A 193971-nucleotide genomic window follows, 5' to 3' on the forward strand; every position below is an offset into this window, starting at 1 on the left:
ACTCCAAAAAAAGAGTTTTTCTTAAAATAAATTTGCAATTGTGGTAAACCTAGAATACGACCGTAGTGAAGAGATCTTTGAAAATTCATTTATTAGATCTCTCCATTACGTTGCACTTCAGTCGAGATGACGATCACGCTAGGCTTTACCCAATAAAACAATCAGATAAAATAAATAGAAAATACAGATGAAAAAATTACTATTACTTGCCGCTACACTTACCACTACATTTTTCGCGAAAGCACAGGATGAACCAAAAATTAAAGTAACAGGTTATCTTGAGGCTTATTATGGATACGATTTCAACAAACCGGCCGACCATAACCGCCCAGGGTTTATTTATTCACATAACCGTGCAAACGAAGTTAACCTGAACCTTGGATTTATTAAAGCCGTGTACGATACAGGGAATATCCGTGCAAACTTAGCGGTAATGGCTGGAACTTATGCCAATGCCAATCTTGCTGCCGAACCTGGGGTATTAAAAAATATCTTCGAGGCCAATGCAGGCGTAAAATTATCGAAATCAGAGAACCTTTGGATCGACGCCGGAATATTTTCTTCGCATATTGGTTTTGAAGGTGCGGTTTCGAAAGACTGTTGGGTACTCACCAGGAATATTTCTTCAGAGAATACCCCTTATTACGAGTCGGGTGCGAAAGTTACTTATGGTACTAAGGATGGCAAATTTACAGCAACAGCACTTTACCTTAACGGATGGCAGCGCATTAGCCGCCAAAACGGGAATGATAAACCTGCCGGTGGACTGCAACTCACCTGGAAACCGACTGATAAAATCACGGTAAACTACAGCAATTATCTTGGAACAGAAGGTGCTGATTCGGTTAGGGTAAATAGATTTTACCACAACATTTATGGCATCTTTCAACTTACCGATAAATTTGGCGTAACCCTTGGATTCGACTATGGAACCCAGCAGAAACAAAAAGGAAGTGATGATAAAAACGAGGTGATCTCACCCGTAGCAATACTACAATATAAATTTGCACCAAAATGGGCAGTTGCCGGAAGATTCGAATACTATGAAGATAAAAACGGAATTTTTATTGCAACCGGAACGCCAGAAGGTTTTAAAACCAAGGGTTATTCGCTAAATCTTGATTATTCGCCCATAGCAAATGCAGTAATCAGATTGGAAGGAAAAGCCTACGATAGTAAAGATAAAATATTTGCAAGAGAAGGCTCCGCGGTAAATGCGAACGCAGCCCTTACAGCGAGTATAGCGGTTTCGTTTTAGGAAGATTCAGGTCGTCATTCCCAACTTGATTGGGAATCTTAATGCTAATGTATGGTGTGTTAGATTAGCTTCGCTGAGCACTTGGTGGTTCCCGCCTGTGCGGGAATGACGATTACGCTTTAGTTTTGTCATCCTGAGCCTGTCGAAGGACTAACCGAAATGTATGGTAAAGCGTTTCGACAGGCTCAACATGACAGATTAATGATTTTTAATATTAAAAACAATGCATCCTTACATAGAAATATTGTTCAGTCTGTTTTTAGCATTCTTTGGAATGTTAATGATGAGAAAATTAAGCTCATTAAAAAGGAAAAAAACATCTGCCATCAAAAAAAGTTATGCTACGGAAAAATACTTTAAACTGCTTTCCAGAAAGATTTCGCTTAAATTTACGATGGTATTATTTACCCTTGTTATGATTGTTGCCATCACCATATTGATAGAAAAAGGAATAATGACTGTTACCTGGTAAAACATCATGGAAGAAGAACAAAAAGAAGAGTCGGTCAGGCATTTTTTGGATCTGGTTAAAAAATCCAGGCGCGGAAAGCTCAAGATCTATATCGGCATGAGTGCCGGTGTGGGCAAAAGTTACCGGATGCTCCAGGAATCTCATGCGCTGCTGCGGAATGGAGTAGACATTTGTATCGGCTATATTGAAACCCATAAAAGGGCAGAAACAGAAGCCCTTGTTGCAGGTCTTCCAATTATTCCACGAAGGAAAATTTTTTATCGGGGTAAGGAAATCGAAGAGATGGATTTGAAAGGAATTATGAACCGCCATCCTGAGATTGTTATTGTTGATGAACTTGCCCATACCAATGCCGAGGGCAGCAAAAATACCAAACGCTGGCAAGATGTTTTCGACCTGCTCGAAGCAGGGATCAGCGTGATCTCGGCCGTAAATATTCAGCACCTGGAAAGCATCAATGAAGAAATTGAGCAGATTACAGGTATTGCTGTTACCGAACGTATCCCGGATAAGATATTGGAGATAGCCGATGAAATCGTGAACATCGACCTTACCGCTGACGAATTGGTTACCCGCCTTAAAGAAGGCAAAATTTACGATCAATCGAAAATCGAAAGGGCACTTGGCAATTTTTTTCAGTCCGATAAAATTCTTCAGCTGCGCGAACTGGCCTTAAAAGAGGTGGTGCACCAGGTAGAACGGAAAATTCAGACCGAAATCCCAAAATCAATCAAACTTCGGCCCGAACGTTTTTTAGCCTGTATTTCTTCTAATGCCGAGACTGCAGGGGTAGTGATCAGGAAAACAGCAAGATTGGCTTCTTATTACCGATCGCCATGGATTGTGTTGTATGTGCAGAGTGATAGTGAAAGCATGGAGCGTATTAAACTAGACAAACAACGCCATTTGATTAATCATTTTAAACTGGCTACCGAGCTTGGGGCCGAGGTGATCAAAGTAAAGAGTAATGCGATTACCAGAACCATCATCGATATTGCCAATGAGAAAGAAGTTACCACCATTTGCATCGGGAAACCCCATCTTAATATTTTTCAGGTCATTCTGCGTACGGCGGTTTTTAATGGTTTATTGAAAAACCTGGCAATGAAAGACATCGATCTGGTAATTCTCTCTTAAATAACAATGGCTGTCTACATCATTCTCAAATAATCAAAACCATATCCTTTTAAATTGGGTTGAAATAATAGAACCTACTGAAAGCGATATGGAAAAAAACGATACTAAAACACATTTGATTAACGAGATCACCACTACAGGATTACAAACTGCAGCTAAGAAATTGGGCGCTTCGGCAAGTAAGGCACAGATTAGAAAAGGTGTTTCTAAAAACATCAGTTTAATTGATAAATTATTGCGCATTGTGCTGGTTAAAAGTAAAGATTCATCGAAAAGGGTACAAAGCGATATAGAATTTGTTGGCCTGGGGGTTATTGCAGCACATACCTTTTACCGCGGCTTTAAAAAGAAAAAACGATTGTTGATTTTTGAAGGCATTTTTCTCACCGCTGCTCTTGGAGGCGTATTATTGGCCACCCAACTTAAAGCATTAAAACGGCAAATTGCATGATATTTTGGAGTTGCAGAAAGTCGTCATCTCGATCCTAGAGCTATTGGATTAAAAGTAATGAAATGGGAGATCTCAGTAGATTTAGCTTCGCTAAGCACTAACTGGTTTCTAGACTGCGTTACAAGCCGATCGAAATGACGATTTCTTCATTGTGGCTTACACCAATACCGAACCACCATCTACCACAATTACTTGCCCTGTGCCGTATTGTTGTTTCATGGTGTATAAAAATGCCTGCGCAATATCTTCGGCTTCTCCAACGCGCTTTACAGGTAAACGTTCACCTACACCAGCATAGAGGTTATTTCTATCCTCATTGCTCATGCTATTCCACAAATTGGTTTTAACCACACCCGGCGATACCGAATTTATACGTACTGGGGCTAGTTCTACAGCCATTGCACGGGTAAAGCCTTCCATGGCGCCACAAATACTGGCCGCTACGCCCCAGCCGGTACTTGGTCTTGGGCTGGCAATACCTCCTGTTAAATTAATAGAACCGCCTGCCTTAATTTTCTTTGCTGCATATTTAACTGCAGCAAAAGCACCCCAATACCTTAATGTAAAAAACTGACGGGCATCATCGAGGTCAGTTTCATTAATCGTATTCAATACCAGATTTTCGCCTGCGGTATATACCAGGTGATCGAAAGGTTCGACTGAATTAAAAAACTGTTTGATGTTTTCTTCTTTACTCAGATCTACAGCAAAGCCTTTGCAGGTTTCGGGTAAGGATTTTAACGCCTCATTAATCCTGTTTTCATTACCGGAAACAATTATCACTTTTGCACCATCGTGCGCTGCGGCCTGTGCGGTTGCAAAACCTAAGCCTGAGCTTCCACCTAGTATGATCACTGTTTTTCCTTTCAGTGTAAATTCATTTGCTTTTATTTTCATGATGTTGTAAATTGAAGTGCAAATTTTGAGATATCAACGACCAATTCACTTACCAATTGGTAAAAACGGTCTGAGCTTGTATTTTTGTTCAACTCAATTCTGTACCATATATAAATCCCAATGCCGAACAAACTTATCAGCTACCTGAAACTTTACCATCAAATTTCGGCAGCAGAAGAACAGTATATCTTGGAAGCCTTTAATCCCAAAATGTTTAAAGAAGGAGAAGCGCTCTCACAGCCAGGCAGTATTAGTAAAGAACTTTTTTTTATTGTCGATGGCGTACTCCGGATCGTTATCCGAAATGAAAAGGGGAATGAAGTGACCCATTACTTTTTAAAAGAAAATCAATTTTGTACGATATTGAATAGTTTCCAGAAGCAGATACCAGCAGAAGAGTGTATACAAGCTGCCTGCAATTGTGAGGTTTTAGGTATTAACAGAACAACACTTTTGAAACTTTACGAACAGGTACCATATCTTAAAACACTTATTGATCAGATTACACAACAAGCTTTAATAGACAAGATCAATATCCGAAATGCCTATTTGGGGCAGGATTCTGCCAATAGATATAGGTTGTTTGTTGCCCGTCAGGCCGACATTGCCCTACGCGTATCATTAACGGATGTAGCTTCTTATTTGGGCATCACACCACAATCTTTATCCAGGATCAGAAGGCAGATCAATAGTTAGTTATTATCTTCACTTAAACGTTAATCAACTCACAGATCAGGGATACGTTTACGGATAAGAAAATATGTTTATGGGAAGTTGATAAGGGAGGCTATTTTGGCATATCTTGTTTTAAACTGTCCCTGTTCAAAGCAATACCCGAGTCTTGTAGTCTTGCCATTCATTTTAGCATATTACTATGACACTTTTTACCCAAAAAATTGTTCAGTTTGCATAACCCTAGGGCAATAATTATTTATGATAAACATTATTTAAAAAGAAAAAATGGATTTACAGTTAAAGCATAAAACGGCTTTTATAAGCGGCTCTACCGCTGGGATCGGATTCGCAATTGCCGAAAGTTTGTTAAAAGAAGGTGTAAAAGTAATTATCAATGGCCGGTCGCAAAGCAGTGTAGATGAAGCAGTAAAATCGTTGCAAGGTATTGCCGGGAACGAATTTATTTCAGGAATAGCTGCTGATTTTTCGAAAGCCGATGAGGTAAATAACCTGATCGATAAACTTCCAGAGATAGATATACTGATCAATAATGCAGGCATTTTTGAACCTAAAGCTTTTGAAAAGATCAGTGATGAAGATTGGTTTAGGTTTTTCGAAGTTAACGTAATGAGCGGAATCAGATTATCGCGGCAGCTATTCCCTAAAATGTTAAAGAAAAATTGGGGCAGGATTATTTTTATCTCCAGCGAATCGGCAGTGTTTATCCCCGATGAAATGATCCACTATGGCATGACTAAAACTGCACAGCTGGCGGTTAGCCGTGGTTTGGCAGAATTAACCCAAGGTACCGGGGTAACTGTCAATTCAATTTTGCCCGGCCCTACCAAATCAAAAGGGGTAGGTGTTTTTATCGAAGATTTAGCCAAAAATGGAAACATCACTATTGCTGAGGTAGAAGCTGATTTCTTTAAGAATATGCGGCCCACTTCCTTACTGCAACGCTTTCTTGATGTGAGTGAAATTGCAAACGCAGTTACTTTTTATGCAAGTCCGTTAGCTTCAGGAACCAATGGGGCTGCCATTAGGGTAGAAGGCGGTTTGGTGAGATCGATATTGTAGTATGTTATAGCTGATTTGGGCATTTATAAGCATACTAGTGAACTTTTAATTTATCATTTTCAAATGGTAAAAAAAGATTTCTAATAATATTGTCGTGCACAGAAATATTTTTTTACTGCACGTAGGGGTAAGTGTTGTATTTGTTGTCTCATTTTAAAATTAGACAGAAATGAATACAACTTCGACAAAAATTAAAAACGGTTATGCAACAAACATCAACTTCAAAAAAGCATCTGGTGTTAAAGCATTGGGTTTAGCGATATTATTAAGCACAGGTTTAAATGGTTTTGCACAAGAAAGCAAAAAAGGTAAAGTAAATATTGGTTTTGTATACCCGGTAAGCACAAACGGAACGCATGCAACATTAGATACAAATGTATTTTCTTTAAACGCTTTGGTTGGCGTTTCGGCAGCAGAAAAAGGACTCTCATTCGCAGGTCTTTCCAATATCGTGCGTAAAAATGCAAGCGGTACACAGTTTGCCGGTTTTTCTAACCATATCGGTGGCAAAGCAAGTGGGGTACAGTTTGCAGGTTTTATCAATACTTATGGCGGAGGGAATGGGGCTGCAATTGCTGGTTTCGCCAATATCTCAAAAGAAAACAGTGGTGCACAGGTAGCTGGTTTTATGAACTGGACTTCGAAAAATGTTTCTGCCGTGCAGGTTGCAGGTTTTATGAATAAAGCAGGCAATGTAAAAGGATCGCAAATTGCAGGTTTTATCAATGTGGCAAAGAAAGTTAAAGGCGTTCAGTTTGCTGGTTTTATTAACGTGGCCGATAGCAGTGATTATCCAATCGGGATTATCAATATTGTTAAAAACGGCGAAAAAAGCATTGCTTTAACTACCAACCAGAATTTAACGACCATGGCCACATTCAGATCGGGCGGAAAAGTATTATACGGTATTATCGGCGCTGGTTATAACTTTAAAAATAAAGATGAAGTTTATGCTTTCGAAGCTGGTTTAGGTGCTCACTTTTTTCAATCAGAACACTTTAGGTTAAATGCAGAGCTTACCGGGAGTTCATTGCAAAACTTTAAACGGGGCAATTATTTCAAATCTACCTTTCAGTTACTGCCATCGCTTAGGATAGGCCAAAATTTAGAACTTTTTGCAGGCCCATCGTTCAATTTTGTATCAACCAATACCGAAGAGGGAAAAACCCTACAGAAACACGATGTAAAAAGCTGGGATAGGAAAGATAATACCTTACATGCCCTATTTTTAGGCTATACAGGTGGTTTGGCCATTAGTTTTTAAGATAAATGATTGAATGAGTGAGTTTTGAATGATTGAATTTGTGCACCAGCTAACATTCGGTCATTCTATCATTCCATTCTTCAGTCATTCCCTTATTCAAAATTCAATAATTAATAAACATATATATATTTGACTACAATTAAACCAGTGGAATTAACAGTAGCAGCTTCCGAAATTATCCATCAATACCATGATGATGCCGCCTTTGAACATTTGTTCAAAACGCATTACAACGCGCTGCACGCGTATGCTCAGGTGATTTTAAAGGATGAAGATGTTGCTGAGGAAATTGTACAGGGAATGTTCTTAAAGTTTTGGGAAAAAAGAGAAGGCCTTAAAATACAATCTATAAAAGCATACCTCTATAAATGTGTTTACAACGATAGTTTAAACTATATTAAACAGGAAAAAACCAAAAGCAAATACCAGGAATTTACGGTACACACCATGAATACAGAACATGAACCTGCCGCTGCAAAAGTAGAGTTTACAGAACTACAGCAGCATTTAAGAGATGCCCTGAACCATTTACCAGCGCAATGCCGCACCATTTTCCAAATGAGCAGGTTCGAAGAATTGAAATACCGCGAAATTGCCGATCATTTAGGTCTATCAATCAAAACGGTAGAAAACCAGATGGGGAAGGCTTTAAGGATTTTAAGACTAAAACTGGCTGATTTCCTGGTGTTTATTTTACTCGGATTATGGTATTACAACGATTTTTTTAATTAGAAGAAAGCGCATGACTGATGAATTATTGATAAAGGTTCTTCTAAAAGAAAGTTCTATAGAAGAAAATGAAAAGGTAGAAAAGTGGCTAGACGCTGCTGAAGCCAATAAAAAGCATTTTACGCAGTTAGAAACCATCTGGCAGGTAAGCAACACCCTAAAAAATGAAAATAAAAGGAATGAAGAGCAGGCATGGGCAAGTTTTAAGGCGAGAAGAGCAGATTTAAAACCACATGGCAGCAACATTAAGCGGTTAAATGTGGCTAAAGTTTGGCTAAGGATAGCTGCGGTATTGTTTATTGCCGTTGGCGGATGGATGGCATATAGTTTATACGGCCCAGGAAAATATACCGAACTCACCGCTACTTACCAGGTGCGTACCGAAACCTTGCCTGATGGATCGGCGCTGACCTTAAACAAGAATACCAAAATAAGCTATGCCGCTAACTTTAAAAACAACCGAAAACTGAAATTGGAACAAGGTGACGTGTTTTTTGATGTAGCCAAAGATAAAACACACCCTTTTGTAATCGATATCGAACAGATAAGTGTAGAAGTAGTGGGTACCTCCTTCAATATTAAGCATATAAAAAAGGATACTGAAATTAACGTAGAAACCGGAATTGTGAAGGTTCGCATGGCCAATGATGAAATTAAGCTTTATAAGGGCGAAAAAGTCCACATTGACGGCAGTACCCGTAAACTGGTAAAAGAACAAAGCACCGATCAGCTTTATAACTATTATCGTAGCAATCTGTTTCAGGCGAATAACATTGCTTTATCCAAATTCGTGATGACCCTGAATGAGGCTTACGGAAGCAACATCACTTTGGATGAAAAGATTAAAGGTTTAACCATCAATACCACTTTAAAAATGGGGTCGATAAACCAGAACCTTGAAATTATCTGCCAAACCTTAAATTTACAGTTATCCCGTAACGGCAACACCATTTTGTTGTCTGCTAAAAAATAATGAAGACCAGACTAATTATCTTATTGTTCTTTATTTCGGGCTATTGTACTGCACAGGTTACCACAGTCGATTATAGAAGGAATTTATCCAAAGGAGTAAGCTTAAATGTTAAGCAGGAAAAGGTTGGCAATGTTTTGCAGATGATCAGCAAAGCTGGCGGATTCTATTTTTCTTATAATGGTGTGCTGTTCAGGCAGGATAGCCTGGTGTGCCTGAATGTGAAAAATGTTCCGCTGCGCGAGGTTTTAGATCAGCTATTTGATGGTAAGGTAGATTATAAAGAAAATGCCGAATACATTATTCTTCGCTATGCTGTAAATCATTTAACAATAGAAGCAGAGCACATTGCCAATGGCGACAATGAATATGCGATAAGCGGTTACGTGGTTGATACCAGAACAGGCAATAAAGTTAAACAGGCCAGTGTTTATGAAAAAAAACTGCTTCAGGCTACGCTTACAGATAACAATGGTTATTTTACATTGCGTTTTAGAGGCGAGCACAGTGCTGTAATTTTAACAGCAAGTAAAGAAACCTACCGCGATACAGCCCTGGTTTTTCTGGCTGATATCAATATAAAACCTGAGAAATACGAAGATCCGGATAAAGAGAAAGGCGCATTTTTCACCAACACTTTTGGAGGGCGCGGAATATGGCGTTTTTTGCTCTCCTCAAAGCAACGCATCCAAAACCTTAACATACCTGATTTTTTAGCGCAGACACCTTTTCAGGCATCGTTTACCCCTGGCTTAAGTTCGCATGGCAGTATGAGTTCTAGTGTAGTAAACAAGGCATCTTTAAATATACTTGGTGGTTATACTGCCGGAACAAATGGCTTTGAAATAGCGGGTGCGTTTAATTTAACCAAAGGCGATATTAAAAAGATTCAGGTAGCGGGCTTGTTCAATGTAGTGGGCGGATCAGTAAAAGGCACCCAATTTTCGGGCGCCTACAACGATGTAAATATGAATGTAGATGGTTTGCAGGTGGCCGGTTTATTAAATAGGGTAGAAAGTAAGGTTAGAGGAGTACAATTGGCCGGGGTGGGCAATTTTGCGGGCAAAGATGTTAAAGGAGCGCAGGTAGCCGGACTGATTAATGTGAGCAAAAATACCACAGGGGTTCAGCTGGCAGGTGTATTGAATAAAACCTCAGGCCGTTTAAAAGGTATGCAGCTTGCCGGATTGGTAAACCATGCTAAAAACATGGATGGTTTTCAACTGGGCGTGGTAAATCTGGCCGATTCATCATCGGGCATCAGTATCGGGTTGATCAACCTATTCAATAATGGCTACCGTAAGATAACAGTATATAACAACGAGGTAATTAATACCAATATCGCTTTTAAGACCGGAAATGCCAAATTATACACCTTATTAATTGCGGGTAAAAATTTTTCAGATACTGCCCGGGCATTTACTTTTGGATTAGGCCTTGGTCATGATTTTATTTTAAACAAACGTTTTGCTATCGCTGCCGAAGGAACAATCCAATCCATATATCTCGGTAATGTTGAAGAAGCAAACAACCTCTACAGGCTACAGGCATACCTGCAGTTTAACGCTTTATCGAGGCTTGCCATTTTTGCTGGGCCTGCCTATTCATATTACGTGAAGGGAGAAGCCATTTCTGGCGAAAATTATAAAAAGGAATTGGCACCAGCCTGGAGCCATCATTTTAAAAACGGTGCACAAGGTTGGTTAGGTTGGAACTTTGGCCTTACTGTTTCGTTGTAAGCGCAGTGTTTTACTGGGCTTCGTTGTTTGAATTGCGGGGCATTTTCAGTAATATTGATTAAGTTCATTTTGCTTATGCCTTTGAAAATTTATCGTATTTATTTGTTGGTGGGTGTTTTCCTGCTTATCTGTTTTGCCGTTAAGGCTCAAAAACAAGATAGTACGCCACTTGGTGCATTAACAGATAGCACCAAAAAAGGCTTCGTAGCCAAAATGCAGGAATTTGGCCGTAGGTCTGCTATAAAGAGCAAAGGAGAATTCGAAGCCGATAAAGCTATACTGGCGCAGACCAAAATCTTCGATGAAATCAGAACGGTGATGCAAAAAGCAAAAATGTATCTGAAAACAAGTGTGGATACTGTAGGAACAAAAGCCGAATTGGATCAGATAAAGCAAGATTTTATGCTTGCCAAAGATGGTGTTTTTACCAATAAAGGAACAGCTCAAACTTTTAGAAACCTTACTGCTACATCAAAGATTATAAATGAACTGCTTAATAAAGCCAAAGTAAGGAAAACAGGCCTTGATTTGCGGCAACAGGAGCTCAATAATTTTCGTTATCGTTTAGATTCTCTTTCGAGTATGCCCGCACTGTTTAAGTTTCCATCAGATTCTTTAGAATTGATGGGCTACCTAAAAAAAATTGCGGTTGTTGCCTACGAAATAGCACCTATTGATACTGCTCTTAAACGGGCCAGTGGAAATATCCAAACACTTCTCAATCACATCAATTTAGAAGTGTCAAGCCTTCAGATAGGTCTTGATGAAATTGAGGTTTATCAACGTAAAATGGCTTATAATGCTTTTGCACGTGATTTCGGCAATATTTGGGAGCCGGCAGGTTTTTATAGGCCATTTGGCGAAATTTTAAACTTCTCTAAAATAAAAGGCCTGCTTACGCTTGGTTTTTATTCGGAAAACAATTCGGGCAAACTGTTCATATTGTTTGTGTTAATGGTCATTTCGTATATATACCTTCGCTCGCTAAAGCGGATATACACTTCAAGGGAACTTTTAAAAGCGGATTTTGAGGGTCAGCTTGTATTACGTTACCCGCTGGCATCAGCAATATTATTAGTGCTCAGCCTCTTTCAGTTTATCTTTTTATCACCTCCATTTATTCTCAATGTGGTGCTGTGGCTAATCTCGTGTGTTTGCCTCACCATCATTTTTAAAGGATATATTTCAAAATATTGGCTTCGCGTATGGGGCATTATGGTGTTGTTTTTTATTTTGGCTGCTGCTGATAATTTGATTTTGCAAGCTTCCAGAACAGAACGTTGGTTTATATTAATTGCAGCAGTTATAGGTGTAATATCAGGCCTTGTTATCCTGACACAGAAAAAACAGCAGGAGCTCCGGGAGAAATGGATTATGTACGCTATAGGTTTTATGGTTCTGCTCGAGTTATTTGCTGTTTTTGCCAATATATTTGGCCGTTATAACCTTGCAAAAACACTTTTTATTGGTGGCTATCTGAATGTGGTTATCGCTATTCTTTTTTTATGGGTAGTGAGGTTTATAAATGAAGGTTTGTTATTGGCATTTGATGTATATACTGTTCAGGATAAGAAACTTTTCTATCTCAATTTTGAGCGTGTAGGAAAAAAAGCGCCACTTCTACTTTATGTATTGCTGGTATTTGGCTGGTTAATTTTAATGGGCCGTAACTTTCCTGCTTTCGAATACCTTGCAAAACCCCTCGGTAATTTCTTTAGTCAGGATAGAACGATTGGTAATTATACCTTTAGCATTAATGGTTTAGTATTGTTTGTGGCCATAATGGCTATTTCGGTACTGGTATCTAAAATTGTTTCATTCTTCGCCTCTGATGAGCATTTGGCAGTTGATAAAGATAAACATCAGAAACGGGGACTTGGCAGCTGGATTTTATTGGTCAGAATTTTTATCCTGGGCATTGGCTTGTTTTTAGCAATTGCAGCTGCGGGCATTCCAATGGATAGAATTACTATCGTACTTGGAGCACTTGGTGTGGGTATTGGTTTCGGTTTGCAAACACTGGTAAATAACCTGGTAAGCGGGCTGATTATTGCTTTTGAAAAGCCGGTAAATGTTGGCGATATCGTTGATGTTGATGGCCAGGGAGGCACGATGAAATCTATCGGTTTTAGAAGTAGTGTGATTTCTACCTGGGATGGTGCCGATGTGGTAATGCCCAATGGAGATCTTTTAAATTCGCACCTGGTTAATTGGTCGCTGGCCGGTAACCGTAAAAGAGTGGCCATAGTGCTCGGCATTGCCTACGATGCCGATTTAGAGAAATGCAGAAGGGTAATCGGCGAGGTTTTAGACGCAGAACAACGGATAAATAAAAACCCGGGACCATTGGTCCAGTACGAGCAGTTTGGCGCAAGTACCATCGATTTAAAGATTTTTTTCTGGGCGAAACACATTCGCGAGGCCCATGCGATTAGAAGCGATCTGATTGTAGCCATTTCGGAAGCATTTAAAGCCAATAATATTTCCATTCCTTTTCCACGTCAGGATGTACACCTGTATTATCCAGATAAAGAAGGAGAGTTGCCTCAAGCTGAATGAAAATTGTTTTAATTAAGGTAATGGTTTCTTTAAATCTGATTTAAAATTTTAAAAATAAATATTAATGGCGCAACAATTAGAAGTTTGGCAAAGAGGGCCACTGCCTGAAATTATTCCGATGTTACAGCCGGTAGCACATGCCTTATTACAAGCAAGAGAAGAGATCAATGAGTATATGGTCGAATTCCCAATCGAACTGCTTTGGCAACGCCCCGCCGGAATGGCATCTACAGGTTTTCATCTTCAGCATTTAAGTGGAGTGCTTGATCGGGTATTTACTTATGCCAGGGCAGAAGGTCTTTCTGAATTTCAGTTTGCCCAGTTGGCTGAAGAGGGTAAAGATTCGGCAGCGGGATATACCGTGGCAGACCTTGTTAACCGTTTCAACAAACAGGTAGATTTTGCATTAGCGCAGATCAAAAGTACAGATGCAAGCACATTGCCCGATTATAGAGGCGTAGGTCGCGCCGGACTCCCTTCAACTGTTATCGGCTTGTTGTTCCATGCAGCAGAGCATACCATGCGCCATGTAGGGCAATTGATGGTTACTGTAGCCGTAGTGAAGAATTCTAAAGAAGTTTAAAATCACCACTGCCATAGGGTTGTCACTCTACCTGCTAAATTTGCTGCATAGTTTAAATAATTGATGTACAATCTGTTCAGGAAAATTATTTTATGGATTGCGAAATAGCGGAAAACAAAGTAAAGGATATAGAAACTTTTCGTCCAGGCAGCATTGAAGAATGGCGGAACTGGCTGATGGAGCATCACGATTCTAAATCGTCGGTTTGGCTTGTTTATAGCAAGAAGGGATCAGGTTTGCCCAGCATTACCTGGAGCGAAGCTGTAGATGAGGCCCTTTGTTTCGGTTGGATAGACAGTTTAAAAAAGTCGATAGATAGCGACACGTTTATGCAGTTTTTCTGTAAACGGAAAGCCAATAGCGTTTGGTCGAAAATCAACAAGGAAAAAGTAAAGCGCCTGCTGGCACAAAAACTTATCGCAAAAGCAGGTTTGGATACCATTAAAAAAGCCAAACAAAATGGGTCATGGACAGCGTTAGATGCGGTAGAAACACTTAAAATACCTAAAGATTTAGCCTTAGAATTTAAAAACAGTAAAGACGCAAAGATTTTTTTTCTTGGCCTAAGTAAATCTGCTAAGAAAGCCATTCTACAATGGATCGTAATGGCAAAAAAAGCAGAAACCCGGCAAAACAGAATTCTTGAACTTGTAAAATCCTCATCAGAAAACGTATTGCCAAAGCAATTTCTCCGCTAGGGGGCAAACCATCTAAATTAGCTGTTTAATTAAATTACCTACATTTTTAAAATGGATATTACCAAAAGATTTGACCGGATACTACAGATATTTTTTCTATTGCAATCTAAATCCGTAGTCACTACAGATGAATTACAAAAGCGGTTCGAAATCAGTTTAAGAACGATTTACAGGGATTTAAAAGCCCTGGAGATTGCCGGTATTCCGATCGTAAATGAATTAGGATCTGGCTATTCGATTATGGAAGGGTTTAGGCTGCAGCCATCGAGGTTTAGTCAAGAAGAGATTCTCAGTTTAATGGTTGCCGAAAAAGTGATGCAGAAACACGAAACCCAATTTGTTAAAAAACATTTTGAGGCAGCACTTATCAAAATAAAAAGCTCTTTTCAGGTGAATCAAAAAAGAGATTTCCTGCATTTAGAAGATACCATACATCTTAAAAACGACTTAAAATCTAAGGATTATCTGCCCAACATTATCGATGTTTTACTCAACAGCACCTTAAGGAAAAAGATAACCCATATCGATTACCTCAAAAGTGGTGATATTCATACGGTTGGCAGATCTGTTGAACCAATCGGTGTATTCTACGAACACAGTCTTTGGTATCTTTTAGCCTATTGCCATTTAAGAAAAGATTACCGCAATTTTAGATTAGACAGGATTAAAAAAGTTTTAATGCTCGAAGAAAGCTTCACCATTGCACACCCTCCAATTAACGAATTCAGGGATAAAAGTCTATCTGAAAATAGGATGAAAGTCGAAATTAGGGTAGACCGGAAGTATGCCCATTTTCTATATTGGGAACGACAGATTTTCGGATTTACAGGCGAAGAAATTTCGGATGATTTTGTGGTCATGTATTTCGACTGTTCTCTTTCTGAAGTTTCTTTTGTGCGCTGGTTTGTTAAATTTGTTGATGTGGCGGAAATTATAGAACCAGCCCATTTGAATAATGAACTGGTTGAGATAATGGAATCTGGTTTGAAGAGATTAAAAAACAAAGCGGCCATATCATAAATATAGAATTGTCATTCTAAAGGATAATTTATTTTATAAAAATTAATATAAATGACAGGAAATGTTAATGGAGATAAATTGTCTCAAAATATCGTCATTGCGAGAAGGCTTTTTCAGCCGACGAAGCAATCTTTCTAGCAAGGATGGCTAGCAGGAAAGATTGCTTCGTCGTTCCTGCTCGCAATGACGACCACTCTACTGGACGCTGTCAATGGTAGCCTGTCGAAGGATTTATTTAAATACCTCGTAAGGTGTTTCGATAAGCGCTCCGTAGGAGTCTTTTGGACAACATGACAGCATCTGAGGTGAAATAGCCTTGATACAGTCTCTTGCTTTTTTTAGTAACGGTCCCAGAAAAATGGAGGCTCAATACCTAAGGCCCTTAAATACACAAAGCCCTGCCCACGGTGGTGTATTTCGTTATCAATGAAATACAAGAGGTGACTAATGATCGAAAACTCGTATTGCCCGAATAATTTAATGGTTTCGTGCAGCTGATCTTCAGCGATCTGGTTAAAGTATTCCACAATTTTGGGGGTATCTTCATCCCATTTTGTTAGTAGATCTTCCTTGGTATTCAGTGGAAGATCATGACTAAAAGGTGCTGTTTCTCTGGTAACCATTTCTTTTAAACCAGGGACATTAATCGATAACAACTCTTTAATTAATGAAGAAAAAGGCCTCATTCCGCCGATAGAAAATTCGAACAAATCTTTTTCGGGAAATTTTTCAATGGTTTTTCTGGTTAGTTTTCTGTGGCCTAACCAATGCTGTAGTAATTCGCTTTTAGTAATCATAGTTGCTGACATCTTGTTATATTAATTTAATAGAACAAAAATAAGACTGGCCTATGACAGCTGTTTGTCAGTCGAAAAACAGGGTGTTGTTTTTTATTAAAATTTCTGTTTATTTTTTTGAATATGGTAAGCAGACTAACCTTTAAAAGTCATAAAATTTGCAGTTTTAAAGAGACCACAAGTTTCATTTACTTGTCTTGTAATACGGTAGCAGATAAATCTTGTGTTTGGTTGATGTGTTCGCGGTACATATTGCCCCAGTCAGACATCGCATCCAGCATTGGTTTCATGGTACGGCCTAAATCGGTAAGGCGGTATTCTACTCTTGGCGGTACTTCCGGAAAAACAACGCGGGTAATAATCTGATCTTTCTCCAGCTCTCTTAATTGCGCCACCAACATCCGTTCTGATATGCCAATAATGTCTTTTTTAAGCTCGCCATAACGCATGGTACCATAAGAAAGGCGACACAATATAGCGGGTTTCCACCTTCCGCCGATTACCGCCAGCGATGAGGACATGCCACAGCTGTCGATCATCATTTTTTCGTTCAAAGCATTGGTTGATGTTTCTTTTCTCATTTCTTACTTTTTTGTTAGTACCTAACAATTTGCTGCTTACCTGCAAATGTAAAGTATCTCTTTTACTTTAGCAGAAAAATTAAAAATACACATGAAAAAATTAACAGATAAAATTGCGTTGGTAACTGGAGGAAGCCGGGGCATAGGTGCAGCGATTGTAAAAAGATTAGCTGCCGAAGGTGCAAAAGTGGTATTTACATATGCAAATTCACCAGAAAAAGCTTCGGCCGTAGTGACTGAGGTTGAAGCTGCCGGTGGGCTTGCCGTGGCATTAAAAGCAAGCAGTACAATACCAGCTGAAGTAACTGGCGCAGTGGCTAAAACAATTGCCGATTTTGGCCACATAGATATCCTGATCAATAATGCCGGTATTTACATTGGCAAAGCCTTTGAAGAACATACTCTTGAAGATTATAATGAAATTATGGCCGTTAATGTGCAAGCAGTTTTTGTGGCGGCTTTGGCTGCGGTAAAAGGCATGCCCGAAGGTGGTCGGATCATTACCATCGGCAGCAACATGGGCGATAATGCTGTTGGTCCTGAAACCACTCTGTATACCATGAGCAAATCGGCACTTCAGGGTTTTACACGCGGTTTAGCACGCGATCTTGGTGCCCGAAAAATTACGGTAAACCTGATTCAGCCCGGACCAATCAATACTGATATGAATCCCGCAGATGCACCATTGGCTGATTTCTTGAGAACCCGCATGGCTTTGCCAGATTATGGTACGGTAGAAGATATTGCATCATTTGTAAGTTTTATTGCAAGCGAAGAAGCCCGATACATCACTGGCTCGTTTTTAACAATCGACGGTGGGTTGAACGCTTAAAGCGATCGCCAATAAAGCCAGGTTTTGGTCGGGAGGGCAATTCCCGATCAAAATATTGTAAAAAATGGATGAGACTAAATCATCTTACTATTAACTGCACGCGAAAGTGCTTCAACCATATTACTCACGTCCAATCGTTCAAAAATCCGTCGCCTATAATACTTTACAGTGTCAGGAGCGACAAATATTTTTTCGGCAATTTGGTTAATGGTTAAACCTTGAGCGTGCAATTGCAATATTTCGATTTCCCTCTTGCTGAGTTTTGGTTTCTCTGATTTCTGCCAGATTTTATTTTCGATATTTAACGCCCACAGATCATCGGTACCTTGTTTGTAAATACAGATATTACCGGCCTGCTGATGCTGTGAAATGGAGACAATACACATCGCTTTCCACATCTTTCCTTCGCCAGTTAAAAATAAGGGAGTAAGTTTATGGTTAATCAACGTGGGTTTACCTTCCCGGTTAATCAGATGAAAATCGTAAGTAATGCTATAGTGTTTTTTTTCTTCGTCAGGTAGTTTTTCAAAAAAATCGAATCCCGCCTCGTTAATCAGACTCAATAATGCAAGATCTTTTTCAGGTACATTTTTAAAATAAAATTCATAGCCTAAATCCAAAACTTCGCTAGGCAAATAACCACATAAAAATAAAGGATTTTCTGAAACATACTCAAACGCCATTTTTTCGTAATCGATCACATACACACTTTCATAGGTTAAGCGCGCAAAAGCTTTTATAGCTTCCATGTAATCTTGCTGCTGAAGATCTGCTGCTGATATTTTTTCAACTTTATTTTTAGTCAGCAGGGAGGAGGTAATGGTATCTTTCATTTAAGAGATGGCTTAATAGCAAATTTACACTAAAGTGTAGCCTTTGAAAATATTTTTGTATCCACCTTTATAGAAAAGATTTTGAATGATGAAAAAATGGTCTGAATTAAGCCTGGCAGAATTGAATAAAACCAGGTCGAAGTTAAAGGGTGCCTTAATTGGATTTATCATATTTGGAGCGCTTATTTCCTTAACCTTGTTTTTTCTTAAGGCGAAACTAGTGTTATTCGTGCCAGCAATGGTGTTGCCCATTACCTGGTTGCCGATCTACAGCTCTTTAAAATCGGTAAATGACGAGATCAGATTACGCAATGCACCAAATGTTAATCAATAAGTTGTATGCATCCTGATCTAATAAGTTGCAGAAACTGCAGCCATGTTGTAAATGATAACTTTTGCAGTCATTGCGGTCAGCCGGTACATGTTAAAAGGGTAGATGCGCACTACATCTTACATGAAATACAACATATTCTACATTTCGAAAAAGGAATATTGTTTACCGTAAAAGAACTGCTCATCAGGCCCGGCCAAAATATCAGAACATTCATTACCGAGAACCGGAGTAGATTGGTAAAACCAGTTATATTTATCATCGTTAGCTCGTTAATCTATACAATAATTAGTCATTTCTTCCATATTGAAGAAGGTTATGTTGAATTTAAGGAAGTAAAAAAAACAAGCATTGGTTTAATTTTCGATTGGGTACAGGGGCATTATGGTTATGCCAATATTTTAATGGGTGTTTGCATTTCCTTGTGGTTAAAGCTGTTTTTTAAAAAATACAGCTACAACTTCTTCGAAATATTGATTCTACTGTGCTTTGTTATGGGGATTGGCATGTTAATCATTTCTGCTTTTGCGATTGCCGAAGGACTTAGTAAAATCAGTTTCATGAAAGTTTCGGGCGTTATAGTGGCAGTTTATAGCACATGGGCTATAGCTCAGTTTTTTAACGGGAAAAAAGTGGCGAGTTACTTAAAAGCAATTATTGCTTATAGCTTAGGGATGTTAACATTTGGCTTTGTGTTGGTATTTTTGGGCGTTTCAATCGATTTATTGATGAAACATTAAACGTTCCTTTGTATTATGCAGGCATAAGCCGTAATGTGATTGTAACCGATGAAACAGGAAAGAAAACAAGCCATGTGGTAGATGCATCAAGTAAATTCAACTTAAAATCAAGGCAGAAGGGTATACCTGGCTTAAGATGGAATAAACTGTTGAAATATTGCCAAAGAAAAAGGCTGTACTATAAATATAATTGTCATCCTGAGCCTGTCGAAGGACTTGCGTAAATGTTTTACAAGGCGTTTCGCTTCCAAAGTGAAAAATGATCTCTGCGTAACTATCAGGTACAACTTCAAAACTTGATAGTTCTGCTCCAGATACTCTTCTGTTGTACCAAAAACACTTTATCGTATCCTGCAGCTCTTCTGGAGGTTCGAATTCTTGATGATGCATTTTTAATGGCAACATATTCGAGGGTATAACATGCATGTATAGTGCTTATTACACTTATTTTCAATTGGCTAAAACTTCGTAAGGATTTTCGCTTTCTGATTTCTTGAAAGGATGGCTAATGATTATATTCGCCTATCAGAAAAAAATCTGACGCCTCTCATGGATGAATTTGAAAAAAAGGGCAGGAACGATATTCTTCGCTCATTGGCAAGTATGCTTTTGTTCAGCATATATGTATTGGTAACTTATCACGTGGCCTTGGGGCACATAGATAAGTCTAAACTTGTAGTACAAATTATTAGGTTAATGCTAACAGTACTGATGCTCTACCTGGTTTTTAAAGGCTATAGTTGGGCTCGAAATCTTTTTACTGTACTTACTGCTTTAAGTATGTTGATCCTGATACCAGCGATATTTAGTGATAATGCAATTGAGCGCAAGATTCCCCTGTTTACCGGTTTAATTATCTATTCTTTAGCTTTATACAGGGTGAATTTTTTAGCAAGTGCAAAAGCTTATTTTGAATATATCAAGGAAAATCGATGAGGATTTGGACAATAGTTTTTCTTGCCATCTGTGTCATGGTCACCATTGCAGTAGAAGTCTACATCAAACGTAACAAATGATATTTTTAATCTAATACTTCGAAAATCACTTTGAAGTTTGTTCCTTCTCCCAGTATTGAATTCACCTGAACCTTTAAGTTAAGGTAGTTCGCTATGCTTTTTACAATGGCAAGTCCTAAGCCATAGCCCGCATTTTCGGCATGACCTGTTTTTTTAAAACGATCAAATACATGTGGTATATCTTCTGCTTTAATGCCTTGGCCACTATCGCTAACCTGAATGGAATAATAACCTTTTTCAAGGTGATCAGAAATCTGTATACGCCCATTTTCTTTGTTAAACTTAATGGCATTGTTAATTAAGTTATAAAAGAGCTGAAACAAAAGATCATGATTGATATGGCGTAAACGCTTATTATGGCTAAGCTTGATGTCGATCTGAATGTTTTTTTCTTCGAGCCTATGGCCTATTTCTTCCACTATTTCATTAAAGAGTATTTGCGGTTCTATCTCATCCTGTTTGGAGAATTGCTCATTTTCTATTCTTGAAATGAGTAGGAGCGAACGCGATATTTTCTTTAACCGCTCCAGTGTTTTCATCATATCCACAATGTGTTCCTGTACTGCTTCGGATGCCGATTCTTCAGTAAGCAGGTTTTCCATCTTGTTTTGTAATATACTAATGGGCGTCATAAACTCATGCGAGGCATTGGCCGTAAATTCCCGCTCCTTTTCAAAAGCTTCGTTAATCTGGTCCATTAAAGAAATGAGCGAATGATCGAGGTATTTAAAGTCTTGAGTACTGGTGTTAATATGGCCGTGTTTCTTTTTAAAGGGAAACCTACTGTTGGTCAGCCTTAATTTGATAATCTGACCAAGTGGTTTAATTAACTGCCGGGTAAAAATCAAGTCTATAATAATACTTAGGGCAATAAGAATGATGAGCACGTATAAAGCAAAGCGTTGGAGCGCATCATTATAAAGGTTAATGCTGGCAGTGGTTTTACCGATTTCTAAGAGGTAGTTTTTTTGGTTTTTTTGAAAGGTAAAACTCAGTACCCGATAGGCGATGGTATCTTGTTCTACAATACGTTTGGTATCGCGTATGGTATCTAATTTCAGTGTTTGTGCTACGGTTTCGAGTGCAATGTATTCATCTTTCAGCATGGTGTAGCTACCATAACTGTTATCTCCTTCGAAGTAATAATCTATTCCCTTTTTGTTGATGTTTTGGAGTACTTTTTTCTGCTGGTTTCTAAGCGAAAAGTTGGTGTAGTTAGAAGCAACCTGCCCGATCAGAAAAGGGAGCAATAAAATAAACAGACCTACAATGGCGAGTTTAGATCCGGTAATAAATAAAGTAAGTTTAGTAGATAGTTTCAAATTACTTCTTAATTCTATAACCAACGCCTCTAACGGTTTCCAGCCATTCGGTAGGGGCGTAAACATTTAATTTCTTCCTGATATTTTTAATGTGTGCATCAATGTAGTTCGAGTCGTAATCATCATCAACAAAGTTGCCCCAAATATGTTCGCTCAATTGCATCCGGGTAAGCACCCTGTTTTTATGCAGTAGAAGGTAGCTTAAAAGATCAAATTCTTTGCGCGAAAGTTCAATCTGCTCCTCCTCAAAAAATACCAAGCGTTTTTGCAGATCGATGTTAAAGTTTCCGAGCGGAATTAACGCTTCGTCAACTTTAAATTTTCGCCTGGCAATGGCCTGCATCCGCGACTGGAGTTCGGGTAAAAAGAAAGGCTTCGCTAAATAATCGTCTGCACCCATATCTAAACCCGCTACGCGGTCTTCTAATTTTCCTCTGGCCGTAAGAATAATATAGGCCGCATCCGGATTGCTTTTTTTCGCCTTGCTGAGCAGTTCAAAGCCATCGCCATCTGGCAAACCTAAATCAATCAGCACATAATCATATTGGTTTAGCTCTAGCTTATTAGAACCTTGTTTAAAACTATGGGCCAGATCGCACAAGAAGAATGCCTTTTTAAGAAACTTTTCCATTTCAAAGGCAAGCGTTTTTTCATCTTCTATGATCAATACCTTCATACGGATTAAAATTGATAGTAAACTGCTAAACCAAAGAAAGACTGCTGGTGTTTTACATTTTCTTCTTTTCTGTTTCCAAGTATGGAGAATTGATAACTGGCTTCGGCAAGGAAATTCCCATTACTCCAGTTTAAAGGTAACTTAAAATTGTAAGACAAGAGCTTAAACTGATTGACTGTGTTTTCAACTACCTCGGTGGTACTCCCGTTAACGATTCCGGGAGCGGTGTCACTTTTTCCCTTTCCATTCCCATTCGAGTTCTGCCTTTTGTTTTTTTCGATGATATAGGTTTCGTAAAAATGAGTGGTACCTGCTGTAATCTCTACGGCTGGCGTAATTGAAATAAGATTCTTTTCGTTGAACACTGTTCCCAGTTCGATGTCTTTTGAATTGCTAAAACTGATAAATCCATCAGTTTGCTTTCCGAAGGCCAAATCGAGACTAAGATCGGTTTTAAACCAGGGCCATTGGTAGGCGGCCGATGCGTTGATGTTATTGTTATTGGATGCCTGGAGCAAAGGAGAATTAGCCGGAAAAAAAGAATGGGTATAGGCAAGTCCAGCGGTAAATTTTTCATTAAAATCATAATCGTAACCTACGCCCAAATCTGTTTCCGAAATGGTTGAGCCATAGTTTAAGAGCTTATAACCACCGCCCGACAAATATAAACCGCTTGGAAACCGTAAGGTAGCATTAAAGAGTACATACGGGTATTTTTCAGGAGTAACCTGTCCGTAATAATTAATGTTGCTATTGTACATGGCCGCAAGTGTAAGCGTAGCTTTTGTAGAATCCTGCTGTGCCTTTACATTCGATATGACCAAAAATGAGAAGAAAATTAAGAGACGGATGCGCATATAGTTATGGCCTTTTAATCTTAGGTTTAATAATCTTGATGGGTTTTACCTTTACATTAGGCTTCACGGCCATGGGTTTTACCTGTCTTTTGGCTTTTGGTACTTCTTTAATCTGTAGTGGCTCTGGTTTTTGATTTTCAGGCTGTTTGTCTTTTTTTTCTCTATCCTGTTTTTTAATCACTTGTTCTTCCTGCGGGTTTGAAACAGCTAAAGTGGTAGAATCTTGTTGCACGGCAAAAACACCCGATAAGGGGGCAAAAGCCAGGCAAAAAATAACGGCGAATCGGATCATTTTATAAATATAAAAAAAGTTTACCCCCTAAGAGGTAAACCCTACCTAAAAACCACCATACATGGTGCGCTCACATTTCAAAAGTAGATTGGCAACATGAAATTAAGATGAAAAAAATAAATTTTAAATTTCATGTTGCTTTCATCTTCGGCCATCAACTTTGAAGCGTAAAACTTTAAATAAAATCTACAGTTATGAAAACAAATTTTGTAAATACCATTTTAGCCGTCTTCGTCGTAATCGGGATGACTGCCTTTTATGGATGTAAAAAAAATGAATCAAGCCAGGGAACAACTAAAGTTCAGATTAAAATGACCGATGCCCCGGGCAACTTCGATAAGATTAATTTAAGTGTAAAAGAGATTGTACTGGTATCGGGCGATAAACCTTATGTATTTGCAGCAAGTACCGGTATATTCGATATTCTTGATTTTAGGATCGGCACCAGTAATCCTGATATTTTGGTTGCTTCGGGCGAAATGCCATCAGGAGAAATTACCGAAATCAGACTGGTACTTAACGAAACCGGAAATACAATCGTAGTAAATGGTGTTCAGCAGGAACTTAAAACGCCGAGCGCGCAAACATCTGGCTGGAAGGTGAAATTAACCGCTAATCCAGAATTGGTTGAAGGCGCTGCTTACACATTACTATTAGACTTTGATGCGGCGAAATCTATCGTAAGCACCGGAAACGGAAAATACTTATTAAAACCAGTGGTACGCGGAATTGCAGCAGCAACTACCGGATTAATTTCGGGAACTGTTTTGCCTTTAGCAAGCCATCCTGAAGTATTGGTTATTGCTGGTACAGATACTGTAGGTACCGTGGCCGACCCTTTAACCGGTAAATTTACTGTAGGTGGCTTATCTTCAGGTACCTACTCGGTTAAATTTGCACCGGTTGTTGGTTATAGAGATAGTACCATTACTGCTGTTAAAGTGGCTTTAGGGCAAAACACATTGTTGGGCACGGTTACTTTAAGACAGTAAAACCCCATTATTCATATCTAAATTTAAAACGATGAAAAAGCTATTCTTGCTGTTGTTACTTGTAGTAAGCAGCAGCCTTACTTTTAACGCTCAGGCCCAGGTAAGTGTAAATATAAACATAGGTGCACAGCCTGCATGGGGTCCAACTGGCTACGATTATGTAGATTATTACTACCTGCCCGATATTGAGAGCTATTATTATGTGCCTAAAAAACAGTTTATTTATATGGGTGCAGGAGGCTGGGTTTTTACCACATCCCTTCCACCGAGATATAGGGGCTATGATTTATATAATGGCTACAAGGTTGTAATTAACTCGCCTCAACCTTACCGTTATTTCGAAACCCACAAAGTAAAATATGCCAAATTTAAAGGCAACCATGGCCAAGCGGCGATCGGAAAAAGCAAAGGCCAGAAATATTCATCGGCTAAGGGTAATGCCAAAGTTTATAAAGGCAATAAAGGAAAACCCTCACCGCATTTTAATAAAGGAAACGGAAATGGCAAAGGCCATGGAAACGGTAAGGGAAAACATTAGTTGTTTGTGTAATAAAGAAAGAAACCCTCCAAATTTGGAGGGTTTTCTTTTTTAATTTCTTTTTTGTTGCCCCGGAGCAAAAGGTCTGGCAGATTTTGAACCTGTTCCTTTTTTGGCTTGCCCTGGAGGAACTTTTCCGCTATTACCAGCAGTTCTGGTACTATAACAAGCACTGGTAAGCAGCATTACCGATAACGCTACAATAAGATATATCTGTTTCATAATCATGACTAAGCGATAACTGTGCCAATTGCTGACCGCTCATCATGAAAAGAGATCTCCTGGCCACTGTCCTTCATTTCAATCCTCTTTCTTTTAAAAGGTTTTCTAATTCTTTGTTATCATATTTCGAATTATTTGCCAATTTATAGATGAAAAATAAAGGGATGAGCGTCAAAAAACCCAAACTGTTTTTCAACACGCTGAAAAATACAACACCGATCAGAAATCCAATTAATATTGCATTGGTTATGGCTGCCGATTTCCTTTTTTTTGCTTCTTGCAGCAACTCCTCATCTGTTAATTCCGTTAATTCTTTTGGTGTCATTTTGCCTGGTTTTTGAACGTAATCACTCGTAGCTAATGCTCAAATATACACGATAGCTGCAACTACTAAAAGCGGTAGATCAGGTTCAATAAAAAAAGCTCATCGAAAAATGAGTCTAATCAAAAGGTTATTTAACTAAATCCTTCGACAAGCTATATTGACAGATTCCAAAAGAAAGGTCGTCATTCCTGCGCAGGCGGGATTCTTAAAGCTTATTGCATTACGATTATTCATAAGTTTTCCTTTTTTCAGAGGCATTAATGAGCACTCCGTGGTTCCCAATCAAGTTGGGAATGACGATTCCTCACAGCCTATCGCTGCAATATAAATACGCTGTCATCTATATTGATTTTTATACGATAAATTATCTCTTAGGATGCCAATACACCATTAGCTGGGGCATTTGCAAATTTCTAAGCATATTGGCATTAACCCTCATATCTACAATGTCGCAATTCGCCACCGAAGTTGTCGTTTTTACGTCGCGTTAAAGCGCTGAATGAACTGCATATTTGTATGGTTAATATTGTTCAAACTAAATTTAAATAGCGTTATGAAAAATCTAATCCAAACAGGTAATATGCTTAAATCAGTACTGTTTCTCGCCATCATCATGTTTGTAGCACCTCAATTAAAAGGGCAGCAACTTAAACCTGCCGAGAGTGGTTATGCACCAGTTAACGGCCTTAAAGTTTATTACGAAGTATACGGTGAGGGTAAACCACTGGTGTTACTGCATGGTGCTTTTATGACCATCGAAACAAACTGGGGTGAATTAATACCTGAACTGTCGAAAACCAGAAAAGTAATTGCCATCGAGTTGCAGGGACATGGGCACACACCTTTTTCAGACCGGAAATTAGACCAGGCTGTGCTGGCCGATGATGTGGAAGGTGTAATGAAACATTTAAAAGTAGACAGTGCCGATGTTGTAGGGTACGGTATGGGTGGCTCTATAGCTTATAAGTTGACCATACAAAGTCCTAAACGCGTAAAAAAATTAGTAATCATTTCTTCAACTTATAAAAGTACTGGCTGGAGACCTGAAATAGCAGGTGCATTTAAAAATATGAAACCTGAAATGTTTGCAAATACACCGATGAAAACGGCATATGATGCCGTAGCGCCCGACAAAACAAAATGGACAAAATTAATAGAACAGATGATTGTTTTTGCCGGAACAACATTCGATATGGGCGACGCCAATATCGCGAAAATTACTTCACCCGTATTAATCATCGCAGGAGATAATGATGGCCTGGATAAAGTAGAGTTGAGTAAAACCTACCAATTACTGGGCGGCGACAAATTTGCCGATATGGGGGCGATGCCAAAATCGCATTTGGCCATTGTTCCTGGTCAGGGGCATGTGAGCTTAATGATGCAGACGAAAACAATATCGGCTTACCTAAATGATTTTTTAAAGTAATATAAGCCAAAAGAAGAGCCTGTGTCACAAGTTGTGATTTTCCTTTCGAATTTGTCACGTTGAATCGAGACAAGTGGTCGAAACGCTTGTGGAACAGGCCCTTCGATAGACTATTATTGATGTTATTTCTTAATTAATTGGATATGAGTGTTTTATGTCGGATGCTATTTCCGCCCAACTAGGCCGTAGCGCCGTATCCCCGTTCTACTTAAATCCGGACTAACAAATTTTTCAGGCTCCACCAACATAGCCACGGGGTTTTAATTATTCAAACCACTCTTTTCGGTTTTCTAAACGCTCTAAAAAATCGGTAAAGGAAATTCCTATTTCAATATGTGCTTCTTCCTCGATTAGGAAGGGAGATAATACAATTCTTAAACTATTATCATTTAATTGTTCTATTGCAATGTACTCTCCACCACCATTTCCTCCAATTGCTAATGTGTTCGGTAAATGCTCGAAAATTTGATAGTCGGTATTCATTTCAATTACTTCGTCGAAGTCCCAAAGTCTAACATATTGCTCCCCAATAAAACCTTCAAGTCCCGAATAATTTAAAGCAAAAGTTTTATAATCGTTAGGAAGTTTGAAGTTTATTGTTTTTTCAGATTCCTCAAAAGTGGTCTTTGGTTTGTTGGTCCGTTTGGTGAAATTATATTTTGTTAGTATTTCTTCAAATCTTTCCATACGGATTGAGCATGATTGTTAATTTAGTTCCACAAGATATTAATTTTCATCGGGAATGGTCATCAATTAGTAAATTGACAGATGGTTTTTTTACCACTAAAACAAAACAGGAATTAGAATAAAACGGGCTTATGAATTAAAAACATTAATCATTACATTTGCCCTTGGTGAAAAACTTTGTATTCCTTTTTTCCATTTATCTGATCCTTCTGGGCCTAATGCCCTGCCAGGATAAGGAAGATATGGTTTCCAAGTCTCACACGGAAAGTACTGTGCATAGCGATGATGCAAAAGCTGAGCATATGCATGGAGAATCCTGTCCGCCATTCTGCAGCTGTGCCTGCTGCTCGGTGGGTCAACACTTTCCAACCGAAAAGTTAACAGATCTGATTGTTCCGGTATTCCGGAAACCATACCCGGTTTTCCAGTGCTCTGCATTGAAAAAACAACCGCTTGATATTTGGCAACCGCCTAAACTCGTTTAATCAATTTTTTATCTCATGGAGCTCTCCATGAAAAGCATGCTTTTTTACAAGCACAATTTTGCACCGTGAGGTGCAATAATACCTGCTATTTATTGATTTTTGATTTAAACGACAATGCTGAACAGAATAATACAATTCTCCATCAGGCAGAAACTGCTGGTGGGAATTATGATACTGGCGCTGATTGCCTGGGGCATATACTCCATTAGGCAGCTGCCCATAGATGCCCTTCCCGATATTACCAATAACCAGGTTCAGATTATTACCTCCTCGCCAAGTAACGGCGCGGAAGATATTGAGCGCTTTGTAACCTACCCGGTAGAACAAACTATGGCCACTATTCCCGGGATTGAAGAAATCCGTTCCTTTAGCAGGTTCGGCCTTTCAGTTGTGACAGTGGTATTTAAGGAAAATGTAGAGATTTACTGGGCCCGCCAACAGGTGAGCGAAAGGCTTGCCGAGGTAGAAAGAGCCATTCCGAAAGGGATCGGCACACCCGAGGTTGCACCGTTAACAACCGGACTGGGAGAGATTTACCAGTATGTAATCCATCCCAAAAAAGGATATGAAAAAAAGTATGATGCCACCGAGCTCCGCACCATTCAAGACTGGATTGTTCGCCGTCAGCTCCTGGGCGTAGAGGGCATAGCAGATGTGAGCAGCTTTGGGGGATACCTCAAACAGTATGAGATTGCCCTCAATCCTGATAAGCTCAGAAGCATGGATATCTCCATCAGCGACATTTTTAAGGCACTTGAAAAAAACAACCAGAACACTGGCGGATCTTATATCGATAAGAAGCCCAATGCCTATTTTATCAGGAGCGAAGGACTTATCAATAGTATCGAGGATATTGAGAACATCGTTGTACGGACCAATGAGAACAGCATTCCCGTGCTGATCCGAAATGTAGCAGAAGTGCGGATCGGTGCGGCCACCAGGTATGGTGCCATGACCAGAAACGATCAGGGCGAGGTAGTGGGGGCAGTAGTAATGATGCTAAAGGGTGCCAATTCTTCAAAGGTTATTGCAAACGTAAAAACCCGGATGGATCAGATTGCAAAGAATCTTCCAGAGGGCGTGGTTATCGAACCATTCCTCGATCGCACAAAACTGGTAGACAGTGCCATTGGTACGGTGGCTAAAAACCTGGCAGAAGGCGCATTGATTGTGATCTTTGTACTGGTACTGCTTTTGGGGAATTTCCGTGCCGGACTGATTGTAGCCTCGGTGATTCCACTTGCCATGCTTTTTGCCATATGCCTGATGAATCTTTTTGGCGTCAGCGGAAACCTGATGAGCCTTGGCGCTATAGACTTTGGGCTAATTGTAGATGGAGCGGTAATCATTGTAGAGGCATCTCTCCACCATCTGGGTATCCGAAAAAACAAAAACAGGTTAAGCCAGCAAGAGATGGACACAGAGATTTTTGAATCTGCTTCCAAGATCCGTAACAGCGCTGCTTTCGGCGAAATCATTATCCTCATCGTTTACCTGCCTATTCTGGCACTGGTTGGTATAGAAGGCAAGATGTTTAGGCCAATGGCCCAAACGGTGGCATTTGCTATCCTTGGCGCTTTTATCTTGTCGTTAACTTATGTGCCGATGATGAGTGCGCTGTTTCTAAACAAAACCATCAGCACCAAACGAAATATCTCAGACCGGATTATGTCCTTTTTTCAAAGGGTGTATACCCCAATGCTCAATTTTGCACTTCGGGCAAGGGTGGCCGTTGTGGGCATTGCCATAGGGTTATTTGCCATTTGCCTTATTATTTTCAATTACCTGGGCGCCGAATTTATTCCTACGCTAGAGGAGGGCGACTTTGCCGTAGAAACCCGGGTGCTTACCGGAAGCAGTCTTTCTCAAACCATTGAGGCCGCTACACGTGCTGCGAAGGTATTAAAAGCAAATTTTCCTGAAGTAAAAGAGGTAATCGGAAAGATTGGCTCCAGCGAGATTCCTACCGACCCCATGCCGGTAGAAGCCTGTGACCTGATTATTATCTTAAAGGATAAAGGCGACTGGACAAATGCTTCGACGAGAGACGAGCTTGCAGGCAAAATGCAGGCCAAGCTCGAACAGTATATTCCTGGGGTTACTTTCGGATTTCAGCAGCCCATCCAGATGCGCTTTAATGAACTCATGACTGGCGCCAGGCAAGATGTGGTCATCAAGATCTATGGAGAGGATTTTTCGAAGCTAAGTGCCTATGCAGCTAAAATTGGAGCGATAGCCAGAAAAATAGATGGTGCCGAGGATGTGTATGTGGAACAGGCCTCGGGACTTCCACAGGTCATCATCAAATTTCATAGAGAAAAGATTGCGCAGTTCGGACTGAACATCGAGGATGTGAATACGGCTATCCGATCGGGCTTTGCCAGTGAAGTGGCTGGTCTTGTATTCGAGGGCGAAAAACGATTTGATATGGTTGTCCGCCTGGAAAAAGAAAACAGGCAATCGCTTGAGGATGTGAAGAACCTCTTTGTAACTGCACCCAATGGAAACCAGATCCCGCTTGAACAGCTGGCTGATATCCAGTATAGGGAAGGACCAAACCAGATCCAGCGTGATGATGCAAAGCGACGGATTACCGTTGGCTTTAATGTGAGGGGAAGGGATGTGGAAAGTATTGTAAAGGAAATCCAGCAGAAGATTGATACCGAGGTTAAGTTTTTACCAGGATATTATCCAACCTTTGGCGGCACTTTTGAGAACCTGCAGGCAGCCACCAAAAGATTGGGTATTGCCGTACCATTGGCACTACTGCTTATTTTACTGCTGCTTTACCTTACTTTTTCATCGATTAAACATGCGCTTTTAATTTTTACCGCAATTCCATTGTCGGCGATTGGTGGCGTATTCGCCCTATGGGCACGGGGCATGCCCTTTAGTATCTCCGCAGGTATCGGTTTTATTGCGCTTTTTGGCGTGGCGGTACTGAATGGTATCGTACTGATCAGTGAATTTAACAGGTTAAAAAAAGAAGGAATGAACGATATTCTCGAAATTATCAGAACAGGAACTTCGGTTAGGCTTCGCCCGGTTATTATGACGGCCCTTGTGGCCTCTTTGGGTTTTCTTCCAATGGCTATCTCGGGTGGCAGCGGTGCTGAAGTGCAGCGTCCATTGGCAACGGTTGTTATCGGTGGATTAATCTCCGCCACGTTGCTGACCCTTTTGGTACTCCCGGTGCTTTATATCTGGGTAGAAAAAATGGGCGTGAAAAAAGTAAGAATTGCTCCGGTAGCAGGTATAATCATTATGTTTATTGCCTTGTTTGGATTTCAACCCGCTAAGGCCCAAACTGCGTTAACCCTCGAACAGGCGGTATCTTCGGCGCTGGAAAACAACAGGGCGATTAGCGGGGCTAACCTTGGTGTAGGGCTGCAACAGGCACTCCGGAAAAGTGCCTTCGAAATGCCCAAAACCGAATTGTCTATGCTTTACGGACAGTATAACAGCCTGGTTAAAAACGACAACAACTTTACCGTTTCGCAAAGCATTCCCTTCCCAACACTTTTTGCTGCAAATGCGGCATTAGGAGATGAACGTATCAAAGCAGGCCAGCTTCAGGTGGCTTCAAGTAAAAACGAACTCATTTTTCAGGTGAAGACGGTTTACACCAATCTCCAGTACCTCTATTCGAAGGAAAAACTGCTGCTCGAGCAAGACAGCATTTATAAGGGTTTTGTGAAATCAGCTTCGCTAAAGTATAAAACAGGCGAGGGCAACCTGCTTGAAAAGGTAGCCGCTGAGACACAGCTTAAGGATGTACAGAACCTGCTCGATCAAGACCGGTCTGATATCGAAATTTATAAAGCACAGCTTGCTACGCTTCTTGGCAGGGGTGGGTTACCCCTAATTGCCGAGAAGTTTTTAAGGGAAACACCCGAGATTTCGATCGGAGATACGGCGCTTCTAAATGAAAATCCAGCCATTGCCTATTTCAGGCAACAGATTGTGATTGCCGAAAAGCAGCGCAAAGTAGAATTGGCCAAAGCACTTCCCGATTTTACGCTAGGCTATTTTAACCAGTCGCTAACCGGTTTTCAAAACGTTAATGGCAATGATGTTTTCTTTGGCCGCGACAAACGTTTTCAGGGCTTTCAGGTGGGGCTTTCCATTCCACTATTTTACCGGGCCTATTCGGCGAAGGCAAAGGCTGCATCCATTAACAGGGATATTGCTTCTAACGACCTGGAACTCCAGCAGCGAAAACTAACAGGCCAGTACCAGCAGGCCCTGGGCGAATACCTGAAAAACAGGAAACGTTACGACTATTTTATTACTTCGGCCCTGGCCAATGCAGCACTGATCTTAAAAAACAGCCGTATTGCCTATCAGAACGGCGAAATAGGCTATTCGGAATACCTGTTGAACCTTAAACAGGCGAATGGTATTTACGAAGGGCGGCTGATGGTCCTGCTCCAGTTAAGCCAGAGCATCAATCAGATAGAATTTTTAACCGGTAACAACAAATCATTTTAAGTACAAATCTCATGAGATCCATATATAAATATTTTATCCTGCTATCCTTTCCTTTTTATCTGGCTGGCTGTAGCAGTCCCAATTCGGAGAAGGCGCCCGAAAAAGAGCCCGTTCACGAAGAGCGCGATATCGTAACCCTTACCCCAGAGCAGCACAAGCTATCAGAAATTACGTTGGGAGCCATTGAGCTGAAAGAATTAAGCGGAACAACGAAAGTAAACGGTATGCTCGACCTTCCCCCGCAAAGCCTGGTATCTATTTCCACACCGCTGGAAGGGATTGTAAAAAGTACCGATATGTTGCAGGGAAAACGGGTAGCCAAAGGGGCGCTCGTAGCCGTAATGCAAAATCCCGAATTTATTCAGATGCAACAAGATTATCTTGACTATAAAAGCCAGCTGCAATTTTTAAAGCAGGAGTTAGACCGCCAGGAAGAATTGGCAAAGGAAAACGTAAATTCCAAAAAAGCATTGCAGAAAGCAAGGAGCGAATACCAGAGTGTGAGCGCAAGATTGCTGGGGCAGCGTTCAAAACTTTCCATTATGAACATCAGTTTTTCAGCACTGGAAAAAGGACAGATCCAGAAAACCTTCAACCTCTATACACCAATGGCGGGTTATGTTACGCAGGTTAATACCAATATAGGTGCCTTTGCCAGCACTACTGATGTATTGTTCAAAATTGCCGATACCGAGCATTTACATGCAGAGCTTACGGTATTTGAAAAAGATGTGCCCAAGCTTAAGCTTGGGCAGAAAGTCCGCTTTGTACTGGCCAATGAAGAAAAGGAACGCATGGCTACGGTTTATCTCATCGGCCGGGAAATTAGTAAAGAGCGTACCGTGCAAATTCACTGCCACCTGGATAAGGAGGATACACAACTGCTTCCGGGTATGTACCTTAAGGCTTATGTAGAAAGCGGAATGAACAAGGTTGAAGCACTACCTGATGCGGCAATTGTTGAATTTGAAGGCAAAAAGTTCGTGTTTATAGATCAGCCTGCTGCTAAGGGCAGTAACACTTACCGGTACAGGATGATGGAAGTAAAAACAGGAGTTGCCGAAAATGGTTACACCCAGGTTTCTTTCGCCGGGCAGATCAGTGATGTAAAGGTGGTGACAAAAGGCGCCTACGATCTGTTGAGCAAGGTTAAGAATGCCGAAGAAGAAGGTGAGGAGCATTAAGTGTTAAGCTTTATAGCTGGTGGAAATTGATGCCATGGATAACAGTTTATTTTTAAAAGATCCGTTTACACGTTTGGTACCCGGTAGTTCTATTTGCAATTGATGATAAATTCATGATTGATATGTGGTCTTCTCTTTAGGCCGCATATCAATTTATACCGCTGTATGGGAAGGATCTGCGCACTTTCCGCGGAAACAACACAATATGTCTTAAATCAATACGGTATTATCGCATTAACCATACAACAGTAATATGCGGATATCAGACCGCTTTCCCGTTCTGTTTTGATCAGAAAAATCGTAACTTGCAGTAGACCAAATATACTAGCATGCAGTTGTTATTGCCCTACGCTGACCCAACGAAATATCTACAGGAACTGACCACGAAGTACGGTTTTTCCTCAAGAGATACCTGGTCGTCCAAGAGCATTATGCTTCCAGAGCATATGGGGACTGGATTTGTTCAGGTTTTTATCAAAAACGACATCCATTTTTTTCGCGGCATCTGGGATTTTAATGAACCTACACAATTTTATTCTCCCGACCCGGTCGGACAGCGAGGGTTGATCGATTTTCGGATCAGCAATGAAGACCAGCTCTTACATTCCGCTGCGTTGGAAGGCGCTAAGAAATTTGGCTGGGAAATTACCCGTGTTGATGGAATACGGTTTTTTATTCCGGAGGCATACTTTACAGGAGGTATAACGGAGTTAAGCAGACGGTTTCAAAGCTGTGCACATCATCCTCAAGTTAAACAGCTCATCAAGCAGCTCTTTGAAATTTCCGCCCGTGACTTTTCCAATGCCATGCTTCTGGACGCCAAGTTGACGGAATTTATATATTACCTGATCCGCCATTTAAGTCAGAAGGAAATAGAACCTGCTGATAGCGATGGCCTTACCCAAAGACGTCTGGACAGTATAAGGGAAGCACATACCCGGATCATGTCTAACATGGACACAGAAATAAGCGTTTTGCAGCTGAGCCGTTGGGTTGGACTGAATGAGTGTGATCTTAAAAGGGATTTTAAAAAAGTATACGGACTCCCGATCCGTCAATATATTATTCAACAAAAAATCCAGATGGCAAACCTATTGGTTGCCGAAAACCATGTTGATCTTGCCGAAGCTGCAAGGAGTTTGGGCTATACCAATATCAGGTATTTCGAAATGCTTTTTAAGCGTTATTACGGTAAAATATAGAAATTCCCGTTTCGACTGAATTAATTCCCGTTTCGATTTTTATAATGCATGCATAATAATTAGTTTCATATCAGCAAGCAAAACTTGCCGCTAACCAACTATTTTTATGCTGAATTTATCTGTGCTTTTGGAGGATAGTGCCTCAAGATTCGGAACCCGTCTGGCCTTCAGCTCCGGCAGCACTGATTTTACTTTTCACCAGGTAAATGTTATGGCCAACCAGCTAGCCAACGCACTTAAAAAATTAGGCATCCGCGAAGGTGAAAAGGTGGCCATGACTTGCCCAAACTGCATCTGGTTTCCCGTTATTTATTATGCAGTGCTAAAAACAGGTGCTGTAATGGTTCCATTGAATATCCTCCTTAAGTCTGATGAAATAAAATACCACCTTCAAGACTCCCAGGCAGCGTTTTATTTTTGTTTTGAAGGAACTCCAGAAATGCCAGTTGGGAAATTAGGCTGGAATGCTTTCGATGAGGTACCTGGATGCAGGGATTTTGTTTTGATCGGTGCTGACAAGCCTGCCGGGGAAAGAAGTTATACGTTAGCTGAGCTGATGGCCGGAGAAGATGAAGCCTTTGATAGCTGCGTTACTGATGCAGAAGATACGGCTGTGATTATTTATACATCAGGAACTACAGGAAGGCCAAAAGGCGCAGAACTTACCCATATCAATCTTTATTGCAATGCCGTTCTCTCGGCTGAATTGTTTTCCCTTTCCCAAACAGACGTCCAATTGATTGTTCTTCCGTTATTCCATGTATTCGGTATGACGGTGTTGATGAATGCGGGCCTTTACAGGGCAGCTCATGGTATCCTTTTGCCTCGGTTTGATGCGAAAGATGTTATCGAAAACATCAATAAACATCAGGTAAGCATCTTTGCAGGCGTGCCCACAATGTACTGGGTAATGGCCAGCTATATCCATCCCGAAATCACTGACCAGCAGGTGGGGAATGCTTTGCGGATCTGCATTTCTGGCGGAGCTTCTCTGCCACTGGCTGTACTTGAGGGTTTTGAGCAAAGGTTCAGTGTTCAGGTGCAGGAAGGATATGGGATGAGCGAAGGCTCCCCGGTAGTCACCTTCAACGATCCAAAGATCGGGCGCAAACCCGGATCTATCGGAACCCCGGTTTGGGGTGTCTGCGTAAAAATAATCGATCAGGAAGGTCAAGAGGTTGCAAACGGTGAAAAAGGAGAGCTAATCTACAAAGGGCATAATGTGATGAAAGGCTATTTCCGCAGGCCGGATGAAACCCGGGAAGTACTGCGCAACGGCTGGCTGCACTCTGGTGATATTGCCATAAAAGATGGCGATGGCTTCTATTTCATTGTTGACAGACTAAAAGATATGATCATCAGAGGTGGTATGAATATTTATCCAAGAGAAGTAGAAGAGGTGATGATGAAGCATCCGGCAGTATCGCTTGCCGCTGTTGTGGGCGTGCCGGATGATAAACTTGGTGAAGAGGTAAAAGCATTTATTGTATTAAAAGAAAACCAGCAGGTTGCTGAAAGAGAGATTATCGACTGGTGCAGGGCGATGCTGGCCTCTTATAAGTGTCCCCGCTATGTGGAATTCAGAGCGGTATTGCCTTTAACTGCTACCGGAAAACTGCTTAAAAAAGAACTGAAAAATAATTTATAATGATGAAAAAGACCATTCTGATAAAAGTGCTTATTTTCTTTCTGTTGGGATCAATGGATGCCATGGCACAGCGAGATACCGTAAAGCTCAAGGATGTAAAATATGGAAGTTTTGAACGTAACCTCATGGATGTTTACCTTCCACCGGGCCGGGCACCCAAAACTCCTTTTGTGATCCTGATCCATGGCGGTGCATGGGTGCAGGCCGGCAAGGAATATGTCAGGGATTTTCAGCAGTACCTGCTTAGCCAAGGTATTGCTTCAGTTAATATTAACCATAGGTATGCCAATGATTCTACTGTTCATTATAAACAGATAATGGAGGATGTAGATAGTGCGGTAAAGTATTGTGCAGACCATGCCGGTCAATGGAATACCCGTGCGGATGGTTTTAGTACTGCAGGTTTTAGCTCGGGGGCACATCTGGCACTTTTGTATGGGTATACCACACAAAGAAAAATAAATGCCATAGTAGATTTCAGTGGTCCCAATAACTTTACTGATACCGCTACACTGAATTATTGTGTAAAGGCAGGACTGATAGGATTGGTAGAAAAAATTACTGGCGACCGCTTTACAGGTGTTAGCCATGTGCCAGCAAGTTTTTCGTTGGCAAGTCCTTATACCCATGTTAAAAACATCCCTACTTTCATTGCGCATGGAACCATCGATCCGGTTGTAAAGGTTATCCAGTCGCAGCAGCTGGCCCAAAAACTTCAGCGTATGCATGTTCCTGTGAAATTTATTGAAGTGCAAGGCCTGGCACATGATCTGGATAAAAAACCGCAGGAAAAGCTAAAATTATACCAGGCTGCTGCTGCATGGCTCAAAAAATACGGACAAAAAAGATAAAATATGAACAGATTAAGCACATTGTCCCTGGTCATGCTAATGGCATGTACAGCCGTTTTCGCACAGCAGACAAAAAAACAGAAAAACACAGTGAGGCCCCTTACTGCAGCAGAGGTGAGTACCCGCTTATCGCCGGAAATCAAATTACTCGCCTTCGGGCCGGTTTCAAAACTTGATAGTACCTTTATTGCCAATGCAAGAAAAGCGGATAAGGTACGTCCAACGCCTAAGCTTAAAAACGCAGATAGTGTAGAAATTTCCGACCTGAATATACCAGGGCTGGAAAAAGGCGATCCGCTGGTGCCCATACGGGTTTACCGGCCAAAGTACGCCAACGGGAATGTTCCATTACTGGTTTGGTTTCATGGCGGTGGTTTTATAGCGGGAAATCTTACCAGTGACCATCAGGCCTGCGCTACGATGAGTATCCGCTCCCAGGTAGTGGTAATATCGGTCGATTACAGGCTTGCCCCCGAATATGTATTTCCGGCTGGGGTGAACGATGGTTATTCAACCCTGCTCTGGGGTATTTCCAATGCAAAAACTTATGGGATAGACACCGCTAAAGTTGGTGTGGGCGGCGGAAGTGCCGGAGCAGCAATTGCAGGAAGCATCGTACTTAAGGCCAGGGCAGAAAAAGGCCCGAAAATAAAAGCCCAACTGCTGGTTTTTCCTCCTGCAGATATGGATACAACCCATGTGTCGGTAGTGGAGTTATGGAATATTCCCGGTGTTAAGGGAGCCGACATGCCCCGCTACCTAAAATATTATCTTGGCGAAAAACAGTATAAAAATGTTCCTGAACATGCACTGCCCGGGCTGACCCAAAATTTAAAGGGCCTGCCGCCAACCTATATTTTAACCTGTGGCGTCGATCCTTTGAGGGATGGTGCACTTTTATATGCGCAAAGACTTATTGATGCGGGAATATTTACAGAGCTGCACAATTACGCCGGGTACCCTCATGGCTTTGTTCCAGAGCGGGCAAATACAGAACTCTACTACATGGCAAAAAAACTACTGAACCAATAATATAAACTATCGGTTATGAAAAGAAAATTACACAACAATCTAAACTACGGTAAGCTTTTTATGCTTTTGGCCATGTTGCTGTTTGCTGGTATATGCAAGGCTCAAACCAACACTTTTTCAGGTAAAGTTACCGACGAGCAGGGAAATGCTATTCCCGGTGCAAGTATTAAACTGAAAATAACCGGACGAAGCACGACTACCGACCAGAACGGTGAATTTGTTTTTGCCAATATCAGTGCCCAAAAGGAAACTGCAACCGTTTCTTTTTTGGGTTTTGTAACCCGGGAAATAGCTTTGTTAGCCAACGCTAAAGCGGTGATCAGGATGACAACAGCGGTGAATACCATGGATGAAGTGGTGGTTACCGGAATGTTCGATAAGCGAAAACGTATTGATGCTTCCGTAGCCATTACCACCTTAAACAGTGCACAGATTGAACGTACTGTACCGGCAAGTGCTGCCGACCTTTTAAAAAATGCACCAGGCGTATTTGTAAATTCATCAAATGGTGAGATCAGGAACAGTGTTGCCTCACGCGGCATCACCGCAGGTTCGCAAGACGGTAGTTTTGGGTATGAATATGTTTCGATGCAGGAAGATGGAATCCCGGTAACCAATATTACCTATTTCAGTTATGGACCCGATTTTTTCCTCAGGCCAGATGCAACCCTGGCCCGTTTGGAAGCCGTACGGGGCGGAACGGCATCTGTTACAGCGGCTAATGCGCCCGGGGGAATCTTTAATTATGTTTCTAAAACCGGAGGCAATACCTTTGAGGGCGAACTCAGAACCAAATATGGCTTTCAGGGAAGTGATGGCGGTAATCCGCTCGCACGCGTTGATCTGGATCTGGGCGGTCCGATCAAAGATAACTGGTTCTACAATATCGGTGGTTTTTACCGCTATGATCAAACTGGCCGCTACCCGGGCTATCCCATTAATAAGGGTGGACAGATCAAGGCAAACCTTTTAAAGAAATATAAAACCGGTTCCCTAAAAATAATCGGTAAATACCTTCATGATAAAAACGGATATGCCCAGTTACTGCCTACCAACAGTTTCTCAGACCCAAAACCAAGTGAAGGATTCGATATATTTTCAACGATCCTGATGCCTAAATTTGATTTTACCTCCCCACGGTATATCGGAGGGGGCGATATCTCTTTAAATCCGGCTAATGTGGTAGAAAGCAAATATAAATCGATAGGAGCCTTGTGGGAACAGCAGTTGGGCAAAGGCTGGTCGCTCAGCAATGCTTTCCGCTACTCCCGGAATGATATCAATTACAATACTACAAATGGCTCAATTATGAGTGGTACCGATTTTAGCAGTTATTTTCTGCTTTCAGGGATGACCGGACTCGGATTTGGAAACTATTCGTTCAAGGATGCCAGAACCGGAGCTGAGCTGATGAGCATCAATGCAGCACCCGGACCGGGCGGTCTGCCGGCATACACGATCGTTAAAGATGTATTGCCAGGACAGGGCGTAAGCCCGCATTCCCTTTATTTTTCTGTATTGGGCAGTTATGAGAACCAGGTGAATGAGGTTATCAACCAGTTTGCCGTTAATAAAAAGCTTAAAAATATGAGCTTTAACGCAGGGATGTACTATGGAAGATCGAAAGCCCACCGCTTCTCCGGAATTAATGGAGTTGCTTTGGGTACCATCGAAAACCGGCCAAAACTCGTAAACCTTACCTTTACGGGCAGCACCCTGGGTGGCACTACCGGGGTTCATCAGGTAACTAATGCTGAAGGTATTGCACAGGCTAACGGCGACACAGGCGGCTTTCTTGATTTTAACGTAACGCAGGCACAATACGCCTTTTTCTTCAGCCAAACCTGGAGCCTGACCAATAAACTGACCTTTGATTGGGGAGGAAGGTACGAAACGGCCAAAGTAGAGGCGCATAACCAGCGTACTTACTTTAAAACCGGTTTACAGGGCGGAACAGATAATGATCCGAAAACCTTCTTCAATAACAATACGCTCGATCGTATCAGCTCGGTAGAATTTGAAAAAAGATTAAATACTTTCTCTTTTTCAGGTGCACTCAATTATAAGTTCGATGACAATACAGCGGTATACACCCGTTACTCAAGAGGTAAAAAATCGCCGGATATGGATGTATATTTTGCGGCCAACAGGCCGGAAACAGTGGCCTTGCTAAATCCTGAAGTACGTACCACCGAACAGGTAGAACTTGGCCTGAAAGCCCGGAGGAAAGATCTTGACTTATTTATTACCCCTTTTTACAGCATGTTGAGCGGAGTGCCAAACGGTTCGATTTTTACCAACGCAGACGCAACACTTTATACCACGCCCTCCCTGTATAGCAAGTACCGCACGTTTGGGGTAGAGATAGAAGGCGATTATAACCTAACCAAAACCTTAAGCCTGAGGGCTGTTGCAACCTTTCAGCGCTCCAAAATTGTGGAGGCAGAATATTGGGTAGCCAATGGTCCTGGAATGGCAGACGACACTAAAATATCTTATTCCGGTAACGAAACAGATAACAATGCTAGGATTATATCACGCATTACACCCACTTATCACAATGATAAACTCTATCTTTTTCTCACCTGGTCTTATCTTGGCAAAAGACAGGCCAATGCTCCTAACGTTTTTTACCTGCCTTCCTTCTCCAATTTTGATATCGGCGCAGGGTACAACCTCACACGTAAAATAACTTTAAGCGCAAACATCAATAACCTGTTCAATAATTATCAGGTAATGAGCTGGGCCAGGCCCGGAAACCTGTTAACACAGTTAAGTGGGGCAGGAAGCTTTAATAAGGCACAGTTTGATGCTGCGGTGGCCAATAATACACCTTATTTTACCATTTCCAACCCACCAAGGGCTTATTACTTAACGGCTTCGTACAAGTTTTAATTAGTTAGCTATATTTGATATTAACAATATCGGTCTTATGAAACGTATACTCCTGTTCCTCTCCATTACCACCATGTGTTTATCGCTGCACGCACAGCAGGCGGTCCATTCCGGTGCCTTTCATCCTGAGCGTTTAGCCCGGATAGACCGTGTGGTTCAAAGTTACATCGATAGCAACTGGATTGTGGGGGCAGTATGCCTGGTAATGAAGGATGGGAAGCCAGCCTATTTTAAAGCATTTGGTATGGACGATAAAGAAAAAGGCAGGCCGATGCATAAAGATGCTATATTTCGTATTGCATCCCAAACCAAAGCCATTACCAGTACAGCGGTGATGATGTTGTGGGAGGAGGGAAAGTTCCTGCTTGATGATCCGGTCTCTAAATATATTCCCTCATTTGCCAGGCCCAAAGTGCTCGATAAGTTTAACGAAAAGGACAGCAGTTATACCACCCTGCCCGCTAAACGCGAAATTACCATCAGGGATCTGCTTACGCACACTTCCGGATTAGGTTATGCACAGATCGGTTCGGCCAAAATGCAGGCCATTTATGCCAAAGCTGGCATACAGGCCGGATTTTCGGACCATCAGCAGCTTTTGGCTGATGCTGTTAATAAACTGGGCACTTTGCCACTTGAATATAACCCTGGCGAACGTTTTAACTATAGTTTAAGTATTGATGTTCTGGGAAGGCTGGTGGAGGTGGCTTCCGGCATGACCTTAGACAGGTTCTTTACCGAAAGAATATTTGCACCCCTGGGAATGAACGATACCTATTTTCATCTGCCTGATACCAAAAGGGGCAGATTGGTAACTGCATATACCGAAGATGCGAAGACCCGTAAGCCTGTTAAATGGGTTGATGGTACATTTCCGGGTAGTTCGATAAATTATCCGGTAAATAACAATGGTTATTTCGCAGGTGGGGCCGGTTTGGTATCTACCATAACTGATTACGCTGCTTTCCTGCAATTGTTTATCAATAAAGGGAATTATCAAGGTAAGCAACTGCTGGCAAGGCATACCGTTGATTTGATGACCATGAACCAGATCGGGGATATTTCATTGGGTGATGATAAGTTCGGAATTGGTTTTCAGCTTACAACAGCTAAGGGAAGTGGCAAATTAGGCTTATCTGAAGGAAGCATTTCCTGGGGAGGTTTTTTCGCAACGTCGTATTGGGCCGATCCAAAAGAAAAACTTTCAGGCCTTTTATTCCTCCAGCAGTGGCCCTTTAAACATAGTGAACTCAGCGACAAATATAAAGTGCTGGTTTATCAGGCACTAAATTAATAATCTGCCAGAGGAAACCGTTTGTCGATGCTGCGATAAGCGCGATTAAACCTATTATTAATGGTCTGAAGTGCAGCTTTGTTATTGCTGGTCATTGTTATGCAGTGATTGATTTAAATGTTGCCTGTTCAACAAGGTAATAAATTTTTTCAACTGTGGCGCTTTCGCTATGCCTGTCTGGTCTGCACCGTTCTGCATATTTGATCTCCCTAAAGATTCATATCCTTCTTGCAATTTTGGAAGATGTAACAGGCCAGATCCTCTTTTATTTTATGGATCAGATCTGTTCAAAGGTTACTAAACAACTAATTTCGTATTAATAGGTAACCAACCTCAGGAAGCATGTATGACCGTTTAAAAAATCTCTTGTCGCCGCTTTTTATCTTTTGCCTTGTGCTCTTGATCCTCAACGACTTCCTGCTGAAAGCTACTTTTCATAATGCGCTTACCGGTAAACTTTCCGATTTCTGTGGACTATTTATTTTTCCGATTTTTTGGTCGGCCGTCTTCCCTAAATTTAAATCGTGGGTCTTTATTATCAGTGGCATATTGTTCGTTTTCTGGAAAAGTGAATATGCTTCCGGACTGATTGAATTAATGAATACCATCTTTCCCATCGAGCGGACGGTTGATCCTACCGATTTGTTTGCCTTACCTGTGCTGTTTTGGGGCTGGTTGCATCTCAAAGGTAGAACGCAGCTCGTGATAAATAATTCGATATTGGCTCGCCTGGGCACTGCGTTTATTGCACTTGTTGCCATTTTCTCTTTCTGCGCCACCAGTATGCAGAAGTATATCCAGTCTTTTGATCATCCTCAATATGTGCTTTTGCGGTCTGCTGTAACACCAGATGTTAAGCTTTATGATGAATTTGAATTTTACAGGAAGGATTCGTTGCTCGTTGTCAAGGTTAACCATCAGTATATCAGCAAGCCTGTTATAGATGATGATTACAATAAGAACCGTTCGCTCGCAGATCTTGACGGGAACACCTTAGCAAGAATAGGAGATAGCACAAGCCTGATGCCTCCGGGAGAAATTACTGCTTTGGCCGTTGAGACCCCACAGGGCCAAGATTCTTTAAGGTTTAAGGGCGGAAGGCTGGATGGCAGATTCACCAGGACAAAAAACGGCAAGTTGATTATTGAAGGCTTCTACAAAATGGGTATTGAAGACTCTATTTGGACCATTAAGGATAGTATAAGTAATACGGTAATTAAACAAACCATTGTAAAGGGAGAACGAACCCGGGTTGAGCAATTACGCGATGGTAAGTTGGTTTCCTCGACCAGTATCAACACCCGGGCAGACAGCATTAGGAATACCTACATCAAGATTGGAATGCTGGCACTGTGCATGGTTGGCATTATCTTCGTGTTACGCAGAAACTATCGCAAGACCTTTCCTCACCAGCTTGCGCTCAAATTGCATTGGAAATGGCTATTATGCCTGGTCTCGCCAATTTTTGTATGGCTAACATACCTTGGTGTGACCATATTACTCATGGATTATAGCCCGGATATCTTTGACACCCTGGCAGCAATTGTTTTCATTTTTATGGCAACTTGCCCGCTCATGCTTGTTGCCGTTTTTGGGGTCAAGTTGAGAAAGGAAGTCGACATTGTGTTGTACTGCTTGTTGCTTGGGCTTGCATGCAGCATCTGGACAATCGCTGGTATCCTTATTGAACTTACTAATTAGCATATCGTGAAAACTAAATGTAACTGACAGGTGTTAGGTATCATGAAGTAAATCAGTTAATTAAGCGGTAAAAATGGGTAATTGCATATATTGCTTAAATTTTTGCTGTATAGGTACCTAGCCACAGGATAAATATGAATACCAGAAGAGATTTTCTACAAAAAATGGGTGCATCAGCATTGATGCTGCAATTGGGATCGATATCGGCATTTGCAAACGCTTTTGACCAGATCGAACAGCCTTACCAGGGTAGGGTACTCCGGGTAGCCATCATGGGTTTAGGCGGATATGGTACCCGTGTAGCAGAGGCGATGAAGGCCTGTACCAAGGCGAAACTTGTAGGTGTAATTAGCGGTACACCGTCAAAAATTAAAGAATGGCAAACGAAGTACAACATCCCGGAAAAGAATTGTTATAACTACGACAACTTCGATCAGGTAAAAAATAATCCGGATATAGATGCGATTTATGTGATTACGCCAAATGCACTGCACCATAGTCAGGTTATCCGGGTAGCAAAAGCAGGGAAACATGCCATATGCGAGAAACCGATGGCATTGAATGCCAAAGAAGGACAAGAAATGCTTGATGCTTGTAAAAAAGCAAATGTGAAGTTATTGGTTGGCTACAGGCTGCATTTTGAACCCCGCACACTCGAGGTAATCCGAATGAGAAATGCTGGCGAATTCGGCAAAATCAGGTTTTTCCAGGGACAATGTGGTTTTAAAGCAGGCGATCCCGCACAATGGCGATTAAACAAAGCGCTCGCAGGCGGGGGATCTATGATGGATATTGGAATCTATGCAATTAACGGAGCCAGGTATATGATAGGCGAAGAACCGATCTGGGTAACTGCTCAGGAAACCAAGACCGACCCTGTAAAGTTTAAAGAAGGTGTAGATGAAACCATACAATTTCAATTGGGTTTCCCGAGTGGTGCCGTAGCCTCCTGCTTGTCTAGTTATAACATCAATCACCTGGATAGATTTTTTATGAGCGGCGACAAAGGATTTGCAGAAATGCAACCTTCTACGGGTTATGGTCCAATTAAAGGTAGAACACATCAGGGTGAACTCACGCAGCCCATAACTACGCATCAAACTGTACAGATGGATGAAATGGCAACTATTATTTTTGAAGATAATAAGCCGGTAGTGCCTGTAAACGGTGAAGAAGGTTTGAAAGATCTTAAAATTATTGATGCCATCTACCAGGCCGTAAAAACAGGAAAACAGGTCAAACTAACTGCTTAGAAAGGGGCTAAAGCAGATTTATGGTGTAATAGGTGCCTTTTGCCCTGCAAGGTCCCGGCGAAATAGCTTCAAGGCCTTTTTTAGTGCCATCATGCATTAGTCTTCAAGTAAAAAGAAAACTTTTAAAAAAAAAAGGTTATTTGAAGATCAGGTGATTATAAACTTCAGGCAAATAATTGTTAGCATTCATAGATAATGAACAGGTATTCTGGTTATTAGCAATTAACTTTGCAAGCATACCCATATCTGTCCAAACATGAAGTGGATTACAAGAGAAAGACCGAAAATTGACCGTATTGCCTGCCCATGGCTGATCAGAAGGTTTATAGACCCTGAGGCAGAGATTATCTATGTGCCGTTTGAAAAAGTAATCATTACCGCAAGTGAGCTTGGAGCTATTCCCTTTGATCTGCCGGGTGTAGAATACAGCCACTATGATGACCAATGTACCTTTGATTATTTTTTGAAAAAGCACGGGTTAAAAGATGTAGCCCTCGACCGTATGGCCGCAATTATTCGTGGAGCAGATACCGACAGGCTTGATTTTGCGCCGCAGGCGGCCGGTCTTTCTGCTATTTTTCTCGGTCTTTCCAGTAACATCACCGATGATCAGGAGCTGCTCGAACTTGGGATAAAGGTATACGATGGCCTTTACACCTGGGCAAAACACCTGCATGATCAAAAGCATACCCAATCGCCGGTAGAGCATCTTTTACTTGATGTATACAACCGTTACCTGAAATCCAGTTCCAAAAAAGCACCCGAATGGACCAGAGCACTCAAAGAGATGATCCAGGACCAGATGGATACCAATATGAGCATGAGCCTGCAGCAGGTGTCAGATGAATTGGAAATCAATCCGGCCTATCTCTCCAGGGAATTTTCCCGGTATTTTGACAACCTTTCTTTTGGCGACTACATCCGTAAAATGCGCATCGAAAAAGCAGTTGCCTTAATGCAGACGCCTTCTTATACGCTTACCGAAATTGCCTACCTGACCGGATTTTCCGATCAGAGCCACTTTAACAGGATTTTCAAGAAGCAGACTGGGGAAAATCCATCCGCGTTCCGAAAAAACCTGCTCAAAGGTAAAAAGGATACAAAATAGTCAAATCCGTACAATTTTTGGGGTTTCTCGTTGTCTAATATTGTACTGTCAAGTACATATACAACCATGGAAAATCATAATATATCCCGCAGACAGCTGATTCAGGATGGAGCATTACTGTGAACAGCGATGGTCTTACTAATTGAAAAGCGAGCGCTATTCCCTTGCCCGTAAATGCAGGGTTATCTTACAATTTTAATCATGATTATGAAATGCCTGTACAGGGAATGGTGCGCTATGCCCTGTGCAGCTGGGCGAAATAGGTACAATCAGAAAAACATACATGGAAAAGCACCCCATAATAAAGGAAAGACCAGCTTACAGTCTGGCAGAGATTACAAAATATTTTCTCAAACTCGGCGCCTGGGGATTTGGGGGACCGGTGGCATTGGTTGGTTATATGCAACGGGACCTGGTAGAGGAAAAAAAATGGCTGAGTGAAGAAGAGTATAAAGAGGGGCTTGCGCTTGCCCAACTGGCCCCTGGGCCTTTGGCGGCACAACTGGGTATCTACATTGGTTTTGTGCATTATGGATTGTTAGGAGCTACCCTTACCGGGCTGGCCTTTGTACTCCCTTCTTTTATTATGGTGGTGTTATTGGGTATGGCTTACCAGTTATACGGAGGCTTAACCTGGATGCAGGCCGTTTTTTACGGGGTTGGTGCTGCGGTAATCGGTATTATAGCCATGAGCGCCTATAAACTGACCATAAAATCCATTAGCAAGTTTGAGCTTACGGCCATGAAAACCAAATGGCTGTTATGGCTTTTTTATGTCATTGGGATCATAATTACGGTAATTACCGAAAGGGAAGAGGTATTGCTTTTTCTCGGTTGTGGCATACTGTATATGCTGATCAAAGCCCCGCCGCAATGGATCAAAAAACCGACAACGCTCCCTGCCGGCATTCTGATCAGTACAGGCTTCTGGAACTATGACAGCAAAACACTGCAGGAAATCGGTTGGTTTTTTGCCAAAGCGGGTGCTTTTGTTTTCGGCAGCGGACTCGCTATTGTGCCTTTCCTGCATGGCGGAGTGGTTAAGGAATTCGGTTGGCTAACCGAACACCAGTTTGTGGATTCAGTGGCGGTGGCCATGATTACCCCCGGACCGGTAGTTATTACAGTCGGCTTTATCGGCTACCTGGTAGCAGGTTTTCCAGGCGCATGCGTGGCTGCCCTTGCAACTTTTCTTCCCTGTTATATTTTTACGGTCGCCCTTGCCCCATCGTTTAAGAAGATTGCCAGGAATACCAGCATCAAAGCATTTGTTGATGGGATTACCGCAGCAGTTATAGGTGCGCTAGTGGGATCTGTAATTGTTATCGGATTACGTTCGATAAAAGATATACCAACGGCGCTGATTGCAATGGCAGCAGTACTCGCCCTTATTTACATCAAAAAACTTCAGGAACCGTACATTATTGGCGCTGCCGCAATTATCGGTTTACTCATCAAATTTATATAAATCATTTAAAATGTTAACAAGAAACCCCTTTTCAATTATCAGAACCCTTATACTAACGATTTGCTTCATGGCAGCAGGAATATTTTCCGCAAGTGCCCAACAGCCTCCATCTTACCCAAAAGTAACAGGCTATTTTGCGATACTAAACCCTATAGGCAGTTGGAACAAGAACGGTTTTACCGATAATTTCTCAAGTGTATATACCCTAGGTTTTCCTTTCGGGATCAACATCCTGAAAAATGACCGTTTTGGGGTCAGCTTTGAGCTGGTACCTTCAATCAGGACGGAGCATGGCATTTCGAAGGTAAATGCTGTTCTTTTTCATCCTGGCGCTATGTTCCGTTTCAAACATGGCTTCACCTTTATCGGCAGGGCGGCATTTGAAACCAGTGGCAGGTTTGGTTTTACACCTGTTTTAAATCAGGTACTTTTGAAAGGCAAAAGTGTCAGTTTCTATGCAGCAGTTCCAATTCCGGTGAGGTTTGGAAACGCTCAGCCAGCTTCTCTTGGAGCGGGGATCCAGGTTGGAGTGGGCTTTTAATCTATTAGGCTTTTATTGATCAACCTAAACATCTTGAAACAAAGTATAAAGATTATTCTGGTGATTTTTGAATCTAAACTGGTCGGTATTTGAGTTAGGCCATACAAACTTCGAGTCAAAAAAAGGAAACACATACCATCTTTCATGCTGAATACAGAGGAGAATCCTTAGCCGATGAAATGCCAAATCCCAAACTATTATATTTAAAATGATTCATAAAAACAGGTAGAAGACAGCTTTTTTTCATCCGCTAGCCATCTACCTTTATGCTTTTTAGTTGTAGTTTAAAACTTACAGTTGTGAGCCGAGGACTCCCGGGGTCTATTTTCTAGAATTATAGCCTTTTCTACCACTGCATAGAAAGTGGTTTGCGTACATTTTCTGCTTTTAAGTGCTCAATTCGGCATTATTTATCCGGTGTTTGAGTATGGTGTATTTCTTTGATAACGATTACTGATCGCATTCGCATTGTTTAATTATCGATTGAAATGTATTAACTTTGCGAGAGACATCCAATAACTTTAAATATGAGGGTATTAATTGCTGAAGACGATGAGTTAATGCTCAGAACAGTCGAATTCCGTTTAAAAAAAGACGGCCATGAGGTGATCCTGGCGCGTGACGGGCGAGATGCGTTGCGGAAAATAGATGAATACCAACCTGACCTGATTATTTCAGATGTGATGATGCCTTACCTTTCGGGCCTGGAAATCGTGGCTGCGGTAAAAGAAAATAGCCAAACACCTATTATCATCCTTTCTGGAATGGGACAGGAGGATATCGTACTTGAAGCTTTTCGTTTAGGTGCGGACGATTACTTAACGAAGCCCTTTAGCCCTAACGAACTTTCTGTGCGAATAAAGCGGTTTGCAGTAGTTAATCAGAGATGATTTTTTTTGAAGTACTGCTGTCGTTTTTCTTCGCGCTGGCGATCTGCCTGATCACATTTCTTTCTTTTTATTTATTTGTCAGGAAAATCTGGAGAAGGGAATATGTTAAGTGGGACAGGATGATAGATCTGTTACTTCGTAAAGCTATATTTTTTCATGAGGAGAAGGCCGGGCAACTGGCTTTAATTCCTGTAACTTCACGGTTAAAAGCCAACTTAAAGAACAAGAGATTCTGTAAGCAATTTGTGAAAAAAATTATTGCAGCAAAACGTAATATGTCTGGCCGGTATGGTGAAAACCTGCGTCATTTATACATTCAGCTTGGCTTAGATAAAAAGGCACTCCGGTTACTGGAAAGCCGAAAATGGCATGTGCAGGCTTATGCCATTCAGCAGATTGGAACAATGGGCCTTAAAGAGCATCTTACCAGGATATACCGTTATACCAATAATAAAAATGACCTGGTTCGGATTGAGGCACAGATTGCCGTACTGAATCTTTTTGGGTTCGAAGGGCTTCGTTTTCTTGATATCATCTCCTACCAGATCACAGAGTGGCAGCAGATCAGGCTTTTAAAAGAATTGTCTGCAGTGCCACTGGCCGAGTTAACGGGGATTGACAAATGGTTAAACTCCAACAACCCGAGTGTTGTTATTTTTGCCCTTAAATTGGTCCGGAATTATCATCGGTATGAGCTTTATGAGCACATTGTAAGTTGCCTCGATCATGGTGATGCCAGTGTGCGGAAACAGGCGATCTCAACATTAACCGAAATATATACAGAAAGTACATCAGAAGAGCTGCTGAGCAGGTTCGAGGCAGAAACCTACAAAAATCAGATCGCTATCATGAATGCGATCGCAGTGATTGGAGATGTACAAAATGTTTCAACGCTGCTGGGTTACCTGGAAGCCGAGCAGCACGAAATGAAATTTGCGGTTGCACGCGCGCTTGTTAACGGCAATGCTAATGGCCTGGAGTGTCTGCTTAACGATCCCAGATCGAAAACTTACCCCTTAAACGACATGATTCCTCAACTAAAAAGCGAGATTAAATGGTGAGCTGGCAATCGTTTTTAATAGATTTTTTTACTTATGGGTTATTAACCTATTCGTTGGTACTGCTGTCCTGCTACATATTTATTGCGGCATTTTCGATCGGAGAGATCCGTAACTATTTGCGTAAAAATAGTTTTACAGATTATGGTGTACTGGCAGGTTCCAGGCAGGCGCCAAGTATCAGTATATTAGCACCAGCGTATAATGAGGGGGCAAACATTATCGAGAATGTGCGGTCTTTGTTGTCTATTAATTATACCAACCTGGAAGTAATTATTATTAACGATGGAAGTAAAGATGATTCGTTATCAAAGCTGATTGAAGTTTATGATCTTTATAAGGCCGACTTTTTTGTTAACGGCCAGATTGAAACCAAGGAAGTAAGAGGCGTTTACAGAAGCAGAAAAGTAGTTTACAGAAAGTTAATCGTTGTTGATAAGCAGAATGGCGGGAAGGCAGATGCCTTAAATGTTGGTATAAATGTTTCAAGCAACGATTATATTGTTTGCATCGATGTTGATTGTATTTTAGAGCAGGACGCTATTCTGAAACTGGCCAAGCCATTTTTGGAAAGCACGAAAAAGCGGGTGATTGCTACGGGGGGAGTGATTCGTATTGCCAATAGCTGCATTGTGGAAAACGGGCGTTTGCTCAAAGTTAAGCTTCCCAGCCAGTTCCTGCCACGTGTTCAAACGCTGGAATATATTCGGGCCTTTTTGCTGGGTCGGATGGCCTGGAGCCGCTTAAATGGCTTGCTGCTCATATCGGGTGCTTTCGGCGCATTCGATAAAGAGATCGTGGTCAAGTGCGGTGGATATAATCACAAAACAGTAGGTGAGGATATGGAGTTGGTCGTAAGAATGAGACGATACATGGAAGAAAAGGGGATTGCGCACAAAGTGAGCTTTATCCCTGATCCGCTTTGCTGGACAGAGGCACCATCGACCTTTAAAATACTGGGCAGACAGCGAAATCGCTGGACCCGGGGCACAATTGAGACCCTGCAGATGCATAAAGTGATGTTCTTTAATCCCAAATTCGGGCTTTTAGGTATGATTAGCTATCCATATTGGTTTTTCTTTGAATTTTTAGCCCCTCTTGTAGAATTTTTAGGATTTATTGCCTTTATTGTTTTTGCCAGCTTGGGATTGATCCAGTGGTCTTTCTTTCTGGGCTTATTGCTTTTTATATTCAGCTTCGGATTTTTATACTCAGTTTTTGCAATATTGACGGAGGTGCTCACTTATAACCAATACAAAACGAACAGAAATCTTCTGCTTTTAATTCTTACTGCATTTCTGGAGCCATTAATCTTCCATCCGTTTGTGGTATGGTCGGCTATCAAAGGCAATATCGATCTGTTGAGGAAAAAGAATTCATGGGGAGAAATGACCAGGAAAGGATTTACAAAAGAAAAAGTTTAATAATGATCAGCCGTTTTAAATCAGCAAGCATAGTTTTTCTGCAAATCGCCCTTGTTTGGCTTATTGCTTTAATTGTAATCAGAGTTGTAGAAGTTGTGGTTAATGGATTAATTCATCAATTCCCGGCTAAGCTATTTAGTTTTATGCTGTGGTCATGGCTGGCAGACCTGAGCTTTTGGCTAAAATGGCTGATTTTTGAATTTATTCTATTTGTTCCGCTGTTTTTTGTACATCCTAAACTGGCTAAAGTTAGTTTTAAAGTATTTGTTGCCATTACCATCTTCATTCAGCTGGTGCTCTGCCAGTATTTTGCTACCGCCCTGGTGCCTTTGGGAGCAGATTTTTATGGTTACTCTTTTGCGGATATCAAGCAAACTGTTGGCGCATCCGGTACCGTAAGCATACCTTTAATTTTAAGTTTTTTATTCGTAATTGCACTCCTGGTCGTTACACTTAAGCGATTGCCAAACCGTATCAAGGTTCCGTTATGGCTGGCCTGGTCTTTACCTATACTGTCTGTTTTTTATCTAATGACCAGTGGCGAAGCGCATCTTTTCAAAAAAAACTTTGAAAATCTTTTTGTCAATAACCTCGCGCTGAATAAGGCCGATTACTTTTTTAGCAGTTCTTATACTCACTTTTATCCCGGGGATGAGGATGTGGATATTTATGCTGATGCCTACATTGGAGATTATGGCGACGGTAGTATTGCGCCCCCAACTTTCAGCTACCTGGGTGGCTCGGAATACCCATTTTATAGGAAAGCGAACGATCGTGATGTTCTGACACCATTTTTCAATAAAGCCACCGGTAAACCAAATCTTGTGATCATAATCGTTGAAGGCTTGGGCCGGGCGTTTACCAATGAAGGTGCCTATCTGGGAAATTTCACTCCTTTTATCGATTCATTAGCTAATAAAGGCCTTTACTGGAAAAACTTTTTAAGTGCTGGTGGGCGTACGTTTGCAGTACTCCCGTCTTTAATGGGATCTTTGCCTTTCGGTAAAAACGGTTTTCTTGAGCAGGGGCAGCAAATGCCAGATCATCTTTCTTTGTTCAGTTTGTTGAAATTTAATGGCTATAAAACATCATTCTATTATGGAGGAGACGCAAGCTTCGATAACATGAGCCTATTTCTTCAAAAGAACAGTGTCGATGAAATCAGAGACCTCAAGTCCTTTTCGGCAGGTTACCCTAAGCTGCCGGAAGAAAATGGATTTTCATGGGGATATGGAGATCAGGAGCTATATCGGTATTATCTGGCAAGCAGGCCTTCAAAAGCCACCAAACCTGCAGAGCTGAACGTAATTTTAACGGTCACCACGCACAATCCTTTCCTGATTAATGAACAGGAAAAATACAATTCCAGGTTTGAAAAGCGGATGACGGACCTGGGGTTCGACGAAGCTAAGAAAGATAATTATCGCAATTACAAAAATCAGTATGGCACTATTTTATATGCCGACGATGCTTTGAAGAGCTTTTTTAACAATTATAAGAAAAGAGAAGACTACGCCAACACCATTTTTTTAATTACCGGCGATCACCGGATGCCTGAAATCCCGATGAGTAATAAGATAGACCGCTATCATGTACCTTTAATTATTTATTCGCCGCTGTTAAAGCGTAGTGCGCAATTCGCATCCATATCTACACATTTTGATGTAACGCCTAGTTTGCTCGCCTATCTTCAGTCGGGCTATGGTATAGACTTACCCGGTGCTGTAAGCTGGCTCGGATCGGGACTTGATACTGCACGCTCATTCAGAAATGTGCACAGTTACCCGCTGATACAGACCAAAACCGAGATGGTCGATTTTATCCAGGGCTCCTATCACCTCAACGGCACATCGCTTTATCAAATAGGCGACAATATGCAAGAGGAGTTAGTAAAAGATGAGGTGAGTTACGAACGCATAAAAAATGCCTTCGAAAGTTTTAAGCGGAAAAATGCAGGTTTGGGTTCAAAGGCCAGGGTGCTGCCGCCATCGGTAATTTTAAAATATCGGCCGGCGAAGAAATAGCTATTTTTTATTGTACTCGCGTTCCTGATCAAGGATGGTGGTCATCATCGGGCGATAGAAATTCCAAAAGAAGCTAGATCGTTCCATCGGGTTACTGGTATCGTAGAATAACCATTTGAATGCACCAATCCCTTTGAAATAAGAGGAAGACAGGCTTACCGGGTTGTCGCAGAAATCTCCGGAGAAGTAATAGAAGCGATAATCGGTTTCTTTGTGCATCAACACGGCAGGGAAAACAGCACTTAGCCCATTTGCCTTCAAAAGCGCCTCCCCCTTTTGGTTAACATCCATCCTAAAGCTGGCAACCTGTGTATTAATCGCCCTGTTCGGCTGAATAACGTCAAACCAGAATGCATATTTAATCTCTTCAGGCAAACCCAGTACTTTTTGTCCGTATTCGCCACTGATAATATGTGGCATCGGGTCTTTTAAGTCGCGGCCATCCTCCAGAATGATAACCCTGTCCTGATCGCTAACCAAAGCAATGCCCGACTTTTTAAACGGCCAGTTGTTGTTATTTGCCCGTTTATAATTATTAATGAGCCATCGCGGCAGTTCCTTATTTCTTGTCGTATCAAGGCTTTCAAAAAAGCGGCCTGTCCAGCCGGTCCAGTGCATCGCGAACATATCCTCAAACTGCTTTCTGGTTTCTCGGCTTGTAGGGCTTCCTATGCTATTAAATTCTGTGATAATGAGCTTCTTTTTCTGCTTCATCTGCTTTAATAACTCAATATCCTGGCTACTCATCCCACCATAAACCATTCCGGAGCGTTCGTTGTTATTCTTTTGGGTATACCATTCGTTTCGATAAATGCCGTAGGTATCAGTAAAATAAACCAGGTTAATATCATCACTTAATTGCTGTAGCTGATCATTGTTAAAACGCTCCAATCCCTTCAGGCGAAATTTTTCTCCCTCCAAGGGGAAAAAACCAAAATAATCGTGGTCAATTTTATAAAACTTACTTGCTGTTTTTGTTAGTTTCTCATGATTTAATATCCATAAGAAGGAGATGTGTTCCTGGCCTGCGGGTGTAAGAACTGTTTTATCGATTATGGCAGCAACCATTTTGGTTTTTGGGCTTAAATACCAGCAGAGCCACATCGTTAATGGAATGCCTGCAGCAGCAGCCAGTACAATCCATAGTTTTTTTACCTTCCTTTTCATTAGAAACGTCTGATGTAGCCAATCCCAAGATCAAGTTGATTGCCTTTGGTGTCGGGCCTGTATTCCTGGTTCTCTAACCCGAGGTTAACGATGAGGATATTAAGCGATTTAAACGCTTTCCGGTAACCGAGCGTGATGTTATTTGATCGCAGCTTGTAAGCCGTGTTTCCAATTAAAACATTATTCTGGGGATCATCTGGCGATAAACCAGTGCCCAGGCGAAGGCTAAAATAATCATCGGCACCACCAAAATAGTACCGGGTGGTTAAGGCGAAAGATTGAGAAACCTGATCGTTGGACGGGGTTAAAAAAGTCCGTAAATTAAACCAAAAGCTTTTGTAGTATTTCCCTACTGATGCGGTATAGCTCCAGGTTGATTCGCCAAAGGTTAAATAGCGAAATCCAGCTTCTGCTTCGAAACTTGCCGGTAGGTTTGCATACAATGAAAAGCCTGCACGGTAGTGAGGGAACACGCCTACGTCGTTAGAATACCCGCCACTGATATAGGCCTGGAAGGTGTTTGATATACGCGGATATGCGTCTACCTCGAACTGAAGGCCGTTGCGGTTAAAACGGTTCGCATAGTTTACCCTTCCGGTAACCGAGCCCAATTTGGTTTGCCTGCTATAGTCTATACTCACAATGTGCCATGGATCATCGAATTGTTTGTCGAAGTATACAAAGTCGTAATTGAGTCCTATCTTGTTTTTGGAAGAATTTTCCCTTACTCTTGCGGCAAGTGTACGCGCTTCGGTGAGGTTGGGCGATCGTTTTAGCACCCCTTCAATAACTGCGTTTGCTTCGGTCCATTTTTTTAAGCTGTTGAGTATTTTAGCTTTCAACAGCAGGAGGTCATCGTCTGTAGGATGGAAAGTAAGGCCTTTATTTACCTCGAGCAGGGCCTTTTCATTATTGTCTTCCCAAAATTCGAGGGTAGAATTAGCCAGATGTGCATCTTTGTTATCCGGCTGTTTCGCTAAAACCATGGCGAAAGCTTGCCTGGCACTATCAGGTTGCTTGCTCCAGGTATAAACCCTGCCTAAAAAGATCCTGATATCTGCATAGTCCGGACTTTTAGCCAAAGCCTTTTTACTGAGGGCAATGGCCTTAGGATAGTCTTTTGAATCGAAAGCTGCAGTTCTTGCCTGGGTAAACAGCTCGTCTGCACTGCCTTCCTGCGCTTGCGAGAATTTGGAGAATACCAGGGCTGATAATAGCAATAAATAAAATTTGGGCTTCATGATAGCAAAAACTAGATTTTTATCAGACAGAAAATTACGAATGGCGTTGAGGAAGTTCAATGCGAAAGACTGTTCCCTGTCCTATTTCAGAGGTAATGAACATTTCACCATTTAGTTTATCGATGAGGTGTTTTACCAGCGATAAGCCAAATCCGTAACCTGTTTCACCTCCGGTGCCTTGTTTTGTGCCAATACCTCCTGTTAAGATTTGTTCAATTTCGTCTTCCGTGATTCCGACGCCGTTGTCGGCAACCACGATCCGTAAAATATTTGCTCCCGGTTTCACCACTACATCAAGGTCTACGTTTATCGTACCCCCGCTCGGGGTAAATTTTACCGCATTGGAAATCAGGTTCCCATTAATCTGCAGCAGCTTGTTTTTCGAAAAAACAATATTTTTTTTGTCTGGGTTAATATTGATATTCAGATTGATCTTTTTACAGGTTGCCTGCGGTTCGTAAAGCTCCTGAAGCTTGGCGCGGAAACTGCTGAGGTCAAATTCATTAACACCTGGACCTTTCACTTCATCATTACCAGAAAGTATTTCGTCGGCAAGATCTAAAAGTGATTTACTTCCGCTATGAATGAGTTTGATAAACTCAATTACCTGATCCAAATTGGCGCTTTTCCCTTGCTCAGTAATAATTTCTGACAGACCTATTATCCCTGCAATTGGTCCGCGAATATCATGAGCAACTTTTTTGGTCGATTCCTTAACATCTTTTAAATTGTTATGCAGCAACTCCATGGTCTGATAGGTTTTTATCCTGTTCATGATCTCTGCAGCAATGATCTTCAATAGCTCGATTTTCTCCGGGCCTAATGTTTTCAATCCGGTATCCAGCACACAAAGGGCACCGATGTTTAATCCGTCGTTATCCTTTAATGGTACGCCAAAATAATAACGAAGGGACAGCGGAGCACCGACATAGAAATTTTTGTTAAAGCGGTCATCTGCCGAAAGATCCACTACCTCGAACTGATCGTTTTGTGTAATCGTGTATTGGCACACAGACTCTTCCCGGGTCATCTGCTGTAAATCAAGGCCATGTCTGCCTACCGTCCACTGGGTATAGGCGTCGATGAGGTTAACCAATGAGATTTCTGTACCGGCTACTTTCGCGGCCAGATGGGTAAGGTCTTTAAAACTTTCAGACAGGCTTCCATAATCAATATCGAGATCGGATAACCTTAAAAGCCTTTCAGCTTCGTTATATGGTACAGGATAATTTATTTCAGACATGGGCTTATGTTGCTAATGTGGAATAATCATTTGCTTATCTATAGGGCTAGTATTGTCCTATCAAAAACATGCCGAAGATAAGGTTTTGACGGCAAAAATTCAGGAACACAACCTATATGTTTCTTAATTATTCTGGTTAGCAGCAATGGCAGAATATTGAACAGGGATATTTTATGGGGCCTGGGCTATGCTTCTGAAAATAAATCTCCTTTCAACTATCACTATTGCTGCGGGCCGCAGTTCGAAGACACCAAATGATTCTTTGCAATTGAATAAGCGATCTTGACAGGCGGTCGGCTGAAAAACCTTCGCAATGACGCGTATTTAGCCTCGCTAAACAGGCCGTTTTTAACGCCACAAACCCAGTTGAAAATGGCAAACTGAATAATTTGAGTTGATCGTTTCACTAACTAAGGATGCCCTGGCCCTACATGACTAATTTGCTAGAGCTGAGCCGTACAGACAAAATATTTGAGCCGTAGAAGAAAGCCTTGGGTGTTCCGAATGTTGATCTTTGTTTCATGAACAACATCACAAAAATTCAATTGGGTCAAAATGGCCCATTCGTATCTAAACTTGGTTTGGGCTGTATGCGTATGTCTTCTGTATGGGGTGGTGCTACACCCAGCGAAACAGAAAGTATTGCCACCATTCAGGAAGCATTAGATAATGGCATTAACTTTTTAAACACAGGCGATTTTTACGGCGCCGGTCATAACGAAATGTTAATTGGCAAAGCGATTAAAGGCCGGCGCGACGATGCTTTTATCAGCGTAAAATTCGGTGCCATCTTTCATAACGGCCAGTGGCTGGGATTAGACCTGCGCCCCATGGCGATCAAAAATTTTATCAATTATTCGCTAACGCGTTTGGGGATCGAAACCATCGACCTCTACCAGCCTTGCCGAATGGATGGCAGCGTGCCGGTAGCAGACATCATCGGAACGGTTGCCGACCTGATTAAAGAAGGTAAAGTGCGTCACATTGGCGTGTCTGAAATTACAGCTGAGCAGCTTCATCAGGCAAATGAAACTCACGCCATCAGTGCGCTTGAAATCGGCTATTCGCTGGCCGACCGTCAGATCGAAAACGAACTGTTGCCTGCAGCAAAAGAATTGGGCATTGCCGTAGTGGCCTTCGCCAATACCGCTGAAGGTTTATTAACCGGCGACATGAAAGCGCCACTTGCAGAAAATGATTACCATAACCATTTCTCCCGTTTTCAGGGCGAAAACCTGGTTCATAACCTCGAAAAAGTAGAAGTATTGAAACAATTAGCGCACAACAAAGGCTGTACACCTACACAGCTTGCTATTGCCTGGGTAAAGGAGCAGGGCGACCATATGATGCCTCTAGTAAGCATGAGCCGCAGATCGCGCCTGCCCGAAAATATTAAAGCGCTTGATATTGTATTTACACCGCAAGAAATGAATACTTTAAATACTACTTTTGCAGTAGGTGCCATACGTGGCGGTACTTATTTACAGCGTTAAATGACCAATCCAAAAGAAATCCTCCCAGGCCTGATCTTTTATTCTTACCTCTCTGCCCAGCGGAAAGAGAAAGTGTGTTTCTGGAACCACCATACCCTGGTACTGCAGGTGTCGGGGCAGTTCACCTTAGAAACCGCCGGGCAAAGTATTTCGATGAGCGGAGGAGAACTGTTGTTGATTGGCAAAAACCAGCTGGGTACGCTCACCAAAACACCACTGCCGGGAGGAAACTATGAAACCATCGTCATATCCCTGCAGGAAGAACTTTTGCGCAAAATCGTATTGGAAGAAAAGTTAACGGCAGACCATAAATACATTGGTCCGCCAAATATCCTGATTCCATCAAACGAATTCCTGGAAGGATATTTCCAGTCTATTGTTCCCTATGCCCGAAGCTCGGGTGCCACCATGACCAATGAAATGGGTATTTTGAAAGTGAAAGAAGGCATTAAACTACTATTGCTTGCCCTACCGGCACTGCGGAACTTTTTGTTCGACTTTTCAGAACCGCATAAAATAGACCTGGAAAAGTTTATGCTGAGCAATTTTCATTTTAATGTACCTATCGAAAAATTCGCGCAGCTTACCGGTCGCAGCCTGGCCGGTTTTAAACGCGATTTCCTGAAAACATTCGGTGCGCCGCCCCGCCATTGGCTGCAGGATAAACGGCTAAGGGAAGCCAAACACCTCATCGAAAGCAAACATCAAAAACCATCAGCCATTTATCTCGAGCTTGGTTTTGAAAGCCTGTCGCACTTCTCACATGCTTTTAAAAAGAAGTTTGGTATGGCACCTACGGCGATAAATGCGTAGGGTATGGATTTAAAGAAAGGATATTGGGGTTGTTGTTTTTAGGCTGGGGCACTAAACTTGCTTTAGATAAGGGGAATTTGCACACGCGGCACGCGTGCGCTAGCAAGGTATTCCTATGAAATTATTAAGGAGCTATGTATTGCAGAAGAATTATTTGCAATTGATAATATAATCGATATTTTTGAGCCATTTAAATCTAAATCATGTCTTTTATACGCACTCCTCATCATGCTTTCGCAGTAATTCTACCTGTTTTATTACTTTTGTTCGGTTGCAAAAAAAATCCTCTTCCAGATCCGGCCATCATTGTTTCTGTACAAGACATTAGCAGCGGCTTCCGCTTTAGTACCTCCATTACCAATGTTAATATCGAAGATATACTGGAATCAGGCGTGGTTTGGAGCGAGAACGAAAACCTCGTTAAGGGTGCTGCTTTTAGCTATTTTAGCCCTACTCCACTTACGAACTTTTCTTATGATGTGGTTGCTGGTTTTACGAGAGGTAAAAGGTATTTTGCCAGGGCATATTTCATTGATAAGGATCATCAGCTTCGATACAGTGAAGTGGTAGCTTTTGAGGGGAAGAATACTTTTGGTCTGGGTATTTCACTGCCACAACAGAGTTATACCTGGGGAGATGAGGTAGAGGTTAAAGTTACCAATGCCAATGACGCTGATTTGGCCTCAGTCACTATCGTGATTAATGGCAAGATACGTTTGAAGCCTTCAAAAACTACTCAGGGCAGCGTTTTCTTTAAAGTTCCCTCTGAACTTTATACTTATCAGAATTCGGTTTCCCTTGAACTGTACAATCAAGCCGGTTTAAACACTTATTTTAGCCTACAGCAACCACAGTTGCCAGCTGATTTTTTGATTGTGGATAAAGTTGGGGGCACCGTGAAAGTTACAGGAAATTATTTTAACCCTAACATTGATAGCAATATTGTGATGATTGGGGCGACGAAACTGGAAGTGATAAAGGCAGAACGGACAGCGCTGGAATTGAAATTGCCCTTAGCCGAATTTGCCTATAGTGGTAATTTTTCTGTACAGACAGGAAAGGACCTGATCACGACTTCGAAAGCTGTTTCGAAGGTTTACAGGTTTTTAACGCAGGTAAGTGAGCTGCCAGGTGTAGCTAGATATAAGGGGATTATGGGAAGTATTAACGGCAAGATTTATTGTGGTCTTGGTGCTGATATAGATACACGAGGGCTTAACGATTTTTATGAATACAATCCGGGCGCTTCAACCTGGCGAAAACTGGCAGATTTTCCGGCCACACTATATGGTGCTGGCGTGAGCTTTACCGCAAAAAATAGGCTGGTTTTTATTCCCAACGCCATTGGCACTGCCTTCACGAGTGATGTATATCAGTTCGATATAGAAAATAATGCATGGAAAAAGAGTAATTCTTATCCAGGTACAATGCTGAGTAGTTATACGCTTTTTGCCAGTGATAATTATGGTTATATGCTGGGTGGTGGGTATTCTAGTTCTACTAATTATGTTTTTACCGTGAAATCTTTTAAAAGATATGATCCAGCTGCCGATACCTGGAAGGTGATGCCCGATTTTCCAGGCACTTCAAGAAGGGACTTCAAATCTTTTAAAGTGGGTAATAAAGTGATCGTTTTTGGTGGCCAGTCGATGTGGGGAACCAGCCAGAGTTTATATCCTACTGATTCCTGGTCGTTTGATCTTATTTCAGAAACCTGGAAACAAATCAAAGATGTTCCATCATATATTTATGCAGTCAACTGTTTTAGTTTTGAAGCTAACGGAAAGGCTTACATCGGCGGTGGAATGAGTTCCGCTGGTGTAATCAGTTCATCTATTTATGAGTACGATCCCATTGCGGATACATTTGTAAAAAAGGACAATATTATCGATAAATCGATGTTAGTAATGAGTGCTGCTACATCAGTGGGTGGACATGGCTATATCATGTTTGGTAAACCTTCTTACGACTATCACCTACAGCCTTTAAAAGGAGTTTTTCGTTTTGATCCATAATTTGGCGGAGCTATTTTGTACGATATTAAGAAAGAATAGACATCCCATTGAAAAGGTTTTTAAACTGTCAGCCCCATTTAGTCTTAGCGTCTCGCTAAGATCAAAGCCAAATTAATTATAGATATACCTTTAACAAAAAAAGCCCCTGACCAGCACAAGTCTTAGCACATAGAACAATGGGCTGGATGACTTGTGTATTCACTTGTTAATTTAACGAAAACACAAATCTCACCAATGTTTCTGGGCCGGGACACTAGACTTGCGGTAGATAGGCTAATTTTTTAAATATATATAAATTTCTAAGTAGCTGTTGCAATTTTTGTTAACATAAGTTGCTTGTAAGTTTAGTAAACGGTTTTTTAAACCATGTGTAATATCAATGATCCCTTTACACTTCCTCTAACACCTGTTACTTAATTCTAATGAAAGTATATTCCTAACGAGGTATGCTTATCTTAGACAATCTTCAGTACTAATAAAATATGGGCTATACCGATCAAGAATTAATTGCTTTGTTATTAGATAAGAATGGGATACATCGACTTCCAAGACTGGAGTTTGCTGAGTTGATGAAAAAGAAGCCATATGATAAAGTTGTAGGCAAAAGAACAATCTTCATCGACTTAAAATATTGGGTTAGTTTCCGAATGGCATTAGAAGATGATATAACAATGAAACTAGAACAAAAGATCCTATATAAAAGTATCCATAAAAATCTATTGCAATTAGTAAACAATAATATAGCTGTTTGTGTCACTTCTGACTCAATCTTAACCGAAGTAGAAAAAATGCCACTGGATAGGAAATTGGAGACAGCGAGAATAATGGATAGTTTGCAGGTAGTAGTTGTATTAAACGGCCTTAACGCATGTACATTCGAATATATTAACATTGATCTAATTGCGGCTGGTAAGGAACCTATTGATCAATACCATTTGAGTTCAGTGTTTGAAGCAAACAGATTTCTCTCAGCAGTTACATTAAAAAAAATGGAGAATGAGCCTGATTTGTTATATAATATTATGTATGACTCCATGTCCGAAATGATGGTTCGGGAATATCTGGAAGAAACTAACGGAGATTTTTATGATTCTTCTGGAAAGTTCGCTGAACTATTTAATGATATCAAATCGAAAGATACAGCTAAACACAGTTATGAGGAACTTCTTGTCCAAGGACTGGCTTCTCAATCTGAATCATTGAGCAAACTTATTAATTATAAACCAATAAGTAAAGTAAATCCTTTAGACAACCTATCTCTTTATATAGAGTCTGCACCTTTTCTCTACCTTAATTCAGCCATTCTCGCTGCCATCAATATCGAAAAGGCTAGAAAGGTTCAAAAGAATGACTTTTACGATCTTTCGCATTCCTGCATAGGCGTAGGTTATGCTGACTATTTTTTTACGGAGAAAAAATTTCATCATCTTTTAAAAACAAAACCAATCGATTGTACAGCACATTACAAATGCAAATTATATTCAGACCCTTTTGAAATTTTGAATGTGGTAATAAATCTTAATAGCCACATTTAGTTCATAATACTAAATTTAAAGTTACGATTATAAGATTGATGATCTACGAAAAGTGGTGTCACTGATTTATATTTTGGCTAACATCATATTTCAATGAAATCAAATAAACATGCTCATTTCGGATGTGAGCAGTATTCAAATTAGAATCAAGGAACTTTAACTATTTTTTAATTGGGAATAAAGACACCTCGCTTGCGCACGCGTACCGCGTGTGCATGTTTGCAAGAGCAGAAAATTGAGGTTAGTTAAAAATCCCTATTAAAAAAAAAGCCCATCTTTCGATGCGCTTTTAATCTTAGCGGAGAGCTGGAGTGTCGAAATTTTGGAAGCCTCAGCAACCGTTATTTTTACTAAAGTCATGTTTAAAAAGTACCTTATTATTTTGCTCAATATAATCGCCCGATACAATCAAATAGGGATGATTGGGCGAATAGCCGGCGCTGTGGCTTTTTACCATTATTTTGTCGTTAACTTTCAGGCCATTTAACTGCTGAAAATCCTTAAGCGTGAATTGCATCATATATTCTTCGCCATCAATCCTAACGATAAGCCATTTTGGTCCTGATTTCGCGTTTGCGCGCTGAAAAGTAACCGAGGTGACCACGGCTTCCATGTAACTGAAATCCTTTATATACTTCTTTATTTTATCATGACTGGCATGCACTTTTTTACCTTCAGGAGAAAGCTCCCATTTTTTGTACCTGATCCCGTCAGGAGAGGCTTCCCATTTTTTCTTGTCCTCCACCATGCGGGCTTTCCGCTCAGCGGTAGACAAGGGTTTTGGGGATGGCTTAATTTCACGATTGGCAAATACTAATCCGCTCACCACAACCAGTGGTAAGATCAGCACATAGATGGTTTTTTTCATATGTTTCATATCCTTTCAAAATTGATTAAGCGAATCTAGTTTGATATTTTTTGGATGGAGTGATTTGGATTGTAAATAAAAATGTAAATTTTGTAAATAAATCGTAAATCGTATTAGAAGGCTGATTATAGCCTCGCTGGGACACGCGCAATGTCATTAAGTTAGCCCATTCGACACAAGCAAAAATAATTTAACCACAGATAGAAAGGATGCACACAGATATGAAAATCCGTGTTTATCTGTGTGCATCTGTGGTTAAAGCCATTCTGATCGTAGCGTCACGCTATGACCCAGGCAGCAAAAATAATTTAACCACAGATAGAAAGGATGCACACAGATATGAAAACCGTGTTTATCTGTGTGCATCTGTGGTTAAAGCCATTCTGATCGTAGCGTCTCGCTATGACCCAGGCAGCAAAAATAATTTAACCACAGACAGAAAGGATGCACACAGATATGAAAATCTGTGTTTATCTGTGTGCATCTGTGGTTAAAGCCATTCTGATTGTAGCGTCACGCTATGACCCCAAGCAGCAAAAATAATTTAACCACAGATAGAAAGGATGCACACAGATATGAAAATCCGTGTTTACCTGTGTGCATCTGTGGTTAAAATTTACTGCGTGCGTTTCTTTTCCTCCTCACTGGCCGAAGTTCTTTTTCTGGCCGCGGTTGGATTACCGCCCAACCGGTACGAAAAGCTTAAAGTAGCACTGCGTGTATCGTTCTTCTCATAAAAACCATTATGTTGATTTTCGTAATCAACATCAATGCGGTAGGCATTTCCATAAAACATATCGTTTACAGCCAACCTTAAAGTGCCTTTGCCCTTAAACAAACTCTTGCTCACACCTGCGCTCACATCATAAAGCTGTGCAAGTTTATAAATGCCCTGTATGGTAGGAGAAGAATACCATGCGCTGATTTCTGCTTTCAATCCCTGTGTTTTGTTCAATGTAAAAGCATGATTAGTGCTTAGGTAAATACCCCAAACATGGTAATCATAACGGGCCTGTAAATATCCCGACTTTTCCTGGCGGTAAGAGCCCTGTGCATAATTATTAATTTCCCACCAGGAAGCTGGCTTAATGGGAAAGGATGCCGAGAAACCCATTTCCTGACTCAAATCGAGGTTTCTTTGGGTATCATAAAAGAGTTTTGAGTTGTTATCCTGTACCGAGATATTACTAAAATAATCAACCACCCGCCGTAGGTAAAATGAAATGTTATATTGCTGTTTATAGGTATAGCCCAGTTCGCCATTGTAAATAAAAGCAGGTTGTAATGCAGGGTTTCCTTCCAGGTAAGTGTAAGGGCTGGTATAAGATTTAAAAGGGTTTAACCTCCAGTATTCAGGTCTGTTGATCCTCGAATTATAAACGAGGTTTATTTCGTTGTCTTTATTCATTTTATACGCTACAAAAAGCGTTGGGAAAAGCTTAAAATAGTGGTTCTGGTTATTGGTATTTAATACCAGCGATTTTCCGTTTGTTCGGGTATATTCACCCCGTAAACCACCCTCAAAGCTCCATTGGCCAGCATCTCCGCTAATACTGGCATAAATAGCCGATATGTTTTCTGCATATTCAAAGCGGTCGCTGCGGTTAGGTACCAACTCAGGACCGGTTGTCGGATTATTATAAAAATCAAAACTGTTGCGTGTGCGGATACTGCTATATTTTACGCCCGATTCAAACGTCCATTTATTCCAGAACTTATCTGTATAATCCAGCTTTCCCGAATAGATATCGATATTCTGGTCAGACGGGGTAAAGATGTGGTAATTGTCGGGAAGCAGATTCCCATTACCCAATGTGCCATAAGTATCTACCTGTTGGCTGTTTTTGTTCTGGTAAGGCACATAATCTAAATCCACATTAATATTCCGCCCGTTGGTATCTAATTTGATCTTGTAGTTAAAATTGAAACTATATTGATAGGCTTTTCCGTTAGAAACATTTTGGGTATGAAGAATGGAATCTGGTAGTGCCGAGTGGTTGTTAACAATAGTCGTTAATGTACTATTTGGCCTGCTGTTCGCACCATTGTAGCCATTTACCAAAATACCGATTACCTGTTTGTCGGTCAGGTTGTAATCTGCGCCGATTTTATAACTATTGGCCTTTCCCGAACGTATTCCCGATTTATCATTCTTCCAGTCTGCATAGTTTCCCGGCGAATCGAAAATGATGTACTCACTTTCTGTATGGTCCTTTTTACGTCTGCTGTAGCCATAACTGCCATATACATTCAATTTGTCTTTCCGATAGTTGAACACCATACTGGGGTTATAGCTGCTATAGGTTGATTGGGTATAACCGCCGGAAAGCACCAGGTTAAAGCCGTCGCCTTTTGGTTTTTTAGAAATAATATTGATTACTGCACCGCCCTGGGCATCATACCTCGCCGTTGGATTGGCAATAATTTCTATTTTGGCAATATTGTCCGAAGGAAGGCTCCGGAGATATGCGGCCAGATCTTCTCCCGATAACCTGATGGGCTTATCATCCATGTAAATCACCACACCTTTATTGTTCGCCGTTACGCCGCCGTCAAAACGGGTCTGTACGCCCGGTGCTTTGCCCAATGCATCCCAAACCGTTGCACCACTTGCTACGATGCTATTTTCGACATTGAATATCACCCTGTCGATTTTTCTCACAATAAGTGGTTTTGAAGCTGATACCGTTACCTGCTCCAGGGTTCTATCGTCACTGATCATCACGATCACAACCGAATCCATCGGAAGATTCAATGTTTGAACCGTATTTTTATATCCAACAGCATTAGCCTTTAAAATGTAACTGCCTTTAAAAGGCTGTGGGAAACTGAACAACCCGTTTTTTGAAATCTGGATGGTTAGGGTCGAGTCTCCACGCTGCAAGCTGATGGTTGCCCCATCAATTGGTTCACCGGTTTTGTCGGTTACCAAACCTTTATGTAATTGCGCTAAAGTGACCAAAGGGAAGCAGAAAATAAGGAGTAGGGTTAACTTTTTCATGTTTCAAAACTAAATGCTTTACATGTTAAGCAAAGTTAATCTCGGTTAAATATGGTTAAATCTTCGGCCCAGACTTCTATAGATAAAATGAATTGTTGAATTTAGGGGAATGAAATGGCTTCGCTCCAGATATGTTCTTCCGCTGGCGGTTATTACGCTGATCATTAGCCTGTGCCTGCAATGTGCATGGATAAGGCAGTTGTATCTGGCGCAAAAGAAATCGGTTACTACAGTACTCGAATCTATTGTTAGCGATGCTTCGAGTCAGATAAGCTATCAGAGCATTGTGAAGGGGCATGAAAAAAGCACCCGTTTTCAGCAGTTTTTCCTCTCACCGGAATGGCTGGTGCTCAGGCATGCTTTTGATGATTTAAAAGTGGATAACCTGCGCAGCCGGTTCCATTATGGCATTACCAATGATAGCTCGGTGGTAGAAATGAAAATGTCGTTCCCGAACAATCCCAAAAAGCAAACCGATCATAAATCAACTTCCGTTATCGATGGCAAATCGCAACGGGAAGTTTCGCTGGAAGATCAGCGCGACCTGAAGGTGATGGATAGTTTGGTGAACCATCGGCTCAATGGCCTGGGTGTAGCTATCGATAGGCACTATGTCCTTTACGACTATTCCAGTGGGAAGTTGGTGAAAGGGAAAGCAGTTGCTAAAGATGCATCTGCTTTCGCCAGTGGGAAATATACCTATAACCTAAAGTTTCAGAACCAGTATCAGCTGGTGGTGCCCAGTATTACCTGGCTGATCATTTATCAGATGAGGTATTACCTCATTTCGTCGTTCCTGATGCTGGCGCTTACAGCAGCCGCGTTCTACCTGCTCATCAGGCTGATGAAAAATCAACAGCTTTATGCCCAGGCGAGAATGAGCTTTACCAGTAACATGACGCATGAACTCCAAACGCCAATCTCGACGATTGCTGTGGCTCTTGAATCGATCAGTAAATATCATTTGATTGATGAGCCCGAAAAGTTGCAGAATTACATCAATATAAGCCGTCATGAATTGCAGCGTTTACAAGCGATGATCGAAAAGGTGCTTAAGCAGGAACAAATGGACCTTGGGAAAACAAAATTGCAATTTACCCTCTTCGAAATTCAATCCGTACTTAAACAGGTGATTTTTTCGATGGATATTCAGGTACGCGAGAAGAATTCGCAGCTTATACTTGTGCCTTCTGATGAGCCTTATTTTATCAAAGGTGATGCGATGCATCTTGCTAACGTATGTTATAACCTGATTGATAATGCATTGAAATATTCGCCGGCCCAATCCAAAATTGAGGTCTCCTGCAGCATTGCCGATGGCGAGTTAACCATCAGCTTTAAGGATGATGGTCCGGGGATTAAAGAAATTTATCAGCAACAGGTTTTTGAGCGCTTTTTCAGGATTTTTAGCCAGGATAATATCCACAATGTGAAAGGATCCGGCCTGGGGCTTCATTATGTTAAACAGGTGGTAGAACTCCACGGCGGGCGTGTTGCGCTGCAGAGCAAAATAGGGAAAGGAAGTAATTTTATGGTCATTTTGCCCTTATATGAAGAAAATTAAGGTTTTATATGCAGAAGATGAGCCTTTTTTGGCGCGCATTGTGCTCGATGGCTTAACCAGCAGTGGTTACGAGGTAAAGCTGGCTTTAGATGGAGCGCTTGCCTGGGCGCAATTTGAAGCAGAAAAGCCTGATATCTGTGTACTCGACATCATGATGCCCCAAAAGGATGGTTATACCTTGGCGGCCGAAATCAGAAAATCTGATCCCAATATTCCGATCATCTTTTTGAGCGCAAAAGCCCTTACCGAAGATGTGGTGATGGGATTTAAAAGCGGTGGAAACGACTATCTTAAAAAACCTTTTAGTATTGATGAGCTGCTGGTGCGGATGGAATCACTTTTAAAGCGGTTTGGCCCTGCGAACAACGGGGAAAACGATACCGATAGAAAATATTGGTTCAGAAACTGTGAACTCGATCCTGTAGCCCAAAAACTAAAAACTTCTGTAGGTGAATATTCACTTTCTTATAAAGAAGCTATCCTGCTAGAATTATTACTGAAAAACCGAAATAACATTTTGGAACGTGAGGATGCGCTGATCAAAATATGGGGAGAAGACAGTTTTTATAATGGCCGGAGTATGGATGTTTTTATGGCACATCTGCGAAAGCTCTTAAAAAGCGAACCTGAAATACAGATCATCAGTTTGCGTGGAGTAGGATATAAACTCATTTGTTGATGATGTGTTATTATTGAAATTATAGCATGGCCCCCGATTTAGTTGCATGATTAAAACTGCATTAAAATTTATGATTGGCGGCTCGGGTAAATTATAATACAATTAAGACCTGATCGGACGTAAAAATGAAAAGGGCCCTCCCCAATGTCATCAAGTTAAAAGATAAATCTCAAAAAGATGTCACCCTGAGCCTAGTCGAAGGGCTTTTATTTGCGATTTATCATCTCAAGAAGTCTTCGACTACGCTCTCCACAGGAGTCCTTCGGACAGACTGACAACCGCGGTAATTAACTTAATGACATTGGTTCCTCGCGGCCTGATTGGATATATTTTGGTCAATCTTTAAGATGCCTTGAATACTGCATGGCAAATAGTTGAGGCTACAGTTTGGATTGGAATCAGCTGAACTTTAGCCGAAAAGCCATTTTTAGACATTATATTATTGATTTATAGGATGTTGATGTGGTTGAAAAGTGATGACTATCAGTTTTCAATCTGGTGCGCCTCATAAAATTTGGCGCAGAACAGGGTAGGTTTGAGCAACAGTTTAATCCAATAACCCTGCTATGAAAACATTTAACATATTCCAGAAAAAAATCAGACCTATCATCTTATTGTTTATGCTCTCACCGCTGGTAACAGTGGCGCAAACAACATATCAGCTTTCGCAAACAGCCGGCAATTCAGTTAAGGTATCGGGCACATCCAATGTCCACGATTGGTCGATGACATCCAAACAGTTCGAAAGCACAGGTACATTTAATTTCAATGCCCGTGGTGAAATGACAGATGTAACAGCCCTAAAATTTACCCTGGCGGCAAAGAGCCTCAAAAGCGGTAAATCTGCTATGGATGGCCGAACCTATAAAACACTTAACGCAACTGAGTTTCCTAAGATAAGCTATCAGCTCACTTTTGCAACAGTTACCATGGTACAGGCAAAAAGGTATTCGATTCAGACCACCGGAATCTTGACCATTGCCGGAAAAACACAAAGCCTTTCAATGAAGGTAATGGCTTTGGTAAATGCAGATGGTTCCATCAGTTGCCATGGCAGCGAAAAATTAATGCTCACCGACTATGGTATTGAACCACCAAGTTTTATGCTTGGCGCAATGAAAGTGGGTAATAACTTGGTTGTCCACTTCGAGTTCGACTATGTTAAGGCATCAGTAGCAAAATAACAGTTCATCACTAAGATAAAATCATGAAAAATAAATTTACATTAGCTGCTGTCCTTATAGCAATTATAAGTTCGTATAGTTTTGGCGTACAGGCACAGGTTTCCAATCTTAGGCCTTATGATAAATCCGGTATTAATGTTTTTGAAGCACCCAAAGATAGCAATGCCGTGTTTGATAAAATAAAAGTCCGTTTTGGTGCGGGATTTACCCAGTCTTTTCAAGGGCTGAAACATGAAAACACATCGGGCGGGCTATATAAAATAACCCCGGGTTTTAATACTGCCAATGCCAATCTGTTCATGGATGTACAGCTTTCAGATGGGATCAGGCTGAACCTCACGAGCTATCTTTCTTCCCGCCACCACAACGAAACCTGGGTAAAGGGTGGATATATCCAGTTTGATAAGCTGCCGTTTAAGGGCAAACTGTGGGAAGATATTATGGCGGTAACAACCATCAAAATCGGACACATGGAAATCAACTATGGCGATCAGCATTTCCGCAGGTCGGATGGCGGGCAAACGATTTATAACCCGTTTATTGAAAATTACATCATGGATGGCTTTACAACCGAAATCGGCGGCGAAGTTTTGGTGAGAAAAAATGCACTGTTTGGTTTAATCGGTGTTTCCAATGGAATGATCAAAGGTAATATTGATAGCCTGATCGCGACTCCCCAGGATGCAAATGTGCACAAATCACCAGCCGTTTATATAAAAGGCGGCTTTGATAAACAATTGAACAGCGATTTGAGGGTGCGTTTTGCAGCTTCTTTTTATAGCAATAACAGTTCTGGCGGACAGACCTTATATGGCGGCGACCGTACCGGCTCGAATTATTTTATGGTGCTGGAAAAAGTCGGCGCAGTAAATACGACCAATGCTTTCTCCGGACGGTTTAATCCTGGTTTTACCAAAAAAGTTAATGCCCTTCAACTAAACGCATTTATAAAATTTCAGGGGCTAGAACTGTTTGCAACTTATGAAAATGCAAAGGGGAGATCAAAAACAGAGACAAGCAGCCGCGGAGCTGAGCAAATGGCGATAGATGGTGTATACAGGTTCGGAAAAACGGAAAACTTCTTTGTTGGGGCAAAATACAATGTGGTTACCGCTGCAATGCCTAATGTGGCAGCTGCCGGAACTACACCTGCAATAACTTATAATAATGATGTAAAAATAGACCGCATTGCTATTGCTGCAGGATGGTTTATGACCAGAAACATATTGTTAAAAGGCGAGTATGTGAGCCAGAAATATAAAGATTTCCCGACTGCAGATTTCCGCAGCGGAGGAAAATTCAAAGGTTATGTAATCCAGGCTGTTGTAGGATTTTAGCCAATAGACCATTTGGCTGGAGCGGTTTTGTTCCAGCCTTTAAAAATTATGATGAAGCCACTGTTAATCTTCCTTTTTTTGCTGTTGGCCGGCTTGAGGCCTGCAGGGAAAACCAAAAGTACCTCAAAGTGGGTAGTGAGTGAAAACAGTATGCTCACTGTTAATGGATCTACCAATATAAACCGCTTTTCCTGTGTAATCCTGCGGTATCCCAAAACCGATACCGTTCTGGTTTCGAAGGATAAAACAGACCATATTGCGCTTTCAGGAATCTTAAATCTGGAGGTGAAAAATTTTGATTGTAACAGTGCGATGATGACTAAACAGCTACTAAATACCCTGCAGGAGAACAGGTTTCCAGTGCTAAGGATCAAATTCCTGTCCTTAAAAGAAATCCCTTCCGAAAGTCAGAATAGTTTTGTTAAGGGTGATGTGGAGATCACGCTATCAGGGGTATTAAAAAGATTCGAAATCTGTTATCTGATAAACGTTAAACGAGGTTCTATCGAACTGATAGGGCAACAAGCCATTAATTTTTCTGATTTTCATCTGATTCCTCCACAAAAAATAGGCAGGATCATCCGGGCTAAAGATCAACTGGTTGTGGCTTTCTTTTTAAAAATGGAACGGGCAGGGTAATTCAGTTTGCTTAAATCCTACTACCGTAGTGTGGTTCTAATTAACTGTTTTTATTAACAAAAATTAACATAATCTTCGGTTAAACTTCAGAATGTCTTCAGATTTCGCCCATATTTTTGTTACAAAGGATTCAGGTCCTAACTCTGATGCTCTATTGGAGTATAAGAGTTATAAGGATTAAGAAAGCTAAGAACTTTTTATAGATAGAAATTTACAAATATTTTTCTGCCGTTGCTTGTCGTTACCTAACGGTTATCTGTCGAGACATTGGTTAAGTATTTTAACGTATTGCTCATATTCACTATAAAAAGACCATGGATAGCAAAAAGAAATTGAAAAGCTTTGGGATTACTGCTATTCCCTTTGCACTGATTAACTGCCTTAAGCATGGAATACCTTTATCTAAAAACATAAGGTTATTGGATAAACCAGCTTTCCGCTCATTAGACCTTTGCGCTACCCAGCTAACAGGTACAACTTTAAAAATTTATTCTTTTTATGAAATTACTTTTTGTTGCCCTTTTTGGGCTGTTCGCCGGTCCAACATTGTGGATGGGGGATTTTTCAGAAGCGCAGAAACAGGCTAAAGCTATGCATAAACAGATCCTGATCAATTTTTCTGGCTCTGATTGGTGCGGTCCATGTATCCGCCTACGTAAAGAGATTTTAGAATCTGAAAGTTTTGAACAATATGCCTCTACCAATCTTTTATTGGTCAGGGCGGATTTTCCAAGGCAGAAGAAAAATCAGCTTTCAAAAGAACAGATCAAACTCAACGAATCATTAGCAGAAGTATATAACAAGGATGGCAAGTTTCCATACACGGTTCTGGTAGATGAAAATGGAAAAGTACTCAAAAGCTGGGACGGATTTCCTAACGAGAGTGCACAGGCTTTCGTTTCTGAAATCGATAAACTTAAAAAATAACTTCAGGATGGCTAAACCAGTTTCTGTAAACCGGATACTCAAGCTCATGGGCAACCGCTTTGAGTTTACTGTCATCGCTGAAAACGGGCAGGCAGGTAATGAGGCGATAGATGCTGCAATAGCAGAGGTGAGGCGAATAGAAGATCTGCTAACCACTTTCAGCGATCTTAGTCAGACCAGTCTGATCAATGAAAACGCCGGGTTAAAGCCTGTAAATGTGGATGACGAAGTTATGGGGCTTATTGAACGGTCGATCAGGATATCAGAAATTACCGATGGTGCTTTTGATATTACCTATGGATCGATAGATAAGCGGCTTTGGAATTTCGATCAAAACATGACCAGCTTGCCTGATGACGCAACTGCGTTGGCATCTGTTGGGCTCATCGATTACAGAAATGTGATCCTGAATAAGGAAAAATCGACAGTGTTTCTGAAAAATAAGGGTATGCGTATCGGTTTCGGCGGAATTGGCAAAGGCTATGCAGCCGATAAAGCTAAACTCATCCTACAGCAAATGGGGATAAGCAGTGGAATTGTAAATGCTGCGGGCGATCTGGTTACCTGGGGTACACAGCTTAGTGGCCACTCGTGGACAGTAGGTATCGCCGATCCGGACCAGACCGATAGGCCATTTTCTTCGCTTAAGATCAGTAACATGGCGATTGCCACTTCTGGCAATTATGAAAAATATGTTACTATAGGTGGAAAGCGCTACTCGCATACGATCGACCCCAAGACTGGGCTCCCGGTAAGCGGTGTGAAAAGCGTGAGTATTATCTGTCCCAGTGCCGAACTGGCAGATGCCCTGGCCACGCCAGTTGTGGTAATGGGCGTAAAAGTAGGACTCGAACTAATCAACCAGATTAAACAAGTGGCCTGTATTGTAATTGATGATCATGACCAGATATATACCTCAAACAATATTAATGTGATATAAATATGAAAAGTTCCAGAACATTTTTCCTTTCAATGGTTACCGCAGTTTCGCTGGGCAGCCTGCTTAGTGCCTGTAGCAGCGTAAAGCCTTATCAAAAAAGTAAACTTAATGATGCAGATATGATTCTTTCGGCCCGCAAAGCCCAAAAATTTGAACAAAGTTTTCAGCTTTACCGCGAGGGTGCCTCGGGTGCCAACGGAGGCAAAAGCGGTGGTGGCTGTGGCTGTAATTAACATGGCGATTAGAAAATGAGAAAAATATATCTTCATGTGCTTTTCATGTACTTCGGTATCTTGAGCACCTATGCACAAACCAGGCCCGAGCCTGCAAAAGCAGATAGCAGTAAATATCAGTCACGGAAGTTAAAAGTTGATGAGATCAACCTGGTTTCGGCCTATTACCACCAGAATGGTAATAATTCTGCTGTTACAGGTGGTATCGGAACTGAGAAACTGAGCGATTTTGCCAACACCATAGATCTTCAAATGTCCAAGTTTAATAAAAGAGGTAAAAAAAATACCTTTCTTTTCGAACTCGGTGTAGATCATTATACTTCGGCTTCTTCTGATAAGATCGATCCTAGTACCATTTCTTCAGCTTCTTCGGCCGATACCCGTATTTATCCCTCACTCAACTGGACCCACTCTAATGAAGAAACCGGGAATTCATTCGGTTTTACAGGGTCTTATTCAACAGAGTTCGATTACCAATCGATGGGTGCTGCTTTTAATTTAACCCGTTTATCAAAAAACAAAAACACGCAGTTTGACTTTAAACTTCAGGCCTTTTTAGATCAATGGACGGTAATCTTACCGATAGAACTGCGAACGGGAAATACCGGAAGAGGCGGTGAGCAATATGATACTGCGCCGAGGAATTCCTTCAGTGCATCCTTTTCCCTCTCGCAGGTCATCAACCAAAAATTTCAGGCTTCGCTGATTTTAGAGCCATCTTATCAAAAAGGATTGCTGGCTACCAAGTATCAACGGGACTATTTTACAGATGGTTCGATGCGTGCTGAAACCCTGCCCGATAAGCGTTATAAGTTACCAATAGGATTGCGGATGAACTACTTTTTGGATGACCGTTTTGTGATCCGCACATTTTACCGATATTATATGGATAACTGGGGTATAAGGGCACACACGGCAGAGCTTGAAATTCCTGTTAAGATCAATTCGTTCTTTTCTATAAGCCCATTTTATCGTTATAATAACCAGGTGGGAACCAAATACTTTGCACCTTATGGCCAGCATTCGCCATCGGATCAGTACTTTACCAGTGATTATGACCTATCCACGCTGACCAGTGATTTTTATGGTGCAGGTATCAGGTTTGCTCCACCTAAAGGCGTTTTCGGTTGGCAGAGATTGAATATGCTTGAATTGAGATATGGTCACTATTCCCGGTCAACAAGCCTGGTTTCCAATATCGTATCGTTAAATCTAAAGTTTAAGTAAGCCCGGTTTATCTAAACTGCCCTTTTTCCAACAGTGAAATCGTGCTGAGCTGAATCTTGTTTAACCTTTCCTGGAGTTCGAGGGCTTTGTTTTTTTCATTGAGCAAAGCCTTCAAACGGTCTACTTCTGCCGTAAGTCTTTGTTTCTCCTGTAACTCCATCTTCGAGAAAACCTTTCCACTTTCGTAATAGCTGAAAAAATTATAGTTCAGGATTTCACTCAAGCGGACCAAAGTAAGAATATCGATAGTTGCGGTATTCAGTATCTCCTGCGTTTTTGTTTTGCTGATCTCAAGGGCGGCGGCAATGTCTGAAACAGAGATATCTTTCTGCTTCATTTCCTTCCAGATCATTAAGCCTATATGGACACTCATCTTGTATAATGGATAATTTTAAAACATTGAAATTACGGAAAGCATGCTGATTTAATCATTTTTTGTGGTAATGATAATTAGTCTAAATATTTCTTTAGCATATTATAATAATGATTGGGCACTTAAATGGTAACACCGGGAGAATCATTTTAATAACTGATGTGGCTCATATTTTTAACATAGGCTTTTTATAAACTTTATACCTATCAAAAAAGACCCATTATGAAAAAAATCCTGGTACCCGTTGATTTCTCTGCAACTGCAGAGAACGCAGCCGATTATGCAACTGATCTGGCCCATGGTATTGGTGCCAGGGTAGAACTGTTAAATGTTTTTCAGGTTCCTGAGTTTTCTCCTGCTGCCGCATCTCTGGTATGGCCGCTTGAAGAATATAAGCTGATAGAAGATGATGCTAAAAAGGCCTTGGGCAAACTGGTCGAGAAGGTTGAAGAAAAGTATAAAAAAGCGCATCATGAGCTTGGTTTTAAAGCAGAAGTATTTGGGAGATCTGTTCGTGGCCAAGTTGAACAAGAGGTTAGCAAGTATTTTGCCGAGTGTAAAATGAACCTCGTTGTGGCCGGGTTAAACCGTGCAGATAAGTTAACCAAAACGCTTATGGGCAGTGTTGCCAGAAAAATTATCGAGCAGGAAATACCTGTTTTGCTAATACCTTCGGGATACAGGTTTAAGAAACCTAAAAAAATCGCTTTTGCGACAGATTTTAGCCATAGTGATATCCCCGTTTTATGTACACTTGCCGAATTTGCAAAACCATTTAATGCCGATATACTCATTACACATACCGGTAATTCAAAATCAGAACCAGAAGGTTATAAGCATGCAACCGAAGATTTTTTAAACCGGGTTGCCGATCGGGTTAACTATAGAAATATCTACCATAGGCACATAAACAGTGAGCGGATTAAGGACGGTTTAGACTGGATCGTAGAAAACGGACAGATCGATATCCTGACCATGGTGCACCGAAAACATAGTTTTTTTCATCAGTTGCTTAAAGGTAGCTATACCCTGAGCATGTCAGATCATATTCAGATCCCGCTTTTGGTTTTACCGCCGTCACATAACATTCCGATGTAATGGATTGATAATGAATAAATTCTATTCTTAAATCTATCATAAACAAAAAACGATGTACCCAAAAACAATGAAAGCTGCAGTTATCCATGAATATGGAGGACCACTGGCCATAGAAGAACTTCCGGTTAGACCGCTCAATCAATATGAGATTTTGGTTAAGGTAATTTCATGTGGTGTTTGCCACACCGATCTGCATGCCTGTAATGGCGACTGGCCGGTAAAATCAAAAATGCCATTGGTGCCAGGCCACGAAGCCATTGGGTTGGTAGCTGCAATGGGTCACGATGTTAAAAGTGTTAAAGAAGGTGATGTAGTTGGTGTACCATGGTTGTACAGTGCCTGTGGCTGTTGCGAATTTTGTTTAACAGGTTGGGAAACGTTATGCTATGAGCAGCAGAATGGAGGCTATAGTGTAAACGGAGGTTTTGCAGAGTATGTAATTGCCGATTCGAGATATGTTGCCCATTTCCCTTCTCATGTAAATTTTGCAGAAATGGCACCCATTATCTGTGCCGGGGTTACTGTATACAAAGGTTTAAAAGAAACCGAGGTTAAAGCAGGTGAGTGGGTAGCCATATCAGGTATTGGCGGGCTCGGCCATCTTGGGGTTCAGTATGCAAAGGCCATGGGTTTTCAGGTTGCCGCGATTGATATTTCAAACGATAAATTGGAAATGGCCAGGAAACTCGGTGCCGACATTGTTGTTAATGCGCTGGAACAGGATCCGGGTGAATTTCTTAAAAAACAAACCGGTGGCATGCATGGTGTACTGGTTACGGCAGTAACACCTATTGCTTTTAGTCAGGGGCTTTCGGCATTGCGCAGAAAAGGTACTTTATCACTAAATGGATTACCTCCGGGCAGTTTTGACCTTCCCATATTCGATACCGTGTTGAACAGAATAACCATCAGGGGTTCTATTGTCGGCACCAGAAAAGATATGCAGGAAGCCATCGAATTTGCGGTAGATGGAAAGGTAAGGGCGCAGGTTAAATCAGCTAAACTGGAAGGCATTAACGAAGTATTCGGACAGATGAAAAAAGGTGAGATTGAGGGGCGGATTGTTTTGGATATTTCTGGTGATTAGGTGTTTATCAATCAATATTAACGAATAAGAAGATGTTAGGAATATTAAAAGAAGAGGACATAGAAAAGCTCCTTAAGGAACAATATATTGGCCGTTTGGCCTGCCATGCCCACGGGATAAGTTACATTGTGCCCATCAATTATGTGTACAGCAGCGGCACAGTCTACGCGCATTCTGCTCCAGGACAAAAAATCAGGATGATGAAAAGTAATCCTCAGGTTTGTTTTCAAACCGATCAGATCCGCGATACCTTTAACTGGAAGAGTGTGGTGTGCTGGGGCAAATTTGAAGAAATCATCGATGCTTCGGAAAAACAAAGGGCGCTTCAGGGGATCATCCATCGAATGATGCCTTTAACCAATACTCCTTCGGAGCAACCATCGCATGGAACTGGCAAGAAAGATACCTATGATGAAGATTTAATCGTGTTCAAAATTATCTTTCATCTTAAAACAGGTAGGTTTGAGGTTAACGATAGCGTTGAATGAGCGGTTTTAGTAAAATAAGTATATCCCAAACTTTCCAAAAAGGCATATTATAAAAACGTTAAAAGTGACCCTACTCACTTTTCGTTTTGACAGGCATCACCCCCAGATGAGTTCAACTATAGTAGTTTTGCTGTCGAAACCATTGAGGGTGTATCATAAAGGCGATTTCGCCTCAGATGCTGTCATGTTGAGCCTGTCGAAACACCTTAGAGGGTATTTAAGCAGGTCCTTCGACAGGCTCTCCGTAGGAGTCCTTTGGACAGGATGACAAATCTATCTTTATGATGCAACCTCAGATTACATAACGAAACACCATGCCACATTCATTCCATATCCCCGTATTGGGCCTCGGTTATTCTATCGATACGCCATTAAAAGTTGCCAGGTACGGTATTTCATCAGTGCTGTCTATTGTTGATGATGAATTGATCGAGCGCATGCGAGCTTATCATTCAAAAAATCGGTCGGTTCATTTCGAAGCCATTCCAAAAGGAGCAGCTGATAGCCGGAGTAAACGCATCACTGCCTACCTCAATTTTTTGCTGGAAACGATAGCCGATGATTTTAAAGCCTTAAAAAAGCAGGATTTTAGTGCCGGAAATGATATATGCCGTTATTTCGAACTATTGCCTGATACGTCTAAATTAAAACATGGCTACCAACTGATGCTGGACTATCCCGAAGGTGAAACCAAGCAGACCTTCCAATCGCTTTTAAAAAATGCAATGCGGATGGGGGCTATTGATGTGAATATTATGGCCAAGGTAGATAAAATGAATTATGTAGATGACCAATACACAGGCGATCTCAATACCGATGCCTTAAGTGCATTACGTGGTTTTGCCGAAAGTAAACTGAATGCCTCAGTTGTGCTGTCTGCTGGTATGAACCCGAAATTATACAGCTATATGGAAAATTTTGATGACTTTTTCCCAGATGAAAACAAGAACCTGAAAAAGAAAATCATTTTAAAAGTAAGCGATTTCAGGTCGGCCCTGATACAGGCTAAATTTTTGGCAAAAAAGGGTTTGTGGGTTTCAGAATTCAGGATAGAGTCGGGCTTAAACTGTGGTGGCCATGCATTTGCAACAGAAGGTTATTTACTGGGGCCAATTTTGGAAGAATTTAAGCTCAAAAAAAACGATATGCTTGCTGAGCTTTTTAAAATGTACCAATCTGCTTTGGCACTAAGAGGCATACAAATAGAAAACCCACCCAAACAGCGGGTGAGTGTTCAGGGTGGGATTGGCACCGCTGCAGAACACGATTTCCTCCTTCAACATTACAATCTCGATGCCACGGGTTGGGGAAGCCCATTCCTATTGGTACCCGAAGTAACTAATGTAGATGCCGAAACACTGGCGCAATTGGCCAGCTCAACAGAAAGCGATTTTTACCTGAGCGGAGCCTCTCCGCTGGGTATCCGGTTCAATAATTTTAAAAACAGTACGATAGAACTTCAGCGCGCCGAGCGGATTGAAAAGGGCAGGCCCGGAAGCCCATGCACCAAGAAATACCTTTGCAACAATACCGAATTTACCGAGCAGGCCATCTGTACGGCATCCCGCGAATACCAGCACTTAAAAATTAAAAGTCTTAAAACTGCTGGCCTACCGGCAGATGAATACCAAAAACAGTTTAATCTGGTTACTGAAAAAGTTTGCCTTTGTGAAGGCTTATGTGCCGCTACCTATTTGAAATATGACATGGCTAAACCCAAAGAAAGTACCGCAGTAGCCATTTGCCCGGGGCCAAACCTGGCTTATTTTTCTGATGTATATTCATTCGATGAAATGGTTGGCCATATTTACGGAAAAATTAACCTGCTGGCACAAATAGAAAGGCCACATATTTTTATCAAAGAACTTAACCTCTATATCGATTATCTTCAGGATGATATTAAACAGCAGCTTCAACATTTTAGCGATAAAAAAAGGAAGCAGTTAAACGCATTCAAATTCCAGCTGGCCGAAGGGATTAATTATTATAAAAAGCTTTTTGCCGAGGTTGCAGACCAGGCATCTGGAGAATTAAAAGGATTATATGAACAGCTGGCGAAGTCGAAAGACAAACTGGACGGATTGATTGTTGAATAAGCAGAAAAAGATCGGGAATAACTTTTCTATATTTACAAGGATATACTGATGTATTACATGGATAGATCGAAATTTTTAGATGCCATTATTGAAAATGCCATTGATGGGATTATTACCATTGATGATAAGGGGATTATAGAACATTTAAATCCGGCTGCACTTGAGCTTTTTGGTTATGACAGAGCAGAACTGGTTGGAAAAAACGTATCGGTTTTAATGCCAGAGCCCGATCATTCACAGCATGATGGCTACTTATCCAGATACGAACATACCGGACAGAAACACATTATAGGTATTGGCAGGGAGGTTTCAGGAAAGCGTAAAGATGGCTCGGTTTTTCCTTTCAGGCTGGGGGTAAGCGAAATAAAATTTAGCGACCGTAAAATTTATACCGGTTTTATCCACGATCTGAGTAAAGAAAAGGCCAATGAGGAGCAGATCAGAAGTTACACCGAAAAACTAGAGGTCAAGATCAAAGAACGTACACACGATCTGGTAAAGCTGGTATCCGAACTCGAAATGGCCAAAGAAAATATGCAGGCACTTTTTCAGAAAGAGAAAGAACTCAATCAGCTCAAAACAAGGTTTGTTTCTATGGCCTCGCATGAGTTTAGAACACCGCTCAGTTCGATACAATTATCGGCTTCTTTAATCGATAAATATACCTCCAGGCATGATGTGGCCAGTGTAGAAAAACATACGCTGAAAATCAAAAACTCGATCAACAATCTCACTACGATCCTGAACGATTTCCTCTCATTGGAAAAACTTGAAGCGGGAAAAGTGGAAGCATCGGCACAATCTTTCAACATCATCAGTTTTGCTGAAGAAATAGCTGAAGAAATGCAGATGATGACCAAAGAGAACCAGCACATCATTTACGAACACACAGGTACAACCGCCGAAGTTTACCTCGATCCGAACCTGTTGAAAAACTGTGTCATTAATCTGATTTCCAATTCGATAAAATACTCTGGCGCAGATACTTTGATCCAGTTCAATTCTATTTTAAAAGATGATGAACTCATTTTGGAGGTGAAAGACAATGGAATCGGCATTCCAAAAGTAGATCAGCAAAATCTGTTCGAACCATTTTTCAGGGCACACAATACGGGCGACATCCCCGGCACAGGTTTAGGCCTGAACATTGTGAAAAGATACGTAGGTTTGATGAACGGAGCCGTAAGCTGCCAGAGCGAACAAAACTCAGGTACTATTTTTACACTCACCTTTGCGCTAGGTAAATAATTTACAATTAAACACCCAATCTCCATGAACAAGAAAGTTTTGATTATTGAAGATAATGACGACATAAGGGAAAGTACAGCTGAGGTACTGGATCTGGCCGGTTATGAAACTTTTACCGCGAAACATGGTAAGTTAGGTGTAGAAATGGCTTTAAATCATTTGCCTGATGTGATCCTCTGTGATATCATGATGCCAGAACTTGATGGTTATGGTGTACTATACCTACTGAACAAAAACCAGAAAACGGCCAATATTCCTTTTATTTTCATTACGGCAAAAACCGAGCGGGCAGACATGCGAAAAGGCATGGAGATGGGCGCAGATGATTACCTCACCAAACCGTTTGATGATATAGAACTTTTTAAGGCTATAGAAAGCCGGTTTAAAAAGAAACAACAATCAGCTGGCTTTAATTCAAGTGCAGGCAACAATGAAACGGTTATGGATGAGCTTCGTAAAAAGGGCAAATTAAGGCCAATTGCCAACAAGCAGATTATTTATGTGGAAGGGGATGAACCTAGCCATTTGTATTATTTGGTTAAAGGGCAGGTAAAAACATATAAACGTTTTAAGGATGGCAGGGAACTTTCTTCCAATCTGTATCATGACGGCGATTTTTTTGGGTACGAAAGCCTGTGCAACGGCGAAGTGTATGCCGATAATGCTGCAACCTTAACCGAATCAGACATTATACAGATCCCCAAAGCCGATTTTATGGAGTACCTGCTCAACCATCAGGCCGTATCCAAAACATTTATCACTTTGCTATCAGGAAATGTACGCGATAAAGGAAAGCAGATGCTTCAACTCGCCTATTCTTCAGTAAGAAAGCGTGTGGCAGAAGCATTGCTACAGGTTGCAAGGAAATTTGGTGATGGTACTTCCGACAGCTGTACCATCCGGATTTCGCGCGATGACCTTGCTGCATTGGTAGGTACGGCCAGCGAAACCGTAAGCCGAATGCTTGCTGATTTTAAAGATGAAAAACTGATCGATAAAACAGGCAATGCCATAAATATCCGCTCAATCGAAAAACTCAGAAACATTAAACAGTAACGCAATTATTGGTTCACTTGACCATTGTGTGGCCGGGCTTGAAGGAGTCGCAGCAAGCTATTTCGATCAGCAATGTGCTTAATCGATTTCGCACTGCCCACTTCAAATTAATCCTATCCCGGGTAATACTTTACATTTCCCGGGATAGGGTTGTTTTTATGGTAAAGTGGTTAAATTAACACTTGGCGCTATGCCAGTAGCGCTTCTGTTCAAAGCTGTTCCGTAAGCTGTATAAGAGGCAAAAAAACCTCCATTTTTCAGATAAAAGCTATTACCCGTAACGCCGCCCTGGTAATCCATACGTTGCTCAGCTGATGCAGTAGCATCGTAACTAAAACTGGCATTGGTAACCTCTGTCCAATTGCCACTACTGGTTTTATACCATTGATTACCGTAGTTACAACTTCTTTGCAGGTAGCCCTGGTCTGGGTTAAAGTTCTCGATAAACGAATACATTCCTGTTAAATATGCCGTTGTATTTGGACGTTTCCATTGTGCTATGATCTTCCAGGTACCGTTTTCGGGTGCATAAAACCAGGCCGTATAATCCGATCCGCCCGCACCATCGGGTTTGCCCCGCAATAAGAATTTATAGGTAGTACCTGCTACCCAGTTAAATAAGAGATAAGATTGTCCGCCGGTGCCTTCGCCACCAAACCCATTAGAGGTTATATCAGTTCCCTTCCTTACCAACGTAGTGCTGCCGGTTGATGGATCCCATACCGAAAATAATACCCTTCTTTCTGTAGCTGAGTTAACCTGCATGCCAAAGTAACCCCCGCTAAAACCATCGGCCATGAAATAAGAACCAATTTTGTCTTGTCCGCTGGGCACATTCAGCTCACTGTAAAACCATTCTGTGCCCGATGGTACGGTGTAATTTAAATGGCAAGATGGGCCTCTTCTCGACCAATAATAATCAGCTACGGTATTGGCATATTGCACATTGGAAGCCACAGCAGGCCCGCTAATCACCAGGTCGGAAATGTCTCCATAGTAACTGCCTGTTTTACTCACCCCCTGTATATCTACCCGTACATAGCCAGCAGCTGTAATATTTACGGTACCAATGGTAGTTGTGGTGGCAGTGGTACCGGTAATGGTTTTATTAAATACAGTGCCATTAATAGTTACCTTAATGTTACTGCTTCCTGAAGGTACGGTGCCTTTTACCGCTACCGTTAAACTTCCGGTAAGTCCTAAACGGAACCATACACTGGTAATCGTGCTGGCTGATGTCCAATTATGTAAACCAGTATCATTAATTAAGCCACCTGTGCCAGCGGTATAGGCATTACCACCTAAACCGACGTTTAGGGACGACCCGCCCAAACTTTCGGTAACTGCAATGGCGTTTTTAATTTTTGACGTCTCTGTTTCCGCGAGGGTTTCTGTTTTTTTACACGAATACAGGCTTAGCAATAATAGCAGGCCTGTGGCAAGTGAACTTGTTTTTTTCATTTTGGTTAGTATATGGTTGTTTATAATTAAGTTGCACACATTTTACCAATCTGTAATGCAGATGGTTTTTTGCTTAACCCAGCCCCATTTTCAACTGTCTGTTTTATAATTGTCACACTCGGCCGCTAATCCAACCCAAACACATTAGTGCAATAAAAAACAAGGAATATTTTGCACTAACCAGAATTGAAGTTAACGACTAACAATTGATAAAAATTAAGATTCTCAGCGCAAACGTTTGCTCAATTCAGCTATATTTTGCAAGGGAAAAAGACATCATTTTATAGGTAATACAGCTTTTGTGAAGTTTGTAGTTGTATGTAGTCTTAATATGGCTTAAACAAATCATTTTTGTTAAATGCTGCTCTAAACGATTTGATTATTAGTGTTTTATAGCTTTGTTTTTGAGCCTTTTTTGAATAAACACAAACGTTTGTGTGCAGAAATGTAATTAATTTATTGATTATTGGTCCACTGGTAATTAGCCAATAGTTCATCGTCTTATTCTTCATTGGGTGCCTGGAAGTGGGCGCCAGCCTGTGGCGATTATCGGTAAAGCAATCGAATTAGGTTTTTTATTTGTTCGTTGTTTAAATCGCTTAATTGCCGCTAAACGCTAAACTAAGAAATGTAACTAAAATCATTTTTTTCTCTAAGCATCCTCACCTGTTGCGGCTTACTTCCGCTATAGTTTTGTACATATAAACTCTGTATATGAAAGCTATAGCTTACAACATCAAACCCGATGAAAAGGAATGGTTGGTACTGGCCAATTATAAAAAACACGACATTACCATAATTGCCAACAGTTTAACTATTGATACGCTTTCATTTGCAACCGGAAAGGAAGCCCTGTTGGTTTTTAACAACGATGAACTGAGCGGGGCGATGATTCTGGGGCTAAAAGCCCTGGGCATAAAATATATTGCAACCTCATCTTCCGAAACAGACCATCTTGATTTAAAAGCTGCCGGTTCTGCTGGAATCAAAGTGGCAAACGTTCCTTTGGCATCTGGTGATGCCGACGCTAAACAACGGATGGGGCAGGTCATCAAAAACCTCGATCAATGGGCTGCGGGTAAATGCGTAGGTAATGCGTGCTGCTGTCAAAACGAATGTTCTACCCTAAAAGCGCTCAAATAATGGAAATTGCTACACTACTTAAAAAATACAATGTTGCCACACCAAGGTACACCAGTTACCCAACTGTTCCTTACTGGGATATTGAAAATTTCACTGCAAATGGTTGGTTAGCCAATGTAGCCAACACCTATGAAAGCCATAAAGATGAAGGGATCAGTCTATACATCCACCTTCCATTTTGCGAGAGCCTGTGCACCTATTGCGGTTGTAATACCCGGATAACAAAAAACCATAGTTTAGAGGTACCGTATATAAATGCTGTACTGGCAGAATGGAAAATGTATGTAGAAGTTTTGAGGGAGAAACCTAAACTAAAGGAACTGCACCTGGGTGGTGGAACCCCTACTTTTTTTAGTGCAGAAAACCTCGAAATCCTCATCAATGGCATTATGGAGCATGCAATCTTGGCTCCAGGTGCAGAACTTTCTTTCGAGGCACACCCTGCCAATACGACTAATACGCATTTAACAGTACTCTACAAGCTTGGGTTTAGGAGGTTAAGTTTAGGGATACAGGACTTTGATCCAAAAGTTCAGTTCCTGATCAACCGCTTTCAAACGCCCAAGCAGGTAGCTGAGGTTACGGCAGAAGCGAAGAAAATCGGTTATACCTCTGTTAATTTTGATCTGATCTATGGCCTTCCGGGGCAAACTGTTAATGGATTAACAGACACCATAAAACAGGTGATTGATATGCGGCCAGACCGGATTGCCTTTTACAGTTATGCGCATGTGCCATGGTTAAAGCCCGGTCAGAGACATTACGCGGAAGAAGATGTTCCTATTGGGGATGAAAAGTTTGCCTTATACCAACTTGGCAGGCAGTTACTGGATGAAGCTGGTTATAAAGACGTTGGTATGGATCATTTCGCACTAAAAACCGATTCATTGTTCCAGGCGATGGCCGATCTGAAACTCCATCGCAATTTTATGGGCTATACCAACCAGCATACCCGTTTACTTATCGGATTGGGCGTGTCTTCCATCAGCGATAGCTGGACAGCCTTTGCACAGAACCCCAAAACGGTAGAAAGCTACTTCAATAAAATATCGCAAGCAACATTGCCTGTAGAAAAAGGGCATTTCCTTACCGGTGAAGATCTTGAGGTAAGAAAACATATCCTTAACATGATGTGCAGGGAAAATACGAGCTATAAAGAAGGTATTCCCGAGCCAGTGTATGGCAGGCTCTTGCCTTTATTACGCGATAAGCTGGTATGGGTAACCGAAAAAGAAATTAGGATTACCACCAAAGGGCGATCTTTTTTGCGCAACGTGTGCATGGCCTTTGATGAGAAACTGTGGCTCAAACAGCCCAAAACCCAATTGTTCAGCTCGTCAATTTAAGTACAGGTTAAAATGGAAGATCAAAATAAAACTGCAACACGTGCCCTTTGCTATCATTGCGGCGAAGATCTGCCCAAGGTGAAATATCAGGCAGAAGATAAAGATTTTTGTTGCGCTGGCTGCATGGCCGTTTTTAAGATCCTTTCAGAAAACAATCTTTGTAATTATTATGTGTACAATCGTACACCAGGCCAGCAGTTTAAAAATGAAAGCCATTTAGAATATCTGGATGAGCCAAAAATTATCGACCAGCTGCTCGATTACAAACATGAAAGTTCGAGCATCATTACATTTTACATTCCGGCCATTCACTGCAGTTCATGCATCTGGTTGTTGGAACACCTCTATAAAATCAATCCAGCCATATTCGATTCACGTATCGATTTCATTAAAAAACAGGCAACCATAAGTTTCAACCATGAGGAAATCTCGTTAAGACAACTGGTAGAAGCTTTAAACCAGATCGGTTACGGCCCCTCGATCAATCTGCAGGATGTGGTAAAAGCGCACAGCAGCTCGGTAGACAAGGCTTTAGTGCTAAAAATTGCTGTCGCTGGCTTTTTAATGGGCAATGTTATGCTTTTTAGTTTCCCGGAGTATTTTGGCCTTTCAGGTTTCGAGAAACAATTTCAATCACTTTTTGGATGGCTAAACCTTACTTTTTCCATTCCTGCCGCTTTTTATTGTGGACGTGATTATTTTACCTCCGCAATTACCAGTATCAGGCATAAACATATTAATCTGGATACCCCTTTAGCATTGATTATTGCCGTCCTGTTTCTGAGGACAGCTTTCGAAATCATTTTTAGCGCTGGACCAGGTTTTGCCGATACCCTAACAGGTTTGGTATTTTTACTTTTGATGGGCAAATGGCTCAAGCAGCGTACTTACCATCATATTTCTTTCGACCGCGATTACCGTTCATATTTTCCGATAGCCGTAACCACCTTGCAAAACGGTAAAGAAAAGCCAGTATCTATAAACGAAATCAAGATCGGCGACCGGCTGTGGATCAGGAGCGGAGAATTGGTGCCTGCAGATGCGATTCTAATGAAAGGTGAGGCCTGGATGGATATGAGTTTTGTTACGGGTGAGTCGGCACCGGTACATAAAGTTCTGGGCGAAATTATTTATGCGGGTGGCAGGCAGACCGCCGAAGCGATAGAACTGGAAGTGGTCAAACCTGTTTCACAGAGTTATTTAACCGGACTGTGGAACCGAGAACATTATAAAAATGAACGCAAAAAGCAGAATTTTAATGATACCGTAGCCAAATACTTTAGCCTGGGCGTTTTCCTGATCGCATTTTCGGCCACAGCATATTGGTTGTTCCAAAACAACAGCCATAAGGCCTGGTCTGCATTTACCGCAGTGATTATTGTAGCCTGTCCGTGCGTACTGGCTTTGAGCACGCCATTTACCTTATCCGCAATTTTATCGGTTTTTGATAAGAAAGGTTTTTATGTAAAAAATACAGACGCCGTTGAGGAACTTGCCAAATGCGATACGCTGATTTTTGATAAAACAGGCACGCTGACCAGTAATGAAAATGCAGCGATCATCTTTAGCGGAATTATAACCGATGAAGAAAAGATTATTGTTGCCTCATTGTTGCGGAATTCTATACATCCCTTGAGCAGGCATATCATTAAGGCTTTAAATGTCGACCGGTTTTACTCACTCAGCGATTATAAAGAGGTGATTGGAAAAGGTTTGACGGCCAGAATTAACGGCCAAAGTATTTATGCGGGGCATCTGTCAATGCTGCCGATCCAAGTAGCATCTGCCGCTGAGAGCGGGGTGCATATTATGATCGATCATGTATATAAAGGATGTTTTGATATCAGGCAACAATGGCGGCCAGGGCTGGAACAAATGATTCTAAAACTTTCTCGATTCGATTTGCAGGTTTTATCCGGCGATACCGATAAAGACCGCTGGATGCTGGATACCATTTTCACGAAAAATACAACCATCAGGTTCCGCCAGAGCCCGCACCAAAAACTGAATGCTGTTCTACAGCTTCAACAGCAAGGGAATAAAGTAATGATGTTGGGCGATGGGTTAAATGATGCCGGCGCCCTGAAACAGAGCAACTTTGGCGTTGCAATAACCGATAATATTAACAGTTTCAGCCCTGGTTGCGATGCCATTCTCAAAGGCAGCGCCTTAAATTTTCTGCCAGATTTTATCCGGTTAAGTAAAGACGGGCTGAAGATTATTAAAACAAGCTTTGCAATAGCCATTGCATATAATTGTATTGGTATTTACTTTGCTGTGCAGGGCACACTTTATCCTTTGGTAGCCGCAGTACTGATGCCGATTAGCACAGTTACCATTATCTCCTTTACCACTTTGGCAACCAGGTGGTTTGCCCGTAAAAATAAACTGATATGAACATCCTTTACTTTTTGGTTGGCTGCAGTGTTTTAATGGCGCTCATTTTTTTGGCTGCGTTTTTCTGGGCCTATAAAACCGGTCAGAATGATGATGTACATACCCCAGGTATCCGCATGCTCTTCGACGATGAGGTTATTGTTGAAAAAAGTGAAGAAGATCACTTTTCTAGCTAAGCATCATCATCCTTTGTCTATCCACCGGAGAATACCTTTGGTGTACAAAACATACAAAAATTCAGCTTCTATTATGCAGTTAGAAAAATTTACTTACGATAACAAGATTGTTCGGAACTTTGGTATTGCCACCCTGGTTTGGGGAATTATAGGCATGACGGTTGGCTTGCTCGCAGCAATGCAATTATTCAAACCTGCAATGAACATGGGCAGTCAGTATACCACATTTGGGCGGATCAGGCCGCTGCACACCAATGCCGTAATTTTCGCCTTTGTGGGCAATGCCATTTTTATGGGGGTTTATTATTCGCTCCAGCGTTTGTTAAAAGCACGGATGTTTAGCGATGTGCTGAGCAAAATCCACTTCTGGGGCTGGCAATTGATCATTTTGTCGGCAGTAATCACCCTGCCGCTTGGCTTTACCACTTCGCACGAATATGCCGAACTCGAATGGCCGATTGATATTGCCATCACCATCATATGGGTGGTTTTTGGTGTTAACATGTTCGGTACCATTTTCAAAAGGAGAGAACGTCATTTATATGTGGCCATCTGGTTTTACATTGCCACATTTGTTACCATAGCGGTATTGCACATTGTAAACTCTTTTGAGCTGCCTATTTCTTTCATGAAAAGTTATTACGTGTATGCCGGCGTGCAGGATGCATTGGTACAATGGTGGTATGGGCATAATGCAGTAGCATTTTTTCTAACCACACCTTACCTGGGCATGATGTATTACTTTTTGCCGAAGATGGCCGGTAGACCGGTTTACTCTTATAAACTAAGTATCCTGCATTTTTGGTCGCTTATTTTTATTTACATCTGGGCGGGCCCTCACCATTTGTTATATACTTCATTGCCCGGTTGGGCACAATCATTAGGCGTTGCCTTTTCCATTATGCTGATTGCACCAAGCTGGGGTGGTATGATTAACGGTCTGTTAACCTTGCGCGGTGCCTGGGATAAGGTAAGAGAAGATGTAACCCTTAAATTTATGGTGGTTGCCCTTACCGCTTATGGTATGGCCACCTTCGAAGGTCCGTTATTATCTTTAAAACAGATTAACGGTGTAGCCCACTTTACCGATTGGATTGTTGCCCACGTTCACGTTGGTGCTTTAGGGTGGAACGGCTTTTTAACTTTTGGTGTACTGTACTGGTTAATTCCACGTATTTACAAAACAGAATTATATTCTAAAAAGCTTGCAGGTTTCCACTTTTGGGTAGGTACTCTGGGTATACTTTTTTATGCTGTGCCGATGTATTGGGCAGGTTTTACCCAAGGGCTGATGTGGAAAGAATTTACGCCCGAAGGGTTATTAAAGTACCCGAATTTCTTAGCCACTACGCTACAGATTATCCCGATGCATGTTTTGCGTTCAATTGGTGGTGCACTGTATTTAGCAGGGGTAATTGTAATGACTTATAACCTGGCCAAAACCATGTTAGGGGCTAAATTGCTTGCTAATGAACCGGCAGAAGCCATGCCATTAAGCAAAGTTATCATCGAAACCTCTTCAGCAGATAAAGCCTGGCACAGGGTTCTGGAACGTAAGCCAATGAAATTTATGGTGTTATCACTCATCATCATCTTAATTGGGGGCATGGTAGAAATGATGCCAACATTTACCATTCAATCTAACGTGCCGACCATAGCCAGCGTAAAACCTTATTCAGCGCTCGAACTTCAGGGAAGAGATCTGTATATCAGAGAAGGCTGTGTAAACTGCCATTCGCAAACGGTGCGGCCTTTCCGTTCAGAAACCGAACGTTATGGAGAATACAGCAAGGCTGGAGAATTTGTATATGATCACCCGTTTTTATGGGGGAGTAAACGAACAGGACCTGATCTTCATCGCATAGGCGGGAAATATTCCGATGCCTGGCATTACAATCACCTGGTCGATCCAACTTCAATGTCGCCAGGAAGCATTATGCCGCCATACCCATGGCTGATTGAGCAGAAACTGGACATTACAACCACCGCCAGCAAGATCAGGGCCATGCAAACATTGGGCGTTCCTTATCCCGATGGTTATGATAAACGAGCTAACGATGATTTAAAAGTTCAGGCCGAAAAGATCACACTCGACCTAAAACAGAATAATATTAAGGTTAAAAGCGACAGGGAAATAGTAGCCATTATTGCTTACCTGCAACGTTTGGGTACCGATATCAAAGCCAATAAAGAAACCATTCCTTCAAATCAATAAAATATGTTCAACCAGATCAAAGATTTAGCCGGTGGCGAAATATACCTCATCACCTCTCTGCTCATGTTCATGGTGTTTTTTGTAATCGTGGGTATTTACCTGTTCAAACTAAATAAAAAACATATCGAAGTGATGAGCCAGCTTCCCATTCAAGACAATCAACCTATTGCATATGAAGAAGATTAAACTATTGTTCTTATTCCTGTTCAGCTCAATTACAGCCTTTGCTGCAAACGAGAAAGCCGCAGAAACCGTAACACCTGCTCAGGCAGGCTTGGGGTTAAACCAATCGGAAATACTGATTATCATCCTCTTGGTTTTTGCAGTTGTGCTTCTTGTTGTTTCAGTAACCTTGTTAAATGCATTCAAGGTAATGTATCAGGAACAGTTAAATCCTACACCATACACCAAACCTGTAAAGGAGCCGGTTTTGGATTACGATACCTGGTTAAAGCAACAGCCTGTTAAACCTTCAATCTGGTCAAAACTTTTAAGCCTAAGGCCAATTGAAGAAGAAAAGGATCTGGTCATCGATCATGCTTACGATGGTATAAAAGAACTGAACAATCCTGTTCCGGCATGGTTCAACTTCCTTTTTTACGGTACAATGATTTTTGCTGCGGCATATCTTTTTTATTACCACATTGGTGGCTATGGAGACCTGCAGGATAAAGAATACGAAAATGAAATGGCCAAAGCGAAGATAGAAAAAACAGCCTACCTCGAAAAATCGGCCAATACCATTGATGAGAATTCGGTTAAGTTTGATAATACACCAACCGTGTTGGAAGAAGGAAGAACTGTTTTTACCACAAACTGTGTGGTATGCCATGGCGATAAAGGCCAGGGCATCATCGGGCCAAATTTAACCGACGAGTATTGGATACATGGTGGAGGCATAAACAATGTTTTCAAAACCATTAAATATGGGGTGCCCGAGAAAGGAATGATCAGCTGGGAGAAAAACCTGAACCCAAAACAGATCAGTGCTGTTGCCAATTTTATCCTATCGTTAAAAGGGACAAATCCTGCAGGAGCAAAAGCACCACAGGGTGAGAAATACGAAGCGAAAGATTTAAAAGACAATGAGATGAAGGCAGCAACAGACAGTGTAAATCAGGCCAATGTTACCAAAAAATAAAAAAGAAAATAAAGGCGGGGGCAGAAATTTTATCTATCCTAAACAGCCATCAGGCAGGTTGTATACCTACCGGAAATGGGTAAGTTATGTGCTGCTTTTATTTTTGTTTGCCTGTCCATTTGTAAAGCTTAACGGTGAGCAACTGGTACTGCTCAACTTTATAGAAAGAAAATTTGTATTCTTTGGATTGATTTTTACCCCACAGGATTTTTACCTGTTTGCCCTTGCAATGCTCATTTTTATTATGTTCATCGTATGCTTTACAGTAGTGTTGGGCAGGCTATGGTGCGGATGGGCTTGCCCACAGACAATTTTTATGGAAATGGTTTTCCGCAGGATCGAATACTGGATTGAAGGCGATGCCAACAAGCAAAAGAAATTAGACGAAGCCGGTTGGACCGCGGAAAAAATATTCAAAAAAGTAAGTAAACATTTCATCTTTCTGGTGATTTCTTTTGCCATTGCAAATACTTTTTTGGCATACCTGATCAGCTCGGATGTACTCCTTAAAATTATAACGGAGCCCGTATCAGGCCATATTTCTGGCTTTGTATCCATCTGGCTGTTTACATTTATATTCTATGGGGTATTTACCTATGTACGCGAAGTGGTGTGTACGGTAATCTGTCCGTACGGTAGGTTACAGGGCGTTTTGTTAGATAATCAAAGTCTGGTGGTCGCCTACGATTTTACCAGGGGCGAGCCGCGGGGCCATCTTCAAAAACAGGACGCAGCTTTAAAAACGGGAGATTGTATAGATTGTGGGCTTTGCGTGCAGGTTTGCCCCACAGGTATCGATATCCGCGAAGGTACACAGCTCGAATGTGTAAACTGTACGGCCTGTATCGATTCTTGCAACGAGGTAATGCTTAAAATAAACAGGCCCAAAAATCTGATCGGTTTCTTCAATCAGGATTTTATTAAGGAACGTAAGCCCTATAAAATTGGCTTAAAATCTTACGGTTATGCTGCGGTACTGTTTGTGGTAATGATGGTTTTTTCTTCACTGATCTATAAAAGAGAAGATATCCAGACCACGGTATTAAGAGCAAGTGGTACTTTATACCAAAGCAGGGGGGCAGATAAAACGAGCAATCTTTATAATGCAGAGCTGATCAACAAAACCAATAAAGCAGTAAAATTCAGATTTAGGTCGCAAAATGATGGTGATGAAATTGATTTTATCCAAAAAGCTGATGTTTTGCCAAAAGAAGGTTCAGTACACCTTACTTTCTTTCTGATCAGGAAAAATAATGCCATTAAAAAATATAAAACCGAAGCGGTTTTCGAAATTATTGCCAATGGTAAAGTTTTAAGCACAGCAACTACAAGTTTTTTCGCGCAACCGGAAGGAATTGAATGATTGAGTTAGAGAATGAGAGAAGGATTGAATGATTGAATTTTGAATGATTGAATCTGGAGTTATGTTGCCATTCAAAACTCACTCATCCAAGATTAAAAAATAAGAGATTATGAACTGGGGAACAAAAATAGTGTTGGGAATGATTGCATTCATGATGTTTATTGTGGGGATGGTAGTTTATATGTTCCATGTACACGGACGGGATGCGTTGATCGAAGAAAATTATTACGAAAAGGGCATCAATTATAATGCAGAATACAATGCCAAAGTGAACGTTATAGACGATAATGCAAGCCCTAAAATTACCATTACAAAAACTCAGATTATTATTGAAATTAAAGATCGTGCTAGCTATAATCTCATTTTAATGCGGCCTGGCAATAGTGATGATGATATTAAACTAAAAGGAAATACTTCTGGAACAGCCAATCTCATTCTGGTTGATAAAACTAAAATGCCCAAGGGAAGGTGGTTTTTAAACCTCCAATGGCACTCCTCAGGAAAAGATTATCTGTTTAAAAATAACATCACCCTATGATGGATTTTTTGCCACTGGCATTTTTGATGGGGCTTTTCGGAAGCCTTCATTGCGCCGTAATGTGCGGGCCGATCATGCTGGGTATGCCATTCAGAAAGCAGGATTTCTTTCAAAGTGGGTTACAGCTTTTGTTGTACCAATTTGGCAGAATTGCCGTGTACACTGTATTAGGATTGTTGGTGGGTGCTTTAGGAAGTAGTATCCGCATTTTTAGCGATCAGAAAATGTTGAGTATCCTAATCGGTTCTATACTGATTTTATTTACAGCGCTACAGTTTAATGCGGCTTATAGAAATAGGTTTTCTAAGTTCCAGTCATGGGTACTCCAGCCGCTAAGAAGATTAATGGGAAAGGTATTCAATTTACCGTTGTGGGGATTGTTTGCCGGAATGCTTAATGGCATCATCCCCTGTGGAATGGTTTATCTGGCACTCGCAACTGCCTTAAATACCGGTAGTATTAAATCTGGCGGTACTTTTATGCTTCTTTTTGGATTGGGTACCACGCCACTGATGCTCATGATTTCGTTAGGGGGGATCTTCCTGAAAAAATACATCCGTTTCAACACCAATAAGCTTATTCCATGGTTTATGTTTTTTATGGGGGCCTTACTTATCTTGAGGTCGGCAGATCTGGGTATTCCCTTTATATCACCAAGAAATACGGGTGCCTACGGTCATGTTATAGATTGCCGGTAAAAAATGCGCCAATTTAATGTGTTTTCTATTCAGATGAAGATTTAATGTTTTAGATAAGAAAATTGTTGCATGCTGTGAATGTAGTACTACAATATTCATAGAGCAATTACAGTGGCCATGAAAGGAAAGCCAGCGAATACCATCTCCAATATTTTGAACCGGATTACCAATGAATTGAACGAATAAGCAAAGCCCCCTAATCTTACTATAGCCATTTTTGTAAAACAATTACATACTCAACAAAAAAGACTATGGGACTATCAGGTTTAGGAATTTTTCATACCATCATTGGTATCGTGGCCATTGTAGCAGCAATCATTTCATTTGTACGCTTTGGCAAAATTGATTTAACTCAGCTTAGTGGCAAAATATACTTTTATACCACTGCTGTTACGGCTTTAACTGCATTGGGAATCTCCAAACATGGAGGCTTTAATGCCGGGCATATTTTTTCGGTATTCATTTTTATTTTAGTGGTGGTGGCTTTTTGGCTTTCGGTAAAGCGCAGTGTCAATAATAAGGCCCGCTACATAGAGAATTTTTTGCTCTCTTTCAGCTTCTTTCTGTCGCTCATTCCTACTGTGAACGAAACCTTTACCCGGGTTCCGCTGGGGCATCCACTGGCCAAAAATCCTACCGATCCTATCATTGCCCAAACATTACTGGTGCTCTTAATCGCATTTATTGCCGGTGCCATCTACCAATACATTAAACAGCGCAATGCGCTTAAAATACGGTAAAGCAAAGCTTGTGATTTTCGGATAAGCTAATGCAAGGGGGCAGAAAAGCCAAACCATGCATTAGTTTTTCTATTTTTATAGCTGAAGGTTTTTAAAATATGATCATTGACCATAAAAAATACGATTTGTTTGGTAAATCCATTATCCAAAACATCAGGATAAAGGCACCTTTTACCTTCGATTTTCCCATTACCGATAATGCCTGCTTTTTGTACATGTTACAGGGCGAAATGCAATATCACCGCGATGAAGACCGGGTAAATATACCGCATAAACATGCTTTGTTTTTAAATTGTATACAGGCAAGCAAAACCATCAGTAACTTAAATGAAGGTGGGATTAACGAAATTATGGTCGTTAATTTTCATCCCGATATTTTAAAGCGGATCTACGATCGGGAGATGCCGGTGATCCTTCAGGCACCCGACCGGATGGTTTCGAACAAAAGTGTCGAAATTTTAAGCAATAATTTTTTAATCGAAAAATATATTGAAGGCCTGCTGTTTTATTTTCAGCATCCGGCACTGGTTAACGAAGATATACTGGTTTTAAAGTTAAAAGAAATTATCCTGCTACTGGCCCAAACCGCTAATGCCCGGGCCATACAAACCATATTTGCACAGCTTTTTTCGCCTGCTACCTATACGTTTAAGCAAATTATTGAGGCCAACCTGTTTGAACAACTCAGTATCGAAGCCCTGGCACAACTTAATAATTTGAGTTTATCGTCTTTTAAACGCGAATTTGCCAGGCATTACAACGATACGCCAGCCAATTATATCAAAACCAAAAGGCTCGAAAAAGCGGCCGAACTGTTGTTAATTTCAAACGAAAGGATTAAAGACATTGCTTTTAATTGTGGTTATAACGATTTGGCCAATTTTACCAAAAGCTTTCGCGATAAATACGAGTGTACACCCAGCGATTTTCGGCAGCGTTATTAGGGCTTGGTATTTGGTGCTACTGGGATGCCAAGGTTTTTCTTGAAAAGCACACAAAAGGCCTCATCTGCTTGCCCATATCGTTTTTCATAACCTGTCAGGCCATCAATGTAATAGTTTAATTCCTTGTTCGATAAAGTAGTTGTTCTGGAAAGATCTTTTATTGTCCAGGGAAAGTTGCTATGGTTCGGATTCGGAGTGTGTAAAAATAAGGCATCGTGATAGCTGTCAAAATCAATCAACGTTGCCCATATTTGATAATCAGTTTGCAAAGACTTTGCTTTTTCTGCGAGTAGATCAAAATGTCTAAATAGTTTGTCGAGATGAGGTTTGCGTTTTTTAAAACTATTATTGCCATAACCACGCCAGTCAAAATGTGTGTGCCATAAATCAAACCAGGCATGTTCAGGGTCGTCGAAGTTCAATGCAGACCAGTTGCTGTTTTTTACCCTAAGGTTTTTATAATAACGTCTAAGTCCCCTATGTTTTTTTAGTCTGTTCATATTGCTGTATTTCAGCTTTATTTGTCGAATAGTTGTTCCAGTCCATACACATCGCTTTTTGTCAATAAGTCAAGTATTTCATTTTGCATATTAATGATATCTGTCTTAGCATTGTTTTGTTCAATGAAATGATCAAGTGTTATAAAACTGTTTTTCAATGTTTCTATTAAATGGTTATCACTAAATTTGGTGTTCAATAGTTTATGCTTAGCTTCTTGGAAAATTACCAGCCCTTCTTTTAAGGTCATATGATTTGGCCCACTGTCTTCATTTTCTTCAAAGTCATCAACGCCATCGTCTTCCCAAAAACAGATCCCACAAATATCAAATGAATTTCTTTCGTCTAGTGTTAAGTAACCACAAACAGGGCAGGAGTTTTTTAAAATGTCTGCACTATTCACATCCATTCTCTGCTTACCAATTTTCAGTGGGAAGTTCTTTTGAAAAAAGTCTCTCCGTTCTTTAAATTGTCGGTATAATTTTCCTGTTCTTTCATTTGTGGGGTGTCTTTTAAGCTGATTGTTAATGTTTTTTGGTTTGGCGATGGAGGATTTACGGCAGCAATAATTTTTTTAAAAAAGAGATTCAGTAGTTCTCCATTCTCCATTCACGGTCAATATTATCTAAGTCTACGTCAGGATAACTAATTTCATCTTTACTTATATCTCTTTTAAGAGGATCAAGTATCTGCCAAAGCGTTTCATCAATTTCGGAAAGATTACTCTTTACTATTTCTTTCAGTTGTGCTTTTAGATAAAAGCTATAATGAAGTCCAACTGAAAACCCTTCCAACATACCCCCATTTGGATAAGTCAGATTATAAACTTCTTGCCTAAAATTGAGAAGGTCACTGTAGAGCCAGTCTATATCAAAAGGCTTGTTTTTTATATATTCAGTCAGGTCTGGATACAAATCGCGTATTTTTAAAAGTACTTTATCTGATAATTCTTTATTTACTTCCTTTTCTCTATCGCGAAGGAACTCGCCACGTAACACATATTCAAGATTGGTCAACCCGTTTAATCGCAGTGCTCTGTTCCACTTTTCTTTTTTGCCAGTAAAGGCATACTTTATTTGAACAAGTGGATTTACATATTTTTTTGTTAGCCCGAAAGCTTCTAATAACAGTTCGATTTGCATAAGTCTGGTCTTCGCAGGCTTGGAGTTGTTTCTCTCCGGCGAAGACCACAAATGGTTGTAATCCAGAATTTTGTGTAATAAATCTTTTGCTGTCATATTTTATAGTGCACTTTTGTTTTAAAAAGACTTGCTGTTAAGTTGTTCCAATAACAATACTTTTTTATTCCAAAAAGAATTTCCATCGAGTTCTTTTAAGTTTCCTTCTGTAAAAAAAGGAAATATATCCCTTGCAATTCCCTTGGATAAATTATATGCCCAATATATAATATCTCTGCTGTGCATTGAAAGTACACGTTGCTCTTTATTCAGAACAAGAAATCTATGACCAAGATATGGGAAAAGAAGTGGTACATTTTGTTCAATAATAACTTCCTTTGTTACTGTATTAGCTTCCAAAACCCAATTAATGTTTGACCTGATTTCTTCTATATCATCAGGGTACGAATAAAAAATTGGGCCAAACTCAATTTCACCTTTTTCTCCATTATTGTCCAATCCAGGTTTATCAAGTCCATTCATTGTTTTATAATAGCTTTTCAACGATTCAGGAAATTGTATGCCTAATTGCTTCTGAAAGTCAATTAATTGCTCGTCGGTTAGCCCCTTTTTCCACTTACTGTTTTGTTGGATCTGAAATCCATAAGAAACCTCCAAATCGATTTGTTCCCAGTACTGCTCACTTTTTTGTTTAATGAGTTCAAAACTTGTTTAAGAATTATTTAACTTTTTATATTCAGAGGTGGTCATGATGATGGTATTTTAAAGGTTCCTGAACTAATTATAGATAAAGGCCTCATACTCGTGGTATGATGGGATACCGCCATCACCAATCATATAATTTACCTTTGCCATTGGTGTTCAAAGTCATTTTGATTTATTGCGAATTCTTCAAAATCTACAAGGTCGAGGGCTTGGTCTGTAAGAAAACCAAACTCGTCTTCACTCATTTGTTCGCTGTATTTTAATCTTTTACCGTTTTCATAAACCTCAATCTGCCGAAGTACCTCACCGTCTTGATTAGTTTCAAAATAATAGTCGCAAGCTCCCCACAATTCAGAATTCTCAATCCGATTTTCTTCAAAATGTCTTTTGTAGTATTGTATCGTCATAGGTTTGCCGTTAATTCCAAAATATATAAAATTACAATGCACAGGAAATTTTTATCTGCTTAAGGAACAAGCATTTTAAGTATTCCTTACTCGCGATTAAATGTTTAAGACATTTAAATCAGACAGATGGAGATTGAGCATGATTGTTAATTAAGTCGTGACAAGATATTAATTTTCGTCGGAAATCATATCGAAGCAGCATACTTAGAAATGAAACTTTAAGGCGTATCTTTGTGGATGAGATAATAGGGAGGATAACTTCAGTGGCTTAGGCTACCAAGGACAGTGGAGAAGAGCCACTTTCTCTGAAATATACAAAATATTGCCAGATCACTCGATACTGCTGGCCGAAAGTAGCTTAAGATTAGAATGGATTCATAATTAGGTAAAAGGATAAGGTGGTAAAGGATTGCCCATAAAACAATTTTAATATTTTATAAATATTGATCCCCACATTTAGTTGTGGCCTCATGGCTAATTATAGATAACCCGAGCATCTCCGGCCAATTTTCCATCTGGTAAGAAAGTTCTCGTCCAGTTTACCCATTGCTAAAAAATCAATCGATACTTGCATTCCTCAGGCGCAGGGAATTGAGGATAACGGAAACGGAACTTAAACTCATTGCAAGGGCTGCGATCATTGGTGAGAGCAGGATCCCGAAAAAAGGATAGAGGAGGCCCGCAGCAACCGGGATACCCACAATGTTGTATCCAAGTGCAAAAAAGAGATTGCCCTTGATGTTTGCCATTACTTTGTGGCTCAATAACCTTGCTTTTGCGATCCCGTTCAAATCTCCTTTTACAAGGGTGATCCCTGCGCTTTGTATGGCTACATCCGTTCCTGTTCCCATGGCTATGCCGATATCGGCCTGGGAAAGTGCGGGGGCGTCGTTAATGCCATCTCCCGCCATCGCCACTTTCTTGCCTTCAGCCTGAAGGCTTTTTATTTCCTTTAATTTATCTTCAGGAAGCATCTGGGCTTTATAGCCATCTAATTTCAGCGTTTTGCTAACTGCTTTGGCTGTGTCGTCATTATCGCCGGTAAACATCATAACCTTTATACCCTCATCCTGGAGTTTTTGAATTGCAGATGCACTCGAAGGCTTAATCTGATCAGAAATCACAACATATCCGACAGCTTTTTCTCCTACAGACAGATATGAGACCGTCTTGCCGTCTTTTTGAGCGGCCTTAACCTGCTCTTTTAATTCAGGGTCTATTACCGCTTTAACCTGCTCCATTAATTTCTGGTTACCTAAAGCCAGTATTTCCGATCCCAAATTGCCTGTTACGCCCATTCCTGTGATTGCCTCAAAGCTTGTTAGGGGCTTAACCTCTATTTTGTTTTCTTCGCCATAGCGTAAAGTTGCCTGTGCCAGCGGATGTTCACTGCTGCTGTTCAAAGCCACAATTTTTTCAAGAATATCCGTTTGGGTAAAGCTTGAATTTACGCTAACCACTTTTTCAACCGAAGGTTTACCTTCTGTTACCGTTCCGGTCTTGTCGATGACAACTACATCAATAGCATTCATTTTCTCCAGCGATTCCGCATTCTTTATCAGGATACCAGAATGTGCACCCTTGCCCACGCCCACCATTACAGACATCGGTGTCGCAAGCCCCAGTGCGCATGGGCATGCAATAATCAATACCGCTATCGCATTTACAAAGGCATAAACATAAACCGGGTCGGGACCGTACAATGCCCATAGTAAAAATGTTATAATGGATATGAGTACCACAACGGGCACGAAATACCCGGAGATCTTATCGGCCATCTTTTGGATGGGCGCTTTGGATCGGCTGGCAGAATTTACCATTTCGATGATCTGGGATAAGAGGGTCTCCGAGCCTACCTTTTCAGCTACCATTACAAAAGTCTTATTTCCGTTGATTGTTCCCGAAGTTACCTTTTCGCCTGTTTTTTTCTCCAAAGGAACCGGTTCTCCTGAAATCATCGATTCATCAATTACCGCTTCTCCAATCTCAATGCTGCCGTCTACCGGAATGCTTTCTCCGGGCTTTACCCTTAGAAAATCTCCTTTCTGGATGTCTTCAATGGGTACCGACACTTCCTTATCCCCAACCACTTTAGTAGCGGTGTTAGGGGCTAGTTTCAATAGCTCCTTGATGGCACTATTGGTTTTTCCATGCGCCCTGGCCTCTAAAAGTTGTCCGAGCAGTACCAATGTCAGGATAACCGTTGCCGCTTCAAAATAAACAAAGACCGTTCCGTGGTGCGTTTTAAACTGGGCAGGAAAAATATCGGGGAAAATCAGTGCAACCAGGCTGAAAAGCCAGGCTACTCCCGCACCTATTCCTATAAGGGTGAACATATTCAGTTTCCAGGTTATCACCGATATCCAGGCGCGCTGGAAGAACATCCAGGTAGCATAGAAAACTACAGGAATGGATAATCCAAACTGGATCCAGTTCCAGTATTTAAGTTCCAGCAAATCAAACAGTGGGTTATTGGGAATCATTTCCGTCATTGCGATGACAAAAATGGGTATAGTAAAGGCTGCTGCAATCTTAAACTTTCCGAGCAGCGAATCATAAGTTTTATCTTCTTCTTCCAGAACTGCTCCGGTAGGAACCAGATCCATCCCGCAGATTGGGCATGCTCCCGGCTCATTCCTGATAACTTCGGGATGCATCGGACAGGTAAACTGTGAAGGCCGGTTCTTTTCAGGCTGTTTCACCAGGTCCATTCCGCATACAGGGCAATGTCCCACTCTTGGATAAGTTTTTTCGCCCTCGCAATGCATCGGACAATAGAATACTTCTCCTCCTTGGTTTATATCGTTTTTTTTAGCTGGCGAATGATGTTGGTGCTCCGATTCATAATGAACACTATCTATTTGCCCGGGTGCTTTTAAAACCTCTTTTTCATGAGATCCCATCTCAATACCGTAATTTCCCACCGCAGATAATGTCTTTTGCAATTTCTCGGTTGGGACATGTTTTTCCATGCTAATAATGGCTTCAGCAGGCTCCAGAGATACCTTAGCAGAAATGCCATCAATCGAGTTTAGTGCATTTTCAACTTTTGCCCTGCAGCCCTGACAGCTCATTCCGCTTATTTTATAGCGATGTTCCATGTTTTCGATTTTTTAGGATTTAAAATTAATACCGGAGGATAGCACATGTTATTCAATTTTATTCAAGTCAACAGTCCGTCCCCGCCGGGTTTTTAGTCCTGCAAAGCCGGATATATTTACGTTCAGCCGGTACTCAGCAATGTAGGTTAGTGGGAACCTACATTTAAAAGCGCTCAAGGTTAATTTTTAGATAACAAATCTATATAAAGACCTGCAATTAGCTTTATACAATTTTCCTTATGTTTTATATAATTATGCATAAATCAAGAGGAGAAAACTGGATATGAGATTCTTTTCTACACCAGTTTTTTAACAGATCAATGTAGGCATTAATTCTTTAGGAATTATCGTTTCCACTTCCCAGATGAGCAAGCGGGCAAGGTTATATGAACGATTAAGAGATTTAGTGAATTTGTCAGGCTTTAATATGTTGTAACTTTTACAAGCATTGTGAGGCAGCTGTAGATTTTGAAAGGTTTTAGCGAATAAAGCCAAAGGGCAATATAGTAGTAAGAAGAAGCATTAATAATAACTGCTAATTGTGGAATTACTTGGCAATGATTGATCATGATGCATGGTTAAAACGGGCATTTCGTTTCAGTAATGCCCATTTAAAAACTGCCTTCACTTCAAGGCCTCATCAACTAACTTCTTCAACTCAACATAGTATTGGTGTCTTCCTTTATTGTTAAGGTAAAAGGCCATTAAAAAGCCAGCTGTTTTCTTTTGGTTATCAATCCAGGGATAACTGCCAAATAAGCCAGGACTGGTAACAGCGTTACCGGGCTTATTGTTTATACTATTTTCCATCACCCATTCACCGTAGCCATAGCCAAAATTTCCCGCTTCGGTGGGTGCGTATACTTTGTTAACTTCACCAGTTACACGGTTAATTTGCATTTGGTTCACACTATTCTCTGATAGTATTCTCTTGCCATTAAAAATGCCTTTATTTACAATCATAGTAAGAAAATTCATGTAATCGTTTGGTGTACTGCTCGCCCCACCTGCAGGCAATGCAACTTTACCTTTCCCGAAATCGGTATTTTTCATATCCAAAGGCTTGGCAATTCTTTCGGCAAATAAGGTTTCGAAGCTCTTGCCACTGATTTTTTCAATCACTGCTCCGGCGATTTGTAATCCGGTATTGCTGTATCTAAAAACCTTTCCTGGTTCGCCCTCCATAGGCAAAGCAGCAATCATTTGGATGGCTTCATCCATGCTATTGGTTTGTCGCATTTCGCTTAAACTCTCTTTTAAATCAGGAGATTTTATGGCAGTCATGTGCGATAAACATTCGCTAATGGTGATACTCCCTTTGCCCGATTTCGATAAAACCGGAAGATATTTGCCAACCGTATCGCTAAGTTTCAGCTTACCCTCATCAACAAAGGTCATTACCAAGGCAGCGCTCAGCCATTTACTGCAACTGGCAATCTGCTGCCGGGTTGTAGCGGTGTAATCGCTGAAATCGGCAGTTTTGCCTTGTCTCCTGGCTAAGATTTTACCCACCATTTTCTGTTTTGCAGAAAGTTCGCTCACGCCTTTGCTATATAAAATTTTCCCGTCTTTATAGAGTACGAGGTAAACTCTGCCGCCCATTACATCGGCGTGTTCCTGTAGCCAGGTATCGATTTTAGAGAAGTTCTGTGCGTTTAAATTTCCGCAACAAAATAAAATCAAGATACTAAAAATCAACTTTTTCATATTTTTAATTACAATTTCCAATTCTGGGGTTAACTGTACTGCCGCACTGAAATTCATATCTGCTTTGTGCATATTTAGGCACCGGATTATCACTTACTTCTAACGGTGGCAAAGCTTCATTTTTATATCCAGGCATGGTTATTTGTGCTGTTGAACCATTTCCCAAAGCCACATTTTTTGCGGCCTGATTGCCATTAAAACTATAATCCATCATGGCATCGAGCAGGCGGTAAATGGCATAATAATCATAGGCATCGAATGCTGTTCTTGTATTTGGCATGGTGTGTTCCGTGTGGTAAGTGTAACCTGCAATTGTGGCTGCTTTCATGTAGATGAAATCTTTTTCTGCCGCGGCAATGCTAATGTTTTTAAAGATATCTATCGCTAAACGGTGGTCGTTAACAATGTCTTCATCATAAACCTGAGCAATCATTTTTGTATTGGCAGGAAAATTCTGAAGTTGTGCATTGGTAATCTGATAGCTATACCAAGGTGCCATGGTGAAAAGGAAACGGGCATTTTGTCCCCATCCATAATCGGTGAACGCTTTATAAGCAAGGGCAATTGAAGCACCTCCACCAAAAGAATGCCCCATAAAGCCAACGCGGGTCTTGTCGATAAGATTCGGATAGTCTGTTGCTGCCTTTAAAAAGCCTGTCCAGAGTGTGTTATATCTATCATCTATACTAACTCCGGTTGTTGGATAGGGCACAAAAACCACTACAAAACCTTTTTTTGCAATGAACTCGAAAAGGCCCTTTGCATAGTTTTTATCTTCCCCGCCATAAGGATGTGAATAGAAAATAGTTCCTTTGGGTGAGCTAATCCCGGCAGGATAGAAAATAGTTACATTGGTTCCGGAATAGGTTGGGTTTGCAAAATTGATCTCTGCAACCTTGTAACTGCCATCAGCTCCATATCCAGATGCAGGTCGAGAAATTGGCCCATCTAAATCATCATCTATAGGTTCTGTTGATGGCGAATCGCCTCCTTTAGCGCAAGCTGATAAAATCAATAATAAAAAGCAAAGTCTGAGTAAATTTTTCATCTGTATAAATTTGTTTTCAATTGTGATGAAGCTATCAGATTTTTTCATACCACTGTGTGGTTTGAAAAATCATGATGGTTTCATATTACATTTTATCTTTTAGTGTGCTTTTTAACGCCTCTTGAAACTTTTCATATTGCTGATATTGGCTGGCTGTAAATACCTTTTTCAGCTCCTCATCCTTCGCCTTCTGTAAAGACATGGCTTGTTTAAAGCGTGTTATTTTACTATCGGTGCTTTTTATAACCGGCTCGAACTTTTTAGCATAGTTTAAGTTTATGACTTCAATTTTACTTTGCTGTTGGGCATTTAGGTTGAGCTTACTCTTCATCATTTCCGTTTGAAATTTAGCCCGCTCTTCGGGTGTTTTATTCTTTAAATCATTTGCTTTGTTTTGAGCAAACGCCGAGCTTAAACCGGAAACTGATAAGGCCAATAAAGCAACAAATATATTTGTGATTTTAGGGGTTTTCATGATTTGATTTCTATTGATTTAAAAATATGAAAATTGCTTAGGATTAGTGATGAACAACAACTACCCTTCTTCTCAAAGTAGGTTTTGCAACTACAATTGGTGCGGGTTTTACTACGACAACCCTTGCAACAGGCCTAACATTCACCGGGCGGGTATGTACAATGATTCTTTTAGCAGGTGTTTTTACAACTATTCTGCTTTGGGCATTTGCGGGCAGTGCAGCCCGGAACGCGATACTGATAATTAAAATGAACTTTTTCATCATGTGTTTTTTATTAAATAGACGGATTAATTTAATGCATGTTTCTGCTTTTCGGTTGAAACAGAAAGATTCGGGGTTGAATTGTTATTGCCGGGGGGTGAACTTTTTGGCTTAAACCAGTTGATAAAACCTTGGGCCACCAGGCGGAAGGGATTATAACTTAAAAAACCGGTAGTTAGGCCATACCGTACTTTTTCTGTTTCCGGTTGATAAGTGCCAAATAGCTTATCCCAGATGATTAAGACACCGCCAAAGTTTTTATCGATGTAAATCGGGTTGCTTCCATGGTGAACCCGGTGCGATGACGGTGTATCCATTACATGCTCAACCAGGCCTAATTTTCCAACTGCTTCAGTGTGTAGAAAAAATTGGTAAGTAAGGTTAAGCGCATAAGAAATCACAATAAAATCGGTAGGCAAACCAAATAATGCAGCCGGGATAAAAAACAAGGGACTAACAATTGCCGAAAACCAGTTGAGGCGGTAGGCTGCCGTTAAGTTCATGTGCATGGCCGAATGGTGGACCAAATGAAATGCCCAAAGCGGTTTCCAGATGTGTGAAAAGCGATGAAACCAATAATAGATAAAATCTGCAGCGATAAATGTTAAACTGAAAACCCAGGCATTGTGCGGCAATTTAACGGGCGTAAGATTAGAAAAGAAACCCAGAATGGTTAATTGATAACCTGCAAATATGAATTTTGAAAACTGAAAACCTGCAAAAATAGCGAGGTTGGAAAAAGTTTCCTTAACATCATAAGTGCCTTTTTCTTTCTTCCAGCTCCAGATGATTTCGGCAAGAATTAATACAAAAAGAAATAACAGGATGTAAATGCGATATGGACCGATGTGATTTTTCATTTTTATCTAACTAAATGCTGCCTTGTTAAGACAGGATAAAGGTGAATAAAAATGAATTTGGATGCGGCCTAAAAACAGGTGAAGCTGAAAAACAAAGGTGTGAAACGATTTAAGTGTTCATCCATTTTTTAAACTCAGGCACACGGGCTTTGCTGATCAGGATTTGCATTTCTGCTATTGGTTTTACTTTAACCAACAATCTTCCATTGAAATAAAATTCAACTTCGGTTATAGCCTGGCGGTTGATCAGAAACTGGCGGTTTGCCCGGAAAAAAGTATCCGGCTCAAGCTGTTGTTCCAGCTGTTCCATGGTAAAGTCCATCACAAACTGCCTGTCGTCGTTTGTTCTGGCGTAAACGATTTCATTAGCCGTATAAAACCACGAAATTTTAGCCGTTTCTACGGGTATCAGTTTATCACGGTAATGAATAAGGAAAGACTTTTTGTAAGATTTTGAAAGGTTGCCAATTTGTGCAGCTAAATCTGCAAATACAGGCAAAACATATGGTGTAGCACTGCCCATCCATCTTTTGTATTTGTTAACAGCATTGGCAATTTCTTCCTCGTCAAAAGGTTTTAGGATGTAATCGATACCATTGTTTCTGAAAGCCGTGATGGCGTAATCGTTATATGCGGTTACGAAAATAACAGGTTTATCGATGGCGATTCGTTTGAAAATATCAAAAGACAATCCATCGGCGAGCCTGATATCCATAAAAATTAAATCGTACATGTTTTCGTTGCCGGCAAACCAGGTGATTGCTTCTTCAACTGTACTTAATGCCGAAACTATATCAATATCGTACGCTATTTCTCCCAATAAGTGAATGAGGTTCCTTGAAGTGACAGCCTCATCTTCTACAACAACAGTACGGATGGTTTTCATGCTTTTAAAGGGATTTTTACCAGAAATCTGTTTTGGCTTTTGCTTATTTCGATTTCTTGTTTTACCATAATCTTAAAACGTTCGTTCAGGTTTGCAAGTCCCATTCCGTTGCTGCTTTCGGGTGTTGGAATTTCGTTGAGGTTATTGCTCAGAACCAGCAGGTCATCATCCATATACAGCTTTACATTTAAGGGCTTTGTTAGCGTTGCTGCGTTGTGTTTCACGGCATTTTCTAATAAAGGCTGTAAAGTTAAATGGGGTAATTTATAATTCAACACTTCAGCGGGAATATTAATTTCCATTTTAAAGGCATTTTCCAAACGCATGGTGATGAGCCGGGCAAATGCCTTTAGCATTGTTAATTCATCACTAAGTGTTACCAGATTATTTTTGGAACGATTTAAAGCGTAGCGAAAAACGGTAGATAAATCGCGGACATATTTTTGTGCCAAGGCAGGGTTTTCCCTTATGACACCTGAGAGGCTACTTAAAGAATTGAATAAAAAATGTGGGTTCATCTGTTCTTTCAAAAGCTCCAGTTCTGTTTGCATGTAGGCCATTTTGAGCTGCTCGTTTTCTACTTCTTTATTTTTAGAGGAACGGACAAGCAGGACAATTTTAATCAGAATGCCAGTTAAGATACTACTCAAGAATAATCGCACGAAGTTGCCTGCCAGGTAAACCTTCGGCAATTGTGGCGTAAAAAATAATTTGTTTTGAAGCACACCTCCTACAAAGACAGCAAAAAAGAATATTAATGCATTTGAAATGATATACAGACTAATTTTATTTTTTTCGCGATAAATACTAAGCTTTGAAGATGGATTCAGGTTTAATTGGAATATTAGGCCACAGAAGAGCAGATTGAATAAAAACTGATATAGCAGTTCCAAAGGATTAAAATGCCAGTATTGCGCCAAAATTCCTTTTTCGCGTAAAGCCAGCAACTTAGGTGTATTTACCAATAAGGCGATTAACAGCGAACTATACCAGGAAATTCGTCGCTCATTTTTATCCATCGTTTAAACTTATGAAAAAAAAACAGGAAACAGTTTTCAATCATGGTGAAGCTGACAGATTTGGCGGTCAGTTGACTAAAATATGCTTTGTCCTTATTTTTCTACGCCTGGTGGAACGGTCTGATACGGGTTTTGCTGTACCGCTTCAGCGTTCTTCAATCTCTTCAAATAATTTGTCCATTAAAGAATATCATTTATGTAAAAACGATGAAACGGCGTCAGGGGATACCCAGTTAATTTATTTTCCAATATTTTTGCCGGGTAATAGTCTCTAAATTAAGCGCCAATCGGTATATTTGAATGTTGTCTATCAATTTTGTGACTGAAAGAATAATTCAGTTGAGCGGAATGCCGCAAGTAATTGATGACTTTAACTAAACCTAACAAACCTGTTGCTTCTGTGAAAACTCTCTTTGTGGGGCATTTAATAAATTAATCTTTAAATGGATTTTCTTGACGATGAAAAAGAATTATTAACTGCCTTGAAAGGCGGTGATGTAGCTGCTTTTGAAGTCCTTTATAGACATTACAGCAAATTGATATTCAGGAAATTAGTTAAGATGATAAAACATATTCCGTTGGCTGAAGAGTTGACGCAGGATGTCTTTGTTAAGATTTGGGATAAGAGATTGGTTATTGATATTGATAAACCATTTAATTACTACATTTTTACTATTGCCAACCATACAGTTAGTGATTTTTATCGCAAAGCTGCCAGAGATCAACGTCTTCAGGATGAAATCCTATCGGCTAGTGCTCAGCTATACAACCCGACTGAGGAACTATTATTTTATAAGGAAAGTGAAATTTTACTGAACAGGGCGATTGAAGATTTACCTCCGCAACAAAGACTGGTTTTTAAACTCTGCAAGATCGAAGGGAAATCATATGAAGAAGTGGCAGATCAGCTTAATATATCTACCTCAACAGTAAGTAATCATATTGTAAAAGCTACAAAGACAATAAAGAAAGCTTTTTTTGGGTCAATAAATGGCTTTTTGGCGCTGGCGATTTGTCTTTTTTTAGATAAATGATAAAAAAAATAAGTTTTTTTTAAAATGGAGTAGAGGAAGTCTGTTTTGTAAACGTATTATCTATGTAAAGCGATAATATTGGAACATAAAAATCAAAATATACATAGTAGCTACTCAAAATTTTTGGATAATCGTTTGCCTGCGAAAGAAATCTCTGAACTTTTGCAGAAAATGGAGCATATCTCTGACGGTGAACTTGAGCAGATGGTGGCTGAATTCATGGATGAACGGGAATCTCATCCTGTCCCGGGTGAAGAAGAAAGCCTGGATAGGATTTTGCGCTCCATACGTAACCGTCGTTTATCTGAGCCCTCAAATCATAAGATTTCATTCAAAATATACCGTAGATGGATTGCAGCTGCAGTCGTTTTATTGGTGCCGGCCCTGGTCTTTTTCGTGTTTTCACAAAGAGCTAAGAATGCCGGACACATCGAAATCGCCGCAGGGTCAGTTGATATTGCGCCGGGGAGGGACAGGGCTACGCTAAAACTTGCCAACGGAACCGAGGTTTATCTGGATACCCTTCATGCCGGTCAGGACAAAATCAAACAGTATGGCGCTAGTATTTCAAAACAGGGAAATGGAGAATTGGTTTATATGAAACTGGGTGACACCGAAACGGATGTAGTCGGATACAATACAATTAGCACGCCCAGAGGTGGTAGATATAAAGTGTTGCTCCCCGACAGTACCCAGGTCTGGCTCAATGCATCTTCGTCGATTACTTACCCAACATCTTTTGCCCATGCAGGTGCCAGGTTGATCAAATTAGAGGGTGAAGCTTATTTCGCAGTTAAGAAGGTGTCGGACGGAAAAGGTAAGTCACAGCCATTTATAGTTAGCACCGACAGGCAAAAAGTTACGGTACTGGGTACACATTTCAATGTAAATGCTTATGCCGATGAGTCAAGCGTTAGGACTACACTGCTCGAAGGTAGGGGACAGGTAAACAGTGATGCCATTCTTCGTCCAGGACAACAGGCGATAAGCTTTAATAAGACCCTTGAGGTTAGGGATGTTGATACTACTGCTTTTGTGGATTGGAAAAATAATGAGTTTAACCTTAAAACCAGTGATTTCAGAACTACAATGAGGAAAATTGCAAGATGGTACGATGTAGAAATTATATATGATCAATCTGCACCCAGCACAGTAAAGCTAGGCGGATGGATCTCAAGAGATAAAAACATATCGTCAGTTTTGAAATTAATTCAAAAAACTGGCGGTGTTCACTTTAAGCTTGAAGGAAGGAGGGTAACCGTAACAAAATAAAAACCATTAAAATTGAGCTTAAAATTAAAAACCAGAGGTGCTGGAACACCCCTGGCGTAGAATGATTTTAAGCTTTCAGAACTATTGAGAATCTTCAACTTAAACCAAACAAATGTACAAAATTTTTACTACCAATATGGGTGGCCTTTCGGGGCATGTCCAACAAATTCGCCGTATTATGCGTTTAGTTACCATCTTTATATTTGGCATCATGATGCAGGTAACCGCTTCTACATCTGCTCAGAAAATCACATTGATTCAGCGGAATGCAGATTTAGAATCTGTATTTAAATCAATCAGGGCGCAAAGCGGATATGATTTCGTATTTGATATGCGAATGATGGAAAAAGCTAAACCAGTTACTGTTAAACTTCAGGGGGTAAGTGTAGCAGAGGCCTTGAAAGCCTGTTTTGCCAATCAAAATTTAACATACGCTATAGAAGATAAAACCGTAATCGTACAGGAACGTAATTTGATTAATCAGATTTCGGACTATTTTCAGGATACCGAAGTGGTTGGGACGGTTTTAGATGAGGAGGGTAAACCTCTGCCTGGGGTAATAATAAAATTGAAAGGAACCAATCGTACGATTATTGCAGGGAACAACGGCCGTTTTTTCATTTCTTCAAAGGATGAAAATCCCATCCTGATATTTAGCTATGTAGGTTATAAAACTAAGGAATTGCCAGCTCAGGCTAAAATGGAGGTGAGAATGGAGCTTGATCCGGCCAAACTTGATGAAGTGATGATCATTGGCTATGGTACAACAACCAAAAGACTAAGCACAGGATCTCAAGTAGGCATTAGTGCGGCAGATATTGAAAGACAACCGGTAACCAATGCACTACAGACTTTGCAGGGCAGACTGGCCGGAGTAACCATCACACAAACCAACGGACTACCTGGTGCTGCTATCAACGTTCAGATAAGAGGAGTTAATTCTGTTGGAAAAGTAAACCGCCCTTTTTATGTAATTGACGGAGTACCGTTCCTTTCCGAGCCTATCAGCGCTGCGGCTACAGGTACAGCAGCCCTGTCTGCAGAGGGCAATACCAGCCCGATGAATATCATCAACCCTTCTGATATTGAAAGCATAGAAGTGCTAAAAGATGCTGATGCTACGGCAATTTACGGCTCACGGGGCGCAAATGGAGTAATCCTCATCACCACTAAAAAGGGGAGGGCTGGAAAAACCCAGTTTTCTGTAAACGCTAATACCGGTATGTCTAAAGTAGCAAACTATGTGGAGTTGTTAAGTACAACCGAATATATGGCATTAAGAAGAAAGGCGTTTGCTAACAACCCCGCGGCTGTTCCAGGCGCTTTTGATGCCGACTTAACATGGGATCCTAATCTCGATCAGAATTTCCCCAAAATTTTACTTGGAAACACGGCCCGCACCCATGATATTACTTCCAGTATTTCTGGTGGTGATGTACGTACTAATTTCTATTTGAGCGGAACATTCCACAAAGAAACCAATATTTATCCTGGAGAGCAATCGTATCAAAGAGGAGGTGCACATTTGAATTTTAATCACTCTTCTGTCGATCAGCGCTTTGCTTTGTCGGTTTCATCCATGTACTCAGCCGATAAGAATGATATTGCGATCACAGAGATTGGCAATTACGCTTACAACCTGCCGCCAAACTTTCCTTTGTACAATCCAGATGGCTCACTATATTGGGCATCTGGTTTTAACAACCCATTAGGCTTTCTTTTGCAAAGTAATGATGCCAGGGGTAGTAACTTTTTAACTAACCTTAACCTGAAGTATACGGTATTAAAAGGATTGGATGTGAAGGCATCTTTGGGTTACAGTAAAACAGATATGAGGACCACGGCTGTTCGTCCGTTAAGTTCACTAAACAACTTGGGCGCTAATCCGCCAACAACAGGCTCTGTAATAGAATCATATGTTTATACAAACAATTATATCTTTGAGCCGCAGGTAACTTATAAAACGGCGCTTTGGAAAGGCAACCTGGAAGCCCTGGCTGGCGGATCATGGCAGTTTAAACAGTCGAAACAACCCTATAGTGTTAACGCCAGGGATTTTCCGTCTGATGAATTTTTATCTAACATCGGATCGGCAGCAACAAGAACAATTACGAGTGGCTCAAGCGACTTTAAATACGCTTCGGTATTCGGTCGTGTGAATTATAACATTCAGAATAAATATATCGCTAATATATCATTTAGACGTGATGGCTCTTCTAGATTTGGACCTGACAATCGTTTTGGGAACTTTGGCTCTGTTGGCAGTGCATGGATTTTTTCTGAAGAGCGTTTCCTGAAAAATAAGCTGAGCTGGTTCAGTTTCGGTAAATTAAGAGGCAGTTATGGTATTGTTGGTAACGATGAGATAGGCAACTACCAATATTATGATAGCTACTCCTCTTCCCCTTATGTATACAACGGTTATGTTGGCCTTCAACCTTCCAGGATTGCAAACAATGAATTTAGGTGGGAAGAAACTAAGAAACTGGAAGTTGCGTTAGAATTAGGCTTTCTTGATGATAGATTATCCTTAACGGCAGCAACTTATAGAAATCGTACCGGAAACCAATTATTGGAATTTCCGATTAGTCCTCAAACGGGTTTTCCCAGCTATCAGGCCAATCTTCCTGCCAATGTTCAAAATAGTGGTTTAGAATTTTCTTTGAGCAGTACAAACATCAGGAAGAAAGATTTTAAATGGACTTCTACCTTCAATATCTCCAAAAACAGGAATAAGCTTTTATCGTATCCTGATATAGATAAAACCAGTTATTTTACCAGATATGTTGTAGGAAGACCTTTGGCCTCGTTTTATACATTAAAATATACGGGAATAAATCCAACAACTGGATTGCCAGATTTTGCAGATTTGAATGGGAACGGTGTAGTGAATACGGGCTTTTTAGATACGGGTCGTGGAGATCAATACTATGTAGGTACAAGTTATCCTGATTATTTCGGTGGCTTAACAAATTCACTTACTTACAAAGGCATTAATCTTGATTTTACTTTTCAGTTTGTGAAGCAAAAAAGTAAAAATATGTTTGCAGCGACTTTTTATCCTCCTGGTTTTCCTTATAATGCATCGGCTTCGGTGATGCGGGATTATATCGCACTAGGATCTCAGGATAAATTGGTCACCCAGGATGCCAGAAGCACTCAGGGATCTGCCGCCTACTCAGCCTTTTTAAATTATTCTGCTTCGGATGCCAACATAGTGGATGCATCCTTCATCAAGCTGAAAAACGTTAGCCTCTCTTATTCGATACCCGCCAGTTTGCTTTCAAAAATAAAGGCGCAAAGCATAAGATTTTACGTTCAGGGACAGAATTTATTTACGATCACCAATTACGATGGTTATGATCCTGAGTCGCAAGGCGCAGCAACTCCACCACTTCGAACCATTACTGCAGGTTTACAATGTACATTTTAAATATAAAGAGAATGAAAGCTAGCATATATACCAAATATATTATTGGCCTAGTAGCCATATTCCTTATGGGATGCGAGAAAATGATTGAAATTAAACCCCCGTTGAACGAAACTCCATCGGCGGCAATATTTACCCAAGACAGAACAGCGCTATCCGCACTATCAGGGATGTATGGGCAACTCGCACAGATCACCTTTCAAACCACTGGTTTACCCATTAATACTTCGCTAATGGCAGATGACCTTAGGTATCTGGCATCTGTTGTAAATTTACAAGAGTTCAATGCAAATTCTTATGTTGCATTAACAGCATCTACCGAGCCCTTTACCGGTTTTTATCAGGTTATTTACCGTGCCAACGCAATTATTGAAGGCTTAACAAAGTATTCTGGTACTTCAGTGGCGGTAAGCAAACAAATGCTGGCAGAAGCGAAGTTAATGCGTGCCTATTGCTATTTTATTATGGCCAACTTTTATGGAGCTGTGCCATTGGTGCTGCAAACAGATGTAAATACTACTGCTTACCAATCCCGCGAAACGGTTGCCAATATCTACAGGCAAATTATTACAGATCTTAATGAAGCAAAGGCTGATCTTCTTGCAGACTATTCATTTACCAAGGGAGATAGAATTGGGGTAAACAAGTTTACAGCAGCAGCATTATTGGCCAGGGTTTACCTTTATACGGAGAACTATCCACTGGCGGAAAGCAATGCTACAGAAGTTATTCAAGCTGCCAATTTATATAGTATGGTACCCACCGCTACCATGGGAACAGCGCTATTTGTGAAAAACAGTACAGAAAGCATTTGGCAGCTTCCTCAACCATTACAGGCAACAAACCAGTATACAACCGAAACGGCCTCTTTTCTTCCAAGTTCCAATACGCTGACAGCATTAAATTTTCAGTTACGCCCTACTTTTCTTGATATTTTCACAGGAACAGCAGATAGACGCCGTAGTTTGTGGATGAGGGATCTGACCATTGGAGGAAGCGTTTACGTCGTTCCAGCCAAGTTCAAGTACCGCACCCAGGCAGAAGCTGTGGCTGCCAATGTTACCGAATCTCAAATCATTTTACGTTTGGCCGAACAGTATTTAATCCGTGCCGAAGCAAGGGTGAAAATTAATTCCAATATAAACGGTGCCCTTAGTGATCTGAACGTAACCAGGCAAAGAGCGGGTTTAGGAGCACTAACAGCTACTGATCCAACCATTTTATTGCAGGAAATTGCTTTGGAATACAGAAAAGAATTTTTCTGCGAACAGGCATTTCGCTGGTTTAACCTTAAAAGAACGGGTCAGGCAGATGCCGTGTTAAGTGCATTAAAGCCGTCTTGGAAGCCAGAAGCTAAATTTTATCCCATTGCACAATCTATCCTTAATACTAACCCAAACTTGTTACAATAGTCTGGAAATAAAATAATATGAATACTAAATTTTTTAAAAACACGCCCAGGCTATCGAGTTTGGGAGTAATAGCGTTTTGCCTTATTTTGTGCATTAGCTCTTGCGTATTGGTCAGGAAAAAGCCAAGTAAATCTAAAATTCAAACAGCTAGCAGCACAGCTGCGCCAAAACCTAAGGCCGATAGCGTTAAAAATGCATTGAAGCCCTACAGGGATATCATTACCAGTAAAGCCGTTTCACAAAAAGGCTTAATGACGGTACATAAAATTGCCGAAAAGTACTTTTTTGAAATTCCTAAGAAGCTTCTAAAAAAAGATATTCTTGTGGTAACCCGGTTAAGTGGTTCTACACCAGGAGCTGGTAATTTTGGAGGAGAGGAAATTAGCAGGAGAATGATTTATTGGGAACAAGGGCCAGACAACAGGCTTTTCATGAGGGTTGCAGCGCAAGTGAGCGTAGCGGACTCTGCAGATATGATTTCAAAAGCAGTAAGCAATTCAAATATCAATCCCATTCTGGCTTCCTTTCCAATTAAGGCATTGGGCAAGGATTCTGCATCAATCGTAATTGAAGTAACCGATTTACTATTAAGCGAGAACCCGCTGGTAACTTTTAATCCTGATAGTAAGAAAAATTACGGGATGGGTGCGCCAGCAGCAGATCGCTCTTATGTGAAGAGCGTGAAATCTTTTCCAATTAACACAGAAATTAGAACCATTAGAACTTATAATTCTACCGGAGTTAACTTACCTGCAGCCATTATTGCCGGAGCGATTACCTTAGAAATCAATGCTTCATTTTTATTGTTGCCCGAAACGCCAATGGCTAAACGTTATGCTGACCCGAGAGTAGGGTATTTCGTGAACAGCTACAAAAAATTTACAGACGATCAACAGTCGGTTAAAGATGAGGTATTTGTGAACCGTTGGCGATTGGAAGTTAAAGAAGAAGATCTGGCTAAATACAAAAGCGGCGAGTTGGTAGAGCCTAAAAAACAGATTATTTACTACATAGATCCGGCTACGCCTAAAAAATGGAGACCTTATCTAATTGCGGGTATCAACGATTGGCAGAAGGCATTTGAGCAGGCAGGTTTTAAAAATGCAATCATCGGTAAGGAGTGGCCGGAAAGCGATACTACCATGAGCCTGGAAGACGCCCGGTATTCTGTGGTAAGGTATTTTGCTTCGTCAAACGCTAATGCGTACGGACCAAACGTATCTGATCCAAGAAGTGGCGAAATATTAGAAAGCCACATTGGATGGTACCACAACGTAATGACATTGGTGCACGACTGGTACATGATCCAGTGTGCTGCGGTAGATCCCCGTGCCAGGAAAAATAAATTCGATGATGAATTGATGGGCCAGCTCATCCGTTTTGTTTCCTCTCATGAGGTAGGGCATACGCTTGGCTTGAGACACAACATGGGTGCCAGTAGCTCAGTACCTGTAGAAAAGCTTAGAGATAAGGCCTGGGTAGAAGCCAATGGACACACCCCATCGATCATGGATTATGCCCGTTTCAATTATGTCGCACAGCCCGAAGATGGGATTTCTGAAAAAGGTCTTTTTCCACGCATTAACGACTACGATAAGTGGGCAGTAGAATGGGGTTATAAGGCTTTCCCGGCAACAGGAGCAGCAAAGGACGAGCAGAAGATACTTAATGTTATTACCAGAGATCGTTTGGCGAAGAATAAGAGGTTGTGGTTTTCTGGCGAAGGAAGGGATTATGATCCAAGATCTCAGTCAGAAGATTTGGGCGATGATCCTATTAAAGCCAGTTTATATGGTATAAAAAACCTGAAACGCATTGTTCCAAATTTAGATGCCTGGACCCGTGAAGAAGGCGAAGATTACACTCAGCTTACAACAATGTACAAAGCAACTGTTGCACAGTTAAACCGCTACGCAAACCATGTGTTAAAAAACCTCGGGGGCGTGATGGTAACTGAAAAGTTATCAGATCAACCTGGTGCAATTTATCAACCGGTTAGTCTTGTTAAGCAAAAAGAGTCTATAAAGTTTTTTAACGAACAGATTTTTAAGACGCCAACCTGGTTGTTAGATAAAAATATCCTTAACAAGATTGAACCAGGATATAGCGGTAACAGCGTTCAACGCCTCCAGCAGGAAATTGTAGCGACGGTTACCTCGCAATCCAGATTATACCGGATGATGATCAATCAGAGAGATTATGGTAAGGGTGCTTATTCACCTTCCGAATGGTTGACGGATTTGAAAAAAGGCATTTTTACTGAACTATACACAGGTGCTCCAACTGATGAGTACAGAAGGGCATTGCAAAAAATGTATGTAGGCAGTATTATCACGATGTACAATAAACGTTTCGCACTTCAAGGCTCAATCGATAATATTTTAGCAGCTGTTACCCCAACTGATGTACTACTTTATTCAAACGTGAAGGCATTGGCATTTGCGCACTTAAGAGAATTGAGAAAAGATATTGGCAGCGGCATTCCTAAAGCTAAAGATAAGGATACCAGGATACATTTAGAGTACCTGAAGCAGATGTTGGATAAAATCATCAACGAATCTCCAATTCCAGGCTTAAATTATTAGTTCGCTTTTTAAATAGGTAGTTATAATGTGAAACGCAGATGGTGGATGCCTCTGCGTTTTCATTTACTTAATCAAAAATGTATGAAAACAACATTAAAGTCACTCATCATAATCGTAATTTTTCTCTTCTCTAACCCAGAGCTACTTTTGGCAACGAAAATGCCGGCAGATACCGCTTTACTGATACTGAAAAATGTAAACGTGCTCGATATCAACAAAGGTCGATATAGGAAAGGAAGGAATGTTGCAATTTCCCAGGGCAAAATCTTGAGTATAGATTACGGCCGGAAGAACTGGAAAAATGCGAAGGTGGTGGATCTCTCCGGAAAATATCTTATTCCGGGATTGATAGACGGCCACGTTCACGTCACTGCGCAAACTAAAAACAACATAGAAAATACCTACAGTCATTTAAATTACTACCTGCAACATGGGGTAACCTCGGTGAGAGATGCCTCAGGCGATGGTGCATCACTGCTCGAAGCACAGCGTGCGATTAACAGCGGTAAGCGTCAGGGAGCCAGCGTGTATTTTGCAGCGGTGATGGCCGGTGATTGGTTCTACAACAGGGGGATTAATCTCCATAAAGAACCCTATGAGCCATGGCGACAGTTGGTTACCGAAAAGACCAATTTGGATAGCGCCATGAAAGAGGCAAAGGCTTGTGGCGCAACAGGCGTTAAACTATATCATTCATTTGATAAAGTGCTGTTGCCAAAAGTTGTTGCTGCCGCAAAACAACACGGGCTTAAAACCTGGGGGCACGTAATGATGTACCCGGCAAATCCAATGGATGTGGCTTCTTCCCGGATGGAAGTGCTTTCGCACGTATTCATGTTAGAAAACCTGCTTACAGACACACTCTTTTTCAAAAGAAAAACGCCACTTAGTTACAAAGATAGTGTGATCAATACTTTAGATATAAAGCCATTTTCAGATATTATGAAGGCCAATAATAGCATACTCGATGCTACACTTTGCGTTTCTGAGGAGCGCGATCCCTGGATTTTCACATTGTTGAAAAAGATCTATAAAGAAGGTGTGGCCATAAATGCTGGAACCGACCAGATTGTAGACTTAAAAAGTGCTCATCCCAGATTGCTGGATGAGTTAAATTCCTTTGTAGATAAGTGCGGTTTTAGCACCATAGATGCATTGAGGTCTGCAACTGTTATTTCTGCCAGGGTAATTGGCCAGGAAAAAAACATCGGAACAATTGAAAACGGTAAGATGGCGGATCTACTGGTGCTGAACGGCGATCCTTTAAATGATATTAAGGAGCTAAGGGCTATCCATATGGTCATCAAATCAGGAAAGATAGTCGATATAAAGTAGCAGTAGCAAACTGTTTAAGAGCATACATAAATCCATTATAAAATTGATATGAAAAATATTACGCTAAAAGCAACCAGAATAATACCTGGTCTAATTATCTGTTGCAGTATTCTTGTTTTTGCACTCACGACTACTGCTTTCAGAACCGGGGGCTACGTGATTGAGGGAGAAATGATAGCGCCCAATGGCACCAAAGTTTCGTTGAGTTACGAATATTCGGGAAAAAGATTTGCAGATTCAGCACTGGTTAAAGACAACAGGATATTACTTAAAGGTAGCCTGCCCGAAGCTTTGCAATGTACATTAAGTAACTCCATTAATCAGCAGTTGAAGATTGTTCTATTGGACAATGAGACTATAAATCTACGTGGTAACGTTGCCAAATTTTACTATTCGGAAATCTCCGGGGCAAAGGAAGATGTGCTTTTCAATACTTTTAATAAGAAAAAACTAGCAATAACCGGTGAATACCGAGACCAGTTGAAGGCAACTTCAACAGATTTTTATGATAAAAACAGCCGTGTCTATCTAGATTTTCACCGGAAGATTGATAGCCTGACTTTATCGTTCGTCAAAGAATATCCTAATGCTGCTGCTGCCAGCCTGGCGATTATCAGTAGCCACATGAACAGTACCGATGCCTTAAGGGCGGAAGCTTGTTACACACACTTGTCCGAACGTGCAAAACGGAGCTATTATGCGAAACGTATCAAAGCTTTTATTGATGCGTCTAAAGGCATTGCTGTTGGTAAACAGGCACCTGATTTTGTATTGAGAGACATCAACGGTAAAAAATTTGACCTTAAAGATTACAGGGGGAAATATCTGTTTATAGATTTTTGGGCAAGCTGGTGTAAGCCATGTCGTGAGGAGCATCCTTTGCTCAAACAGTTAAATACGGTATATCAGGACAAGAATATTGTTTTCGTAAGCATCTCCATGGACACTAATGAAAAGAATTGGCGTCAGGCAGTAGCTGATGATGGTTTAAGTTGGGTGCAACTCAATGATCCGCTTGCATTGAAGGGACCTTTGGCCGAAGCCTATTCGGTAATGGCATTACCTTCTAATCTTATTTTGGATCCTAAAGGAAAGATCTTAGCAACTAAGCTCAGAGGGCAGCACTTGAGTGATTTCATGCGAAATCTATTTAAGACGAACAATTAGTGGGTGATAAGCTTGCAAAGTCGGAGCGCCTGTCTTTTGCAAGCTTTATCTTCAGGAAATGCAAATGCGTCCTAAAATATAATTTTTTCATTATTTGTAATTCCTAGCTCTCCTCCATTTTCCATTGGTACCCTCTCGAGCGCCATGCGAACTGGTTTAGCTATACTGAATAATCCTGAGGGAAACTGGTCGATTCCTGTATTCAAAATACTTAGACTAATCTGTTGAGCTTCGTAGCCAGCATCCAAAAAAATATCGAATAAATACTGAAATCTGGGAGTCAATGGATTTAGCCTTGACTCCCTTAATTTAGGATAGCTGGCAATCTTTCTAGCAAGGTAATTAACGACCTGCCCGCCATTCCAATAATTTGATGCGTTATTGGCAGTTTAGTTGAGGTTAATTTTCATTTCTATTTAGATGATAAAAGGCTAATTGCGGAGGCATTAACCGGTTTATACATGTTTACGTCTTTTCTGGCTGCAAAATTTGATCGATTTTGTAGAAATTCCATTGAAAATAGATAAAATAGCTATTTTTTTTTAAGTAGATTGATTATAAACAGATGCTTATTGTTGTAAAGGTGGGGTAATTGTGTTTTTCGTGCCTTTTTATATGTCAAAATCCTTATTCTTGCTTAAATTTCGCGTACGATTGTTTTTGTAGAGGTTTAATCAATAAATTACTGTTGCTAATCTAATTTTGATTCAATGTCACCAAAGCCCCTTCCAGATGAGGAAAAAATACTAAGTAGAATTTCTGCAGGGGATCAGAGTGCTTTTAAATTAGTATATGATCATTATCAGCAAATGGTATTTTCCAGGGCGTTATATTTATTGAAATCTGAAAGTCATGCAGAAGAGGTTCTCCAGGATGTAATGCTTAAACTATGGCTAAGCGCTTCAAATCTCAAGGAAAATAGCAACCTGGCTGCATTTTTAACTACCCTCACACGTAACCGAAGCTTTCAGTTACTGAGAAGGAAGGTTTTGGAGTCAAAAGCAGAAGTAGAGATGGGGAAACAATGGAAAGAATACCACAATGAAACAGAAGAGAACATCTTGTTATCCGATGTGAGGAAAAAACTTCATGATGGCGTAAACTCACTTCCCCCTCAACAGAAACTGGTTTATGAACTTTGCCGAAATCAGGGTTACAAGTATGAGCAGGCTGCAGATATTATGAATTTAAGCGTCGAAACGGTTAAAGCTTATATGAAACTCGCGCTCCGTTTCCTTCGTGCCTATCTGAAAAATAATACCGATGCGGTAATTATTGCCATTATTTTCAAATTGTTGTAATTTATTTTTATTTCTATACCCCCATAATCTGTTCTCGCGGATTGATATAAAAAAGGGGTGACAATTTCTCTCTGTAATTATGGATTTCCAAGACAAACACATCATTACTTTATATCAAAAATTTTGCAATCAAACAGCATCAATGGAAGAGCTGGCTGAATTCAGCGAATTTTTAAAACATGATGCTGCCGAAAAACGATTGTTCGATCTTTTAGAAATGGATTATGAGTTAAGTGATATCCATCTTCGTGAAATCGACGACCTTCGGGCAACGCAGATTTACCGGGAAATCATATCAAAGCGGCAACCTTTGAGAAAGGTTTTTTCCCTTACCTCAAGAATCGCTATTGCCGCTTCATTGGTGATTATTGCGGTTTCATCTCTACTATATTATCATTTTGTTGATTCTCAAAAGCAACAGCTTACTTATATTTCCCCCGCTACGGATATTCCTCCCGGAAGAGTAGCTGCAACGCTCACACTTGCGGACGGAAGTACGATCAAACTCGGTGCTGTGTCTGCCGGCGTGATAGCCAGGGAACCCGGACTTCTGATCTCAAGGAACAGTAAAGGCGAGGTTGTTTATGAGATCCTTGATAAGGAAAGCGATCATTTGGCCGGGAATAATACCCTGGCGACAAACAAAGGGGAAACCTATCGGTTAAAACTTCCCGATGGCTCGTTAGTGTGGCTGAACGCCGCCTCATCACTTACCTACAACACAGCCTTTAACGCCAATAAACAAAGAATGGTTAAACTGGAGGGGGAAGCGTATTTCGAGGTTGCCAAGGATGATGAGAAGCCTTTCATTGTAAAGTCGCAACATCAGGAAGTGAGGGTGCTGGGTACTCATTTTAATGTTAAAGCCTATCCCGACGATCGCCTCGAGACCACCACGCTTGCCGAGGGAAGTGTAAAAGTTTCGTATCAGGCGGCGGCCTGGAATAAGGATACCCAAATCCGCTACAACGACGAAATCAAGCTAAGTCCTGGACAACAGTCTATATTAAAAAATGACCAGATTATGGTTTCAAATGTTAATCTCGAAAACGCTTTGGCCTGGAAAGACGGGAATTTCATATTTAACGGGGTCGGTATCAAGGATATTATGCAGGATATTGCCCGGTGGTATGCCATTGAGATAATTTATGAAGGAGAAGTGCCGGTAGGGAAATTCTCTGGCAACGTTTCAAGATCGAAAAATGTAAGCCAGATTTTAATGGCTTTAGAATCAACCAGATTAGTTCACTTTAGAATTGAAGGGAGGAAAGTATTCGTAACTAAATAACTATAAAAAAGCCAGATTCCGCTAAAGGAACCTGGCAAAGTTTGACGATAGTCAGCAGAAAATAATCAACTAAACCAACAGTTTACCTTCGCCGTGGAAAGTAGAGGTAAAACTGAAAAACAAACTTTAAACTAAATGTATATAAAATATACCAAACAAACAGGTATACCGTCTGCCGTATACACTAAAATTTTGCTTATTATGCGAATAACCATCGTGATTTTAATAGCAACATTGATGCAGGTCTCCGCTTCGGGATTTGCTCAGAAGATCTCATTGTCTGAAAAAAATGCATCAATCTTTCAAGTATTTGCCAAGATAAAGCAACAGAGCGGTTACGACTTTGTTGCAGATGATAATCTTTTAAAATCACTTAAACCCATCAACATCAATGTTAAAAAAACCGAACTGACTGATGTTTTGGATCTTTTGTTCAAGGACGAATTGCTTGAATATACGGTTCAGAATAAAATTGTTGTGGTATCCAGAAAAACACCTTCTTTGCTTGATAGAGTTACCTCATTTTTCAAGGATGTTGATTTGAAAGGCCTCATCTTAAATGAAAAAGGGGAGCCTATGCCGGGTGCAAGTATTCTTGTTCAACAGACCAAAAGACTCTACCTCTCTGATGAATCCGGTTCCTTCAACATACGGGGCCTCAAGGGTAAGGAAACGCTGATTTTTAGCTTTATAGGCTATCAGTCAGATACCATATCATTAAGGAACAGAACCAGTCTGGTGGTAACTTTAAAACCAGTTTCTGCTGATCTTTCGGAAGTGAAAATTGTAAGCACAGGTTATCAAAATCTGAACAGGGATCGTGCTACTGGTTCATTTGGGATTATTACTGCAAAAGATATCGCTCAATACCCTACCATAAGTTTGCTTGAGCGGCTACAGGGCCTGGTTCCAGGCGTAGACATATCCACCAAGACCGAGGCCGGTAAAAGCCGTAATGGTACAATTAACATCCGGGGTATTTCTACCATTATCAGTGATTATGGCCAGGTGAGCACCGAACCGCTTTTGGTTATTGATGGTTTCCCGTCTCAGGTTTCTATAGCAGGTGGCGCCCTGGATTTGATGAATCCTAATGATATTCAGCAGATTACGTTTTTGAAAGATGCGGCGGCTTCTGCTATTTGGGGGATAAAGGCTGCAAATGGGGTAATTGTAGTTACCACAAAAAAGGGTAAACCAAATACTGCACCTTCAATAAATTTCTCGACCACCTTTAGTACAAGTGCTAAACCTAAACTCAATTATGGCTCGACCATGTCAGTCGCGGATTATATCGATCTGGAAAAGGACATGATCGATATGAATCTGATCAGTGACCCCTTTCCGATACAATCAGGGACATTTCCGGGAAACAATAGTCAGGCTCAGGCGATCATTTTTCGTCAGAAACGAGGGGAGATAACAGAAAGTCAGATGAATATGGAGTTGGCTAATTTAGCTAATATCGATAATCAAGATCAAATTTCCAGATACCTCTTACAGCGACCCCAAACGCAACAGTACAACTTATCACTCACAGGCGGAGGGGTAAACAGTTCCTATTATATGTCGGGTTACTATTACAACGAAGATAGGCTCTATAAAAGCAACAAAAATAAAGGGTACGCATTTAATATGGGCTCAGTCTCATCATTATTCAAAGGCATTTTAACCATAAATGCTAATCTAAGCTACAATAATACCTCGGATGTTTTAAATGCTGCAGCAGTTCGTGCCATGAGCCAAACCTCCCTCGGGATGCGCCCTTATGATGCATTGGTCAATGCTGATGGCAGTACGAAATATTACGATGTGTTCAGTACCCCATTGGTAGCCAGAAACTTCGAAAGTAAAGGATACCTTCCTTTCCGATATTCTGCCATTGATGAACTCAACTACAATAATACCGTTAACAATACGAACAATATTGCGCTGAACCTTGATGTTACCGGCAAGATCACGCCCTGGTTAAGTGTTTCTCTATCAGGAAATCTTGGTCGTTATTTTAATGAAAGAGAAAACTATCAGGAACCTGAAAGTTACGAAAGTCGCATAATGATCAATAGGGCTACCAGCGTAAACGCAGCTGGGGCACTTGTTTACGGTATTCCTAATGGAGGTCGCCTGAGCCTGGCCAACGCCCTGGGTAGGAGTTATAACCTCCGTGGTCAGTTAAGTATCAACAAATCTTGGAGCGATAAACATGAACTTAATGTGCTGATGGGCAATGAAATTAGAGAAAATTTCAGTAAATCGAGTAATGAACTTCGCTATGGCTATGATAAGTCTATTAATGCTTTCAGATCAGTTAACCCCAGCGTAAGCTATCTGGATATCTATGGTCAGCGTCCTAGTATCGGAGCAACATCTTCACCTGTAGTCGAATCAACCACCAGAGGACTATCTTACTACGCAAGTGGTTCATACACCTTTAACAGTAAGTACACCGTTTCCGGAAGTGCAAGGTTTGATGATCTGAATCTCTTAGGTGTCGAACGCAGAAAACGTGCAATCCCGCTTTGGTCTGCTGGTTTAAGCTGGAATATGAAAAAGGAAATGATTTTGAAGGACTTGAACTGGCTTACCAACCTTTCAACCCGCTTTACCTACGGTTTTACCGGAAATGCGCCTCAGGGTTATGCCCCGGTAACTGTTATTTCTCTCCTCGGAACCGATTTTGAATCATCTTTACCCTACGCTGTAATTGACAGACCTGCAAGAGAAAACCTGGCTTGGGAAAAAACGCGCATGATTAATTACGGTCTCCAGGTTGGTCTCTTCAACGGCCGTGTTTCGGCGACGGTAGATTATTACCTGAAAAAAACAACAGATATTTTTTTCCAATTGCCGATTAATGGTACATATGGTTTCACCCAAACTATTTTTAATGCAGCGAAGTTAGATGGAAAGGGTGTTGATTTGGGACTGAGCTTCATTCCAGTGCAATCAAAAAATGTGAGTTGGAACAATACCATTAATATTTCTTACAATACCAATAAGGTACATGATGAGCGCTTTAACCTGCCTATAGGCGATTTGGGAAGAAATCAAATTTATGATGGCTATCCTCAGGATTATTTATTCTCCTATAAATTTGCAGGCTTAGATAATACCGGACAGACGCTGATTGAGGATCCTAAGGTTCCAGGAAGAATACTAAGAGTTGATGAGTTTCAGTACTTCGATATTATGGAATATTCTGGCCGGACAGCTTCGCCTTATTATGGTGCTTATAGCAGTAATATTTCCTATAAACAATTCAGCCTTGGTTTTCAATTCCAGTACGCCTTTGGCGGAGTTTTCAGAAAACCTTCGGTAACTGAAAATTCAGTATATGTTAGCCGTGCAGGTGATTTAGGGATGCGGTGGCGCAAACCTGGAGACGAATTGTTTACAAACGTTCCAACCATCAACACTGATTTTAACCAGGGATACTATTATGGTACCAGCATCACCCGGTATTCAGAGTCTGATTACCTGATCAGAAGCCGTAGTAATATCAAACTTCAACAGATTAGCCTAAGCTATGCACTACCACAAAAACTGTTAAAACCTATCGGGGTAAAGATGTTGACAGTCTCGGCTGTATGCCGTAACCTCGGACTGATCTGGACTGCAAATAAAGAAAAAATTGATCCTGATTATGTCTATAACACAGGAAATACCTTTCAGCTTGCACCTGTTAGAAGTTATTCGTTTCAACTTAATTTAAGCTTATAATGTATAAAACAGCATCAATATATACCTTTAAAATAGTAATGGTTACTGTTTTAACTTTTACACTCTTTTCCTGCCGCAAATACGTAGAAAATGTGCCTGTACAGGGACAGCGGGTATTGGTTTACACCCAGGATTATCGTTTATTGCTCAATAACAGAAACAACCAGGAAGTTGGGGCAGGAAATACGGCCATTTTAAGCTGTGATGATGTCGAACTTTCCGATCCGGAAGTGCAGACCTCACTAGCAAACAACACAACCAATTCAGCTATTTACGGATGGAAAAATCCTTTCTATTTTGGTGAAACCGACGATTTTGACTGGAATTTTATGTACAACGCAATATACGTTTACAATACCGTGATAAAGGGTGTTTTAGAAAGCAAGGGCGGTAGCCCGGACCAGCGAAATGCGCTGTATGCCGAGGCGTTAATCAACAGGGCGTTTACGTTTTTTACTTTAACGAATTTGTATGGTAAACAATATGATCCGGCAACCGCTGCTACAGATCCAGCTATTCCCTTACTGTTGTCACCGGAATTGTTTGTGAAACTTAATAGGGCATCGGTGAGGGAGGTCTACGATCAAATCGTCAAAGATCTTAAAGAAGCCTTACCGCTTATTCCAGTGGTTCAGTCCAGTACCGTTCAGCCTAACCGGGCCGCTGCTTATGCATTGTTGGCGAAAGCCTACCTGAATATGCGCGATTTTGAGGCCGCCAAAACTGCTGCGGAACAATCACTTTCATTAAACAGCTCGCTTTATGACTATAATACGTTTTTGACAACCAATATTCTTCCTACGCAATATACAGATAAGCAGGTTTTACTCCGGAAAGTTCCCAGAAGTAGTTTTTATCCACTACAGTTAAGCCCATCCTTATTGAATCTGCTCGATAAAAAAGACCTGCGTTATGAACTTTTCACCAGACCAGGTTCAAACTTTTACCCTGCTTTTCAGGGAACGGGCTTTTGGTCGAGGGATAATTATAACGATAGATCTCCGGTAGGTTTGACCGTTAATGAAACGTGGCTTATACGGGCAGAATGCTTAGCCCGTACAGGGAAGCGCGATGAGGCACTTACAATGGTAAACGACTTGCGAAAAATGAGATTCCGCCCGGCAGATTATCAAGCTGTAACGGCAACTTCAGATCAGGAAGCCTTGCAAAGGGTTGTGGAAGAGCGGAGGCGAGAATTTTTCGGAACGGGACTGCGCTGGTTCGATCAAAAGCGGCTGAATAAAGATGCGGCATTTGCGAAGTCTGTTACCCGCATGATCGGCAATGTGACCTACATACTTGAACCTAACAGCAATGCTTATGTTTTCCAGTTCGCTGAAAAACTTGTTGCTCAAAACCCAGAACTGGTTCAAAACCCTAAATAAACTCTAATATCCCACTATTGGTAAGGCTAATCTATTATTAATAGTGGGATTGGTACGCCTAAAAATTTATAAAATATGGAAAAAAGTATAGTAAAGATTGAAAACCTATCTCATCGCTATAGTAACACCTGGGCCATACGCGACATTAATATAGAAATCAATGATTTTGGTATCGTTGGGTTATTAGGATCGAATGGTGCCGGTAAATCAACTACAATGAACATTCTTTGCGGGTCAATCAATCAAACAGAAGGCAACGTATTTATCAACGGTATAAATTTCAGGGAAGATCCCAAACGGGCGAAAATGGAAATCGGGTTCCTTCCCCAAAATCCTCCGTTATACCTTGACCTAACGGTTGATGAATACCTTCACTATTGCGCAGCACTGCGCAATATGTATGGCCAGCCTGGCAAAGATGCGGTTGCAGAGGCGAAGGAGCGCTGCGGCATCAGCCATTTCGGCGGCCGATTGCTCAAAAATCTTTCAGGTGGATACAGACAGCGCGTGGGAATTGCCCAGGCAATTGTACATAAGCCTAATGTACTGGTTTTGGATGAGCCCACCAATGGTTTGGATCCCAATCAGATTATTGAGGTTCGATCGCTTATCAAGGACATTGCTAAAGATAGGGTAGTCATATTTTCATCACACATTCTGTCAGAAGTACAGCTGCTCTGTAAGGATATCAAAATGATCGAAAACGGAAAGATAGTGTTTTCAGATACAATGGATGCGTTCAACAACTATGTGGAACCGCACAGCATGCTGGTCACTTTTCAAAACATGCCTCTGGTAGCTGAGCTCGAAGCGATTCCCGGGATACTTAAGGCCGACATTCTTAATGGAAAATTAGTTCGCCTGTTTTTCAGTGGCGACGCGGAGATTACAGAGACCATTATTTCCGAAAGTGTTCAGAACGGTTGGCGCCTGCAGGAAATCTCTCTTGAAAAAAACTCGGTAGAAGAAATATTCAAACAACTTTCACAACATTAATTTCACATCATTTTCTTAATGAAAACAATCCTTCAAATTGCAAAAACAGAACTTAAAATGCTGTTTTATTCTCCTATTGCATGGTTTCTTATTATCGTTTTCATGGTTCAATGTGGCCTGGGCTACATGGCTACGCTGAAATCTATCGCCCAGATGCAGGCAGATGGATATAAAATTCCTTTTAGTGTAGTTGGACAGGCCGTATTTGGCTCCAATGGGCTATTTGCCTCGGTAATGAGGAATCTTTACTTATATCTTCCACTTTTAACAATGGGATTAATCAGTAAAGAAATGAGCAGTGGTACCATCAAATTATTGTATTCCTCACCTATCCGTATACGAGACATTGTATTGGGTAAATTCAGCGCCATGGTAATCATGAGCGTACTCATGCTTGGGGTAGTAACCATATTTCTATCCATCAGCTATTTCACAGCAGATTCACCAGATATTGGAATGTTATTGAGCGCTTTACTAGGCCTGTTTTTACTGCTTTGTGCGTATTCTGCTATAGGTCTGTTTATGTCCTCCCTAACAACATATCAAATTGTAGCTGCCGTTAGTACTTTTGTCATTTTCGGTATTTTGTACAACATTGCCGACTTGTGGAAGGGCATACCGTTTATAAGGGATATTACCTTCTTTCTCTCGGTATCCGGAAGAACAGACTGGATGCTGGTAGGCTTGATTACCAGTAACGGCATTATTTATTTTCTTGCCATTGTATTCCTTTTTCTTACCATTACTATTTATAAGCTAAAATTTAGCATGCAAACGGTCTCGCCTATGGTAAAAGCAGGACATTATATTTCAATCATTGCAATAACACTTCTTATTGGTTACATCAGTTCCATTCCACAACTGATTATTTATGCGGATGTAACTGAAAATAAATCTAATACACTAAAGCCAGATACGCAGAAAATAATTAAAGAACTTGGTGATGAACCGCTGGAAATAACGGGATACACGAACCTGCTGGGCGGTTACATGGAAGATGGAAATCCAGAATCTTATCAAAAAAACATCAACGCATGGGCACCTTATGTGCGCTTTAAACATAATATTAAATTAAAAAGTGTGATGTATTACGATACCCTGGCACAAGGCGGGGATATCGTGAAAGGGAACAAAGGAAAAACCCTTGCTCAGGTAGTGGAGAAGATCGCCCAGACAAGAGAAATGAATATAAAGCAGTTTTTAACACCTGAGCAGATTCGAAAAGAAGTCGATCTTTCCAAAGAGCCCAATTTTTATATCATGCAACTCAAGTATAAAGGGAGAAAGACCTTCCTCCGGGTATATCCTGATAATGAGCACTGGCCATCGGAAACGGAAATATCAGCAGCACTTAAAAGACTCCTTAGCGCAAAAATGCCTAAAATACTTTTTGCTACCGGAGAGTTAGAAAGAAATATCAATAAAATAGGCGACCGTGAATACCAGGCATTAACAAACCTAAAGGTTTTCAGGCAGTCTTTGCTTAATCAGGGCTTCGATGTCGACACCATCTCCCTTGCCACCACGCCGGTTCCAAAGGATATATCAGTGTTGGTTATGGCAGATCCCAAAGTTGGCCTGAGTGCGGCCGCAGCTAAAAATTTGCAGGCGTATATTAATGGCGGTGGTAATTTGCTCGTTACTGGAGAGCCCAATAAACAGGATGTTTTAAATCCAATAATCAAACAGTTTGGTATTCAGTTGATGGATGGAGCGATTGTTCAGCAAAGCAAGCAATTGGAGCCGGATTTGGCTACCCCAAACTTAACCGGCGCGGCAACGAAGCTCTTCATGCCCCTGGAGCAGGCGCACAAGGATAGCATAGTGGTTTCGATGCCATTGGCTACAGCCCTGTCTATCGAAAACACGAAATGGTACAAAACCCAGCCTTTGTTGGTAACAAACCCGAAAAGCAGCTGGCTTAAAAGAGAAAGGTTTCTGACTGACTCAGCCACCGTGCAATTTGAGCCACAGAAAGGTGATTTGCAAAAAGCTTTCCCATTGGCAGTGAGTTTAACCCGAAAAATTGCTCAAAAAGAGCAGCGAATCATTGTTATCGGTGATGCAGACCTGATGTCAAATAAGGAATTGAACAGGTTCAATCTCCGTACAGCAAATTTTGTTTTCAATATCGGTGTGTTTAGCTGGCTGAGCTATGGCGAATTCCCCATTAGTAGCTTCAGACCGGCACCAAAAGACACGGTATTACTGGTAGATAAAGATCAGATCCACCTGCTTAAATTGATTTTCGTATGGATCATCCCTGGCTTTCTACTTGCATGCGGAAGTATCATACTGATCAGACGAAAAAGAAAATAAGATATTTAATATGCCTTTAATTACAGATCAACAGACGATTAACGACCTCAACCTGTTTGGAAGACAGGGGAGTAATTCAATTTACGAAATTTTTAATAGTACCCGGACACATGGCGGATCAATTATTCTGGAAGAGATGTTCCTTAATCCGATCGGTGATTTTGATAAAATAAATCAGCGCAGCCAGATCATCCAGTATTTCGCTGGTCGTGCTGAAAAGTTCCCAATATCTACTGAACTGCTCAGTGCGATAGAATCATATATCAATAATACAGATTCGAGGAGTAAGTTATCGGAATACGATCAGTCGGTAACAAAGCGGCTGGGTAATTTCGTAGCACCCGATGCACAGACAACAACTATCTATAGGGGTATCTCAGCTATCCTGCTGTTTGTTCGGGAATTTAAGCTGTTTGTGGATTCTCTTGACCTGGCAACCGATCATCCGTACGGTTCAGAAAAAAATAATATTCAGCGAATTTTATCATCTGAAGAATTTGCTGATCTGCCTTTCAAGGTTGAGGGTTACAAGCCTACAGGCCAGGAGTTCATATCATATGATGAATTATTCAGGTTTGTTAACAGGGATGCCATATTAACACTATTACAATGCCTGTATAGACTTGATGTTTATTATTCAATTGCTAAAGTGGCAAAGGAAAGGAAATTTGTTTTCCCAACGGCTTTACCAGGGGGCAATTCCTTTATAAGAATTGACGATGTTTATCATCCTCAGCTTCAGCGTGCAGTTCCGAATTCCATAGTAATGAGCGATGAACAGAATGTCGTTTTTCTCACTGGTGCAAACATGGCAGGAAAATCAACTTTCATGAAATCTTTGAGCATCGCGATATTTTTGGCCCATATGGGATTTCCGGTGCCGGCAGCAAAAATGGAATTCACCGTTCTGGATGGAATATATACCACCATTAACCTGCCAGACAACCTTGGGATGGGTGCGAGCCATTTTTATGTAGAGGTGCTCCGTGCAAAAAAGATTGCATCCGAACTGAAACTGGGAAAAAAACTTTTTGTGCTTTTTGATGAAATGTTTAGAGGAACAAATGTGAAAGATGCCTGTGAAGCCACTATAGCCTTTACTGCCGCTTTTGCCCGTAAACAGGGGAGCCTGTTTGTGATCTCTACACACATTATTGAAGCCGGAGAAGTGTTAAAGGAACAAAGCGAAAAGATAAAGTTTGTATTTCTGCCAACAACAATGGAAGGAACCAATCCGATATATACTTATACCCTGCAATCCGGTTTAACTGCAGACAGGCATGGTATGATTATTATCAATAATGAAGGCATCCTGGATATCTTAAATGCCGGACTGGCCAAATCAAATGCTAAAGACATATGAGTTTAATCGTTGACAAACAAACGCAGGATGATCTAAACCTGCTCGGTAAATATACACCTGGATCTATTTTCAGCCTGTTCAATAAAACCAAAACCGATGGGGGGGAACAGCTCTTGCAGACGATGTTCCTAAATCCATTGACAAGTGCTGCAGCTATCAACGCACGGCGGGATATTTTCCATTATTTCCAGGAGAAAGATTTTACGTTTCAGCTTGAAAGGGCAGACTTCCAATCAACTGAAAACTATCTGGCAATCGAAAGTCCAAAAATGTTCATTGTTGCTGTATTTAACTCCTTTCTTAAAAAAGGCCAGTCGGTATTGATCCGCGATGAACGTTATGATCAACTCGTAGCTGGGTTGAACGCAACAATCAAAGTGCTGAAATACGCTCAGGAGCTTTCGGTTCTTCTAAATGATAATTCGAATACCCCATTTGACCAGGATAAAGAGCGGCTCAAAGAAATATTAGATGACCCTCTTTTGAGAAAATTAATTGCTCAACATACCAATGAGGAATTCGCACCGTATCAGCTTGCCGTTTATGACCACCTCCTCAAGCAGACATTGAAAGGTTCCCTCAATAAGCTTTTGAAAATCATGTATTCAATCGATGTTTACGCCAATGTAGGCAAGCTCGGAAAGATGATGGGCTATTGTTACGCAGAGGCCACAGAGAAAGAGGGAAATGTATTAAACATTACCGGGCTGAGACATCCAGCCTTACGCAATGGTGTAAGTAACGACTTAAGGTTCGACCATGATGCAAATTTACTCTTTCTCACCGGTGCAAACATGGCGGGTAAATCAACCTTAATGAAATCTCTTGGTATTGCAATCTACCTGGCGCATATGGGGTTTCCAATTGCTGCCAATCAGGTCATCTTTTCGGTACGCGATGGATTATATACCTCAATAAATGTTTCCGACAACCTTCAAACTGGCTACAGCCATTTCTATGCCGAGGTTTTGCGGGTGAAAAGTGCTGCTGAGCAAGTGGCAAGTGGAAAATGTTTCGTAGTCCTTTTTGATGAACTGTTTAAAGGTACAAATGTTAAAGATGCTTATGATGCAACGCTGGCTGTTACCGAAGCGTTCGCGAAATATAAAGCGTCTGCTTTTATCGTTTCTACACACATTATCGAAGTTGGGGAGGCCTTAAAAGGAAATTTATCAGTGCAATTTGCTTATATGCCGACGGTTATGAACGGAAATAAGCCCACCTATCCTTACAAATTAACTCCGGGAATCACCAGCGACAGACAGGGTATGATCATCATTGAAAATGAGGGTATCCTGGAACTGCTAAAGAATTAACATATGAATAAAAAGAACAAAAGTCTCATCCTGCTGAAGTTACAAACCCTATGTGTGATCGCGTTATTTTGCGGTACAAGCGCAGCGCAGAAAAAGATGAGCCGAGCCGAGGCAGACAGGCTTGCAATGCAACAGTGGAACACAGAAAAGCAAAAATTAATGCCCGCTGCCCGGAAGGTGTGGAGTGAGGGCGTAATAAAGTTTCAACAATACCAGATGGCCATTGCCTATAAGGTTTTTGGAACAAAACCAGTTGGCGGGAGAAGTTTATATATCTCGCTGCATGGTGGTGGTAACGCTCCGGTGGCAGTGAATGATCAGCAATGGGAGAATCAACGTACACTGTACAATATCAAAGAAGGATTGGTTATTGTGCCCAGGGCACCAACAAACACCTGGAACCTCTGGCATGAAGATCATATCGATAATTTCATCGATTCGCTAATTCGCTACAGTGTGATAATGGAAGATGTAAATCCCGATAAGGTTTATATTCTTGGTTATTCAGCGGGAGGGGATGGGGTATTTCAATTGGCTCCCCGCATGGCCGATCGTTTTGCCGCCGCATCGATGATGGCCGGCCATCCCGGCGATGCTGATATGCGTAACCTGCGTAACCTGCCGTTTTCAATATTCATTGGCGGTTTAGATTCCGCATATAACAGAAACAAGCTCGCTATCAAATACAACAAGAAGCTCGATAGTTTGCACAACCTGGATGCTAAAGGCTATGACCACGAATTTCACCTCTATCCTGATAAGCCTCATTGGCTTGATCATCAAGATACCATCGCCATCTCCTGGATGGCAGATTATAAGAGAAATACTTTTCCGGATAAGGTTGTTTGGGTACAGGATAACCGGTTGCAGCACCGGTTCTATTGGCTATCGGCCCCTCTTGTATCCTCAAAAGTTGGCGATGTAGCCGAAGTTAGCCGTAAAGGCAACCAGATTACCATATTACATAATACCTTTAATGTGCTTGAAATTAACCTGAATGATGATCTTGTAAACCTTGATCAGCCAGTCACCGTTATTGCTAACGGCAAAGTTCTTTTTCACAAAAAAGTAAACCGCAGCTTTAAAGCGATTGAACGTGCTGTAAAGGAATATCAGGACCCCCGATTCATATTCACTACAAAGCTCATACTCAGCAATAATAAGGTAAGTGAAGTTTACCCCTTAAAATCTAAATAGCATAAAAGATGACTAATTTAAAATGGAGCGCAACCTTACTCTTTGCGCTTATTTTTTCAAATGTATCGGGCCAGCAGAATCTTAAAAGCAAAAGGATTGAAAATCTTATTTCCAATGGTGTCAGCACGGCAATGCCCTTTAGTGTATATATTATCGCATGGGACACTGTGAAAAATAATAGGCCCGATGGAATATATGAAACAGATGGTTTTAGTGGTGTTATTGTTTCCGCACAGGGGCATATCCTAACCGCTGCACATGCAATTAAAGCTAATCAGCTTTACCAGGTTACATTTGTTGACGGTAGAAAATACACAGCGCTCCCCTTAGGCCGTATAGGAATTGATGAAAAAAATGCAGTATACGATATGGCCATGATCAAAATAACCAAAGAAGAAAAATTTGATTATGCACAAATGGCCGCTGGCAGCGAAATGGCTTTAAATCAGCCAGTCATCAGCATTTCCTATCCCGCATCATTCCTCAAGTCAACACCTAATGTGCGTTATGGTAGAATATCTAATACAGATACAGGGAATGGTTTTATTCAGTCGTCAGCAAAAATGGAGCCTGGTGATTCTGGTGGTCCATTGTTTGATCTCAAAGGCAGGCTCATTGGTATACACAGTCGCATAAAAGAGGATGAATCGCAAAACTTTGATATTCCTGTGGATTCTTTTTTGAAATACTGGGGCCCTCTTAACAAACCTATAGATTATCAGAAAGTGCCTTTGCCCGATTCTTTGCGCGAGACAATCAACCCATCACTCATGCAGCCGTTTCCTTCGATAGACTCGCTAATAGGAATTACTTCAAAACAGGAAAAAAGCGTGGCAGTGGTTATGAGTAATGATGGTGATCAAATAAAAAAAATATTGGGTACATGGGTCCGTGTCAAAAATGAAACTTATCTCATCAGTAAAAGTTCAATGGTTGCGGCCAATCCCCGGATTTTAGTGGAGGGGAAAATTTTTGAATCCACTGTCATCGACAGGGATCGAAGAAACGATTTGATATTGCTGAAGCCAAGCCTGAAAATCAGTTACGGAATACAGTTAGGTGCTAAACCGCCCAAACGCTTTGGAGGAGAAGACCACCCCGGCAAAATGCTAATATCTGTGCTTCCAGCCCAATTGAAAAAGATAGGCGTTTTTAGTGGATTGCCAGTAGCGGTTCCTTTGAGCAACAGTATCGGATATCTGGATGTCGGTGCTAAATATCAGGACGGAAAAATTTTAATTACTGAAATACCGCAAAATAAAGCCATAACCACAAAATTAAAACAGGATGATCATATCTCAGCGGTCAATGGAAAACCAATTGTCAAACCTGAGGATTTCATCAATGCCTTTACCTCATATTACGCAGGTGATGTCGTAAAACTTGACATCATCCGGAATGGCCTGCCCTTAACCGTCGAAACTTGTTTAGAAGGTCAGCCCATACTGAACCACGCATCTTATGCGTATGCAGGGGGAAGAAGCGAGCGCTCTGATGGATTTGATCATGTCCTGATCAGCGATGCGGCAATAGAAAGTGCTGAATGTGGAAGTCCGGTATTTGACCGCTCCGGTAGGTTTTGCGGGATCAATATTGCCAGGCACAGCAGAACATCCGTTTTGATTATGCCAGCGGAAAGCATTCGTGGATTTGTACTTCAATCGCTTCAAAAGAATTACTGAACAATTGACAATTCATTTGAAAGTGATTTTGCCACTATGTTTATTACTTTATTTGCCTCCAGTAATTAGTGATCAAAAGCTAAGGTGGACATTTCAGGGAACATGGCCGCTCGTTCTGCATCAAACCTATACCTGGTTGTGGAGCGAAGTGGCCGTTTTGATTGTCTTAGCCCCTTTTTTAGACCAAAGCCTCAGCGCATAATTCTTCGGATTTAAATGAAATTGGAGCCTGTAGGGGCTCATTTAATGGATGGAAATTCTTGAAAAGAGATATTAATGGGGATTGAAAACCGAAGTTTTTCCATTTATCATCCTCATCTACAAGAGTTATTCCTTTGCGGAATAATCGAATCATTCATGCTACTTAAATTCCCCTAATGTTATCGCAGGAAGTTATAAAGGAGTGCTTTTTTATAATGGCAATGGTATTTTAATATTATCTAATTTAATTTTTCATTTTAGCTAGTCCAGCATGATTAAGTAGTGTAATCTTTGTTCCGTTTCTATCAATGAGCAGCTCATCCTTAAAATCAGATAAGGTGCGGCTCACCGTTTCCGTTGCAATGCAGGCCATAGCGGCAAGGTCTTCCCTGGTGATATTGATTAAATTATCATTTACCTTTGCCTGCTCATATAGTCGGAGCAATGTACCGGCCATTTTTTTCCTCACTGAATGATAAGCCAGTTCCAACAGCTGTTCTTCTTTTGCTCTATTATCTCTGGAAAGCAAATGGATAAATTTTCTGGCCACCTCAGGATATAAATGAAGTATGGTTTCCATCTGATCTAGTGGAATTAGGCACACGCTACTATCTTCAAGTGCTGTGGCAGTATCTGCATAACAACTATCACTTAATACCGAATTAATCCCCAGATAGTCGCCCTGACCATAAATTCCTGTCATTAGCTCCCTGCCATCTTTTGCCAGTTTTATGGTTTTAACTCTTCCACGTGTGATCAGATAGAGCCCTTTTCCATGATCCTGCTCGTAGTAAATTACCTGGTTCTTTTTGAAATCCCTGCTTTTTTTTTCTTCAATTATTTTATTGAATGCAGCAAGACCGTCTGTTTTCTCAACCAATACTTTGAATGCTTCAGTTCTGTTTTGGTGGGAAAGATCGTTTGCCGCTTTCTTTCTTAAACGGATATCAATGGCATTTAGCAATTCCATATCATCAAAGGGCTTAACCAAATAATCATCTGCGCCCAGTTCCATTCCTTTTCGAAGATCTGTATGTTCGGCCTTTGCAGTCAGAAAAATAAATGGAATTCCTGCTGTCTGCTCATGCCTGTTGAGCATATATAATACACCGTATCCATCAAGTTCGGGCATCATGATATCACAAAGGATAATATCTGGAACATGGCTGATGGCCAGTTCAACGCCAAGCTTACCATTCTCAGCCTGATATACCGTGTAACGGGCCATTTCTAGAATTTCAACCAGGTTTGTACGGATCTCACCATGATCTTCAATAATCAATACTTTTTTGCTCATGGTTATTTTTTTGTGGGAAGGTCAATGTAAATAAGGTTCCCCTGTTAACTCTGCTTTTAAAACTGACATGCCCATTCATCAATCCTGTATATCTGGAGAGTATACTCAATCCAAGCCCGGTACCTGATATATTACCGGTATTGTGGGCACGAAAAAAAGCATCGAAAAGATGTTTGTGATCACTTTCAGGAATACCAATCCCATCATCACAGATTCTGATGCTACAATTATGCTCATTAATCTTGGTATAAAACTGAATCTGACTATCAGCTCCTGAATATTTAATGGCGTTGTCTATTAATATGATGATACAATTTTTTAATAGATTTTGATCGAGTGTTATCTTTTGGCTGGTACCCCTGTGTTTAAAGATAATCTTTTGCTTTCCCTGTAAAACGACCTGCATTTCGCCGGTAATTTCTTCTGCCATCTCTGATAAGTTAAAGTGACTCAGGGATGGCTTGACCATACCGCTGTCTAATTTTTCCAGCGATAAAAAATCATTTAAAATCGCAGTAATATTAAGTACAGCATCCTTGATTTTGCCCACATGTTTTCCGATGTTCTTTTGATCAAGTGTTTCAGTATAACGTTCGATTAAGGAAGCGGATAGCTGAACGAGGCTCAGTGGCGTCCTGAACTCATGAGAAGCGATGGATACAAATCTGCTCTTTAACTGTCCAAGTTCTTTTTCCTTATTAAGCGACAGGTTCAGGTCTACCTGAGTACGTTTCAATGCCTCTACACTCATTCTTAGCGAATGCGTTCGCTCTTCTACCTGCATTTCAAGTTGTGCCGCATAGTCTTGCAATTTTCCTTCTGCCTCTTTTTCTCTGGTCAGATCATGAATGAAACCAGCATAAATTATCCTGCCTGAATACTTAACCTCACTTACACCCAAACGAAATGGAAAGTAACTTCCGTTTTTCTTCATGCCTATCAGTTCTCGGCCAATCCCAATGATATTCGCTTCGCCTGTTTTTTTATAATTAAAAAGATAATGGTCATGGTAAGATCTATCTGGCTCAGGCATCAGCATGGATATATTTCGTCCGATTACTTCTTCAGGATTATAGTCGAAAAGACGGCATGCAGAGGGGTTTATCGATTCTACACTGCCCCGGTCATCAATAGTGATCAGTCCGTCTATTGCATTGTCAATAATTGCCCTTAGCAATACGGAATTTTCCGTAATTTATTGATTAACAGCTAAATATTTTAGCTGCATTAGTAGAACGATCGCCAAAGGGGATTGTTTTGTTTTTCTTCTATCAAAGAATATCAAAACCCGGAAGGTCGTCATTCAAAAATGGAAAATAGTCAACCGCTAGTGATGAGCATCATCAATTCAGGTAGGGAATATCATTTCTAACTACAACTGGGGCGGTACTTTTGCTATATGTAGCGTCATCTGTCAATTCTGGCATTTACTGTTATAAAAAGAAGATGAACAATAACTTAGCTGCCAATAATACACCTGTTCCAGTTTTAAGCGTTGGTGAGCTACTTAATGCTTTTGAAACGGATGGGCAGCAGGGTATCAGTGTTAATGAGGCTTCGTTACGCTCAGTCCAATTTGGACTCAACATTAATGTCAGCCAAAAGGTTAAAAGTATCTGGCAGATGTTTTTTGAGCAATTCAAAAGTCCTATTGTTTACCTGCTGTTTGTTGCTGCATTTGCATCGCTATATTTTAAAAACTCGTTGGAAGCAATCGCCATATTTATCGTTATTTTGGTTAATGCCCTGATTGGTTTTTTTATGGAACTTCAGGCAAGGAGTTCCATGCGGGCGTTGAAAGAAATGGACCTAAGTGTCTCTAAAGTCGTTAGGGGCGGAAAAACCATGGATGTGCTTTCCGAACAGTTGACCCCTGGAGATTTGCTGCTGCTTGATTCCGGAGACATGGTATCTGGCGATGGCCGGGTTATCGAATCAAACGGGCTTCAGGTAGATGAGTCTTCATTGACTGGGGAATCATTTCCCATCCTTAAAACCAGCGATAGCCAGGGCGCAGGTACTGATGCATCTGCATCAATAAACATGGTATACAAAGGTACAGCGGTGATGAACGGAAATGGCAAAGTCATTATTACAGGTATTGCCGCAAACACTGAACTGGGCAAGATCAGCGAGATGGTTGGTCGTTCAGCTGCCACCAAATCACCTTTGGATATCAAAATCGGAAACCTGACCAAAAAGTTAATTTACATCACCCTTTTCATGACGGCTTTCTTTGCACTCACCGCTTTTATTGAAGGGAAACCCTGGCTCGAGATTCTGGAAACATCCATAGCACTTGCTGTGGCTGCCTTTCCTGAAGGCCTTCCTATTGTAGCAACGGTTGCGCTCGCTTTTGGCATGCTGCGCATGGCAAAAAGAGATGCAATCGTTAAAAGACTTTCCTCGGTTGAAACGCTAGGCGGAGTGAATGTCATCCTTACAGACAAAACCGGAACCTTGACTGAAAATAAGATTTTTGTAAAAGTCCTGTCTTTTCCTGGCGAAGAAGTACATGTTTCTATGGAAAAGGGACATTTAGTGTATGATGATATGGGTATCAACAGATGCCAGAAAAATTTTGAGCTATTGGTTAAAATCGGCACGCTTTGTAACAACGCACCTGTCGATCAAGCTGAGCCGTCTAAGGTATCTGGTGATCCTATTGAAATTGCCTTATTGCTATTGAACAAAGCCGCCGCATTTTCCGGGGAGGGGTCTGCAGCACATTACCAGAGAAAATCGGAGATTCCCTTCAGTGCTGAAACTAAACTGATGGCAACTGCCGATCAAAATGGAAATGATTATTTCATTTCAGTGAAAGGGGCAGTTGAAGGTTTGATCTTAAAGTGCACAAAGATCCAGTCTGGAAATAGTTTAAATGAAATCACTTCCAGTGATCGGGAAAAAATACTCGCCAATGCAGAAAACCTTTCAGCAAGTGGGTTAAGGGTATTGGCTTTTGCCTTCAAAAGCCTGAATGAAAAGCCTGATGGCGACTTCATAACTGAGCTGACCTATGTGGGGATGGTTGGTTTTTTGGACCCTCCGCGGAGTGATATCAAAGGTGCTATCTCAACCTGCCGCGCTGCAGGTATAAAAATCGTTATGATTACCGGAGACCATCCGTTAACAGCTTTAAGTATTGCAAAACAGGTTGGCATCACAGAAATAGCGGATGATCAGGTTATATTGGGGAATTCCCTTCCGCAGGGAGATTTATTGGATCAGGAGTGGAGGGATAGGATTCTTTCCACTACTGTCTTTGCCAGAACTTCTCCTAAACAGAAACTCGAAATTGTAGATACCTATCAGAAGGCTGGCTTTTTGGTGGCGATGACCGGAGACGGTGTAAATGATGCGCCAGCAATAAAAAAGGCAGATGTAGGGATTGCCATGGGACTAAGGGGCACTCAAGTGGCAAAAGAAACGGCAAATATTGTGCTTAAGGATGACTCCTTTGTATCGATTACCCGGGCCGTTGCCAATGGAAGAGAGATCTTCCAGAATATCCAGCGCTTTGTCATCTATCTGATATCCTGTAACCTGAGCGAAATTATTATTGTAACCCTACTGGGCTTTTTGGGAACTGGTGCCATCCTCTTTCCCTTGCAGATTCTGTTTTTGAATATGGTTACTGATGTCTTTCCTGCGCTTGCTCTTGGCCTGGGAAAGGGCGATAAATCGATTATGTTGAAAGCTCCGAGAGATCCTGGCCTTGAGATTATATCTAACCGTAACTGGCTGGTGATTTTGGTTTATGCAGTGCTCATGACGCTTTCGGTTATGCTTGCGATTTTTATATGCATGAGATATATAAGTGAAAAAGTAGCGGTCATCAATAACGTAGCATTTATTACGCTGGCTGCTGCCCAATTATTTCATGTATTCAATATGTCTTCTTTGCGCTCGGGAATGACGAAAAATGAGGTGACCAAAAATAAATTCGTATGGATGGCAATCATATTCTGCTTTTCTCTTATCACTTTGGTGTATGTTTTTCCCAAAAGCCGGCAGGTACTTAATCTCAATATAATACCATTACAGGCATGGCTCGCCGCAATTTTTGCAGGTACACTGCCGCTGGTACTGGTTCAGTTTTACAAGTTGATTTTGGGTAAAAAGCATCAAAAATAAGCCATAAAATACAACTAGTGGCCTACAAATAAACCACGGAACGGGCTATGTCAGTTACCTGCTAATAACATACTTACTCAGTCTTGATCTTCTATTTTAGGATCAACATCTCTATTAAACATGACCACTATCATTTCCTTGCCCAGTATAGTTGAGGATATTTGATTAAACATACCAGATTAGAATGATACAGCGGTTTTGATATGTAGTTTTTTATTGGTCTTAAGCCTTGATTTTTATTGCCAGATCTATATAAACTTAGCTAAAAACCTATCGAACCATTATCCATCAAGCTTAAAACAATACATGTTTAAAGCTTAAATCCAAAATACCATGCAAGAAATTTCAGAAGTAGAAATCGATAAAATACATCAATACTGGCAAGCGGTAAATTACTTATCGGCTGGTCAGATTTATTTACAGGCCAATCCGTTATTGCGTAACCTGCTTACACCAGATGACATTAAACCCAGGTTGCTTGGTCATTGGGGCACCTCTCCCGGCTTAAACCTTATTTATGTCCACCTGAACAGATTAATAAAAGATACAAATGCGGATATTCTGTACGTGTGCGGACCTGGTCACGGTGCACCTGCCATCGTGGCCCATACCTATCTGGAAGGTACGTATACCGAACTTTTTCCCGAGGTAACAATGGATGAGGAAGGTATGCTTAAACTTTTTAGGCAGTTTTCTACTCCTGGAGGAATTCCCAGTCATGTAAGTGCCCACACACCGGGATCAATCAATGAAGGCGGCGAATTGGGCTATTCCCTGATGCATGCTTTCGGCGCTGTATTTGATAACCCAAACCTGATTGCCGCCTGCGTAATCGGAGATGGAGAGGCGGAAACAGGTCCTCTGGCAGCAAGCTGGAATTCGGTTGCTTTTTTAAATCCCGCAAGAGATGGTGCGGTGTTGCCAATACTTCACCTAAACGGATACAAAATAGCAAGTCCTACCATATTTTCCCGCATGGATGATACCGCTTTAGGTGAACTATTCAAAGGATATGGATATGAGGTTTTTTTCGTTGAAGGGGAGCACCCGCACAATGTCCACCGTCAGCTGTCTTCTACTTTGGATATCGTTTATGATAAGATCAGAAAAATCCAGTACAATGCCAGGGCTGAAGGTATAATCCACCAAAGAAAATGGCCTATGATTATTTTAAGAACGCCCAAGGGGTGGACCGGACCCAAATCCTGGAATAATCTGCCTATCGAGGGATCGTTCCGTTCGCATCAGGTTCCGTTGGCCGGAGTTAAGGAGAACCCTGAGAAATTGCAGGCCCTTGAGGTATGGATGCGCAGCTATGAGCCTGAAAAGCTCTTTGATGAGCACGGTACACTAAACGCTGACCTCCGCAGCCTTTCGCCCGTTGGGGATAAAAGAATGAGCGCATTACCTTATGCAAACGGGGGAATATTGTTAAAGGATCTTATTCTGCCAGACTTCAAACACTACGGGATCAAAGTAGCACATCCGGGAACAATCCAGGCAGAAAGCACCCGGAATCTCGGTAAGTTTTTGCGTGAAATATTTACCATGAATGCAGCCAATAAGAATTTTAGGTTGTTCTGTCCCGATGAAACGAACTCAAATCGATTAGAAGCTGTTTTTCAGGTTACTGAGCGATGCTTCATGGAGAAAATTATCGATACTGATGATAAATTATCTCCGGATGGCCGGGTAATGGAAGTATTGAGCGAGCACCTTTGCGAGGGCTGGCTGGAAGGTTATCTGTTAACGGGCAGGCATGGCCTGTTTCCTTGTTATGAAGCTTTCGTAACCATTGTCGATTCTATGGTTAGCCAGCATGCAAAATGGCTGAAGACCACTCAGGAAATCCCATGGCGTAAGCCAATAGCTTCGTTAAACTATCTGTTAACCTCTCATGTATGGAGGCAGGATAATAATGGTTATAGTCATCAGGGGCCAGGATTTATTGATACGGTGGTCAATAAAAAAAGCAGTGTAATCAGGATCTATTTACCACCCGATGCCAATACGCTGTTATCTGTAATGGATCATTGCCTGAGAAGTAAAAACTATGTTAATGTTGTGGTTGCAGGCAAACAGCCTGAGCTGCAGTGGTTAGGGATGGAGGAAGCTGTAGCACATTGTGAAAGAGGTGCATCCGTTTGGGAATGGGCTGGAAATGATCTTGGTGATCCTGAGGTGATTCTGGCATGCGCCGGAGACGTACCCACCCAGGAAACGATTGCTGCCGCCGAAATTCTCCGCACACACCTGCCTGAACTTGGGGTAAGCGTTGTTAATGTGGTTGATTTAATGGCCCTTTCTCCAAGAGCATATCATGCACATGGATTAAGTGACGAATATTTTGAAGACCTGTTTACCGATGCTGCCCCGGTGATTTTTGCATTCCACGGTTACGTCCGTATTATTCATGATCTGGTTCATGGACGGCCAGATCCCGCACGGTTTCATGTTCGGGGCTTTATGGAGGAAGGAACAACCACCACACCATTTGATATGGTGGTGTTAAATCAGATGAGCCGGTATCATTTAGCTATGGAAGCGGTTAAACGCGTTCCACGGTTCCAGCAACAGGCTGATGAATTCATCCGTTTTTGCGAGGAGAAATTAGCCAGCCATAAAGAATACATCGGTGTACATCTTGATGATATGCCAGAAATAAAAAACTGGAGATTCAAGGGCGCAGCTAAAATAAACAAATTATCATGATGAGAAGGAGCAAATTTGGCCCATTAATAATGGAAATTATAACGAAAAAGAAGAATAAAAAATTAGCGGAGGAGGTTAGACTGGCAATCACGACTGACTCTCTTATAGGTGAAGAGAAAATAGAGGTTTCGGTTGAACATGGTTTGGTGACCCTTAAAGGATCAGTAGATAGCTACGCCAAAAAACTTGCTGCAGAACATGTCGCAAAATCTGTGAAGGGAGTGAAAAATGTTATTCAGAAAATAGAAGTCAGGTTTTCATTTAAAAGCAACCTGATTGTTTACATGGGCGCAAACCTGGCCTTGGATAGTAAGCATGCTTATAAAAATGATAATGACCAACCTATGCATCTCATAGGTCCGCTGCATCCGGATTTGCACTTTGAAAGGAGTGCTAATGAAATCTGGTGAAAAGGGAAATGATAAGAAGGAAAATGGAATCGGCTTATCCCGGCGATATTTACTTTTTAGATTGGGTATGTTGAACTGGATATCCAGCCGGTATTTATTTGTAGCGCTTTCCAAAAATATGATGCGCTGGCCATATCTGCCTTTGGGAAGGTTTATCAAAAAAATCTTTAAAAAATGGGGAACAATTTAGTGTGGACAGGTTCATTGGTTTGGTTTTTGTAGAATGCTTTTAAGGAGCTTGTTATTTGATCCTGAATATATAAACAGGTTCTTTTCAACAATTTCTTAATTCTCCAATAAAATAATCCACGAACAAAACGTTTTCTATGACCAGAACCGAACTATTTGGGTACAGCCCTGATGCAGCATATCAAACCAGTGTAGCCTATTTTTCAATGGAGTTTGCCATTGATCAATGCCTTAAAATTTATAGTGGAGGCCTGGGTTTTCTCTCCGGATCCCATCTTCGGAGTGCATTCGAATTGAAACAAAATTTGTTAGGCATCGGCATGCTCTGGAAATACGGTTATTACGACCAGGTAAGGGATAAGAACAACAATATGGTTCCGGCCTTCATTCAGAAAGATTATTCGTTTCTGGAAGATACAGGGATTGTTCTCTCCGTTCCGGTACATAGTGCTACCGTCAAAGTCAAAGCATTTTTATTGCGGCCTGCCACATTTGGCACCGCACCTTTATTTTTGCTGAGTACCGATCTTCCTGAAAATGATGAAGTAAGTAGAAGCATTACGCACCGGTTATATGATCCAAACGAGGCTACCCGGATTGCGCAGTCAATCATTCTGGGGATTGGTGGGGGAATGCTGTTGGATCAGCTCAACCTGCAGCCAGATTATTATCATATGAATGAAGGGCATGCGGTGCCACTTAATTTTTATCTGTATTCAAAGTATAAAAATCTCGAAGAGATTAAAAAAAGAATGCGATTTACAACCCATACCCCTGAGCTTGCGGGTAATGAAGAACATGATTTTTCGTTGTTAAAAGAGATGTCGTTCTTTTACCACATGCAGGAACATGAAGTTAAATTTGTGCTGGGAATGGAGGGCGAGAAGTTTAATTATACGCTGGCAGCATTAAAGTTTTCTGGCAAAGCAAACGCTGTTTCTAAACTTCATGGTGAAGTTGCCCGCGAAATGTGGGGAGGCTATGATGGCATATGTGAGATTGTTTCCATAACCAATGCACAGAATCAAAAGTACTGGCAGGATAAGGCTATTGCTCAGCGCGTAAATGAGAATAACCAACAGGCGTTTTTAGGCCGGAAAAAGGAATTAAAATCACGCTTGTTTCGGCAAGTGGCCGATCAGACAGGAAAGCTATTTGATGAAAATGTGCTCACCTTGGTATGGGCCAGGCGTTTTGCCGGATACAAACGGGCAGATCTGCTGATGCGCGACTGGACGCGTTTCGAGATGTTATTAAAGCATTCAAAATATCCTATACAGCTCATTTGGGCAGGAAAACCCTATCCAGAAGATACGGGCGCAAACCAAATTTTCAATCAGATCATTGATGAAACAAAGGCGTTCCCTAATTGTGCCGTTTTGGTCGGTTATGAACTCGGTTTATCCTCACTTCTAAAAAAGGGAGCCGATGTGTGGCTTAATAATCCAAAAATGTACCGCGAAGCTTCAGGAACCAGCGGCATGACAGCGGCTATGAATGGCGCTATTAACCTTTCTATTCCAGATGGATGGATTCCTGAGTTTGCGCTAAATGGAGAAAACTGTTTTCTTATTGAGCCTGCAGAAAGTTCGCTATCCGAAGAGGAAAGAGATAAAAAAGAAAATGCCAATTTAATGGATGTGCTGGAAAAAACAGTTTTACCTACTTACTACGATAATCCGTCAAAATGGTTTAATATGGTTCAAAGCGGTATAAAAGGTGTCATCCCTGAATTCGAGTCGGCGAGAATGGCAGAAGCCTATTATAAGCAGATGTACCGTCAGGCCGATTAAAAAATTGCGTTATTTTTGATTTTTCTGTGCTAAACCCTTGGTTCATGATCACCCGCAACTATTAAGGTGACTACCATCATTTCATTTGCTTTAGGCTATACCGACCTTTGTTGTCAGCGCATAGCTTAGAGCAAATAGAGCCTTCGCGTATACCTACTGTCCGTAGAGTTAGGCGCCCCACTATCCGTAGCGTTCCGCTGGAGTTCTACGGATTAGCCAATAAAAAAGAGTCTCCGACTCGGCTTAGGTAAAATGAAATAGCTTTAAACAAAAAAAGCCCATCTTTCGATGAGCTTTTGATCAGTAGAGTCAAGTTTCAATATGTCTAACTTTTACGAACATGGTGAGGCAGTGGTTAATTTTGAGAAAGTTGTAACAAATAAAGTAGAGGGCCGGTATAGGCAGAAGAAACATTATAAATCAAAAAATGAATGAACATATTCAAATTGTACCCGCGCAAAGAACATATAGTGATGCAGCTTCTTTTACCCATACGCAAGGGTGATAAGTATTTTAATAACATGAAATGCGAATAAATAAAATAACCCGGCGGCATATCATCCACCGGGTCTGCACTATTTATTAGCGTAACGGACAGCTTTGGCCGCCATTGTTATTACTTTGGAAATTGCCGGAATTACTTAAATCTACCTTAGATGCCTGTAAAAGAATATATTCAATTTCTTTAAGCAGCCCACTTATTGGTGTATCGCTGGTATTGGTTAAGGCAAGAGATCCGTTGGTGCTCACTGCGCCTATTGTTTGCTCCATTCCTTTTCCGGATCTCACCATTGGGCCATAAAGTGCATGGAGCTTCAGTGGGCCAAAGTCTGTATCGTATTTCACGTTAACAAGATTGGTCACCATAATCTGATGGTTAAATGCACCCTTCAGGATCTCCAGCATTTTTTGGATATCGTTATGGCCAAAGGTTAATTCCCTGAAAAACCCCAGGTAATTGCGCACGTGCGCTACGGTTGAGGTCCCCTCAAGGCCTGTTTTTGCGAGTCTTGCCAGCTCCCAGAAAGATAGCGCCTGTTCGTTTTCAAAGAATACCGGATGTGTGGTGATATTAAGGCCAAAATTGTCATCCAGATTTAATACGCCCCTGGTGCAGATGGGCGAAATCAGTTCCATTTTAACCTCTGACCATTCCGACCGCATCTTTCTGGATGCCACAATAGCCGCTGCGCAGATGGCGCCATGAACAGTGGTGTTTTCTTCCCTGGCCCGGTTTCTAAGGCGGCCGGTTGCCGCTGCCGAAAGCCGCAGCGATGATACTTTGGGACTAACCGTCCTTTGACTTATTCCCAATTCATTTTTAGGTACAGTTTGGACTGGCTCGTCATCGGGCAAACCCAAAGTTTGATCGTTGGACAGTTGGTTTTCAAATTTCTCCAGTTCTGTTCCGTTTACTGCTTTCAGCAGATCCCTGATCAGATAACTTACTGAAGTGCCGTCGGCGAGCGTATGGTTTGCAGCAATGATCAGCACGGTAGAATCCGGCTTTTGTACCAGCACCACCCTGATAAGCGGCCCTTCTGCGGTGTTAAATCTTTGCGCCAGCTCTTTTTCTACTTCCTGTTCCCAGCAGTAGTCAGCATCAACATGGATCACCCTAAATGGAATGGGCAGCTTGTCTGCGTGCTGTTTTACTGGTCTTGAAAATTCATCCATTACGATCCTGACCGAAAGGTTGGGATGTCTGCGCTGTACTGCAGAGATGGCGAGATTCCATTTTTCAACTGTTGCCGTACCTGTTATTTCTGCGGCAAGCGCAAAGTCTTTGGAATCGATCTGGTCAAGTAGCCAGAACGTTTTTTCGAATGCACCCAGGGTGCGGTCTTCTCTTGTTTTCATTAGGTCACAAATTATGTTTAAACTGCAAATCGAAATCTGGTTAGAAGCGAGCTTCTGGTTATGTTCCTATTTGTCCCTGCAAAATTCGTTTTTCAGCTACCCCGCTGGAATGGATAAATGGAAGGATGTATTGTACATTTTCCCCTGAAGGAACGGTTGATGTGTCAAAACAAAGGTTATTTACAAATGCCTTAGGCATACACCCATTTGGCTAAAGCGCGAAAAAGACAGCAGAAAATGCAAGGTATCGGTGAATAGACGAATGCAGCAACTGGTAAAGGAAGGATGCCTCTGACCAGGTTCTGGATATGAAGAGAACCAGCCTGCCCGGTTTGTTTGATGACAATGCCTAACGAACTATCAGGAAAGGTTGCCCTGAAAACAGGCGGAACAAAGGGAACCGGAAAAGCTATTGCTGAGAGGTTACTGGCTGCCGGAGCTCAGGTCATCATTACGGCAAGGAACGAGCCTGTGATATATGATGAGAATCTTCATTTTATTCCGGCGGATCTGAGCAGGGCAGAAGGAACGGATAAGGTGGTGGCTGAAGTACGATCAAAATACGGCAAACTTGATATCCTGGTGAATAGCTTAGGAGGCAGTGAAACTCCCGCTGGTGGCTTTAGTGCCTTGACCGATGAACACTGGGAAGAGACTTTGCAGACCAACTTGCTTGCTCCGGTCAGACTGGATAGGGGTTTTCTGCCGCAGATGATCCAACAGAAAACAGGTGTGATCGTTTACATCGCATCCATACAGGGAGGCTGCCTTTATATGACAGTATACTTCCTTATGCGGCGGCAAAGGCAGGGCTGATCAACTCCAGCAAGGGGCTTTCCAATGAGGTGGCTTCGAAAAGTGTCAGGGTGTTATAACGGTATCTCCGGGTTGGATCATGACTGATGGTGCCAAGAGAATGATGGAGCGAATATCGCAAAGCGCAGCAATTTCAATTGAACAGGCTACCCAGGGCGTGATGGATGCTTTGGGCGGGATTCCGTATGGCAGACCCGCCGAGCCGGAAGAGGTAGCGGAAATGGTTGGCTTCCTTGTTTCTCCAAGGGCGGGTTATCTAAGGGGTACAGAATTCGTAATCGACGGCGGCACCATCCCTACGACCTAGTACACCATTCCTGTAACCGGTTCGTGATTACTTTATACCCTGGATGATTTTATTCCTGTGCTGGAATCCCCATTTTTCCATCGCTGTTAATACATCATCAAGGGTTTGGCTATAAGGCGTAAGTTCATACTGGACAGTAACGGGTTTAGTGTTGCATACCTTTCGGCTTACCAATCCGTTCATTTCCATTTCCTGCAATTCCTTGGACAGGATGCGCGGGGATATGGCCGCTTCCCTGGATAACTCATTGAATCCTTTTTTGCCGCTCTGAAGCACTGAAATCAAGATTAATTTCCATTTTCCGCCCACTATGTCCAGCGTATCGCGTATTGCCATTTTGGCTTTTGCACAACTTTCGATCGTATGATTTGCCATATACTATTCTTTTTGTAAGTACTATCCTTTTTGTAACAGATAACAAATGTATAGTATTTGTTCGGAAATTTGTGGCTTAATCAACAATTGATAGTCATGTCACAGAAAACAATCAAAGTTACGGGATGGATTTTGACGGCCATCTTAGGCCTGCTCCTCACGATGAGTGCCATAATGAAAATTACGCTGAATGAAACTGCCATGGCACAGGCCACTGCGTTCGGGGTCAATACTGCAACTTATCAGTTCATCGGTGTGATCGAAATCCTCTCGCTGCTGCTTTTCATCATTCCAAGAACAGGGGTGCTGGGAACAATGCTCTTAGTGGCTTATCTGGGTGGAGCCATTGTAACCCACCTGCAGCACCAGCAACCCATAGCAATGGCAGTTTCTGTCCAGATTTTGCTTTGGGTCACGGCTATCGTGCGTTTTCCTGAACTGGGACAAAGAATTTTTCCGGCAAAAAATATCGAACAACCATGAGAAACAGAAGCATATCAATAATCACTGAAAACCATTGGCACAATGGATTTTTGGGCAATGGGCATAAGGCGATGGCTGTCCTTGGTGGTGTCAGCTACAAAGACAGCGATCCTTTTATCCTGTTTATGGATGACATATTGGACCTGCCCGGCGGAGCGCCAGTTGGGGGAGCACATCCCCACGCTGGATTTGAGACCCTTACTTTGGTGCTGGAAGGTAATAACAGGGAATGGAAAACGGGAAGTTTTGAGCTGATGACGGCTGGAAAGGGAATCGTCCACACCGAGGAGATCACTTCAAAGCAAAAACTGCGCATCTTACAGGTGTGGCTGGTATTACCACCTGAACAGCGGTATGCCCAGCCTTTTTTGCAAAAAATATTACTCGAAGATGTGCCAACAATTAAGACCGGTGAATATGAAATCCGTGTTTACGGTGGCAGCAGCAACGGTTTGGTCTCTCCCCTGAAAACCCATACACCATTTATCCTGATTGAATTCAGGCTGAAAAAGCTTGCGTTGGTAAATCAGGAAATTCCATTACAGTATCATGGCCTGGTCTATGTGCTTCAAGGCCGGGTAAAGGTGGGTGACAAAATTATCAGTTCCGGGCAAGCTGGCTGGCTGGAAAGAACGAACGAAAAAGGCAGTGGCCGGCTTACCCTGGAGGCACCGGATGAGGATACGCATTTTGTGCTGTATGCTGGACAACCACATCATGTTCCGGTTGTCCAGCACGGACCTTTCGTAGCCAACTCGATGGAAGAAATCGCTCCGCTGTACCGGAAGTTTAAAGATGGACAGTTCCCGCATTTGAACGACCTGTCAGATGAGCAGAAGATTACATATCATTCAGATGGGCGCATCGATTCAAAGGCTACCTGACAGGCATGGAATCAGCGACTGATTAGCTGCTGCCAGGAATAATCGATGCCGGTTAACCTCATGTCATAGCGATTTAAATCTCCATTGATTGATCATAGTCCGGATATCCCTTCAGTATGGCCCGCTTTAACCTTTGCTGATTTTCATCTCCCCAGCGTCCGATAGCAGCAAGTACAGGTATCAGCGTTCTGCCGAAATCGGTAAGTGTATACTCAACTTTTGGAGGCATTACCGGGTAGATCGTCCTGGTCACCAGTTCATGTTCCTCCAGTTCTTTTAGCTGGATGTTGATGACACGGCGGCTTGCATCTGGTATTTTACGTTGCAGTTCGCTCGGACGCATGTAGACGAGCTACCAATCAATAGGGATAAATTATTCCCTATCTGAATCGTAGTTCCCTTATTGCAGGTTATGCAGGTACTATCGAAATTTGTACATCAATATGTTAATTTAAAAATAAATATTATGAACCTACCAAAATTAATATCAGACTTAGTGGAAGCGCAGAACATCCACGACGGAGCAGCTTATGCTTCCCTTTTTTCAGACGATGCAGTAGTATTCGACGAAGGAAAGACACATAACGGAAAACAGGAAATCCAGAACTGGATAGAAAAGTCGAACCAGGAATATCAGAGCGTGCTAAAACCGATCAGTTATAATGATAGCGCAAATGGCTCGGTACTTGAAGCGGAGGTTTCGGGAACATTTCCCGGTAGCCCGGCAGTCCTGCGCTTTAATTTTACGTTTCAGAACGGGCTGGTCGGATCACTAAAAATCACCGGATAGCTGGTGTTAAAGCGCATCCGCCTGAATACAATTGCCAATCACCTAACCATAGCAATGCAGCAATGGAAATTGTTCTTCTCCGGCAGCATTGCTATTTTTTTACCATAATCCAAATGTCAATCAAAACAAATACCTGCACCACAATACTGATACTGTTCAGCATACTTTTCATTTCTCCCCTGATCATCAAGGGGCAATCGACAAGCCTTGATCTGAGTGAGTATAAAACAGTTGTTCAAAAAAAGTACGGGCTTGATCCATCTAAACCACTGACCGCAAGGATCGGGAATACACCGCCCGAAGTAATCCAGAAATTCCGGGATGCTGGGATGTCCCCGACACGCCACAGACTTAGCAAAGCCGACAGTGTTAAGGTGGTCAGGGCCTTTAAAATGCTTCCTCCGTTACATGCCCGTGTCCTGAAGGACCACCTGTTGGGCATCAGTTTTCTGGACAACATGCCCAATACAGCGCTGACTGCAACGATGAACCCGGAGAGCCCATTCCCGGTTTTTACCATCACTTTTAGGGCCGAGATTTTAAAACAGGATGTCTCCCAGTGGCTAACCTGGAAGGAAATGGGCTATTATGAAAAAGATAACCCAAATTTGCAGGTTTCCATCGATGCAGGCAGGCTTGACGCAATACTTTATGTACTCCTGCACGAGGCGACCCATGTTGTAGATGGCTCCCTTGACCTGCTGGGAATGAATAAAACCAGGGAAACTTTTGATAGGGAGGCAGACCTGAAAAAAAACTTTACACAAGGCATCTGGACCGACCGGACTGCGCTAAATGCAAACCTCGCTGACACCCTCACCTTGCGCAGCCGCTTTCGTGGCGGGGCCAGGCTATTGCCTATACATCTCGCAAGGGAGATCTATGAATCAGCTGCCAAAAAGCCTTTTGTCTCACTATACGCTACCTCCAGCTGGCACGAAGACCTGGCGGAATACCTCACCATCACCCATTTTACCAAAAAACTTAAACAGCCTTTCAGGATCACGATTAAGGATAGGGGCAAAGAGATCTTCAGCTACGAACCGATCAAATCTGCCGCTGTCAGTTGGCGGATTCCCCTTATGCAATATTTTTACGCAAAGGCTGAATAGTTTATGTTTTAACAACACCCATCATATGAATAAGCAAAAAATCCGCATAGGATTCATCGGGCTTAATCCCGACAGCCACTGGGCAGCAGCAGCCCATTTACCCGCATTAAGGTCATTGTCTGATGACTTCGAGATCATTGGAGTAGCCAACCGAAGTTACGAGAGCTCAAAAAAAACAGCACAGTCCTTAAATCTTCCCCTTGCCTTTAAGGATGCGCAATCACTGGTTAGCTCAAGCGAGATTGACCTGGTTGTGGTAACCGTAAAAGTCCCCTATCACTTTGAACTGGTCAGCGCAGCACTGAATGCCGGCAAACATGTTTTTTGCGAATGGCCTTTGGGAAACGGACTAGGGGAAGGCAGGAAACTGGCAGCGTTGGCCAGGCAGAAAGGCGTTATCGCTGCAGTCGGAACACAGATGCGCTACGCGCCGGAGGTGACCTACCTGAAGCAGCTTATAGCAGATGGCTATGTAGGTAAGGTATTATCCACTACGTTGATTGGTGCCGGTGGTAGCTGGGGAAATGAAACAGAAGCGGATCTTTATTACCTCCATGATCAGGCTAATGGTGCAACAATGCAAGCCATACCTTTAGCCCATACGTTGGTGGGCCTAACGGAGGTATTGGGTAACATTGAAGAGTTGTCGGCCCGGATGCTGACCCAGTTTGACCAGGTCAGGTTGACCGATACAGGAGCGTTAAAGCCTAAAAATACCCAGGATCAGATATTGATACATGGTACACTCAAAAGCGGTGCTGCCTTATCTGTGCATTATCGTGGTGGCATAACAAGGGGAACTAACTTACTATGGGAGATTAACGGTACAGACGGTGACTTGCAGGTAACCGGCGAAAATGGTCATGGCCAAATTGTTCAGCTGGCTATTAAAGGCGCGAGAGGAGAAGAAAAAAAATTGAAAACACTTACCCCGCCTGCCAGTGTTTACAGCGGATGGCCGTCTTTTTCAGGCGCCCGGAATGTTGGCCAGCTGTATGCCTTGATCGCTGAAGATATCCGTACGGGTTCAAGAAAAACGCCGGATTTCGAAGATGGTGTTGCGCTTCATGAATTGGTTGACCGTATCGAGAAATCGTCGCAAGAGAAAAAAGAAGCGTGGGTGAGGAGTAATAGTGATAAAAAAGTCGAACCTTAATTAATAATCATATATATGAGCCAATGTTGCAGGTTGGGTTAACTCAAGCAGGATCGAACTCTTAATTGCCTTATTTTCAATGAATAACAGGTTTATGTCTGTTTTTTTCTTTTCATAAGAAAATTTCATAAAAAGAAAAAGCCTTGAAATTGAGCTCCTTTCAAAGAAAAGGTTCGACTTTCAAGGCTTTTTGCCGTTTTGGTAGCCGTTACTGGACAGATTTCGAATTTTTTCTTGGCTGATTTGCAGGAATTAGCGAAAGTTGCAAACTATATCAAAACTTAAAAGGATGGTCACTAGACAATTTTCGAACTGAAATTATTAGCCAATGCTAGATTCGAGAACTTGACGAGGTCTTTTTCGACAGATGCTTGCTGGAACAATAATGCCTTTGCAAGCTCTCAACTAAATATACACATTACGGTTTTTTACTCGCTATTAATATTAGTAAATTCTTTTTTACAGTTCTGTAGAAATATTTTTTAAAATAAATTTTGTTCTGTCAGGAATAATACCTATAATTGTATCATAGTTCTTTGAAATGCTTTTTAAAGTGAATGTAATTAATCCAAATCGTAAAGTGTAGCAATACACAGCCTATTAGGTTTTTTGGGTGGTGACAACTCTCGGACTCAACCCCTCTCTGTCTAGCTCAGCGCGAAGAACGGAGTGTTTTGAATGAAGTAGAACGAAACGAAACGGATCGACTCTGACGACTGGAATGTTGACCGACTGTTTGACTAAAATCTTATCGCGTTAAACCGCTGTAACTTTTAATACTCAACTCTGTTTTTTTGATAATTGAAGCAGGATTCTGTAGGAGTGAATATAACGAACAACGTTTGTGGATTTAATTACAGCATAATTGGGAGAAGCAGGCAATGATGCCTCAATTAAATCTAATATTATGCAAAAGCAAAGCTTTAAAAGCAATGATGATCTTATACAAGGTATAGAGATTATCCTTTCAAATTACCGTTGTTCGTTTTCAGACGAAGAACAAGTTCTTTTAAAAGACTGTGTTAACAGACTCCAAGATTCGAACCTCAAGCCAGACTTGCAGGGCCGCGTCACAGAATCCGTTAAAGTAGTGGAAATCCTAATTCGTATTTTCTCTATTTATGAACACATTAAAGACCTGTTTTAATCTGACACTCCTACTTTTATCAAACTCATTTGTAATGAATATAGGAAGTACCATCAAGAAAATAAGAATACAGAAGGGTTTTAAACAAACCGATTTTGCCGATAAATGCCAGCTTACGCAGGCTTATCTATCGAAAATAGAAAGCAACCAGAAAGAGCCTGCAATCTCGGTATTCAAAACCATTGCGGATGGACTGGGGGTACCGCTCCCCGTGCTTTTTTTCCTGTCACTGGATGAGGAAGATATTGATCCCAAAAAGAAAGAGGCCTTTCAGATTATCCTTCCGTCCATTAAGGGAATGATTGAATCTTTTTTTTAGCTACCCGTTAAAGCTATGTTGGATATACCGAAATTACTACAGCTATTGGGCATTTCGCAGTCGGAATTAAGGCACCTGACTGAAAATATAGACAAATACTATTACCTTAAAAGCAATCCCAAGCTGAATAAAAAAACAGGGGAACAGCTGATAGACAAAAACGGAAAGCCCCGTACCCGAGATCTATATCCCAGCATCAACCTCTTAAAGACCGTTCAGGAAAGAATCTATAAAAACATTCTAAAAACCATAAAACTGCCTGCATATGCTTTTGGCGGTATTGCTAAAAGGGACAATATTCTCAATGCAAAAATGCACCAGGGCAACAAATATTTCTTCAACACGGATCTGCGCAATTTTTATCCGGGTATTAGAAATACACAGGTTTTTGAGATGTTAGTCAGCCGGAATATTTCTCCTACGGTCGCCAGAATTTTAACCAAACTGACCACTTACAAGGGAATGTTGCCACAGGGAACGCCAACATCTCCATATATCGCCAATCTGGTTTTCATAAAAGCCGGCAGTGCGCTACAGGCTTTATGTGAGGTGCATGCGCTCACCTTAACCACCTTTGTGGACGATATCACCATTTCTTCGAAAACAGATTTTCAATTTTTGGTCAATGACTTTATCGTACTCATCCAGTCCAAAGGTTTTAAGATCAGTCATGACAAGACCTTCTACAACACCTACCAGCCTAAGGTGACCAATATTATTGTGAAAAACAATGGCCTCTATTTAGCGGAAAGTTACAAGAAAAAGATTGATGAATTTGAAGATAAAAGTACGCCAAAAGCGAAAGGAACGATCAATTATTATGAGCGGGTTCGAAAAATCAGTAAAATAAAATCGGCGAAAATTAAGCAGGGGATTCTTTCAAAGAAGACCTGAGTCCGGAGTTTACCTTATTATCTTATTCGTTGACTGTTCATGTTCAGTCACTTTTATCACATCCGGGAAAAAATGGTTTCCCGTTTTGAATGATCGTCGGTTATTTACAGTTGCACGTTAGAATTCAAATGCGATCACGTTTCCTTCCGGATCCCGCCGCACATTTCTCGGGAAAACAAAGTTCTTTGCTGCATTTGCATATTGATCTAAAGCAGTAAAGTGGGGGTTTCGGCAATAGTGGTTCTTCCCCACTTTTGGTGGTTTTCCATGATAAGTCTGGTTATTATTCGTTAAGAAATAATGAATCTTACCAAACTGATTTTCTCACCAATTGATCCATTTAAAGTTGTATCAGTAGATAACCAGGTCGACTTTGTCAATATCTATGTACAGAGCAGGCAAAGGATCTGCCGTTGTCCAGATTGCCTAAGTCCGTCAAAGAAGCTTCATAGCTATTATTTAAGAAAGTTCCGTGACCTGCCTACATTTGGGAAATCATGTAATATATACCTGCAGTCCAGAAAATACCATTATCTTAAAACTGAATGTAAAAGAAAGATATTCACAGAACGCTTTGATGACCATTTCGAACCATGTAAGCGATGGACAAAAAAATTGGATGAGAAATTGTTAGCCGCCGCCCTGGAAATGGGTGGGAGACCCGCTGAACGCATTTGTAATACATTATCCATGCCTGTAAGTGATTCTACTTTACTAAGATTGATCCATAAAACTCCCCTTCCCCCGTTAGGGCAGCTTAAAGCTGTAGGGGTAGATGACTGGGCATATAAAAAGCGGGATAGATATGGTAGCATCCTGGTAAACTTGGATACCGGGAAAGTAATCGATCTGCTGCCAGACCGGGAGGAAAAAACATTGACCAGTTGGCTGCAAGGGCAACCTGCGATAGAGGTAGTTACAAGGGCCGTTACGGCAAATATATGCGGGCAGCCACAAAGGGGGCTCCCCAGGCTATAGGATTTTCTTTAAAAAAGGAGATTATAATGCCATGATTAACTACCAGATTTTTATTCAGGAGTTAAGCGAGGTTATTGCTCATTGGAAAAGTAGAAAGTTGCGCCAACAATCAAATCAACAGCATAGCAAGTCAGATAAATATACTAGCCAGCACCTTTTCAGGGTAACAGCGGCAGTAAGCACTCAGACCATGAATTTTTTTTCGTAAATGTTCGTCCTGCCAGACGAAGTTGGCAGGACATCAGGAGGGAGGGCTTAAAATAACAGTATAAAACGACAAATTTTACTTGTTTTTATATAATTTTTTTTCAATATTTAAGGAATTAATCAAATCAAAAATAATGTACGCCTCTCAACTCCAAAGATTAAAACTTATTTCTTGGCCAAATCCATGGCCAACTCGACTCAATATTACGAAAATAGGTAAATGTTTGATCGATTCTGATAACCTGCATTGTCGCAAGTATATTTAGCAAATGAATCCCTTTAGTACAAGAGGTTGTAAAGTGGCTTAGTCTAATTGATTAACCCGTGGGGTTTTAATTTACTTACCTCTTTCCAGTTTTTTTTCAAAAATACGGGATACCGTAAAATTAGAACCATTCAAATCATTTAGTTTGTCAATATATCTTATAAATAATAATCCTAATGACCACTCCATTTAACAAGAAATAATCATGTGGAATGACAAAGAAACAGATGTAGATTTCCTGGGCTATGATAAAATAGCAGAAACCATACATGAAATCGTAAAAGACAATCACCTAAGACCGCTCACCATTGGTGTCTACGGTGATTGGGGTGTAGGGAAATCATCTATACTCGCCTTGCTTCAAAAAAAAGTTGCCAACCTTGAACCCGAAGAGCGTAAAAAGGTCCACACCATAATGTTTAACGGCTGGTTGTTTCAAGGCTATGAGGATACCAAATCGGCACTGATGGAAACAATCGTTACTGATTTGGCCAAATTGCAACCAGACGATAAAAAGATCATGGATTTGGCAAAATCCTTGCTCAAACGCATCAACTGGCTCAAAGTAGCAAAAGTCTCAGCCGGTGTACTCTGGACGGGAATGACTGGTATTCCCCATCCCGGGATGGTTGGAGAAGCGGTCAAATTTGTCAAAGGCGTTGGCGAGAAAATAGGTGTCGCAGCAGAGGTGAAAGCAGACGAAGGCGATTGGTTAAAGGAGGAAGAAGCCCAAACAGTGCCCAGTCAAATTCACGCTTTTCGAAAAGAATTCAAGGACCTCATTGAAACTTCAAAAATAGAGCAGTTGATTGTACTGGTTGATGACCTGGACCGATGTCTGCCAAAAGCCGTCATTGAAATTCTGGAGGCCATTAGACTATTCCTTTTCGTCGAAGGAACGGTTTTCGTTATATCTGCAGATGAGCGGATGATCGAGTATGCGGTTCGGGACCATTTCCCTAACCTTCCGTCAGACTATAAAGATTACACCCGTAACTACCTGGAGAAACTGATTCAGATCCCGATACGGGTACCGCTGATGAATAAACTCCAAACCGGTAATTTTATAAAATTCCTTATGCTACAAAATCATTTGAGCAATAATATGGAAGAAATGGAAAGGATATACGGCGTATTTGAATCGAAAAAGACTTTGCCCTATGAGAGCGTGGAGCTCACCTACGAAATTGTAAAAGAAGCGTTCGGAGGTAGTTCAGAGGAGCTCCGGAAAACATTGCTCGTTGGTGATACCTTGTATCCAGTTCTGTCTACAGGCTTGAAGGGCAATCCACGTAATACCAAACGTTTTCTAAATTCCCTTTTTCTAAGGATGAAAATCGGAGAAATCCATGGCCTAAAAGCTTTGATCAGGCTTGATGTGCTCGCCAAACTAATGCTTTTGGAGATTTTTGACAGCGAGCGGTACCAGGAACTCGTAAACCAGGTAGCTGTATCGGATGATGGCAGATATCCAGAAGCCACTCAATTTGAAGATGCAGACCCGGATGATAGTGAACTTAACAACGCTATGGTCGCCTGGAATAAACTCGAGCCCAGCTTAAAAGAGGAAGACCTCAGGCCATACATCTTTATATCGAAAGAAAAAGCCATTTCTTTCGATAAAGAGAATCTGCTATCCACAACTGTCATCTCGTTACTAAAACAACTGAGTTCGAGTTCGATAATGGAATTAAACGCTGCGGAAAGGGAACTGAAGCAAGTGGGCCAGAATGAGGCTAATATCATATTTGAAAAACTTATTGAAAATTGCCGAAAGCTTGAAAAGATGACTTCACAGCCCAATGAAATGAAGGGATTATATCGACTTATCAAAGTCTTTCCGACTCTTGAGATTAAACTGGTGGACTTTCTTATAACCAGACCAGCGACGAGTTTGGGTGCATGGGCGATATCGGAATCCCACTTTATTACTGCTGAGGCCAAAGAACGATTCAATGAACTTTTGGTAGCCTTGAGGGATCAGGGTACAGGTGCGTTAAAAACACTGGCTTCACAATATTTAACAAATAAATAAGATATGGGAACTTCAAAACAAGGAACAGGACCGAGACCGGCCACACCACTTATACCGGACTGGATACCCGATCAAAATGATCCTACACCATTACCAGAACCAGATCAGCCTGCTGAACCCGGAGATCCCCAACCGCCTGAGGTGCCACCAACGCCTCCGGAACCTGAAAAGCCAGAGAACCGATTTGCAGAAGCCAGAAACAGGTTTGCCAGTTTCGTTCGAGATCATTCAGCTGGTAACCGAGGTGCTATACATGATGCTTTTCGCAGCTATGTGAATAAAGGTGGCGGAGGTTCAGGTACTTTCTCTAAGCGAATGCGTCCTGCAGCAGCCAGAGTCTCCGGTTTCGTCAATGTCATGGACACCATCCGCGAGGGCCTTGATGGTGCTTTAGACTTCCTTAACTTGTCCGAATACAAAGACAAGCCTTTGCTGGAAATCTTGGGGGCCTTAACAGACGTAATTTTTAATGAGGAAAATGACTATGCCAACATACAGGATGACAGTATCAATAAACTTGCATACGCCCAAACTATTGTTCGCATCGTTTCAGAGGAAAATATTGACCTAGACAGGCTGAACAACGAGAATATAGAAGTGATGACCGCGATATTTATTGAGGAAACAATTGCAACAAGGGTGATATGCGATATCGGGCAGATGCTCTTTAGAAAAGATAAGCCCAGTGCTGAAATTATTGACATTGAAGAAAGCATTTATCAAATTGTCAGCGGTTTGGTCAGGGTCGACATTATGCCTGAAATCATTGCGACGCATAGAGGCAATAAAGATGGGTTGGAGAAGAAAATTGAAAATATCTACAGGATTGCATTTGACTGCATTGCTGGAACCTTAGAAAATTGAAAAAATGGCAAAATTTGCGTTGAACATAAAACTTGGTGCCAGCGATAGCGGTGCTGTAATTAATTTGGCTGATTATCAGGTTGTAGCAGATCTTAAACTCCTTGATAGCGGGAGCAGAGATGAAGTAAAGCTCAATAAGCTCTTCATGGGCATGAAGCGGCTCAAGCTTGAGCCCAACGAACTTGCTATGGATATGCTGATCATTGCCTGCTCAATGTATGGTGCAGATACTAGGATCGATCGCCTTAAGACCGCAGACGACAGCTGGACCCGGCAAATCGACCTTTTTATCCCGGTGAGCGATGTCGTTAAGTGGAAAGAACAAATCCCGCTGCTAAAAAAAATCTTCGGATTCCTTACTGGTGATATCTGGAATATAACGTTCAGGACCAGAACGGGTATGTCGGGAATAGCCCCTAAAACCAAGCTAAAAAAATTCGGGATGCCCTATCAGACCGATACGGTCTGCTTGTTTTCGGGGGGGATGGACAGTTTTATTGGTGCTATCAATTTGTTATCGAAAGGTATACAGCCGCTATTTCTCGGCCATGCAAAATCTTCGGATGTCTCCCCAAATCAGAAGTTCTGTGAAGATGCACTGAAGGCTGCATTCCCGACAGCTGTTTTCAACAGGCTTTATGCTTTCGTAAGGATACCAAAAAAAGATCTTTTCGGTCAGGAAGAGAAAACGGAACGAGGGCGATCATTTTTGTTTTTGACCCTCGGATCAATTTGTGCCTCAGCCCTGAACCCAGGTTCGCCTTCGAAACTGATTATACCCGAAAATGGATTGATCAGTCTTAACCTTCCGCTTACTCCAATGCGGACCGGTTCTCACAGTACGCGCACTACCCACCCGCACTATCTGGAAATGATGCAGTCCCTATTGGATAACTTGAGGCTTGGTGTTCAGCTGAAAAATCCTTACCAGTTTAAAACAAAGGGAGAGATGCTGCGGGAGTGTGCAGATTCCGCTTTGGTGGAGAAAACCAGCACGATGTCCTGCAGCCACCCATCAGGCCGCTTTCAGAGTTTGGGCAATGGCCACTGCGGTACCTGTGTACCCTGTATTATCAGGCTTGCTTCGTTCAAGGCAGCGGGAAAAACGGAGGTGAAAAATTACCGTACCGATATTTTTGACCGTGCACAATTGGATACCCCGACAAAAAAGGATAATATTGTAGCCTTTAAATATATGATAGAAAAGAGCAATCAGAATCCGGAATATATAAAAGGTCTTATTCGTACCACCGGTCCGCTTGGAAAAAATGTTGATGATTATGTTGCCATATACAAACGCGGACTTGCCGAGGTGGAAAATCTGTTGAACAGTATCGTATTATGATTAATCCGCCCCTAGTTGATGCACATTGCCACCTTGATCTCTTGAAAGGAATTCAAAAATTGGCAAGGGAGGAAGACCTGATGGGAATAAAAACCATTACTGTAACCAATAGTCCTGCTTTTTACGGGGCTAATTTGAACTTGTTTAGCGCTGCAAAAAATATTCGCGTGGCTTTGGGCCTTCACCCCGAACTCGCCAGCCAACATAGATACGTTTCCAACATGAAGGAATTGATTGCAAACTCCAGATTTGTTGGAGAGATAGGGCTAGATGGCTCAACTGACTTTCAGGTTAGTTTTGCTGCCCAGTTGAGTAACTTCCAGTCAGTTTTAGAAGAAGTGGCCAAGTTTCAAGATAAGATTTTAACGGTGCACAGCCGTAATGCTGCGGAGCAAACCGTAAGTTTGCTCCGCCACTACCTATCCAAGACTGCAAACAAAGTAATTCTGCATTGGTATACAGGAAGCGCTCAAACGATGAAAGATGCCATTAGTCTTGGTTACTACTTTTCGGTAAACCATAAAATGATCAAAAGCAGAAAATCTGTGGCGCTGATCAAGGAAATCCCGATCGGCAGGGTTCTGACCGAAACCGATGCGCCCTTTACCTTTGATCGCTTGATTGATAATAGACAAAAGTCATTGGAAAGCACATTGTATGGACTTGCACTTATATATGGTCAGAGCGTTCAGGATATGAGGCGAAAAATTTATAACAATTTCAAGTCACTTTTAACTGCTGAAACTGAAGTCACGCATTAATCCGTTCAACAAATATTTCAATTGCTAGGTAATGACGAATCTACTGTTCTTATCATCTAAGAAAATGATTGTAGTAAAGGTTACATTTTCAGCTGGCTTGCCTATCATTAAAATACTAAAACATTTAACAGTGGAGGCCTATTATTTTACCTATGTTACCCTAGAAAACAGGCTTGCCAAGTATGTTGAGCAACTTTTATTCGATATTTACGATATTGCCTTGAATACGCGTGAGAAGAAAGGTAAAAACCGGCTTTGTGCATATTTCACGCAAGCTTCTACCGCCTTATCAGCTAATTCCAGCTGCGTTAATTGTTCGATGGCGAGCGAAAGATTGTCTTTTGATATCAGCGGAGAATGTTGCTTTACCTAGTGGCCTATAGCAAACTTGTCCCCGACAAGATGTGCATGGTATAGTGGTATGATAACCCTCGTAAAGATACCAATGCTGGAAAGTGATCCTTTGAGTAGCCCTGTCTTGAGGCGATCGTTCTCATAAAGCGGCTGGAAGAAATCCAGAAATCCTATTCTCCGGGCAGCCATATGATTCTCTAAAATTAACATCTTGACCTCGTGTAGATTTTCCCGCCACCTAGGGTGACCTGTTAGTTCTATGCGTAAACCAATTTGATTGACCCCGTTCCGCCAATTTTATGTGTTGGGGAAATTTACTGTAAACCAGTAGGTTGTCGATCGGACGTTTTTGGTGAGATGGGGTCAACGTACACCGGTTTTTACTGTGGGACTGGAAAAGAATTCTATTCAGGTTAACATAGTAACCGAGATAAAAATTAATAAGCCCTTTTAAGTAATTAATTTATGATCCCTGATTTTGTTTTTTAAGTTTAAAACACAATCTTCATTATTTAATAATGAAATTCTTCGTCATGACAAAAACAAACGAACTCGATTGGAAGGAATATGAAGCAATCACCAAATATATTTTCGAAAACCTGGGCGCTAAATCCGGCATAAAGATCAAAGGATATGGGAGAAACTTCTGGGTCACCGGAAAATCAGGGGAGAAGCATCAGGTCGATGTACTGACAGAGCAGGTTACAGGTGATCAGAAACTTCAGACAGCGATCGAATGCAAATTCGTTAAAAAGAAGGTTACTAAAGAAATCGTAATGAAACTGCACTCAGTGATGGAAGATGCGGGCATTAACAGCGGTATCATTGTGTGCAAAGCTGGTTATACAAAGAGTACCATGAACTATGCTGCACACAAAGGCATGAAACTTATCGAATTGAGGGAAGCAGGGGAAGAAGATTTAAAAGAGCAACGCGTCATCGATGTCGGGATTCTGGATATCAATATCGATGCAACGCTTACTCGTCCAATAATCACGGAAATAGATCTTGGGACGAAAACAATAACCGACCAGAAAGAGATAATGGGGATGTACAAGGTAACCATGTTCAATGCGGATGGTAAGGAAGTGTATTTTAAAACCTGTCTTTTTGAGTTCCTTAATGATCTGGAACAGTACGATGTTTTAATGAGAATGACCAGAAATTCATATACGCCTTTTGGGGGAAGATTGACCTGGAACAATAATGGGGAAGAATTGGTCATTAGGGAAATCAAGATTACCGGTTATCTGACCAGGAAAGATTCCAGTTCCAAAAAAACGTTCCAGATCGTCGATCATGTATGGCTTATCATGAACGAAATCTTTGAGAACCGTCGCACGACTTTGTCCAAAAGCGGGATGATGTATAATTTGCCTCTAACTTTCTAAGTTTACGTGTTTGATATCTTGAAATGAGTATGCTATGTGATGAGTTCGTGACTTATCACAATATCGTTAATGGTGCTCATATATATCAAATTCCTTTGTTGGCAGTTCTACAATCTCATCGTACAATTTGCCCTTGTGAAGAAATCCATAGGTTTCGCCGGGTAAAATATTCTGCCAATAATACGGCCCTTGCTTTTACATATTGACTTGACTCCCTGATTTCCATGGCCTAAAATATAGATTACTACTGAAAATAAAAAGCCAGTGGTACCAATCTTTTCTGCGGAACGATCCAGGGACAGGCAGATCGATTTTCAGCTCTATTAGTTAGAGTAGGTGTTTCCAGTTGTCTGCAATTAGAATGTCGGATGCATGGTGTATTCTTGTTTGGAGCTTGGATAGGTTTGTTTTTTAGCTAGGAAAGGAATAGTGGTGCCGGTAAAGGAAAGCAGCCCTGCTCTCTGCTTTTCTACGCTGCGCTTCGTGCCCGCGCCAATCAGGTTTAAATGGTATCGCCAATGTACCAGGAGGGGGAGGCATTGTAAAAGGAAGAGGCCAATATGTCAAATATTGACCTCTTCTTTTATAAGATATTCCAAGTTTATCCACGTATTATGGGCAAAGCGCATATTGGCTTGAAGCCGCACTTCCCGATAATCCTTGGAGCTCTTGGTCATTACTCTTCTCCGTATTAAGGGGTTGCAGAAGGAGATTTACCGCATCGTCTTTTCCCAATCCATCTGCAATTCCAATTAGAGATTCGTAGGTGGTGATGTTATAATGATAAAATCGGCGGACTGCAGTAACGGTGTTTATTTCATTACTTGGATCATCGCGCCCAACGGTTAGAATCCTCTTTTTTGCATCCTCCAGGAAACTAGGGAATGAGGCTGATTTTTTAGCACTTACCCGCAGTCCAAAAGCTTTGAATACTTCTTCCAGGACAATGATATTTTTTTTTCTTGAAGAGATGCTCCTCTCAAAAATATGGGAAACCGGATCGCTCACCAAATCTGTTAATTTGGGTAATTCCTTACATAAGTACTTTTCTGTCCACAGCACGTCACAAAGTGATTCTGTAAGATAGTTTTTGATCTCATCAAAAGAATGTACGTGCCAGTGAAGGTTTCGCTCGCTGTGAATGTCAATATCTAAGTTCTCAGGGTATTTATATCGGTGATGGTTGGAAATACGGGTTTCATTTGAAAAGGAACCTTGGATATTGGTATTCTTAATTTCAAACTCAAATTCTATTTCTTCCTCTGTCTTTTCGAGTCTATATTTTTTATAATCCTCAATGCTGATTTTGTATGCTATTAAGGCCTGTTGTAGCGTAAATGTACCATCTTGAACGGTTTGCTCAATAAGCATGCACCTGCGTTCCAATTTCTTGCGATCATTGGAATGCAGTTCATCTCCTGCATAGGCTTCTTCCCTGAAGTTATTGTTCCTGGTCAACATATTGCATAAAGTTAGTCAATTGTTCTTCATTTTTAAAATCCAAAATTCCTTCCCATTCCGATCCCATGAGGATTTCTTCCATAAAATCAAATTCTGTCCATCTGATAACCGGAAATCTTTCACCATTGGGATTAAGCTGGTAATAACGGTCATAGACTGCTTTGACCATATCAAATTCCATACCATCTCCCAATAGTTCATAAGCCTCTTGCAAGATACGGGTAATACCATTTTTATCAGTCGCCCTAAAATCATATTTGGCCCATACCAGTCCTCCGTGTGTCAGGCCGGGCGAGACCCTAATATGGTCAATGCCCATATTGATGTATTGCTGGACACTCACAGCAATTATTTTTTTTGATAATCCCTGGCCCCGGGCGGTACCAGGAAGACGGAATGCTGTATGTTCTACCTGTATCTTTTCGCCGTTTTTGGTCAGGTCCCTGATCAAAAAAAGCCCTTCAGTTGTTGAATCAAATTTATCATCAAGGAATGAAATCCTGATAGTTGGATTTCCTTTCAATTCTGAAAACTCAATGGATCGGTTAACAGGAGGGGTGGCTTTTCCTTTGAAAAGCTCCTCGATTTTTGTATACCAGTTTAGAAGGTCAAGATTGGGAAAATGGATATTCACAAAATCAGCAGCATCCTTCGTCCCAAGATTGAGTTCGTATCCGAGCTTTTCAAGAGAAACAAGTTCGTCTTCGGTTGTGAGGTGAGCTATTTGTTTTAAAGATGCGAATTTGGACATTGAAAGCTAAATTACACCTTATAACGATAATCTAAAAACATGACTATAAAATAATCTCCACAGGATTAACCTTATTTTTTAAGGCCTTTGTAGAAAGGTAATGCACGGCATTCCGGGGACTGATTGAAACTAAAACGGGCAATGAATTGAATGCATGGATTGCAGAAGCTAACCGTTCGGTTATTGGAGAGTTGAAAAGTTTCGCCACAAGGTTGTTGTCGGATCTTCAGTCTATTGAAAATACTATCAATCTACATTGGAGCAATGGTCCAGTCGAAGGCAATTAACAAACTTAAGACTATTAAACGTCAGATGTATGGAAGGGCAAGCTTCGATTTACTCAGAAAAAGACTGCTATTAGCACCGGATTGACCACCAAAATTAGGGAAGAACCGCTTTTGCCGAAATACGCACCCTGTTTGTCAAGTTTAATTGATCCCCGCTTTATTACTTATGCTGAGGTTACTAACTTGTACTTTGAAAATGCTGATAAGGGGTCAATGATAATGGTTTTCCAGGCGAATCTAATAAATTGCCCAATCCCCAGCAAAAATCGCATATCACAAATTAGAGTTACCCGCAGGAATACTTTAACCACTCGGGTGTTTTGCGAGATGTATTTTTGTATACACAAAAAAATCTTGCGCCCTTGAGGTCGAGTATTTCCTCGGAACTCGGAAATACTTAAAACACTAATAAATCATCCAAAAATTCTGTAAAATCTAAAGTGTAATGTATTCTAAAGGGAGGACGTGTTTGAGCACTACGAATATGCGAGATTTATATCGATAAATAAGATATTCCTAGTGCATGAGAAGAAAGCTAAAAAATGAAAATGCTTTTTAGTCACCCTATAATCTATAAAGCTAGTATTAAAAACCTTTTCAAAGTCGGAGGTTATCTAAGTTTCGAGCAAAATTAGCATCCTAGTAGTTAAAGGCCTAACTAGGTTCCGCTATCCCCTACGGATTAGCCAATAAAAAAGAGTCTCCGACTCGGCTTAGATAAATGAAATGGCTTTAAACAAAAAAAGCCCATCTTTCGATGAGCTTTTAATCAGTAGCGGGGAGCAGGATCGAACTGCCGACCTCAGGGTTATGAATCCTGCGCTCTAACCATCTGAGCTACCCCGCCGGGCTTAATATTTACTACATAACGTAAATATCGATGTGGTTATTTTTAAGAGCTGCAAATATAGAATAAATATACATTCTATTAAAAAGAAATTTGAAAAATACTATAAAGCCTTATTGCTCAGTAAATTTGATTGTTTTTAGAGGCTATAATGGTCATTTAGTCCTTTAGGGAAGCCCTGTTTTTAGAAATTAACAACACAACAAAACGCAGCATTTTGGCAGATACCGCAGAATTAACCGCATTTCTGATCTTAGTATATGATCAAGTTTATCGCTTACGGTAGGTGCGGGGGATATTTCAACTAGCCATTTGTACTGATAAAATTAATGGTTTCAAAAGATTGATTACCCCTTGGTGCTACCAAGTTATCCCTAAGGTAACCTTATCTATAGCGGATATTCGCAAATTCTTTACCTTTTAGGTAATAAATTAGGTAACGCCAGGGTAAAGAAAAGGTAACCGTGGGGTAACCCTGGGGTTAACTTGGTGTACAGAAAGGGTAAATAAAAGGTAAACAAAGGGTAAAGAATAGGTAGAGAAAGGTAAACAAGGGGGTAGAGAAAGGTAAACAACATTTTGCCTGTTCTATATTGAAATAATTTCAACAATTATCTGCCTTTCTTAACCATATAAGACAGATCAGGTTCATATCAGTTCAATCGAAAACTTAAATGGACTAAAATTCCTTATATGGTGAAAGGCCAGTACGCCCGCTTTTTATAACAGGTTTAGTGGTATTCTTCACTCCCCGCAAAGTGGTCAGCTACTTGGCATCTTTTTCTTAATCATATCAGGTTTATATAAACATCAGATTTTTTATTGGTTAGTAATGCAGATGTTGAGCAGAAATTAGGAGCCGATTAATCAAATACCACCCTGCGTTCGTCATCAAAATAGCCCTCTGGCATGAATTAACGAGGGGAATGACTACTGACTAATGAACCAATGACCAATGAACTGATGCACCTGGAACCAATAAAAATTATATTGTTGCAGATATAGAATAAATTACCTTTCTTTAGAAAAATAATATTAAAAAATAGTCCGGAAATTATCCTGGTAGTGTACTAACATGGCAGAAAAGAAAAAATTTACACTAGAGTACGAAGTTAGATCGTCACCAAGAATATTGTATAGTTTTATAAGTGAACCAAACGGCTTATCGCAATGGTTTGCGGACGATGTGAATTTCCGCGATCAGGTATATACTTTTACCTGGGACGATGAGCAGCAAAAAGCAAAACTGGTTTCCATTAAAGAAAATAAACTCGTTAAATTTAAGTGGCTGGATGATGAACCTCAATGTTATTTTGAGATGGAAATTGTACAGGACGAACTAACCAATGATGTTGCCCTCTCGATTACTGATTTTACGACCGATGAGCTTCTTGCAGAGAAAAAATTAATCTGGGATAACCAGATCGATTATCTGATTAGCGTTTTGGGTGCGTAATATTATCTTCGTATTGTTTACCTTTGTAAGGTGAAAAAAATACATCTTCTATTAATAAAAGCATTTGTGAAGCCATTCATAGCAACATTTTTTGTTATGATGTTTATTCTATTGATGTTTTTTCTGTTTAAATGGATTGATGATTTAATTGGAAAAGGTTTCGAATGGTATACCATTCTGGAGCTGATGTATTATGCCTCGGCCGCCAATGTATCGATGGCGCTGCCACTATCGGTACTGCTTTCTTCTATCATGACTTTTGGTACACTGGGCGAAAATTATGAGCTGGTGGCGATTAAATCGGCAGGAATTTCTTTACAGAAAGCCATGCGCCCCCTGTTTGTGGTGATTTTGATGCTCACCATAGCCTCCTTCTTTTTTGCCAACTACATGCTGCCTAAAGCCAACCTCAAATTTGGCTCGCTACTGTACGATATCAGGAACAAAAAACTTTCATTTTTAATCAAACCAGGGGTTTTTAATAATGCCATTCCGGGTTATGCCATCCGTGTCGATTCGAAAGAGGAAGATGGTACGCTGCACAATATCATGATTTACGATCACCGTGAAAATAACGGGATTCCGAAAGTAATTCTGGCCAGAGAGGGTAAAATGAATAAAACCTCCGATGGTAAGTTTTTGGTGCTTTACCTTAAAAATGGTGTGCAGTATGAAGAGCAATCTTCAAAAAATGGGATGTACAACCCAAGGCAGATTTTTACACGGAACCGTTTTAAAGAAACCTCACCGCGTTTCGATATGTCGTCTTTTGATGGTAATACCACCGATCCGAATGCTTTCGGAAACAGTACGCCCATGTTAAACCTGAAAGGGATCGTGAAAAAGCGCGACTCGCTGACCAAACAATTGGATACGCTGCAAATGCGGACCATTGCCAACCTCACCAGCAACTTTAAGCAGTTTAATGTAACTAAAGGTTATACCAAAGTAAAAGCCGTGCCGAAAGCGATCGATGATGTAATACTGAAGAGTATCCCGAACGGATCGCGGAAACTGGCGCTCGATAATGCAACCAATACGGTGGCGAATATTATGCAGCACGTACCCAACTGGGCCCCGCGCCAAACCGATTTAACCGGGGAGATTATTTTTACCACAGTAGAATACCAGCGTAAATTTACCCTGGCTGCATCTTGCATCCTGTTGTTTTTCATAGGTGCTCCATTGGGGGCCATTATCAGAAAAGGAGGCATGGGTTTACCTGTAGTGGTAGCCATTTGTTTCTTCCTGGTATACCACATTATTACCACAGTGGCCGAAAAATCGGCACGCGAAGGTAATTTAAACCCGATATTCGGGATGTGGATTGCCGTAATTGTTTTATCGCCGCTGGCCGCCTTTTTAACCTATAAAGCTACCGTAGACTCGGCCCTGTTTGATGTAAATTATTACAAACAGCTCTTCGTTCAGCTGTTTAAAAAGAAGAAAAAATAGGCGTCTTTTCCTTTACTTACAGATGATATTTTAATCCAAATATTGCTCAATAAGGTTGTACATTTGTACGGGTTATTGTTTGTGGTAAAAACTGATTTTAATACGCTTTACACACCATTTGCCCCATAATGTTTATAAAATGCAAACAAAATTAAACACAATAGAAGAGGCCATCGCAGATATAAAAGCTGGTAAAGTGATTATTGTTGTAGACGATGAGAATAGAGAGAACGAGGGTGATTTTTTAACGGCAGCCGAAAATGCAACGCCAGAGATCATCAATTTTATGGCTACTTACGGCCGTGGTTTAATCTGTGCGCCCCTAACAGAAGAACGTTGTAAAGAGTTAAACCTGAACCTGATGGTGGGTAAAAATACAGCCGCTTACGAAACTAATTTTACGGTTTCCGTAGATCTGGTTGGACACGGTTGTACCACAGGGATCTCTGCAAGCGACCGTTCTAAAACCATGCTGGCCCTGGTTAACCCTAAAACCAACCCAGAAGAGCTGGGCAGACCAGGACATATTTTCCCTTTAATTGCCAAAGATGGCGGCGTAATCCGTCGTGCTGGTCATACAGAGGCTGCGGTAGATTTAGCGCGTTTAGCGGGCATGAAACCTGCAGGTTTATTGGTAGAGATTTTAAAAGAAGATGGCGAAATGGCCAGACTTCCTGATTTGTTTAAAATTGCCGAACAGCACCAGTTAAAAATTATATCAATCGAAGATTTAATCGCTTACCGTTTAACCATAGATAGTTTGATTAAACAAGAGGTGAGCATCGATTTACCTACCGCTTGGGGTGATTTTAAAATGACAGCTTATACGCAGTTAGATAACAATGCCACCCATTTAGCAATTTCTAAAGGCGAATGGAATGCCAACGAACCGATTTTAGCACGTGTACACAGCTCTTGTGTAACGGGCGATATCTTTGGGTCTTGCCGTTGCGATTGCGGTCCGCAGTTGCACAAAGCATTGGAAATGATCGAAAAAGAAGGTAAAGGTATAGTGGTATACATGAACCAGGAGGGTAGAGGTATTGGGCTGATCAATAAATTACGTTCGTACAACTTACAGGATGCCGGTTTCGATACGGTAGAAGCGAACATTAAATTAGGCTTTAAAGGCGATGAACGCGACTATGGTGTAGGCGCACAGATTCTGCGATCGGAAGGGGTGACTAAAATGCGTTTAATGAGTAATAACCCAACCAAAAGAGCAGGTTTAATTGGTTATGGCTTAGAAGTGGTGGAAAACATCCCGATCGAAATTGCAAGTAATGTACATAACGAGCGTTATTTAACCACCAAAAGAGATAAAATGGGCCATTCGATTATGAAAGGATAATTCAGTTGGCAGTTGACAGTTTGGATTGTGCGAACTGAAAATTGTTAATTGAAAACGTATATAAGACCAACAGTTGAACAGGTGTTCGATTGTTGGTTTTTTTGTTTAGTTCAAAATCGGGCGTCATTCCCTGGGCGTTCGTCCGCATGAACTTGTTTCAGGATCTTTATAACCTAATTTCGATTAATATTAGCAGTATGTATCTGCTTTTTATCGCTTCTAATTTAGGCGTTCGTCATGCTGATCCGATAGCTATCGGATTTGTTTTATTAGTTGTGTTTATTGTTTTCAGTGGCCTAATAGCTGCTTCGTGGTCAGGATGTTTTTAAGTTTCGGTCGGTGGGACACCAACCGATAGATAAATAGATTTTTTCCAACCTTTGCGTATAATCGTCATTTCGACCGGAGTGTAACGGAGTGGAGAAATCTATTTAAAAATCGGGCGTCATTCCAAGGGCGTTCGTCCTCCTGAGCTTGTTTCAGGATCTTTATAACCTGATTTCGATTAATATTAGCAGTATGTATCTGCTTTTTATCGCTTCTAATCTAGGCGTTCGTCATGCTGATCCGATAGCTATCGGATTTGTTTTATTAGTTGTGTTTATTGTTTTCAGTGGTCTAATAGCTGCTTCGTGGTCAGGATGTTTTTAAGTTTCGGTCGGTGGGACACCAACCGATAGGTAAAGACTATAATGCAATACGCATTAAGATTCCCGCCTGCGCGGGAATGACGACCGCCATAATCCGGGTTAATTTCTTATTTATGCGTCAATCTGCAGTGTGTGTCATTCCGGTGGGACACCAACCGGTAGGTAAAATATAGTCCACAGATCTCTCCACTACGCGTTGCTCCGATCGAGATGACGCCGATTTTTAGAATAATGGCATTGCCGGGCAGGCCGTCGTTCCTCCTCGCATCCTATTACTATCGGATGACGTACGAGGAAGAATGACACCCTCGCTTGAACCAATGACCAATGAACTATTGACCAATGAACCCCTCTACCTCCGTTGGTTCCCTTTACTCTGATTGATAATCGCTTCTTTATTGATCGATTTATTTGTTTTAACAGGCGCCTGGCTTTGTTTCCGCTTTAAATTCCGACGGTAAGCACCAGAAATTTTCTGGATAAACTCTTTAAACGTATCAAACTGTTGGGTATACACCAAACCAAAAGAAGTTACGTTTGCCGTTGAGCTAATCCCGCTGTTAAGGAAGATGCTTTGTTGTGTAGGTGGTTTATTTGCGGCCTTAATGGTTAAGCTTCCATCTTTTTTAATTAAGAAAAGGGCCTCAACCTCTCTGCCTACGTTGTCTTTAGAGAAATCGATAACCGTAAAATCGTTCACACTGTTCCGGTCTACAATACCTGCGTTGATAATTAAACGATCGCTAAAGAATTTGAACGATGCATTGGCCTCGCTCAAGGAGCGTACATTCAGATCGACAAAGTTTAAGTTTAATGAAGAAAGTACATTGTTAAACTGGTTAAATACCAACTCGGTAGCTGTACTGGCTGCGGTAGAACTGAGCTGGTTCCCGATCGATTCTCCTCCGTTTCCAGGGGCAAAACTTCTTCTGATAATTAAACTGAAAGCCTGTAGGTTCAGGTTGTTCTGATCGCTGAAATAGGTTTGCAGTTCTTCTTTGATAGAAGGCTGAGCGGGGAAGTTAATATCAAGTTTGATATCTGGTTTTAAGAGTAAACCTGTTAAGCCCATCTCAACCTCGGTATTTACCCTTTGGTTGGCATTACTACTGGCATCGCGGTTGGCTGCTTTGTAAAGGTCGTTCAAACTTGCCCTCAAAGCATATACTGCTTTTAAGTTAATCTGTGCGGCCGTAGGGTTACCCGTCCAGCGGATGGTTCCACCTTGCCTGATTTCGAATTTTTTGTTGATGACCTCCTGGGCCGTAAAATCGAAACTTCCGGTCTCGATGATATAATCGCCAGACATTTCGAAATCGCCGAAACTGTTGATGTTTAAGTTCAGCTCTGCATTACCCTTGCCACTTAAATTGCCCAGGGTAGTAAATATATTCGCTGTGGTATTCGGGTCGATGGTTAATTTAAAGGTTAGGGTCAGGCCATCAAAGTTGGTCTTTTTCTTAACCAGAACGGTCGAATCGCGGCTTACAAAATTAATGAAATCTTTATCCGATATGGTTTCCGAACTGTTTAAAGGCAGGTTAAACACAGTTCCTTTCTCCGTTTTTGCCTTGATATCGATTTTCATTTTATTGGTAGGCCCGGTAAACGTAAATACACCTGTGCCATAAGCACGGCCGTAGTATACCGAATTGTCTTTCGCGGTAGTGTTTAAGGCCATTAAACTGTTTGCATTTACCGTTACTTTCAATGTAGGGTAGTTAATGTCGTTTAAATCGACAGTGCCGCGTGCAGTAGCCTCATGGCCTTCCAGGTCCTTAAGCTCAAAATCGCCGAGTTGAACTACGCTGTTATTTATTTCCACATCATCGGTAATTACATAAGTGGTTTTGAGGTAGTTTACCATGAGCTGGCCTTTATCTAGCGCTACTGTTCCGTTAATTTCTGGCTTTTCGAATTTTCCTTTAACCGTTAAATCGGCAGAGATGTTCCCTTTTAAATTCGATACCAGTTGTTTAACGAAAGGCTCAAGAATAGTAAGCTTGCTTTCATCCATTTTTACAGCAAGGTCGATTTCTTTTTCTTTTAGATCGAGATTTCCGGTCAGTTTAAAAGTCTCCGAATCGTCGGCCATGATGCGGGTAAATACGTTGATTTTTTTGCTCTCGTTGCTGTAAGATGAGGTATCGGTTAAAGTGCCGATATAGATATCGTTAAAGTTTAACGAATCGATCTTTAAATCGTCGGTTACCCTCGGTGCTTTTAATATGCCGTACAGATCGGTTGTGCCGTTCAGGTTTCCGCCCAGTTTAACACCAAAGCCTTTGGTAAAAGGGTTCAGGGTTTTTAGGTTGAAATCTTTAAAACCAACACTAATTAAATCTTTAGGGTCTTCTGAAATTAATCCATCAATTATAACCTGCTGCTTTCCGTTGGTTAAATCGAAATTACTGATCTCGGTTTTACCATTGTTGAGCACAATACGTACCTTCTCCTGGATGCGCCACTCCTCGTTGTTGATTTTTAATATAGAGGGCAATACGCTTAGCCTTGCTGTAGTATCCTGGTTTTTAGTAAACTCTACCAGGCCGTTTAAATCGAGCTGATTGTCCTCTTCGGCGTTCGACATTTTTACGTTGAAAGCCAAACTGTCGTTCCGCAGGATGTTGGAAATGTTTACATCTTTAATAAACAAACTGTCGTTAATCTGCACCCGATCTGAGGTTACAATCAGTTGAAGCTGTTGTGTGGTTGTATTTTCATCGAGGATGATGTTGTTTACCACTATACCATTGTACTTTAGTTTCTTAACAAAACCGTTCAGCGTTGCGGTATTGTTGCGCGAATCGAAATCGCCGGTTACCGTAGCACCTTCTTCTAATTCTAAACCCGGTGCAAATATCTGCGCCAGCGGTTCGAACTTTTTAACCTTTAGGTTGAACTGAAAAATCTGGTTTTTGTATTTGATAATATCGGCCTTTAACGAAGGGATATACGTTTTGGCGATGGCCTTGTAATAAGAAACAATAGAATTTAAATCGTACTCACCTTTAATGCTGGCATCTAAAATGTCCGACCGGATATCGAGTACGCGGCTGGCGCCCGTTCCTGCGGCCATTAACTGTACCGAATCTACGCTATAGACACCTTTCGGATTTTGCAGCCTGATTTCTTCAATTAATAATTTACCCGATATATTGTTCAGGTTGGTGCCCGAGAAATTGGTCGTAAATTTAGCATCAACCTGCAACGAATCTTTCAGTAGCTTTAAAGCCTTCAATCTGGCTTTAGAAATAGTGGCATTAAAGTTAAATACAGGTAGTTTAGGGTTCAGGTTTACCCCGCCATCAAAAACCAGTTTAACGTTACGGTCGTTAATGCTCAGTTTGCCATCGAAATACTTTTTGTTAAAGGTTCCATCAATCTTCACATTATGGTAACGGTAATTGTTAAAGTCGATATAGTCTACATCACCATTTATCTTCTCGGTTAAGTCTTTAAGCTCGGTACCACGGCCCTTAACATAGAGCGAGGAGCTGATACGGCCAAGGCTTTTTTCGTCAATCAGGTTGCCCAGGTTAAAATCGTAGGTTTTTACGTTCCCGGTATAAGACGGAACATCGTTTTTATCGATTTTCATGTTCACATCCGAAACAATACGGCCAAGTTTGGTTTTAAACTCACCGTAAGCAATAAAGTCGTTCTGGAAACCGGTAAAACTTCCGTTAAAGTTAATGTTGCCGAATTTGTTTACAATTACCGGAACAATTTTCTTTTTACTGTTGGTAATGCCGGCCAGCACCTCATCCAGATCGGTTTTATTTGTGCCCGCCATTTCAATGTTGAGATCCATAAAGGTCTCTTTCCATTTTGGCAGTCCCTTTAAAATAAAATCGCCTTTAATATGTGTGGCCCTTCCGGTTTTTAACGATAGTTTTTTGGCTTTAAGGTTGTTCACTAAACCAGTAATCTGGCCATCAACATCCAGATCAAGTTTCATGGTGTTCATTTCTGGCGCAAAAAAAGCAACGTCTCTCGAACTGATATGGCTATCTTTAAAAATGGCCTTCATCCGCACATTATCTATATAATGGTTAAAGTCTTTATAACTTTTAAACCGCATCTGGTAGTAATCGGTTAAACGGCTCTGATTGGTTTCCAGCAATAGGTTTTTCAGCTCGATGGCATTACTATCAATGGTTGTTTCAGCCGTTAGGTTTTTAAGGTAAAACCCACTACGCTCTTTAAAAGTGAGGTTTTTAATATTGGTTTTAATCAAATGGTTTTTGGTATCGAGCCCTTCAAAAATTCCGCTCAACTCTTTAACACTTACGTTTTCGAAGTTTACACTTTTACCCTGAACAGTATCTTTTGCCCTGTAGTTGATATACCTGAAAGCAAATTTATTTAGGATAATGCGGCCAATATTAATATCGTATGGTTTGCTTTTCTTTTTCTTTACAGTAGGTTTACCAGAATCGAAGTAGTTTATAATGAAATCGAGATTAGAAGACTTATCTTTGAAATCCTTTAGGAAAAACTGCCCGTTGTTAATTTGAACGGTATTAATATCGATGATCTTTTTATCAATGGATAGTTGATTAATATCCACCATAAATTGCGGCGTGCTTAGTAAAGTGTCTTTTTGTAAATCTAAAACCAATAAATCTTCGAGTACAATAGATTTAAATGGTTTGATGTAGAGACTCTTGATTGATACGGTGGTTTTAAGCTCTTTAGATAAATATGCGGCAGCCTTCTGCGCAAAATAAGTTTGAACAGGCTTAAATTGTAGCGAAAAAATAAGAAGCGCAAGCAGCAAGATTATTGATGCGATTACCCAAAGGAGTATTTTAAATAGTTTTTTAATAATTTTGCAGCTTAAATATTAATAATTTGTCTGTTATACTTGCTATCGAGTCTTCTTGCGATGATACATCCGTTGCTATTTGTAACAACGGCAAAATTACTGCCAATGTTATTGCAAACCAAACAATTCATCAAAATTATGGTGGTGTTATACCTGAATTAGCTTCAAGGGTACATCAACAAAATATTGTGCCTGCCGTACAACAAGCTTTGATTAATGCTAAAGTTACAAAACAGGACATTAATGCGGTCGCTTTTACACGTGGCCCCGGTCTTTTAGGATCGTTGCTGGTTGGTGTTTCTTTTGCAAAATCTTTCGCATTAGCTTTAAATATACCTTTAATTTCTGTCAATCATATGCATGCGCACATTTTAGCGCACTTTATTGATGATCCTAAGCCAGGTTTTCCATTTATCTGTTTAACCGTTTCGGGTGGGCACACGCAGATTGTGCTGGTAAAGGATTACTTTGATATGGAAATAATTGGCGAAACATTAGATGATGCAGCTGGTGAAGCTTTTGATAAAACTGCTAAGTTACTGGCCTTACCTTATCCGGGAGGGCCGCTGATCGATAAACATGCACAACATGGAAATCCTTTGGCCTTTAAATTTGCCGAACCGCAAATTGCCGATCTGAATTTTAGCTTTAGCGGTTTTAAAACTTCTATCCTGTATTTTATCAGGAAGCAGGAAAAAGAGAACCCTAATTTTATTGCCGAAAATTTAGATGATATTTGTGCATCGGTTCAACATAGCATTGTGCAGATTTTACTGAATAAATTGAAGAAAGCGGCAAAACAATACGGAATTAATGAAATTGCTATTGCAGGAGGCGTTTCGGCAAACTCTGGCTTAAGAAATGGATTACAGCAAACTGCCGACGAACTGGGCTGGAAGGTTTATATCCCCGCTTTTCAATACTGTACCGATAATGCGGGCATGATTGCCATTGCAGGTTACCAGAAATACCTGAAAAAGGATTTTGTGGGGCAGGATGTTTCGCCAATGGCGAGGATGGAGTTTTAGTTTTGGTTCATTGGTTATTGGTTCATTGGTCAATAGTTTATGGTTAATTGACTGGATTAGTTAACTGTTAGCAGTAAACTGGCAACTGAAAACTGGTTAATTCCCTCGTTCTTCATTGCGAGGAACGAAGCAATCTTATTACGGTGGTTAACGCAATGTATCTCCGTGTTTCTGTGCTTCCGTGGCAAAAAACTGTAAACCGCCAATTGAAAACTGGCAAAGAGAATTGTTTAAATTGAATTTATATATATGACTGGAGCATCGTTAATATTTTGGATTGTTTGCGCGATACCGCTAATCGGTATTTTATATTGGTTGATCAGAAATGACAAAAACAAACTAAAAGGGAGTTGGGGCGTGATTATTTTAGGGGCTTTAGTTATTGCGGCGCTTTTGGTAATTGTATATGTAACCAAAGATTTTAGTGCCATTTTTAGTCAGAACTAATAACCGTGTCTTTCAATAGAGGTCTGCGCTATAAAATATGATAACATATAAAGCAAAACGCCCTGCTAAAATTTAATTTAGCAGGGCGTTTTAATGTTATTGAATTAAGACGGGCTTATTTCTCAGCCAATTTATCGCCGGTTACTTCGGCTTTGATCTTAATTTCTAATTCTTCTGCCAGTTCAGGGTTGTCGCTCAACAATTGTTTTACGGCATCTCTACCCTGCCCAAGTTTGGTATCTCCGTAAGAGAACCATGATCCTGCTTTTTTGATGATGCCAAAATCAACACCTAAGTCGATAATCTCACCGTTTTTAGAAATACCTTCGCCAAACATCACATCAAATTCTGCAATACGGAAAGGCGGAGCCACTTTATTTTTAACAATTTTTACTTTAACGCGGTTACCGGAAACTTCGTCAGAATCTTTGATCTGTGAAATACGACGGATATCTAAACGTACCGATGCATAAAATTTCAATGCATTACCTCCGGTTGTGGTTTCAGGGTTGCCGAACATTACACCAATTTTATCACGTAACTGGTTAATGAAAATACAGCAACATCCGGTTTTCGAAATTGTACCGGTTAATTTACGTAATGCCTGACTCATTAAACGGGCATGTAAACCCATTTTACTGTCGCCCATTTCGCCTTCAATTTCACTTTTAGGAACCAAAGCCGCAACAGAGTCAATTACAATTACATCAATAGCACCCGAGCGGATTAAGTTATCGGCAATTTCTAATGCCTGCTCACCATTATCGGGTTGAGAGATTAAAAGGTTATCGGTATCTACACCTAATTTCTTTGCATAAAACTGATCAAAGGCATGCTCTGCATCGATAAAAGCAGCAATACCACCTTTTTTCTGTGCTTCGGCAATAATATGTGTTGCTAAAGTTGTTTTACCGGAAGATTCCGGACCATAGATTTCAATTACCCGGCCTTTTGGAATACCGCCAATACCTAAAGCAATATCTAAACTGATTGAACCTGTAGAAATAAAATCTATCGGTTCAATGGCAGAATCGCCGAGTTTCATGATGGTACCTTTACCGTAAGATTTCTCTAGCTTATCTAAAGTAAGTTGTAGGGCTTTTAATTTATCTGGATTTGCAGTGCTCATTTCTTTTTTCATTGATTGCGTAAATATAATCGATTATCGGCTAATATACTTAAATGTTGATATTTATAATACTAATATATTTAGCTAAGGTAAATGTTTTTTAGCTAATGTCAATAGTAAAATGAAAATAATTTTTTAAGCTTTTAATTTATCTCTTTCGTTTTGTGCGGTCAAACGTTCGAAGTACCTGCACATGTAGGTAGTTTCACAAACATCGCATTTGGGGCTTCGGGCCACACAAACGTAACGTCCGTGCAAAATAAGCCAGTGGTGTGCAATGTGGATATCGTGCTCGGGAAGATTTTTAACTAAATCTTTTTCAACCGCCAAGGGGGTTTTACCATTGGTTAAACCCAAACGGTTGGCCACACGGAAAACATGGGTATCAACCGCCATTGCCGGTGCATTGTAAATTACCGAGGCAATTACATTGGCGGTTTTGCGGCCAACACCTGGCATTTTCTGTAAGTCGTCAATGCCCGAAGGCACTACATCGTTAAATTCGTTAAGCAGGATATTGGCCATACCCACCAGGTGTTTTGCCTTATTGTTAGGATAACTGATGCTTCTGATATAGTCGAAAACAATATCGGGCGTAGCTTCGGCCAGCGCTTTGGCATTAGGGAACCGTTGAAAAAGTGCAGGGGTTACCATGTTTACCCTTTTATCTGTGCACTGTGCAGATAGGATTACGGCTACTAAAAGCTGGTAGGGATTATGATAATGTAACTCGGTTTCTGCATCAGGCTGCTTGGCAGAAAAATGTTCTACAAAAAGTTTGTAGCGTTCTTTTTTAAGCATGTGCAAATATAAGTTAAAGATGGAAAATGTAATATGTTAAATGGAAGATGAGGGTGGGGTATGCAAGATGAGGGGTGGAAGAGGCATGCGGTAAAACTGTGGTTTGCCATCCTGAGGGTTAATTATTGTATAAAAATCAATATACAATATAAATGATAGGGGGATTTAAAGAAAATAAATCTCCTCAGATTATCGTCATTGCGAGAAGGCTTTTTCAGCCGACGAAGCAATCTTTCTAGCAAGGATCACTAATATGAAAGATTGCTTCGTCGTTCCTCCTCGCAATGACGATCTTTCTATTGGGACTGTCAATGATAGCTTAGTCGAAGGACCTTTACTTATAGAGGTTAATTGTTTGAATTACTCAATCCACGCCAACCGCTTAACGCCAACCCCGTAGCCCAACTGTAGAGCGATAATTATATAAACATTTCCGGTAAAAGTATAACATCCGGAAAGGCCATACCGCTAGTTTTGTTTAAAATTTAAACACACAATGAAAACTTTATTTAAATTATGTACGATCCAGGTTATTGTACTAATTATGGCTGGCAGTGTAACAGCACAGGAAAAAGCAGCAGCGGTTAACCCTTTACAGGCTTATTACGAAGTTAAAGATGCCTTAATTAGCAGCAATGCAGGCGTGACTGGAACCAAGGCTACTGCATTAATTAATGCGATAAAAGCCAACGAAAAAACGAACGCTTCGAAAGTATTGCGCGATAAAATATTATTTGATGCCGAGCACATTGCCGAGAGTAAAGATATCGAACATCAAAGAGATCATTTTACTTCTTTATCAACCGATTTTTATGCCTTGGTAAAAGCAGTAAAACTTAACGATAAGCCTGTTTATTATGCTTATTGTCCGATGAAGAAAAGCTATTGGTTAAGTGAAGGCGAGGCGATAAAAAATCCATATTACGGTAATAAAATGTTAACTTGTGGTAAGGTTGCCGAAGTACTTAAATAAAACACACGCTACAAAATGAAGTTTATTTTAGTTTGTTGCCTTAGTATTTTGCTTAGTAGTTTTGCTTTTGGCCAACATCAGCACAACGAGGTAAAAGCAGCTGACCCCAAAAAAGCGCCCCAGAAAGCAAGTGATGCAGAAACTTTAGGTAGCAACAGCTCGCCAAGGGTTGTGCGCTATGATTTATATGTTGCCGATACAACCGTAACTTTTGGGGGGAAGCCTAAAAGAGCCATTGCGGTGAATGGGCAAATACCCATGCCAACGCTAACCTTTACCGAGGGCGATACAGCAGAAATACATGTGCACAACAGGCTAAAAGAGTCAACCTCCTTGCATTGGCACGGGCTGTTTCTCCCTAATCGATATGACGGGGTTCCTTATTTAACCCAAATGCCTATTGAACCCAATAAAACCCATGTTTACCGTTTTCCTATTATACAGAACGGTACCCATTGGTACCATAGCCATTCGGGCCTGCAGGAGCAGATTGGAATGTACGGTGCAATGATCTTAAACAAAAGAAAAGAGCCCGCTATACCTACAGTACCTGTTGTTTTGAGCGAGTGGACAAATATGATGCCCCACGAAGTTGACAGGCGATTGCACAATGCCAATGACTGGTTCGCGATAAAAAAAGGTACCACACAAAGTTACGCTGAAGCCATAAAAGGCGGGCACTTCAAAACCAAACTCACCAACGAACTGAAACGGATGACCGCCATGGATGTGAGTGATGTGTACTACGAAGCATTTTTAGTAAACGGAAAAAATCAGTATCAGGTGCCAAACAAGCTCAAAGCAGGCGACAAGGTAAGGTTGCGAATTGCTAACGGCGGGGCATCTACTTATTTTTGGCTCACTTATGCGGGTGGTAAAATAACGGTAGTGGCCAATGATGGTAACGATGTAACGCCGGTAGAAGTAGACCGGCTGATTATTGCCGTTTCCGAAACCTATGATGTAATGGTAACCATCCCCGAAAATAAAAGTTACCAGTTTTTGGTAACACCCGAAGACCGTACCCAATCTGCTTCCCTATGGCTTGGCAATGGAGAAAAAGTGCCGGCTCAAAAACTACCCAAACTGAAATATTTCGAAGGCATGAAAATGATGAACGAAATGATGGATATGAACGGTAATCTGGTACAGATGGAAGGCATGAAAATGCAGAACCAGGTGATGGATATGAATACCGTAATGTATGCTGAACTGGATGATGCCGGGACAGATACGGTTGCTTCGGATGAACATCAGGGCCATGATATGGGTAATGACAAAGGCATGAAAGGTCCGATAACAACATTAAACTACGATATGTTGCGCTCGCCTGAGAAAACGATTTTACCTAAAGCCCCAACCCGTGAAATGGAGTTTCAGTTAACGGGCAATATGAACCGTTATGTTTGGACTTTAGATAATAAAACCATCTCTGAAGAGGATAAAATCCTCATCAAAAAGGGCGAAAATCTGCGGATCATTTTATATAACAATAGTATGATGCGGCACCCTATGCACCTGCATGGGCACGATTTTAGGGTAATTAATGGTCAGGGCGATTATGCACCTTTAAAAAATGTACTCGATATCATGCCCATGGAGCGCGATACCATTGAGTTTAGTGCTTCAGAAAGTGGCGATTGGTTTTTTCACTGCCATATTTTATACCACATGATGAGCGGAATGGGTAAAATTTTCAGCTATGAAAACTCACCGTTAAACCCCGAAATCCCAAACCCTAAATTGGCACAGCGAAAACTTTTTGCCGATGACAGGATGTTTCATTTTATGGCCGAAAACGATTTTGCCAGCAACGGAAACGACGGCATGGCCATGTTGGCAAATACGCGATGGAGCATTGGCGCCGAATGGCGCTTAGGTTACAATAAAATGCATGGCTTTGAAACCGAAACCCATATTGGCCGGTATATAGACCGGATGCAGTGGCTAATGCCTTTTGTTGGGTTCGATTGGCGCTATCGGAAAATGGAAGCTAGCGAACTCGAAACCAATATTTTTGGCCAGAAAAGCACAAAGGATAAAAGAAGTATGTTTAGTGTAGGGCTTGCCTACACCTTGCCCATGTTAGTAATAGCGCAGGCAGAAGTGTACCACGATGGTAATGTTCGCTTGCAGTTGATGCGGGAAGATATACCGGTTTCTAAGCGATTAAGGGCAAGCTTTATGGTAAACAGCGATAAAGAATTTATGGGCGGACTTAAGTTTATTACCACTAAATACATGGGTATTTCTGCCCACTATGATAGCGATATGGGGTTCGGCGCTGGTTTAACACTTAATTATTGATCTAACCATTAGTAATCTCCCTCAACAACTTGTCGCATTCGGCAAAGGCATTATACAGATATTTATTGCGGTGTTTTTCGCCCTGACCGCTAAAAGAAACCGATTTCATAATCAGGCCCTGCATCCATTGTTTGGTTTGTTTGCAGTAGGCCTGGTCTTCGGTTCTTAAATAATTAAAGGTATTAAACCTGTTGTAACAGGCCATGCGGTCTTTAAAATCGACGAGGTAAGCGATGCTTCCCAATACATCACAATTGTACCAGTTAAAGGTATGGTTAGGGTCGATGGTTTTTTTGCTGCTAATGGCGTACATATTCATATCGGTAAGGCAATACCGTACCTGCTCTACAATTTTCACGGCCAGCCCGGTATCGGAAAGGTGCCCGGCTTCGAATGCATACCTGATCTGTTCGAGTGTGCCTGTTACAGTATCCTTAGACCATATTTCGGTGCTTGGTATTTCCAGATAAGTGGCATGCAGCTCCTGTGAAATTTTAATAATTTCATCTGACAGAAATGAAGAGCTAAACGGCGTTTTGAGGTTATTCGCACTGTTTGCCCAAAAGAACAGTTTAAAGCTGGTGAGTTCAGGATACTTGAAAAAATGAAATAAAGGAATATCGTCGGTCGTAATGGTGATGTGTTTCTTATTGCTGTTTTTGATGGCTTTTATATTGTCCAATAAATTTCGGAGATAGCCAATCATATCTAAATCTTCATTTACACTTAAATAACTAAAAGTAACCGATAACGATTGTTTTGGGCTGTACAGAAACGGAACATCGAAACAATCAGAAAGCTTGATGATCTGCTGAAAAGTAAGGTTGCTGTCGCCCCTGATTTTCTTATAGGCCTCATTCGTGCTTATTCCTAACTCCTCGGCTACACTCAGCGCCAGGTTCTGGTATTCGGGCAGGGCTGATCTGATGGCCTGGAAAAATAATGCCTGTTGATTATCCATAAAGATTAATTTTTTAAGGGAATATAAGGTTTTTTAATAATCAATTGGATTATTACTTCAGATTAAATTAGGCAATATAATTTATAATCAGAGGCAGGTGGTTTTTATTTTCTTTTAAAAATAATTATTTATTCGTTTATAATCTTTAAGGTTAATTGCAGTTTGGTCGATGTTTTAGATTTGATTAGGAATTAAAACGCACTATGATGAACAAATTAAGATTTATAAAAGATGAAGGCTCCGAATTCTACAAAGAATTAAACGAGCAGATAGAACAATATTTTATTCAAACTGGATTGAGGAAAACCGGCAATGCAAAAATGTTCTTCAAGATTTTCCTGTATTTCGGATTGGATATCCTGTTTTACGTCTTGATGATTACCAGCCATGGGGTGTGGACATTCTATGTTTTTTACCTGCTGATGGGACTGTCGGTTTTGTTAACCGCTTTTAATGTTTCGCATGATGCCGCCCATGGTGTGGCGGTTAAAAGTAAGTTCTGGAACCAGCTGTTGTTTTCGTTGAGTTTTAACCTGCAGGGCAATAATGCCTATGTGTGGGGTAAAAACCATAACGAATCGCACCATTTATATACCAATATAGAAGGTAGTGATATTGATGTGCTGAACAATCCGCTGTTTAGGATGACCGAATCGCAGCCTTTAAAAGGGTACCATCGGTATCAGTTTATATATGCACCATTTCTATACCTCTTTTATTCGATTAACTGGTTCTTTTTTAGGGAAACCCTGATGTTGTTCAATTTATCGAGCCGTACCATTAAAATAGAGATTCCCCGCATTGAAGTGGTAAAGCTGGTGGTATATAAACTCTTGTATATAGGATATATGATCGTTTTGCCTATTTACCTGTTGCCTTTCGGTTGGGCAGTAGTTCTGGTGGCTTTCCTGCTGAACCATTTTATTATTTCTCTGCTGTTTGTAGCGGTATTAGGCGTGGCACATTTATCAGATTATGTATCTCATCCTGTACCTGATAAAGGTAATAAATTGAATATGAGCTGGCCCAAACTGCAGTTGCTTACTTCTATAGATTATCATGCAGAAAGTAAATTTCTTAACTGGACACTTGGCGGCTTTAATGCCCATGCGGTACACCACCTGCTTCCGAACGTTTGCCATGTGCACTACCCTGACATTATTCCGGTTTTTAAAGCGCTGGCTAAAAAGCACAAGCTTACTTATATGGAAATGTCGTACGGCGAATCTTTAACCTCACATTTCAGGTTTTTGAAAATGATGGGCAAAAGTGAACACTTAATCCCGATGAGATATGAAGGATAAACATATTTATGTAGCGGCTGATAGTCAGTTGTTAAAAGCGATATACAAACGCGTTAGTCAAGAAGTAGTAGCTAATAAATCTGCTTTTATGCGGATAATAGCGCTTAAATTCCTTGTGTATTTCTTGCTCACCTTATTGGCCTATTTAGCTTTATACCGTACGGTTAACCCAATTGGTTTTATTGGCTGTTTTATGGTATATGGTTTTATTGCATTGCTCTTTGCCTTTAACTTCTCGCACGATTTTTCGCACAATACCATTTTTAAGAGCAGGCGGCTTAACCATATCTGCTTTGTGGCTATTTATACATTGGTTGGTGCACATGCCGAAGCCTGGAAACTGCGCCATGTTAATTCACATCATTATGCGCCAAATGTAGAAGACTATGATTCGGACCTTAAAATATCGAAGTTGATCCGTGTGGTGCCGGATAGCAAATATTATTGGTTTCATGCGTACCAACACCTGTATGCACCATTAGCTTATACTACCTATTCCCTGTTCTGGATTTTTATTAAAGATTTTGTGATTCTTTTTGGTAATGATGGCTTTGCGGTTAAAAAAGGCTTTAAATATTATTTGTCTTTTGCGCTTCAAAAATCAATCTATATTGGTTTATTGCTGGTGCTACCCTTACTTTTTTCTGGTCAGCAATGGTACGTGGTAGCATTTGGTTTTTTGATGATGCATTTAAGCCAATCGCTGTTTTTGCTGTTTACATTTTTTATGACACACCATGTTGAGGAAACGCAGTACCCTCAAGCAGATGTGCAGGGTTATATCAATGCTTCGTGGCTGATGAACCAGATAAAAAGCTCGAACGATATGCATCCTTTTAGTAAAACGGCAAACTTTATTTTGGGTGGTTTTAATAATCATATCGCCCATCATCTATTCCCGCACTACCATCATGTGTATTATCCGCAGATCAGTAAAATATTATACGAAATGTTAAATGAGAATGGGATAACACCCAATTGTACCAGTTATTTGGGTGGGATAAAATCTCATTTAAAGCTGCTTAAAAGAATGGGAGTTGCTGCATAGTCCTCATGCTCATCTAAATTAAACATGATGAAATATTTATTGATATGTTTTTGTTTGCTACTGTTTATAGATGCATCAGCACAGCAGGATACCTTACACCAAAATCATAAATTTTACTATGGTGTAGGTTTGAGCGGAGGTAAGGGAACTGAAGATGGTGGTTACGGTGAGCTTCATCTTTATTTGCAGCGTAAAACCAATTATATTGCTTTTAAATCATCGGGTATTTCGGAATTCGAGCTTTTTGGAGATAGGCCTAATCCCAGTATTTCTGATGTTGGGATTACTGTAGGCAAAAGTTATAGTTTCGAACGCTATATCAACATCAAGCTTGGTGCAGGGCTGGCATTTACGGAGCAGATATCAAGAGGTGCATTTTTGTACAATACCTGTAAGTCTATGTTTTGCCTGTTTGATCATGATGTTTATGAAATTGTTACCACCCGAACTATTGGCATTCCGATAGAAGTAAGGACCAGTTTTTTGGTTGGGAGGGCTGCAGCGTTAACCCTTGGAATAAGTGCAAATCTCAATAGCGCAAATAGCTTTTGTGGCTTTTCGGTGGGTGCTACCTTTGGGCGTTTGAGAGACAGAGTGAAGTGATTATTGAATGATTGAGTTTCGAATGAGCGAATGATTTAGATTTTCTCATTCACTCATTCAAAAATGGCGCACTGGGTTTTTAATTAACGGCATGACCTTTCATTTTAAACCTGATGGGAGCGATAGCCCGAGCTTTTTCTGCGAGGCTTTAGCGGACAGCAGGACTGACAATTTTTTCTTGCACTAACCTATGTTTTCCAAAAAAATGCAATATTATAAATTGCTTCACCCCCATCACACAACACCGCTTCGTTCGCAATGACGAATATTTTTAATGAAAAGAAGCAGCAGGTACTTTAACCTGTTCGGTTAGCCCCTGGTTACTTTTGATCAGCCAAAATGCAAAAAAAGCACCAACCAAAGCCATAGCCGCACCAACATAAGCTGGCGAAGTATAATCGAAGCCATAAACCAGTGGAAGCCCGCCGAAGAATGCGCCTAAAGCATTGCCGATATTAAAACTCGCCTGACTTGCAGATGCGGCCAGCATTTCGGAGCCTTTGGCACTCTGGATCATTAACATCTGTATTGGAGCAGCCAATGCAAAAGATACGGCGCCGGTAACAAAAGTCATAATTAATGCCAAAGGCTGACTTGCGGATACGAAGTGAACGATGGTTAAGGTAACAACCATGGTGAGCAATAAGGCTGCAGAAGCTTTTGCAGGTGAAAATTTATCCGCCAATCGGCCGCCAATATAATTGCCGAACATCATGCCCACACCTGCCAGCATTAATATATAGGTTACTGCATTTGGCGAAAAACCTGCAACATCTGTCATTAAAGGAGCGATATAACTGTACCAGGTAAATAAGCCACCCGTTCCGATCGAGATCATAAAAATGATGATCCATGCTTCTCTTTTTTTGAAGAAACTGAGTTCTGCTTTTAAATCGCGGTTTTTGGTTGCTTCTAGCGCTGGTAGCCATAATTTTAAACTTAGCAAAGTAACCAGGCCAACAAATACAACAACGGCAAAAGATATTCGCCAAGAGAAATTATGGCCAATAAAGGTGCCCAGCGGTACCCCAATAATATTGGCGATGGTTAGGCCCATAAACATAAGCGATACAGCCTGTGCTGCTTTCCCTTTTTCGGCTATTCTGCTGGCTACTACCGATCCTACACCAAAAAATGCACCGTGTGGTAAACCCGAAAGCAACCGGGCAATAAACAGGGTATTAAAAGTAGGGGCGAACGCAGAGAAAGCATTAAATACAGTGAACATGATCATCAAGGCAATCAATATCATTTTTGGCGGATATTTACCAGCAATCATGATCAATAAAGGTGCGCCGATTACTACACCCAAAGCGTATGCAGAAATGAGATGACCTGCCTGCGGAATGGTTACTGTTAAATCTTTTGAGATATCGGGGAGCAGGCCCATCATAACAAATTCTGTTATCCCGATGCCTAAACCGCCTAAAGTGAGTGGGAGCAAGTTCTTGTTCATAGCGTACTTAGTGTTAAATTTACACTATGCAAAGGTAAGGCTTTTTGTTTTAGGAGATTGTAAAAATTAGGCCATTTATGGAGAATGGAAGCTGCAGTTACTACTACTATTGACAGATTCCAGTAGAGCGGCCGTCATTGTTAGAGCTGTCCGTAGAGTTCCGAAGGGTCTCTACGGATTGAGTTATGGAAAAGAGTCTTTGACTCGTTTCTGGTTAATAACTAAAAGTTGAGTCTGGAAACTCAACATGATAATCCGTAGTGACGCTGCGCTTAACACTACGGATAGGGGGTAAAGAGTTAATGACGTGCAAAGGTGGTTATAAGATAATAAAGCATCCCGGAGCTGTCCGTAGAGTTCCGAAGGGTCTCTACGGATTGAGTTATGGAAAAGAGTCTTTGACTCATTTCTGGTTCATAACTAAAAGTTGAATCTGAAAACTCAATATGATAGTCCGTAGTGACGCTGCGCTTAACACTACGGATAGGAGGTACTACTACTATTGACAGATTCCAGTAGAGCGGCCGTCATTGTTAGAGCTGTCCGTAGAGTTCCGAAGGGTCTCTACG

164 protein-coding genes, 1 tRNA gene and 1 pseudogene are annotated in these 193971 nt (G+C 41.1%); 121 read left to right on the forward strand and 45 right to left on the reverse strand.

The window, feature by feature from the left end; translation table 11 throughout:
• Window positions 1-187 precede the first annotated feature (187 nt).
• The 4 genes from AC1RJ8_RS13295 (at window position 188) to AC1RJ8_RS13310 (ending at window position 3318) form a co-directional block, all read left to right on the forward strand.
• On the forward strand, window positions 188-1258 hold the full coding sequence (locus tag AC1RJ8_RS13295; RefSeq protein ID WP_492954220.1) for a porin: 1071 nt from the start codon (window positions 188-190) through the stop codon (window positions 1256-1258).
• A 223-nt stretch (window positions 1259-1481) separates the two neighbouring features.
• The gene (locus tag AC1RJ8_RS13300; protein WP_492954221.1) at window positions 1482-1730 is read left to right on the forward strand and encodes a hypothetical protein; all 249 of its coding nucleotides are present in this window, start codon (window positions 1482-1484) and stop codon (window positions 1728-1730) included.
• A gap of 6 nt (window positions 1731-1736) precedes the next feature.
• The gene (locus tag AC1RJ8_RS13305; protein WP_492954222.1) at window positions 1737-2867 is read left to right on the forward strand and encodes a sensor protein KdpD; all 1131 of its coding nucleotides are present in this window, start codon (window positions 1737-1739) and stop codon (window positions 2865-2867) included.
• An 88-nt stretch (window positions 2868-2955) separates the two neighbouring features.
• Window positions 2956-3318, forward strand: a complete 363-nt coding sequence (locus tag AC1RJ8_RS13310; protein ID WP_492954223.1) for a hypothetical protein — start codon at window positions 2956-2958, stop codon at window positions 3316-3318.
• Window positions 3319-3474: 156 nt separating this feature from the next.
• Here AC1RJ8_RS13310 and AC1RJ8_RS13315 read toward each other — a convergent pair whose 3' ends face one another.
• Window positions 3475-4215 (reverse strand): SDR family oxidoreductase, encoded by a 741-nt coding sequence (locus AC1RJ8_RS13315; protein ID WP_492954224.1) that lies wholly within the window; start codon window positions 4213-4215, stop codon window positions 3475-3477.
• Window positions 4216-4335: 120 nt separating this feature from the next.
• Between AC1RJ8_RS13315 and AC1RJ8_RS13320 the strand changes: the two genes are divergently transcribed.
• From AC1RJ8_RS13320 to AC1RJ8_RS13365, 10 genes are all read left to right on the forward strand, one after another.
• Window positions 4336-4911 carry a Crp/Fnr family transcriptional regulator gene (locus AC1RJ8_RS13320; protein WP_492954225.1) on the forward strand — a complete coding sequence of 192 codons (576 nt, stop codon included), beginning with the start codon at window positions 4336-4338 and terminating at the stop codon, window positions 4909-4911.
• Between the two features lie 264 nt (window positions 4912-5175).
• The gene (locus AC1RJ8_RS13325) at window positions 5176-5970 is read left to right on the forward strand and encodes an SDR family NAD(P)-dependent oxidoreductase (protein ID WP_492954226.1); all 795 of its coding nucleotides are present in this window, start codon (window positions 5176-5178) and stop codon (window positions 5968-5970) included.
• Between the two features lie 169 nt (window positions 5971-6139).
• Complete coding sequence (locus AC1RJ8_RS13330) at window positions 6140-7234, forward strand: hypothetical protein (protein ID WP_492954227.1); 1095 nt, start codon at window positions 6140-6142, stop codon at window positions 7232-7234.
• Between the two features lie 147 nt (window positions 7235-7381).
• Complete coding sequence (locus tag AC1RJ8_RS13335) at window positions 7382-7966, forward strand: RNA polymerase sigma-70 factor (RefSeq protein WP_492954228.1); 585 nt, start codon at window positions 7382-7384, stop codon at window positions 7964-7966.
• A gap of 10 nt (window positions 7967-7976) precedes the next feature.
• Window positions 7977-8936 (forward strand): FecR family protein, encoded by a 960-nt coding sequence (locus tag AC1RJ8_RS13340; protein WP_492954229.1) that lies wholly within the window; start codon window positions 7977-7979, stop codon window positions 8934-8936.
• Window positions 8936-10672, forward strand: a complete 1737-nt coding sequence (locus tag AC1RJ8_RS13345) for a peptidase associated/transthyretin-like domain-containing protein (protein ID WP_492954230.1) — start codon at window positions 8936-8938, stop codon at window positions 10670-10672. The genes AC1RJ8_RS13340 and AC1RJ8_RS13345 overlap by 1 nt, the downstream gene beginning before the upstream one ends.
• Window positions 10673-10747: 75 nt before the next feature.
• On the forward strand, window positions 10748-13231 hold the full coding sequence (locus AC1RJ8_RS13350) for a mechanosensitive ion channel family protein (protein WP_492954231.1): 2484 nt from the start codon (window positions 10748-10750) through the stop codon (window positions 13229-13231).
• 64 nt (window positions 13232-13295) lie between these two features.
• Window positions 13296-13814 carry a DinB family protein gene (locus AC1RJ8_RS13355; protein WP_492954232.1) on the forward strand — a complete coding sequence of 173 codons (519 nt, stop codon included), beginning with the start codon at window positions 13296-13298 and terminating at the stop codon, window positions 13812-13814.
• 92 nt (window positions 13815-13906) lie between these two features.
• Window positions 13907-14512: a YdeI/OmpD-associated family protein gene (locus AC1RJ8_RS13360; protein ID WP_492954233.1), complete on the forward strand. Its 606-nt coding sequence runs from the start codon at window positions 13907-13909 to the stop codon at window positions 14510-14512.
• Between the two features lie 51 nt (window positions 14513-14563).
• Window positions 14564-15532, forward strand: coding sequence for a helix-turn-helix transcriptional regulator (locus tag AC1RJ8_RS13365; protein WP_492954234.1), 969 nt, complete (start codon window positions 14564-14566; stop codon window positions 15530-15532).
• A 338-nt stretch (window positions 15533-15870) separates the two neighbouring features.
• On the opposite strand, the gene AC1RJ8_RS13370 is transcribed toward AC1RJ8_RS13365, so the two are convergent.
• Both AC1RJ8_RS13370 and AC1RJ8_RS13375 read right to left on the reverse strand, forming a co-directional pair.
• The gene (locus tag AC1RJ8_RS13370; protein WP_492954235.1) at window positions 15871-16329 is read right to left on the reverse strand and encodes a DinB family protein; all 459 of its coding nucleotides are present in this window, start codon (window positions 16327-16329) and stop codon (window positions 15871-15873) included.
• A gap of 188 nt (window positions 16330-16517) precedes the next feature.
• Window positions 16518-16910 (reverse strand): winged helix-turn-helix transcriptional regulator, encoded by a 393-nt coding sequence (locus tag AC1RJ8_RS13375; protein ID WP_492954236.1) that lies wholly within the window; start codon window positions 16908-16910, stop codon window positions 16518-16520.
• Between the two features lie 91 nt (window positions 16911-17001).
• On the opposite strand from AC1RJ8_RS13375, the gene AC1RJ8_RS13380 reads away from it, so the two are divergent.
• The gene (locus AC1RJ8_RS13380) at window positions 17002-17742 is read left to right on the forward strand and encodes an SDR family NAD(P)-dependent oxidoreductase (protein WP_492954237.1); all 741 of its coding nucleotides are present in this window, start codon (window positions 17002-17004) and stop codon (window positions 17740-17742) included.
• A gap of 74 nt (window positions 17743-17816) precedes the next feature.
• Here AC1RJ8_RS13380 and AC1RJ8_RS13385 read toward each other — a convergent pair whose 3' ends face one another.
• Complete coding sequence (locus tag AC1RJ8_RS13385) at window positions 17817-18575, reverse strand: response regulator transcription factor (protein WP_492954238.1); 759 nt, start codon at window positions 18573-18575, stop codon at window positions 17817-17819.
• Window positions 18576-18660: 85 nt separating this feature from the next.
• Between AC1RJ8_RS13385 and AC1RJ8_RS13390 the strand changes: the two genes are divergently transcribed.
• Window positions 18661-18909, forward strand: coding sequence for a hypothetical protein (locus AC1RJ8_RS13390; protein ID WP_492954239.1), 249 nt, complete (start codon window positions 18661-18663; stop codon window positions 18907-18909).
• Window positions 18910-18914: 5 nt separating this feature from the next.
• A complete protein-coding gene (locus AC1RJ8_RS13395) occupies window positions 18915-19646 on the forward strand; it encodes a DUF3667 domain-containing protein (protein ID WP_492954240.1) in 732 nt (243 codons plus the stop codon).
• 96 nt (window positions 19647-19742) lie between these two features.
• Here the strand turns inward: AC1RJ8_RS13395 and AC1RJ8_RS13400 are convergent, their stop codons facing one another.
• Window positions 19743-20036, reverse strand: coding sequence for a DUF6597 domain-containing transcriptional factor (locus tag AC1RJ8_RS13400; RefSeq protein WP_492954241.1), 294 nt, complete (start codon window positions 20034-20036; stop codon window positions 19743-19745).
• A 159-nt stretch (window positions 20037-20195) separates the two neighbouring features.
• Between AC1RJ8_RS13400 and AC1RJ8_RS13405 the strand changes: the two genes are divergently transcribed.
• Window positions 20196-20582, forward strand: a complete 387-nt coding sequence (locus AC1RJ8_RS13405) for a hypothetical protein (protein ID WP_492954242.1) — start codon at window positions 20196-20198, stop codon at window positions 20580-20582.
• Between the two features lie 85 nt (window positions 20583-20667).
• Here the strand turns inward: AC1RJ8_RS13405 and AC1RJ8_RS13410 are convergent, their stop codons facing one another.
• From AC1RJ8_RS13410 to AC1RJ8_RS13425, 4 genes are read right to left on the reverse strand one after another with little or no spacing between them, the layout of a single operon-like run.
• The gene (locus tag AC1RJ8_RS13410) at window positions 20668-22050 is read right to left on the reverse strand and encodes a sensor histidine kinase (RefSeq protein WP_492954243.1); all 1383 of its coding nucleotides are present in this window, start codon (window positions 22048-22050) and stop codon (window positions 20668-20670) included.
• Window positions 21986-22660 (reverse strand): response regulator transcription factor, encoded by a 675-nt coding sequence (locus AC1RJ8_RS13415; protein WP_492954244.1) that lies wholly within the window; start codon window positions 22658-22660, stop codon window positions 21986-21988. The genes AC1RJ8_RS13410 and AC1RJ8_RS13415 overlap by 65 nt, the downstream gene beginning before the upstream one ends.
• A 5-nt stretch (window positions 22661-22665) precedes the next feature.
• A complete protein-coding gene (locus AC1RJ8_RS13420) occupies window positions 22666-23517 on the reverse strand; it encodes a hypothetical protein (RefSeq protein WP_492954245.1) in 852 nt (283 codons plus the stop codon).
• Window positions 23518-23521: 4 nt separating this feature from the next.
• Window positions 23522-23809: a hypothetical protein gene (locus AC1RJ8_RS13425; protein WP_492954246.1), complete on the reverse strand. Its 288-nt coding sequence runs from the start codon at window positions 23807-23809 to the stop codon at window positions 23522-23524.
• A gap of 194 nt (window positions 23810-24003) precedes the next feature.
• Here AC1RJ8_RS13425 and AC1RJ8_RS13430 point away from each other — a divergent pair, with 194 nt between their 5' ends.
• Both AC1RJ8_RS13430 and AC1RJ8_RS13435 read left to right on the forward strand, forming a co-directional pair.
• Window positions 24004-24801: a DUF4382 domain-containing protein gene (locus AC1RJ8_RS13430; protein WP_492954247.1), complete on the forward strand. Its 798-nt coding sequence runs from the start codon at window positions 24004-24006 to the stop codon at window positions 24799-24801.
• A gap of 31 nt (window positions 24802-24832) precedes the next feature.
• Window positions 24833-25339, forward strand: coding sequence for a hypothetical protein (locus tag AC1RJ8_RS13435; RefSeq protein ID WP_492954248.1), 507 nt, complete (start codon window positions 24833-24835; stop codon window positions 25337-25339).
• A 51-nt stretch (window positions 25340-25390) separates the two neighbouring features.
• Here the strand turns inward: AC1RJ8_RS13435 and AC1RJ8_RS13440 are convergent, their stop codons facing one another.
• Window positions 25391-25561, reverse strand: a complete 171-nt coding sequence (locus AC1RJ8_RS13440; RefSeq protein WP_477580423.1) for a quinol oxidase subunit 4 — start codon at window positions 25559-25561, stop codon at window positions 25391-25393.
• Window positions 25562-25634: 73 nt separating this feature from the next.
• Window positions 25635-25886, reverse strand: coding sequence for a hypothetical protein (locus AC1RJ8_RS13445; protein WP_492954249.1), 252 nt, complete (start codon window positions 25884-25886; stop codon window positions 25635-25637).
• A 553-nt stretch (window positions 25887-26439) separates the two neighbouring features.
• On the opposite strand from AC1RJ8_RS13445, the gene AC1RJ8_RS13450 reads away from it, so the two are divergent.
• Window positions 26440-27315, forward strand: coding sequence for an alpha/beta fold hydrolase (locus AC1RJ8_RS13450; protein WP_492954250.1), 876 nt, complete (start codon window positions 26440-26442; stop codon window positions 27313-27315).
• Window positions 27316-27579: 264 nt separating this feature from the next.
• Here the strand turns inward: AC1RJ8_RS13450 and AC1RJ8_RS13455 are convergent, their stop codons facing one another.
• Window positions 27580-28002, reverse strand: coding sequence for an SMI1/KNR4 family protein (locus AC1RJ8_RS13455; RefSeq protein WP_492954251.1), 423 nt, complete (start codon window positions 28000-28002; stop codon window positions 27580-27582).
• Window positions 28003-28169: 167 nt separating this feature from the next.
• Between AC1RJ8_RS13455 and AC1RJ8_RS13460 the strand changes: the two genes are divergently transcribed.
• From AC1RJ8_RS13460 to AC1RJ8_RS13545, 18 genes are all read left to right on the forward strand, one after another.
• Window positions 28170-28487: a DUF6660 family protein gene (locus tag AC1RJ8_RS13460; RefSeq protein WP_492954252.1), complete on the forward strand. Its 318-nt coding sequence runs from the start codon at window positions 28170-28172 to the stop codon at window positions 28485-28487.
• A 114-nt stretch (window positions 28488-28601) separates the two neighbouring features.
• Window positions 28602-32978 carry a CusA/CzcA family heavy metal efflux RND transporter gene (locus AC1RJ8_RS13465; RefSeq protein WP_492954253.1) on the forward strand — a complete coding sequence of 1459 codons (4377 nt, stop codon included), beginning with the start codon at window positions 28602-28604 and terminating at the stop codon, window positions 32976-32978.
• Between the two features lie 11 nt (window positions 32979-32989).
• Window positions 32990-34162, forward strand: coding sequence for an efflux RND transporter periplasmic adaptor subunit (locus AC1RJ8_RS13470; protein WP_492954254.1), 1173 nt, complete (start codon window positions 32990-32992; stop codon window positions 34160-34162).
• A 329-nt stretch (window positions 34163-34491) separates the two neighbouring features.
• Complete coding sequence (locus tag AC1RJ8_RS13475) at window positions 34492-35364, forward strand: helix-turn-helix domain-containing protein (protein WP_492954255.1); 873 nt, start codon at window positions 34492-34494, stop codon at window positions 35362-35364.
• Window positions 35365-35470: 106 nt separating this feature from the next.
• On the forward strand, window positions 35471-37012 hold the full coding sequence (locus AC1RJ8_RS13480; RefSeq protein WP_492954256.1) for a long-chain-fatty-acid--CoA ligase: 1542 nt from the start codon (window positions 35471-35473) through the stop codon (window positions 37010-37012).
• On the forward strand, window positions 37012-37863 hold the full coding sequence (locus tag AC1RJ8_RS13485; RefSeq protein ID WP_492954257.1) for an alpha/beta hydrolase fold domain-containing protein: 852 nt from the start codon (window positions 37012-37014) through the stop codon (window positions 37861-37863). The genes AC1RJ8_RS13480 and AC1RJ8_RS13485 overlap by 1 nt, the downstream gene beginning before the upstream one ends.
• Window positions 37864-37866: 3 nt before the next feature.
• Entirely contained in the window at window positions 37867-38895 is a 1029-nt protein-coding gene (locus AC1RJ8_RS13490; RefSeq protein ID WP_492954258.1) for an alpha/beta hydrolase, read from the forward strand.
• A 15-nt stretch (window positions 38896-38910) separates the two neighbouring features.
• Window positions 38911-41790 carry a TonB-dependent receptor gene (locus AC1RJ8_RS13495; RefSeq protein ID WP_492954259.1) on the forward strand — a complete coding sequence of 960 codons (2880 nt, stop codon included), beginning with the start codon at window positions 38911-38913 and terminating at the stop codon, window positions 41788-41790.
• A gap of 37 nt (window positions 41791-41827) precedes the next feature.
• Window positions 41828-43084 (forward strand): serine hydrolase domain-containing protein, encoded by a 1257-nt coding sequence (locus AC1RJ8_RS13500; RefSeq protein ID WP_492954260.1) that lies wholly within the window; start codon window positions 41828-41830, stop codon window positions 43082-43084.
• Between the two features lie 342 nt (window positions 43085-43426).
• Window positions 43427-44785 (forward strand): hypothetical protein, encoded by a 1359-nt coding sequence (locus tag AC1RJ8_RS13505; RefSeq protein WP_492954261.1) that lies wholly within the window; start codon window positions 43427-43429, stop codon window positions 44783-44785.
• 134 nt (window positions 44786-44919) lie between these two features.
• A complete protein-coding gene (locus tag AC1RJ8_RS13510) occupies window positions 44920-46038 on the forward strand; it encodes a Gfo/Idh/MocA family protein (protein WP_492954262.1) in 1119 nt (372 codons plus the stop codon).
• A gap of 256 nt (window positions 46039-46294) precedes the next feature.
• Window positions 46295-47146: a chromate resistance protein ChrB domain-containing protein gene (locus AC1RJ8_RS13515; protein ID WP_492954263.1), complete on the forward strand. Its 852-nt coding sequence runs from the start codon at window positions 46295-46297 to the stop codon at window positions 47144-47146.
• Between the two features lie 283 nt (window positions 47147-47429).
• The gene (locus AC1RJ8_RS13520) at window positions 47430-48614 is read left to right on the forward strand and encodes a chromate transporter (protein WP_492954264.1); all 1185 of its coding nucleotides are present in this window, start codon (window positions 47430-47432) and stop codon (window positions 48612-48614) included.
• 67 nt (window positions 48615-48681) lie between these two features.
• Complete coding sequence (locus AC1RJ8_RS13525) at window positions 48682-49155, forward strand: hypothetical protein (RefSeq protein ID WP_492954265.1); 474 nt, start codon at window positions 48682-48684, stop codon at window positions 49153-49155.
• A gap of 527 nt (window positions 49156-49682) precedes the next feature.
• Window positions 49683-50045, forward strand: a complete 363-nt coding sequence (locus AC1RJ8_RS13530; RefSeq protein WP_492954266.1) for a response regulator transcription factor — start codon at window positions 49683-49685, stop codon at window positions 50043-50045.
• A complete protein-coding gene (locus AC1RJ8_RS13535) occupies window positions 50042-51106 on the forward strand; it encodes a HEAT repeat domain-containing protein (protein WP_492954267.1) in 1065 nt (354 codons plus the stop codon). Before AC1RJ8_RS13530 ends, AC1RJ8_RS13535 begins: the two co-directional genes overlap by 4 nt.
• Window positions 51100-52527 carry a glycosyltransferase family 2 protein gene (locus tag AC1RJ8_RS13540; RefSeq protein ID WP_492954268.1) on the forward strand — a complete coding sequence of 476 codons (1428 nt, stop codon included), beginning with the start codon at window positions 51100-51102 and terminating at the stop codon, window positions 52525-52527. The genes AC1RJ8_RS13535 and AC1RJ8_RS13540 overlap by 7 nt, the downstream gene beginning before the upstream one ends.
• A gap of 2 nt (window positions 52528-52529) precedes the next feature.
• The gene (locus AC1RJ8_RS13545; protein WP_492954269.1) at window positions 52530-54551 is read left to right on the forward strand and encodes an LTA synthase family protein; all 2022 of its coding nucleotides are present in this window, start codon (window positions 52530-52532) and stop codon (window positions 54549-54551) included.
• On the opposite strand, the gene AC1RJ8_RS13550 is transcribed toward AC1RJ8_RS13545, so the two are convergent.
• From AC1RJ8_RS13550 to AC1RJ8_RS13560, 3 genes are read right to left on the reverse strand one after another with little or no spacing between them, the layout of a single operon-like run.
• Window positions 54552-55718 (reverse strand): hypothetical protein, encoded by a 1167-nt coding sequence (locus AC1RJ8_RS13550; protein WP_492954270.1) that lies wholly within the window; start codon window positions 55716-55718, stop codon window positions 54552-54554.
• Window positions 55718-56959, reverse strand: coding sequence for a YaiO family outer membrane beta-barrel protein (locus tag AC1RJ8_RS13555; protein ID WP_492954271.1), 1242 nt, complete (start codon window positions 56957-56959; stop codon window positions 55718-55720). Before AC1RJ8_RS13555 ends, AC1RJ8_RS13550 begins: the two co-directional genes overlap by 1 nt.
• A 34-nt stretch (window positions 56960-56993) precedes the next feature.
• Window positions 56994-58202 carry a GAF domain-containing sensor histidine kinase gene (locus tag AC1RJ8_RS13560; protein ID WP_492954272.1) on the reverse strand — a complete coding sequence of 403 codons (1209 nt, stop codon included), beginning with the start codon at window positions 58200-58202 and terminating at the stop codon, window positions 56994-56996.
• Between the two features lie 521 nt (window positions 58203-58723).
• Here AC1RJ8_RS13560 and AC1RJ8_RS13565 point away from each other — a divergent pair.
• The 4 genes from AC1RJ8_RS13565 (at window position 58724) to AC1RJ8_RS13580 (ending at window position 64058) form a co-directional block, all read left to right on the forward strand.
• On the forward strand, window positions 58724-59695 hold the full coding sequence (locus AC1RJ8_RS13565) for an aldo/keto reductase (protein WP_492954273.1): 972 nt from the start codon (window positions 58724-58726) through the stop codon (window positions 59693-59695).
• Window positions 59696-60508 (forward strand): helix-turn-helix domain-containing protein, encoded by an 813-nt coding sequence (locus AC1RJ8_RS13570; protein WP_492954274.1) that lies wholly within the window; start codon window positions 59696-59698, stop codon window positions 60506-60508.
• A gap of 203 nt (window positions 60509-60711) precedes the next feature.
• Window positions 60712-62523, forward strand: a complete 1812-nt coding sequence (locus AC1RJ8_RS13575; protein ID WP_492954275.1) for a Kelch repeat-containing protein — start codon at window positions 60712-60714, stop codon at window positions 62521-62523.
• Between the two features lie 482 nt (window positions 62524-63005).
• On the forward strand, window positions 63006-64058 hold the full coding sequence (locus tag AC1RJ8_RS13580) for a hypothetical protein (RefSeq protein ID WP_492954276.1): 1053 nt from the start codon (window positions 63006-63008) through the stop codon (window positions 64056-64058).
• 331 nt (window positions 64059-64389) lie between these two features.
• On the opposite strand, the gene AC1RJ8_RS13585 is transcribed toward AC1RJ8_RS13580, so the two are convergent.
• The gene (locus tag AC1RJ8_RS13585; RefSeq protein ID WP_492954277.1) at window positions 64390-64926 is read right to left on the reverse strand and encodes a hypothetical protein; all 537 of its coding nucleotides are present in this window, start codon (window positions 64924-64926) and stop codon (window positions 64390-64392) included.
• Window positions 64927-65135: 209 nt separating this feature from the next.
• Here AC1RJ8_RS13585 and AC1RJ8_RS13590 point away from each other — a divergent pair, with 209 nt between their 5' ends.
• A complete protein-coding gene (locus AC1RJ8_RS13590) occupies window positions 65136-65420 on the forward strand; it encodes a hypothetical protein (RefSeq protein ID WP_492954278.1) in 285 nt (94 codons plus the stop codon).
• Between the two features lie 122 nt (window positions 65421-65542).
• On the opposite strand, the gene AC1RJ8_RS13595 is transcribed toward AC1RJ8_RS13590, so the two are convergent.
• Window positions 65543-67927, reverse strand: coding sequence for an outer membrane beta-barrel protein (locus tag AC1RJ8_RS13595; RefSeq protein WP_492954279.1), 2385 nt, complete (start codon window positions 67925-67927; stop codon window positions 65543-65545).
• Window positions 67928-68036: 109 nt separating this feature from the next.
• Between AC1RJ8_RS13595 and AC1RJ8_RS13600 the strand changes: the two genes are divergently transcribed.
• The 9 genes from AC1RJ8_RS13600 to AC1RJ8_RS13640 all read left to right on the forward strand — a co-directional run bounded on the left by AC1RJ8_RS13600 (window position 68037) and on the right by AC1RJ8_RS13640 (window position 76657).
• On the forward strand, window positions 68037-69491 hold the full coding sequence (locus tag AC1RJ8_RS13600; RefSeq protein ID WP_492954280.1) for a sensor histidine kinase: 1455 nt from the start codon (window positions 68037-68039) through the stop codon (window positions 69489-69491).
• Window positions 69478-70170, forward strand: a complete 693-nt coding sequence (locus AC1RJ8_RS13605) for a response regulator transcription factor (RefSeq protein WP_492954281.1) — start codon at window positions 69478-69480, stop codon at window positions 70168-70170. Before AC1RJ8_RS13600 ends, AC1RJ8_RS13605 begins: the two co-directional genes overlap by 14 nt.
• Before the next feature lie 566 nt (window positions 70171-70736).
• Window positions 70737-71354, forward strand: coding sequence for a YceI family protein (locus AC1RJ8_RS13610; protein ID WP_492954282.1), 618 nt, complete (start codon window positions 70737-70739; stop codon window positions 71352-71354).
• Between the two features lie 23 nt (window positions 71355-71377).
• A complete protein-coding gene (locus AC1RJ8_RS13615; RefSeq protein WP_492954283.1) occupies window positions 71378-72691 on the forward strand; it encodes a hypothetical protein in 1314 nt (437 codons plus the stop codon).
• Between the two features lie 48 nt (window positions 72692-72739).
• Window positions 72740-73330: a YceI family protein gene (locus tag AC1RJ8_RS13620; protein ID WP_492954284.1), complete on the forward strand. Its 591-nt coding sequence runs from the start codon at window positions 72740-72742 to the stop codon at window positions 73328-73330.
• Window positions 73331-73828: 498 nt separating this feature from the next.
• The gene (locus AC1RJ8_RS13625) at window positions 73829-74257 is read left to right on the forward strand and encodes a thioredoxin family protein (RefSeq protein WP_492954285.1); all 429 of its coding nucleotides are present in this window, start codon (window positions 73829-73831) and stop codon (window positions 74255-74257) included.
• A gap of 7 nt (window positions 74258-74264) precedes the next feature.
• Window positions 74265-75197, forward strand: coding sequence for an FAD:protein FMN transferase (locus AC1RJ8_RS13630; RefSeq protein ID WP_492954286.1), 933 nt, complete (start codon window positions 74265-74267; stop codon window positions 75195-75197).
• 2 nt (window positions 75198-75199) lie between these two features.
• Window positions 75200-75430 (forward strand): DUF4266 domain-containing protein, encoded by a 231-nt coding sequence (locus AC1RJ8_RS13635; protein ID WP_477610551.1) that lies wholly within the window; start codon window positions 75200-75202, stop codon window positions 75428-75430.
• Between the two features lie 15 nt (window positions 75431-75445).
• Complete coding sequence (locus tag AC1RJ8_RS13640; RefSeq protein ID WP_492954287.1) at window positions 75446-76657, forward strand: DUF3570 domain-containing protein; 1212 nt, start codon at window positions 75446-75448, stop codon at window positions 76655-76657.
• Between the two features lie 7 nt (window positions 76658-76664).
• On the opposite strand, the gene AC1RJ8_RS13645 is transcribed toward AC1RJ8_RS13640, so the two are convergent.
• Window positions 76665-77030, reverse strand: a complete 366-nt coding sequence (locus AC1RJ8_RS13645) for a helix-turn-helix domain-containing protein (RefSeq protein WP_492954288.1) — start codon at window positions 77028-77030, stop codon at window positions 76665-76667.
• Window positions 77031-77252: 222 nt separating this feature from the next.
• Here AC1RJ8_RS13645 and AC1RJ8_RS13650 point away from each other — a divergent pair, with 222 nt between their 5' ends.
• The 6 genes from AC1RJ8_RS13650 to AC1RJ8_RS13675 all read left to right on the forward strand — a co-directional run bounded on the left by AC1RJ8_RS13650 (window position 77253) and on the right by AC1RJ8_RS13675 (window position 84103).
• On the forward strand, window positions 77253-78128 hold the full coding sequence (locus AC1RJ8_RS13650; protein ID WP_492954289.1) for a universal stress protein: 876 nt from the start codon (window positions 77253-77255) through the stop codon (window positions 78126-78128).
• 67 nt (window positions 78129-78195) lie between these two features.
• On the forward strand, window positions 78196-79215 hold the full coding sequence (gene adhP / locus AC1RJ8_RS13655) for an alcohol dehydrogenase AdhP (RefSeq protein WP_492954290.1): 1020 nt from the start codon (window positions 78196-78198) through the stop codon (window positions 79213-79215).
• A gap of 32 nt (window positions 79216-79247) precedes the next feature.
• Window positions 79248-79703 carry a pyridoxamine 5'-phosphate oxidase family protein gene (locus AC1RJ8_RS13660; RefSeq protein WP_492954291.1) on the forward strand — a complete coding sequence of 152 codons (456 nt, stop codon included), beginning with the start codon at window positions 79248-79250 and terminating at the stop codon, window positions 79701-79703.
• 314 nt (window positions 79704-80017) lie between these two features.
• Window positions 80018-81799, forward strand: coding sequence for a hypothetical protein (locus AC1RJ8_RS13665; RefSeq protein ID WP_492954292.1), 1782 nt, complete (start codon window positions 80018-80020; stop codon window positions 81797-81799).
• A gap of 57 nt (window positions 81800-81856) precedes the next feature.
• Complete coding sequence (locus AC1RJ8_RS13670; protein WP_492954293.1) at window positions 81857-83047, forward strand: PAS domain-containing sensor histidine kinase; 1191 nt, start codon at window positions 81857-81859, stop codon at window positions 83045-83047.
• A gap of 24 nt (window positions 83048-83071) precedes the next feature.
• Window positions 83072-84103, forward strand: a complete 1032-nt coding sequence (locus tag AC1RJ8_RS13675) for a response regulator (protein ID WP_492954294.1) — start codon at window positions 83072-83074, stop codon at window positions 84101-84103.
• Between the two features lie 156 nt (window positions 84104-84259).
• Here the strand turns inward: AC1RJ8_RS13675 and AC1RJ8_RS13680 are convergent, their stop codons facing one another.
• Window positions 84260-85564 carry a DUF3472 domain-containing protein gene (locus tag AC1RJ8_RS13680; protein ID WP_492954295.1) on the reverse strand — a complete coding sequence of 435 codons (1305 nt, stop codon included), beginning with the start codon at window positions 85562-85564 and terminating at the stop codon, window positions 84260-84262.
• Window positions 85565-86278: 714 nt separating this feature from the next.
• Here AC1RJ8_RS13680 and AC1RJ8_RS13685 point away from each other — a divergent pair.
• The 12 genes from AC1RJ8_RS13685 to AC1RJ8_RS13740 all read left to right on the forward strand — a co-directional run bounded on the left by AC1RJ8_RS13685 (window position 86279) and on the right by AC1RJ8_RS13740 (window position 98265).
• Window positions 86279-86707 (forward strand): lactate dehydrogenase, encoded by a 429-nt coding sequence (locus AC1RJ8_RS13685; protein WP_492954296.1) that lies wholly within the window; start codon window positions 86279-86281, stop codon window positions 86705-86707.
• A complete protein-coding gene (hemN, locus tag AC1RJ8_RS13690; RefSeq protein WP_492954297.1) occupies window positions 86707-88053 on the forward strand; it encodes an oxygen-independent coproporphyrinogen III oxidase in 1347 nt (448 codons plus the stop codon). The genes AC1RJ8_RS13685 and hemN overlap by 1 nt, the downstream gene beginning before the upstream one ends.
• 12 nt (window positions 88054-88065) lie before the next feature.
• Entirely contained in the window at window positions 88066-90450 is a 2385-nt protein-coding gene (locus tag AC1RJ8_RS13695) for a heavy metal translocating P-type ATPase (RefSeq protein WP_492954298.1), read from the forward strand.
• Window positions 90447-90626 carry a cbb3-type cytochrome oxidase assembly protein CcoS gene (ccoS, locus tag AC1RJ8_RS13700; RefSeq protein ID WP_492954299.1) on the forward strand — a complete coding sequence of 60 codons (180 nt, stop codon included), beginning with the start codon at window positions 90447-90449 and terminating at the stop codon, window positions 90624-90626. Before AC1RJ8_RS13695 ends, ccoS begins: the two co-directional genes overlap by 4 nt.
• 73 nt (window positions 90627-90699) lie before the next feature.
• Entirely contained in the window at window positions 90700-92841 is a 2142-nt protein-coding gene (gene ccoN / locus AC1RJ8_RS13705) for a cytochrome-c oxidase, cbb3-type subunit I (RefSeq protein WP_492954300.1), read from the forward strand.
• Between the two features lie 3 nt (window positions 92842-92844).
• On the forward strand, window positions 92845-93027 hold the full coding sequence (locus AC1RJ8_RS13710) for a hypothetical protein (RefSeq protein WP_492954301.1): 183 nt from the start codon (window positions 92845-92847) through the stop codon (window positions 93025-93027).
• Window positions 93014-93982: a cbb3-type cytochrome c oxidase N-terminal domain-containing protein gene (locus AC1RJ8_RS13715; protein ID WP_492954302.1), complete on the forward strand. Its 969-nt coding sequence runs from the start codon at window positions 93014-93016 to the stop codon at window positions 93980-93982. Before AC1RJ8_RS13710 ends, AC1RJ8_RS13715 begins: the two co-directional genes overlap by 14 nt.
• Complete coding sequence (gene ccoG / locus AC1RJ8_RS13720) at window positions 93966-95345, forward strand: cytochrome c oxidase accessory protein CcoG (RefSeq protein WP_492954303.1); 1380 nt, start codon at window positions 93966-93968, stop codon at window positions 95343-95345. The genes AC1RJ8_RS13715 and ccoG overlap by 17 nt, the downstream gene beginning before the upstream one ends.
• A 109-nt stretch (window positions 95346-95454) precedes the next feature.
• Complete coding sequence (locus tag AC1RJ8_RS13725; protein WP_492954304.1) at window positions 95455-95883, forward strand: FixH family protein; 429 nt, start codon at window positions 95455-95457, stop codon at window positions 95881-95883.
• A complete protein-coding gene (locus tag AC1RJ8_RS13730) occupies window positions 95880-96581 on the forward strand; it encodes a sulfite exporter TauE/SafE family protein (protein WP_492954305.1) in 702 nt (233 codons plus the stop codon). The genes AC1RJ8_RS13725 and AC1RJ8_RS13730 overlap by 4 nt, the downstream gene beginning before the upstream one ends.
• A gap of 251 nt (window positions 96582-96832) precedes the next feature.
• Complete coding sequence (locus AC1RJ8_RS13735) at window positions 96833-97321, forward strand: hypothetical protein (protein ID WP_492954306.1); 489 nt, start codon at window positions 96833-96835, stop codon at window positions 97319-97321.
• A 98-nt stretch (window positions 97322-97419) separates the two neighbouring features.
• Complete coding sequence (locus tag AC1RJ8_RS13740; protein ID WP_492954307.1) at window positions 97420-98265, forward strand: helix-turn-helix domain-containing protein; 846 nt, start codon at window positions 97420-97422, stop codon at window positions 98263-98265.
• On the opposite strand, the gene AC1RJ8_RS13745 is transcribed toward AC1RJ8_RS13740, so the two are convergent.
• From AC1RJ8_RS13745 to AC1RJ8_RS13805, 13 genes are all read right to left on the reverse strand, one after another.
• Window positions 98262-98765, reverse strand: coding sequence for a hypothetical protein (locus AC1RJ8_RS13745; protein WP_492954308.1), 504 nt, complete (start codon window positions 98763-98765; stop codon window positions 98262-98264). The two genes, AC1RJ8_RS13740 and AC1RJ8_RS13745, sit on opposite strands and share 4 nt — an antisense overlap.
• A 17-nt stretch (window positions 98766-98782) precedes the next feature.
• Window positions 98783-99166: a CPCC family cysteine-rich protein gene (locus AC1RJ8_RS13750; protein WP_493008049.1), complete on the reverse strand. Its 384-nt coding sequence runs from the start codon at window positions 99164-99166 to the stop codon at window positions 98783-98785.
• Between the two features lie 184 nt (window positions 99167-99350).
• Window positions 99351-100001 (reverse strand): hypothetical protein, encoded by a 651-nt coding sequence (locus AC1RJ8_RS13755; RefSeq protein ID WP_492954310.1) that lies wholly within the window; start codon window positions 99999-100001, stop codon window positions 99351-99353.
• A gap of 21 nt (window positions 100002-100022) precedes the next feature.
• Complete coding sequence (locus tag AC1RJ8_RS13760; protein ID WP_492954311.1) at window positions 100023-100559, reverse strand: SMI1/KNR4 family protein; 537 nt, start codon at window positions 100557-100559, stop codon at window positions 100023-100025.
• Window positions 100560-100744: 185 nt separating this feature from the next.
• Window positions 100745-101014, reverse strand: a complete 270-nt coding sequence (locus tag AC1RJ8_RS13765; RefSeq protein ID WP_492954312.1) for a hypothetical protein — start codon at window positions 101012-101014, stop codon at window positions 100745-100747.
• Between the two features lie 557 nt (window positions 101015-101571).
• A complete protein-coding gene (locus tag AC1RJ8_RS13770; RefSeq protein ID WP_492954313.1) occupies window positions 101572-104115 on the reverse strand; it encodes a heavy metal translocating P-type ATPase in 2544 nt (847 codons plus the stop codon).
• A gap of 624 nt (window positions 104116-104739) precedes the next feature.
• Window positions 104740-105894, reverse strand: coding sequence for a serine hydrolase domain-containing protein (locus AC1RJ8_RS13775; protein ID WP_492954314.1), 1155 nt, complete (start codon window positions 105892-105894; stop codon window positions 104740-104742).
• Window positions 105827-106870 carry an alpha/beta hydrolase gene (locus AC1RJ8_RS13780; protein ID WP_492954315.1) on the reverse strand — a complete coding sequence of 348 codons (1044 nt, stop codon included), beginning with the start codon at window positions 106868-106870 and terminating at the stop codon, window positions 105827-105829. Before AC1RJ8_RS13780 ends, AC1RJ8_RS13775 begins: the two co-directional genes overlap by 68 nt.
• Window positions 106871-106955: 85 nt before the next feature.
• Window positions 106956-107345, reverse strand: coding sequence for a DUF4890 domain-containing protein (locus AC1RJ8_RS13785; protein ID WP_492954316.1), 390 nt, complete (start codon window positions 107343-107345; stop codon window positions 106956-106958).
• A 43-nt stretch (window positions 107346-107388) separates the two neighbouring features.
• On the reverse strand, window positions 107389-107610 hold the full coding sequence (locus AC1RJ8_RS13790; RefSeq protein WP_492954317.1) for a hypothetical protein: 222 nt from the start codon (window positions 107608-107610) through the stop codon (window positions 107389-107391).
• Between the two features lie 23 nt (window positions 107611-107633).
• The gene (locus tag AC1RJ8_RS13795) at window positions 107634-108467 is read right to left on the reverse strand and encodes a sterol desaturase family protein (RefSeq protein WP_492954318.1); all 834 of its coding nucleotides are present in this window, start codon (window positions 108465-108467) and stop codon (window positions 107634-107636) included.
• A 109-nt stretch (window positions 108468-108576) separates the two neighbouring features.
• On the reverse strand, window positions 108577-109353 hold the full coding sequence (locus tag AC1RJ8_RS13800) for a LytR/AlgR family response regulator transcription factor (protein WP_492954319.1): 777 nt from the start codon (window positions 109351-109353) through the stop codon (window positions 108577-108579).
• A complete protein-coding gene (locus AC1RJ8_RS13805; protein ID WP_492954320.1) occupies window positions 109350-110372 on the reverse strand; it encodes a sensor histidine kinase in 1023 nt (340 codons plus the stop codon). Before AC1RJ8_RS13805 ends, AC1RJ8_RS13800 begins: the two co-directional genes overlap by 4 nt.
• Before the next feature lie 11 nt (window positions 110373-110383).
• Here AC1RJ8_RS13805 and AC1RJ8_RS13810 point away from each other — a divergent pair, with 11 nt between their 5' ends.
• The 18 genes from AC1RJ8_RS13810 (at window position 110384) to AC1RJ8_RS13895 (ending at window position 139174) form a co-directional block, all read left to right on the forward strand.
• The gene (locus AC1RJ8_RS13810; protein ID WP_492954321.1) at window positions 110384-110647 is read left to right on the forward strand and encodes a hypothetical protein; all 264 of its coding nucleotides are present in this window, start codon (window positions 110384-110386) and stop codon (window positions 110645-110647) included.
• A 168-nt stretch (window positions 110648-110815) separates the two neighbouring features.
• Window positions 110816-111406: an RNA polymerase sigma factor gene (locus tag AC1RJ8_RS13815; protein WP_492954322.1), complete on the forward strand. Its 591-nt coding sequence runs from the start codon at window positions 110816-110818 to the stop codon at window positions 111404-111406.
• Between the two features lie 123 nt (window positions 111407-111529).
• Window positions 111530-112678 (forward strand): FecR family protein, encoded by a 1149-nt coding sequence (locus tag AC1RJ8_RS13820; RefSeq protein WP_493008050.1) that lies wholly within the window; start codon window positions 111530-111532, stop codon window positions 112676-112678.
• 112 nt (window positions 112679-112790) lie between these two features.
• Window positions 112791-116111: a TonB-dependent receptor gene (locus AC1RJ8_RS13825; RefSeq protein WP_492954324.1), complete on the forward strand. Its 3321-nt coding sequence runs from the start codon at window positions 112791-112793 to the stop codon at window positions 116109-116111.
• An 11-nt stretch (window positions 116112-116122) separates the two neighbouring features.
• On the forward strand, window positions 116123-117520 hold the full coding sequence (locus tag AC1RJ8_RS13830) for a RagB/SusD family nutrient uptake outer membrane protein (RefSeq protein ID WP_492954325.1): 1398 nt from the start codon (window positions 116123-116125) through the stop codon (window positions 117518-117520).
• Between the two features lie 17 nt (window positions 117521-117537).
• A complete protein-coding gene (locus AC1RJ8_RS13835; RefSeq protein WP_492954326.1) occupies window positions 117538-120105 on the forward strand; it encodes a zinc-dependent metalloprotease in 2568 nt (855 codons plus the stop codon).
• 81 nt (window positions 120106-120186) lie between these two features.
• A complete protein-coding gene (locus tag AC1RJ8_RS13840) occupies window positions 120187-121440 on the forward strand; it encodes an amidohydrolase family protein (RefSeq protein ID WP_492954327.1) in 1254 nt (417 codons plus the stop codon).
• A 48-nt stretch (window positions 121441-121488) separates the two neighbouring features.
• Window positions 121489-122607, forward strand: a complete 1119-nt coding sequence (locus tag AC1RJ8_RS13845; RefSeq protein WP_492954328.1) for a redoxin domain-containing protein — start codon at window positions 121489-121491, stop codon at window positions 122605-122607.
• 710 nt (window positions 122608-123317) lie between these two features.
• Window positions 123318-123908, forward strand: a complete 591-nt coding sequence (locus AC1RJ8_RS13850) for an RNA polymerase sigma factor (protein ID WP_057930542.1) — start codon at window positions 123318-123320, stop codon at window positions 123906-123908.
• Window positions 123909-123987: 79 nt separating this feature from the next.
• A complete protein-coding gene (locus tag AC1RJ8_RS13855) occupies window positions 123988-125196 on the forward strand; it encodes a FecR family protein (protein ID WP_492954329.1) in 1209 nt (402 codons plus the stop codon).
• 135 nt (window positions 125197-125331) lie between these two features.
• Window positions 125332-128916, forward strand: coding sequence for a SusC/RagA family TonB-linked outer membrane protein (locus AC1RJ8_RS13860; RefSeq protein ID WP_492954330.1), 3585 nt, complete (start codon window positions 125332-125334; stop codon window positions 128914-128916).
• On the forward strand, window positions 128916-130301 hold the full coding sequence (locus AC1RJ8_RS13865) for a RagB/SusD family nutrient uptake outer membrane protein (protein ID WP_492954331.1): 1386 nt from the start codon (window positions 128916-128918) through the stop codon (window positions 130299-130301). The genes AC1RJ8_RS13860 and AC1RJ8_RS13865 overlap by 1 nt, the downstream gene beginning before the upstream one ends.
• A gap of 75 nt (window positions 130302-130376) precedes the next feature.
• Window positions 130377-131297 (forward strand): ABC transporter ATP-binding protein, encoded by a 921-nt coding sequence (locus tag AC1RJ8_RS13870; protein ID WP_492954332.1) that lies wholly within the window; start codon window positions 130377-130379, stop codon window positions 131295-131297.
• 18 nt (window positions 131298-131315) lie between these two features.
• Window positions 131316-133616: a Gldg family protein gene (locus AC1RJ8_RS13875; protein ID WP_492954333.1), complete on the forward strand. Its 2301-nt coding sequence runs from the start codon at window positions 131316-131318 to the stop codon at window positions 133614-133616.
• Between the two features lie 10 nt (window positions 133617-133626).
• Window positions 133627-134979 (forward strand): MutS-related protein, encoded by a 1353-nt coding sequence (locus AC1RJ8_RS13880; protein ID WP_492954334.1) that lies wholly within the window; start codon window positions 133627-133629, stop codon window positions 134977-134979.
• Window positions 134976-136295, forward strand: a complete 1320-nt coding sequence (locus AC1RJ8_RS13885; RefSeq protein ID WP_492954335.1) for a MutS-related protein — start codon at window positions 134976-134978, stop codon at window positions 136293-136295. The genes AC1RJ8_RS13880 and AC1RJ8_RS13885 overlap by 4 nt, the downstream gene beginning before the upstream one ends.
• 3 nt (window positions 136296-136298) lie before the next feature.
• The gene (locus AC1RJ8_RS13890) at window positions 136299-137492 is read left to right on the forward strand and encodes a dienelactone hydrolase family protein (protein ID WP_492954336.1); all 1194 of its coding nucleotides are present in this window, start codon (window positions 136299-136301) and stop codon (window positions 137490-137492) included.
• 8 nt (window positions 137493-137500) lie between these two features.
• Window positions 137501-139174, forward strand: coding sequence for a trypsin-like peptidase domain-containing protein (locus AC1RJ8_RS13895; protein WP_492954337.1), 1674 nt, complete (start codon window positions 137501-137503; stop codon window positions 139172-139174).
• Window positions 139175-139619: 445 nt separating this feature from the next.
• Here AC1RJ8_RS13895 and AC1RJ8_RS13900 read toward each other — a convergent pair whose 3' ends face one another.
• Together AC1RJ8_RS13900 and AC1RJ8_RS13905 are read right to left on the reverse strand one after the other, a co-directional pair.
• Entirely contained in the window at window positions 139620-140672 is a 1053-nt protein-coding gene (locus tag AC1RJ8_RS13900) for a response regulator (RefSeq protein ID WP_492954338.1), read from the reverse strand.
• A complete protein-coding gene (locus AC1RJ8_RS13905) occupies window positions 140647-141849 on the reverse strand; it encodes a PAS domain-containing sensor histidine kinase (protein WP_492954339.1) in 1203 nt (400 codons plus the stop codon). The genes AC1RJ8_RS13900 and AC1RJ8_RS13905 overlap by 26 nt, the downstream gene beginning before the upstream one ends.
• Before the next feature lie 269 nt (window positions 141850-142118).
• On the opposite strand from AC1RJ8_RS13905, the gene AC1RJ8_RS13910 reads away from it, so the two are divergent.
• From AC1RJ8_RS13910 to glgP, 4 genes are all read left to right on the forward strand, one after another.
• The gene (locus AC1RJ8_RS13910) at window positions 142119-144809 is read left to right on the forward strand and encodes a cation-translocating P-type ATPase (protein ID WP_492954340.1); all 2691 of its coding nucleotides are present in this window, start codon (window positions 142119-142121) and stop codon (window positions 144807-144809) included.
• A 333-nt stretch (window positions 144810-145142) separates the two neighbouring features.
• Window positions 145143-147521: a phosphoketolase family protein gene (locus AC1RJ8_RS13915; protein ID WP_492954341.1), complete on the forward strand. Its 2379-nt coding sequence runs from the start codon at window positions 145143-145145 to the stop codon at window positions 147519-147521.
• Window positions 147522-147550: 29 nt separating this feature from the next.
• Window positions 147551-147931 carry a BON domain-containing protein gene (locus tag AC1RJ8_RS13920; RefSeq protein ID WP_492954342.1) on the forward strand — a complete coding sequence of 127 codons (381 nt, stop codon included), beginning with the start codon at window positions 147551-147553 and terminating at the stop codon, window positions 147929-147931.
• A gap of 326 nt (window positions 147932-148257) precedes the next feature.
• Window positions 148258-149913, forward strand: a complete 1656-nt coding sequence (gene glgP, locus AC1RJ8_RS13925) for an alpha-glucan family phosphorylase (protein WP_492954343.1) — start codon at window positions 148258-148260, stop codon at window positions 149911-149913.
• Between the two features lie 582 nt (window positions 149914-150495).
• On the opposite strand, the gene AC1RJ8_RS13930 is transcribed toward glgP, so the two are convergent.
• A complete protein-coding gene (locus AC1RJ8_RS13930) occupies window positions 150496-151773 on the reverse strand; it encodes a condensation domain-containing protein (RefSeq protein ID WP_492954344.1) in 1278 nt (425 codons plus the stop codon).
• 345 nt (window positions 151774-152118) lie between these two features.
• Between AC1RJ8_RS13930 and AC1RJ8_RS13935 the strand changes: the two genes are divergently transcribed.
• Together AC1RJ8_RS13935 and AC1RJ8_RS13940 are read left to right on the forward strand one after the other, a co-directional pair.
• Window positions 152119-152589, forward strand: coding sequence for an SDR family NAD(P)-dependent oxidoreductase (locus AC1RJ8_RS13935; protein WP_492954345.1), 471 nt, complete (start codon window positions 152119-152121; stop codon window positions 152587-152589).
• Between the two features lie 103 nt (window positions 152590-152692).
• Window positions 152693-152896 (forward strand): SDR family oxidoreductase, encoded by a 204-nt coding sequence (locus AC1RJ8_RS13940; RefSeq protein WP_492954488.1) that lies wholly within the window; start codon window positions 152693-152695, stop codon window positions 152894-152896.
• A gap of 27 nt (window positions 152897-152923) precedes the next feature.
• On the opposite strand, the gene AC1RJ8_RS13945 is transcribed toward AC1RJ8_RS13940, so the two are convergent.
• Window positions 152924-153271: a winged helix-turn-helix transcriptional regulator gene (locus tag AC1RJ8_RS13945; protein WP_138820243.1), complete on the reverse strand. Its 348-nt coding sequence runs from the start codon at window positions 153269-153271 to the stop codon at window positions 152924-152926.
• Between the two features lie 96 nt (window positions 153272-153367).
• Here AC1RJ8_RS13945 and AC1RJ8_RS13950 point away from each other — a divergent pair, with 96 nt between their 5' ends.
• Both AC1RJ8_RS13950 and AC1RJ8_RS13955 read left to right on the forward strand, forming a co-directional pair.
• Window positions 153368-153754: a DoxX family protein gene (locus AC1RJ8_RS13950; protein WP_492954346.1), complete on the forward strand. Its 387-nt coding sequence runs from the start codon at window positions 153368-153370 to the stop codon at window positions 153752-153754.
• On the forward strand, window positions 153751-154638 hold the full coding sequence (locus AC1RJ8_RS13955; RefSeq protein ID WP_492954347.1) for a pirin family protein: 888 nt from the start codon (window positions 153751-153753) through the stop codon (window positions 154636-154638). Before AC1RJ8_RS13950 ends, AC1RJ8_RS13955 begins: the two co-directional genes overlap by 4 nt.
• A gap of 73 nt (window positions 154639-154711) precedes the next feature.
• Here the strand turns inward: AC1RJ8_RS13955 and AC1RJ8_RS13960 are convergent, their stop codons facing one another.
• A complete protein-coding gene (locus AC1RJ8_RS13960; protein WP_492954348.1) occupies window positions 154712-154981 on the reverse strand; it encodes a winged helix-turn-helix transcriptional regulator in 270 nt (89 codons plus the stop codon).
• A 123-nt stretch (window positions 154982-155104) separates the two neighbouring features.
• Here AC1RJ8_RS13960 and AC1RJ8_RS13965 point away from each other — a divergent pair, with 123 nt between their 5' ends.
• The 13 genes from AC1RJ8_RS13965 (at window position 155105) to AC1RJ8_RS14025 (ending at window position 168256) form a co-directional block, all read left to right on the forward strand.
• Window positions 155105-155428, forward strand: coding sequence for a nuclear transport factor 2 family protein (locus AC1RJ8_RS13965; RefSeq protein WP_138820248.1), 324 nt, complete (start codon window positions 155105-155107; stop codon window positions 155426-155428).
• 113 nt (window positions 155429-155541) lie between these two features.
• A complete protein-coding gene (locus AC1RJ8_RS13970) occupies window positions 155542-156540 on the forward strand; it encodes a hypothetical protein (RefSeq protein WP_492954349.1) in 999 nt (332 codons plus the stop codon).
• A gap of 25 nt (window positions 156541-156565) precedes the next feature.
• Window positions 156566-157696 (forward strand): Gfo/Idh/MocA family protein, encoded by a 1131-nt coding sequence (locus tag AC1RJ8_RS13975; RefSeq protein WP_492954350.1) that lies wholly within the window; start codon window positions 156566-156568, stop codon window positions 157694-157696.
• An 865-nt stretch (window positions 157697-158561) separates the two neighbouring features.
• Window positions 158562-158843: a hypothetical protein gene (locus tag AC1RJ8_RS13980; protein WP_492954351.1), complete on the forward strand. Its 282-nt coding sequence runs from the start codon at window positions 158562-158564 to the stop codon at window positions 158841-158843.
• 34 nt (window positions 158844-158877) lie between these two features.
• On the forward strand, window positions 158878-159162 hold the full coding sequence (locus AC1RJ8_RS13985) for a helix-turn-helix domain-containing protein (RefSeq protein ID WP_492954352.1): 285 nt from the start codon (window positions 158878-158880) through the stop codon (window positions 159160-159162).
• A gap of 15 nt (window positions 159163-159177) precedes the next feature.
• Window positions 159178-160056 carry a reverse transcriptase family protein gene (locus tag AC1RJ8_RS13990; RefSeq protein WP_492954353.1) on the forward strand — a complete coding sequence of 293 codons (879 nt, stop codon included), beginning with the start codon at window positions 159178-159180 and terminating at the stop codon, window positions 160054-160056.
• Window positions 160057-160356: 300 nt separating this feature from the next.
• On the forward strand, window positions 160357-161034 hold the full coding sequence (locus tag AC1RJ8_RS13995) for a transposase family protein (RefSeq protein WP_492954354.1): 678 nt from the start codon (window positions 160357-160359) through the stop codon (window positions 161032-161034).
• 677 nt (window positions 161035-161711) lie between these two features.
• Window positions 161712-163541, forward strand: coding sequence for a Qat anti-phage system ATPase QatA (qatA, locus tag AC1RJ8_RS14000; RefSeq protein WP_492954355.1), 1830 nt, complete (start codon window positions 161712-161714; stop codon window positions 163539-163541).
• Window positions 163542-163544: 3 nt separating this feature from the next.
• Window positions 163545-164405, forward strand: coding sequence for a Qat anti-phage system associated protein QatB (locus AC1RJ8_RS14005; RefSeq protein ID WP_492954356.1), 861 nt, complete (start codon window positions 163545-163547; stop codon window positions 164403-164405).
• Between the two features lie 4 nt (window positions 164406-164409).
• Entirely contained in the window at window positions 164410-165750 is a 1341-nt protein-coding gene (qatC, locus tag AC1RJ8_RS14010) for a Qat anti-phage system QueC-like protein QatC (RefSeq protein ID WP_492954357.1), read from the forward strand.
• On the forward strand, window positions 165747-166511 hold the full coding sequence (gene qatD / locus AC1RJ8_RS14015) for a Qat anti-phage system TatD family nuclease QatD (protein WP_492954358.1): 765 nt from the start codon (window positions 165747-165749) through the stop codon (window positions 166509-166511). The genes qatC and qatD overlap by 4 nt, the downstream gene beginning before the upstream one ends.
• A gap of 31 nt (window positions 166512-166542) precedes the next feature.
• Window positions 166543-166884 (forward strand): hypothetical protein, encoded by a 342-nt coding sequence (locus AC1RJ8_RS14020; protein WP_492954359.1) that lies wholly within the window; start codon window positions 166543-166545, stop codon window positions 166882-166884.
• 499 nt (window positions 166885-167383) lie between these two features.
• On the forward strand, window positions 167384-168256 hold the full coding sequence (locus AC1RJ8_RS14025) for a restriction endonuclease (RefSeq protein WP_492954360.1): 873 nt from the start codon (window positions 167384-167386) through the stop codon (window positions 168254-168256).
• Window positions 168257-168868: 612 nt separating this feature from the next.
• Here the strand turns inward: AC1RJ8_RS14025 and AC1RJ8_RS14030 are convergent.
• Together AC1RJ8_RS14030 and AC1RJ8_RS14035 are read right to left on the reverse strand one after the other, a co-directional pair.
• Window positions 168869-169717, reverse strand: a complete 849-nt coding sequence (locus AC1RJ8_RS14030) for a DUF892 family protein (protein ID WP_492954361.1) — start codon at window positions 169715-169717, stop codon at window positions 168869-168871.
• Window positions 169698-170468, reverse strand: coding sequence for a hypothetical protein (locus AC1RJ8_RS14035; protein WP_492954362.1), 771 nt, complete (start codon window positions 170466-170468; stop codon window positions 169698-169700). Before AC1RJ8_RS14035 ends, AC1RJ8_RS14030 begins: the two co-directional genes overlap by 20 nt.
• Window positions 170469-170719: 251 nt before the next feature.
• Between AC1RJ8_RS14035 and AC1RJ8_RS14040 the strand changes: the two are divergent.
• A pseudogene (locus tag AC1RJ8_RS14040) lies at window positions 170720-170840 on the forward strand (transposase); the annotation flags it as partial.
• A 688-nt stretch (window positions 170841-171528) separates the two neighbouring features.
• On the opposite strand, the gene AC1RJ8_RS14045 reads toward AC1RJ8_RS14040, so the two are convergent.
• Window positions 171529-171602, reverse strand: a tRNA-Met gene (locus tag AC1RJ8_RS14045).
• Window positions 171603-172677: 1075 nt separating this feature from the next.
• On the opposite strand from AC1RJ8_RS14045, the gene AC1RJ8_RS14050 reads away from it, so the two are divergent.
• From AC1RJ8_RS14050 to AC1RJ8_RS14060, 3 genes are all read left to right on the forward strand, one after another.
• The gene (locus AC1RJ8_RS14050) at window positions 172678-173058 is read left to right on the forward strand and encodes an START-like domain-containing protein (RefSeq protein ID WP_029278206.1); all 381 of its coding nucleotides are present in this window, start codon (window positions 172678-172680) and stop codon (window positions 173056-173058) included.
• 99 nt (window positions 173059-173157) lie between these two features.
• Entirely contained in the window at window positions 173158-174513 is a 1356-nt protein-coding gene (locus tag AC1RJ8_RS14055) for an LptF/LptG family permease (protein WP_492954489.1), read from the forward strand.
• A 139-nt stretch (window positions 174514-174652) separates the two neighbouring features.
• A complete protein-coding gene (locus AC1RJ8_RS14060) occupies window positions 174653-175864 on the forward strand; it encodes a bifunctional 3,4-dihydroxy-2-butanone-4-phosphate synthase/GTP cyclohydrolase II (protein WP_086544752.1) in 1212 nt (403 codons plus the stop codon).
• Between the two features lie 1002 nt (window positions 175865-176866).
• Here AC1RJ8_RS14060 and AC1RJ8_RS14065 read toward each other — a convergent pair.
• The gene (locus AC1RJ8_RS14065; RefSeq protein ID WP_492954363.1) at window positions 176867-181297 is read right to left on the reverse strand and encodes a translocation/assembly module TamB domain-containing protein; all 4431 of its coding nucleotides are present in this window, start codon (window positions 181295-181297) and stop codon (window positions 176867-176869) included.
• Window positions 181298-181371: 74 nt separating this feature from the next.
• Here AC1RJ8_RS14065 and tsaD point away from each other — a divergent pair, with 74 nt between their 5' ends.
• Both tsaD and AC1RJ8_RS14075 read left to right on the forward strand, forming a co-directional pair.
• A complete protein-coding gene (tsaD, locus tag AC1RJ8_RS14070) occupies window positions 181372-182373 on the forward strand; it encodes a tRNA (adenosine(37)-N6)-threonylcarbamoyltransferase complex transferase subunit TsaD (protein WP_492954364.1) in 1002 nt (333 codons plus the stop codon).
• 249 nt (window positions 182374-182622) lie between these two features.
• Window positions 182623-182820: a hypothetical protein gene (locus tag AC1RJ8_RS14075; protein WP_057930348.1), complete on the forward strand. Its 198-nt coding sequence runs from the start codon at window positions 182623-182625 to the stop codon at window positions 182818-182820.
• Window positions 182821-182935: 115 nt separating this feature from the next.
• Here the strand turns inward: AC1RJ8_RS14075 and recA are convergent, their stop codons facing one another.
• Together recA and nth are read right to left on the reverse strand one after the other, a co-directional pair.
• A complete protein-coding gene (gene recA, locus AC1RJ8_RS14080) occupies window positions 182936-183949 on the reverse strand; it encodes a recombinase RecA (RefSeq protein ID WP_057935221.1) in 1014 nt (337 codons plus the stop codon).
• 135 nt (window positions 183950-184084) lie between these two features.
• Complete coding sequence (gene nth, locus AC1RJ8_RS14085) at window positions 184085-184750, reverse strand: endonuclease III (protein WP_492954365.1); 666 nt, start codon at window positions 184748-184750, stop codon at window positions 184085-184087.
• A 496-nt stretch (window positions 184751-185246) separates the two neighbouring features.
• On the opposite strand from nth, the gene AC1RJ8_RS14090 reads away from it, so the two are divergent.
• Entirely contained in the window at window positions 185247-185723 is a 477-nt protein-coding gene (locus AC1RJ8_RS14090; RefSeq protein ID WP_492954366.1) for a DUF3347 domain-containing protein, read from the forward strand.
• Between the two features lie 15 nt (window positions 185724-185738).
• Complete coding sequence (locus tag AC1RJ8_RS14095; protein ID WP_492954367.1) at window positions 185739-188030, forward strand: multicopper oxidase family protein; 2292 nt, start codon at window positions 185739-185741, stop codon at window positions 188028-188030.
• 1 nt (window position 188031) lies between these two features.
• Here the strand turns inward: AC1RJ8_RS14095 and AC1RJ8_RS14100 are convergent, their stop codons facing one another.
• Window positions 188032-188991: a hypothetical protein gene (locus AC1RJ8_RS14100; RefSeq protein ID WP_492954368.1), complete on the reverse strand. Its 960-nt coding sequence runs from the start codon at window positions 188989-188991 to the stop codon at window positions 188032-188034.
• A 203-nt stretch (window positions 188992-189194) separates the two neighbouring features.
• Between AC1RJ8_RS14100 and AC1RJ8_RS14105 the strand changes: the two genes are divergently transcribed.
• The 3 genes from AC1RJ8_RS14105 to AC1RJ8_RS14115 are packed head-to-tail and all read left to right on the forward strand — an operon-like array spanning window position 189195 to window position 191946.
• Window positions 189195-190295: a fatty acid desaturase family protein gene (locus tag AC1RJ8_RS14105; RefSeq protein WP_492954369.1), complete on the forward strand. Its 1101-nt coding sequence runs from the start codon at window positions 189195-189197 to the stop codon at window positions 190293-190295.
• Window positions 190285-191343, forward strand: a complete 1059-nt coding sequence (locus tag AC1RJ8_RS14110) for a fatty acid desaturase family protein (protein WP_492954370.1) — start codon at window positions 190285-190287, stop codon at window positions 191341-191343. Before AC1RJ8_RS14105 ends, AC1RJ8_RS14110 begins: the two co-directional genes overlap by 11 nt.
• 24 nt (window positions 191344-191367) lie before the next feature.
• Window positions 191368-191946 (forward strand): hypothetical protein, encoded by a 579-nt coding sequence (locus tag AC1RJ8_RS14115; RefSeq protein WP_492954371.1) that lies wholly within the window; start codon window positions 191368-191370, stop codon window positions 191944-191946.
• Between the two features lie 271 nt (window positions 191947-192217).
• On the opposite strand, the gene AC1RJ8_RS14120 is transcribed toward AC1RJ8_RS14115, so the two are convergent.
• Window positions 192218-193402, reverse strand: a complete 1185-nt coding sequence (locus AC1RJ8_RS14120; protein ID WP_492954372.1) for an MFS transporter — start codon at window positions 193400-193402, stop codon at window positions 192218-192220.
• Window positions 193403-193971: the final 569 nt, after the last annotated feature.

The sequence above is a fragment of the Pedobacter sp. GW822-FHT03F06 genome (assembly GCF_058801365.1).

Excerpts from the sequence above, each read along its gene's own strand:
- AC1RJ8_RS13295 (WP_492954220.1), top strand. The coding sequence starts at position 188 with ATGAAAAAATTACTATTACTTGCCGCTACACTTACCACTACATTTTTC.
- AC1RJ8_RS13300 (WP_492954221.1), top strand. The coding sequence starts at position 1,482 with ATGCATCCTTACATAGAAATATTGTTCAGTCTGTTTTTAGCATTCTTT.
- AC1RJ8_RS13305 (WP_492954222.1), top strand. The coding sequence starts at position 1,737 with ATGGAAGAAGAACAAAAAGAAGAGTCGGTCAGGCATTTTTTGGATCTG.
- AC1RJ8_RS13310 (WP_492954223.1), top strand. The coding sequence starts at position 2,956 with ATGGAAAAAAACGATACTAAAACACATTTGATTAACGAGATCACCACT.
- AC1RJ8_RS13315 (WP_492954224.1), bottom strand. The coding sequence starts at position 4,215 with ATGAAAATAAAAGCAAATGAATTTACACTGAAAGGAAAAACAGTGATC.
- AC1RJ8_RS13320 (WP_492954225.1), top strand. The coding sequence starts at position 4,336 with ATGCCGAACAAACTTATCAGCTACCTGAAACTTTACCATCAAATTTCG.
- AC1RJ8_RS13325 (WP_492954226.1), top strand. The coding sequence starts at position 5,176 with ATGGATTTACAGTTAAAGCATAAAACGGCTTTTATAAGCGGCTCTACC.
- AC1RJ8_RS13330 (WP_492954227.1), top strand. The coding sequence starts at position 6,140 with ATGAATACAACTTCGACAAAAATTAAAAACGGTTATGCAACAAACATC.
- AC1RJ8_RS13340 (WP_492954229.1), top strand. The coding sequence starts at position 7,977 with ATGACTGATGAATTATTGATAAAGGTTCTTCTAAAAGAAAGTTCTATA.
- AC1RJ8_RS13345 (WP_492954230.1), top strand. The coding sequence starts at position 8,936 with ATGAAGACCAGACTAATTATCTTATTGTTCTTTATTTCGGGCTATTGT.
- AC1RJ8_RS13350 (WP_492954231.1), top strand. The coding sequence starts at position 10,748 with ATGCCTTTGAAAATTTATCGTATTTATTTGTTGGTGGGTGTTTTCCTG.
- AC1RJ8_RS13355 (WP_492954232.1), top strand. The coding sequence starts at position 13,296 with ATGGCGCAACAATTAGAAGTTTGGCAAAGAGGGCCACTGCCTGAAATT.
- AC1RJ8_RS13360 (WP_492954233.1), top strand. The coding sequence starts at position 13,907 with ATGGATTGCGAAATAGCGGAAAACAAAGTAAAGGATATAGAAACTTTT.
- AC1RJ8_RS13365 (WP_492954234.1), top strand. The coding sequence starts at position 14,564 with ATGGATATTACCAAAAGATTTGACCGGATACTACAGATATTTTTTCTA.
- AC1RJ8_RS13370 (WP_492954235.1), bottom strand. The coding sequence starts at position 16,329 with ATGATTACTAAAAGCGAATTACTACAGCATTGGTTAGGCCACAGAAAA.
- AC1RJ8_RS13375 (WP_492954236.1), bottom strand. The coding sequence starts at position 16,910 with ATGAGAAAAGAAACATCAACCAATGCTTTGAACGAAAAAATGATGATC.
- AC1RJ8_RS13380 (WP_492954237.1), top strand. The coding sequence starts at position 17,002 with ATGAAAAAATTAACAGATAAAATTGCGTTGGTAACTGGAGGAAGCCGG.
- AC1RJ8_RS13385 (WP_492954238.1), bottom strand. The coding sequence starts at position 18,575 with ATGAAAGATACCATTACCTCCTCCCTGCTGACTAAAAATAAAGTTGAA.
- AC1RJ8_RS13390 (WP_492954239.1), top strand. The coding sequence starts at position 18,661 with ATGATGAAAAAATGGTCTGAATTAAGCCTGGCAGAATTGAATAAAACC.
- AC1RJ8_RS13395 (WP_492954240.1), top strand. The coding sequence starts at position 18,915 with ATGCATCCTGATCTAATAAGTTGCAGAAACTGCAGCCATGTTGTAAAT.
- AC1RJ8_RS13400 (WP_492954241.1), bottom strand. The coding sequence starts at position 20,036 with ATGCATCATCAAGAATTCGAACCTCCAGAAGAGCTGCAGGATACGATA.
- AC1RJ8_RS13405 (WP_492954242.1), top strand. The coding sequence starts at position 20,196 with ATGGATGAATTTGAAAAAAAGGGCAGGAACGATATTCTTCGCTCATTG.
- AC1RJ8_RS13410 (WP_492954243.1), bottom strand. The coding sequence starts at position 22,050 with ATGTTTACGCCCCTACCGAATGGCTGGAAACCGTTAGAGGCGTTGGTT.
- AC1RJ8_RS13415 (WP_492954244.1), bottom strand. The coding sequence starts at position 22,660 with ATGAAGGTATTGATCATAGAAGATGAAAAAACGCTTGCCTTTGAAATG.
- AC1RJ8_RS13420 (WP_492954245.1), bottom strand. The coding sequence starts at position 23,517 with ATGCGCATCCGTCTCTTAATTTTCTTCTCATTTTTGGTCATATCGAAT.
- AC1RJ8_RS13425 (WP_492954246.1), bottom strand. The coding sequence starts at position 23,809 with ATGATCCGATTCGCCGTTATTTTTTGCCTGGCTTTTGCCCCCTTATCG.
- AC1RJ8_RS13430 (WP_492954247.1), top strand. The coding sequence starts at position 24,004 with ATGAAAACAAATTTTGTAAATACCATTTTAGCCGTCTTCGTCGTAATC.
- AC1RJ8_RS13435 (WP_492954248.1), top strand. The coding sequence starts at position 24,833 with ATGAAAAAGCTATTCTTGCTGTTGTTACTTGTAGTAAGCAGCAGCCTT.
- AC1RJ8_RS13440 (WP_477580423.1), bottom strand. The coding sequence starts at position 25,561 with ATGAAACAGATATATCTTATTGTAGCGTTATCGGTAATGCTGCTTACC.
- AC1RJ8_RS13445 (WP_492954249.1), bottom strand. The coding sequence starts at position 25,886 with ATGACACCAAAAGAATTAACGGAATTAACAGATGAGGAGTTGCTGCAA.
- AC1RJ8_RS13450 (WP_492954250.1), top strand. The coding sequence starts at position 26,440 with ATGAAAAATCTAATCCAAACAGGTAATATGCTTAAATCAGTACTGTTT.
- AC1RJ8_RS13455 (WP_492954251.1), bottom strand. The coding sequence starts at position 28,002 with ATGGAAAGATTTGAAGAAATACTAACAAAATATAATTTCACCAAACGG.
- AC1RJ8_RS13465 (WP_492954253.1), top strand. The coding sequence starts at position 28,602 with ATGCTGAACAGAATAATACAATTCTCCATCAGGCAGAAACTGCTGGTG.
- AC1RJ8_RS13470 (WP_492954254.1), top strand. The coding sequence starts at position 32,990 with ATGAGATCCATATATAAATATTTTATCCTGCTATCCTTTCCTTTTTAT.
- AC1RJ8_RS13475 (WP_492954255.1), top strand. The coding sequence starts at position 34,492 with ATGCAGTTGTTATTGCCCTACGCTGACCCAACGAAATATCTACAGGAA.
- AC1RJ8_RS13480 (WP_492954256.1), top strand. The coding sequence starts at position 35,471 with ATGCTGAATTTATCTGTGCTTTTGGAGGATAGTGCCTCAAGATTCGGA.
- AC1RJ8_RS13485 (WP_492954257.1), top strand. The coding sequence starts at position 37,012 with ATGATGAAAAAGACCATTCTGATAAAAGTGCTTATTTTCTTTCTGTTG.
- AC1RJ8_RS13490 (WP_492954258.1), top strand. The coding sequence starts at position 37,867 with ATGAACAGATTAAGCACATTGTCCCTGGTCATGCTAATGGCATGTACA.
- AC1RJ8_RS13495 (WP_492954259.1), top strand. The coding sequence starts at position 38,911 with ATGAAAAGAAAATTACACAACAATCTAAACTACGGTAAGCTTTTTATG.
- AC1RJ8_RS13500 (WP_492954260.1), top strand. The coding sequence starts at position 41,828 with ATGAAACGTATACTCCTGTTCCTCTCCATTACCACCATGTGTTTATCG.
- AC1RJ8_RS13505 (WP_492954261.1), top strand. The coding sequence starts at position 43,427 with ATGTATGACCGTTTAAAAAATCTCTTGTCGCCGCTTTTTATCTTTTGC.
- AC1RJ8_RS13510 (WP_492954262.1), top strand. The coding sequence starts at position 44,920 with ATGAATACCAGAAGAGATTTTCTACAAAAAATGGGTGCATCAGCATTG.
- AC1RJ8_RS13515 (WP_492954263.1), top strand. The coding sequence starts at position 46,295 with ATGAAGTGGATTACAAGAGAAAGACCGAAAATTGACCGTATTGCCTGC.
- AC1RJ8_RS13520 (WP_492954264.1), top strand. The coding sequence starts at position 47,430 with ATGGAAAAGCACCCCATAATAAAGGAAAGACCAGCTTACAGTCTGGCA.
- AC1RJ8_RS13525 (WP_492954265.1), top strand. The coding sequence starts at position 48,682 with ATGGCAGCAGGAATATTTTCCGCAAGTGCCCAACAGCCTCCATCTTAC.
- AC1RJ8_RS13530 (WP_492954266.1), top strand. The coding sequence starts at position 49,683 with ATGAGGGTATTAATTGCTGAAGACGATGAGTTAATGCTCAGAACAGTC.
- AC1RJ8_RS13535 (WP_492954267.1), top strand. The coding sequence starts at position 50,042 with ATGATTTTTTTTGAAGTACTGCTGTCGTTTTTCTTCGCGCTGGCGATC.
- AC1RJ8_RS13540 (WP_492954268.1), top strand. The coding sequence starts at position 51,100 with ATGGTGAGCTGGCAATCGTTTTTAATAGATTTTTTTACTTATGGGTTA.
- AC1RJ8_RS13545 (WP_492954269.1), top strand. The coding sequence starts at position 52,530 with ATGATCAGCCGTTTTAAATCAGCAAGCATAGTTTTTCTGCAAATCGCC.
- AC1RJ8_RS13550 (WP_492954270.1), bottom strand. The coding sequence starts at position 55,718 with ATGAAAAGGAAGGTAAAAAAACTATGGATTGTACTGGCTGCTGCTGCA.
- AC1RJ8_RS13555 (WP_492954271.1), bottom strand. The coding sequence starts at position 56,959 with ATGAAGCCCAAATTTTATTTATTGCTATTATCAGCCCTGGTATTCTCC.
- AC1RJ8_RS13560 (WP_492954272.1), bottom strand. The coding sequence starts at position 58,202 with ATGTCTGAAATAAATTATCCTGTACCATATAACGAAGCTGAAAGGCTT.
- AC1RJ8_RS13565 (WP_492954273.1), top strand. The coding sequence starts at position 58,724 with ATGAACAACATCACAAAAATTCAATTGGGTCAAAATGGCCCATTCGTA.
- AC1RJ8_RS13570 (WP_492954274.1), top strand. The coding sequence starts at position 59,696 with ATGACCAATCCAAAAGAAATCCTCCCAGGCCTGATCTTTTATTCTTAC.
- AC1RJ8_RS13575 (WP_492954275.1), top strand. The coding sequence starts at position 60,712 with ATGTCTTTTATACGCACTCCTCATCATGCTTTCGCAGTAATTCTACCT.
- AC1RJ8_RS13580 (WP_492954276.1), top strand. The coding sequence starts at position 63,006 with ATGGGCTATACCGATCAAGAATTAATTGCTTTGTTATTAGATAAGAAT.
- AC1RJ8_RS13585 (WP_492954277.1), bottom strand. The coding sequence starts at position 64,926 with ATGAAAAAAACCATCTATGTGCTGATCTTACCACTGGTTGTGGTGAGC.
- AC1RJ8_RS13590 (WP_492954278.1), top strand. The coding sequence starts at position 65,136 with ATGCACACAGATATGAAAATCCGTGTTTATCTGTGTGCATCTGTGGTT.
- AC1RJ8_RS13595 (WP_492954279.1), bottom strand. The coding sequence starts at position 67,927 with ATGAAAAAGTTAACCCTACTCCTTATTTTCTGCTTCCCTTTGGTCACT.
- AC1RJ8_RS13600 (WP_492954280.1), top strand. The coding sequence starts at position 68,037 with ATGAAATGGCTTCGCTCCAGATATGTTCTTCCGCTGGCGGTTATTACG.
- AC1RJ8_RS13605 (WP_492954281.1), top strand. The coding sequence starts at position 69,478 with ATGAAGAAAATTAAGGTTTTATATGCAGAAGATGAGCCTTTTTTGGCG.
- AC1RJ8_RS13610 (WP_492954282.1), top strand. The coding sequence starts at position 70,737 with ATGAAAACATTTAACATATTCCAGAAAAAAATCAGACCTATCATCTTA.
- AC1RJ8_RS13615 (WP_492954283.1), top strand. The coding sequence starts at position 71,378 with ATGAAAAATAAATTTACATTAGCTGCTGTCCTTATAGCAATTATAAGT.
- AC1RJ8_RS13620 (WP_492954284.1), top strand. The coding sequence starts at position 72,740 with ATGATGAAGCCACTGTTAATCTTCCTTTTTTTGCTGTTGGCCGGCTTG.
- AC1RJ8_RS13625 (WP_492954285.1), top strand. The coding sequence starts at position 73,829 with ATGAAATTACTTTTTGTTGCCCTTTTTGGGCTGTTCGCCGGTCCAACA.
- AC1RJ8_RS13630 (WP_492954286.1), top strand. The coding sequence starts at position 74,265 with ATGGCTAAACCAGTTTCTGTAAACCGGATACTCAAGCTCATGGGCAAC.
- AC1RJ8_RS13635 (WP_477610551.1), top strand. The coding sequence starts at position 75,200 with ATGAAAAGTTCCAGAACATTTTTCCTTTCAATGGTTACCGCAGTTTCG.
- AC1RJ8_RS13640 (WP_492954287.1), top strand. The coding sequence starts at position 75,446 with ATGAGAAAAATATATCTTCATGTGCTTTTCATGTACTTCGGTATCTTG.
- AC1RJ8_RS13645 (WP_492954288.1), bottom strand. The coding sequence starts at position 77,030 with ATGAGTGTCCATATAGGCTTAATGATCTGGAAGGAAATGAAGCAGAAA.
- AC1RJ8_RS13650 (WP_492954289.1), top strand. The coding sequence starts at position 77,253 with ATGAAAAAAATCCTGGTACCCGTTGATTTCTCTGCAACTGCAGAGAAC.
- adhP (WP_492954290.1), top strand. The coding sequence starts at position 78,196 with ATGAAAGCTGCAGTTATCCATGAATATGGAGGACCACTGGCCATAGAA.
- AC1RJ8_RS13660 (WP_492954291.1), top strand. The coding sequence starts at position 79,248 with ATGTTAGGAATATTAAAAGAAGAGGACATAGAAAAGCTCCTTAAGGAA.
- AC1RJ8_RS13665 (WP_492954292.1), top strand. The coding sequence starts at position 80,018 with ATGCCACATTCATTCCATATCCCCGTATTGGGCCTCGGTTATTCTATC.
- AC1RJ8_RS13670 (WP_492954293.1), top strand. The coding sequence starts at position 81,857 with ATGGATAGATCGAAATTTTTAGATGCCATTATTGAAAATGCCATTGAT.
- AC1RJ8_RS13675 (WP_492954294.1), top strand. The coding sequence starts at position 83,072 with ATGAACAAGAAAGTTTTGATTATTGAAGATAATGACGACATAAGGGAA.
- AC1RJ8_RS13680 (WP_492954295.1), bottom strand. The coding sequence starts at position 85,564 with ATGAAAAAAACAAGTTCACTTGCCACAGGCCTGCTATTATTGCTAAGC.
- AC1RJ8_RS13685 (WP_492954296.1), top strand. The coding sequence starts at position 86,279 with ATGAAAGCTATAGCTTACAACATCAAACCCGATGAAAAGGAATGGTTG.
- hemN (WP_492954297.1), top strand. The coding sequence starts at position 86,707 with ATGGAAATTGCTACACTACTTAAAAAATACAATGTTGCCACACCAAGG.
- AC1RJ8_RS13695 (WP_492954298.1), top strand. The coding sequence starts at position 88,066 with ATGGAAGATCAAAATAAAACTGCAACACGTGCCCTTTGCTATCATTGC.
- ccoS (WP_492954299.1), top strand. The coding sequence starts at position 90,447 with ATGAACATCCTTTACTTTTTGGTTGGCTGCAGTGTTTTAATGGCGCTC.
- ccoN (WP_492954300.1), top strand. The coding sequence starts at position 90,700 with ATGCAGTTAGAAAAATTTACTTACGATAACAAGATTGTTCGGAACTTT.
- AC1RJ8_RS13710 (WP_492954301.1), top strand. The coding sequence starts at position 92,845 with ATGTTCAACCAGATCAAAGATTTAGCCGGTGGCGAAATATACCTCATC.
- AC1RJ8_RS13715 (WP_492954302.1), top strand. The coding sequence starts at position 93,014 with ATGAAGAAGATTAAACTATTGTTCTTATTCCTGTTCAGCTCAATTACA.
- ccoG (WP_492954303.1), top strand. The coding sequence starts at position 93,966 with ATGTTACCAAAAAATAAAAAAGAAAATAAAGGCGGGGGCAGAAATTTT.
- AC1RJ8_RS13725 (WP_492954304.1), top strand. The coding sequence starts at position 95,455 with ATGAACTGGGGAACAAAAATAGTGTTGGGAATGATTGCATTCATGATG.
- AC1RJ8_RS13730 (WP_492954305.1), top strand. The coding sequence starts at position 95,880 with ATGATGGATTTTTTGCCACTGGCATTTTTGATGGGGCTTTTCGGAAGC.
- AC1RJ8_RS13735 (WP_492954306.1), top strand. The coding sequence starts at position 96,833 with ATGGGACTATCAGGTTTAGGAATTTTTCATACCATCATTGGTATCGTG.
- AC1RJ8_RS13740 (WP_492954307.1), top strand. The coding sequence starts at position 97,420 with ATGATCATTGACCATAAAAAATACGATTTGTTTGGTAAATCCATTATC.
- AC1RJ8_RS13745 (WP_492954308.1), bottom strand. The coding sequence starts at position 98,765 with ATGAACAGACTAAAAAAACATAGGGGACTTAGACGTTATTATAAAAAC.
- AC1RJ8_RS13755 (WP_492954310.1), bottom strand. The coding sequence starts at position 100,001 with ATGACAGCAAAAGATTTATTACACAAAATTCTGGATTACAACCATTTG.
- AC1RJ8_RS13765 (WP_492954312.1), bottom strand. The coding sequence starts at position 101,014 with ATGACGATACAATACTACAAAAGACATTTTGAAGAAAATCGGATTGAG.
- AC1RJ8_RS13770 (WP_492954313.1), bottom strand. The coding sequence starts at position 104,115 with ATGGAACATCGCTATAAAATAAGCGGAATGAGCTGTCAGGGCTGCAGG.
- AC1RJ8_RS13775 (WP_492954314.1), bottom strand. The coding sequence starts at position 105,894 with ATGCACAAAGCAGATATGAATTTCAGTGCGGCAGTACAGTTAACCCCA.
- AC1RJ8_RS13780 (WP_492954315.1), bottom strand. The coding sequence starts at position 106,870 with ATGAAAAATTTACTCAGACTTTGCTTTTTATTATTGATTTTATCAGCT.
- AC1RJ8_RS13785 (WP_492954316.1), bottom strand. The coding sequence starts at position 107,345 with ATGAAAACCCCTAAAATCACAAATATATTTGTTGCTTTATTGGCCTTA.
- AC1RJ8_RS13790 (WP_492954317.1), bottom strand. The coding sequence starts at position 107,610 with ATGATGAAAAAGTTCATTTTAATTATCAGTATCGCGTTCCGGGCTGCA.
- AC1RJ8_RS13795 (WP_492954318.1), bottom strand. The coding sequence starts at position 108,467 with ATGAAAAATCACATCGGTCCATATCGCATTTACATCCTGTTATTTCTT.
- AC1RJ8_RS13800 (WP_492954319.1), bottom strand. The coding sequence starts at position 109,353 with ATGAAAACCATCCGTACTGTTGTTGTAGAAGATGAGGCTGTCACTTCA.
- AC1RJ8_RS13805 (WP_492954320.1), bottom strand. The coding sequence starts at position 110,372 with ATGGATAAAAATGAGCGACGAATTTCCTGGTATAGTTCGCTGTTAATC.
- AC1RJ8_RS13810 (WP_492954321.1), top strand. The coding sequence starts at position 110,384 with ATGAAAAAAAAACAGGAAACAGTTTTCAATCATGGTGAAGCTGACAGA.
- AC1RJ8_RS13815 (WP_492954322.1), top strand. The coding sequence starts at position 110,816 with ATGGATTTTCTTGACGATGAAAAAGAATTATTAACTGCCTTGAAAGGC.
- AC1RJ8_RS13825 (WP_492954324.1), top strand. The coding sequence starts at position 112,791 with ATGTACAAAATTTTTACTACCAATATGGGTGGCCTTTCGGGGCATGTC.
- AC1RJ8_RS13830 (WP_492954325.1), top strand. The coding sequence starts at position 116,123 with ATGAAAGCTAGCATATATACCAAATATATTATTGGCCTAGTAGCCATA.
- AC1RJ8_RS13835 (WP_492954326.1), top strand. The coding sequence starts at position 117,538 with ATGAATACTAAATTTTTTAAAAACACGCCCAGGCTATCGAGTTTGGGA.
- AC1RJ8_RS13840 (WP_492954327.1), top strand. The coding sequence starts at position 120,187 with ATGAAAACAACATTAAAGTCACTCATCATAATCGTAATTTTTCTCTTC.
- AC1RJ8_RS13845 (WP_492954328.1), top strand. The coding sequence starts at position 121,489 with ATGAAAAATATTACGCTAAAAGCAACCAGAATAATACCTGGTCTAATT.
- AC1RJ8_RS13850 (WP_057930542.1), top strand. The coding sequence starts at position 123,318 with ATGTCACCAAAGCCCCTTCCAGATGAGGAAAAAATACTAAGTAGAATT.
- AC1RJ8_RS13855 (WP_492954329.1), top strand. The coding sequence starts at position 123,988 with ATGGATTTCCAAGACAAACACATCATTACTTTATATCAAAAATTTTGC.
- AC1RJ8_RS13860 (WP_492954330.1), top strand. The coding sequence starts at position 125,332 with ATGTATATAAAATATACCAAACAAACAGGTATACCGTCTGCCGTATAC.
- AC1RJ8_RS13865 (WP_492954331.1), top strand. The coding sequence starts at position 128,916 with ATGTATAAAACAGCATCAATATATACCTTTAAAATAGTAATGGTTACT.
- AC1RJ8_RS13870 (WP_492954332.1), top strand. The coding sequence starts at position 130,377 with ATGGAAAAAAGTATAGTAAAGATTGAAAACCTATCTCATCGCTATAGT.
- AC1RJ8_RS13875 (WP_492954333.1), top strand. The coding sequence starts at position 131,316 with ATGAAAACAATCCTTCAAATTGCAAAAACAGAACTTAAAATGCTGTTT.
- AC1RJ8_RS13880 (WP_492954334.1), top strand. The coding sequence starts at position 133,627 with ATGCCTTTAATTACAGATCAACAGACGATTAACGACCTCAACCTGTTT.
- AC1RJ8_RS13885 (WP_492954335.1), top strand. The coding sequence starts at position 134,976 with ATGAGTTTAATCGTTGACAAACAAACGCAGGATGATCTAAACCTGCTC.
- AC1RJ8_RS13890 (WP_492954336.1), top strand. The coding sequence starts at position 136,299 with ATGAATAAAAAGAACAAAAGTCTCATCCTGCTGAAGTTACAAACCCTA.
- AC1RJ8_RS13895 (WP_492954337.1), top strand. The coding sequence starts at position 137,501 with ATGACTAATTTAAAATGGAGCGCAACCTTACTCTTTGCGCTTATTTTT.
- AC1RJ8_RS13900 (WP_492954338.1), bottom strand. The coding sequence starts at position 140,672 with ATGAGCAAAAAAGTATTGATTATTGAAGATCATGGTGAGATCCGTACA.
- AC1RJ8_RS13910 (WP_492954340.1), top strand. The coding sequence starts at position 142,119 with ATGAACAATAACTTAGCTGCCAATAATACACCTGTTCCAGTTTTAAGC.
- AC1RJ8_RS13915 (WP_492954341.1), top strand. The coding sequence starts at position 145,143 with ATGCAAGAAATTTCAGAAGTAGAAATCGATAAAATACATCAATACTGG.
- AC1RJ8_RS13920 (WP_492954342.1), top strand. The coding sequence starts at position 147,551 with ATGGAAATTATAACGAAAAAGAAGAATAAAAAATTAGCGGAGGAGGTT.
- glgP (WP_492954343.1), top strand. The coding sequence starts at position 148,258 with ATGACCAGAACCGAACTATTTGGGTACAGCCCTGATGCAGCATATCAA.
- AC1RJ8_RS13930 (WP_492954344.1), bottom strand. The coding sequence starts at position 151,773 with ATGAAAACAAGAGAAGACCGCACCCTGGGTGCATTCGAAAAAACGTTC.
- AC1RJ8_RS13935 (WP_492954345.1), top strand. The coding sequence starts at position 152,119 with ATGCCTAACGAACTATCAGGAAAGGTTGCCCTGAAAACAGGCGGAACA.
- AC1RJ8_RS13940 (WP_492954488.1), top strand. The coding sequence starts at position 152,693 with ATGGAGCGAATATCGCAAAGCGCAGCAATTTCAATTGAACAGGCTACC.
- AC1RJ8_RS13945 (WP_138820243.1), bottom strand. The coding sequence starts at position 153,271 with ATGGCAAATCATACGATCGAAAGTTGTGCAAAAGCCAAAATGGCAATA.
- AC1RJ8_RS13950 (WP_492954346.1), top strand. The coding sequence starts at position 153,368 with ATGTCACAGAAAACAATCAAAGTTACGGGATGGATTTTGACGGCCATC.
- AC1RJ8_RS13955 (WP_492954347.1), top strand. The coding sequence starts at position 153,751 with ATGAGAAACAGAAGCATATCAATAATCACTGAAAACCATTGGCACAAT.
- AC1RJ8_RS13960 (WP_492954348.1), bottom strand. The coding sequence starts at position 154,981 with ATGCGTCCGAGCGAACTGCAACGTAAAATACCAGATGCAAGCCGCCGT.
- AC1RJ8_RS13965 (WP_138820248.1), top strand. The coding sequence starts at position 155,105 with ATGAACCTACCAAAATTAATATCAGACTTAGTGGAAGCGCAGAACATC.
- AC1RJ8_RS13970 (WP_492954349.1), top strand. The coding sequence starts at position 155,542 with ATGTCAATCAAAACAAATACCTGCACCACAATACTGATACTGTTCAGC.
- AC1RJ8_RS13975 (WP_492954350.1), top strand. The coding sequence starts at position 156,566 with ATGAATAAGCAAAAAATCCGCATAGGATTCATCGGGCTTAATCCCGAC.
- AC1RJ8_RS13985 (WP_492954352.1), top strand. The coding sequence starts at position 158,878 with ATGAATATAGGAAGTACCATCAAGAAAATAAGAATACAGAAGGGTTTT.
- AC1RJ8_RS13990 (WP_492954353.1), top strand. The coding sequence starts at position 159,178 with ATGTTGGATATACCGAAATTACTACAGCTATTGGGCATTTCGCAGTCG.
- AC1RJ8_RS13995 (WP_492954354.1), top strand. The coding sequence starts at position 160,357 with ATGAATCTTACCAAACTGATTTTCTCACCAATTGATCCATTTAAAGTT.
- qatA (WP_492954355.1), top strand. The coding sequence starts at position 161,712 with ATGTGGAATGACAAAGAAACAGATGTAGATTTCCTGGGCTATGATAAA.
- AC1RJ8_RS14005 (WP_492954356.1), top strand. The coding sequence starts at position 163,545 with ATGGGAACTTCAAAACAAGGAACAGGACCGAGACCGGCCACACCACTT.
- qatC (WP_492954357.1), top strand. The coding sequence starts at position 164,410 with ATGGCAAAATTTGCGTTGAACATAAAACTTGGTGCCAGCGATAGCGGT.
- qatD (WP_492954358.1), top strand. The coding sequence starts at position 165,747 with ATGATTAATCCGCCCCTAGTTGATGCACATTGCCACCTTGATCTCTTG.
- AC1RJ8_RS14020 (WP_492954359.1), top strand. The coding sequence starts at position 166,543 with ATGACGAATCTACTGTTCTTATCATCTAAGAAAATGATTGTAGTAAAG.
- AC1RJ8_RS14025 (WP_492954360.1), top strand. The coding sequence starts at position 167,384 with ATGAAATTCTTCGTCATGACAAAAACAAACGAACTCGATTGGAAGGAA.
- AC1RJ8_RS14030 (WP_492954361.1), bottom strand. The coding sequence starts at position 169,717 with ATGTTGACCAGGAACAATAACTTCAGGGAAGAAGCCTATGCAGGAGAT.
- AC1RJ8_RS14035 (WP_492954362.1), bottom strand. The coding sequence starts at position 170,468 with ATGTCCAAATTCGCATCTTTAAAACAAATAGCTCACCTCACAACCGAA.
- AC1RJ8_RS14050 (WP_029278206.1), top strand. The coding sequence starts at position 172,678 with ATGGCAGAAAAGAAAAAATTTACACTAGAGTACGAAGTTAGATCGTCA.
- AC1RJ8_RS14055 (WP_492954489.1), top strand. The coding sequence starts at position 173,158 with ATGTTTATTCTATTGATGTTTTTTCTGTTTAAATGGATTGATGATTTA.
- AC1RJ8_RS14060 (WP_086544752.1), top strand. The coding sequence starts at position 174,653 with ATGCAAACAAAATTAAACACAATAGAAGAGGCCATCGCAGATATAAAA.
- AC1RJ8_RS14075 (WP_057930348.1), top strand. The coding sequence starts at position 182,623 with ATGACTGGAGCATCGTTAATATTTTGGATTGTTTGCGCGATACCGCTA.
- recA (WP_057935221.1), bottom strand. The coding sequence starts at position 183,949 with ATGAGCACTGCAAATCCAGATAAATTAAAAGCCCTACAACTTACTTTA.
- nth (WP_492954365.1), bottom strand. The coding sequence starts at position 184,750 with ATGCTTAAAAAAGAACGCTACAAACTTTTTGTAGAACATTTTTCTGCC.
- AC1RJ8_RS14090 (WP_492954366.1), top strand. The coding sequence starts at position 185,247 with ATGAAAACTTTATTTAAATTATGTACGATCCAGGTTATTGTACTAATT.
- AC1RJ8_RS14095 (WP_492954367.1), top strand. The coding sequence starts at position 185,739 with ATGAAGTTTATTTTAGTTTGTTGCCTTAGTATTTTGCTTAGTAGTTTT.
- AC1RJ8_RS14100 (WP_492954368.1), bottom strand. The coding sequence starts at position 188,991 with ATGGATAATCAACAGGCATTATTTTTCCAGGCCATCAGATCAGCCCTG.
- AC1RJ8_RS14105 (WP_492954369.1), top strand. The coding sequence starts at position 189,195 with ATGATGAACAAATTAAGATTTATAAAAGATGAAGGCTCCGAATTCTAC.
- AC1RJ8_RS14110 (WP_492954370.1), top strand. The coding sequence starts at position 190,285 with ATGAAGGATAAACATATTTATGTAGCGGCTGATAGTCAGTTGTTAAAA.
- AC1RJ8_RS14115 (WP_492954371.1), top strand. The coding sequence starts at position 191,368 with ATGATGAAATATTTATTGATATGTTTTTGTTTGCTACTGTTTATAGAT.
- AC1RJ8_RS14120 (WP_492954372.1), bottom strand. The coding sequence starts at position 193,402 with ATGAACAAGAACTTGCTCCCACTCACTTTAGGCGGTTTAGGCATCGGG.